At 71.3% G+C, this 165,132-nt stretch carries 102 protein-coding genes, 6 pseudogenes and 1 other annotated feature (1 of these 109 cut by a window edge); of the genes and pseudogenes, 63 read left to right on the forward strand and 45 right to left on the reverse strand.

Going from position 1 to position 165,132, the window contains the following annotated elements; translation table 11 throughout:
• The 3 genes from ACFWEE_RS06230 to ACFWEE_RS06240 form a co-directional block, all read left to right on the forward strand.
• Window positions 1–1,473: the 3' portion of a hypothetical protein gene (locus ACFWEE_RS06230; protein WP_386886849.1), read on the forward strand. The gene continues 1,143 nt to the left of window position 1, outside the view; only the last 1,473 of its 2,616 coding nucleotides appear in the window; the start codon falls outside the window, past its left edge; the stop codon is at window positions 1,471–1,473.
• A 93-nt stretch (window positions 1,474–1,566) separates the two neighbouring features.
• A complete protein-coding gene (locus ACFWEE_RS06235) occupies window positions 1,567–3,000 on the forward strand; it encodes a hypothetical protein (RefSeq protein WP_386886851.1) in 1,434 nt (477 codons plus the stop codon).
• Between the two features lie 313 nt (window positions 3,001–3,313).
• Window positions 3,314–3,811 carry a phospholipase gene (locus ACFWEE_RS06240; RefSeq protein WP_386886853.1) on the forward strand — a complete coding sequence of 166 codons (498 nt, stop codon included), beginning with the start codon at window positions 3,314–3,316 and terminating at the stop codon, window positions 3,809–3,811.
• Window positions 3,812–3,874: 63 nt separating this feature from the next.
• Here ACFWEE_RS06240 and ACFWEE_RS06245 read toward each other — a convergent pair whose 3' ends face one another.
• From ACFWEE_RS06245 to ACFWEE_RS06275, 7 genes are read right to left on the reverse strand one after another with little or no spacing between them, the layout of a single operon-like run.
• On the reverse strand, window positions 3,875–5,311 hold the full coding sequence (locus ACFWEE_RS06245; protein ID WP_386886855.1) for a condensation domain-containing protein: 1,437 nt from the start codon (window positions 5,309–5,311) through the stop codon (window positions 3,875–3,877).
• Complete coding sequence (locus ACFWEE_RS06250; RefSeq protein WP_386886856.1) at window positions 5,304–5,582, reverse strand: phosphopantetheine-binding protein; 279 nt, start codon at window positions 5,580–5,582, stop codon at window positions 5,304–5,306. The genes ACFWEE_RS06245 and ACFWEE_RS06250 overlap by 8 nt, the downstream gene beginning before the upstream one ends.
• Window positions 5,579–5,785 carry an MbtH family protein gene (locus ACFWEE_RS06255; protein WP_386886858.1) on the reverse strand — a complete coding sequence of 69 codons (207 nt, stop codon included), beginning with the start codon at window positions 5,783–5,785 and terminating at the stop codon, window positions 5,579–5,581. Before ACFWEE_RS06255 ends, ACFWEE_RS06250 begins: the two co-directional genes overlap by 4 nt.
• Window positions 5,782–8,913 (reverse strand): amino acid adenylation domain-containing protein, encoded by a 3,132-nt coding sequence (locus tag ACFWEE_RS06260; protein ID WP_386886860.1) that lies wholly within the window; start codon window positions 8,911–8,913, stop codon window positions 5,782–5,784. Before ACFWEE_RS06260 ends, ACFWEE_RS06255 begins: the two co-directional genes overlap by 4 nt.
• On the reverse strand, window positions 8,910–10,427 hold the full coding sequence (locus ACFWEE_RS06265) for a class I adenylate-forming enzyme family protein (protein WP_386886861.1): 1,518 nt from the start codon (window positions 10,425–10,427) through the stop codon (window positions 8,910–8,912). Before ACFWEE_RS06265 ends, ACFWEE_RS06260 begins: the two co-directional genes overlap by 4 nt.
• Window positions 10,424–16,162 carry an amino acid adenylation domain-containing protein gene (locus ACFWEE_RS06270; RefSeq protein WP_386886863.1) on the reverse strand — a complete coding sequence of 1,913 codons (5,739 nt, stop codon included), beginning with the start codon at window positions 16,160–16,162 and terminating at the stop codon, window positions 10,424–10,426. Before ACFWEE_RS06270 ends, ACFWEE_RS06265 begins: the two co-directional genes overlap by 4 nt.
• Window positions 16,159–19,518: an amino acid adenylation domain-containing protein gene (locus ACFWEE_RS06275; RefSeq protein ID WP_386886865.1), complete on the reverse strand. Its 3,360-nt coding sequence runs from the start codon at window positions 19,516–19,518 to the stop codon at window positions 16,159–16,161. The genes ACFWEE_RS06270 and ACFWEE_RS06275 overlap by 4 nt, the downstream gene beginning before the upstream one ends.
• 606 nt (window positions 19,519–20,124) lie before the next feature.
• On the opposite strand from ACFWEE_RS06275, the gene ACFWEE_RS06280 reads away from it, so the two are divergent.
• Both ACFWEE_RS06280 and ACFWEE_RS06285 read left to right on the forward strand, forming a co-directional pair.
• Window positions 20,125–22,479, forward strand: coding sequence for a chitobiase/beta-hexosaminidase C-terminal domain-containing protein (locus ACFWEE_RS06280; protein ID WP_386886866.1), 2,355 nt, complete (start codon window positions 20,125–20,127; stop codon window positions 22,477–22,479).
• A gap of 463 nt (window positions 22,480–22,942) precedes the next feature.
• Window positions 22,943–24,139 carry an IS701 family transposase gene (locus tag ACFWEE_RS06285; protein ID WP_386886867.1) on the forward strand — a complete coding sequence of 399 codons (1,197 nt, stop codon included), beginning with the start codon at window positions 22,943–22,945 and terminating at the stop codon, window positions 24,137–24,139.
• Window positions 24,140–24,142: 3 nt separating this feature from the next.
• Here the strand turns inward: ACFWEE_RS06285 and ACFWEE_RS06290 are convergent, their stop codons facing one another.
• Window positions 24,143–26,068 carry a helix-turn-helix domain-containing protein gene (locus ACFWEE_RS06290; RefSeq protein ID WP_386886869.1) on the reverse strand — a complete coding sequence of 642 codons (1,926 nt, stop codon included), beginning with the start codon at window positions 26,066–26,068 and terminating at the stop codon, window positions 24,143–24,145.
• 215 nt (window positions 26,069–26,283) lie between these two features.
• On the opposite strand from ACFWEE_RS06290, the gene ACFWEE_RS06295 reads away from it, so the two are divergent.
• Both ACFWEE_RS06295 and pabB read left to right on the forward strand, forming a co-directional pair.
• Complete coding sequence (locus ACFWEE_RS06295; protein WP_386886870.1) at window positions 26,284–26,994, forward strand: 50S ribosomal protein L11 methyltransferase; 711 nt, start codon at window positions 26,284–26,286, stop codon at window positions 26,992–26,994.
• A gap of 113 nt (window positions 26,995–27,107) precedes the next feature.
• Complete coding sequence (gene pabB, locus ACFWEE_RS06300; RefSeq protein WP_386886872.1) at window positions 27,108–29,228, forward strand: aminodeoxychorismate synthase component I; 2,121 nt, start codon at window positions 27,108–27,110, stop codon at window positions 29,226–29,228.
• A 28-nt stretch (window positions 29,229–29,256) separates the two neighbouring features.
• Here the strand turns inward: pabB and ACFWEE_RS06305 are convergent, their stop codons facing one another.
• From ACFWEE_RS06305 to ACFWEE_RS06345, 9 genes are all read right to left on the reverse strand, one after another.
• Window positions 29,257–29,907: an HD family hydrolase gene (locus ACFWEE_RS06305; protein WP_386886874.1), complete on the reverse strand. Its 651-nt coding sequence runs from the start codon at window positions 29,905–29,907 to the stop codon at window positions 29,257–29,259.
• Between the two features lie 54 nt (window positions 29,908–29,961).
• Window positions 29,962–30,903 carry a nucleoside hydrolase gene (locus tag ACFWEE_RS06310; protein ID WP_386886875.1) on the reverse strand — a complete coding sequence of 314 codons (942 nt, stop codon included), beginning with the start codon at window positions 30,901–30,903 and terminating at the stop codon, window positions 29,962–29,964.
• Window positions 30,903–32,126, reverse strand: a complete 1,224-nt coding sequence (locus ACFWEE_RS06315) for a cytochrome P450 (protein ID WP_386886877.1) — start codon at window positions 32,124–32,126, stop codon at window positions 30,903–30,905. The genes ACFWEE_RS06310 and ACFWEE_RS06315 overlap by 1 nt, the downstream gene beginning before the upstream one ends.
• On the reverse strand, window positions 32,119–32,823 hold the full coding sequence (locus ACFWEE_RS06320; RefSeq protein ID WP_386886879.1) for an MOSC domain-containing protein: 705 nt from the start codon (window positions 32,821–32,823) through the stop codon (window positions 32,119–32,121). Before ACFWEE_RS06320 ends, ACFWEE_RS06315 begins: the two co-directional genes overlap by 8 nt.
• Before the next feature lie 403 nt (window positions 32,824–33,226).
• Window positions 33,227–33,949 (reverse strand): class I SAM-dependent methyltransferase, encoded by a 723-nt coding sequence (locus ACFWEE_RS06325; RefSeq protein WP_386886880.1) that lies wholly within the window; start codon window positions 33,947–33,949, stop codon window positions 33,227–33,229.
• Between the two features lie 264 nt (window positions 33,950–34,213).
• Window positions 34,214–34,816: an RdgB/HAM1 family non-canonical purine NTP pyrophosphatase gene (rdgB, locus tag ACFWEE_RS06330; RefSeq protein WP_386886881.1), complete on the reverse strand. Its 603-nt coding sequence runs from the start codon at window positions 34,814–34,816 to the stop codon at window positions 34,214–34,216.
• A 238-nt stretch (window positions 34,817–35,054) separates the two neighbouring features.
• Window positions 35,055–36,518, reverse strand: a complete 1,464-nt coding sequence (locus tag ACFWEE_RS06335; protein WP_386886883.1) for an MFS transporter — start codon at window positions 36,516–36,518, stop codon at window positions 35,055–35,057.
• The gene (locus ACFWEE_RS06340; protein WP_386887006.1) at window positions 36,515–36,949 is read right to left on the reverse strand and encodes a hotdog fold thioesterase; all 435 of its coding nucleotides are present in this window, start codon (window positions 36,947–36,949) and stop codon (window positions 36,515–36,517) included. The genes ACFWEE_RS06335 and ACFWEE_RS06340 overlap by 4 nt, the downstream gene beginning before the upstream one ends.
• Window positions 36,950–36,966: 17 nt before the next feature.
• On the reverse strand, window positions 36,967–38,661 hold the full coding sequence (locus tag ACFWEE_RS06345; RefSeq protein ID WP_386887008.1) for a class I adenylate-forming enzyme family protein: 1,695 nt from the start codon (window positions 38,659–38,661) through the stop codon (window positions 36,967–36,969).
• Between the two features lie 166 nt (window positions 38,662–38,827).
• Between ACFWEE_RS06345 and ACFWEE_RS06350 the strand changes: the two genes are divergently transcribed.
• The 10 genes from ACFWEE_RS06350 to fabI are packed head-to-tail and all read left to right on the forward strand — an operon-like array spanning window position 38,828 to window position 49,163.
• A complete protein-coding gene (locus tag ACFWEE_RS06350; RefSeq protein ID WP_386886884.1) occupies window positions 38,828–40,603 on the forward strand; it encodes an AMP-binding protein in 1,776 nt (591 codons plus the stop codon).
• Entirely contained in the window at window positions 40,600–41,727 is a 1,128-nt protein-coding gene (locus ACFWEE_RS06355; protein ID WP_386886885.1) for a beta-ketoacyl synthase N-terminal-like domain-containing protein, read from the forward strand. The genes ACFWEE_RS06350 and ACFWEE_RS06355 overlap by 4 nt, the downstream gene beginning before the upstream one ends.
• The gene (locus tag ACFWEE_RS06360; RefSeq protein ID WP_386886886.1) at window positions 41,724–42,686 is read left to right on the forward strand and encodes a beta-ketoacyl synthase N-terminal-like domain-containing protein; all 963 of its coding nucleotides are present in this window, start codon (window positions 41,724–41,726) and stop codon (window positions 42,684–42,686) included. Before ACFWEE_RS06355 ends, ACFWEE_RS06360 begins: the two co-directional genes overlap by 4 nt.
• 15 nt (window positions 42,687–42,701) lie before the next feature.
• A complete protein-coding gene (locus ACFWEE_RS06365; RefSeq protein ID WP_386886888.1) occupies window positions 42,702–42,962 on the forward strand; it encodes an acyl carrier protein in 261 nt (86 codons plus the stop codon).
• Complete coding sequence (gene fabG / locus ACFWEE_RS06370; RefSeq protein WP_386886890.1) at window positions 42,959–43,723, forward strand: 3-oxoacyl-[acyl-carrier-protein] reductase; 765 nt, start codon at window positions 42,959–42,961, stop codon at window positions 43,721–43,723. The genes ACFWEE_RS06365 and fabG overlap by 4 nt, the downstream gene beginning before the upstream one ends.
• A gap of 50 nt (window positions 43,724–43,773) precedes the next feature.
• The gene (locus ACFWEE_RS06375) at window positions 43,774–44,949 is read left to right on the forward strand and encodes a 3-deoxy-7-phosphoheptulonate synthase (protein ID WP_386887010.1); all 1,176 of its coding nucleotides are present in this window, start codon (window positions 43,774–43,776) and stop codon (window positions 44,947–44,949) included.
• Between the two features lie 50 nt (window positions 44,950–44,999).
• On the forward strand, window positions 45,000–45,770 hold the full coding sequence (locus ACFWEE_RS06380; RefSeq protein WP_386886892.1) for a 2,3-dihydro-2,3-dihydroxybenzoate dehydrogenase: 771 nt from the start codon (window positions 45,000–45,002) through the stop codon (window positions 45,768–45,770).
• A 27-nt stretch (window positions 45,771–45,797) separates the two neighbouring features.
• The gene (locus ACFWEE_RS06385; protein WP_386886893.1) at window positions 45,798–46,421 is read left to right on the forward strand and encodes an isochorismatase family protein; all 624 of its coding nucleotides are present in this window, start codon (window positions 45,798–45,800) and stop codon (window positions 46,419–46,421) included.
• Entirely contained in the window at window positions 46,418–48,379 is a 1,962-nt protein-coding gene (locus ACFWEE_RS06390; protein ID WP_386886895.1) for an anthranilate synthase family protein, read from the forward strand. The genes ACFWEE_RS06385 and ACFWEE_RS06390 overlap by 4 nt, the downstream gene beginning before the upstream one ends.
• 4 nt (window positions 48,380–48,383) lie before the next feature.
• Entirely contained in the window at window positions 48,384–49,163 is a 780-nt protein-coding gene (fabI, locus tag ACFWEE_RS06395) for an enoyl-ACP reductase FabI (RefSeq protein WP_386886896.1), read from the forward strand.
• Window positions 49,164–49,205: 42 nt separating this feature from the next.
• Here the strand turns inward: fabI and ACFWEE_RS06400 are convergent, their stop codons facing one another.
• Window positions 49,206–50,393, reverse strand: coding sequence for a PLP-dependent aminotransferase family protein (locus tag ACFWEE_RS06400; protein WP_386887012.1), 1,188 nt, complete (start codon window positions 50,391–50,393; stop codon window positions 49,206–49,208).
• Between the two features lie 192 nt (window positions 50,394–50,585).
• Between ACFWEE_RS06400 and ACFWEE_RS06405 the strand changes: the two are divergent.
• The 9 genes and pseudogenes from ACFWEE_RS06405 to ACFWEE_RS06445 form a co-directional block, all read left to right on the forward strand.
• Window positions 50,586–50,822, forward strand: a pseudogene (locus ACFWEE_RS06405) (phosphopantetheine-binding protein); the annotation flags it as partial.
• 93 nt (window positions 50,823–50,915) lie between these two features.
• Window positions 50,916–57,101 (forward strand): amino acid adenylation domain-containing protein, encoded by a 6,186-nt coding sequence (locus ACFWEE_RS06410; RefSeq protein WP_386887013.1) that lies wholly within the window; start codon window positions 50,916–50,918, stop codon window positions 57,099–57,101.
• Window positions 57,098–57,832, forward strand: a complete 735-nt coding sequence (locus tag ACFWEE_RS06415) for a thioesterase II family protein (RefSeq protein ID WP_386886897.1) — start codon at window positions 57,098–57,100, stop codon at window positions 57,830–57,832. Before ACFWEE_RS06410 ends, ACFWEE_RS06415 begins: the two co-directional genes overlap by 4 nt.
• On the forward strand, window positions 57,823–59,493 hold the full coding sequence (locus tag ACFWEE_RS06420; RefSeq protein ID WP_386886899.1) for an acyl-CoA dehydrogenase family protein: 1,671 nt from the start codon (window positions 57,823–57,825) through the stop codon (window positions 59,491–59,493). The genes ACFWEE_RS06415 and ACFWEE_RS06420 overlap by 10 nt, the downstream gene beginning before the upstream one ends.
• A 39-nt stretch (window positions 59,494–59,532) precedes the next feature.
• Window positions 59,533–60,882: a crotonyl-CoA carboxylase/reductase gene (gene ccrA / locus ACFWEE_RS06425; RefSeq protein WP_386886901.1), complete on the forward strand. Its 1,350-nt coding sequence runs from the start codon at window positions 59,533–59,535 to the stop codon at window positions 60,880–60,882.
• Complete coding sequence (gene ccrA / locus ACFWEE_RS06430; RefSeq protein ID WP_386886902.1) at window positions 60,882–62,240, forward strand: crotonyl-CoA carboxylase/reductase; 1,359 nt, start codon at window positions 60,882–60,884, stop codon at window positions 62,238–62,240. The genes ccrA (ACFWEE_RS06425) and ccrA (ACFWEE_RS06430) overlap by 1 nt, the downstream gene beginning before the upstream one ends.
• Window positions 62,237–63,514, forward strand: a complete 1,278-nt coding sequence (locus ACFWEE_RS06435; protein ID WP_386886904.1) for a LeuA family protein — start codon at window positions 62,237–62,239, stop codon at window positions 63,512–63,514. Before ccrA (ACFWEE_RS06430) ends, ACFWEE_RS06435 begins: the two co-directional genes overlap by 4 nt.
• Window positions 63,498–65,474, forward strand: a complete 1,977-nt coding sequence (locus ACFWEE_RS06440) for an aconitase family protein (protein ID WP_386886905.1) — start codon at window positions 63,498–63,500, stop codon at window positions 65,472–65,474. Before ACFWEE_RS06435 ends, ACFWEE_RS06440 begins: the two co-directional genes overlap by 17 nt.
• Entirely contained in the window at window positions 65,471–66,526 is a 1,056-nt protein-coding gene (locus ACFWEE_RS06445) for an isocitrate/isopropylmalate dehydrogenase family protein (RefSeq protein ID WP_386886907.1), read from the forward strand. Before ACFWEE_RS06440 ends, ACFWEE_RS06445 begins: the two co-directional genes overlap by 4 nt.
• Window positions 66,527–66,668: 142 nt before the next feature.
• Here ACFWEE_RS06445 and lipB read toward each other — a convergent pair whose 3' ends face one another.
• Both lipB and ACFWEE_RS06455 read right to left on the reverse strand, forming a co-directional pair.
• Window positions 66,669–67,328, reverse strand: coding sequence for a lipoyl(octanoyl) transferase LipB (lipB, locus tag ACFWEE_RS06450; protein ID WP_386886909.1), 660 nt, complete (start codon window positions 67,326–67,328; stop codon window positions 66,669–66,671).
• 213 nt (window positions 67,329–67,541) lie between these two features.
• On the reverse strand, window positions 67,542–69,053 hold the full coding sequence (locus tag ACFWEE_RS06455) for an MFS transporter (protein WP_386886910.1): 1,512 nt from the start codon (window positions 69,051–69,053) through the stop codon (window positions 67,542–67,544).
• A 50-nt stretch (window positions 69,054–69,103) separates the two neighbouring features.
• Here ACFWEE_RS06455 and ACFWEE_RS06460 point away from each other — a divergent pair, with 50 nt between their 5' ends.
• The 9 genes from ACFWEE_RS06460 (at window position 69,104) to ACFWEE_RS06500 (ending at window position 94,125) form a co-directional block, all read left to right on the forward strand.
• Window positions 69,104–69,598 (forward strand): RrF2 family transcriptional regulator, encoded by a 495-nt coding sequence (locus tag ACFWEE_RS06460; RefSeq protein WP_386886911.1) that lies wholly within the window; start codon window positions 69,104–69,106, stop codon window positions 69,596–69,598.
• 1,207 nt (window positions 69,599–70,805) lie between these two features.
• The gene (locus ACFWEE_RS06465) at window positions 70,806–72,629 is read left to right on the forward strand and encodes a LuxR C-terminal-related transcriptional regulator (RefSeq protein ID WP_386886913.1); all 1,824 of its coding nucleotides are present in this window, start codon (window positions 70,806–70,808) and stop codon (window positions 72,627–72,629) included.
• A gap of 693 nt (window positions 72,630–73,322) precedes the next feature.
• Window positions 73,323–79,664, forward strand: coding sequence for a protein kinase (locus ACFWEE_RS06470; protein ID WP_386886915.1), 6,342 nt, complete (start codon window positions 73,323–73,325; stop codon window positions 79,662–79,664).
• A gap of 41 nt (window positions 79,665–79,705) precedes the next feature.
• Entirely contained in the window at window positions 79,706–82,654 is a 2,949-nt protein-coding gene (locus tag ACFWEE_RS06475; protein WP_386886917.1) for a DEAD/DEAH box helicase, read from the forward strand.
• Window positions 82,654–86,832, forward strand: a complete 4,179-nt coding sequence (locus tag ACFWEE_RS06480; protein WP_386886918.1) for an Eco57I restriction-modification methylase domain-containing protein — start codon at window positions 82,654–82,656, stop codon at window positions 86,830–86,832. Before ACFWEE_RS06475 ends, ACFWEE_RS06480 begins: the two co-directional genes overlap by 1 nt.
• Window positions 86,833–86,952: 120 nt before the next feature.
• Entirely contained in the window at window positions 86,953–88,812 is a 1,860-nt protein-coding gene (locus ACFWEE_RS06485) for an ATP-dependent endonuclease (RefSeq protein ID WP_386886920.1), read from the forward strand.
• Entirely contained in the window at window positions 88,809–90,656 is a 1,848-nt protein-coding gene (locus ACFWEE_RS06490; protein WP_386886921.1) for a UvrD-helicase domain-containing protein, read from the forward strand. The genes ACFWEE_RS06485 and ACFWEE_RS06490 overlap by 4 nt, the downstream gene beginning before the upstream one ends.
• Window positions 90,657–90,700: 44 nt before the next feature.
• On the forward strand, window positions 90,701–92,920 hold the full coding sequence (locus ACFWEE_RS06495) for a competence protein CoiA family protein (RefSeq protein ID WP_386886923.1): 2,220 nt from the start codon (window positions 90,701–90,703) through the stop codon (window positions 92,918–92,920).
• Window positions 92,921–93,003: 83 nt separating this feature from the next.
• Window positions 93,004–94,125 (forward strand): hypothetical protein, encoded by a 1,122-nt coding sequence (locus tag ACFWEE_RS06500; RefSeq protein ID WP_386886924.1) that lies wholly within the window; start codon window positions 93,004–93,006, stop codon window positions 94,123–94,125.
• A 114-nt stretch (window positions 94,126–94,239) separates the two neighbouring features.
• Here the strand turns inward: ACFWEE_RS06500 and ACFWEE_RS06505 are convergent.
• Both ACFWEE_RS06505 and ACFWEE_RS06510 read right to left on the reverse strand, forming a co-directional pair.
• Window positions 94,240–94,430 (reverse strand): annotated as a pseudogene (locus tag ACFWEE_RS06505) (DUF397 domain-containing protein).
• A pseudogene (locus ACFWEE_RS06510) lies at window positions 94,425–95,214 on the reverse strand (Scr1 family TA system antitoxin-like transcriptional regulator); the annotation flags it as partial. The pseudogenes ACFWEE_RS06505 and ACFWEE_RS06510, both read right to left, overlap by 6 nt.
• Window positions 95,215–95,467: 253 nt before the next feature.
• Here ACFWEE_RS06510 and ACFWEE_RS06515 point away from each other — a divergent pair.
• The 3 genes from ACFWEE_RS06515 to ACFWEE_RS06525 all read left to right on the forward strand — a co-directional run bounded on the left by ACFWEE_RS06515 (window position 95,468) and on the right by ACFWEE_RS06525 (window position 97,863).
• On the forward strand, window positions 95,468–96,094 hold the full coding sequence (locus ACFWEE_RS06515; protein ID WP_386886926.1) for an ATP-binding protein: 627 nt from the start codon (window positions 95,468–95,470) through the stop codon (window positions 96,092–96,094).
• Window positions 96,091–96,375, forward strand: a complete 285-nt coding sequence (locus ACFWEE_RS06520) for a hypothetical protein (protein ID WP_210764228.1) — start codon at window positions 96,091–96,093, stop codon at window positions 96,373–96,375. Before ACFWEE_RS06515 ends, ACFWEE_RS06520 begins: the two co-directional genes overlap by 4 nt.
• A 558-nt stretch (window positions 96,376–96,933) precedes the next feature.
• Window positions 96,934–97,863, forward strand: coding sequence for a hypothetical protein (locus ACFWEE_RS06525; RefSeq protein ID WP_386886928.1), 930 nt, complete (start codon window positions 96,934–96,936; stop codon window positions 97,861–97,863).
• A 338-nt stretch (window positions 97,864–98,201) separates the two neighbouring features.
• Here ACFWEE_RS06525 and ACFWEE_RS06530 read toward each other — a convergent pair.
• From ACFWEE_RS06530 to ACFWEE_RS06560, 7 genes and pseudogenes are all read right to left on the reverse strand, one after another.
• A pseudogene (locus ACFWEE_RS06530) lies at window positions 98,202–98,823 on the reverse strand (nucleotidyl transferase AbiEii/AbiGii toxin family protein).
• A gap of 34 nt (window positions 98,824–98,857) precedes the next feature.
• Entirely contained in the window at window positions 98,858–99,220 is a 363-nt protein-coding gene (locus tag ACFWEE_RS06535; RefSeq protein ID WP_386887015.1) for a hypothetical protein, read from the reverse strand.
• A 375-nt stretch (window positions 99,221–99,595) separates the two neighbouring features.
• The gene (locus tag ACFWEE_RS06540; protein WP_386886930.1) at window positions 99,596–100,300 is read right to left on the reverse strand and encodes a hypothetical protein; all 705 of its coding nucleotides are present in this window, start codon (window positions 100,298–100,300) and stop codon (window positions 99,596–99,598) included.
• Between the two features lie 83 nt (window positions 100,301–100,383).
• The gene (locus tag ACFWEE_RS06545) at window positions 100,384–101,505 is read right to left on the reverse strand and encodes a hypothetical protein (protein ID WP_386886932.1); all 1,122 of its coding nucleotides are present in this window, start codon (window positions 101,503–101,505) and stop codon (window positions 100,384–100,386) included.
• Window positions 101,502–103,385: a DrmB family protein gene (gene drmB, locus ACFWEE_RS06550; RefSeq protein WP_386886934.1), complete on the reverse strand. Its 1,884-nt coding sequence runs from the start codon at window positions 103,383–103,385 to the stop codon at window positions 101,502–101,504. The genes ACFWEE_RS06545 and drmB overlap by 4 nt, the downstream gene beginning before the upstream one ends.
• Window positions 103,382–106,531, reverse strand: a complete 3,150-nt coding sequence (locus ACFWEE_RS06555; RefSeq protein ID WP_386886936.1) for a helicase-related protein — start codon at window positions 106,529–106,531, stop codon at window positions 103,382–103,384. The genes drmB and ACFWEE_RS06555 overlap by 4 nt, the downstream gene beginning before the upstream one ends.
• A 69-nt stretch (window positions 106,532–106,600) precedes the next feature.
• A complete protein-coding gene (locus ACFWEE_RS06560; RefSeq protein WP_386886937.1) occupies window positions 106,601–108,142 on the reverse strand; it encodes an RNA polymerase sigma factor RpoD/SigA in 1,542 nt (513 codons plus the stop codon).
• 212 nt (window positions 108,143–108,354) lie between these two features.
• Between ACFWEE_RS06560 and ACFWEE_RS06565 the strand changes: the two genes are divergently transcribed.
• From ACFWEE_RS06565 to ACFWEE_RS06575, 3 genes are read left to right on the forward strand one after another with little or no spacing between them, the layout of a single operon-like run.
• Window positions 108,355–110,172: an AAA family ATPase gene (locus tag ACFWEE_RS06565; RefSeq protein WP_386886939.1), complete on the forward strand. Its 1,818-nt coding sequence runs from the start codon at window positions 108,355–108,357 to the stop codon at window positions 110,170–110,172.
• Window positions 110,169–111,428: an McrC family protein gene (locus tag ACFWEE_RS06570; protein WP_386886941.1), complete on the forward strand. Its 1,260-nt coding sequence runs from the start codon at window positions 110,169–110,171 to the stop codon at window positions 111,426–111,428. Before ACFWEE_RS06565 ends, ACFWEE_RS06570 begins: the two co-directional genes overlap by 4 nt.
• 36 nt (window positions 111,429–111,464) lie before the next feature.
• Complete coding sequence (locus ACFWEE_RS06575) at window positions 111,465–113,600, forward strand: UvrD-helicase domain-containing protein (protein WP_386886942.1); 2,136 nt, start codon at window positions 111,465–111,467, stop codon at window positions 113,598–113,600.
• Between the two features lie 63 nt (window positions 113,601–113,663).
• Here ACFWEE_RS06575 and ACFWEE_RS06580 read toward each other — a convergent pair whose 3' ends face one another.
• Window positions 113,664–115,319 carry an N-6 DNA methylase gene (locus ACFWEE_RS06580; protein ID WP_386886943.1) on the reverse strand — a complete coding sequence of 552 codons (1,656 nt, stop codon included), beginning with the start codon at window positions 115,317–115,319 and terminating at the stop codon, window positions 113,664–113,666.
• Between the two features lie 355 nt (window positions 115,320–115,674).
• Here ACFWEE_RS06580 and ACFWEE_RS06585 point away from each other — a divergent pair, with 355 nt between their 5' ends.
• Window positions 115,675–116,610, forward strand: a complete 936-nt coding sequence (locus ACFWEE_RS06585) for a DUF5655 domain-containing protein (protein WP_386886944.1) — start codon at window positions 115,675–115,677, stop codon at window positions 116,608–116,610.
• Between the two features lie 99 nt (window positions 116,611–116,709).
• Here ACFWEE_RS06585 and ACFWEE_RS06590 read toward each other — a convergent pair whose 3' ends face one another.
• A complete protein-coding gene (locus ACFWEE_RS06590; protein ID WP_386886945.1) occupies window positions 116,710–117,339 on the reverse strand; it encodes a DNA-methyltransferase in 630 nt (209 codons plus the stop codon).
• Between the two features lie 533 nt (window positions 117,340–117,872).
• On the opposite strand from ACFWEE_RS06590, the pseudogene ACFWEE_RS06595 reads away from it, so the two are divergent.
• A pseudogene (locus ACFWEE_RS06595) lies at window positions 117,873–118,668 on the forward strand (hypothetical protein); the annotation flags it as partial.
• Between the two features lie 55 nt (window positions 118,669–118,723).
• Window positions 118,724–119,958, forward strand: a protein-coding gene (locus tag ACFWEE_RS06600; RefSeq protein WP_386886946.1) for an IS3 family transposase whose coding sequence is annotated in 2 segments (ribosomal slippage) — window positions 118,724–119,003 and window positions 119,003–119,958 — 1,236 coding nt in all. Because the reading frame shifts where the segments join, the coding sequence is not laid out codon by codon here.
• Window positions 119,002–119,130, forward strand: a sequence feature (AL1L pseudoknot). It overlaps the preceding gene by 129 nt.
• Window positions 119,959–120,226: 268 nt before the next feature.
• Here ACFWEE_RS06600 and ACFWEE_RS06605 read toward each other — a convergent pair.
• Window positions 120,227–120,649: a secondary thiamine-phosphate synthase enzyme YjbQ gene (locus tag ACFWEE_RS06605; protein ID WP_386886948.1), complete on the reverse strand. Its 423-nt coding sequence runs from the start codon at window positions 120,647–120,649 to the stop codon at window positions 120,227–120,229.
• A gap of 229 nt (window positions 120,650–120,878) precedes the next feature.
• On the opposite strand from ACFWEE_RS06605, the gene ACFWEE_RS06610 reads away from it, so the two are divergent.
• A complete protein-coding gene (locus ACFWEE_RS06610) occupies window positions 120,879–121,985 on the forward strand; it encodes an NAD(P)-binding domain-containing protein (protein ID WP_386887016.1) in 1,107 nt (368 codons plus the stop codon).
• A gap of 129 nt (window positions 121,986–122,114) precedes the next feature.
• Here ACFWEE_RS06610 and mltG read toward each other — a convergent pair whose 3' ends face one another.
• Together mltG and ACFWEE_RS06620 are read right to left on the reverse strand one after the other, a co-directional pair.
• A complete protein-coding gene (gene mltG, locus ACFWEE_RS06615; RefSeq protein ID WP_386887017.1) occupies window positions 122,115–122,981 on the reverse strand; it encodes an endolytic transglycosylase MltG in 867 nt (288 codons plus the stop codon).
• 90 nt (window positions 122,982–123,071) lie between these two features.
• On the reverse strand, window positions 123,072–124,877 hold the full coding sequence (locus ACFWEE_RS06620; protein WP_386886950.1) for an ABC transporter ATP-binding protein: 1,806 nt from the start codon (window positions 124,875–124,877) through the stop codon (window positions 123,072–123,074).
• Window positions 124,878–125,110: 233 nt separating this feature from the next.
• Here ACFWEE_RS06620 and ACFWEE_RS06625 point away from each other — a divergent pair, with 233 nt between their 5' ends.
• Both ACFWEE_RS06625 and ACFWEE_RS06630 read left to right on the forward strand, forming a co-directional pair.
• Window positions 125,111–125,554, forward strand: a complete 444-nt coding sequence (locus ACFWEE_RS06625; RefSeq protein ID WP_386886952.1) for a MarR family winged helix-turn-helix transcriptional regulator — start codon at window positions 125,111–125,113, stop codon at window positions 125,552–125,554.
• Between the two features lie 91 nt (window positions 125,555–125,645).
• Entirely contained in the window at window positions 125,646–128,588 is a 2,943-nt protein-coding gene (locus tag ACFWEE_RS06630; RefSeq protein ID WP_386886954.1) for an FAD-binding and (Fe-S)-binding domain-containing protein, read from the forward strand.
• A 53-nt stretch (window positions 128,589–128,641) separates the two neighbouring features.
• Here ACFWEE_RS06630 and ACFWEE_RS06635 read toward each other — a convergent pair whose 3' ends face one another.
• A complete protein-coding gene (locus tag ACFWEE_RS06635; RefSeq protein ID WP_386886956.1) occupies window positions 128,642–130,117 on the reverse strand; it encodes a PHB depolymerase family esterase in 1,476 nt (491 codons plus the stop codon).
• Window positions 130,118–130,528: 411 nt separating this feature from the next.
• On the opposite strand from ACFWEE_RS06635, the gene ACFWEE_RS06640 reads away from it, so the two are divergent.
• Both ACFWEE_RS06640 and ACFWEE_RS06645 read left to right on the forward strand, forming a co-directional pair.
• The gene (locus tag ACFWEE_RS06640) at window positions 130,529–131,395 is read left to right on the forward strand and encodes a 3-hydroxybutyrate dehydrogenase (protein WP_386886958.1); all 867 of its coding nucleotides are present in this window, start codon (window positions 130,529–130,531) and stop codon (window positions 131,393–131,395) included.
• A 412-nt stretch (window positions 131,396–131,807) separates the two neighbouring features.
• Window positions 131,808–133,703, forward strand: a complete 1,896-nt coding sequence (locus ACFWEE_RS06645; protein ID WP_386887019.1) for a helix-turn-helix domain-containing protein — start codon at window positions 131,808–131,810, stop codon at window positions 133,701–133,703.
• 111 nt (window positions 133,704–133,814) lie between these two features.
• Here ACFWEE_RS06645 and ACFWEE_RS06650 read toward each other — a convergent pair whose 3' ends face one another.
• The 6 genes and pseudogenes from ACFWEE_RS06650 to ACFWEE_RS06675 form a co-directional block, all read right to left on the reverse strand.
• Window positions 133,815–134,765, reverse strand: coding sequence for an alpha/beta fold hydrolase (locus tag ACFWEE_RS06650; RefSeq protein ID WP_386886960.1), 951 nt, complete (start codon window positions 134,763–134,765; stop codon window positions 133,815–133,817).
• Window positions 134,766–135,013: 248 nt separating this feature from the next.
• Window positions 135,014–136,075, reverse strand: a pseudogene (locus tag ACFWEE_RS06655) (branched-chain amino acid ABC transporter permease); the annotation flags it as partial.
• Window positions 136,072–136,959 (reverse strand): branched-chain amino acid ABC transporter permease, encoded by an 888-nt coding sequence (locus ACFWEE_RS06660; protein ID WP_386886962.1) that lies wholly within the window; start codon window positions 136,957–136,959, stop codon window positions 136,072–136,074. The gene ACFWEE_RS06660 and the pseudogene ACFWEE_RS06655, both read right to left, overlap by 4 nt.
• The gene (locus ACFWEE_RS06665; protein ID WP_386886964.1) at window positions 136,959–137,771 is read right to left on the reverse strand and encodes an ABC transporter ATP-binding protein; all 813 of its coding nucleotides are present in this window, start codon (window positions 137,769–137,771) and stop codon (window positions 136,959–136,961) included. The genes ACFWEE_RS06660 and ACFWEE_RS06665 overlap by 1 nt, the downstream gene beginning before the upstream one ends.
• A complete protein-coding gene (locus tag ACFWEE_RS06670) occupies window positions 137,768–138,562 on the reverse strand; it encodes an ABC transporter ATP-binding protein (protein WP_386886966.1) in 795 nt (264 codons plus the stop codon). Before ACFWEE_RS06670 ends, ACFWEE_RS06665 begins: the two co-directional genes overlap by 4 nt.
• Window positions 138,563–138,565: 3 nt before the next feature.
• Complete coding sequence (locus ACFWEE_RS06675) at window positions 138,566–139,795, reverse strand: substrate-binding domain-containing protein (RefSeq protein WP_386886968.1); 1,230 nt, start codon at window positions 139,793–139,795, stop codon at window positions 138,566–138,568.
• A gap of 425 nt (window positions 139,796–140,220) precedes the next feature.
• On the opposite strand from ACFWEE_RS06675, the gene ACFWEE_RS06680 reads away from it, so the two are divergent.
• From ACFWEE_RS06680 to ACFWEE_RS06705, 6 genes are all read left to right on the forward strand, one after another.
• Window positions 140,221–141,060: a CoA transferase subunit A gene (locus ACFWEE_RS06680; RefSeq protein WP_386887021.1), complete on the forward strand. Its 840-nt coding sequence runs from the start codon at window positions 140,221–140,223 to the stop codon at window positions 141,058–141,060.
• Window positions 141,061–141,062: 2 nt separating this feature from the next.
• Window positions 141,063–141,746 (forward strand): CoA transferase subunit B, encoded by a 684-nt coding sequence (locus ACFWEE_RS06685; RefSeq protein WP_386886969.1) that lies wholly within the window; start codon window positions 141,063–141,065, stop codon window positions 141,744–141,746.
• A gap of 265 nt (window positions 141,747–142,011) precedes the next feature.
• Window positions 142,012–143,970, forward strand: coding sequence for an ABC transporter transmembrane domain-containing protein (locus ACFWEE_RS06690; RefSeq protein WP_386886971.1), 1,959 nt, complete (start codon window positions 142,012–142,014; stop codon window positions 143,968–143,970).
• On the forward strand, window positions 143,967–145,748 hold the full coding sequence (locus ACFWEE_RS06695; RefSeq protein WP_386886972.1) for an ABC transporter ATP-binding protein: 1,782 nt from the start codon (window positions 143,967–143,969) through the stop codon (window positions 145,746–145,748). The genes ACFWEE_RS06690 and ACFWEE_RS06695 overlap by 4 nt, the downstream gene beginning before the upstream one ends.
• Window positions 145,749–145,990: 242 nt before the next feature.
• Window positions 145,991–150,292 (forward strand): molybdopterin-dependent oxidoreductase, encoded by a 4,302-nt coding sequence (locus ACFWEE_RS06700; protein WP_386886974.1) that lies wholly within the window; start codon window positions 145,991–145,993, stop codon window positions 150,290–150,292.
• Between the two features lie 206 nt (window positions 150,293–150,498).
• On the forward strand, window positions 150,499–151,860 hold the full coding sequence (locus ACFWEE_RS06705) for an NAD(P)/FAD-dependent oxidoreductase (protein WP_386886976.1): 1,362 nt from the start codon (window positions 150,499–150,501) through the stop codon (window positions 151,858–151,860).
• A 198-nt stretch (window positions 151,861–152,058) separates the two neighbouring features.
• Here the strand turns inward: ACFWEE_RS06705 and ACFWEE_RS06710 are convergent, their stop codons facing one another.
• Both ACFWEE_RS06710 and ACFWEE_RS06715 read right to left on the reverse strand, forming a co-directional pair.
• Entirely contained in the window at window positions 152,059–153,618 is a 1,560-nt protein-coding gene (locus tag ACFWEE_RS06710; protein WP_386886978.1) for an ATP-dependent DNA ligase, read from the reverse strand.
• 91 nt (window positions 153,619–153,709) lie between these two features.
• A complete protein-coding gene (locus tag ACFWEE_RS06715) occupies window positions 153,710–154,501 on the reverse strand; it encodes a metal-dependent hydrolase (RefSeq protein ID WP_386886980.1) in 792 nt (263 codons plus the stop codon).
• Window positions 154,502–154,638: 137 nt separating this feature from the next.
• Here ACFWEE_RS06715 and ACFWEE_RS06720 point away from each other — a divergent pair, with 137 nt between their 5' ends.
• The 3 genes from ACFWEE_RS06720 to ACFWEE_RS06730 all read left to right on the forward strand — a co-directional run bounded on the left by ACFWEE_RS06720 (window position 154,639) and on the right by ACFWEE_RS06730 (window position 159,446).
• The gene (locus tag ACFWEE_RS06720; protein WP_386886982.1) at window positions 154,639–157,152 is read left to right on the forward strand and encodes a DEAD/DEAH box helicase; all 2,514 of its coding nucleotides are present in this window, start codon (window positions 154,639–154,641) and stop codon (window positions 157,150–157,152) included.
• A 49-nt stretch (window positions 157,153–157,201) separates the two neighbouring features.
• Entirely contained in the window at window positions 157,202–158,074 is an 873-nt protein-coding gene (locus tag ACFWEE_RS06725; RefSeq protein WP_386886984.1) for an acyl-CoA thioesterase, read from the forward strand.
• Window positions 158,075–158,252: 178 nt separating this feature from the next.
• Window positions 158,253–159,446, forward strand: coding sequence for an esterase-like activity of phytase family protein (locus tag ACFWEE_RS06730; protein WP_386886986.1), 1,194 nt, complete (start codon window positions 158,253–158,255; stop codon window positions 159,444–159,446).
• 298 nt (window positions 159,447–159,744) lie between these two features.
• Here the strand turns inward: ACFWEE_RS06730 and ACFWEE_RS06735 are convergent, their stop codons facing one another.
• Window positions 159,745–159,990 carry a DUF6011 domain-containing protein gene (locus tag ACFWEE_RS06735; protein WP_386886988.1) on the reverse strand — a complete coding sequence of 82 codons (246 nt, stop codon included), beginning with the start codon at window positions 159,988–159,990 and terminating at the stop codon, window positions 159,745–159,747.
• Window positions 159,991–160,193: 203 nt separating this feature from the next.
• Between ACFWEE_RS06735 and ACFWEE_RS06740 the strand changes: the two genes are divergently transcribed.
• Window positions 160,194–161,159 (forward strand): DUF389 domain-containing protein, encoded by a 966-nt coding sequence (locus ACFWEE_RS06740; RefSeq protein ID WP_386886990.1) that lies wholly within the window; start codon window positions 160,194–160,196, stop codon window positions 161,157–161,159.
• Window positions 161,160–161,321: 162 nt separating this feature from the next.
• The gene (locus ACFWEE_RS06745) at window positions 161,322–162,755 is read left to right on the forward strand and encodes a DUF2252 domain-containing protein (RefSeq protein ID WP_386886992.1); all 1,434 of its coding nucleotides are present in this window, start codon (window positions 161,322–161,324) and stop codon (window positions 162,753–162,755) included.
• Window positions 162,756–162,828: 73 nt separating this feature from the next.
• Here the strand turns inward: ACFWEE_RS06745 and ACFWEE_RS06750 are convergent, their stop codons facing one another.
• Window positions 162,829–163,227: a hypothetical protein gene (locus ACFWEE_RS06750; RefSeq protein ID WP_386886994.1), complete on the reverse strand. Its 399-nt coding sequence runs from the start codon at window positions 163,225–163,227 to the stop codon at window positions 162,829–162,831.
• Window positions 163,228–163,391: 164 nt separating this feature from the next.
• On the opposite strand from ACFWEE_RS06750, the gene ACFWEE_RS06755 reads away from it, so the two are divergent.
• The 3 genes from ACFWEE_RS06755 to ACFWEE_RS06765 are packed head-to-tail and all read left to right on the forward strand — an operon-like array spanning window position 163,392 to window position 165,081.
• The gene (locus ACFWEE_RS06755) at window positions 163,392–163,967 is read left to right on the forward strand and encodes a helix-turn-helix domain-containing protein (protein ID WP_386886996.1); all 576 of its coding nucleotides are present in this window, start codon (window positions 163,392–163,394) and stop codon (window positions 163,965–163,967) included.
• Between the two features lie 14 nt (window positions 163,968–163,981).
• Complete coding sequence (locus ACFWEE_RS06760; protein ID WP_386886998.1) at window positions 163,982–164,560, forward strand: GNAT family N-acetyltransferase; 579 nt, start codon at window positions 163,982–163,984, stop codon at window positions 164,558–164,560.
• A gap of 32 nt (window positions 164,561–164,592) precedes the next feature.
• Window positions 164,593–165,081 carry a glutathione peroxidase gene (locus ACFWEE_RS06765; protein ID WP_386887000.1) on the forward strand — a complete coding sequence of 163 codons (489 nt, stop codon included), beginning with the start codon at window positions 164,593–164,595 and terminating at the stop codon, window positions 165,079–165,081.
• Window positions 165,082–165,132: the final 51 nt, after the last annotated feature.

Below are 165,132 nucleotides of genomic sequence, written 5' to 3' on the forward strand. Positions count from 1 at the left end.
GGCCGTCTGCCCGGCGGATCGTACGTGGTGGCGGTGCGGGCCGGCCTGTGGGTGGGCCACTCCCCCACACCTCCGGCCGCCGTCCGGGAGCGGCCCGCCGAGGCGCGCGCGATGCGCGTCGAGGTGGGGGACGCGGGCGATGACGGACCGGCCCGGAGTGGACTCCTGACGGCGCTCGCCGCCCTGTTGCCGGAGCTGGACGGTCAGGTACGCGAGTACGCCGAGATCGCCTCGCCCGCGGGTGCGGGGGCCGAAACGGTGGACGTGCTGCGGCGCTTCGCGGTACGGAACGCGCTGATGTTCGCCGCGCCGGCCCCGCGCTCCGCGGTCGCGGCGACAGCGGCGTCGCCCGTACCCGCCACTCCCCCACCCGCACCCGCACCCGCAGGTGCCGCTCCCGTACCCGACGCGCCCCCGACCGCCGCGCCCGCGCCCCGGCCGGCCCCCGCCGGGGCGCTCACCGCGTCGGCACCCCCTTCTCCGGCTCCGGCTCCTGCCACCCGCCCGGCCACGAGCAGCAGCAGCCACGCCGCGCCGTCCACACCTCCCGTACCGGGAGTCGGAGCGCCCCCGGACGCTCCCCGGCCCCGCCGCACCGCCCCGCAGGTCGCATCGGCTCCGAGCACACCCGCGCCCCCTCCGGCACCGGCACCTGCGCCGACTCCATCTGCGCCGGCACCGGCTTCTCCGGCACCCGTCGCCGTTGCGTCCCGCCGTCTCGTCGCCCCTGCCTCGGCCCCGGCCGGCTTCAGCAGTGGCGCGGACCGGTCCGCCTTCCGCGAGCTGGCCGCGTCGGTCTGGGAGGAGCACACCGGACCGGTCAACCGGGCTCTCGTACGACTCCCCGCCCTGCGCGGTACCAAGGAGGAAGAGGCCCACGTCGACCTCGTCGCCGTCCACCTGTATCTGACGTCGGCCCCCGGTGGACGGTTCGGAGCGCTCGCGCTCGCGGCCGACGCGGGTACGGGGAGCGGTGAGCTGGCACCGTACGCCGCCTGCCTCGCCTCGGGACTGCGGAGGCTGCCCGCGCTGCGGGGCACGCTGATCCGGGCCGTGCCGGGGCCCGGCATCCCGGCAGACGCCGTGGTGGGAGCCGTCCTGCGTTGCGACGCGCCGCTCGACGTCGTCCACCGTGAGCAGAAGGGTGCTCCCGCACCGCCGCCCGGCCATGTCCGTTACGTCATCAGGCCGGTGACCGCGCGTCGTACCTCGGTGCTCGCGGCCCCGGGTGCCGGCGGCGCGACGGCACTCTTCGCGGCGGGTACCGAGTTCTCCGTACTGGCCAGGCACGAGGCGTCCGAGGAGTCTCCGGCGCGCGTACTGCTGGCGGAAATCCCGGGCGGAACGACATCGTTCCGGCCGCCTTCGGACGAGGTGGTCGCCCGGCTCGACGAGGCGGCCCGCCGGGACGCCGACGGGCCGGCCGCCGGCTGGCCCGCCCGCTGCACCGGCCACCTCCCGCGCCGCGCCTGAGCCACAGCACCAGCACCAGCACCAGCACCAGCACCAGCACCAGCACGTTTTTATCCCTCCCTTCCCCATCCTGATCCGTCCGAGAGGCATCCGATGGCAACCAGCGAGTCAGCCCCCGCCGGTACGGAGTCCGGCACCCCCGGCTCACCGGTCCCCCGCGCCGCGGCAGTAGCGGTCCTGGCCGAGGAGCCGTCCACCGGGCTGTTCCCGGCGAAGACTCCGGCCGGGACCGCCCCGGCACCGGTCGGCGGGGGTACCCCCGCCACGGTGTCCGGTTCCGCCGCCCCGGCCGCCGAGGGCGAGAGCGAGGGCGAGGGCGAGGAGGCGAAGACGCCCCGGGCACCGGCCGAGGAGCGGCCCGGAGCCGGGACCGAAGAGCGGCCCGGAGCCGGGACCGAAGAGCGGCTCGGGCCCGAGACCCGGCCGGAAGCCGCCACCGCCGGCTCCGGCACGACCGTTTCCGCTGTCGCCGAGGCGAGCCGGGACGACTCCGCCGCGAGCACCACTGCGGCGACGACCGTGGGCGCCACCCGCACCCGCCGTACCGGTGTGCTCCCTCTGGGCCGCCCCGGCAAGCCGCTGATCGCCGCAGCCGTGGCCGGTGGGCTGGTCCTCGTCGGTGTGCCCTTCCTGATCTCCGGCCTGTCCGGATCCGGCGACGACACCTCCGTGCCCACCGCACTCGCGCCCGCGGGCAGCCGGATGGGCCCCGACGGCTCCGGCCCGGGTTTCGTGCCGGGCCGGCAGAACGCCCCCAGTGACGCCCCGCAGAAGCCCCACGGCACGTCCACCACCGGCTCCACCGGCTCATCTGCAGGCGGCTCCGGTACGGGCGGAACGATGACGGACGCGATCCACGAGACCGGAGCGAAGGACCTCCCCGCGGCGGGCAGCGCCGAAAAGACCCCGAGCCCCGGGGAGGCGAGCGCCGCGTCCGGGAGGGACACGGGAGCGGCCGACGCTCCCGCACCGACGAAGGGGAGCACCGCCAAACCGGTGGCGCCCCAGCAGGAGCCGGTGGCCGCGGTCACGTACAGCCACCTCATCGGCCCCGGTTGCGAGACCCCCGGCTTCGCCACGTCCGACCAGTGGCGCGACGGCCTCCAGGGCTGGGTCGGCAGAACCGGCAGCCAGACGTCCTACGGATGCAGCGGTTTCTACTACAGCGTTCCGCTGTCCAACAGCACCACGACGTCGGACGGATACGCCCAGTGGAAGTTCCCCACCGGGTCGGTGACCAACGGCACCTGCCAGGTCTCCGTCTACATCCCGAACGTCAAGGACATCACCCGGGTCGGGGGCAACCCGGCTCACTACGTCGTCCACCGCTACTTCGAGGCCAAGCCGAGCACGCAGATCGGCACCTTCGAGATCGACCAGCCCTCGCACCTGGGGCAGTGGGTCAACGCCGGTACGTTCACGGTGAGCACGGGCAAGATCTCCGTCGTGCTGGAGAACCGCGGCAAGACCTCGGGCAACCGGCACGCCGCCGCCGCTCCGATCAAGGTGGACTGCAGGGCCTCGTAACCACGCGCCGTCGCACCCGTGCGCCGGGGGACGGCCGTCGGGCCCGGTACGCGCCGGCCGGACCGACCGGGCCGGCGCGCTCCGCCGCTTCCGTTCCCCGCTCATGCCGCGGTACCGGGGCGTACGAGTCCGCCCGGGCGGGAGCGGCGGCGGCGCCCCCATGGCCGTCGCTCGACGAACACGTCAATTCCCGGCGTCCAGTCCGCGCAACACCTAGGCATGACAGGTTCATGACGGCATTCTCGAGGCAGACCTCATCGACCCCACGAGGTGCACGCTCAGCCGGACTCCCCCACATCCAGAGGAGATTGCCATGCGTCGCCAGGTCGCCATGTTGCTCGGCACCGTCGCCCTCTCGCTCCCCCTCGCCCTGCTGCCCGCCGCGTCCGCCTCGGCCGCGCCCGCGGACAAGCCCCAGGTACTCAGCTCATGGACCCAGACGAGCGCCTCCAGCTACAACAGCTGGAACGCCGCCCGCGGCAACCAGGGCGCCTGGGCCGCCTACGGCTTCGACTGGTCGACCGACTACTGCAGCACCTCGCCCGACAACCCGTTCGGCTTCCCGTTCCAGACGGCCTGCGCCCGCCACGACTTCGGCTACCGCAACTACAAGGCCGCCGGCACGTTCTCCGCCAACAAGGCACGCCTCGACTCCGCCCTCTACTCCGACCTCAAGCGCGTCTGTGCCGCCTACTCCGGCGCGACGCTGACCTCGTGCAACGCCACCGCCTGGACGTACTACCACGCGGTGGACATCTTCGGAATCGCACCGGCCGGGACGAGCACCGCCGGACTGCCCCGGTCCGCCTGACCGGTCCTCCCTCCCGAGGCTCGGGCCATGGGGCGGCCCGAGCCTCCCGGTCCGGAGCGGGGGTCAGGAGCGGGCGCCGTCCTCGCGCCCCAAGAGCCCGGGCAGATCGGCCAGCAGCGGGGAAGGCCCGCACGCGGCGGCGGTGACCAGTTCCTCCAGCGCCTCCAGGTGCGCCCGGATCGCCGCCGGCGGCAGGTACGCCGTGTCGGCGGTCAGCATGACGGCGAGCGTGCCCTGTTCCTCGGTCACATGGACGCAGTAGCGGCAGCCCAGCCGTTCCTGGGTGGCGGGGAAGGAGAACCGCGTACGCGTCCGGGCCCTCCTCAACTCGTCGGCGCCCGGCGGAGAGCCGTCCGCCGGCGGACGGGTGAAGAACCGCTGGTCGTTGTAGCAGCAGTACGGATGCACGGGGGTGCCGCGTTCCCTGCCGATCCGCTCGCGGAGCGCCTCCCACGCGACGGGGTCGTACGCGGCGGCCCGGTACCCGGCCATCGCCGCACGCCACGCCACCGGCAGCAGGTCCGTGAACCGTACGGCTCCGGTGGTGTCGAGGAGGAACGGAGCGTCCTGCGACAGCATCGCCACCAGATCCCGGTGGTCCGCGGAGGTGCGGTTGCCGACGATGGGCATCATCGCGGCCGTGCCGTGCCCGCCGTCGGCCGCGACGAGAGCCGCCATGCCGGTCATCAACACCGTCGACCCGCTGACGCGGTGGGCGGCAGCCAGCGCGTCGGTGGCCATGGCGAGGGCCTGCGACACCAGCATGCCGCTCCAGAACCGGGGCGTCCGGGGGGCCGCGGCCTGCCGGGGAAACATCGTCGGAGGGATGCCGCGGTAGAAGGACTCCCAGTGGGCCAGCGCCCGCTCGCTGCGGCGCACCCCCGCCGGTCCGCGCTGTTCCACGGCGAGATCCATCGGGGTGGCGCGCGGCTTCCGGCCCGCGGAGCCGCGTACGACCAGCAGCCGCAGGTCGCGCACCACCTGTTCGGCGGCGTGTCCGTCGCAGGCCAGGTGACACAGCACCAGCACCGCGTGCGTGACCCTGCCCCCGCTGCGCACCGCGCCGACCCGCAGCGGCCACTCCTGTTCGTAGTCGAACCGGGTGGCACTCAGCCGGTCGAGCAGATGCCGCGCGGTCGCGTCCGCGTGCTCCGGCCGCGGTTCGTCGACCACGGTCAGCGGCAGCCGGCCCGAGTCCGACAGCGACTGGTCCGGCGTCCGCTCCGTCCCCCGCAGCCTGGTCCGCAGGGCCTCGTGGCGTTCCACCAACGCGGCGAGCGCGGCGGTCAGCTGGGCCGGCTCCGTCGTCCGGCCGCGCTCCCCCAGGGGAAGGATCCGGCCGATGTTGAAGTAGACGTCGTTCGGGGCGGTCCGCAGGATCGCGTTCCAGATCGCCTGCTGCCCCCAGGTCAGCGGCGCCGTCCCCGAGCGGTCCCCGGCGAAGGGGACCTCGATCACCTCGGTGGCGAGGTCCGCCGCCGGGGCCTCCGGCTCACTCACGGGGCGCTCCGGCGTCCGCGGCGTCGACCCGGGCTGCCAGCGTGTCCACGGTTTCCCGGTAGAACGACGGGTCGCCGAGGTCGACCTCGACACCGAACTCCTCCTCCAGGGCGTCGGCCAGCCGCAGCAGGCCCAGCGAGGTGACTCCCGCCTCGGTCAGTGTCGCTCGGGACGTGAGGAGTTCGGCCGTGCCGATCTGCCCGTCCATGGCCTCGTGGATCAGCACGGCGAGCCGGGCGCGCGTCCCGGTGGCGGGGGCTGGGGCGTTCACCGCTGTTCCCGCTCCGCCAGCCGCCGACGCAGGCTCAGCGGCCTGATGTCGGGCCAGACCTCGTCGACGTGGGCGACGCACTCGTCCTCCGTGCCGCTGAATCCGTCCGGCCGCCAGCCCTGCGGCGGGAGCGTTTCGGCCGGCCACAGGGCGTGCTGCTCCTCCTCGTTGACCACCACCTGGTAGCGGATGCTCGCGTTCAATTGCTTTCCTCCATGAGATCGGTGACGCAGGCCGCGACACCGTGGACGGTGGGGCTGTCGAAGAAGACGTCGAAGGGGACCGACACGCCGAACTCCTTGCGGATGCGGCCCGCGATGGCGGTGATCGTCAGTGAGTGGCCGCCCAGGTCGAACAGGTCCTCGTCGGGTCCGAGGTCCTCCAGGTCGAGCACGTGCCGCCAGATCGCCAGCACGGCGGCGACGACTCCCTGCTCCCCGCCACCCTGTTCCCCGCCACCGGTGACCTGCTCGTCCGTCGTGTCGCGGTGCCGCGGCGGCTCGGGCAGACGGGCCCGGTCGAGCTTCCCGTTGGGGGTGAGCGGGAAGGCGTCGAGCGTCACGTACGCGGCGGGCAGCGCGGCGGCCGGCAGGCTCCGGGCCAGATGGGCGCGCAGGGCGTCGGGAGACGGCACCGGGCCGGCCGGTGCGGGCACGACATAGGCCACGAGCCGGTCCTGTTCACCGTCCGCGCCGTCGCGGAGCACGGCCAGGGCCTGGGCCACCTCCGGACGGCCCAGGAGCGCGGTCTCGACCTCGCGGAGTTCGATCCGGTGTCCGCGGATCTTGACCTGGGTGTCGGAGCGGCCCGCGAACTCCAGCCTTCCGTCGGTCCCAAGCCGGACCAGGTCCCCGGTGCGGTAGAGGCGGGAGCCGGGCGGGCCGAAGGGGTCGGGCACGAACCGGCTCGCGGTGAGCCCGGCCCGCCCGCGGTATCCGTGCGCGACTCCGCTGCCTCCGATGTACAGCTCGCCGGTCGTCGCGTACGGCAGCGGGCGCAGGCGCTCGTCCAGGACGTAGGTACGGGTGTTGGCCAGCGGGCCGCCGATGGTGACGGGGGCGTCCGCCTCGATGTCGGCGCAGGTCGACCAGACCGTGGTCTCCGTCGGACCGTAGACGTTGACCAGCCGCCCCACGGCGCGGCGCAGCGAGGCCGCGAGGGGCGTGGGCAGCGCTTCCCCGCCGGTGAGCGCGACGAGGCCGGGGGCGTGCAGTCCGGCGGCGAGCATCAGCCGCCAACCGCTCGGCGTGGCCTGTACGTGGGTGAGCGCGTGGCGTTCGACTAGCGCGGTCAGCGCGTCGCCGTCGCGGTGCCGCCCCTCCGGTACGAGGACGACGCGACCGCCCGTGACGAGCGGGACGAAGAGCTCGACGGTGGAGATGTCGAAGGAGAGCGAGGTGAGGCCCAGCCAGCGGTCCCCGGGCCGCGCGCCGGCCGTTTCGCCCATCGCGGCCAGCAGGTTCGCCAGCGCCCCGTGCGGCACCTCGACTCCCTTGGGCGTGCCGGTGGAGCCCGAGGTGTACAGCACGTACGCGGGGTCTTCGAGGGCCGGCGGTGCCGGGGCGGGGGGTGGGGTGCCGGGCTCGTCGAGGGGTTCCGGGGCGAGGACGCCGGGCCCGGGTTCCTCGGAGACCTGGAGGGTGAGGCCGGAGTCGGCGCGGATGAACGCCAGCCGCTCCGCGGGGTGGTCGGGGTCGAGCGGCAGATAGGCCGCTCCGGCGGTGAGCACCCCGAGCACGGCGACGAGCTGGGCGGCGGACCGGGGCAGAGCGATGCCGATCAGGCTGCCGGGGCCGGCGCCCCGTTCGCGCAGCCGGTGCGCGAAACGGCGTACCGCCGCGTCGAGCCGGGCGTAGCTGATCTCGTCGTCACCGTCGACGACGGCCACGGCGTCCGGGGTGGCCGCGGCCTGGGCCGCGAACAGGGCGGGCAGGCTGACGTCGGCGTTGCCGGGCGCGGACGTGGTGTCGGTGAGCAGGAGCGCGCGCTCCTGCGGGGGGAGCAACGGCAGGCCGGCGAGGGGGGTGTCCGGCGCGTCCAGCACGCCGTCGAGCAGGGTGAGGAAGTGGGTCAGGATACGTGCGGGGGCTTCGGGGGCGAAGGCGGCCGTGCGGTACTGCAGGCTGCCTTCGAGCGCGTCCGGTGAGTCGACGAGCTGGAGGTGGGCGAGGTTGCGGGCGGTACGGGCGAAGCCGATCCATGCGGTACGGACGTCCAGCGCGTCACCGAAGCCGGCCTGCGCCGAGGTGGTGCGGCGCCGGTAGCTGAGGGAGAGCGGGCACAGTGCCGTGCGCGGTGTCAGCCCACGGACGGCGCGGCTCAGCGGTACCGGTCGGTGGGCGTACAGGGCCCGCAGTTCCTCCCGGACCTCGTGGGCGAACTCCCGGAACGGGATGTGCGGCCGGGGGTGCGTGAAGAGCGGCAGCTCGTTGACGTGGAGCCCGGCCCGCCCGGGTGCGGCGGGGGCGCGGGTCGAGAGCTCGACGGCGGTGGCGGGCTCGGTGTTGCCGTACCGCAGCAGGAGCGCGTGCCAGGCGGCGGTCAGCAGTTCGAACCGGGTGAGCCCGAGCGCGTGCGCGGTGGCGGTGAGGCGGGCGTACCGTCGGCCGTCGAGCCGGAAGTCGGCGGCGCTGCCGGGAGCGGGAGCGACCGGGTCCACCAGGGAGGGTGCGGCCTGTCCCGGAAGGGCGGGAGCGGCGCTCTCCTGCCAGCGGCCGGCCCAGAACCGGGCCGCGGCGTCGACGGCCTGCCCGGTGAGAGCGGGCGCGGCCGAAGGGGGTGTGTGCGGTTCACAGGGTGCGGCGGCGGGGGCGGGGTCCTGGGTCGCGGCCCGGTAGTGGCGCGCCAGCCCGGACACAAAAACGTCCTTGGACTCGCCGTCGAAGACGATGTGGTGGGCGACCAGCAGCAGGGTGTGGCGGCCGGGTCCGACGGTGAAGAGGGTCGGGCGGACCAGGGCAGACCCCGGGGCGAACGCGGCGGCGGTCTCCTCCTCCTGGAGTTTCTCCAGGTCCGCGGGGGCGCAGGTGTGGTGGCGCACGGAAGGAACCGGCCCGGGGACCAGAGACGGTCCGGTCGGGTCGACGCGGGCGGCGAGCACCGGGTTGTCGTGCACGAACCAGGTCCACGCGGTGTGCAGGGCGGCGAGGTCCAGCGGCCCGCGGAAGTGGAGCGCGACGCTGAGGTGATAGGCCGAACCGGTCCGCATCGCCTGTTCGGTGACCCAGACACCGTGCTGGGCCGGGTCGAGCGGGGCCGGACCGAACGGGACGGGTCCGGGCACGGTCCGGCCGAGCGGGGCGTCGGCCGCGGAGGGTGTGGGCAGGGTCATGAGATCGCCTCGTCGTCCAGGAGCCGGTGCAGTTCACGTTTGAGGACCTTGCCGCCCTCGTTGCGGGGCAGGGTGTCGCGGAAGAGGAACCGGGCCGGGAGCTCGTGGGCGGCCAGCCGGTCCAGCAGGAAGGACCGCAGCCCGGGGACGTCGGGCTCGCCGTGCCGGGGTACCACGACGGCCGCCACCACACTGCCGAGCACCGGATGCGGGATCCCGAAGGCCGCGGCGTCGGCGATCTCGGGGTGGGCGTGCAGCGCGTTCTCCACCTGGATCGTGGAGACCTTGTACGCCCCGGACTTCACCACGTCGCGTTCCCGGTCCAGCAGGTGGAGGTAGCCGTCGTCGTCCAGCATCCCGAGGTCGCCCATCCGCACCCACCGGCCCTGGAAGACGTCCGTGCCGCTTCCCTCCGGTCCGAGGTAGGAGCGGGGCGAGGCGGGCGAGCGCAGCCAGATCTCACCGGCCTCGCCCGCGGGTACCGGGCGGCCGTCACGGTCGGTGATCCGCAGCTGGTCGAGCGCGGCCGGCAGACCGGGCGAGTCCGGACGGCCGGGATCGAAGAGAAGGGTGATCTGCGCGGGCGCGGCCTCGGTGGAGGTGTAGTAGTTGACGATCTGCGCACCGTCGAAGACCTGCGACAGGCGCAGTGCGACGGGCTGCGGCAGCGCCGCGGCGGTGGAGCCGACCAGCCGGACCGAGCTCAGGTCGCAGCGCGAGAGGGCCGGGGAGGCCAGCAGCTCGATGGCGGTCGCCGGTACCAGGAACACGCTGCCGACCGTGTGCTCCTCGATCAGCCGGGCGAACCGCAAGGGGGTGAACTGCGGGGCCGCGACACCGGCGGCTGCCGCGTTCAGGCAGTTGACGAGCATCGTCTGGCCGGCGTTCGTACCGATGGGAAAGCTGTGGAGGAAGGTACGGGAGTGGCGCAGCGGCCGGCGTCGTTCGTCGAGGGTGCACCCGTGGGCCAGGTTGGCGTGGGTCGCGCGGACGCCCTTGGGCAGGCCGGTCGTGCCGGAGGTGTAGAGGTACTGCGCGGGCGCGCCGGGAGCGGGCGGCGCGATGTCCGGCGCCTCCTCGCCGCCCTCGGCCTCGATGAGGTCGCCCGGCGCCGCCCACACCCCCTCGGGCAGCCGTGCGGGCGGTGCGTCCGGTGCGTGCAGGACGGCGACCGCCCGGCAGTCGCTCAGGACGTGCGCGGCGGCGGCCGGCGCCATGCGGTCGCTGAGCGGTACGGCGACCCCGCCGGCCCGCAGGACCGCGCAGTAGGCGACGGCGTACTCCGTCCAGCGGGTACTTCCGTACCACAGGCCCACCGGCTCCCCGGGGGCCAGCCCGCGCGCGCGGAGGCCCGCGGCGAGGGCGGCGGAGCGGCGCTGCCAGCTGCCGAAGTCGAGGCTGCTCGCGCCGTTGTGCAGCGCGGTGCGGCCGGGGTGGAGCGCGGCGCGGTGGGCCAGCACCTCCAGCAGGGATCCGGGAGACGGCGCGACGGCCGTGCGCCGGGGCGCGGTCACCGCTGTGCCCCGGCCGGCACCGGAGCGGTGCCGGCCTCCAAGGACGCCTCGCGCTTCTTCTGCGCCGCCGCCAGGGTCTGGGCACGCTCCCTGAGCCCGACGAGGTCGTCCGGCTCGGCGTCCGGCACGTCGCGGTCGAAGCGGGCGAGCACCGGCCAGCGCAGGGCGAAGGCCACCAGCACCAGCATGACGAGGGAGAACAGCAGGAACATCAGGCCGATTCCGCGTCCTGGGCCGGTCCCGAGCACCCGGCCCACGCTTCCCGCCAGCACCCCGTCCTCGGCCAGCAGCGGGTCGAACAGCTTGACGCCGAGGGGAGCGATGAGGCCGTGGCCGATCGGCAGGGTGGACCAGGCCACCAGCGTGTTCAGAGCGAAGACCCTGCCGTGGAAGCGCTGCGCCACCTTCACCTGCACGATCGTGGAGTACACGCCGTTGACCATCGAGATGGCGCAGGCCATCCCGAAGGCTCCGGCGCCGATCACCCAGAGGTCGGCGCGCAGTCCGGTCACCGCGCTCGCCAGGGCGAACACGGCGGCCAGCGCCAGCATGCCGCGCACCCGGTGTCTGCGCGGTCCGCCCCACACCCCCATGAGCAGTCCGCCCACGACGGCTCCGGCGCCGCTCGCCATCGCCACCCCGGCCGCGTCGTCCAGGGTGCCGAAGGACAGCACCAGCGGTGTCACCAGCAGGAAGAGGGGCGAGAGGAAGAGGTTCAGTACGGCGAACCACAGCAGCATCGAGCGGAATCCACGGTTGTGCCAGGTGTAGGTGAACCCGTGTTTGATCTCGTCGACGACCGGTTCCCGGCGGCTCCACGGCAGCGTCCGGGGGAATCTGACGCACAGCAGCACGCCCACGGCGACGACGTAGCTGAGGATGTCGAGGATCAGCACGCCGCGCAGCCCGATGCCCGCCATGAGGGCGACCGCCACCAGTGGTACGACGAACTGCGCTGCACCGAAGGCGAGTTGTACGGCTCCGTTGGCGTGTCCGAGGTACCGCTTCGGGACCAGTTGCGGGACGGCCGAACTGTAGGCGAGGCGCTGGAAGGTCAGCGCCACGGACAGCACGGCGAGCAGGACGTACAGATACCAGGTGTCCAGTCGCCCGGCCAGCAGGAGGGCGAGCATGGCGACCTGGCTGAGTCCGGCGGTGAGGTCGCCGGCCAGCATCACCTTGCGGCGGTCGAAGCGGTCGACCACGGCTCCGGCCAGCGGGCCGATGAGAATGCCCGGCAGCATCGCGACGACGGAGTAGAGCGCGAACCGGGTCAACGACCCGGTCTCCAGCAGAATCCAGAGGGGCAGGGCGAATTCGGTGAGCGCGGACCCGATGATGGAGGCGAGCTGGCCGAGTACGACCGTGAGGAAGCGGGCCATGCCCGGTTCCGGCCCGTCCGCCGTCCCCGAAGCGGCGGGCGGGCCGCCGCCTCCGCGTGTCCTGTTCGGACCGGGGGCGCCGTCCGGTCCCGGTCCGGCGGCCGGCTCCGGGTCCGCGCCGTCCGGCCCGGCGGTGTCCCGCGCCGGGGCGCCGGTCCGGTCAAACGGACCGGCGGCCGGCTCCGGAGGCCCCGTCTCCCCGTGGAACCACCACGCCGCGTCCGGGGTCCGCTCCGGCAGCGACGCGGTGTCCTCCTCGCGCAGGGCGCGGTGCACCGTGGTGACCGCCTCGGCGACCTCCGCGGCCCGGTACTTGACGAAGAAGTGGCCGCCCTGGTCGATCACCGCGACCGCCGAGCGCTCGGCCAGCAGCAGCCACTCCCGGTAGCGCTCGGCATAGAAGTCGGCGGCCGGATCGCGGTCGCCCACCAGCGACACCAGGGGGGCGCGCAGCCGTGGTGCTCCCGCCTCCACGTCCGCGATCGCACCGGTGAACCAGTCCTCCGCGGCCTGCGAGTCGCGGCGCATGTTGCCCACGACGAACGCGGTCTGTTCGCGGTCGAGCTGGGAGGTGTCGACCCCCATCCCGGTGAGCCAGTTGACGTAGACCCGGTTTCCGAGCAGGGCCTCCAGGGAGGCGATCCGGCTCAGCGTGCCGAGCACGCGTCCGCGCGGTCGTGCGAAGGGGAACTGGGCTCCGGCGTAGACCGCTTCGAGTTCCCGGCCGGACGCCTCCAGCAGGCGTGCCGTCGCCACCGCCAGCGCGGTGCCGACGCCGCAGTGCCCGTACACGATCAGCGGGCCCTCGACACGTTCCTCTATCTCGGCGGCGACCTTCCTGGCCAGCTCTCCGAACGGCAGGTGCTCCTCGGTGACGCCGACGTCGTGACCGGGTATCGCGACGGACCAGAGCTCGTGGTCGTCGGGAAGCAGGTCGGCGACGGGCTGGTAGACGACCGCGCTGCCGCCTCCGTACGGCACACAGACCACGGTGGCGCGCCGGCGCCCGGCGGGGACCTCGGGGGTCAGCCGGTGCAGCAGCCTGCGGGGGCCCCGGGCGTCCTCGGGCAGTTCCGCCAGCGCCGCGAGGCCTCTGACGGTCCGGCAGGTGAACAGGTCCATCACGCTGACCGGACGGCCCCCGGCCTCCGGCAGCAGCGTCCGCGCCCGGGCCACGACCTGGGTGGCGAGCAGCGAGTGCCCGCCGAGGTCGAAGAAGTCCTCGTCCGCCCCGACCTCGTCCAGTCCGAGCACCTCGGCCCAGATCGCGGCGAGCACCCGCTCGGCAGGGCTCTCGGGTGCGAGGCCGGCTCCCGGGGCCCGGTGCACCTCGGGCTTCGGCAGTGCCCGGCGGTCCAGCTTGCCGTTGGGGGTGAGCGGCAGGGCGGGCAGGGCGGTGAAGGAGACGGGCACCATGTAGTCGGGGAGCACGAGCTTGAGCCGTGTCCGCAGCGCCTGTGGATCGAGGCCGTCCGGTCCGTCCTCCGTGACGAGGTAGGCCGCCAGCCGCTTGTCGCCCGGACTGTCCTCGCGTACGACGACGGCCGCCTCGGTCACGGCCGGCAGCGCGCGCAGGGCGGACTCGATCTCACCGGGCTCGATCCTGAGCCCGCGCAGCTTGACCTGCTGGTCGATCCTGCCGAGGTGTTCCAGCGTCCCGTCGGGGCGGCGCCTGCCCAGGTCGCCGGTCCGGTAGAGCCGTGAGCCGGGCGGTCCGTACGGGTCGGGGACGAAGCGGCTCGCGGTCAGGCCGGGCCGGCGGTGGTAGCCGAGGGCGACACCGGTCCCCCCGATGTGGATCTCGCCCGGGGCGCCGGGCGGTACCGGCCGCAGCGCTCCGTCCAGGACGTACAGCCGGACGTTGTCGATCGGCCGCCCGATGGGCACCGTGTCCAGGATCCCCTCGCACTCCCACGAGGAGACGTCGACGGCCGCCTCGGTCGGGCCGTAGAGGTTCGCCAGCGCGCAGTCCGGCAGCAGGGCCCGGAAGGCGCGTGCGGTGTCCGGCGGCAGCGCCTCGCCACTGCAGACGACCCTGCGCAGCCCGGTGCACCGGCCGGCTCCCTCCTCGGCGAGGAAGAGCGGCAGCATCGAGGGGACGAAGTGGGCGACGGTGACGGGGACCGAGCGGATCAGTTCCTGGAGGTAGGCGGCGTCCTTCTGCCCGCCGGGGCGGGCCAGGACGAGCCGCGCCCCGGTCATCAGGGGCCAGAAGAACTCCCAGACCGACACGTCGAACCCCGCCGGAGTCTTCTGCAGTACCCGGTCGTCGGGGCCGATCGGGTAACTCCGCTGCATCCAGAGCAGCCGGTTCACCAGGGCCCGGTGGGTGTTCGGTACTCCCTTCGGGCGGCCGGTGGAGCCGGAGGTGTAGATCAGGTACGCCGGATCGTCGGGATGCGGCCCCGCGCCCCGACGCGCGGCGGGAGCGCTCCCACGCTGCGCGTCGTCGTCCAGGTACAGCACAGCCGCGTCGCAGACCTCGGGCACGGGAAGACCGCGCTGGGCGAGCAGGACACGCGCTCCGCTGTCGGCGAGCATGAACTGCAGCCGCTCCGCCGGATATTCGGTGTCCAGCGGGGTGTAGCAGGCGCCGGTACGCATCACACCGAGCAGCGCCGCGACCAGGGCGTGCGAGCGTTCGGCGCTGACGGCGACCACGTCGCCACGGGTGACTCCGGCCGCGACGAGCCGGCCGGCGATCCGGTCGGCGGCCTCGTCGAGTTCCGCGTAGGTGAGCGTGCCCTCGTCGGCGGTCACCGCCACCGCCTCGGGGGTACGCGCGATCTGCTCGTCGATCAGGGACACCAGGGTGGCACCGGCCGGGAGCGTGACGCCGGTGGCGTTGAACTCCTCCAGCTCCAGCTTTCGCTCGTCGTCCGACAGGCCGTCCAGTTCGGACAGGGGCACGTCGGGGCGCTCGGTCACCGCGCGCAGCAGCCGGTCCAGGTGTCCCGCCATGCGGGCGACGTCCGCCTCGTCGAAGAGGTCGGTGTTGTAGTTGAAGGCTCCCCGCAGCCCGTCCGGCCACTCCATCAGGAACAACTCGATGTCGAACCGCGTGCCGGCGGCCCGCAGGCCGTAGGTCTCCGCGTGCAGCGCCCCCTCCGCCTCCCGCCGCTGTGCGGTCACGTGGTTCTGAGCGGTCGCAGAGTTGTGAGCGGTCGCGTAGTTCTGTACGGCGAGCACGGCCTGGAACACCGGCGGCCTGGAGACGTCACGTTCGACGCCCAGTTCGGTCACCAGCTGGGCGAACGGCAGTTCCTGGTGGGCGTAGGCCTCCAGGCAGGTCTCCCGTGTTCGCTCCAGCAGCGCGGCGAAGCCCGGATCCCCGTCGAGCCGGGCCCGCAGGGGCAGCACGTTGACGAACATGCCGACGAGGCCTTCGAGTTCGGGCTCCGTCCGGCCGGCCACGGGTGAGCCCACCGCGAAGTCACGCTGTCCGCTGAAGCGGGCGAGGAGCACCTGGAAGGCGGCGAGCATCACCATGTGGACGGTGGCGCCGTGGGCCTTGCCGAGAGCGGTGACCCGGTCGAGCAGCCCTCGGCCCACCTGGAAGCCGTATCCGGCCCCGTCGAACGTCTGCCGGGCGGCCCGGGGCCGCGTGGTGGGCAGCACCAGGGGCTCCACGCCGGCCAGTTCACGGGCCCAGTAGGCCACCTCCGCGGCAAGCGCGTCCCCGCTCAGCCGGTCGCGCTGCCACAGCGCGAAGTCTCCGTAACCGACCGGGAGTTCGGGCAGCGGATCCGGGTCTCCCGCGACCTGGGCGGTGTAGCAGCGCAGGATCTCGGAGATCAGGATCTCGCTGGACCAGCCGTCGCTGACACTGTGGTGCACCACGAGCAGCAGGATGTGCTCGTCGGGTGCGCACCGCACCAGAAGGGTCCGCAGCAGGGGGCCGGCGACGAGGTCGAAGGGCCGGGCTCCCGCCTCGTCCACCAGCCGTGCCGCGTGCGCCTCGTCGACCGCCTCGGCGACGGGCAGCGGAACGGGCGCGGGCTCGGCGATCTCCAGGACGGGCTTGCCGTCGTCGGTCGCCGGGTACCGGGAGCGCAGGGTCTCGTGCCTGGCCACCACCCTGTCCAGGGCGCGCTCCAGCGCCGCGTGGTCGAGTGGGCCACGCAGCCGCCGGGCCAACGGGATGTTGTAGGCGGCGGTGCCCGGCGCGAACTGCTCCATGAACCAGAGGCGTTCCTGGGCGAAGGAGAGCGGGGGCACCTCCCCGTCGTTCCGCCGGGGGACAGCGGGCCGGGGCGCGGCGGTGAGGCCGGTCCGCAGCCGGCGGCTCAGCAGGGCGCGCTTGGCCTCGGAGAGGCCTGCGGAGGACGTGGAGGACGTGGAGGTTTCGCTCATGACGGCGAACCGGTTCCTTCCAGGGAGTCGTCGTCACCGGCGGACAGGAGGCTCGCGGCCTCCTCGTCCGAGAGGGCATCGATTTCGGCCACCAGGGCGGCTTCCACCGCTTCGGCGAAGGCTGCGGCCGTCCGGTGCGTGAACAGGGTGCGCAGGGGGACGGTGAGGTCGACGGTCGCCCGGATCCGGGCGACCACCCTGGTGGCGAGCAGCGAGTGCCCGCCGAGGTCGAAGAAGTCGTCCATCGCCCCGACCCGGTCGATGCCGAGGACCTCGCGCCAGATGTCCGCGACGAGTTCCTCCGCCTCGGTGCGCGGGGCCACGTACGCCTCGCGCAGCGCGGGCCGCTGGTCGGGGGCGGGCAGGGCGGCGCGGTCGAGCTTCCCGTTGGGCGTGAGCGGCAGCCGCTCCAGGACGAGTACGGCGTTGGGCACCAGGTGTGCGGGGAGGGACGCCGCGAGCGCGGCCCGCAGGGCGGAAGGGTCGAGGACCTCGCTGCCGGGGGCGGTGTCCGCCCGGGGGCGGAGGCCGGCACCGGGAGTGTGCGGGCCCTCGGCGCAAGCCGCCGGGACCACGTATCCCACCAGGGCGTCCCCGCGGGCCAGGACCACCGCCTCCGCGACCCCCGGCTGTCGCATCAGCGCGTTCTCGACCTCGCCCGGCTCCACCCGGTAGCCGCGCACCTTGACCTGGCCGTCCAGACGGCCGAGGAACTCCAGCGCGCCGTCGTGCCGGTGCCGGACGAGGTCGCCGGTCCGGTAGCGGCGGGACCCGGGCGGTCCTTCGGGGTCGGGAACGAAGGCACGGGCGGTGGCGCCGGGCCTGTTGGTGTATCCGTAGGTCACCCCCGCCCCGCCGATCAGCAGCTCCCCGGGGGTGCCGGGCGGGACGGGGCCGCCCCGCGCGTCGCAGACAGTCACGCGGACCCCGCCGACCGGTGCGCCGATCGGCGGTCGGGTGCGGCTGTCCGCCGCCGCGAGGTCGGCGGTCGTCGCGATGATCGTGGTCTCGGTGGGGCCGTAGGAGTTGACGAGCCGGACCCGGTCCCCGAACCGGGCCCGCCAGGCACCGACCGCGGTGGACCTCACCTGGTCGGCGCCCAGGATCATCAGCCGCAGCGAGTCGGGCCATGCCACCGCGTCCAGGTCGGCGACCAGTTGGTGCCAGTACGGGGTGGGCAGGTCCATGACCGTGACGTCGGCGGTGAAGGCGTGGCCGAGCAGGTCCGGCAGGGCGCCGCCGGCTTCGGCGACGACCAGGGTGGCGCCGGAAGCCAGCGCCGGGAAGAGTTCCTCGGCGCTGGTGTCGAAGCTGAGCGAGGCGCAGTGCAGGACGCGGTCGGCGTGCGTGATGCCGTAGCCCTCACGCATCCACCGGACCCGTTCGGCGAGTGCGCCGTGCGGCACGAGGACACCCTTGGGGGTGCCGGTCGAACCCGAGGTGTAGATGACGTAGGCAGGGTCGTGGGGACGCGTGACGGGAAGAACGGCGGCGGGGGAACTGCCGGACCCGTCCGGAGCACCGGTCCGTTCGGCACCGCGGTCCGTGTCCGTGTCCGCAGGAGCACCGAACGCGTCCGTGCCCACAGGAGCACCGAACGCGTCCGTGTGCACAGGGCCGCCGAACGCGTCCTGGCCGTCGGCGGTCAGCGTCCGCACGCCTTCCGGAACCTCGCGCGCCCCTGCCCCGCCGGAGGTGAGGACGACCCGGGTCCCGCTGTCCTCGATCATGAAGGCGATCCGGGCCGGCGGGTAGTCGGGGTCGAGCGGCACGTAGGCCGCACCGGCCCGCCAGGCGGCGAGCATCGCCACGACCGCGCCCGGACCGCGCGGCAGGAGCACACCGACGGTGTCCCCCTGCCCGACCCCGTGCTCCGCCAGCCGCACGGCCAGCCGCCCTGCGCGCGACCACAGGGTCGCGTAGTCGAGTGACTCGTCGCGCCCCCGCAGCGCGGTCCTGGTGGGTCCGTTGCGTACCGCCTCCTCGACGGCGGCGAGCACGGTCGGCGGTCCTGCGGCCAGGGCCGGTCCCCGGCCCCGTTCGCGGAGGGCCGCGAGCTCCGACGCGTCCGGCATCGGCAGCCGGCGGACCGGGGTGTCCGGGTCGGCCACCGCGGCGCGCAGCAGCGTCTCGAACCACCGGCCGAGCCGGGCCGCCCATGCGGCGTCGATGAGGTCCGTCCGGTATCCGAAGACGGCGACGACGTCCTCGCCGTCCCGTCGCACGTCCAGGGTGAGGTCGAACTTGCAGGCCTCCATGCCCGGGTCGAGCTCGGTGCAGGACAGGTCGGCGAACGGTGTGGCGCGCAGCAGACCCGCGTCCTGGGTGTGAACGGTCAACAGGGTCTGGAACAGTGGCGTCCGCCCCGGATCCCGGTCCAGGCTCAGGGACTCGACCAGACGCTCGAAGGGGATCCGTTCGTGGGTGAAGGCCCCGAGGACGGTGCTGCGGGCCCGGCGCAGCAGATCGGCGAACCCGGGGTCGCCGGAGAGGTCGGAGCGCAGCACGAGCGTCCGCGAGAAGTAGCCGATGACCTGCTCGGCCTCAGGCTCGGTGCGGCCTGCGGTGGGGACGCCCACGCAGAAGTCCTCCTGCCCGGTGCACCGGTGGAGGACCGCCTGGTAGGCGGCGAGCAGGACCATGAACGGAGTGCTGCGCCGGGCACGGGCCAGCGCGTCCACCACCGGCCCGGCGCCGGTGATCACCTGCGTGTGGAAAGCACCGTGCGTGGAGGGCTGTTCGGGTCGCGGCCCGTCGAGGGGGAGTTCGAGGGCGGGGGCGTCGGCAAGGCGTTCCTGCCAGTAGGCGAGCGCTTCGCGCGCCTGCGGACCGTCCGCCTCCCGCGCCTCGGCGGCTGCCTGGGCGCGGTAGGGGGGCGGCTGGGTCAGCCCGGTGGCTCGACCGGTCCGGTGGGCGGTGTAATGCGCTGCCAGTTCGTCGCGGAGGATGTTGAGCGACCAGCCGTCGGCGACGATGTGGTGCAGGACCACGCACAGGACGTGCTCGCTGTCGCCCGTCCGGAAGAGGGACACCCGCAGCAGAGGCCCTTGCCCCAGGTCGAAGCCGCGGTTGGTGCGCTCGGCCAGCAACGCCTCCAGCCGGTGGTCGCCGGCCCGCAGGTCGATGTGTTCGATGGCCACCGGAGCGGGCGCGCCGACCACCACGGTGGGGGTGCCGTCCTCGTCCGGAAAGCGCATGCGCAGCGACTCGTGCCGGGCCGCCACCTCGTCGAACGCGGACCCGAGGGCCGACGGCACCAGATCACCGGTCAGCCTCAGCACGAGGGGGATGTTGTACGAGGGGTCGTCCGGCTCCAGCTGGTGCAGGAACCACAGCCGTCTCTGCCCATGAGTCATGTCAGGACACAGAACTGGAACACTCATCGGGCTCCCCCGGGCGCGACGGTAAAGCCGACGAATTCAAGCCAAACTTGGCTTCAGATGTTTCGATGTTATGAACAGCACACGCGCGAGTCAATACAACTCCCCTGCCCACGAACGGACTTGAGCGCTCCGGTCTGCTGGCCGCACCCGGCCGCACACGGGCCGGAACAACGCGTCCGCGACCGGCGACGGAATCGAACTCGCAGGTGAGGGCCGCTCTCTCCACGCCGAGGCGGAGCCCTGCCGCGCCGCCCGGGTCGCCGGACGCGGCCGGACGGGAGGGCACGACGGTTGCCCACCTCCCGGCTCGGGCCGAACCCAGACGCGACTGGGCGCACAGTAGGCGTTCAAGACTTGAAGCGTGTCCATCTCCTTGACGGTTCACCCTTGTCACTCAACACTGCCTTGACGGCGCCAGCACCTCGCTCATCCGTAGATTGAGAGCGTTTTCAAGAGGTTCATTCAAAGGTCCGCAGAGTTGGCAAGGCGATGCCCGCACAGATGTCGAGACCGTCTGCACCCTGTCCTCCGCGTTGATCCGGTGTTCACTTCGCGAAACCAGGTGAAAGGACTCCCCCCATGCGCAACTCCGTCCCGCCCGGCCGCACGAGACCCCTGCCAGGTCCGAAGCAGCGCGTCATCGCTCTGCTGAGTGCGCTCCTCCTCGCGCTCGTCGGACTGCTCGGCCTCGATCAGAGCGCCGCTCCCGCCTCCGCAGCCGAGGCCGACTACACCCAGAGCGTCACTCAACTGAGCTCCACGCAGGCTCAGATCTCCTTCACACCGACCACGTCCGCGGTCTACGTCGATGTGCACTACCTGGTCAACAGCGCCAACCAACAGAACGTCCGTATGACCAACGGTGCGGGCACGTGGACCCAGACCGTCGGCTCGCTCTCCGCCGGAACGGTCCTGGAGTACTGGTTCACCTACGAGAAGAGCGGGCCGCAGTACGACACGCCCCACTTCACGTACACCCAGGGCGGTGGTGGCACCGGCACTGTCGCCACACCCACCTTCACTCCCGCAGCGGGCACCTACGCGTCGGCCCAGAGCGTGACGCTCGCCGACGCGACCGCGGGCGCGAGCATCCGCTACACGCGTGACGGCTCCACCCCCACCGCGTCGTCCACTCTGTACAGCGCGCCGATCAGCGTCACGGCCACCACCACCATCAAGGCCATCGCCATCAAGTCCGGACTCGCCGACTCCGCGGTCGCCAGCGCGACTTACACGATCGGCGCAGCGGCGAGCTGCCCCACCCAGTCGGACACGCCGGACTTCGGCCCGAACGTGCACATCTACGACCCGAGCATGTCCAGTGCCACCATTCAGGCGCAGCTCGACGCGCAGTTCGCCCAGATGAAGGACACCGCATCCGCGCAGTTCAGCGAGAACCGGGTGGCACAGCTCTTCAAGCCGGGTACGTACGCCGTCGACGACAATGTCGGCTACTACACCTCGGTGGCGGGTCTCGGGCAGAATCCGGGCGACGTGACGATCAACGGACACGTCACCGTGGACGCCTTCAACGCCTCGGACGCGGGCAACGCGACGCAGAACTTCTGGCGCTCGGCCGAGAACCTGGCCATCAACCCGGTGGGCGGCAACCGTTGGGCCGTGGCCCAGGCGGCCCCGTTCCGCCGGATCGACGTCCGCGGCGACCTGCAGCTCTACCCGGCCAGTTACGGCTGGGCGAGCGGCGGCTACATCGCCGACACCAAGGTCAGCGGCCAGGCGGCGTCCATCTCGCAGCAGCAGTGGTACACCCGGGACAGCAACGTGGGCAGCTGGGCCGGCGGCGTGTGGAACATGGTCTTCTCCGGCACCGCCGGTGCTCCCGCGAACACCTTCCCCAACCCGCCCGAGACCACCTTGGCCACCACCCCGGTCTCCCGTGACGTGCCGTATCTGTACGTCGACGGCGCCGGAAAGTACCGCGTGTTCCTTCCGTCACTGCGCACCAACGCGTCGGGGGCGAGCTGGGCGAACGGCAGCACTCCCGGCACCTCTCAGCCGATGAGCCAGTTCTACGTGGTCAAGGCCGGCGACACCGCCGCGACCATCAACAACGCCCTTTCCCAGGGCTGCAACCTGTTCGTCACGCCGGGCGTCTACCACCTGAACCAGACGCTGAACATCACCCGGCCCAACACGGTCGTCCTCGGCATCGGCTACCCGACCTTCGTCCCGGACAACGGCGTCAACGCGATGCAGGTCGCCGACGTGGACGGAGTCCGTCTCAAGGGACTGCTGATCGACGCCGGAACCACCAACTCGGCGGCGCTGCTGACCGTCGGCCCGTCCGGATCGTCCGCGAGCCACGCGAGCAACCCGACGACCGTCCAGGACGTGTTCTTCCGGATCGGTGGCCAGATCGCCGGCAAGGCGACGACCAGCCTGATCGTCAACAGCAACAACGTGATCATCGACCACATCTGGGCCTGGCGGGCCGACCACGGCAAGGCAGGAAGCTTCGGCTGGACGACCAACACGGCGGACACCGGCGTGATCGTCAACGGCAGCAGCGTTCTGGCGACCGGTCTCTTCGTCGAGCACTACCAGAAGCACGAAGTCGTCTGGAACGGCCAGAACGGCAAGACGATCTTCTTCCAGAACGAGATGCCGTACGACGTGCCCAACCAGAGCGCGTGGATGAGTGCGGCAGGGGTCAACGGATATGCCGCCTACAAGGTGGGCGCGGGCGTCACCACCCACGAGGCGTGGGGACTGGGCAGCTACTGCTACTTCAACGTCAACCCCGCGGTGAACAGCTACCACGCCTTCGAAGTGCCCAACACTCCCGGCGTGAAGTTCCACAACGCTCTGACGGTCTCACTCGGCGGCGTGGGCACCATCACCCATGTCATCAACGACACGGGGGCGGTGACCGCCTCGGACACCACTCCCAGCAATGTGGTCGCCTACCCATGAGGCAATGACCTGACGTGAAAGGCGGGCCGGGGCTCCTCGCGGTTGCGAGGGGCCCCGGTGTCATCCCCGTGCTCGACAGGCTGCGCGTCCGCGGCCCGGCCGGCCGGCCCCGCAGGCGGCCCGACGCGCTCGCCTGGGAGAGGCCACCCCTCCCCCAGGGTCTTCTTCAGCCTTCTCAGGGTTGTCCCGCAATGCGTGGTGGATCAGTGCGCGGTGTGTGATGCGGGCACCGGCAGCGCGGTGAGCGGTACCGGCTGTCGCACCTTGCGGTGTCCCGCGCGCCCGCCCCTCCGCGACCGCGCCCCACGGGCGGTGTCCCAGCCACGTCTGCGCCGCCCAAGTCGATGCCCCGGCTACCTCGTTCACACGTTCCCCATTGCTCAGGGTTGCAGCGTGACCGGACGGATTCTCTTTACCGCATGGCTGGAGCATGGTGAATACGAAGGTTTCCTCCCCACCTGAAATGGTTTCTGTCGCCACCGTGGCCGAACGCGTCCCACGGCGCGGCCTGTTCGACCCGACGGTCGCCGACGACGTCCTCGCCGGACTTCCGCCGGCCCTGTTCACCGAGTTCCGCAGGAAGGACCAGCGGGACAAGGCCGAGCAGTATCTGCGCGGTCTTGTCTGCGCCGAGGGACGCAAGTCCGTGCGGAACATCGCGGCGCTGGTGGGCGGTGGCGCCGCCAAGCAGAGCCTGCACCACTTCATCACCGGTTCCACCTGGGACTGGAAGCCGCTGCGCGCGGCGCTCGCTGCCCACCTGATGCGCACCTTCACCCCGCAGGCCCTGGTGGTCCAGGCGATGCACATTCCGAAGACCGGGGAGCACTCCGTGGGGGTGAACCGGCTGTTCGCCCCGCAGCTGGGCCGCATGTTCCATGGCCAACAGGCTTTCGGCGTATGGCTTGCCTCCCAGCGGCTGAGCTCCCCGGTCCATTGGCGGCTGCATCTGCCCGAGCCCGGGGGGATCGACCAGGATCATCTCGATCGCTCCGATCTCCCCGAAACCGTCAGACACGAGAGCCTGGGCGCCTGTGCCACGAGCGCCGCTCTGGAGACAGCGCACCTTGCGCAGTCCGGCGCCCTCCCCGTCGTCATCGACCTGCGCGGGGGCCAGGTGCGCCCGGCGGTCTCCCGGTTCAGGGCGGCTGGGATCCCCCTGCTCGGACGTATCGGCACCTCCGTGCCGGTGGTGGTGGCCGACCGGACGATGCCGGGTTTCGGTGCGGGTCCGCTGAACCCGCGGCAGATCCTTGAGTCCACCAGGGGCCTGCGCAGGCCGGTGCACTGGCCGGACGCCGCCCGGCGGCACGCACTTCGCACCTCGCTCGTCTCCGCGGTCCGGGTGGCGCTGCCCCATGGCCCCGCGAGACGGCCCCGCCCCATGCTGCTGCTCGGCGAGTGGCACGACCCGGACCGGCCCCCCGCCGGAATGTGGCTCACCGACCTGACGCACCTTCCGGTGGCGCAGATGCTGCGGACCGCGAAGCTTGCCCACCGTGTCGAGCAGGACTTCGCCGACATCGGCGAAGCGGTCGGTCTGCGAGACTACGTCGGCCGTTCGTTCCCCGGCTGGCACCGGCACGTCACTCTCGCCTCCGCCGCCCATGCCGCGAGCATCCTGTCCGTCAACGGCTGCGCACCGCAGGCGGCTTACTAGTGTCTAGCTGCTTCGGCGCGCGCCCAGGACCTGGCGGGCGCGGCGGAGCCGGAGGGCCAGCTGCACTTCGAGGGCCCGCTCGGGCTCGTTCCACTGTTCGCCGAGAAGTTCGGTGATGCGCTCGATACGGCGGGAGACCGTGTTGGGGTGCACGTGCAGTCTCTCCGCCGCGTTGGTGGGACTGGAGCCTGCTGCGAAGTACTGCTCCAAGGTGGCGATCAATTCCGTCGTACGGTCCGTGTCGTAGTCGAGGACCGGCCCCAGGGCCGACTCGATGAATCCGTCGACATCATTGTCGTCGGAGAGGAGCAGTCCCAGGAACCCCAGGTCCTGTACGGAGGCCACACCCCCCACCCCGTCGAGGGCGGTCAGTGCGTCCAGGCACCGCACCGCTTCCCGGTACGACCGGCCGGCTTCCGCGGCCGAGGCCTGGGGGCCTGCGGCGCCCACCGAGACGGGGTGGCCGAGCAGCGGGGAGAGCTCGTCGGCCACGGCGCGGGCAGTGGCCGAGGCGTCAGTGCCCGGAACCATGAGGACGATGCGGCCGTTGTCGACCATCTTCAGGCCGCTCACGCGGAAAGCGTACGAGGACGCCCATCCCCCGGCCCGCTTCGGCTCCCCGCCCTCCGGCCGGGCCACGAGCAGGACGTGCGGGCTGTCCAGATCGATCCCGAGCCGGGTGGCGCGCTGGGTGATCTGGCGCGGCACGGGCGCACCGGCCGGCAGGCTCAGCAGTTCCTCGAGCAGCTCGTCTCGGACCGATCCCTCCGCGACGGCCCCGCTGCGTTCCATCACGAGCTGCAGCGCGAAGACCTGAGCGATCGTCCGCAGCAGCCAGACGTCCTCGTCGAGGAGTTCGGCAGCCGGATACAGGACGAGCGAACCGAGCACTTCCTTCCCGGCGGTGACCGGGGTGGCCCAGGCCCGGTCGCCCACCCGGGCGGGGCCACCGCAGGTGTACGCCTCGAGTACCGCCTCGTTGAGGGCGTCCTCGTCGACTCCGGCGATCTCGCCGCCGGCCGCCAGCACATGCCCAGCCAGATCGCGGATCTGGAGGGTGCTGCCCAGGACCGAACCTGCGGTATCGACGAGTACGTCCAGGTCCGTTCCGTCGATCAGGAGGTCCATGATCCGGCGGTACATCGCACTCATCTGCCCGAGGCGTGTGAGGCGGGTACGGACGCGCGCCCCGTCGCTCTGCGACTCGGCCAGTTGTTCCCGCGCCCGCTGGAGCTGCTCCACCCTGCCGATCGCCACCGCTGCGATGTCCGCGAGCGAGCAGATCAGATCGATCTCGTCGGGAGTGTAGTTGCGCACCCTGCGGTCCGCCCCGTACAGCACCCCCAGGGCCTCGCCCCTCTGGAGCAGGGGGACGGCCATGAGCGCGCGCAGCCCCTCGGCCTCGACCACCCCGTCGATGGTGTCGGAGTGTGCGATGGATCCGTCCTCCGAGTAGTCGGCGGTCCACAGCGGCGCCCGGCATCGCATGGCCTCCGCCCCCAGTCCCCGGCCGCCGCCGAGCCGCAGGCCCGTGTTGAGCGCCGTGGTGGAACCCTCGGAGCAGCGCACGTACATGCCCTCGGCATCCGGCAGGGCGATGTACGTCATGTCGAAATGCAACAGACGCCTGCCCCAACGGGCGATCAGCGGCAGCAGGCCGTCCAGCTCGCTCGGGGACGACAGGTCCCGGGCGGTGTCGATCAGAGCCGCGAGTCCGGCCTCCCGCTGGTGACTCCTGGCGGTGGCGAGACTCACCACGCGCGCCAACTGCACCGCGGACTCGATGCCGGCCAACCGCTCGGGCCCGTGCCGGTCCTCCCTGCGCACGCGCTGCAACAGCGCCTCCAGCCGCCCCGCGGGCGCCCCCTCGGCCAACAGCTTCAGAATGGACAGCAGTTCGTCATCCCCGGTCGATACCTCTCCCGGCATGCCACGCTTCCTCTCGCTCCGGCGCCCGGTGAAGATAGCCGTTGATCGATCAACGGGTCAACGTCCGGACCAGTACGGATACCGTTGCGTGGTGGTGAGGCCACCGATAGGCACCTGCAACAGTGTCCTGAAGCCACCTTCCCGTTTCCACGCCGCATCGCGGACGCTCGTCCGGCGGGGTGGGGAAACTCCTCTGCCCGCACGGGGGAGTCACGTTGGAGATCCGCAGTTACGCCCAGTCGCTCCAGCGCAGCCGTGCGGCACGCGACGACAGCAGGCGCCCCGACAGCTTCCGTCTGCGAGGGCGGGAGTGGACCCTGCTTCCGGACGTCTTCGCCCCGCCCTACACGACGTCCACCGACGCGGCCATGGAACTGCTGGGATTCCACGAGGACCACCAACCGGCCCGGAACGGTTCCTTCCTGGAGATCGGCTGCGGCACCGGAGTCATCGCGGTGAGCGCCGCACTGGGAGGCTGCGAGAGAGTGCTGGCCACGGACATCAACCCGCTGGCCGTACGCAACGCGGCGCTGAACGCACAGCGCCACAAGGTCGCCGACCGCGTCTGCGCACAGCGGAGCGACCTCTTCGACTCCCTCGACCCCCGTGCGCGCTTCGACACCGTGTACTGGCACTCCAACTTCGTTCTGGCGCCGTCCGATTACCGATACACCTCCCTTCACGAGCAGGCGTACGTGGACCCCGGTTACGCCGCGCACCGCCGCTACCTCGATCAGGCACCCCTGTGGACCACGGAGGGGGGCCGGGCCCTGCTGCAGTTCAGCAACCGGGGCGATCTCGCAAGGCTGTCCGCCCTCGCGGACGAGACGGAGCGCGAGCTGAGCACCGTGCGCAGCATGCGCGTCGAAGAGGGCCGGGACACGATCGAGTACCTGTTGATCGAGATCGCGCGGAGGGACGCGTGAGCCCTCGCCCGCAGCGCGCGGGTACCGCCACAAGAAGTCGGCAAGGGAGCTGAACGGCCCTTCGCGTCATGCCCCTCTCCTTTTTCCGGCTCACGAGGAATCCTGGAAGCCCCGTGCGTATCCTGCTTGTCGACAATTACGACTCGTTCACCCACAACCTCGCCCACTACCTGGCGCTGATCACCGGTCGGGAGCCGGTCGTCGTACCCAACGACTCGCCGCTCCTGCGCCCGGGCCTGCTCAGCGGGTTCGACGCCGTCGTCCTGTCCCCCGGGCCCGGAACTCCCGCTCGCACCAGGGACTTCGGGAGGTGCCGGGAGCTGGTGGAGAGCTGTGACCTGCCCCTGCTCGGCATCTGCCTCGGACACCAGGGCATAGCTCAGTGGCACGGGGCCACCGTCAGCCGTGCGCCCGAGCCTCGGCACGGACGGCTGTCGCCGGTGCTGCACGACGGCACGGGTCTGTTCACCGGGTTGCCCTCGCCCTTCAACGTCGTGCGCTACCACTCGCTCGCGGTCAACGATCTTCCGGAGAGTCTCCAGGCCACCGCGTGGACCGCGGACGGAGTTCTCATGGGCCTGGAGCACCGGAGCAAGCCGATGTGGGGGGTTCAGTTCCATCCCGAGTCGATCCTCACCGAACACGGCATGGAACTCCTGCGCAACTTCGTTGAGCTGAGTCGAGCATGGCACCGGGACCGTCCCGGCCCAGACCGGCCGGCGCTCGTGGTACCGGTTCCCCGGGCTCCGGCCGCAGCCGCACCGCCCCGGCGTTCCCTCCGGGTGAGAGTCGAGCGGCTCGACACCGGGTGGGACGACGAGGTCGCCTTCGAGGCGCTCTTCGGCCACGCCGAGCACGCCTTCTGGCTGGACAGCAGCGCCCATGCCACCTCGGACCCGGCCCTCGGCCGGTTCTCCGTCATGGGTGATGCCGGCGGGCCCCTGTCGCGGGTCGCCGAGGCCGACGTGCGGACGCAGACCGTGACGGTGCGCTCCTCGAAGGGCACGGAAGTGGTCACGGGCGAGTGGCTGTCCTGGCTCGACCGGGATCTGGCCGCTGCCCGCATCCCTCCGCTCGACCTTCCGTTCGATTTCTGTCTCGGCTGGGTCGGTTACCTCGGCTACGAACTCAAGGCCGAGTGCGGCGGCCGACTCGCCCATCAGGCCCCCGAGCCGGACGCGGCCATGATCTTCGCTGACCGTGCTGTGGTGTTCGACCACCACAGCCGCGTGACCTATCTGCTGGCCCTCGTCGAGGACGGGCAGCACGGGGAAGCGGTCCGCTGGCTGCGTGACACTCGTACAGCGCTGGAGAAGCTCCGCGGCCGTTCCCCCCGGCTGATCTCCCACCCGGTCCCGCCGGCCGAGGTGACGCTGCGCCACGACCGGGCGGCCTATCTGGGACTGGTGGACAGGGCCCTGGAGGAGATCGCGGCCGGGGAGAGTTACGAGGTCTGCCTGACCAACATGGCCGACACGCAGGGCACCTTCGCACCGCTGCCGAGCTACCGGCTGCTCCGCAGAAGCAGTCCGGCACCGTTCGGGGCCCTGCTGAGGCTGGGAAGCGTTTCGGTGCTCAGCACCTCGCCCGAGCGGTTCGTGAAGGTCGGCGCCGACGGTCGGACCGAGTCCAAGCCCATCAAGGGAACCCGGCCGCGAGGAAGAACCGCCCGGGAGGACGCAGAGCTCGTGGCGGACCTCCTGAGCGACGAGAAGGACCGGGCGGAGAACCTGATGATCGTGGACCTGGTCCGCAACGATCTGGGGCGCTGCGCGGAGCCGGGCTCGGTGCGGGCTGACGAGATCTTCCGGGTCGAGACGTACGAGAGCGTCCATCAGTTGGTCAGCACCGTGCGGGCGCAGCTGCGAAAGGACGCTTCCGCCGTGGACTGTGTGCGCTCCGCGTTCCCGCCCGGTTCGATGACGGGAGCGCCGAAAATTCGGACCATGGAGATCATCGACGACCTCGAGGGCGGCCCGCGGGGCGTCTACTCGGGGGCGCTGGGGTATTTTTCGCTGTCGGGAGCGGCCGATCTCAGCGTGGTGATCCGCACCGTGGTGATCACGCCTGGTCGGGTGCGGTACGGCGTGGGAGGCGCCGTCATAGCGCTGTCCTCGCCGGAGGACGAATTCGAGGAGACCGCCGTCAAAGCGGCCCCGCTGCTGTCCCTCACCCGGAGCCGTTTCCCCGGTAGCAGAGGATCGGCCCTGCCGGCCCCGGGGCCGACGCCGTGAACCGCGTCGGCCACCACCGGGATCCATGTCACAGCCAGCCCTTGCGAACACTGAGGGCGAGCAGCTTCCGCGTGTAGTCCCACAGCACGGTCGATCCCTCGTCGATGACGGAGGTGCGCTCCCGGACACGAGCCTCGTCGACTCCGGGCGCGCGCCAGGTACCGCCGCCGTTGCCGGCGTTCAGCAGCAGGGGCTGGAGCCGGTCCATGGCCTTGGCGAACTTCGCCTCAGGAGTCCGCCGCTCCTCGAACTCGTTCCACAACGCGTGGAACGCCTTCTCCTGGTCGGCCGGCAGCAGAGCGAACAGTTTCCTGGCCGCCGCCTCTTCGCGTTCCGCCTGGTCCATCCGGCCGACGTCGTCGAACAGGCAGGTGTCACCCGCGTAGATCTCGACGAGATCGTGCACCAGAGCGAGCTTCAGAGTGCGCTCCACGTCGAGGGGTTCGTTCGCGTACTCCGCGAGGACGAGCACCATCAGCGCCATGTGCCAGGAGTGCTCGGCGTCGTTCTCCCGGCGGTCGTCGGCGAGCAGCGGGCTCAGCCGCAGGACCGTCTTCAGCCGGTCGATCTCGGCTATGAACTCGATCTGCGCCATGAGACGTGCCGGGACCTCGGGAACCAGCCCGTCGAGGTCCAGGAGGCGCTGTGCGTCCTCGGGCGCGGGCTGCGGTGTACTCATGTCTGCTCTCCTGTCACAGGGGCCGGCGTCGAGCGTGGGGTGGGCGGAAGGCGTTCAGACCCGGAGCAGTTCGAGCAGCCGGTTCCGGTCGAGTTCCTGAACGATCGTGATGGGCGGCCGGTCCGACCGCGTGTCCTGCCAGTCGACGGCCGTGACACCGTGCTGGAGGGTTCCGGGCCCGTAGCCCACGTACACACGGTGCCGTACGGCCCTGGTCACCACGGTGGGATCGAGAGCCACGGCCATGGCCAGAGGATCGGGGCGCAGATAGTGGGAGCGACCGGCGTACCCCGGGTCGGTGCGGTATCGGTTGTGCACGATGCGCCGCAGTGTGGTGGCTGCCTCGGTCCCGCCCTGGAAGAAGGATTCGAGTTCGTCCGGGGTGAAGGGGAAGGCCAGCGTCGCATCCCAGGTGAGCAGGGTGAGGTGGGGGAAGTGCGCGAGGACCAGGTCGGCCGCGGCAGGGTCGGCGACGATGTTGAACTCGGCGTTCAGTGTGTGGTTTCCGCGGCCGTGGACCGCGCCTCCCATCACCACCACCCGTCGCAGCAGTTGCGGAAGCCTGGGCTCCAGCCGCAGCGCGAGGGCCACGTTGGTCAGGGGCCCCAGGGCGACGAGCGTGATCCCGCCGGGGTCGCGCCGGGCGCTGTCGATGAGCGCACGGGCGGCCGGCACGTCGCCTTCCTTCACCTCGGCGACAGGCCACCGCGACAGGTCGCCGAGCCCGTCGTCGCCGTGAATGTGGGCGGCTTCGGCCCCGGGCCCGGCGAGAGGACCCGCGGCACCCCGGTGCACCGGGGTGCGGGCCGCCCGTTCCCCGTAGGCGCCGAGCAGCCAGCGCGCGTTGGCGGTCACCGCGTCGATGCCCGTGTTGCCGGCGACCGTACAGACCGCGGCGACGGGAACGTGGGGCCGTTGCGCCGACGGGGTCAGTGCCATGGCGAGGGCGTGGGCGTCGTCCAGCCCGGGGTCCGTGTCGATGACCAGTGCGCTCATCATGAACTCCCTGTGTGCGAGGGGCTGTCAGTTCCGCTCGCCCGGTTTCGGCAGTCCGCGGTCGAGGCTGTGCGTACGAGGCGTCCCTCGAGGGTGCGGTAGCGAAGCATCGGGAGTTCCGGCTCCCGGTCGATGCGTTCGGCATGGAAGTGCGCCCCGGACTCCTTGAGAGACTCCAGGAGTACGTCGACCACGGCCCTCGCCAGAGCCGCCCCGGGGCAGTAGTGGGCGCCGGCACCGAAGCTCAGGGAGCGGGTGCGCACGCCTCGGTCGCGGATCTCCAGCGGGCCCGGATAGCGTTCCGGATCAAGGTTGGACGTCCCGAGGCAGAGGTTGACCCTGGCGCCTGCGTCCAGGCGGTGCGGGCCGATGGACACCGGCCGGCGCGCGTAGCGGCTCGCGAAGCGGAAGGGTGCCGCGAGACGCAATACCTCTTCCCTGACCTCCGGCACAGGCATGCGTGCGAGCACGTCACCGTGGACGCGTTCCCCCACGACGCACAGGGCCGTGGTGATGGGCTCGTATGCACCCGTGACGACCTGGGTGAGCAGGGCCGTAGCGGCCTCCGGGCCGAAGGCCGGGTCGTCCCACAGCTCTCCGAGCCCTGCGACGAACGGCGTCGGCGGCTCGGTCCTCGCCCGGCCGAGCCAGTGGGACAGCGCGTCGACAGAGGCGAGCGCGCGATCCACTCTCGCCATGTCGATCCGGGGGGTGGCCAGCTCGTCCATGACCCCGACGCCGAGCTCGATCAGCCGGACGGCGTCGGCATCCCCCGTCAGGCCCGCGATGGCCTCCCGGGCCATGGGGCGTGCCACGGTGTCTGCCCAGTCGAAGGATTCACCGACGCCGGCCGCGAGGCGGGAGGTGGCGAGCCGCCGGCACGCGGCCAGCAGCTCAGGCGTCACCGTCCCCCGCAGAAGCTGGATGGAGGCGTGCCGCACCCGCTGGTGGTAGGCGCCGTCGGAGAACACCGGCCAGAGGGAGTAGAAGGTCTTCAGCTTCCTCCGGCGTTTCCTGTCCTCGCCGGTCAAGGCTGCGAGCCGCTGGTCCGAGGACCGTTGCGACCAGAAGTCCGCACTGGTCAGCGCTCTCTGCACGTCGTGGGCGCGGAAGGCGTACACACCGCCGTTCTCGGACGCCTCCTGAAGCGGGCAGCCCTTCGCGGCTTCGGCGAGCGCCAGGGCCGGGTCGCGGGAGCTGTAGTCCCCGAACACGTCAAGCACGGGCCCCTCCGGCGTGCGGACCGGGAACGGCGGCCGACAGCTCTTGCTTCGGGAGAGCGGAGCGGGTCCGGTTAGAGACGTGGAACATCATCGCCGAGCGGTCCCACGCGGGTTCTTCGTCGGCCATCTCCGTGATGCGCCGCAGCACGTCCTGTTCGTCGAGAATGGCCCCGACCGCCTCGGCCACCGTGACGTGCTTTCTCGGCTTCCAGACCACCTCGACCTTGTCGCCGACGGATATCCGCCCTTCCTTGAGCACACGGAGATAGACGCCCGGCCGCCGGGCGTTGTTGAAACGCTTGGCCCAGCCCTTCTCATCCATCCAGGACCCGAACGTGCCGCAGGCCATACGGGGAGCCATGACCTGGAGGAGCACGTCACCGACCTGCCACTTCTCAGCGAGTACGGCATTGCTGGCATCGAAACCGATGAGATCCAGATTTTCTCCGAACATCCCGTTCCGTAAATCCCTTTGCAGCTGGCTCGACCACCAGTCGAGGTCCTCCCGGGCGTAGGCATAGATCGCCTGGAGCGTGCCTCCGTGAAAGTCGGCGGCCTGCTCGTCGCCTTCGATTCCGAGTTTCGTCAGCCTGACGCTTCCGTCGACGGGAAGCTTCTTGATCGCCGTCCTCCCGCGGCGTACTGCAAACTCAGGAACGACACAAGGGCCAGAATTGACTGAGAGAATGGTACCCATGCAGAGGACGCTAACTATGACGCTGTTCGTCGGTCAACGACAATGCCGATAATGTGTCAGGTCCCGAACCGGTCGGCACAGCAACCCTGTTGTAATTTCTCGGGGGCCACATTCTCGGCGCCGCGCGGCATGCGCACACCACCTCCCTCGAAGACACAGGCTGGGGGCCGGAAGGGGACCACCCCTTCCGGCCCCCATTGGCCCGGAATACGGACTGTACGGCTGTACGTCAGCTGCACCCGAGGGATGTCCCGCAATTCGTGGTGGATCAGTGCGCGGCGTCAGATGCGGCGCATCGCAAGGCGGAGGAGCGTCCGCATACTGGATGTATGCGGACGCTCCGACAACGCGGCGAGGTGCCGTAGCTGTCGTCGCGCACCCGCCAGGAATTACGGGACAGCCCTCAGTGAGCGGGGGCGCCCTTGGCCTTCGCCACCACGAAGAATGTCGGTACGTTCACATACCGTTTTCCCTCGGTGACCGTCCCCTGATAGTCGATGGGCGCGGTGGAGAGGATGTCGAAGCCCGCCTCGGCGAGCTCACGTTGCAAGGCGTCCTCCTCGCGGGCGACGGGCAGGGGCACCCGTTCGAAGACGAATCCGAACTTCTCCGCGGGGACTCCCTCGCCCTCGAGCTTGGCCGCAATGTACGCGCCGCTGGTCGGGGCGAGTTCGTAGAAGAAGGCACCTCCCGTGCTGCCGGCCAGGGTCGCCAGCGACGTGACGGCGAGCTTCAGTTCCTCCGGGGTGAACGCGTGCAGGACCGTGCGGACGTAAAGGCCGGCGTCGCCGATCCGGTCGTGCAGGGCGACGGCTTGCTCGGGCTTCAACAGATCCAGCTGCTCGTACGAGACGCCCGGAGCGTCGTGGTACTTGCGGGCGCGCTCCACGGCGCTCGGGGCCACGTCCACGCCGATCACGCGCTCGAAGTGCTGCCCGATGGCCACGGTCTGCGTGCCGTCGCCGCACCCGACATCGATGACCGGCCTGGCGGGGTCGAGCACACTGCCGAACAGCTTCAAGTGGGCATGGGCGACATAGGTGGGGTCCACATCCCACGGCGACGCACCGGCGGTGTGAGGGAGGTCGGTCCAGAAACGGTTCCACATGGCCTCGAAGCGGCTCATTCTCATTCCCTCTCTTTGTACTTTCAACGGGCGGCAACCCCTCCCCCGCATCTGCCGCGTGATCCGGATGTGCCCGAGGACAGGCAAAAGCGCGGCGAGGTTTCCGGGACGACTTCGACCATTCACCGCCTCGTGCGGAGATGTAAAGGGAAGAGTGCAGTCTGTGTCAGGTCCGAATGGCCCTGATGCGCCGACCGTGCAGCACCGTGGACGTGCGGGTGAGCCGGGGCGCCTTCATGGACGCACCCCGGCTCACCCGTCATGTCATTTCACCAGTTCCCTGATCACCGGCAACAGCGACCTGAACGCCTTGCCGCGATGGCTGAGGGAGTTCTTGATACCGCCGGGGAGCTGCGCGAAAGTTCGGCTCTCACCGTCCGGCTGGAAGATGGGATCGTAGCCGAACCCGCCGGTTCCGGCCGGGGCAGTGCGCAACACCCCGGCCAATTCCCCGTGCGTGACGCGTTCCGTTCCGTCGGGCAGTGCGAGTGCAGCCGCGCAGAAATAGCGGGCGGCACGGTGCGGAGCGGCGATGTCGCTCAATTGCGCCAGCAGCAGTTCCGTATTGGCCAGATCCTCGCCGTGCCGGCCGGCCCAGCGGGCGGACAGGATCCCCGGACTCCCTCCGAGGACGTCGACGCACAGGCCCGAATCGTCGGCGATGGCGGGAAGACCCGTGGCCCGGGCAAGAGCATGCGCTTTGAGCAGAGCATTCTCCGTGAAGGTTACCCCTGTTTCCTTGACGTCCGGGATGTCGGGATAGGCGTCAGCACTCACGAGGTCATGAGAGAGGTCCGCATCGGCCAGAATCTCCTTCAACTCGACCAGTTTTCCTGGATTCCGCGTGGCCAGAATCAACTTGTTCATGGGGTAATTATCGGCGAGAGGGAGGACCGAGTCCATATGAATCCTTCGGTACTCACCGACAAATGCCGCTTGCCGGTGGTCCGTTGATTCCGACGTCGCACGACCGCCGCCCCGGATCGCCGGCACCGTTCACCGCGCACACGGCGCCCGGCACCGGGGCGCGCAGCAGGGCGGAACACCGTCCGGGTGCGGCCACCGAGGCATGTCACCGCGAAGCCCTACGGCCGCGCGGGCGCGGTCATGACGGTCCGGCTTCCTGCGCTGCGATCCGCCGGAACACCACCATCATGCCCATGACCACCACCACCATGACCAGGCACACCGCGCTCGCCGCGACCATCGCGTCCGGGTATCCGGCACCAGGCGGCCGATCCCCGGCGGCGGCGAAGAACACAGCGCCCACGGCGGCGATCCCCGCCGAACTCGCGAACTGCTGCGCGGTGGTCAGCGCACCCGAGGCCATCCCCGCCTGCCGCGGCGGCACGCGCAGCAGCGCCGCACCGATCAGTGACGGCAGCACCACACCGTTGCCCAGACCGACCAGGCAGAGACATCCGCAGATCCAGGCGACCTCGGTGTCCGCGCCGGCCGACCGCACCCCCAGCAGCAGCGCGAGCAGGCCGACCGCGGTCACGGCGGTGCCCGCGATCAGCGCGTTCATGCCGTACCGGGCCGTCAGCCGCTTGCCCGCCATCGACGTGACCATGTAGGCGACGCCCATGGGAGTGAAGGCCAGACCCGCCCTCACCGGGCTGAGCGCGAGCCCGCCCTGCAGCAGCAGCGTCAGCGTGAAGATGAAACTGCCGAAGTAGATGTAGAACGCCGCGCTCGCGATGAGCCCGGCGCGGAACGACGAACCGTGAAAGAGCGTCAGGTCGAGCACCGGGGAGCCGCCGCGCGCGCCCAGCGCCCGCTCCCACCACAGCGTCAGCGCGCCGAGCACCAGACCGCCCGCCAGGGACAGCCAGGTCCACAGCGGCCAGCCCGAGGAGTGGCCGAGCGCCAGCGGCACCAGGAGCAGCCCGAGGGCGGCACTGATGCCCGCCGCGCCGACGGGGTCGACGCCGGTACGTCCGCCCGACTCGGCCCGCGGCAGCACCCGCGGCGCGAGCAGCGCGACCACGGCGCACACCGGCACGTTCACCAGGAACACCACCCGCCAGCCGAGTCCCGCCACATCGGCGTCGAGCAGCAGACCGCCCAGCAGCTGGCCCGCGATGGAACCGATGCCCGCCGTCACGCCGTACGCCGCGAAGGCCCGCGCGCGCTGTGCGGGGGCGAAGGTCGCGGTGATCGTCGCAAGCACCTGCGGCGCCATGACGGCGGCGGTCAGCCCCTGGAAGAGCCGGGCCGCGATGAGCTGGCCCGGACTCGTGGCGATGCCGCACAGCAGCGAGGCCAGGCCGAACCCGGCCATGCCCAGTGTGAACAGCCGGCGGTGCCCGTACAGGTCGCCGAGCCGGCCACCGGTGATCATGCCGCTGGCGAGGGCGAACGCATAGCCGCCCACGACGAGTTCGAGCGCGGTGGCCCCGGCGCCGAGGTCGGCCTCCAGGGTCGGCGCCGCCACGTTCACGACGAAGAAGTCGAACTGGGCGATGAACGTGCCGGCCAGCAGGACAGCCAGCACCGCGGCGACGGACGGCCCGGCCGGGACGGTTTCGGTGGTGCGCGCGGTGGTGGGAGAGGCCGCGTCGGTCATGTCTTTCCTCGCTGCATGCGCTGAGCGGTGTTGGGGGCGACGGTGATCCGGGCGGTGCAGGTGCGCCGGCCCGCCTCGTCGGCGATGACGACCTCGTACGAGGCGGAGGTCGGGCCGAGTGCGAGCGCGGTGGCCACCCCGGTGACGGTTCCGCTGCGCACCGGCCGGTGGTGTGTGGCGTTGATGTCGACGCCCAGGGCGATGTGGCCCCCGCCCGCGTGCAGGGCCGCGCCGATCGAGCCGAGGGTCTCGGCGAGCACGACGGACGCCCCGCCGTGAAGCATCCCGTACAGCTGTTTGTTGCCGGCCACCGGCATGGTGCCGACGAGCCGCTGCGGTGACGCCTCGACGAGCTCGATGCCCATGCGCGCGGCCAGCGTCTCGGGGGCACCGGGCCGGGAGATCCAGGTCGACAGGTCCTCGGCGGCCACGGAGGCCTCGGACGCGCTCACCGGACCACCAGACCCTCGGCGGCCGTGGCGACGCGGCCGGTGGCCGACGCCGCGTAGGCGCCGAGGTCGGCGTACCTCTCGCGCAGAAGGCGCTTGAGGACCTTGCCGGTGGGGCCGGTCGGGATGGCGTCGTCGTCGAGGGCCGCCGTCTCCAGGACCGCCAGCGGCGGCTGCCCCGCCGCGACCAGCGCGGAGTTGGCCCGCGCGAGCAGCTCCGCCGGCCCCGCCCGGCCCGTGGTCACTCGCACGACCGCGACCGGTGCCGGGATGTCGCCGTGGTGTCCCGCGACGACCGCGCAGTCCGCCACCTCCGGCAGGGCGAGCAGCAGGATCTCCTCCATCAGGACCGAGTAGCCGGTCCCTTCGGGGGTGTGGATGGAGTCCACCGCACGGTCGACGTGGAAGAAGTCGTCACCCTCCCGGTAGGCGAGATCGCCCGACAGCCAGTAACCGGCCAGCTTGCTGCGGTAGTACGTGTCGGCGTCGTTCCAGTAGCCGGGGACGACCGATTCGCTGCGCAGCCCGAACAGGCCGACCTCGCCGTCGGCCGCCGCCGTGCCGTCCTCGCGCAGCACGGCGACCTCACCGGCCGGTACCGGGTTGCCCAGGAAACGCGGGCGGGGCGTGGTGTCCTGGGTGATGTACCGGCGCAGCGTCGCCCAGCCCAGCTCCGAGGAGCCGAGGCCGTCGCTGAAGACGGCACCCGGGCGGCGCTCGCCGTCGACGACGTGGTGGCCGTGGCGGATCAGCTTGCGGATGTGCGCGTCGTGCGCCGCGTCGCCGGTGTTCTGCCATTCGCGCACCGACGTGAAGTCCTCCGGGTCCAGCTCCATGGCGGCCAGTTCCGAGTAGGTCTGGTTGAACGCCAGGATGCGGGTCGGGCGGTGTTCGCGGGCACCTCGGGCCACGCCCGCGCCCGACTGGTCGGAGAAGGAGATCAGTGGCATGCCGCACAGCAGCGAGTAGTTGGTGTAGGCGATCGCCGACGAGTGCGACTGAGGCGCCGCCGACAGCATCACCGTCGGCTCCTCGGGCACCGTCAGGCGCCAGCCGGGGCCGGCCAGGCTCTGCCGGTGCGCCCAGATCACCGGCTTCGGATTGCCCGTCGTGCCGGAGGAGTGGCACAGGAACACCGGGTCGTCGTCGCCGTGCCGGTACCGGGCCCGCTCGGGCAGCGTCCTGCGGCCCAGGGCGTGCGCGTCGTCGCCGGTGATCGTCCAGCGCAGGGAGGCGAGTTGCGTGTGGCGGCCGTCCAGCAGCACCAGGTGGGCGGGGTCCGTGTACAGGCCGACCGGGTCCGTGCGGGACATCAGGCTGAGCGCGAGGGCGGGGTCCATCCGGCCGTTGACGAGCAGCGGGATGGCGCCGAGCCGGGCCAGGGCCGCCAGCTGGAGCTGGTCGTCGAAGGAGTCCTCGACGTAGACGGCGACGCGGTCGCGCGGGCGCACCCCGCGGTCCCAGTAGAGAGCCGCCCAGGATTCGGCGAGTTCGTCGAGCTGACGCAGATTGAATTCCGACCGGTCGATTCCGTCGACACCTGCCACCGGCCGGTCGGCCACCAGACAGGTCCGATCGGGGTGCGGGCTGAATTCGAGGGCCTTTCTCCAGGCGTTTCCACCGCCCAGTGACGGGTCCTCGGAGATACGCCTGCGGGCTTCCTGGTCGAGCATGGTCTGCGTCGAGAGAGGCATGGTCACCTGGCCTTGGTCGGGGTCGCTGACGAGCGTAGGCGTCGAGGTGAGGGGTCGTAACCACTCGCATGAGTAGGTGAGTCGACGGAGTCCCTACTCGTTCGCGCGAGGTGCGCGGCCTGGGTCGAGGGCTAGTTTTCGAGCACCGGCAGAAGGGAATCCAGCAGTGACCACGCAGAGAGCCCTCGCAGTTGAGAAAGTGCGCGAGATCGTGGCGACGGTTCTGGAACTCGAAACGTCCGAAGTGGGGGAACTCGACGGCTGGGCGGACGAACTCGGCATGACCTCGCTGGAGAAGGTCGAGATCATCACGCGGATCCAGGAGGGTTTCGGCATCACGCTCCCGCCGCGGCACTCGTCCCGGATCGGGTCGGTGGCGGACGCGCTCACGGCTCTCGGCGCGGCGGGCGGTGCCGGGCCGACGCCGGCCGGGACGCACGATCTGATCGAACGTCTGGTGGGCCATCGGCTCGCCACCGGCGCCGACGCCACCGCCTACGTGGACCCCGACGTCGGCCGTGTCCGGTACACCGACTTGCACGCGGCTGCCCACGACTACGCCGCGGTGCTGCGCCGGCGCGGCGTCCGGCCGGGCGAGCGCGGTGCCGTGGTCGCCGAGGACTCCGTCGCCACGGTGGTGGCCGTGCTCGGGCACTGGTGGCACGGCAGCGTGCCGGTCGTGGTCAGCCCGCTGCTCGACGACCGGGACATCGCCTTCGCCGTCGACGACTGCCGTGCCGTTGTGGTGCACATCGACGGCACCGACGCCCGGCGGGCCGCCCTGCACACGGCCCTGCGGAAGCACCCGCGCCTGGACGGCGAGGAGCTGCGCACGCGGTGGACGGTCCGCCGGACCCCGGACGGCGCCGCCGCCCCGTACCACTGGCCCGCGCCCGCCGAGGCCCTTGTGCAGTACACGTCCGGCAGCACCGGGACCCCCAAGGGCGTACGGCACTCCGCCGCGGGACTGCTGGCCATGGTCGACGGCTTCGGCGGCGCCCTGGGGCTGCGCCCCGACGACCTGCTGCTGACCACGGCCCGCCTCTCCTTCGGCTACGGCTTCGGCAACGCCGTGCTGTGCGTGCTCGCCGCGGGAGCCGGGGCCGCGCTGATCCGGGGCGCCGTCGATCCCTACGTGGCGGCCGACGCCCTGCGCACCCACCGGCCCACCGTCTTCTGCTCCGTGCCCCGCCTCTACGCGGCGCTGACGCTGCTGCCCGACGAGGAGGACGCGTACCGCGCGGTGCGCCTGTGCACGACGGCCGGCGAGCACTGCCCGGCGCCGCTGGCCGCACGGATCCGCGCCGCGTTCGACGCCCCGCTCGTGAACTGCTTCGGCGCCACCGAACTCATGCACGTCGCTCTGCTCACCCCGGCCGACAACACCGCGGAGGGCAGCCTCGGCCTCCCCGTGCCAGGCGTGCGGGCCACCGTTCGCGACGACACCGGCGCCGAACTCCGCGACGGACGGGACGGACGGCTGCACATCGCGGGACCCACGGTCGCCCTCGGTTACGTCAACCGGGCCGAGGCCGGCCGCGCCGCCTTCGCCGACGGTGGCGCCTACACCGGTGACCTGGTGCGACGCGCCCCCGACGGGTCCCTCGACTACCTGTGCCGGACCGACGACATCCTCAACGTCGGCGGCTACAAGGTGGTCCCGGCCGAGATCGAGAACGTGCTGCGCGCGGTGGAGGGCGTCGCGGCGTGCGCGGTCGTCTCCGGCCGCGACGCCGACGGCCTGGAGCACGCGGTGGCGTGCGTCCAGCCCGCCGCGGGGGTCGAGGCCGGGCGGCTGCGCCGCCAGGTGCTCCTCGCCGCGCGGCGCGAACTGCCCACGCACAAAAGGCCCTCGCGCGTCGAGGTGTTCGCGCAACTCCCCACCACCGGTACCGGCAAGATCGCCACCCGAGCCCTGCGTGAACAGGTGGCAGACGCATGACCTGGGACATCACCGGCCTCGGTGCCGTCAGCAGCGTCGGTGCCGACGCCCGCTCGACCTATGAAGCCCTGTGTGCGGGACGCGAGGGACGCGCCCCCGTACGGGTCTTCGACACCGCCTCCTACCGGGCGGGCCACGCCTACGAGATCGACGACCGCGGTCCTGACGGCGACCGGCCGCTGCGGGCCACCGGCTGGCTCCTCACCGCCGTCGAGCAGGCCTTGGCCGACTCCGGCCTCGGCGACGACCTCACCGACGTCCCGGTCCTGGTCGGCACCACCCTGCGCGAGCAGCGCAGCGTCGAGCTGTGGTGGCGCGGCGGCCCTCGAGTCCCTCTGGACGAACTGCACTTCGGGACCGCACTGCGGCGCCGCTTCAACGCCACGACGAGCTACACCTTCGCCAACGCCTGCGCCGCGTCGCTGTACGCCCTCGGCATGGCCTGCGACCTGATCGCCCTCGGCGAGGCCGACACGGTGGTCGTCGCGGGCACCGACTCCATCGCGGAGTCCACCTTCGCCGCCATGGACCGCGCCCAGACCCTGGTGCCCGACGCGGCCCGCCCGTTCGACCGCCGCCACAAGGGCATGGTCATGGGTGAGGGCGCCGTGGCCGTCGTGCTCACCCGTGCGGGTGCCGGGGCGGCCCGGCCCGCGGCCCGGCTGCGATCGGTCGGCCTCAACTGCGACGCCGGCCACCCGACCGCCCCCGACCCGGCCGGCATCACCGCCGGGGTGCGCGAGGCCCACCGGCGGGCCGGGGTGTCCCCCGCCGACATCGACCTGGTGATGCTGCACGGCACGGGCACCGCCCGCAACGACGAGACCGAGGCGCGGGTCATGTCCGAGGTCTTCGGCCGTGGGCCGGGGCCCCTGATGACGGCCGTCAAGTCCGGGGTGGGCCACACCCTCGGCGGCTCCGGGCTGCTGAGCCTGGTGATCGCCGTGCTCAGCATGCGGCACGGCACCGTGCCGCCGGTCATCGGACTGACCGACCCGATCGAGGAGGCGGCGGCGCTGCGCACGGTGTGCGGTGGCGGCGTGTCCGCACCGGTCGGCCTCGCCCAGGTGAACGCGTTCGGATTCGGCGGGATCAATGCCGTCGCGGTGGTGGAGCAGCCATGAAGAGCGAACCGACAGGACAGCCGACCACTGTCGTGGTGACCGGAGTGGGGCTCGCGGTGCCCGGACTGGCGGGGCCGGCCGGGCTGCTGGGCGCGGCGGACCCGTCGCGGCCGGACGGCGGCGGCGAGCCCTTCGACCCGGAGACCGCCCTCAAGGGCCGCGAGCTGCGGCACAAGGACCGCGCCACCCGCCTCGCCCTGCGCGCCGTCGAACCGGCCCTGCGGGACGCGCGGTGGTACGGCTCCGAAGGCCCGGAGCCAGACGGGGCGCGCACCGCCGTCGTCGTCAGCTCCAACACCGGCAACGTCGACAGCGTCTGCGACTACGTCGACACCGCCGCCCGGCACACCTCGCGCGCGATCAGCGCGACGGGCCTGCCCCAGACGTCCACCAGCGCCATCGCGGGCTGGATCGCCGCCGGATTCGGGCTGCGCGGCCCCGCCGTGACCCTGTGCAACGGCGCGACCAGCGGGCTCGACGCCCTGCGGTGGGGCCATGCTCTGATCGCCGCGGACCGGGCCGACACCGTCGTCGTCACCGGCGTGGAGCCGCACAACGACGTCGTCGCCCGCCTCTTGGGCGCGCGCGCCGTGGACGGTGCCGCGAGCGTCGTCCTGGAGTCGGCCGGGCACGCGGCTGCCCGCGGGGTCCGCGGCCGGGCCCGCCTGCGGGGCCACGGCCGCGGCGCCGACCCGGCCGAGGTGCTGCGCCGCGCCCGCGGCCGGAAGGACGGGGAGGTCGGCCTGTGGCTGACCGGAGCCCCCGGATCCGACCGCGCGCCCGTGGGCGCCCGGCCCTTCGACCTGGAGGACGCGTTGGGCCGGTGCGGGGGTGCGCTCGGCGTGCTGCAGTGCGTCGCCGCCGTCGCCCACTACGACCGAGGTGGCGGCGGCCTCGTGGTCGCCACCGCCCACGCCACGGACGCCTGTGCCGCCGTGGCCTTCCAACCCCCCTGTTGAAAGGAAGCCCGTTTCATGTCACCTCACACCGCCCCCTCCGTGGACCTGGAGGAACTGCGCTCCCTGATGGCCGTCACGTTCGAACTGGAGGCCGAGGAGATCACCGACGACGCCCACTTCACCCAGGACCTGGGCATGGACTCCCTGATCACCCTGGAGATCGCCACCCGCCTGGAGAACCGTTACGGGATCGCCGTCACCGACGACGAGCTCAAGGAGATCAGCACCCTGGTGGGCGTGCACGAGCTGGTCCGGCAGAAACTCGGGGCCGCATGACCACCGCCACCGCCCCGCCCGCGGGCGACCGGCCCGTGGCCCTGGTCACCGGCGGTTCCCGCGGCATCGGCCGCGCCGTCGTGGCCCGGCTCGCGGCAGCAGGACACGACGTGGCGTTCTGCTACCGCTCCGACGAGGCCGCCGGGCGCGAGGCGGCGGCAGACGCGGTCGCGGCCGGGGCCCGCGTGCACCGCGGCGCCCTCGACGTCGGCGACCCCGCGGCGGCCAGGGAGTTCGTCAAGGAGACGGAACGCGCGCTCGGCCCCGTGCAGACCCTCGTCAGCGCCGCGGGCATCACCCGGGACCGTCCGCTGGCCCTCATGGCCGACGACGAGTGGCGTGCCGTGCTCACCACCAACCTGGACGGGACGTACGCGATCTGCCGGGCCGTCATCACCGGCATGATGCGCCGCAAGTCCGGCAGCGTCGTCACGCTCTCCTCCGTCGCCGGGGTGCACGGCAACGCCGGCCAGACCAACTACAGCGCGTCCAAGGCCGGCATCATCGGCTTCACCCGCGCCTTGGCCAAGGAGTGCGGCCCCTACGGCGTCCGCGCCAACGTCGTCGCGCCCGGCTTCGTCGACACCGACATGACCGCGGCACTGCCGGACGAGACCCGCGCCCGGCTCAAGGAACGCATTCCGCTGGCCCGCTTCGGCGCCCCCGCGGACGTCGCCCACCTCGTCGCCTTCCTCGCCTCCGACCATGCCGCGTACATCACGGGACAGGTCCTCGGCGTCGACGGCGGACTCGTCGTGTGACCGGCCCTCCTGGCCGTCGTACTCACACCGCTCGCATGGGAGAGACATCAGTGGACAACGCCCTGCTCGATCTTCGGTACAAGGAGGTCCTGCAGCAGCCGCCCTGGGACGATCCGGACCAGGTGCACCGGGTCCGGCACGAACTCGCCGAACGCCCCGCCCTCGTACGGGCCGAGGACGTGGCACAGCTGCGGTCGCAGCTCGCCCGGGTTGCCGCCGGGGAGGCCCATGTGCTGCAGGCGGGGGACTGCGCGGAGGACCCCGACGACTGCACCGCCGGGCCCGTCGCCCGCAAGAGCGCCGTGCTCGACCTGCTCGCCGGCACCCTGGGCCTGGCCACCGGCCGGCCGGTGGTCCGCGTGGGCCGCATGGCGGGACAGTTCGCCAAGCCCCGCACCCGGGCCACCGAGACCGTCGCCGGACTGGAACTGCCCGTGTTCCGTGGGCACATGGTCAACGGGCCGCAGGCCGACCGGGACAGCCGTCGCCCCGACCCGCTGCGGCTGCTCACCGGCTACATGGCAGCCGCCGACATCATGGGCCACCTCGGCTGGCACGCGCCCCGGCCCACCGGCGCCGGGCCCGTCGTGTGGACCAGCCACGAGGCACTCCTCGTCGACTACGAAGTGCCCATGCTGCGACGCACCCGGACCGGCGAACTCCTCCTGGCCTCCACCCACTTCCCCTGGATCGGGGAACGCACCCGCGGCCTCGACGGCGCGCACGTGGCGCTGCTGTCCGCCGTGGTCAACCCCGTGGCCTGCAAGATCGGCCCCGACATGGGTGCCGACGAGATCCGGGCCCTGTGCGAGCGGCTGGACCCACTGCGTACCCCGGGCCGGCTGACCCTGGTGGCCCGGACCGGCGCCGACCGCACGGCCGAGGTGCTGCCCGCCCTCGTCGGCGCGGTCCGGGCCGCGGGCCATCCGGTGGTCTGGCTCACCGACCCGCTGCACGGCAACACCGTCACCGGAGCGGACGGGTTCAAGCGGCGGCACGTGGACACCGTGCGGCGCGAGGTCGAGGCGTTCCAGGAGGCGGTGCGCGGCGCGGGCGGCGTGGCCGGCGGACTGCACCTGGAGACCACCCCGGACGACGTCCTGGAATGCCTGCCCGGCAGGCCCGGCGCCTCCTCGGGCGGGGCGTCGGGCCCGTACACCAGCCTGTGCGACCCGCGTCTCAACCCCGAGCAGGCGAGGGAGGTCGTGTCGGCCTGGCGTCCCTGAGCCCGGCACCCTCCGACTCTCGCACCCGCAGACCACGGAAGGACACGCACATGCGCGACAAGACAGCCATCGTCACCGGAGCGGCGGGCGGGATAGGCGCCGCGGTGGCCACCGCCCTCGCCGGGGCCGGCGCCAAAGTCGCCGTCGTCGACCGGAACGCCGACCAGTTGGCCAAGCTCGCCGCCGAGTTGCGCGACACCGGCGGCCGGGTCGCCGCCCATCCCGCCGACGTCACCGACGCCGACGCGGTACGGGACCTGGTCGACTCGGTGGAACAGACGCTGGGGGCCGTCGACTTCCTCGTCAACGCGGCCGGGGTGCTGCACCTGGGGCCGGTCGTCGGGTTCAGTGCCCAGGAGTGGGCCCGCACCTTCGCCGTCAACACCACCGGCGTCTTCCACATGGCGCAGGCCGTGGCCCGGCACATGGTGCCCCGCGGCTCCGGCGCGATCGTGACCGTGGCGTCCAACGCGGCCCGCACCCCGCGCGCCGAGATGGCCGCCTACGCCGCGTCCAAGGCGGCAGCCGCCCAGTTCACCAAGTCCCTGGGCGTCGAACTCGCCCCGCACGGCATCCGCTGCAACGTGGTGGGGCCCGGCTCCACCGACACCCCGATGCTCCGCTCGATGTGGCAGGACGAGTCCGGGTACGAGGCCACCGTGCGGGGCCGGCCCGAGGCGTACCGCCTCGGCATCCCGCTGGGCCGTGTCGCCCAGCCCCGCAACATCGCCGACGCCGTCCTGTTCCTGCTCTCCGACGCGGCTGCCCATATCACGCTGCACGACCTGACGGTCGACGGCGGGGCCACCCTCGGCGCGTAGCGCCCGTTCCCCCAGAGAGGACCGTCCATGCCGGGCATCCCGCCCATCGAGCCCTATCCGATGCCGACCAGCAGCGACCTCCCCGCGCGCATACCCCGCTGGACGGTCGACCCCGCCCGCGCCGTGCTGCTCGTCCACGACATGCAGCGCTACTTCCTGCGGCCCCTGCCCGACACGCTGCGCGCCGAACTCATCGGCAACGCGGCGGCCTTGCGCGCGTACTGCGCGCGTTCCGGAGTGCCCGTCGCCTACACGGCCCAGCCGGGCGGCATGACACCGAAGGAGCGCGGGCTGCTCGACGACTTCTGGGGGCCGGGCATGCGGGTGAGCCCCGGCGACCGCGAGATCGTCGAACCGCTGACACCGGCGGCCGACGACTGGGTGCTCACCAAGTGGCGCTACAGCGCCTTCTTCAAGTCCGACCTGCTCCAGCGCATGCGCCGGCACGGTCGCGACCAGCTGATCGTGTGCGGGGTCTACGCGCACGTCGGAGTCCTGATGAGCGCCGTGGAGGCGTACACCCACGACATCGAGACCTTTCTCGTGGCCGACGCCGTCGCCGACTTCAGCGCCGCCGACCACCACATGGCGCTCGCCCACGCGGCCCGTACCTGCGCCGTGGTCACCACCACGAAGGAGGTTCTCGCTTGACCGGCACGCAACCGGCCGATCTGCTCGGCCGTGTCCTGGACGGCCCGTCCGGGCCGTTCGCCCTGCTGCACCGTCCCGTGTCGGCCCCGCACGGCGGCGTGGACGTGCTGCTGGGCGAGGTCCGCGAGCACGCCACGCTCGACGCGCTCCCGCTGCCCGCCTCGGCCCGGGAGGCCGGGGCCCACCACGAGGTACTGACCGTCGTGCCCTTCCGGCAGATCACCGAGCGCGGTTTCGACTGCGCCGACGACGGGGCTCCGCTGCTCTCGCTCACTGTGCGCGAGCAGGCGGCGGTGCCGCTCGCCGAGGTCCTGATCCGGGTGCCGGACCGGGGGATCGAGCTGTCCGGCGGCGGCTTCGACGTCAGTGACGACGACTACGCGGCCGTCGTGGGCCGGGTGATCGCCGACGAGATCGGCACCGGGCAGGGCGCGAACTTCGTCATCAAGCGGTCCTTCGTCGCCGAGATCACCGACTACGGGGTGCACCACGCGCTGACCCTGTTCCGGCGGCTCCTGGAACGCGAGGCCGCGGCCTACTGGACGTTCGTCATCCACACCGGCGAGCGGACCTTCGTCGGCGCCTCGCCGGAGAGGCACCTGAGCCTGCGCGACGGCACCGCCGTGATGAATCCCATCAGCGGCACCTACCGCTACCCGGCGGGCGGCCCCACACTCACCGGCGTCATGGACTTCCTGGCCGACCGCAAGGAGGCCGACGAGCTGTACATGGTCGTCGACGAGGAGCTCAAGATGATGAGCCGCCTCTGCCCCGACCACGTGCGCGTCGTGGGGCCCTACCTGAAGGAGATGTCCCGCCTCGCGCACACCGAGTACTTCATCGAGGGCCGCACCGCACGCACCCCCCAGGAGATCCTGCGCGAGACGCTGTTCGCGCCGACGGTCACCGGCAGCCCGCTGCAGAGCGCCTGCCGGGTCATCGCCCGCCACGAGCCGGGCGGCCGGGGCTACTACAGCGGCGTCGCCGCGCTCATCGGCCGGGACGGGCACGGAACGCGCACCCTCGACTCGGCGATCCTGATCAGGACCGCCGACATCGACCGCGCGGGCCGGCTCGCCATCGGCGTCGGCGCCACTCTCGTGCGCCACTCCGACCCGGCGTCCGAGGTGGCCGAGACCCGGGCCAAGGCGGCCGGACTGCTCGCCGCCCTGCGGGACACGGCACCGACCGGGTTCCGCGACCATCCGCGGGTCCGCTCGGCGCTGAGCGGCCGCAACGACCCGCTCGGCGCCTTCTGGCTGGCCGACCGTCCCCGGTCGGCCGCGGCGCGCGGCGGGCCGCTCATCGGGCGGCGGGTCCTCGTCGTCGACGCCGAGGACACCTTCACCTCGATGATCGAGATGCAACTGCGCTCCCTGGGGACCGAGGTGACGGTGCGCCGCTTCGACGAGCCGTATGCCTTCGACGACCACGACCTCGTCGTCATGGGACCGGGGCCCGGCGATCCTCGGGACACGGCCGATCCGAAGATCGCCCATCTGGACCGCGCGATTCGTCAACTCCTCGTCACTCGGAGGCCGTTCCTCTCGGTGTGCCTCAGCCACCAGGTGCTCAGCCGGGTCCTCGGCCTCGACCTGGTCCGCAGGGACGTGCCCAACCAGGGCGTGCAACGGGAGATCGACCTGTTCGGCCGCCGGGAGCACGTCGGCTTCTACAACACGTTCGCGGCGCGCAGCCCGCGTGACGTCCTGTCCGGGCCCGGTGGGACCCGCATGGAGGTCAGTCGTGACGCCGGCACCGGCGAGGTGCACGCACTGCGCTCTGGGCGGTTCGCCTCGATGCAGTTCCATGCCGAATCCGTGCTGACCCGCGACGGCCCGCGCATCGTCGGCTCCCTGCTGGCCCATCTGGCGTCGGTGGCGGAGCCGGAGTGCGCCGCCGCCCCCGTACCCCTGGCCGTCGGAGCCGCCGACGGCCCACCGAGCGAGGACCGTTGAGGACATGAGCGCACTACTCGAAGGAAAGACCGTCCTGGTCACGGGCGTGCTGACGCAGCAGTCGATCGCCTTCCACGCGGCGCGGCTCGCGCAGCAGGAGGGCGCCCGGGTGGTCCTGACGGCGTTCGGGCGGCGCTCGCTCGTCGAGCTGATCGCCCAGCGGCTGCCCGAGCCCGCCGCCATCGTCGACCTGGACGTCCAGAACCAGGACCACCTGGAGACGCTGGCCGACCGGGTCGCCGCGCAGCTCGGCCCGGACGCGGCGCTCGACGGGGTGGTGCACTCGATCGCGTTCGCGCCGCGCGACGCCCTCGGCGGCAACTTCCTGCACACCGGTTGGGATTCGGTCGCCACGTCCTTGGAGGTGTCCGCGTATTCGCTCAAGGCGCTGACCGTTGCCGTGCTGCCGCTCCTGCGCCGGCGCGGGGGAGCCGTCGTCGGGCTGGACTTCGACGCACAGCAGGCCTGGCCCCACTACGACTGGATGGGCGTCGGCAAGGCAGCGCTCGAGGCCACCAGCCGCTACCTCGCGCGCTACCTCGGCGGCGACGGCATCCGGTGCAACCTGGTCTCGGCGGGGCCGATCCGGTCCACGGCCGCCAAGTCCATCCCGGGGTTCCAGGAACTGGCCGACGCCGGCACCTCGCGCGCGGTGCTCGGCTGGGACCTGGAGAATCCCGAGCCGGCCGCCCGCGCGGTGGTGGCCCTGCTCTCGGACTGGTTCCCGAAGACCACCGGCGAGATCGTCCATGTGGACGGAGGAACCCACATGGTGGGGGCGTGAGCGCGGGTGTCCGGCGCGCTGGACGCCCGCCGCGCACCATGGTCAGCCGAACAGCGGCTTCAGACGCGCCACGCCCGTGGCGATCACCACCGGATCGTGGGCGGCGAAGGAGAGCCGCAGGGTCGCCGGGTCGCCCTCCCCCGCGAAGAACGGCGCCCCGGGCACGAAGGCCACCTCGCGCTCGACGGCCCGCGGCAGCAGCCGCGCCGTGTCGTACCCGTCGGGCAGCCGCACCCAGACGAACATCCCACCGTCGGGCCTGCCGCACCGACTGCCGTGCGGCAGCACGCCTTCGAGCGCTCGGAGGAGCGCCGCGCAGCGTTCCGCGTACGCCGTGCGGCAGCGGCCGAGATGGGCGTCCAGGTCGTATGCGGCAAGGTAGCGGGCGGCGGCGGCCTGGTCGACGGCCGACGTGTGCAGGTCCAGGGACTGCTTCGCCACGGCGCAGGCGCGGCGCACCTGTGCCGGAGCGTGCAGCCAGCCGAGCCGCATCCCGGGGGAGAGGATCTTGGAGAAGCTGCCGAGCAGCACGGTGCGGTCGGCGGCGTCCGGCAACTGTGCGATCCGCGGCAGGTGTTCACCGCGGAAGCGCAGCTCGCCGTACGGGTCGTCCTCGATGATCCAGAAGCCGTGCCGGGCCGCGTGCCGGGCCAGGGCCGCGCGGCGGTCGGCGGGCAGGGTGCGTCCGGTCGGGTTCTGGAAGGTCGGCACCAGGTAGACGGCTTTGGGCCGGTGCGCGGCGACGAGGCCGGGCAGAGCCGTCACGTCGATGCCGTCGGCGTCGGTGGGCACGGGGACCGCCCGCACTCCCGCCCGCCCGAAGCACTGCAGCGCCGCCAGGTAGGTGGGGTCCTCGACCAGGACGGTGTCGCCGGGCTCCAGCAGGACGCCCGTCAGCACGGCGAGGGCTTGCTGGGAGCCGGTGGTGACGAGCAGCCGGTCGGGGTGGGCGGCGAGCCCGTCGCGCACCAGCCGGGCCGCGATCGCCTCGCGCAGCACGGGGTCGCCCTCGGTGAGCGAATACTGCAGGGCCCGGTGCGGGGAGCGGGAGAGCACGTGGTCGTAGGACGCGCGTATGCCGTCGGTGTCGATCAGCTCCGAGGCCGGCAGGCCGCCCGCGAAGGAGATCACTTCGGGACGGGCGGTCAGCGCCAGGGCCTCGCGGATGACGGAGCTCTCGGCCGCGGCGCCGCGGAAGGACAGGGCGGGAGGCGGAACGGTGTGCTGCATGGCCATGGTTCTCCGGGATCGGAAATAACGACGGAGGAAAACTATGTCTTGACCGGACGGAGCGTCAACGGATAGCTTGGAAAAAGTCGTTCAGATGTTCCCCGATTCCTTTCGGAATACTTGTGGGACTGCGGCCAATCGGCCTCTCGCGCCGGGCTCCCTCGCCTTTTCAGTTGATGGTTCTGTCATTCGATGGAGATTTTCGTGCATCCCAGTGAAGTGCGTCCAGAACTGCCCCTGCCTGCGAGAACAGTGCTCCTGAAGGTGTGGCGCGAGGTGCTTGAGGTCGACTTGGTCGAGGAGCGTGACAGTTTCTTCGAGCTGGGCGGTGATTCACTTCTCGCGACACGGATATGCGGTCGCCTGAGTGAGCTGACCGGAATTCCGGTGGGGGTGCGGGAAATATTTCTGCATCCTACGTTCGGAGAATTCGCCGACGTGCTGGATTCTCTCGCTTCCGCCCCGGAACCGGTTGTCGTTCCCGGCACGGCCTCCCCGGGAAATGACCCGGACGAGCTCTCGGTGAACGAGGAACAGATGTGGTTCCTGCACCGGCTGACACCCGACGACCCCGTCTACAACGGCTACCGCACCGTGCGCGTCGACGGGCCTCTCGACCTCGACGCCCTGGAGGCGGCGCTCGGCGAGGTGCACGCCCGGCACGACATCCTGCGCACCACCTACCACGACCGGTCGGGCCGGCCCGTTCCCGAGGTCCACGGCGCGGCCGTGACCCGGATCCACCGTGTCGACCTGTCCGGCCTGCCCGACGAGGAGCGCGCGCGTGCCCTGGAACACGCCGTCCGCCAGGAGACGGCCCGTTCCTTCGACCTCGCCGAGCTCCCGCTGGAGCGGTGGACGGCCTACACCCTCGCGCCCGAGGAGCACGTCCTCCTCGTCGTCGCCCACCACATCGTCCACGACAGCATGTCCTTCTCGGTCGTCGTCCGTGAGGCCGAGGAGTTGTACAACGCTCGCCTGGAGAGCCGGCCGGCGCGCCTGGACCCGCCACCGCTCCAGTACCGCGACCACGCGCGGGCCGGGCGCCGCGCGGCCATGTCCCCGCCGGCGCGGACTCGACTGGACTACTGGAAGCGGAAGCTGGCGGGCACCCCCGGGGTGGTCAACCTGCCCACCGACCGGCCGCGCCCCGCCGTCCACACCACCCGAGGCGGGCGCGTGGTCCGCGAACTGCCACCCGGCCTCCTGGAGGAATGCGCCCGGCTGGGGCGCACGGAGTCGGCGTCCACGTTCATGGTGCTGTACGCCGCGCTCGTCGCGGTCCTGCACCGCTACAGCGGCGACACCGATCTGTGCGTCGGCACGCCCATGGCGAACCGGCCGGGGCGCGCGGAACAGGCGCTGGTCGGCGTGGTGATGAACACCGTGGCGCTACGGGCGGTCCTGGATGCCGACACCCCGTTCAGCGACCTGCTGCGCCAGGCCAGGGACACCGTCCTGGATGCCGCGGCCCACCAGGAGTGTCCGCTGCCGACCGTGGTGGACGCCCTTGACGTGCCCCGCACACCGGCCCGTCCGCCGCTGTTCCAGAGCATGATCACCGTCCACGACCACGGCGAGCAGAGCGCCCGGTTCGGCACCGCCCGCGCCGTCGTCGCCGAGCCCGGCAACGGCACCGCCAAGACGGAACTGAGCCTGATCCTCGTCCCGGCCGACAGGAGCGGGTCGGGGGCCACCACCCCCGCCCTCATCTGGGAGTACAACGCCGACCTGTTCGACGCCGGGACCGTGGCGGGCATCGCCGACGCCTTCGAGCAGCTGCTCGGTCATGCGCTGGAGGCCCCCGGCACCCCGGTCGGAGCGCTGCGCCTGGCCGACGACGCACACGTCGCCGACCTGCTGCACCGCCTGGACGGTGGCGCCCCGCGCGACACCCGCCCCGTACATCTGCGGGTGCTGGAGCAGGCCCGGCGCAGTCCCGGCCGCACCGCCCTGGTCGCCGCCGCCGACCGGCTCACGTACGGCGAACTGGCCGACCGGGCAGATAGGTTGGCGTCCGCCCTGCGCCGGCACGGGGCCTGCCGCGGTGGTGTCGTCGCGGTCTGCCTGCCCACCGGCGTCGACCTCGTCGTCGCGGAGCTGGCGGTGCTGGCCGCCGGCGCCGCGTTCCTGCCCGTCGACCCGGAACACCCCGGGGCCAGGGCCCGTGCGATGGCCGCCGAGGCGGGGGCCGTCGCCGTGGTCACCACCGAGGAGCTGCACCACCGGTTCGAGGGGCTGCCCCGGGTGGCGCCCGACGCGCAGGAAGCGGCGGGCACCGGGGCCGTCGCGGACGACGTCACCGGTGACGACCTCGCGTACCTCATGTTCACCTCCGGCTCGACCGGCCGCCCCAAGGGGGTCCGGGTCCCGCACCGCGGCCTCGCCAACCTGGTGTCCTGGTACGCCGACACGTACAACATCACCGCCGACGACCGGGCCAGCTGCGTCTTCTCACCGGGGTTCGACGCCACTCAGCTGGAGATCTGGCCGACCCTCGCGTCGGGCGCCACCCTTCACTTCCCCGACCGGGCCACGCTGCTGGTGCCGGCCGCGTACCAACAGTGGCTCGCCGCTCACGCGTTGACCCTCACCACCCTCCCGGTCGCCCTGGCCGCACCGCTGCTGGGCCTGGACTGGGGCACCGGCACCGCGCTCCGACTGATGATCACGGGCGGCGAGCGCCTGACCGTGCGGCCCCGGGCCGGCCTGCCGTTCCAGCTCCTCAACGTCTACGGACCGACCGAGACGACGGTGCTCGCCACCATCGGCGCCGTGGCCCCCGAGGGCGCCGGCCACGGGGACCCGGCCATCGGCCGTCCCGCCGCAGGAGTGCGCGTCCACCTCCTCGACGGGGCCCTGCGCCCGGTGCCCGCAGGCGTCGTCGGGGAGGTGCACATCGGCGGCGCCGGTGTGGCCGACGGCTACCTCGGTCTGCCCGCCGCGACCGCCGAACGCTTCCTGCCCGATCCCTTCGCCGACCGCGCAGGCGCCCGCCTCTACCGCACCGGCGATCTGGCCCGGCTGCGCGGCGACGGCGAGATCGAGTTCATCGGCCGCGTCGACGAACAGGTGAAGCTGCGCGGCCACCGCATCGAACCCGGCGAGATCTCGGCCGCCCTGCGCCGCCACGAGCAGGTGCGCGACGCGCACGTCATGGTCCGGGACACCGCCTCCGGCGCCCAACTCGTCGCCTACGTGGTCCTCGACACCGCCGGCGCCGCCCCGGCATCCCCGCGCGACCTGCGCGCCCATGTCGCGCGCCACCTGCCCGCGTACATGGCGCCCGCCTTCGTCGTCCCCCTGACCGCCCTGCCGCTGACGCTCAACGGCAAGGTGGACGTGCGCGCCCTGCCCGCACCCGGCACCCAGCCGCCCTCGACGGGCCGCCCGGTCCCGGCGTCCCGCACGGAGCCGGCCGCCGGCCCCGGCCGGGTGCCGCGGACGGACGTCCGAGCCCTCGTCCGCGACATCTCCGCCATCTGGTGCGACGTCCTGGGCCTGTCGGACGTGGACCCGTACGACACCTTCTTCGACCTGGGCGGCCACTCACTGCTGCTCACTCGGGTGCACCACCGGCTCGCCGCCGACCTCGGCGTCCACGTGCCCCTGATGACGCTCTTCGAGCACACCACCGTCGCCTCCCTCGCGCAGCACCTGGGAGCCCCCGCGACCACCGCCCCGGCCGCCGCTCCCGAGCACCCCCGTACGGCCGGAGCCGCGGCCCACGAGCCCATCGCCGTGGTCGGCATGGCGGGCCGGTTCCCCGGTGCCCCCGACGTTGCCACGTTCTGGCGGAACCTGTGCGAGGGCATCGAGTCCATCACCCCGCTCGACGAGGTGCCGGAGGGCGGCGAAGGGCTCACCGCATTCGGTCTGCTGGAGGGCGCCGCCGAGTTCGACGCCGCGTTCTTCGGCTACTCCCCGCGCGAGGCCCTCCTGATCGACCCGCAGCAGCGCGTCTTCCTCGAAGTGGCGCACACCGCCCTGGAGGACGCCGGGCACGTCCCGAGCGCCGACGGGCCCCGTGTCGGCGTCTTCGCCGGCGGCAGTATGACGACGTACTACTCCGTGCTGCAGTCGCAGCGGGCCCGGCTGCCGTTCGCCGACGACTGGGAGTTCCGGCTCGCCGCGGGCGCCGACCACCTCACCACCCGCGCCGCCCACAAGCTGGGCCTGTCGGGCCCCGCCGTCACCGTGGCGAGCGCCTGCTCCACCTCGCTGACCGCCATCCACCTGGCCGCCCAGTCGCTCAAGAGCGGGGACTGCGAGATCGCCCTGGCCGGCGGCGCGGGCATCCGGCTGCCCCTGCTGCCGGTCCGCTACACCGAGGGCGGCCCCTTCGCCCGGGAGGGACATGTGCGGGCCTTCGACGCCGACGCCTCCGGCATCGTCGGCGGCAGCGCCGCCGCCGTCGTCGTGCTCAAGCGGCTCTCCGACGCGCTCTCGGCGGGCGACCACATCCACGCCGTGCTGCGCGGCTCCGCCGTCAACAACGACGCGGGCGCGAAGATCGGCTTCACCGCGCCCGGCATCGAGGGCCAGACCAGGGTCATCCGCGCCGCGCACGCCGCCGCCGGGATCGACCCGGCCTCGATCGGCTACGTGGAAACCCACGGCACCGGCACCCCGCTCGGGGACCCCATCGAAGTTGCCGCGCTCAACCGGGCGTTCGGCACCGACCGCACCCAGGGCCCTTGCTACATCGGCTCGGTCAAGACGAACATCGGGCACACCGACTCGGCCGCCGGCGTGGTCGGCTTCATCAAGGCCGTCCTCACCGTCGAGCACGGCCGGGTCGCACCCAGCCTGAACTACTCGCGGCCCAACCCGGAGATCGACTTCGCCGCGGGTCCCTTCGAGGTCAACACCGAGCTGCGGCCCTGGCACCGCACCGCGGGGCCGCGCCGCGCCGCCGTCACCGCCCTCGGCATCGGCGGCACCAACGCCCACGTCGTCCTGGAGGAACCGCCCCCGCCCACGCCCGGGCCCACCGGGCGCGCGGCGCAGCTGCTGCCGCTGTCCGCCAGGACCCCGCAGGACCTGGACGCGCTCACCACGGCCACCGCCCGCAGGCTGGCCGAGCAGCCCGGACCAGCGCTGGACGCCGTGGCGCTCACCTTGCAGCAGGGGCGCGCGGAACACCCGTACCGGCGTTTCCTCGTCACCGACGCCGCCGAGACGAGCGAGCAGGCGGCCCGTGTCCTGGCGGACTCCGGGGCCCGCCGTGTGGTCAGCTCCACCCGCGTGCCGGCCGATCGCCCGGTGACCTTCATGTTCCCCGGCCAAGGCGGCCAGCACGTCGGCATGGCCCGTGCGCTGTACGAACGCCAGCCCGAGTTCGGACGGCACCTCGACGCGGCGTGCGACGCCGCGCGGGACGGCCTCGGGCTCGACCTGCGCTCCCTGCTGCTGCCCCGCGAGGACGATCCGCAGGCGCTCGCGGAGGCCCAGCGCCGGATCAACACGATCACGGTGGCCCAGCCCGCCGTGTTCGCCGTCGAATACGCGCTGGCACGCCTGTGGCGGCACTGGGGCATCACCCCGTCCGCCGTGGTCGGCCACAGCCTCGGGGCCTACGCAGCCGCCTGCGTCGCCGGGGTGTTCTCGCTCGCCGACGGCATGCGCCTGGTGGGCCGGCGCGGGCAGTTGCTGGAGACCGTGGCGGCCGGAGCGATGCTCGCGGTCAAGAGGCCCGAGGCCGAGGTGCTGCCGCTGCTGCCGGACACGGTGACGGTCGGCGCGGTCAACGGCCCCGGCCAGGTGACCGTGTCGGGGCCGGAGACGGAGATCGATCTGCTGGCCGCCCAACTGGCCGACAAAAAAATCGACTTCCGCAAGCTGCGCATCTCAGGTGCGGGCCACTCGCCGCTCGTCGAGCCGATCCTGGCGGAGTTCCGCGCCGCCGTGGCCGCAGTCGAACTCCACGACCCCGACGTACCGTTCGTCTCCGACACGACCGGTGCCCGGGTGCGGCCGGGGGAACTGACCGACCCGGAGTACTGGACGGCGCACATGCGCCGAGCCGTCCGCTTCAGCGACGCCCTGACCACCCTCCTCGCCGACCCGGACCAGGTGCTGCTGGAAGTCGGCCCCGGCATGACCCTCACCACCCTGACCCGCCAGCACCCCGCCCTCACCGCCCGCCACCTCGTCGCCCAGTCCCAGCCGCACCCGACCGACCCCACCCCCGCGGACGTCGTCGCCCTCGACGCCCTGGGCCGGCTGTGGCTGTCCGGCGCCCGGGTCGACTGGCCGGCCGTCCGGGCCGGCCGCCCCGCGCGCCGCGCCAAACTCCCCGGGCACCCGCTGCACCGGCGCCACTACCTGGTCGAGCCGGCACAGGAGACGACGGGCGGCTCGGGCCTGCCGACGCCGCCCGGGTGGATGGGCCGGGACACCTCCCCCGAACCGGCCGTCGCCGAGGCCACCACACCGGCGGCGGCGTCCGCATCGAAGGCGCAGACCGCCGTGGCCGGCGTCTTCCGCGACCTGCTCGGCGTCGACGAAGTCGAGCCCAGCGACAGCCTGTTCGACCTCGGCGGCGACTCCGTCCTCGCCTCCCGGCTCGCCGCCTGGCTGCGCGACACCTTCGGCATCCCGTTGGAGACCAGGGAGATCTTCACCCATGCGACGGTCGCGGCCCTGGCCGCACTGGTCGACACCCGCACCAGCACCAGCACCAGCACGCAGGAGGCCCCCCGATGACGACCGCCGCCTCACCCTGGCTGGTGCGCCGCCGCAAACGGCCCGAAGCGGCGCTGCGCCTGTACTGCTTCCCGCACAGCGGGGGCTCGCCCGGCGAGTACGTGCGCTGGGCCGACGACATCGACGACGTGGAGGTCTGGGGCGTCCAGGCGCCGGGGCGCGGCTCCCGCGTCACCGAACGACCCGTCACCTCCGTCGAGGAGTTCACCGACGGGCTCCTCGCCACCACCGACTTCCAGGGCCCGTTCGCGTTCTTCGGGCACAGCCTCGGCGGGCTCACCGCCTTCGAGACGGCCCGGGCGCTGCGCGCGGCCGGACGCCCGATGCCCCGCCGGCTCGTCCTGTCGGCCTACCCCGCACCCCACCTCGCCCACCCCCGTGCACCTCTGCACACCCTCGGCGACGCCGAACTGATCGACGCCGTCCACCGCCGGTACGGAGTCATCCCGGCCACCCTGCGCGACGACCCGGACCTGTTGCGGCTGGTCCTGCCCGCCTACCGCGCCGACTTCACGATCTTCGAGACGTACCGGCACGCGCACCGACCGCCCCTCGACGTGCCCATCACCGTCGTCGGTGGCGACGACGACCTCGCCACCCCGCTGCTGCCCGAATGGCGCCGGCACACCACCGCGGGCTTCGACCTGCGGCTCCTGCCCGGCGGCCACTTCTACTTCCGCGAACGGCCGGAGGAGTTCATGAACGTACTACGGAGAGCGATATGCCCCTGAACATCCTGCGCGACATGATCCACGGCACGTTCCCCTGGGACCGGCTGTGCGAGGCTCCCGCGCCGTCCGATCAGGACCGGCGCACCGCCGACGAAGCGATCGACGCGCTGCGCCGCATTCTCGACCGGCACGTGGACGCCCGCGCGGTGGACGGCGGCCGGCCCCTCGGCGACGACCTGGTGCGCGCCCTCGCCGACGCCGGTTTCCTGGCCATGCTGCTGTCGCGCGAGGACGGCGGCCTCGGCCTGTCCGAGTACGGGGCGTTCCGGGTCTTCGAGACGGCCGCCGCCCACAGCCCCGCCGTCTCCATGATGCTGGCGGGCCACAACTCCATGGGCCCGAGCACCTATCTGCCGACGCGGCCCGACGCGGCGCTGCGCGACCTGCTCACCCGGCACCTGGCCGAGGGCTCGCTGTCCGCCATCGCCAGCACCGAACCGGAGGGCGCGGCCAACACCGACCGCTCCTGCCTCGCCCGGCGCAGCGCGGACGGCACCGGTCATCTCCTCAGCGGCGACAAGGTCTTCATCACCAACGGTTCACGGGCCCGGCTGCTCGCCGTCACCGCCACCGTCGAGGCGACCGGCCATGTCGGGCTGTTCTTCGTCGAGACGCCCGCGCCCGGCTTCGAGGTGGTCGCCGAACACGAGTTCATGGGCCTGCACGGCGCGCCCACCTCCCACATCCGGCTGACCGACGTGTTCGTTCCGGACGGTCACATGGTCTCCGCGCACGAACAGTGGCGCACCGCCTCCCCCTTCGCGGAACTGCACACCCTCGCCCGCGTCTACCTGATCAGCGCCCCCTCGGTGGCTTCGGCACGGCGCAGTCTGGGCTGGGCCCGCGACTGGGTCGCCACCCGGCGCGTCGACGGCAAGGAACTCGCCTCCTACGAAGCCGTGCAGCGGATGATCGCCGCGTCCGCCGCCGACGTGTTCGCCGCGGACAGCGCGGTGCGCTGGGCACTGGCCTGGCAGGGCACCCGGGCGCCGCTGTGGGAGCGCGACGCGCTCAAGAACCTCACGTCGACGGCGGCCTGGCGGGTCACCGACCGCACGGTCTCGCTGCTCGGCGCGCAGGGCTACGAGAGCGCACGCGGCAAGGCCGCCCGCGGCGCGCCGGACCTGCCCGCCGAGCAGGCTCAACGCGACGTGCGCGGTCTGCGCATCGGGGGCGGTGTCGACTTCAACCTGGACCGGGTCCTGGCGGCCCGGCTGCTCTCCACCTACTACCGGGGCGAGCGGCCGGAGCGCACCGGGACGCCGAAGCCGGTGGCCGCCACGACCCTGTCGGCCGCCAACCAGGACCACCTCGCGCGCGTCGAGCACGACGTGCACCGCCTCGCGGACGCCTGCGGCGTGCTGACCTCGACGCTTCCGCCCGCCGAACTCCTCGCCCGCCAAGAGACGTTGATCACGGTCAACCGGATCGTCACGGAGCTGTTCGGGCAGGCCGTCGTGCTCGCCCGCGCCGCGCACCTCGACCCGGCGGCCGACCCGGCGGCGCCCCTGGCCCAGGACCTCACGGACGTGCACTGCGACGCCGCACAGGGCCGGCTGACCGCCCTGTGGGCCCGGCTCGGACGTGAGCTGCCGGCCGCCTACCCGCGCGTCGCCCAGGCGTGGACGGACGGCGGGAGTGCCGGCCTCCTCGACATCTGACGTGCCTCTCCCCCATCGACGCAGGACGACAGGAGCACCATGACGCCCCCCACCCGGACGGGGCCGGTGGCCGGACCCGGCGAAGAGCCGACGGCACACCCGCTGCCCGAAACGTACCGAGCCGCGCACATCCGCGCGCGGGACACCGAGATGTTCACCGGGGTACCGGACAAGGACGTCCGCAAGTCCCTGCACGTGGGCCAGGTGCCGATGCCCGAGATCGCGCCCGACGAGGTGCTGATCGCGGTGATGGCTGCCGCCATCAACTACAACACCGTGTGGTCGGCCATGTTCGAGCCGCTGCCGACCTTCGGCTTCCTCAAGCACCTTGCCGCGCAGGGAGGTTGGCACACCCGCCATGACCAGCCGTACCACGTGCTCGGCTCCGACGCGGCCGGTGTCGTGGTCCGGGTGGGCTCCGCCGTCCAGCACTGGCGGCCCGGCGATCACGTGGTGGTGGCCACGGCCCACATAAACGACCAGGAGCCGGCCAGCCATGCCGACGGCATGATGGGCGAGGACCAGCGGGCCTGGGGCTTCGAGACGAACTTCGGCGGCCTCGCCGACTACGCGGTCGTCCGTGCCAGCCAACTCCTGCTCAAACCGGCCCACTTGACGTGGGAGGAGGCGGCCAGCAACCCCCTGTGCGCGGGCACCGCCTACCGCATGCTGGTCAGCGACCGCGGCGCCCGGATGAAGCAGGGCGACGTCGTCCTCATCTGGGGCGCGAGCGGTGGCCTCGGCAGCTACGCCCTGCAGTTCGTACGCAACGGCGGCGGTACCGCCGTCGGCATCGTCAGCTCCGCGGAGAAGGCGGAGACCGTCCGCAGGCTCGGCTGCGACGTCGTCATCGACCGCACCGAGATCGAGCAGGGCGACCCGGGCAGCATGCAGCGGCCCGACGGCTGGAAGCGCCTCGGCAAGGCCGTCCGCAAGGCCGTCGGTGAGGATCCGCACATCGTCTTCGAGCATGTCGGCCGGGCCACTTTCGCGGCATCGGTGTTCCTCGCGCGGCGTGGCGGCACCGTCGTCACGTGCGGGTCGAGCACCGGCTACCAGCACCAGTTCGACAACCGCTACCTGTGGATGAAGCTCAAGCGGATCATCGGCAGCCACGGCGCCAACCTCCAAGAGCAGTGGGAGACGAACCGGCTCGTCTCGGCCGGCCGGATCGTGCCCGCGCTCTCGGCCGTGTACGGCCTGGACGAGGTCGGCGAGGCGGCGCGCAGCGTTCAGACCAATCAGCACATCGGCAAGGTGGGCGTGCTCTGCCAGGCCCCCGAGGAGGGGCTCGGTGTCACGGACCAAGCGGCCCGCGACCGCATCGGCGTCGACCGGATCAGGCTGTTCCGCGGTGGCCGGGCACCCGTGGACGGAGGCGGGCGCTGATGCGCGAGATCCGTGAGGCGATCCTCGCGTCCGCGGCCGACGGCCCCCTCTCCGCCCGGGCGGCGGCGGCCCTGCCCCTGCCGGAGGCGCATCGGGCGGTGGTGCTGCGCCGCGAGGAAACGGAGATGTTCGCGGGGATCGACAGTGCGGACAAGGACCCGCGCAAGTCCCTCCACCTCGCCGACGTGCCCGTGGCCGAACTGGGCCCGGGAGAGGCCCTGGTGGCGGTGATGGCGTCGTCGGTGAACTACAACACCGTCTGGTCGTCGATCTTCGAACCGCTGCCGACGTTCGGGTTCCTGGAGCGCTACGGCCGCACCGGCGAACTGGCCAAGCGCCACGACCTGCCGTACCACGTCATCGGCTCCGACCTCGCGGGCGTCGTGCTGCGCACCGGACCCGGCGTGAACGTCTGGCACCCGGGCGACGAGGTCGTCGCGCACTGCCTCTCCGTCGAACTGGAGTCGTCCGACGGCCACAACGACACGATGCTCGACCCCGAGCAGCGCATCTGGGGCTTCGAGACCAACTTCGGCGGCCTCGCCGAGATCGCGCTCGTCAAGTCCAACCAGCTGATGCCCAAGCCCGCCCACCTCAGCTGGGAGGAGGCAGCGGCCCCCGGTCTCGTCAACTCGACCGCGTACCGCCAGCTGGTCTCGCGCAACGGCGCCGGCATGAAACAGGGCGACAACGTCCTGATCTGGGGCGCCAGCGGCGGTCTCGGCTCCTACGCCACCCAGTTCGCGCTGGCCGGCGGCGCCAACCCGGTCTGCGTCGTCTCCTCTCCGGAGAAGGCCGGGATCTGCCGGAAGATGGGCGCCACGGCGATCATCGACCGCGATGCCGAGGGCTACACGTTCTGGAAGGACGAGAAAACCCAGAACCCCAGGGAGTGGAAGCGCTTCGGCAAGCGCATCCGCGAACTGACCGGCGGCGAGGACATCGACATCGTCTTCGAGCACCCCGGCCGCGAGACCTTCGGCGCCTCCGTCTTCGTCACCCGCAAGGGCGGCACCATCACCACCTGCGCCTCGACCTCGGGCTACATGCACGAGTACGACAACCGCTACCTGTGGATGTCCCTGAAGCGCATCATCGGCTCCCACTTCGCCAACTACCGCGAGGCCTGGGAGGCCAACCGCCTCGTCTCCAAGGGCAGGATCCACCCGACCCTCTCCAAGGTGTACTCCCTGGAGGAGACCGGCCAGGCCGCCCACGACGTCCACCGCAACGCCCACCAGGGCAAGGTCGGTGTGCTGTGCCTCGCTCCCGAGGAGGGCCTGGGCGTGCGCGACCACGAGAAGCGGGCCCAGCACATCGACGCCATCAACCGCTTCCGCACGGGAGGTTCGCAGTGAGCACAGCCGAGTCGCACCCCGACATGCCGCCGGACACCCCCGACGTCTGGTTCTCCTGGAACGACATGGAGGCCGACGCCGACCCCGCCGCCGAGGCCCCGCTCGCCTGCACCGGGCTGCTCTTCGACGAAACGCTGCGCGACGGGCTCCAGGCCCCGAACGTCACCAACCCCGGCCAGGACCGGAAGCTGCGCCTCGTCGACCACATGGTGCGCTCCGGCATCCGCGCCGCCGACCTGGGCTTCCCCGGCTCCGGCCCGTCCGCGGCCCGGGAGTGCCTGGACCTCGCCCGGCACGTCGCCGCCGCCCGCCACCCGTTCTCCGTCGGCTACGCCGGCCGCACCCACCCCGCGGACGTGCACGCCATCTGCGAGATCGCCCAGCAGGCCCAGATACCCCTGGACGCCTATGTGTTCACCGGCGTGAGCCCGATCCGGCAGTACGTTGAGGACTGGGACGTCACCACCATCGAGCGGACCATCCGCGCCACCGTGCGCTCCTGTACACACGAGGGCGTCACCTTCGTCCTCGTCCTGGAGGACGCGGTCCGCTGCACCCCCGAGGTGCTCGGCCGCATCTACGACGTCGCGATCGACACCGGCGTGAACCGGCTGTGCCTGTGCGACACCGTCGGCGCCGCGCTGCCGCACGGCACCGCCGCCCTGATCCGGTGGACCCGCCGGTACTTCACCGACCGCGGCCACCTCGTGGACCTGGAGTGGCACGGGCACAACGACCGGGGCCTGGCCCTCGCCAACTCGCTGACCGCCCTCTCCCTCGGCTGCGCACGCGTGCACGGCACGATCCTCGGCATCGGGGAACGCACCGGCAACGCGTCCCTGGACCAGCTCGTCGTCAACCGCACCCTCGAAGGGGACGACGGCTACGACCTGACGGCGCTGCGGGAGTACGCCGAGTACGCCGCGCAGGTGCTGGACGTGTCCATCCCGCAGAACTATCCGGCCCTGGGCGCCGACGTGTTCAAGACCAGCGCGGGCGTCCACGCCTCCGCGATCCTCAAGGCCCACGAGAAGGGCGACACCCTGCTCAAGGACGCCGTCTACTCCAGCGTCCCCGCCGCCCTCCTCGGCCGCGAACAGGACGTCCTCGTCGACGAGGTGTCCGGCGCCAGCAACGTGCGGTACTGGCTGACCACGCACGGCTTCGACAGCACGGACGACAACCGGGTCAAGGCCATTCTCGAACGGGCGAAGGCCGGACGCGGCCCGCTCACCGACGCACAGATGAGGCAGATCATTGCGACCGCTCCCTAAGACCATCTCGCTGAACGGCAGCGTCCTCGTCATGACCGAGGACCCCGGCACCGTCGCCGGACAACTCGACGGCACCTGCGCGCGCACCCCGGCACAGCTGCTGACCGAGCCGCTGCGGGACAACATCTCCACCGACGAGATCATCCCCGGCTGGTGCTGCTACTGGTACGACGAGAAGCTCGGCGACTACGCCTACCTCGGCCTGAAGGGGCGGGAGTTCGGCGAAGGCGCAGTGAGGAATCTCGCGCCACAGATCATCGTCAGCGGCGAGGCGAAGGGCTGCGGCTCCTCGCGCGAGCACGCCGTCTACGCCGAGAAGTACGCGGGTGTCGAAGTCGTCTTCGCCCGCTCCTTCGAGGGCATCTACCAGCAGAACTGCCGCAACGTCGGCATGCTGACCTGCGACGACTTCACGCTGTTGGACGCCCTGCTGGCCGGTGAGACGCTGCCGCTCGAGGCGTTCACCCGCCGCGCCACCGGCATCGAGCGTGCGATCGTCGACCTGGGCGGGCTGTTCGGCTTCAACCGGCGCGGGCACACGGCCGACGCATCGGCCGTCGACACCTCTTTCGACGACCGGCGCCCCCGGAACGTGGTCGAGAAGATCGTCGAAGGACGCCTCGCCCCGCGCAACGCGCTCCCGCCCGGCGCGAGCGTCCGCGTGGGCGAGTCGTACTTCCTGACGGCCGACGTCCGCTTCTCGCACGAGTACGTGACCCCGATGGCCGCCGGCATGTTCACCAACCAGTTCGGCCCCGACGCCACCCTCGACGACCCGGACAGCTGCTACTTCTTCCAGGACCATCTCTCGCTGGCTCCCCAGGTCCTCCAGCGGCGGCCCAGGGGACTGGAGCTGATCGGCCGGGTCGAGAGTCTGGCAGCTCGCCAGGAGGCGTTCGCGACCGCGCAGGGCGGCCGTTTCGTCGGCCCCGCCGACACCGGCGGCAGCCGGGCCATCTGCCACAACCACATCGTGGAGCAGGTCGCCGAGCCCGGACAGGTCGTCATCGGCACCGACAGCCACACCTGTACCGCCGGCGCGGTCGGCGCGCTCGCGTTCGGCGTCGGAGCCACCGACATCGCCAACGCCTGGTACAACCGCGAGATCCTGGTGAAGGTCCCCGAGGTGCTGCGCGTCCGCCTCACCGGCGAGCTGCGGCCCGGGGTCTGCGCCAAGGACGTGATGCTCACCCTGCTCGCCCATCCCCGGGCCAGGGGCAGCCGCGCGCTCGGCAAGGTCCTGCTGTTCGACGGCCTCGGAGCGCGCCGCCTCGGCATGGACGAGCGGGCGACGCTGTGCAACATGGCTGTCGAGGCAGGCGCCATGACCGCCCTGTTCGAGCCGGACGAGATCACGTACGCGCATCTTGCGCGGCGCGGTCCGCGCGCGCGGACCGCCCCCGTCGCGCCGCGCTCGGACGAGGGCGCCGCCTACGCCGACACGCTCGACCTGGCGCTGGACACGGTCGAGCCGATGGTGGCCCTGCCCGGCGACCCGCGGAACGCGGTGCCGCTGGCGTCGGTGCGTGACGAGGTGCGGGTCGACAAGGTGTACGGCGGCTCGTGCACCGGCGGCAAGGCGTACGACATGGACATGTATGCCTCGGTCTTCGCGCGGGCCCGCGAGCGGGGTGTCCGGGTCCCCGAGGGGGTACGGGCCTACATCCAGGTCGGCAGTGAGAGCGTCATGGCGTACGCCCGCGAGCGCGGCTACGTCGACCTCTTCACCGAGGTCGGCGTGGAGGTCCTGCCACCCTCCTGCGGCGCCTGCATCAACGCGGGCCCCGGCGTCTCCGAGAGCCCGCACGAGGTCACCGTCAGCGCCCAGAACCGTAATTTCCCCGGCCGTTCGGGGCCGGGCCAGGTGTATCTGGCATCTCCCTACGTCGTGGCGGCCACCGCCGTCGCCGGCCGGCTGAGCTCCGTGGAAGACATGTTCACCGCGCGGGAGGCGGCATGAGGATCGCGGTCGTCCCCGGCGACGGCATCGGCAAGGAGGTCGTGCCCGCCACCCTGCCCGCCCTGAGCCTGCTCAACGACGCGTTCGGTCTCGGCATCGCCTACGACGTCCTGGACTGGGGCGCCGACCGCTGGCTCGCCGACGGGACGGGCCTGCCCGACGGTGCCCTCGACCGGCTCAGGACCGAGTACGGGGCCGTGCTCCTGGGAGCCCTCGGCGACCCGCGGATCCCCGACATGGCGCACGGCCGCGAGATCCTGCTCGGCCTGCGCACCGGACTCGACCTGTACGTCAACCACCGGCCCCTCGACCTGGCGCACGGCACCGTCGACCTCTACCGGGAGAACACCCAGGGCCTGTACAGCCAAGTCGGCGGCGCCGTCACCGGCCGGGGCGTGGTCAGCGTCGCCCTGGACGAGTGCGTCTACACCCGTGACACCGTGGAGCGCTTCGTCCGCACCTGCCTGCGCCGGCTGCGGGCGGCCGGACGCCGCCGGGTGACGCTGGTCCACAAGGCCAACGCGGTCCCCCACACCGGACGGTTGTGGCAGGAGGTGTTCCGCGCCGAGCTCGCCCACGTCCCCGAGCTGACCGGCTCCGAGGAGTACGTCGACGCGTTCTGCTACCACCTGGTGCGCGACGCCTCCGCCTACGAGGGCGTCCTCGCGCCCAACCTGTTCGGCGACATCATCAGCGACATCGGCGCCGCGCTGATGGGCGGCCTCGGCCTCGCCCGCAGCTCCAGCTTCTGCCCGGAGAGCGGCTTCGCCCTGTTCGAACCCGTGCACGGCAGCGCGCCCGACATCGCGGGCCGCGGCATCGCCAACCCGTATGCCACCGCGATGTGCCTGTCCATGCTGCTCGACCACCTCGGCCACACCGAGGCGGCCGTCCTGCTGCGCGACTGCGTCCTGGAGACGACGCGTACGGACGCGGCCACCCCCGACCTCGGCGGCGCCGGAACGACGGACGGCTTCATGTCCGAAGTGACCGCCCTGCTGACCGAGCGCCTGACGGGCGAGCGGCCCGGTCCGAAGGAGAACCGACCATGACGAATGCCCCCGACGCCGTCCAACCGGGCGAGGGGGCACGGACGCCGACCGATCTGCTGACCCGGCAGCGAGCGCCGCCCCGATCCCACCGCCTACGTGTTCCCGCGCAACGGTTTCGTCCGCACCGAGCCTCGCTGCTTCCTCAGGATTCCGCCCAGGCTGACGCCAGTTCGCCTGTCACGGCCTCGGCCACGGCATCTCTCACCTGCGCTTCGGCCGGCATGGGAAGGCCGGACTCGACGGCAAGTTGAGCCAGGGAGGTCATCCGGGTGCCGGGCAGGGCGCAGGCGGTGAACGTCGTGTAGACGTCCAGGTCGGGGTGGATGTTCAGCGCGAATCCGTGGCTGGTGACACCCCCGCTGATGCGCATGCCGATGGAGCCGAGCTTGCGGTGGTCGGCCGTCCACACACCGACGAGGCTCTCCGCACCACGGGGCGTGTCGCGGCGTATCGCCTCGAATCCAAGTGATCCCACCGCACGGATCAGGGCGCGCTCGATGCGTCGAATCAGGCCGCGCGGTCCGAGCTCACGTACGTTCAGTACGAGGTAGCCGATGAGTTGGCCCGGTCCGTGGTAGGTGGCGTGACCACCTCGGTCGACCTCGACGAGGCTGATCGGCGACGTCGCCGGCGGGAGCTGGTCGGCGGGTGTTCGCGCGGTGTAAGTGATCACAGGAGGATGGGTCAGAAGGAACAGTCGGTTCCCGGCACGCTCCTGCTTCCGCTCGGCGACCCAGCGAACCATGTTCTTCTGCGCCACCTCGTAGGGCACTTCCCCCAAGTCGATCCGTTCGATGCTCATGGCTGTGCGACAACTCCTCTCGGCCGTACCGACGCTGTCTTCTCGTCCCATGGGGGAGCGCGGTCCCTCACTGCCCCGTACCTGACCCGGCCTTCGGCCAGGGCCTGTGCCGAAAGTGGCGCCGTCCTCCCGGAGGGCGTCTTCCCGGAGGGCGTCTTCCCGGAGGGCGGGTCAGGCGGGGTTTTCGGTCCACCAAGCACTGCGGGACATCCCTCAGCGGGAGGGCATGTCGTTCTGATTCCCCGCAGACATCTCACCTCCGGACGCCGTTGCCGCCTCCATCCTCGGGAGCACCGGGGTCTTCGCCCGGCTTGTCCGCAGGAGGACCACCGACGCCGCGGTCAGAGCGATGAAGGCAAGCGTGACGGTTGCCATCGCGGTATGCGCCTCACGAAGTGCGGGCCCCGCCACGGAGAAGAAGAACGTGCCGAACAAGGCCACGCCGACGGCACTTGCCGATTGCTGCACGGTGTTGAGGGCACCCGACGCCGCGCCTGCTTCCCGCGGGCCCACGTGTGAAAGGGCCGTGCCCATCAACGCGGGCAACAGAAGCCCGTTGCCGAGACCGACGAGGACGAGAGAGGGAATCAGATCCACCGCTTCCATGCGGTCCCCTGTCACGGCCAGCTGCGCGGCGAGGAATCCCAGACCCAGAATGATCAGCGCGCCTCCGGCTTGTGGAACCACTGCGCCATGGCGGGCCGTCAGCCGCCCGCTGAGCAGCGAGCCGATGCTGTAGAGCACCGCTTGCGGAAGGAAGGCGAGGGCCGCCGCGAGGGGACTCGCGTCGAGGCCTGCCTGCAGAAGCAGCGCCAAGGTGAACATGTACGCGCCGAAATACAGCTGGAAGAGGCCGACGGCGCCGACGAGCGTCGTGTACGGGCGGTTACGGAACAGGGATGGGTCCAGCACTGGTTCACCGCCCCGTGCCCGAAGCGTCTTCTGCCAGCGCAGCGTCAGCCAGACAGCAGGTGCGGACGCGGCCAGGCAGACCCATGTCCATACGGGCCATCCCTCGTCCCGGCCCAGGGACAGAGGTGCGAGGATCAGGGCAAGCGTCAGGGTGACCGCGGTGGCACCGACCGGGTCGAACCGGTGCTGCGCGCCCGCCATTCTCGGCAGGAGTCTGCCTGCGAGCACGCAGGCAGCGGCGCCCACGGGGACGTTCACCAGAAACACCATGCGCCAGCCGAGCCCCAGGATGTCCGCCTCCAGCAAGACGCCGCCGACCAGTTGTCCGGCGATCGCCCCCATGCCACTGACCGCGCCGTGCCAGGCTGTTGCCCGGCCTCGATGGGCGGCGGGGAAGCGCGCCGTGACCAGGGACAGCACCTGGGGCACCATCGCGGCAGCCGCGAGGCCCTGCGCGAGGCGGCCCAAGACAAGCAGGGCCGGAGACTGCGCGAGGCCGCACAACAAAGAGGCGAACGTGAAGAACGCCATGCCGGTCACGAAGATCCGCCGATAGCCGTACCGGTCACCGAGCCGACCGCCGGTCACCAGTCCTGCCGCGTAGGTGAACGCGTAGCCGGACACGACGAGCCCGAGTTCGGCATCGCTCGCTCCCAGATCCGCGCGCAGTGTCTCGGTGGCGACGTTGACGATGAAGAGGTCGAAGCTCGCCATGAAGGTGGCGGTCAGTGCTGCCGCAAGCATGCGCCAGTCACGAGGAGTCGGACGATCTGCGGGCCGAGGCGCCCCGTACTGGGCGTTCACGTTCGTCACAGGACATCGATATCATCGATACGTAATGTCCAGCAACTAGGATGGTCGGCATGAAGCTTTCGCAAGGTGTCGAGTGGGCGGTGCACTGCTGCCTCCTGCTCACACATGCAGAGGACGGTTCCGCCGTGCCCCGGACGACGTTGGCCGGGTACTACGGCCTCCCGGACGCCTACCTGGCCAAGCACCTCAAATCCCTTGTGCGCAGCGGCGTCCTGGCTGCCACCTCGGGGCCACGCGGGGGGTTCCGGCTCGCACGGACCCCGGACGGCATTACCGTGCTCGACATCGTGGAGGCGATCGAGGGCTCGGCTCCTCCGTTCGTCTGTACGGAAATCCGGCAGCGCGGCGCCTGCGCCCTGCCCGTCGAACGGTGCGAGAGGCCGTGCGGTGTCGCACAGGTCATGTATGACGCCGACCGCGCCTGGCGCGACTCCCTGCGCGGTGTCACCGTCGCCGGCCTCAGGGACGGACTTCCCGACACCCTGCGCGAGCGCGCCCGCACCTGGATCAAAGACCCTTCCGGCCCACTGCCCGCCTTCGTGTGAATGGTGCTCGCCCCGGCCGTGCGCGATCGACCGCGCTGGGGCCGCGTCGGGGCTGCGTCGAACGGGCCGCACGCGGCAGGAATCGACCACCGCCCGCGACCGGTCGAGCCGCCTCTCGGCCCGCGGTCTCGCCAACAGGATCAGGTGCGACTGGTCCCGGACACCGGCCTCGTTCCCGGCAGTCGCCCGGCACCGGCACGTCATGCCCGGATCGAAGCCCAGCTCCTGCGGCAGGCACTCCCACGGATCCCGGTATCCAGCACGAACACGATCCCGCACGACGCGCCCCTGGTGGTGTCGCTGAAGTCCTCCGCCATCCGCCTCGGCAACGGCCTCGGCACCGTGCTCGGCGGCATCGCACTGCCCCGGGATGCACGATCCCGCGGCGGAGTTGACACAGTGCGGCACCGGCGGTGGTCCCCGCACGGCGAGGAGCACAGAATCTTCGGCGAGGCTCCGCGCTCCGCCGCTACGAGAACTGCCGCTTTCCCCGGCAGAGCGGGGTGACAGCAGGGCAGGCCCGCCGTGGAGCACCTCCCGCCCCCACCCTGCCCTCGTACCCGGCGTACCTCGTTCTGCTCCAACCAAGGGAAAGAAGCATTGAACCCGAAACGCGTCGGCAAGGGCATCCGGCTCGGCACGGTCTTCGACCACGCCGCCGCCCGGCATCCCGCAGGCCCCGTCCACCTGGACCATGGGGACGTGGCGCCCGGGGCGTGTGCCGGGCGTCGCCGGACGGGCGGGACTTTCGACACACGCCCTGAGGATCCGGTGACCACGGCCGCGGGCGCCTTTCCCCGAATCCGTCTGAAGGTGCGCGGCATCGAGGTCGTCTCGGCCGGCGATGTACACGCCCGATACCGGAGGCGCTGGAACCGGCCCATGAGGACCGCGCACGGGGCACGTACGCGAAGCTCGTCCTGGAGCGACGGGCGGCCCCTGACCTGCCACGTGCTGGTAGGCGACACTCTCCCGCGCCCCGCCCGGTCCGTCCCGATCGGGGGAACTCCCCTTCTCGTCAGCCCAGTTGCCGTTCTCGTCCTGACCCGCGTGCCCGCTCCCCGTAGGCCCGGCACATCACGGGCCCCTCACGGCGGCATCGAGGGCGCCCGACACGGCAAACCGATCTTGTCCGGTTCCCTCACCTCAGCAGAATCTCGCTGCGTACACAGGAGCCGACCGATTCAAGGCAGGTGGACACCCTCACATGCTGGACCAGGCGCTACCGCAGGAAAGCCCCTCGGAGGCCGCCGAGGCGACCGACGTGGCCAACGCGCTGCGTGAACTCTCGGCGTCCGGACGGCAGTTCGTGCAGGCGGCTGCGCTCGTCGGCGACGTCTTCACGCTCCACGAGATCGCCCGCGTGCAGTCGGTGACGACCTTGTCGATGCTGCCGGCCCTGGAAGAGACCATCTCGGCCGGACTCGTCCGGTTCGCGGGCGACCGCCTGGCGTTCTGCTCCCCCGGTGCCCGCCGGGCCCTGCATGCCGGGATCCCGGCACCTGTCCGCAGGACACTGCTGCACGCCCTGCCCGGGCACCGTCCGGCGGGGCAGTCCTCGCCGGGAGAGCCCGGGTCGCCCGACGCCCTGGTGTCCGTCCTGTTCCTGTCCCAGGACTGCCCTGACCGGCCGCTCGCGCCGAACACCACGTCCGCGCTCGGCCGGGCGCTGACCGAGACGCTCGCGGCGGCCGATGACATCGGCACGGCGGCGACCGAAGCGGCCCTGATCGTCTCCCTGTTCGGCCAGGACGAAGCGGGGCTGCGGGACCGGGCGCGGGCGATCGTCATGACGGAGCGGCCGGGGGCGGCTTCGGTCGTCGCGGCGGTGGCCCTGTCGAACCTGGAGTGGGCGGCCGGCCAGGTCGACACCGCACTGCAGTGGGGCCGCGAGGCCCGGCACCGGGGCCAGGACGCGCTGCCCGCCGCCTGGCGCCCCTACCCCGCCCTCGCGCTGGCCGTGAAGCTGATCCAGCTCGGACACCTCACCGAGGGGGAGGCCGAGTTGGCCCACTCCCGGGACATCTCCGAACGGCTGCGGCTGCGGCGCGCGCGGGCGGAGACGTCGATCGCGCACGGCCGACTGCTCCTCGGCACGGGCCGGGCGGAGGCGGCGGAGGCCGAGCTGTGCGCGGGGGTCGGGCTCGCCCAACGCATTCAGGCTCATCTGCCCGCCGCACAGGGTCTGTCCCTGCTGTCGCTGCTCTCGCTGGCCGGCGGAAACCGGGGCGAGGCCGCCGACCAGGTGTGGCGGGCGCGCATGGAACTGGCCGACCAGCCCGGTGCGTCCCCCTCTCTCGGGCACACCTGGGCGGACTTCCTGGTGACGACGGCCGACATGGAGGCACGGGGCCGGGCGGACCTGCTCGTGAACCGGTTCCCCGAACTGCTCACGAAGCCCTCCCTGTTCCTCCGCGATCCCGCGGCGGCGGCACAGCTGGTGCGCCTGGCTCTCGCCGCGGACGAGCACTCGTTGGCCGCCGCGGTCACCCGGCGCGTGGAGCGGCTCGCCGAGCAGGACCCCGGCCAGCCCGCGCTCGCCGCGGCGGCAGGACACGCCTGGGGGCTGCTGCACCGGGACCGCGACGCGCTGGAGTACGCGGCCGTCGAGCACCGGGCGCCTTGGGCCGCCGCCGCGGCGAGCGAGGACCTGGGGATGCTGCTGCTCGAACGTGACGGCGCGGGCAGCGGCACGGCGCGGCGCCATCTGCGCGCCGCGGCGGACCGGTACCGCGCCACCGGCTGGCTCGCCGCCGCCGCCCGGCTCGAACCGCTCGTGCGCCAGGGACGGAAAAGCAGTCCTCCGCACGCCGGAACCGCACCTGCACGAGAACGCGTCCCGGCTCCGGCCGGCCCGGCACTGACAGCGGCCGAGCAGCGCATCGCGCGCCTGGTGGCCGAAGGGCTGACCAACAAGCAGGTCGCCACACGGGTCTCGCGCTCCCCGCACACCGTCAACTACCACCTGCGCCAGATCTTCCAGAAGCTGGGCGTCGCGTCCCGCGTGGAGCTGGCCCGGCTCGTGAACTGAGTTCCTGTCCCCGCACCGCACCCGGCCATCAGTTGCCCGGCCCGCCCTCCAGGTTCACCTCCTTTCACGACTGACCGGAATGAGGCTCACCACTCCTCAACTCCGCACCGCACCGCACCGCACCGCACCAGCGGCAACCGAACCCAACCCCGACCAAGCCGAGACGAGCACCGCCCACCAGGCCATCTGAACGCCGTTCACGCACGCATGGCACGGAGAGTCGGCGGCACGAACCCTGCGGAGTGGTCCTGGTCAGCCCAGGAAACTCAGACGAACCTGTCGGTTGTGATTCGAGACGTTCGTGTCCGCCAACCTCCGATAAGACAACCCGCAGCATAGTCAGGGGTCCGCAGCCCCAGTCCTGGTGGGCGGCTCTGTATCGCAGCACGCGGAAGCAGGTGGCGAGGTCGTTGCATGCATGCTGCTGTACCGACCCGAACGAGCCGCTGGGCAGGGCCGGCGGGCTGGCGCCTGCCGCGGACTGCTACCCGTTGCCCCCGCTCGCTTCTACAGGCCCGGCCACGAGCGCATCGAGGTCCTCGCGCCGCCTGCGGACACTGGGGGCGCATGCCGACCTGCCGTAGCCCGTTGACAGCGTCAACGCGCACATGCCACACTTGATAGCGAGTCAAAGGTGTACACTGCTGCAGGGTGTAACCACCTTGTACGCGACGGGTGAAACGGGGATGGGCAGTGGACCTGGTGACGGTCAACGGACGATTCCGGATCACGGGGATCGTAGGGCGCGGGAACATGGGCGAGGTACACCGCGCCGAGAACCTGCAGGCCGTCTCGGACTCCCCGCACCGGGAGGTCGCGGTCAAGACCGTGTTGCGCGGCCGAACCGGAGTCGCGATTGACGCATCGGGGTCCGGCAAGGAGATCGACCGCTTCCGCCGCGAAGTACGGATCATGCGCATGCTCTCCCAGGGCCACCCGAACCTCACCCGGCTGATCGACGGCGGCGTCGACGACCAGCCGGGTGGCAGCGGTCTGCCCTACCTGGCCATGGAGCTGCTCGACGGTCATCCGCTCGCGGACCTCATCGACGAGGAGCCCCAGCTCCCGGTCTCCTGGGTCGCCGCCATCGGGGCGCAGATCGCCGCCGGGCTCGCCGCCGCACACACGGCCGGGGTCGTGCACCGCGACCTGAAGCCCGCCAATGTGATGCTGACCCGCGACGGCACCGTCAAGATCCTCGACTTCGGCATGGGCTCGATCGTCGACGATCCGGACCAGACTCGGCTGACCAGCACCGGCGTCAGCGTCGGCACGGCCCGCTACATGGCACCCGAGCAGTTCCGGGCCGAGCGCGTCACCGCGCTCGCCGACCTCTACGCGCTCGGCTGCATCCTGTACGAGCTGCTGATCGGGCAGCCGCCGTTCTCCGCCCGGACCCCGTACGAGCTCTCCGAGCAGCACCAGCACGCGCGGCCGCCGCTTCTGACCCTGGTGCGCCCGGACCTGCCCGCCGAGCTGGTCCGCCTGGTGGACCGCCTGCTCGAGAAGGACGCCGAACTGCGGCCTGAGAACGCCGCCCTGCTCCGTGACGTGCTGGTCCCGCTCGCGTTCGCGCCGGACGACACGGCCGCTCTCCTTGCCCCGCACTGGCAGGTGATGGACCCGGTGGCCCGGCTGCGGGCCCTGCTCCCCGAGCGCACCCCGGCGGCGCCCGCTCCTGTGCCGCGCAGAGAGCCGCGCCTGCCCGAGACGATGGACGTCTTCGGCATCCACGCCGACCTGATCAGCGAGTACGAGAGCTTCACCAAGAGCGCGACGGTGATCCGGGACGCCCGGATCGCCGGCTTCGTCGAGGACGACATGGCGGCGAAGTCGCAGTGGCCTGACCCGTGGTTGTCGCTGAACCCGTTCTTCGCCGACGGAGGCAAAGTCACCGACCTCGTGCGGGACGGCATCCTGCAACCCAAGTGCGCCGAGATCTTCCAGGCGGGCAAGAAGGAAAGCTCACGGCGCCCGGACGGGCGCCCGCTGACCTTCCATCTCCACCAGCGGCAGGCGATCGAGGCCGCGCAGGCGGGCGATTCCTATGTGCTGACGACCGGTACGGGATCCGGCAAGTCTCTGTCGTACATCGTCCCGATCGTGAACCGCGTCCTGAAGGAGCGTCAGGCGGGCGGCACGGAGGGCCGGGTGCGCGCGATCGTGGTGTACCCGATGAACGCGCTGGCGAACTCGCAGCTGATGGAGCTGGAGAAGTACCTGCGCCACGGATTCGGGGCGGGGAAGGAGCCGGTCACCTTCGCCCGCTACACCGGCCAGGAGTCCGACGAGCAGCGCCGGGAACTGCGCAAGAACCCCCCGGACATCCTGCTGACTAACTACGTGATGCTGGAGCTCATGCTGACCCGGCCGGACGATCGGTCGAGCCTCATCCGCATGGCCGACGGGCTGCAGTTCCTCGTCTTCGACGAGTTGCACACCTACCGGGGCCGCCAGGGCGCGGACGTGGCGTTCCTGATCCGCCGGGTCCGCGAGGCCTGCCGGGCCTCGGCGACCCTTCAGTGCATCGGCACCTCGGCCACCATGTCCACCGAGGGAACCTGGGAGGATCAGCGGCGCGAGGTGGCCAAGGTCGCCGGCCGGTTGTTCGGCACGACGGTGCTGCCGAAGCGTGTCATCGGCGAGACCCTGATCCGGGCCACCGAGGAGCCGCCGGTGACGGTGCCCGCCGAACGGCTGCGGGTGCCGGCGGCGCCCCGTTCCTACGAGGCGCTCACGAAGGACTCGCTGGCGCGTTGGCTGGAGTCACGGTTCGGTCTGGAGCGCGAGGAGGGCACAGGGCGGTTCCGGCGCTGCGCCCCGGGGACCGTCGAGGACGCGGCGGCCGAGCTCGCCGCGGAGTCCGGCGTGGCCGAGGAGAGCGTCCGCGAGGCGATCCGCACCACGCTGGAGGCGGGTTCGCAGGCGAAGAACCCGATGACAGAGCGGCCGCTGTTCGCCTTCCGTCTGCACCAGTTCCTCTCGAAGGGCGACACGGTCTACACGACCCTCGAGGATCCGCTCAGCCGCCCGCTCACCCGCACCTACCAGCTGGAGCAGCCCGGCAGTGACGGCAAGCCGCTGTTCCCGCTGGCGTTCTGCCGTGAGTGCGGCCAGGAGTACCTGACGGTCTGGCGCACCGAGGAGAGCGGGGCGTTCCGGTACGAGCCGCGCCGGGACACCTCCGCCTCCGGGGGCCGGGACGGTGAGGGCTACCTGTACCTCGGCATGCCTGGGGAGGATTACGAGTGGCCGGCCGATCCGCAGACGGCCGTGGACGACCGGCGGTTGCCGGAGTCGTGGCTCGAGACGGACGCGCAGGGCGTGACCGTCGTCAAGAAGTCCTACCGCCCCCGGGTGCCCAAGCGGGTCGTCGTGGACGGGTTCGGGAACGAGTCGGGCGAGGGTCTGGTGGCCGCGTTCGTCCCGGCCCCGTTCCTCTTCTGCGTGCACTGCCAGGTCTCGTACGAGCAGACCCGCGGCAGAGACTTCGCCAAGCTGGCCACGCTGGACCAGGAGGGCCGGTCCTCGGCCACCTCGCTGATCTCCGCGTCGATCGTGAAGTCCCTGCGGGCGGTGCCGGAGGAGAGCCTCGGCAAGGAGGCGCGCAAACTCCTCACCTTCGTCGACAACCGGCAGGACGCCTCGCTCCAGGCCGGCCACTTCAATGATTTCGCCCAGGTCACCCAGTTGCGCGGTGCTCTCTACCAGGCCGCCGTGCGGGCGGGCGAGGAAGGCATGCACCACGACAAGCTCGCCGAGTCGGTGACCGAGGTGATGGGGTTGTCGCCGCGCGAGTACGCGGAGGGCAAGGCCCTGGCTCCCTCCATGGAGCGCCGTGCGACGAAGGCCTTCCGCGATGTCGTGGGCTACCGGCTCTACCGGGACCTGGAGCGCGGGTGGCGCATCACGATGCCGAACCTGGAGCAGACGGGCCTGCTGCGGATCGACTACGAGGACCTCGGCTGGATCGCCGCTCAGCCGGACCGCTGGCAGGCCGCGCACGCCGTCCTGCGCGAGGCCGACCCCGCGCTGCGCGAGGAGGTCGCCCGTACGCTCCTCGACTACATGCGGCGTGCCCTCGCCATCGACGTGCAGTACTTCCGCGACGACTTCGACACGCTGCTGCGGGCGAGCGAGGAGCGCCTCACCGGGCCGTGGGTCCTGAGCGAGAGCGACCGGCCCGCCGTCGGCACCGCCTACCCGTACGGTTCGAAGCCGGGTATGGAGCGCTCGGCGCTGTTCCTGTCGGCGCGCGGCAAGTTCGGCAAGTACCTTCGCCGGAACATCCCCGAGCTGCGTGCCCTGGCGCTGGACGACGTCCAGGTGGTCATCAAGGACCTGCTGAAGGTGCTGCTCGACGCGGAGCTGGTGCGCGAGGTGGAGGCGGCCCCCGAGCACGCGGGCCCCGCCTACCGCCGTCGGGCGGCCGAGAAGCGCACCGGCTACCGGGTGTCGGCCGCGGCCCTGATCTGGCGTGCCGGCAGCGGTGAGCGGGGAGCGATCGACCCGCTGGCGCGCACGTACAGCAGCGGGGAGGGCCCGCGCGTCAACCCGTTCTTCCGCGACCTGTACCGGACGGCGGCGGCCGAGCTGGCCGGCCTGTTCGCCCGGGAGCACACGGCGCAGGTCACCCCGGAGGACCGGCTGGAGCGGGAGGGCCGGTTCCGCACGGCGGAGCTGCCCCTGCTGTACTGCTCGCCGACGATGGAGCTGGGCGTCGACATCTCCTCGCTCAACGCCGTGCTGATGCGCAATGTGCCGCCGACCCCGGCGAACTACGCGCAGCGCTCGGGCCGGGCGGGCCGTTCCGGCCAGCCCGCCCTGGTGACCACGTACTGCGCGACGGGCAACAGCCACGACCAGTACTACTTCCGCCGCTCCCAGGACATGGTGGCCGGACAGGTGGCACCGCCGCGCCTGGACCTCGCCAACGAGGACCTGGTCCGGTCCCACATCCAGGGCATCTGGCTCGCGGAGACGGGGATGAAGCTGGGCGTCGCGATCCCGGACGTGGTCGACGTGGCCTACGACCCCGACGGCAGCGACCGCCCCGATCCGCAGATGCCGCTGCCGCTCCTCCCCCACATCCGCGACCTGTCCCTGGACGAGGGCGCACGCCGGCGTGCGGTCGCCGCCGCCCGTACCGTCCTCGCCCCGCTGATCGGGGACTTCGCGGACACCACCTGGTGGTACGACGAGTGGATCGAGGACCGGATCGAGCGTGCCCCGCAGCGGTTCGACGACTCCTTCGACCGGTGGCGCGAGCTGTTCCGAGCGGCCGTCGTCGACCAGTACGAGCAGAACAAGCGGGTCGTCGACCACACCCTCTCGCAGGGTGAGCAGGGCCGGGCGCGCACCCGCCGCCGCGAAGCGGAGACGCAGACGAACCTGCTGCTCAACCGCTCGTCGGACAGCAAGTCGGTGATGAGCGACTTCAACCCGTACCGTTACCTCGCGTCCGAGGGCTTCCTGCCCGGTTACAGCTTCCCGCGGCTTCCCCTGGCCGCGTACATCCCGCGCTCCGGCAACCGCCGCAACGCCGACGGCGACTATCTGCAGCGTCCCCGGTTCCTCGCGATCCGCGAGTTCGGCCCCGGCGCGCTCATCTACCACGAGGGTGCCCGCTACCAGGTCACCCGCGTGCAGCTGCCGCCGGACGCCTCGGGCGACCTGGCGACGGCTGAGGCGCGGCGCTGCGACGGCTGCGGCTACCACTACGCCGTCAAGCCCGGCGTGGACAGGTGCACGATGTGCCACGAGGAGCTGAGGAGCAAGCGCACCGGCCTGCTCCATCTCCACACCGTGTACACCACCCCGCGCGAGCGGATCTCCTCCGACGAGGAGGAGCGCCGCCGGGCCGGTTTCCGTCTGGAGACCTCGTACGCCTTCCAGAGCCACGGCGCCCGCAAGGGCCGCCTCACCTCACACGTCACGGACGCCGAAGGGGCGCCCGTCCTCGACCTGGACTACGGCGACTCGGCGACCGTCCGTATCACCAACCTCGGCCGCGTACGGGACAAGGAGGGCGAGCCGGACGGCTACTGGCTGGACCTGGGCGACGGCCGCTGGCTCAACGACCGGGCCGCTGCGGACGCCATCGAGGGCACCGGGATGCCGGTGGTCGACGAGGATGGTAACGAGAAGCGCCGCAAGAAGCGAGTCCTGCCCTATGTGGAGGACCGCCGCAACATCCTCGTCCTCACCCTGGACGAGCCGCAGCCGGAGCCAGTGGCCCTGTCGTTCCTGTACGCGCTCGAGCGGGGCATCGAGGCCGCGTTCGAGCTGGAGGACTCCGAGCTGACCGCGGAGCTGTTGCCCCCGGACGACGGCCCGCGCCGCCACATGCTGTTCACGGAGGCCGCCGAGGGCGGCGCCGGTGTGCTGCGCCGGATCCAGCACGACAAGGACGCCCTCGCCAGGGCTGCCCGCACCGCCCTGGAGATCTGCCACTTCGCCCCGGACACCGGCGAGGACCAGGGCGGGCCGACGGACGACGAGAAGTGTGCCCGCGGCTGCTACGCCTGCCTCCTGACCTACGCCAACCAGGCGCACCATCGCCAGCTGAGCCGACACGCCGCTCACCCGCTGCTGATGCGGCTGGCCGACGCCCGCACCGAGCGGGAGGACCGCGGCGAGTCCCGCAGCGAACGGTTCCGCAGGCTTGCTCCCGCAGTCAGCAGCGGGGACGCCGCCTCTGAGAGCGTCTCGCTGACCCCGGTGGAGGCGGATCTGGCTGCCCTCATCGCGCGAGGCGATCTGCTCGGCTGGCTGCGGGCGAAGGGCTACCGGCTGCCGGACGAGGTCAACACCCTCGTGCAGGAGGCGGGGGCGTGCCCCGATCTGGTGTTCCGCCTGGACGGTGCCAACCTCGCCGTTTTCGTCGACGTTCCCGGCCACCCGACAGATTCCACCCGCGACGTCGAGGCCGGGTACCGCCTGGAGGACGCAGGCTGGGACGTCCTGCGCTTCCCGACGGACGCGGACTGGGACGCCATCACGGACAACAACGCCGCCTACTTCCACCTCCGTTGATCGCCCCACTGGCTCCCGACCTTTAGGAACTGAGACATCTCATGAGCCTCACGTACACAGCCGGCTCCTTGGTCGCCGCCCGCGGCCGGGAATGGGTGGTCCTGCCCGAGAGCGCCCCCGACATGCTGGTGCTGCGCCCGCTGGGTGGTAGCGAGGACGATGTCGCGGCCGTCTTCCCGGCCTTCGAGGACGTACGCCCCGCCGAGTTCGCGGCGCCGAGCCCGGCCGACCTGGGCGACCAGCGCGCCGCCGGCCTGCTGCGCACGGCACTGCGCATCGGGTTCCGGTCGGGTGCTGGCCCGTTCCGCTCCCTGGCGTCGATCGCTGTGGAACCCCGCGCTTACCAGCTGGTGCCGCTGCTGATGGCGTTGCGGCAGCGCAATGTGCGGCTGCTGATCTCGGACGATGTCGGTATCGGCAAGACGGTCGAGGCGGGTCTGATCGCCAAGGAGCTCCTCGCGCAGGGCGAGGCGACCCGGCTGGCCGTGCTGTGCTCCCCGGCGCTGGCCGAGCAGTGGCAGGGCGAGCTGCGGGAGAAGTTCGGCATCGACGCCGAGCTGGTGCTGGCCTCCACGGTGTCGCGCCTGGAGCGCGGTCTGGAGCTGGGCCAGTCCCTGTTCGACAAGCACCCGTTCACGATCATCTCGACGGACTTCATCAAGTCGACCCGTCACCGTGAGGACTTCGTACGGCACTGCCCCGACCTAGTAATCGTCGACGAGGCCCACACATGTGTGGCCGCAGATGACACCGCTCAGGGTGCCGCGTCGTCCTCCTCTAGCCAGCTCCGCTACGAGCTGCTGCGGAGGATCTCCGCCGACGCCGACCGTCACCTGCTGCTGCTGACCGCGACGCCGCACTCCGGCAAGGAGTCGGCGTTCCGTAATCTGCTTGGCCTGGTGCGCCCCGAACTGGCGACAGTGAACCTGGAAGCCCCGGCGGGGCGGGCGAAGCTCGCCGAACACTTCGTGGCCCGCAAGCGCGCCGATGTCCGTGACTACCTCACCAAGGAGGACGGCCTCGCCGACGACTCCCTGGCCGAGCGGACTGCCTTCCCCTCCGACCGCTGGACGAAGGACGAGCCGTACAAGCTGACCCCGGCCTACCGGGCTCTGCTCGACGACGCCATCGCCTACGCCAGGGACCGCGTCGAGGCGGCCGGCGAGCAGGGCAAGCGGGAGGCCCGCATCGCCTGGTGGTCGGTGATCGCGCTGCTTCGCTCGATGGTGTCCTCGCCGGCGGCCGCCGCGCAGACCCTGAAGACCCGCTCCGAGTCCGCCGCCGCCCGCACGGCGCACGAAGCGGACGTCCTGGGCGCCCCGGTGGCAGCCGACTCCGCGGACAACGACCGGCTGGAAGGCATGGACGTCGCGCCGGGTGCCGCCGAGGCGGAGGATGCCGGTGCCCGACTGCTGGAACTCGCCGAGCGGGCCGCGCAGCTCGTCGGCCCGGCCGAGGACGCGAAACTGAAGGCGCTCACCCGCCATCTGAAGAACCTGATCGCCGAGGGCTACCACCCGATCGTCTTCTGCCGCTACATCCCCACGGCCGAGTACCTGGCCGAGCAGCTCGAAGGCAAGCTCGGCAAGAAGACGAAGATCGCCGCTGTGACCGGCACCCTCTCCCCGCAGCAGCGCCTGGAACGCATCGAGCAGCTCGCCGCTGAGGCCGCCGAAGAGGGCGGCGACCCGGCCGTCCGCCGCGTGCTGATCGCCACCGACTGCCTCTCCGAGGGCGTCAATCTCCAGCACCACTTCGACGCAGTCGTCCACTACGACCTGGCCTGGAACCCGACCCGCCACGACCAGCGCGAGGGCCGCGTCGACCGCTACGGCCAGAAGCGCGACCAGGTCCGTGTCATCACCATGTACGGCGAGGACAACGGCATCGACGGCAAGGTCCTGGAGGTGCTGTTCAAGAAGCACCGGCAGATCAAGAAGGACCTGGGTATCTCCGTCTCCGTCCCCGACGAGACCGCCTCCGGCGTCACCGATGCCGTCGTGGAGTGGCTGCTGCTACACGGCCGGCAGGGCAGCCAGGAAAGCCTGTTCGAAATGGACACCCACCAAGAGTCCTTCGAGCGCATCGAACACGAGTGGAACTCGGCCGCCGAGCGGGAGAAGACCTCCCGCTCCAAGTACGCCCAGCGCGCCATCCACCCGGAGGAGGTGGCCCGCGAGGTCGCCGCCGTACGGGCCGCGCTCGGCGGCGCCGAAGAGGTCCGCGACTTCGCCCTCGAGGCGCTGCGCGACCTGGACGCGCTGGTCCGCGACCCGCGCGACGCCAGCGGCGACTTCACCGCCCAGGTCGGTGGCACCCCGGCCGGCCTGCGGGACGCGCTCGCCGCCACGCTCGGCAACCGGCTCGTCGAGCAGGACCGCGAGATCCCGTTCCGCAGCACTCCGGCGATCGCCCGCGGCGAGGCCGCGCTGGTCCGCACCGACCCGGCGATCGGGGCCATCGCCTCGTACGTCCTGGACTCGGCGTTGGACGTGGACGCTCTCGGCCCCCGCCCGGCCCGCCGCTGCGGTGTGGTCACCACGGACGCAGTCACCACCCGCACCACGCTCCTCCTGGTCCGCTATCGCTTCCACCTCACCCTGCCGTCCCGCACAGGCGAGCGACAGGTGGTCGCCGAGGACGCCCGTCTGCTCGCCTACGAGGGCATGCCGTCACGGGCCCGTTGGCTGGACGCCGACGCGGCCACTGCCCTCCTCGCAGCCCGCGCCACCACCAACACACACGAGCAGTCGGCCCGCAACCACATCACCCGCACCCTGGACGGCCTGCCGGACCTGTCCGCGCACCTCACCGAGTACGGCAAGAGCCTGGCCGCCGAACTCGATGCCTCGCACCGCCGGGTCCGCAAGGCCAACGAGGAGATCGTCCGCGGCCTGAAGGTCGTCCCGCAGGAACCCGCCGACGTCCTCGGTGTGTACGTCTATCTGCCGCAGCAGCCCGTTTCCATCTCGTCGGGAGCCGAAGCCTGATGTCCACCGCCACCCGCACCGTCCTGGCCTTCACCGCCGTCACCACGGTCGGCGGCCTGCTCCCCGCCGACATGCTGCTGCGCATCGCCGAGGCGCGGAACCTGCCGGGTACCAAGCCCGCCGACTACGGACTGCCCGCCTCGGTACCCGTGCGCGACGAGGCCGAGCGCGCCTGGGAGTACCTCAAGCCGCTCTGGCGCGACCTGCGCGCCGCCCTGCCCTCCGACCCCGCCACCGGCGCACCCGCCGCCGACCCCACTGGCCGGGCCGGAACCGACTGGCTCGCCCAGCTCTTCCGCAAGCTGGACTTCGGCGCGCTGACGGAGGTCGGCGCGGCGGGCATCCCTGCCGACTCGGACGCTGAGAAGCGCTTCCCGGTATCCCACCGCCACGGCCCTGCCCTGGTCCACCGCATCCCCTGGAACCAGGAGCTGGACAAGCGCCCGGCCGCCGGCCATGTCCCGGCCCAGTCCATGCTGCAGGACTGCCTCAACCGCACCGAGGCCCACCTGTGGGCAGTCCTCACCAACGGCCGCCGCCTGCGCCTGCTGCGCGACTCCTCGTCCTTCGCCACCGCCGCCTACGTCGAGTTCGACCTGGAAGCCATCTTCGACGGCGAGCTGTTCAGCGAGTTCGTGCTGCTGTACTGCGTGCTGCACGCCTCCCGGTTCACGGTGGCGGAGGGGGCGGCTGCTTCGGGGTGCTGGCTGGAGAAGTGGCGAACGGTCGCCATCGAGTCCGGCAGCCGGGCGCTCGACCACTTCCGCGACGGCGTCCAGGCGGCCCTCACCGTGCTCGGCACCGGATTCCTGAGCCACCCGCGCAACGACAAGCTCCGCGAACACCTGGACGTCCACGCCTTCCAGACAGCGCTGCTGCGGCTCGTCTACCGCATGATCTTCCTCTTCGTTGCTGAGGACCGGGGCGCCCTGCTGGATCCTGCAGCCGACGAACTGACCCGCGACCGCTTCACCCGCTACTTCTCTACCGCTCGCCTCCGCCGCCATGCCCTGCGCCGCCTGGGCACCGCCCACGACGACCAGTACCGTGCCCTGGAGCTGCTGATCGAGGCGCTGGGCTCCGAGGAGGGCCGCCCCGAGCTGGGTCTGAAGGGGCTCGGAGGCCTCTTCAACGACACCCTCGCCGACGAGCCCCTGCGCGGTGCGCGGCTGGCCAACCGCCATCTCTTCGAGGCGGTCAAGCACCTGGCCCGCGTACGCGACGTGGGCTCGGCCCGATGGCGTCCCGTCGACTACCTGCACATGGGTGCTGAGGAACTCGGCTCGGTGTACGAGGCGCTGCTGGAGCTGGTCCCGAAGCACAGCGCCGCCGACCGCACCTTCGAACTGGTCGACCGCATCGGCAACGACCGCAAGAAGACCGGAAGTTACTACACTCCGACCCCGCTCACCGAGACTCTGCTCGACTCGACACTCAATCCGGTGATAGACGACGCCGTCAAGCGTGGGGAGCGGCATGCGAGCGCCAACGGCCGCCCGGACCCTTCCAGCACTATCGTCGAGGAACTGCTCTCCCTTACGGTTTGCGACCCCGCCTGCGGGTCGGGCCACTTCCTGGTCGCGGCGGCCCGCCGCATCGCCAAGCGCGTCGCTGCCGTCCGCGAGCGCAACCCCGAGCCCACGGCCGGAGCCGTGCGCCACGCCCTCCACGAGGTGGTCACGCGCTGCGTGTACGGCGTGGACCTCAACCCGATGGCGGTGGAGCTGGCCAGGGTGTCGCTGTGGCTGGAGGCGATGGAGCCGGGCAAGCCGCTCAGCTTCCTGGACGCACGCATCAAGCACGGCAACGGTCTGATCGGCGCGACCCCTGCGCTGATGCGGGACGGCATCCCAGACAGGGCGTTCAAGAAGACGGAGGGTGACGACGAGGCGTGGGCGCGGTCGCTACTCAACCGCAACGCCCTCGAACGCGAGGGCCAGGGCGGACTGTTCGAGATCGAGTCGGAGACGAAGGTCGCCAACTCCTCCTTCGCGCACGGCCTCCGCCGGATCACCGCGGCCCCGGACAACAGTCTCGCTGACGTCCGCCGCAAGGAGGCGGCTTACCGCGACTGGGCCACGTCGGCCGAGTACCTTCGTGCCCTGCACCTCGCGGACGCGTGGTGCGCGGCGTTCGTCTGGATTAAGCGTGAGGACGCGCCACCAGCCATCACGGACAAGGTGTTTCGGGCTCTAGAGGACCCCGAGGGCGACGCGGCGCCGCAGTCAACGCACGACGAGATCGTGCGTCTGCGGGACCAGTACATCTTCTTCCACTGGCACCTGGAGTTCCCCGAGATTTTCGCAGTCCCGGAGGACTTCGACGCGTCGGCGAAGACCAGCGCGGTCAACCCGGCGACGGGATGGGCCGGCGGGTTCTCGTGCGTGGTGGGAAACCCACCGTGGGATCGTTCCGAGTTCGAGGACAAGAAGTACTTCAGTGTCGTGGAACCATCGATCGCCGAGCTGGCAGGTGCCGCCATGCGCAAGGGGATCTCCGAATGGCTCCAGGAAAATCCCAAGGAAGCAGAGCGATACCGAGTCGCGCGCCGGACACTGAAATCCACATTCACGTTCGCGGCGAACTCTGACGTCTTCCCGCTCTGCGCGCAAGGGCTCACTGCCGGGGGCGTCACCAAACTCCAGACAGACCAACTGTTCACGGAGCTCTTTTCATCCGTGTGCAGCCCATCCGGTCGCTTCGGATCTATCATCCCAACTGCCATCGCAACGCATGCAGGAGGACAGTTCCTGTTCGGCCACTTCGTGCGCAGCGGAGCACTGGCATCGTTGTACGACTTCGAGAACCGTCGCCCCAAGTCGCCCGCACAGCCCAAGGGCGGCAAGTGGTTCGAGAGCGTGGACTCCCGCTACAAGTTCTGTCTACTCTCACTCACCGGCCGGGACGTGCAGGGGGAGGCCACCCGCGTCGGCTTCTTCCTGTCTGACACCACTGACGTCAACGACCCGAACCGAGTCCTCGCGTTGGCCCCGGACGACCTCGCTCGCATGAGCCCCAACACGGGCACTCTCCCGGTGTTCCGCACCCAGCGGGAAGCGGATATCACATCGTCAATCTACCGACGCTTTCCCGTACTGCAGAACGAGAAAGCACGAAGCGGCAACCCGTGGAACATCGATTTCAAGTACATCTTCCGCAGCGCCAATGACAGAGACATCCTCCGAACGCGCGCCGAGCTCGAAGAGGAGGACTGGCAGCTTCACGGAAGTACTTTCGTACGTGGGGAGGAACGAATGCTTCCCCTATACGAAGCCAAGATGGTCGATTTCTTCAACCACCGAGCCGCCGACGTCACCAAGAGCCTGACAGCAGTGAATCGGCAGAACCAACCGCGTTACCTGTCTCGCGACGAGCTACAGGACCCCACGCGACAGGCCCTGCCTCTCATTTGGGTTCAGGATGCTGGAAAGATCCCGACAGAGCGTAATGGCAAGAGGGTGGCCGTACCCGGAGTCGACATCCGCCTTCGGGAAGCGCGCTGGAACCGAGACTGGCTTTGCGGCTGGTGCGATGTAACCGCCTCCACTAACGAACGCACCTCTATTCCAGCCTTCATCCCTCGCGTGGCCACACTGCACACCTACCCCCTCATGCTGCCTCATGTCGCACCCCCACTGGTCGCAGCCCTGATCGCCACTCAGTCCTCCCTGGTGTTCGACTTCGTGAGCCGTCAGAAGATCAGCGACGCCCACATGAAGCTCTTCATCTGGAAGCAGCTACCCGTCCCCACCCCCACAGACCTCAAACCCCATCTCCCCTTCCTCCTCCCCCGCGTCTCAGAACTCGTCTACACCGCCTACGACATGACTCCGCTGGCCCGCGACCTGGGCGACGACGGCGAACCGTTCCAGTGGGACGAGGAGCGCCGTACCCAACTGCGCGCCGAGCTGGACGCGTACTTCTTCCGCCTTTACGGCACCTCCCGCGAGGACACCGACTACATCCTGGAGTCCTTCCAGTCTGAGTCGGGCGGCCTCAAAAACAACGAGATCGCCAAGTTCGGCGAGTACCGCACCAAGCGCCTCGTCCTCGCCGAGTACGACCGCATGGCCACCTCAGGCCTCACCTTGGAGACCCCGCTCACCGAGGGCGAATCCGGCACCTACCGCTCCACCCTCACCCCGCCCCCCGGGCAGGGCCCCCGCCATTCCGCCTGACCACGTCAGGTCGAAGGCCTGCTCTTTCCAGCGCCCTGGCCCCTGCCAACCCAGCAGGGGCCAGAAGCGGCGCATCTCTGCTCGTGCGTACCACGCCTCACCCGCACCGGAGACCCATCCATGTACCTCGATCAGCTCCGTCTGCAAGGATTCCGCTCAGCCGCCGACACCACAGTCTCCTTCCAGCCCGACGTTACGGTCATCGTCGGCGAGAACAACGCCGGCAAGTCCAACGTGATGGACGCCATCCGCTTGCTGACGCCTCCCCTCGATGGCAAGGGCAGCGGCCTCTACCCGGACCGCGACGACCTCCACCGAGACGGTTGCCCCGATGACGGGCATGCTGAAGGGTGCCGCAGCACCATCGAGTTGTCCGCCCGGTACAGATCGAGATCACCCGGCGATCTGGACATGTTCAGTCAAGCCTTCGACCGGGACGGAGAAACGGCGAGCTACCACCTCACTATCACTCCCCCGCCGGAGGGCTTCCGGCGCGCCACCCTGTCGTGGCGGGCAGGTGAGGGTGCGACCGCCGACCTCGACCCCGAGCCCAGAGCCCGGGAGGGAATCCGTCACCTGTACCTGCCCCCGCTGCGGGATGCCCAGCGCGAACTTGCATCCAGCAGCGGTGGCCGCATCCAGCTTGTCGTCGAGAGACTGCTCAAGGACGACGCGGACCGCAAGGAATTCCTCCGCAAGGTCGGCAAGCAGTTCGAGCAGGTCGGCAAGATCTCGCCGCTGCCCGATGCCCTGGACTCCGTCGGCAACCGTCTCGCCCGGCTCACTGAGGGAGCTCTACCTCAGTCGGTCGACCTGGGGTTCGCCGACGCCTCCGTCAGTTCCATCGCACGGGGGTTGCGCCTGCGCATGGAGCAGGCCGGACTCGACCCCCGCGACCTGGCCGAATCAGGGCTCGGATACGCGAACTTGCTGTTCATGGCCACAGTGCTGACGCAGCTCCAAGATGCGGCGGAAGCCGACCTCACCCTTCTCCTGGTCGAAGAACCGGAAGCACACCTGCATCCGCAACTTCAGTCCATCCTCCTCAACTACCTCGTGGAGGAAGCCCAGGAGAGCAGGCGCCAAGCGGACTCCAAGAGCCCGTGGCGCGGCCAGATCCAGGTGATTGTCACCACGCATTCACCCCACGTCGCCACCGCGGTCGCGCCCAAGAATCTCGTTGTACTTCAGCGCAGGCCAAAGCGTCCCAGTGCTGCTGCCGTCGAAGGGGCTACGCGTAGCACCTCGTACGAAACCACCGCCGTCGCGGTCGACAGGTTGTCGCTGGGCAAGGACGACCACATCAAGCTCCGTAGCTATCTCACCGCCACGCGCAACACATTCCTGTTCGGACAACGCGTTCTCCTCGTCGAAGGTCTGGCCGAAGCCCTGCTCCTTCCTGAATTCGCACGACTCACACTCAGCCGGGAACAGCTTCAACGGTTCCTCGGCACCGCGCTCGTTCCGATCGACGGCGTTGACTTCATGCCGTACATCCGCACCCTCTTGACCGTCGACAGCGCGAGCCAGTTCCGCATAGCCCGACGCGTCGCTGTCATCACTGACGGTGATGCCGGGACAGGAGCCGCGAAGGCCGCAGAGAAGCGCATCTCGGAGCTCGAGCAGATGATTGCAGCGACGGCCTCTGACAATCTGGCCCGTGTCTTCCGCAACGAGTTCACGCTGGAGCCGGAACTCCTGCGTGCGGGCGGCCCCAACCGCGAGATCGTGCTGGATGCCTGGAAGCGGCAGAAGCCGATCGCTTGGGAAGAGCACTGGAAGGCCGTGGGTGCCGGCTCGCCTGGCCAGCAGGCCAAGGCCCTGGCCGAGTTGTTCAACGGGCGGAAACTGATCCGCAAGGGCGACCTCGCACAGGACATTCTGGCAGTGGCTGCTGAGCGGCCGCGCGAGGCCACCCCGATGGCGGTGCCCCAGTACCTGAAGGACGCTCTCATGTGGGTCACTGGGGAGGTGTCATGACCCCTCGTGATCCCAGCGCCGCCACCGACACCATCGCCGTTCTGCGCGCTGAAGCCGGCGCTGCTCAACGCGCATTGGTGAACATGGAAACCAGCCCCGGTCGCATCGTCCGCGCCGAGGCGTGCCCTGGCGCGGGAAAGACCCGTACCATCGTCGAACGTCATCTGACCAGCCCGACTGGGCCGCGTCAGGGCCGCGCGCTGGTCTCCTTCACCAAGGTCGCGGGCCGCGAGATCAGGAAGCGGTGCGTTGATGAAGGACGCCCTGAGCTTGCCCAGTTCCCCCACTTCATAGGCACTTTCGACGCGTTCGTTTGGCGGCATCTTCTCCGCCCCTACCTGCTGCCCAAGCCCGGCAAGATATGGCAGCGCTTGGAGGAGTGGAGCGATCACCCGCAGGCTCGCAGGGACGGTGCGTCTCTGGACGACTTCAGCTTCTCGTACGGCGGAGGCGTCGTTCGCATCTCGGACCCGCAACCGATCATCCGCCGGCTCCCACACCGGTTCCGGCGGGACGAGGACGGGCGGCAGAAGCTGACTATTTGGGCAGCGTCTGCGATGCAGCGCCTGTGGAGTCAGGGCTACCTGTCGGGGGACCAGCTGCGCGACATGGCTCTTCACCTCCTGTCCGATGCCGAGCGCCGCAAGCGCATCGCGCGGGTACTGCTCACCCGCTTCCGTGAAGTCGTCATCGACGAGTCCCAGGACTGCTCCGATGAGGACTTGCGGATCGTCGACATGCTGCGTGAACTCGACATACCCCTGCTACTTGTCGGCGACCCGGACCAAAGCATCTACGGTTTCAGGAACTTGGTCTCGCTCACGACTGCTGTACCCAAGCCGCTCAGCAGTACGGCTCCAGATCACCGGCTGACGCATAACTGGCGTAGCACACAGGTTATTTGCGAACTCGCGCACACGTTGCGCACGTCCAACGCTCCTTGCGACACCGCGGTAGGCCCCTACTACACCGAGGCAACACCGATCTTGCTCCTGCCCACCACAGCCCGGAAGGACGTCGAGTGGCTGGGAGACTTCGGTGCGGCGGCAGAGCAACTCGCCATCCCTCAAGGTCAAAGCCTTGTGGTCGCTCACGGTAACTCGACACTGCCCAAAGGCCTCACCGGAACACGAGTTCCCCCCTCGGACCAGCTGGGCCGACTCATTTGGGCTACAGCCGTCCTGCGTTCACCAGGTGCGTCGACCAGGCACCAGGAACGCGCCCACAAGGTGCTACGCGAAGCCGTTCTGCGGCACTGGTACGGTCAGCCCGACACCCCTGAGCCTGTCAACCTTGCTCATCAAGGACTCAGTCCACTGGAACTGCACGTAGCCGAGCAGTCAGTCCTTCGCGCCCTACCTCCGCTGGACATGCCGGCAGCCGAATGGAGTCGGGCGGCACACCGTGTCCTCACGGCAAAGGCCGGCCTGCTCGGTATCGTGCCCCAGGTGCAGCGCGCCTATCCTTGCAAGAAGCATGGCAAAGCAGCATGGCAGATCGTGGGTTTCGGAGCGCCCTCGTCTCCCGACGTCTCCATCGGGCGGGCCAGTACCGTTCATGGAGTGAAAGGCGATCAGGCAGACGCGGTGCTGGTCGTCATCCCGGCTGCCACCCCGGAGGACAGCCGTTCGACAGACCTCGTCAAAGCCTGGGTGGCAGGCCCTGACCGCGTGATGCCCGGAGAGACCGGCGAGGCCCTTCGGGTCCTGTACGTAGCCGCGACACGCGCCCGCCGTCTCCTCGCGTTTGCGCTGGATGACGACCACCTGGCGATGATTGCGACGTTCCTCGCCAGGCGAGGCGTCCCGTTCCGCGCTCTCCCCGGCTTCAGCAAGAGCAGCTGAGACTGAGCGGCTGACTAACCCACCACCCCGTCACCAGGAGCCCAGTGCCGTACGCAGAGGAAGAAGACACGCGCAAGGTCCAGACCGCAGTCATCGGCCGGGCCGAGTCGGACTGGCCGGTGTTCCTGCCGTGCGACCATGACGACTTCGACCGGTTCATGCGGGGTCGGACGCGCGACGACTTCTACTGCGGCGTCCTGCTCGGCGGCTGTGGCAGGAAGCTGTCCCCGAGGCGGTACACGGACAAGAAGTGCCACTTCGCGCACCGGCCGCCCGTGCACTGCCGCCGCACGGAGACCGGTGAGGACAGCGCCGATCACCTCTACATCGGGCGGGCCGTCGCCGACTGGCTGAAGCAGCAGGGGCAGCGGGCAGTGCAGCCCGTCTATAAGCCCAAGGGGCACCAGGTCCGCGATGTCGTCGACGTGTCGTACGAGGCTGGACGCCGGCTCATACGCGTCCAGCTCGCCCGGAGGTCGAAGCGGGAGTGGGAGGAGGCCGACGCGGAGCTTCGAGTCCGGCACTCGGAACTCAACTGGTTCTTCGGGCCTGACAGTCTCCTGGCCAACTGGCAAGTCGAGCGGCAGGGGTACGCCCTTCGTGTGCAGTGCCGATCACTCGGGGCGATCCGAATCGTGGAAATCGGCACCCAGTTCCCGGACAGACCCGTGGAGTGGACCTCACTCTCGGAGTGCACGCTCGCCCCCGAAGGCATCGTCACCCCGAGTCTCCTGCCTACACCGAGTGGCATAGTTCCGCGCCATGCAGCCCCCGCGGAACCCGCGCCTCCCCCGTCCAGCCTGCCGCTCACCCCGGCCTCCGTCCTCATCACCGACGCCGCGCTGTCTCACGCCACCGAAACCCTTCGCTGGTTCGATGTCTCCATACGCGTCAACGCCCGCCTGTCGCTCCCTGCCCGTGCGGATTCGCCCGACATTCACCACACGTACCTGCCCATGGACGCCGTTCTCTCCCTCGACAGTGATGGCACATGGCTGATCGAGGCCGGCGCACTGCAGCGCATCCAGACCGACACTGCCGACCGGTCCACGGACAGCGCCGGGCCGCCCGCCGACACGCATACTCCGTCGCCCGAGGAGCAGTCACTTCCTCCTGACGCCGACCTCGTCGCCTCCTTCCGCAGGACGCTGGAGAACGCCGCGCGGAGCAAGAGCGTCGTTACGATGGCAACCTTGTGCAAGGGAGCGTCGCTCCACGGCCACACACTCTCCGTGGACCGGTGGCGGGAGCTCCTCCTCCGGGTCGAACGGCCCCGGACACCGGGCAAGCCCGTTCTGTCAGCCCTCATCAAGGGGCGAGACGGCGGCCCAGCCCCGTTCTTCAAAGAGATACTGCACGGACTCGGCTGGACGAAGAGGTTCTCCAACACCGAGTTGCTCAACATCTGGAACCGCGAGCGTGGCCGCGTCCACGCGGCCTACAGCAGAAGCAGCCAGGCGAACCCGCCGTCCCTTCCCCATCAGGAAGCCCACCGCAAGCCACCGGGCCGCGTCAGAGGGAAGCGGTCCGATTCCGCCGACGCCCGACGCCGCGCCGTCTTCGACGCTTTGCTTGACGTTGCTCACGAAGCACGGCAGGCCGGCGACCTCGACACCTTCGAACAGAACCTGTTCCTGGCAGAACGGGCAGCGCCGTCGACGGATGCCCACGAGACCCTGCGGGACCATACTGACTGGTTGGTGGACCAGCGCGCCAACGAGTTGTATGAGACCTGGGAGCGCCTGGCAGTGCTCATTGACACAATCAACCGCGACGGAGACGACCTCTATCCGGACCAGTTGCGCCGCGCTCTCCGGAGTGCCGAGGAACTCGCTGAACAGGTCGGAGACGATCTGGCGGCAGAGGAACGTGGCGACATCGCGGGCTGGCAGCGGCACTTGGAGCGGATGACCGAGCGCCTCACGCTGTCACAGATACGCGGCCATGCCATCGCCGTCCGCGTCGCGCTGCGGCAGGCCGCGCGCGAAGGGCGTACGACGACGTGGGGCGAACTGGCCCTGCGGATCGGGGCTCCCCTCGCAGCCCTCGACCCGGACGACAAGATCGCCGTCTTGGTCGAGGTAGACCGTGAGACGCCGGACGACAGGCCTCCGCTGTCCGCCCTGGTCACCGCGCACGGAGGCGACCGGCCGCATCCGCTCTACCAGCAGATCCTTTTCAATCTAGACCGGATCGCGCCCCCAGCCGAGGCTCTGTTCATGCACTGGCGCATGGCACTGCGTCGTCACTCCGAACTACGGTGACGCCCCCGCCGCACGCCTCCACACGACACGTCGCCCGCACAGAGACCGCCGCCCCGACGGATACGAACCTGGGAGAACCCACCATGACCGAAGCCGTGATCGACGCTGGTGATGGCGACGCCGATACCGATGCCGACCGGGAGGCTGTCGAGCAAGAGCGTTCTGAAATTCGCGAGTTCGTCAAAGGCCTGAGCGCGGACGACATCAAGTCGGGCAACTGGTTCACCAAGCTCTGTGCCCAAGCCATGAGTTCCTACACCGCGAAGGTCGACTGGCAGTACTTCCAGGAGCGGTATGAGGGCGTACCCCCGGATGGCATCGTCGACCAGCGGATCAAGATGGCGGCCCGGTACGCCGCGCTCGAAGGCGGGATCTCCGCCGGGGCCTACACCGCGGCCGTCGCCTCCACCATCGGGACCCTCGGCGGGGCCTCGCCGGCCACCGTCCCGGCCGCCGTCGCGACGCTGATGGTCGATGTCGCGTTCACCACCCGGCTCCAGCTCCGTCTGGCTCACGACATCGCAGTCCTCTACCAGGTCCCGCTCGACCTGTCCGACCCCGATGACCTGTGGAAGCTCATACGAGTGGCCTTCACGATCAAGAGCGGGGAAGTGGTCCGGGAAGGTGTGGTCAAGGCGGTTCCGGTCGTCGTACGGCCGGTGATCAAGCGCTTCTACTCCAAGGGCGTACTGACTGCCGCGAAGGGGCTCCCCTTCGTCGGGAAGTACCTCCTGCAGCGCAACGTCATCAAGATCGGCATCCCTGTGGTCGGCGTGCCCCTCGCGGTGGTGCTGAACCGCTATACGACGCTGGTCGCGGGGCGGCACGCGCAAGCCGTCTTCCGGAACGAGGCTCGGGTGATCGAAGTCGCCGAAGGACTGAGCAAGCGGAGTCGGCACCCGCAGTCGATGCTGTGGGTCGCGTGGCTCGTCATCAGGGCGAACCGCAAGATCGACGACGATGAGGCACTGTTGATGCGCCATCTGGTGAGGCTGGTCCGGGAGCAGCATCAGGTCGTCGACAAAAGACTCGCTCGCCTTGTCGACATCGACCCCGCCGAGGTGTGGCAACGCCTGGACGCCGAGCCAGGGGATCTGAGCGACCTCCTTGACGTGGCCGAACAGGTGGCCGCGGTGGATGGCGATGTTAACGCACGTGAGAAGGCCGTCATTTCGGATCTTCGAGTTCGCTGCCATCGAGGCTGACTGACATCGCCGTACGCCTCTACCCACGAGCACGGCCACGGCCAGGAGACCGTCGCAATGTAGAGGGGCGTTGCCGAGGCTGATGGCTTCGACAGCGCCTACGCGGTGTGTCTCTCAACGCCCGAACGCGAACCGCACGAACGGTGCCCAGCCCTCACGGCCGGCAATGAAGGCCGGGCGGCTCACGTCCCTGGAATCCTGTACATGAACAGCCTGTTCTGCGATGCTATCTCGACGCAGTCATCGCCCTGGCTGCCGCTGTAGCTGGACTTGAACCAGGTGAGTTCCGTCGCACTGCCGCTCATAGCTCTCCGGTCCGAGTTCAACCGGCCGTTCTCTTGCCCTTCGGAGTAGCCGAGCCGCTGTCCCGCAGAGGTCTCCACGATCCGCACCGGCCCATCCAGGCACGGGTGCAGCCCGCCTCAAGCGGCACCACTTGAAGCGTCACATTACGCAGAGCGGTGCGCTCAAGGACATGGTCGAACAGCTCGCGCATCGCCTCCGCGTCCCCGAACCGCCGCCGGAACACATGCTCCTCCAGGATGAAGCTGAACGCCACGGTAGGCCGTTCCCGCATGATCCGTTGACGGTCCATCCGCGCGGTGAGCAGCGCGCCGCCAGCTCCTCGTCGGTCCGCAGCGGGATCGTGCCCTCGAACACCGCCCGCGCATACGCCTCCGACTGCAACAACCCCGACACCAGTCGGCACTCGTACGTACACAGACTCACCGCATCGCGCTCCAGCCGAGCCCACCGGCGGAACCAGGCCGCAAGCCCCGCCTCGCCTCGGGTGAGATGGGGAGCGGCCTTGCGCAGCGCCCCGGTGATTCCGGTCGCCCCCTCCCTGCGCTCCGCGAAGGCCTCGTCCGGCATCCGGCGGCCCAACTCCACTGACTCCACCGTGTGCTTGGAGTACCGCACGATGTCGGCGAACTCACTCCGGCTGAGCCCCGCGTGCTCCCGCAGGGCCTGGACGACCGCGCCGAACGTCCGCAGACTGTCCGACGGATGGGGTTCGCGCTCCCACTCCCCCGCTGGAACCGCCTGGGCGCCCACGCCCGTGGCCGCCTCCCCTTCGACGTTGTCCATCCGGCGCCCCTCTCTCCAGCCGCTCGCGCCCGCACACGTTCAGCACACAGCGTGACGGGAGGGCCCGCATATTGTCCACTTTCTGCGCCCCTACGCTGACTCTGCGTACGGGGTCCGGAGCTCGCAGCCTTCACGGGCGCCACGCTGGCGCGCCATGAAGTAACTCGCTCCGCAACTCGCCACCTCCCTGCACACCTTCACGCAGCTGCTCTCCTCCACACGGCGCGGCGCTCGGCTCGCCAGCCTGCTAACCATGAGACAACTCCAGTCCTGGGGCGCCCCGCAGGCCCTCACGGAGCGTGCCGAAATCGTCGTCGCGGAGCTTGCGGCGAACGCCGTACTCCACGGCAGCCTGCCCGGTCGTAGCTTTCGACTGACCCTCGTCTGCGACGCCTCCCCCGGTCTCCTTCGCGTCGAGGTCACCGACGCGCGCGGAGACAGATGGCCGCAGACCCGTCCCGCGAGCGCCCTGAGCCCCCTGTCGGACGCGTCCCTCCACACCAGCGGGCGCGGCCTCGCGCTCGTCGCCGCGGTCGCCGACCACTGGGAGACGCTTCCCTATTCGCCAGCGGCAGACCGTGCGGGCGGAACCGGGCAGTCCGTCCTGAAGGAGCGCCCCGCAACAACCAGCCACCTCACCCGATGGGCAATGACCTCGCCTGGCGCGCCACATCCGGACTCGATCAGAACCCGGAACACCGCGGTTTCGAATGCGCGTGAAGATGGAGGTTGGGGCGGGCATGCCAGAAGGTCACCCGTCACAGCTGAGGCTGCGCTGCGAAGACGCACCAGATGGGCAGCTTTGCCCCACAGTGCCCGTCCGCCGGCTTTCGCGATCCTCCGACTCGCCATCCGCACGCCTCGTATGCTCCTCTCATGATCAAGCTGATGTACCGCGGAGGGGCGGCCAACCTGCAACTCTTGGCGGAAGAGATCCGGGAATCCCCAGAACTGAGCCAGCATTGCACGGCCGAGGTCACACACCGAGAGACGCAGAGCGATTCACTGCATCACGGGCAGTTGGCGGACATCGCCATCTCGGTAGCGGCAGGAGTTGCTACCAATGGCCTGTACGACGCGATCCGAGCTCTCATTGACCGAGCCCGTGACCGCGGCTCTGTAGAATCCGTCGATCCAATCGAACACGAGAATGATGAGTAGCTACAGCAGAGAACAGGATTCCCGATGAGCTCTCCGGTCCTGCACAGCACAACTGGCGCTCAATTAAATCTAAGAAGCCATCTCCTATTCCACGACAATATGCGCGACAATCCCAACGATCTAGTCACGTCGCTCATGTCGTGGAACTTGGTCCATGCGCACGAGACGAGCCACTGGGCCCGATTCCATGGCTCTACCATTGGCGTGCTTCTCACGTTTCTACGTGCTGCCCGAGACTCTCTGGCCGACTATTCGATCCGTAACCTCGACAGTAACGACAGAGCCGTTTTCGAGAAGCACCGCAACGATGGCATTCCCCTCTTCGCTTGGAATCGGAAGGCGAGTGCCTATTCACTCGGAAGCGAAACAGCTGACCACTGCCTCACATGGCTGTCTCTGCATCGTACCTACTCAATCCTCCTTGGCTTCGAGCCTCTCAACTGGTCCAAAATAAGCCAGGAAGCAATGCAGGACTCGCTAACCTTGGCTTTGCACACGACCTGGAGGCAATGGGCCGGAAGGGGTATGTTGCCTCTGAGGAATGAAGACTATGCTCACGTGCATAGTTTCGAACCCCTCCTTGGAGGCGACGAGCCGATCACAACGCGACTCCTCCTTGAGTGCGCGGGCCTACTGGACGAGGGATACCTCTTCCGCGGACCTTATCCAGAAATCATGGATCGAGGACTCCGGAGAATGTGGGACATAAACAGGAGAGGAGAATACGGTAAACCCTACCGCCTCGCAGAATCCATGGCAGGCCGAAGCCTCTCTCATTCTGAAGTTCTGACTCTTATCGACTTCGCCTTGAACCCTCCAGTACCTGGCCTGCACAAGGGCGTACGCACCATTGACTGGCGCGAACTCTACCCGCCATATCGATTCCTCTTCGCTGCGGCAGAAATGGCAGAGCGTCGCGCCTATAGGCATTCAGAGGCAGTCAATGCACGGCCCACGATTGACCACGTCAGCGACTTCTTCAGCACGGTCACTCGAGGGAGTGATGTCCGCGTGGGGTCGATCGATTGCCAGCTGACGGAGGACTCAGACCTGCGTGACGTCGCGGACCCCAGACGCCCCTTTGCGCGAAGGATGATGGGCATCCCACTCCTCTCAGCCGATCGACTTCACAGAGAGCGACGCGCGGATGTCAGATCAATATCCCACTTCGGCTCCTTGTTGATCGACATTGACGGATATCGCCTGCTGGACGCAGAGGCTCCGGACTACCCATGGTGGTTCTTCCCACCTCTGAAAGTCATCAACGACGGAGTGTACGGCTGGCCTGCCAATCGCCTTACTCTCGACGAGGCCACTGACCTACTCATCGGTTCTGCCATCTCATCGGCATACGACGACGTCGTGAATGGGGTCGGCCCTCTAGCCCGCGATCACCTACCAGCGGCACCATTTCGAAATCCAGATGAAACCGCAGCACTGAACGACATGGCCCGATATCACCTAGGAGTAAATATCGGATGGACGTAAAGTCGAACGATGTCGTCGCAACGACGCACTGCCTGCGTTGAATCGACTCCGCCGCCGACCGGGACATGGGTCCGTCACGACCCTGAGTCGTTTTGACGATGTCAACATGTAACGCCTCGGACGCCTCGTCGAACAGGGCAGGGCGCCAGTTCGCGGATCTGAGCACTCCGTCCGCTGCCGGGAGCGTACTGCCCGTCCAGGCGGTGACAGGATGCGGGATCCGGTGTGGTGCGGGGGCCGTTCGGTCCCGCACCACACGTCCCGAGGAGCATCACGTCGTCCCCACCTATGCGCGCAGCCCGCGAGCCAGCCACTGGAGCACCGTCCCGTAGCCACTGTCAGGCGTTGTCGTCGTGGATCCGCGCCCCCAGGTCTTCCGCCCACTCCAGCGCCCACGCCTTGAGCTCCTCGATCTGCCGGGCAGTGAGCCCGTACGCGGCGTAGTCCTCGTCCTCGTGCCTGTCCGCACCAATGAGCCGGTCGCGGAGGTCCTCGAGTCTGAACTCGTCGTGGGCGCGGTGGCGGCCGAGGGATTCGAGGTCGGCTGTGGAGCGGTGGCTGGAGGCGGCCGGGACGTCGATGAGGTCGCGGACGGTGCCGCCGGTCGGCGAGGGCGCGGACCTTGGTGCCGATCACGTCGTCGAGGGAGAGGACTGGGCCGAAGGGAGTCTGGGCGGGCGGGGCACAGAACGCCTCCTTGAGGACGTCGACCTCGCACTCCTCGCCGGTGTCCGGGTCGGTGACGAGGAACCGGCCGCTGAGCGGGTCGGTCTGGACATGCGTGGTCCGCCAGCCGCGCGCGTTGAAGCCGGCTGTGAGGGGGGCGACGATCTTGTCCATTGGGGCGGGGGTCTCGGTGGCGACGTCGAGGTCGCGGCTGAAGCGTTCGACCAGGCCGTGAGCTTGCACGGCGTATCCGCGGGTGAGGACCAGAGGGTAAGGGGAGCCGAGGTCGAGGATGTCGGCGAGGAGACGCTTGTGGAGCGGGTGAGTTTCACGCGGCGGTCGCGTCGGCCGGAGCGGTGCGCGGTAGCTCGGGGAAGGCGTCCTCCCAGACCTCACGGATGTAGGGGCTGATCAGGCGGCGCAGAACGGGCCACTGCTCGGCCAGCAGCCGGTGATGGAGGAAGGTCGCCAGATCTTCGCACAGGCCCTCCGCGAGGACGGTCCGGTAGAGCGTCATGCGGGACTTCGGGCGGTTCAGGCTGCAGCTCGTCCGCCCGGACCAGGCGATGTGCAGCGGCAGGTCGACCGTGCCCCCCATAGGGCCGGCCAGCTCCTGCAGGTGCTCGGGCAGCCGGCTGCGGTAGCGGTCCCGCAGCACCTCGGCGCGGGGGGCGGTGGTCGTCGCGTCCATGCGTCCGGCATCGCTGGTGGGAGGCGGCGCCGCAGCGGATACGGGGCTCCCGACGCGCTCCGCCCCGGCGAACACGGCCTGACGCTGGTCGCCGCGCAGCAGTTCCTGGGTGGGCCGGGTCTCACGAGTCCGGTCCGACTCACCGAGCAGGCGACGCATCTTCCTGAGGTTCGGATCCTGGGTCTTCGAACTCGATGGGGTGTGGCGGTGACGGCCCGATGGCCGGTTACCGCGCGTGAGGGCTCTGGGTGCGGGTGGCCCGGACGCAAGGAGCCCGTGGATCTTCGTGATGTTGGTTGTTTTCCAGGCAACCAATCATGAATATCCACGGGCTTGAACATCGACGATGCCGGGATCAGCGAGGCGGTGACGCGACTACTGGGTCGAACCCCCGAGCCGGGACCCGGAGGGCACCTCGTCCCCACGATCAGCGCCGGCCCAGCTCGACGGCGGCTGTCCGAAGACGATTCGTGCGTACGTGATCGTTGCTCCCCCGAGGACAAGGCTACCGCCGGCGCCGAGCGCGGCGCCGACGCCAAGTGGCACCTGTTCGCTCAGTACCAGGACCCCTCGCTTGGTCCCATACTTGGTGATGAACTGCGGACGCAGCGCCTTGTTGGCCTGGTTGATCGCGCTCATGGGGATCGAACCGACGATGCGCCGTGCCCAATAGGGGCCGATGTGCTCGACGACTTTTTCCAGTTTGCGCACTGCTGCGCCGCCGAGGACCACGGTCGTGACCAGGCGCCTGCGTTGCTCGAACTCCTCGGAATGCAGGCCATGGATCTCGGCCAGCGACAGCAGGTAGAACACTGACGCTTCGGTGAAGGCCATGACGTGAGCCGGAGCCGCTGGGATTCCGACGCCGGGCATGGTAACTGCCACGCCGGACACTGCGCCGGACACAGCGATGCTGGCAAGGTAGGAGCGTTCCAACCGCCGGATCAGCTCCTGTGGTGTGTCGCTGGGGTGGACTCGTCGCAGGCGCTCGACGTTCTTCCTCGCCCGGGACTCCTGGGCGGCCAGTGTCTTGTCGAGAGCCTGCTGGACCAGGCTCTCGACGTCATCGGCCTTGCTCATCGGGTTGTGGTCCTCTCGGAGCGCGAGCGCCTCGAGGGCGCCGGGAGCGACGTGGGTGCGGCTGACAGCGAGGTGTCGCGCCATCACCGCGTTTGCACCCACCCGTGCAACCCCTCCAGGTGGCGCGGCAACCGGCTCCCCTGCCAGCCCAGCACCAGCCGCTGACGCGCGCGGGTGATCATGACGTAGTAGGCCATGCGGAGGGCGGCCGACGTGGGGTCGATGCCTGAGTCGGACTCCGCGTCGGCGATGACGACGGTGTCGAAGTCGAGCCCCTTGGCACTGGCACGGTGGAGGAGGACGACACCGGGGCGGGCGAGGTCGAGGTCGCGGTAGCGTCCGGAAGGGGCCGCCGAGCTGTAGAGCTGGGGTTCGTGGGCGAGGCCGGACCGCTCCAGGCGGCGCATCAGGTCCGACGCCGTGCGCAATGAGTTGACCATGACGCCGATGCGGTCCCGCGGGTGCCGGGCCACCAGGGTGGTGATGTCGTCGGCGAGGTCCTTGATGCCCGAGTAGTGACGAACCGTGGGCAGGGCACCGCTGCGGAAGGGGACGTCGGGACGGGTGCCGCCGGTGCGGAAGTGTTCGGCGAGGGAAGCGATCTCGCGGGTGTTGCGGTGGTTGCCGAGAATCTCGAGGCGTCCGGTGGAGCGGCCGAGGGCATCGGTGATCTCGTTGAGGGTGGAGTTCGTTTCGGTGAGGCGCTGACACTCATCGGCGAAGACTGTCACGGAGGCGGCGGCAAGGCGGGCCATTCGGTAGAAGCCCGGCGGCAGGTCCTGGCCCTCGTCGACGACGAGGTGGGGAGTGGCGGCGTCGTGTTCTCCGACAGCGCCGGCGGCCTGGTGCATGAGAGCTGGCCAGTCGAACCAGCTGTCCTCCGTCCGCGGTACGTCACGTCCGAATCGGCTGTAGACCCAGAGGTGGGCGGTGGATGCCTCGACAGGTGCCCTGGGGACTGCGAGACCCGCGAGGCTGTCGCGCAGGAGCTGGCGCAACAGGTTGGAGCGCGAGATCAGGAAGGTGGGGCGGCCGGTGAGGGCGAGGTGGACGGCGCGGTGCGCGGCGAGCAGGCTCTTGCCGCTGCCGGGCGGGCCGCTGACGACGTGGTTGCCAGTCAGCGGCAGCGTGTCCAGGCAGTCGCGCTGGGCGGGGGTGAGGTCGGGGTGGAGGACGGGGGTGGTCGCGATGGTCACGGGTGTCATCCCAGGGCGGTGGTGGCCGCTTGTTCGCGGCTTGCGGTGAGGACGTCGGTGAAGTAGCCGGGGACGCGGGCGGAGCCGACGACCAGCGCGCGGTCGAGGAGGGTGTTGCCGGTCTGGCAGCTGGTCTCGGGCAGCAGTGTGCAGGCGTGGCAGGCGGCCCGGTTGAGGTTGCCGAAGCCCTGGCCGGTGTGCTCGGCGCACAGCGGGTCGGCGGAGCACCAGGCAGCCGCCTCAAGCATCCGGATGAGCGTCTCGGCGAAGTGCGGCGCTTCGCCCTGCCGGACCAGACCGCCGAGGGTGCCTTCCGCATCACCGGCGGCCGTATAGATCAGCAGTGCGCGCTGGCCGTACTCGGGGCGGCCGTACACGCGCTCGCGCAGGCTGGCGGTGGTGTAGCCGGATTCGAAGGACAGCTGGCGGATGAGCAGGTGGGCGACGGTGTGCAGGAGCAGGAAGCGGGGCGAGAGTTCGCTGCCGGTCGTCTCGGCGAGTTGTTCCTTGCGGAACGACGCGTCGAGGTCCGTACGGATTTCGTGGACGTGGGCCTGCACGCGGGGGTCGTTCTCCCAGACGGTCAGGCGCTGTTCGTCGAGGGTGAGGACGATGCCCTCGCCGTAGACCTCGGTCGCGGGGAGCCAGCGCAGGCGGCCGCTGGTATCGGCGGAAACGAGGGTGCCGCCTGGCGAGTGGCGGCGGAAGCCGGTCAGGGCACGGACCTCGCGGAGGCGATCGACGAGGACGACGCCGTCGATGTGCGCGTCGAGAGTGGCCCAGGGCTCCTCCTTCTCGCCGTCGAGGCCGAGTCCGCCGCGACGAATCGCGAACTCCGTGGTGGGCTCCGGGAGCCGGATCGCATCGAAGGCGTACCACTCGTCGCGACTCAGGTCGATCTTTCCGGACTTTCCAGGCTCCGGCTGGTCTGCAGACAGGGGTGCGGGAGCGCCCGTGGCCTCCGCGACAAGCTGATCGATGAGGCTGTCGGGGGCCTCGGTGTCCTCCTTGATCATGCCGCGGAAGGTGTCGGCCCTGGGCGTGCCGAGGGCTTCGAGCAGGATCGGCCAGTAGCCGTGGCCCAGGATGGCCTCCGCCATGTCCTGCTCCGCACGCGGGGCTTCGGTGGTCCGGGGGATGTCGAGAGCCGAGTAGACGACCGGGTAGTAGACGTTGCCGGCGGTGCGCTGCACGATGTGCACCTGCTGGCCGCAGGAACCCCTCGCGTCCCAGCGCTGCCAGGGGTTGCGGCCCGAGCACTGTCCGCCCTGGGGGCCGAGCACGTCGAGCAGGTCACGTTCGGAGCCGCACGGCTTGCCGCCGAGCCCGGTCGCTCCACAGCGAACTGAGAGCGCTTCGAGTCCGGAGGCGCGGTCGGCGACGCGGAAGCTGAGCCGACGTGCCTTCCAGGCCTGCTTCGACTCGGAGCACGAGTCCCGCAGTTCGGGCGCGAGCTTGGAGTGGGCCCAGTACCACCAGTCGACGTCGTCGAGGTGTCCGTCCGGGCAGATGCGGACGAACCGCATCGGGGTGAGACGGGGTGCGGCAGCGCAGGAGGTGCAGACGGGCGGCTCGCCGGGCTTCTCGTTCTCGCGCAGGAAACGGACCATGGCCCGGCAGGAGCCGCAGAACAGCCAGCCAGGGAAGCGCACATAGGGGACGCCGGGGCGGTCGGGCTTGTCGTAGCGGTCGTTGAGGGTGTGGGGCGCCGCGAAGAAACCCATCACGCCGAGGCGGGCAGCGAGCCGTTCGGAGGGGACGGGGGTCTTCAGCACCGGCCAGTTCTCGATGCCGGCGGCGACGAACGACTCGCCCTGGACGTCGAGTACCGCGCCCACGCCGAATGGCAGCACGGTCTGCGCCTGGCGGACCCGGAGTTTGCGCTTCACTTTCCGGCTCCCGTCACGGTGATCTGGCACTCGCGGTCGACGCTGCGCATGGAGTTGAGGGTCTCCCACAGGCCGTAACGTTGCTCGAAGGCCTTGAGCAGGTTGTGCTGGCCCTTGCCCTGGCTGCGGTAGTAGAGGTCCTTGCCCTCGGCGGCGGCGGTGTCGGCCTGCCGGTACCAGTCGTCCAGGAGGTAGCCGAGTTCCGCTCGTACGTCGGCGCGTACGGCTTCGGCGTGGGCTCCCGTGGCGCCGCACTCGGCGGTCGCGGCACGCTCGGCGAGGGCGTCGGCGATCCGCCCTGCCTCTTCTTTGTGGTCGGTGATCCGTCCGGCCCGGTTCTCGGTGGCCAGACCGAGCCGGTGGCGGACCAGGATGACGAGCGCGGCGTGCAGGGCGCGGCGGCGCGCGGGCAGCGACCAGGGCGTGATGCTGGCTGGTTCGACGTAGCGGTAGAGCGCCCGGTGGTAGTCCATGAAGGTCTCGTAGTGGGACCGGTCGCGCGGGCGCGTGGCGTTGAAGTAGGTGACGACGAGTCCGGGCACGTGGTGGCGGCCGACGCGGCTGGTGGCCTGGATGTACTCGGCGGTGGTCTTGGGCTGGCCCTGCATGAGCATGTACGCGAGCCGCTTCACGTCGACGCCGACGGAGAGCATGTTGGTGCACGGCAGGAACGACACCGACCGGGGGTCCGTCCAGGGCTTTTCAAGGCGGTCGAGGAGGACGGGCTGATCGGCGCGCTTCACGCTGCTGTCGAGTTGTTGTACCTGCTCGCCGACCAGCTCGCGCGTGCCCGCACCCTCGTCGAGGCCGCAGAGCTGGGCGGGGATGTCGTCGCCGGCCGCGGTGACGGTACGGCCGAGTTCGCGCAGGCTGTGGTGGTAGCCGACAAGCGTCCAGTAGTCGTCGCGGTGTTCCTCGGGAAGCTGGTGGACGCCCTGGAGCATGGCCGCCGTGGTGGCGACGGCGCCGCGGCCCGCGGTGTGACCCTGCGCCATGACACCGAGGTAGAGGCGGCCGGGGCGGCCGGTGTCGGGGACGGCGAAGAAGCTGTCGCGGGCGTCGAGCCCGGACGGCGGGAAGAGCTGGACGTCCTGGTGGTGCAGGGCTCGGACCTGTTCGGCGGAGCGCCGGATGGTGGCCGTGGCGGCAACGATCTTGGGCGGGCGGCCGCCCGGGCCGGTGCACAGCTCCAGGATGGCCGCCTCGTAGAGGCCGACTGTGGTGCCGAGCGGTCCGGTGAGCAGGTGCAACTCGTCCTGAATGATCAGGGACGGGGGCCGGTGGCCGGTGCCCGCGCCGAAGAGGCAGCCGGAGTCGGGCTCCCAGGCGAGCCGGGCGAACTTGTCGACGGTGCCCAGGACGAAGGTGGGCGGATCCTCGTAGAGGTGCTGGTCGACGACGGCGACGGGCAGGACGTCGTGGAAGGCGCACTCATCACGGGTGCAGTAGAAGGTGAACTCGTCCGTTTCGGCGCGGACTCCGTAGTCGGAGCGGACGCTGGACCGGGTCGGCGGCAGGATGCGGGTGCCGCACCACGGGCAGCGGTCGAGAATGAAGACGTCCTCGGGGTGGCTGGCCTCGCGCTGCTCATCGAAGGCGTCCTTGGCCGCCTGAAACTTGTTCGGGGTGGTGGTGTCGCCGACCCACAGGCCGATGGTGATGGGCTCGCCACCGAGGCCGAGCCCGGGTTCGGCGCGGCGAAGGTGCTCCAGAGCACAGATCGTGGTGGCGGCGCGCTGGAACTGCTGGGTGGTGAGCAGACTGAGGGTGTAGCGGCTGAGCACGGTGGTCCCGCCGCCTTCGCCGCGGATCCGGCGCAGGGCGATGGTGAAGGCGGCCAGGAGCAGATACGCCTCGGTCTTGCCGCCGCCGGTGGGGAACCAGATCAGGTCGGTGGTATCCCGGTCGCGGTGTCCGGGGTCGGCGACACCGTCGAGGGCGAGGAGGAAGAAGGCGAGCTGGAAGGGGCGCCAGGTGGCCTTGGGGTCGACGGGCGGGTCGAGGGCCACGGGGTCCGCGCGGTGGCGCCGCTGACCGGCCTGGTCGGGGGCGGAGTGCCGCATCTGCAGCAGCATGGCGCGCTGGGCGATGCGGAAAGCGTCGAGGAGTTCGGGCCGGTCGGGGTCGCACAGGGTGCGCACGCCGGCCTCGATGCGGGTGACCGCTTGGCGGACCCGGTCGAGGATCCGCTCCGCGGCTTCCCGGCCCCATGGCGGTACCTCGACGGAACGCTGGCCCACGTACCAGGCGTGGTACGCGGCGGCGAACTCGGTGAGCTCTTCGCGGAGTTGATTTCTACCGACGGCCGGTTCAGCGAGGTGGGAGATGGTGAGCGCGGGGGCGTCGAGCGGGCCGCCGGCCCGGATGGCGGGTACCTCGGCGCGTGGCAGGGCTTCGCAGGCGAGGCGTTCGACACCACCGTCCTCGCCGTGGTCTTCGCGGACGGCGCAGCCGTGGCCGACGGCATGGGTGACCACGTGCCGGTACTGGAGGCGCAGTTCGCGTTCCTCGGGATCGCGGCTGGCGAGCCGGACGCTGGGATAGGGCAGCACGGCGCCATCGGCGGGGCGGACGCTGAGCCGGCACTGGAACAGCATGTCGTCCCAGTCCGGCGCCTTGTCGTCGGCAGGGTCGTGGCGTTTTTCGTTGACCAGGGCCACGGTGATGAGGGTGCCCGCGCCGTAGGAGCGGCGGGTCAGCTGGATCTTCGCGCGGTCGTCGAGGACCGGCACCTCCTCACGGTCGGGGCCGATCGTGTGTGTCTCGGGCCTGAGAGGGATGCGCTGCCAGCGCCGCCCGCGTCCGGGTGCGTTCCGCCGTGTCTCGTAGCGGGCGGCGGCGCAGCTCACCTCGACGTCTATGGCATCGGTGTAGAAACTGATGCCGAGGGACGCGGGCAGCCAGCTGTTGGTCTCGGGCACGGGGTCGGGGGCCGGGTCCACGTCGGGGGCGTCCTGCTCGGCACCAGGTGCCTCGGGGTCGTCGGCGGCGAGGTCGAGCCGGCGCTGACGATCCGCCTGTTGCGGGTAGAGCGTGCCCATCAGGTACTGCCGGTCCGGCGGTGCGTCGAGTACCTCGTCCTCACCGCCGGCGGGGCCGACGAGCTGGCGGGTGAGGTAGTCGACCAGCTCCTGGCGCGGGTCCATGTGCGGGTTCCTTCGATCGAGTGGCGTTGAGGGGGGCCAGCTGTGGGCCCGCCGTGAAATGTGGTCGGTTCAGAAGTGCGACGGGATCATCCCGTGACGGATCAGCTGGCCACGAAACTTCGCCTTGGCCTTCGACTCGACTTGGCGGATGCGCTCACGTGTGACACCGAAGACGACCCCGATGTCCTCAAGCGTGTCCGGCTCGTCCCCGTCAAGACCGGTGCGTCGGACAAGGACATGCCGCTCACGCTCGGAGAGGTGCTCCAGGATGTGCCGCAGGCGCGCCTGAAGCTCCTTGCGAATCAACACGACAGCGGGTCCGGGCAGTCGGCTCGGCCCGATGATGAGGTCGCCGAGGGCGGTGTCGTCGCCGATGATCCGGTCCAGGGAGTCGGTTGGCCGGCTGATCCTTCGTACGTCCTCCACTTCGGCGAAGGTTAGGCCGGTGGCGTAGGCCACGTTGTCGACGGTCCTGGCCCGGCCCTCACTCAGCAGCTTGCGCTCGGCGACGGCCACCTTGCTGACCCTTTCGTGCATGTGCACGGGCACCCGGATCAGGGTGCCCTCGTCGGCGATGGCCCGGGTGATGGCCTGCTTGATCCACCACGTCGCATAGGTCGACAGCTTGTAGCCCTTGGTGGCGTCGAACTTGCGGACCGCGCGCATCAGTCCGATGGTTCCGTGCTGGACGAGGTCGTCGATGTCCAGTCCGCGTCCCTGGTAGCCCTCCGCGATCTTCCACACAAGCCGCCGGTTGTGCAGCACGAGGCACTCATAAGCGCACCACTGCTCGCCGTCGCGGGGTAGGGCCCCGATCTCCTCCGCCGGAATATCGCGGCCGAGGCGGTCGGTACCGCCCCGCAGAAGAACGGCGAGCCCGACTTCCTCGTCCGCCTTCAGCAGGACCCTCGACGGCTCCCGCCGCCACCGGTCCTCCTCCAGCATGGCCCGAGCCGCGCGGACGGCGTCGGCCAGTCGTGCATCCACAGCGGTGGACGCAACTCGGGCACGCTTCCCGCCGATCGACGGTCTCTGGGGCGTGGCCTTGGACGCCGGAGCGAGTGCAGACGCAGCGGAGCGGGCCTCACGACGCTCCACCGATTCGGCGGGCACGCGGGGCGTTCCGGGGCGGGTGATCGGGAAGTCGGCGGTCAGCTCACGCGCTTCGGCAGGGCTGAGCCCGTGGAGCCGTACAACTCCGTCGTGGGCGAGCTTGCTGACGGTGCCGTCGGCATCGGCATAGCGGGCGAGCATGCGCCGGGCCTGGGCCAGGCGTCTGGCTGCCTCCGTCGTGGCGAGCCCGGTTCCAGGGGCGGCGGCCGGTGGGGCGGATGCCTTCGGCGACGGGGTCGCAGCCCGCGCCTCAAGATCAGCGGCGGGCGTGGGGCGGTGACTCACCCGCCCTCGGCGGGACGGCTTCACGTGAATGCCAGCAGCAGCCAGCCCGCTACGAAACCTTCGCCGCTGTTCGTCGGTCCTCAGCCCGAGTCGCTCCGCCTCCAGCGCGAAGGCCCGCTGACTGACAATGCCCGAACGAGACGCGCAGCGCGTCAGTCTCTCGATGACGGACGGCAACTCCGCCTCGATCGTGCGCCGTTCGGACTCGCCCACGGACTCCACACCCATAACGCCCCCACTCCAGCGACCACGCGCCAGTTCCGCCCGAAAGACCCGGTCGGCGGAACCACACACTAGGCAGAGTGCGTTTACACCGTCAACACGTTGAGCCGAATTGTTTACGCAAATCCGAGTCACTTGACAGCGTCAACAGGTAAGGTGTGCGGTGTTCGCGCATGCCCCGCCCCTACCTCGGAAGGTCACCGATGCCGCACTCCGACCGCCTCCGCAGCGCCCCCGAGTTCCGCATCAAGCTTCCCAAGGATGGCGGTGAGGCGCGCGGGTATCTGCTCGCGGAGTTCGGCGGCAACGGCACGCACAAGTTCCTCCTGCTGGAGGGCTCGATGATGGTGGCCGAGGCATGGCCCGGGCTTGGCGATCACGCACGCCGGATCCGCGCGGAGCTGCGCGCGGGCGGCGGGCTCGTCGACGCGCCTGCCGAATCCGACCGGCCGGAGGCACCGCCGCGTTGGGTGGCGACCCGGGACATCGCGTGCAACTCGTCCTCGGCCGCCGCCGCGCTGGTGTATGGCTACGACGCATCCGGCCCGGAGTCCTGGCGAACCGCCGAGGGCCACGCGCTCGCCGACTATCTGTCCACCGGCTGGCGTGCCCCACGCAAAGCGTGGCTGGTGCGCGGCTCCAATGTCTCCGGGCGCAACCTGGTGCGGCAGCTGTGGCTGAAGGAGGGGGTCGTCTCGCTCGCGGGCGCGCACCTGCCGCCTCTGGAGGAGACCGATCCGACCAAGAGCGTGCTGCGTCGCTACGTGGAGGAGGGGTACGAGGGGGCGGCCTCGTACAACCAGAAGCGGGGCCTCGTCGACGAACTGCACGCCTTCCTGACGCAGATGCGCGCGGGCGACACAGTGGCCACCATCGGCGACGGCCGGCTGCACGTCGGGCGGATCACCGGGGAGGCCGCGCAGACCTCGTCGTCGGGCGGGCTGTCCAATCTGCGAAGGACCGTCGCCTGGCTGCCGCAGGGCCATGCGTACGAGGAGCTGCCGGAGGAAGTGCAGCAGAAGTTGTCTGTTCAGCATGACGTCGTCGACCTGACCGGTGTCCTGGAGGCGCTGGACGGGCTCACAGGGCATACGGACCCGGCAGCAGCCGACGACACCGGCGAGTTCCCCGCCGTCGAACGGCAGGCGCTGCGGGAGCTGTCGCTGCCGGACATCACCGAGGCATTTGCGTCGGACCTCCTGGTCCACGACCGCGCCTGGCTGGAGGAGATGCGTGAACTGCTGCTCGACGAAAGGCAGCTGGTGCTCTACGGCCCGCCGGGCACCGGTAAGACGTATCTGGCGATGAAGCTGGCCGAGTACTTCGGCGGCGGCCCGGAACAGGTCAAGATCGTGCAGTTCCACCCTTCGTACGCCTACGAGGACTTCTTCGAGGGGTTCCGGCCCGTCGAGGATCCCGAGACGAGGGAGGTTGCCTTCCGGCTGACGGCGGGCCCGCTGCGGGAGCTCGCCGATCTCGCCTCCCGCGAGGGCAACCGGCACATCCCGCATTTTTTGATCATCGACGAGATCAACCGCGCCAATCTGGCGAAGGTCTTCGGCGAGCTGTACTTCCTCCTGGAGTACCGCACGAGGTCGGTGCGTCTCACCTACTCCGGCGACGACTTCGCGCTGCCGCCGAATTTGTTTGTGATCGGCACGATGAACACCGCTGACCGGTCGATCGCCCTGGTCGACGCGGCGATGCGGCGCCGTTTCGCGTTCGTGGAGCTGTCTCCGCGCGCCGAGCCGACCGCCGGGCTGCTCGCGCGCTGGCTGAAGCGCGAAGGCAGGGACCCGGAGCCCGCCCGTCTCCTCGACGCCCTCAACGCCCTCATCAACGATGCCGACTTCGCCATCGGCCCCTCGTACCTGATGAAGCCGGGCGTGTACCGCAAGGGCGGCCTCGAACGGACCTGGCGCACGAAGATCCTGCCGCTGCTGGAGGAACACCACTACGGCGAGGGCCTCGATGTCGCCGCACGCTACGGTCTCGACTCGTTGCGCGAGCAGCGCCAGTGACCGCGCCCGTGCCCGTGGGTGAGGTGACGCTGCGCGAGTACGGGCCCGCCGTCTCCGTCCCTCTGGGCTCCGAGGCCGGGCGGGCCCTCGCCGTCTCCGGCATCCTGCAGAGCGCGACCCCAGATCCCGGCCGCGACGGGCACTGGCTGCTACGGGCGGGCAGCCGGGTCGGCGCCGTGCGGACGACCGGCGGGCCGGTCGTACGGATCACGCCCAAGACCCCCGTGAGCCGGCTGTTCTTCCTTCTCGGGTTCAGTCTCGACCCGGCACGTGCCTGGCGTGACAGTCGGGAGGGCACCGTCGACACCGGAGCGTACGACGACGTCGTGCCCGCACTCGCGCACGCCGTGGAGCGGCAGATCGACGCGGCACTGCGGCAGGGGGTCCTCCAGGGCTACCGGGAGGTGGAGGAGTCCGCGCTGGTCGTGCGCGGGCGGCTGCGCGAGGCCGAGCAGATCCGGCGACACTTCGGCCGTACGCCGCCTGTGGAGATCGTCTACGACGCGTACACCGTCGACACCGCCGAGAACCGCATTCTGCGCGCCGCCACCGAGCGGTTGCTGCGGCTGCCGGGCGTTCCCAGTCCCGTCCGACGGCGTCTCGCCCACCAGCGCGTACGTCTCGCCGACGCACTGCCACTGATACGGGGACAGGAACTGCCGCGTTGGCAGCCGTCACGCCTGAACTCCCGCTACCAGCCAGCACTGCGGCTCGCCGAGGCCGTTCTGCGCGGCACCTCACCGGAACACCGGCCGGCCGGGGCCGAACCGCTCACTGTCGACGGCTTCCTGCTCGACATGAACAAGTTGTTCGAGGACTTCGTCACGGTCGCCCTGCGTGAGGCCCTTCAGGAGCACGGCCTGACCGCGCGCCTCCAGGACCCCCACCACCTCGACACCGCGGGTCTGGTACGGATTCGCCCCGATCTCGTCGTCCGCACCGGCGACGAACGCACTCCGCTCGCCGTCGTCGACGCCAAGTACAAGGTCGAGAAGGCCGACGGACTCCTCAACGCCGACCTGTACCAGGCGCTGGCGTACGCCACCGTGCTCTCTCTGCCCGAGGCGCACCTGGTGTACGCGGCCGGACGGCAGCCCGAGCTCTTCCATGAGGTGCGCGGAACGACGGCCGGGCCGGAGGGACGGGGAGTGCGGCTGTACCAGCACAGCCTCGACCTCTCCCGCGAACCCGAACAACTCCTGTCGACTCTGAAGGAGATCGCCGGACGGCTGGCCGGAGCCACCCCACATCCGTGACCATGAAACACGGTCAGTCAGAAAGGAAGGGACCTCATGCCCCGGCTCGCCTTCGCCCAGAGCTTCTGGGACGGCTACGACACCCTGGAGAAGCCCATCCGAGCCGGAGTGCGCAAGGCCATGGCGAAATTCCAGGCCATGAGCGTCGCCGATCTCAACGCGGACAAGGGACTGCACCTGGAGTCCGTCGAGAACGCCCGTGACCCGCGGATGCGCACCATTCGCATCACCGACTTCTGGCGGGGCGTCGTCCTCGCCCCCGACGACGGCAGCGACATGTTCCTCCTGGTCAATGTGCTACCGCACGACGACGCCTATACCTGGGCGGCGAAGCGTCTGTACAGCGCGAACTCCGCGACCCGGGCCCTGGAGGTACGCAACGCCGTCGCCTTGGACGAGCTGACGCCGCTGTACGAGACAGCCGCACGCACGGCTCCACGGCTGCTATTCGCGGATGTCTCCGACGGCACGCTGCGCGAGCTCGGCATCGACGATCAGGTGCTGCGCGCCGCGCGTTCGCTGGTGGACAAGGCCCAGCTGGAGGCGTTCTCCACGCTCCTGCCGGAGGATCAGCGGGAGGTGCTGCAGTATCTCGCCGAGGGGTTCAGCCCCGAAGAGGTCTACCGGGACGTCGTGGCCGTCCGTCGGCCCGCCGATGCACCCCCTGAGCCGGTGGAAGACCTGGCCACGGTGATCGCCAACACTCCCGCACGCGTCCGCCTGATCACCGGGCCGCAGGAGCTGGAGGAGATTCTGGAGAAGCCGTTCGAGGCCTGGCGGGTCTTCCTCCACCCCTCCCAGCGGCGCGTCGCCTACCGCACCTCGTACGGGGGTCCCGTCCAGGTCGCCGGCGGACCCGGGACGGGCAAGACGGTGGCGGCCCTGCATCGGGTCAAGCACCTGCTCGGCCGTTCCGAGGACGGCCGCATCCTGCTCACCACGTTCACGAACGCGCTGGCCGCCGGACTGCGTGAGATGCTCGGCCTACTCCTCGACGAGGACGAGAAGCTGCTGGCCCGGGTCGACGTGACAACGGTCGACGCCTATGCGAACGGCATCGTGCGCGCGAAATCGGCGGCCTCGCCCAGACCGATCGGGGACCGGGAACAGCGGCAGTTGTGGGAGAAGGCCGTCAAGCAGCTCGATCTGCCGTTCACCGCCCAGTTCCTGGCCCAGGAGTACCGGCACGTCGTACTCGGCCAGAACCTCCGCGATCTCGACGCCTACCTCGGGGCGAGCCGTCGCGGCCGCGGCACCGGCCTCGGCCCCACGCGCCGCCGGGAGGTGTGGAGCGGCATGGAGCGGTTCGAACAGTTCCTGCGCGACCGCGGCGAGACCACACACCTGCGCGTCTGCGCCCGCGCGGCAGAACTCCTCGCTGGCGAGCCGACTCCGTACGCCCATGTCGTCGTCGACGAGGCACAGGACCTGCACCCCGCACAGTGGCGTGTGCTGCGGACCGCCGTGTCTCCTGGCCCCGACGACCTGTTCGTCACCGGCGACCCGCATCAGCGGATCTACGACTCCCGGGTCTCGCTCGGCTCCCTGGGCATCACCACGGCCGGCCGCAGCTTCCGGTTGCGCGTCAACTACCGCTCGACCGAGGAGATCCTCGCCTGGTCTGCGCGGCTCCTCGCGCCCGTCACCATCGACGCGCTCGAGGGCGAGGGAACGGACTCGCTGGCCGGGTACCGCTCCCTGCTCCACGGGCGCCGCCCCAAGGCGCAGGGGTACGCGACCCGGCAGGAGGAGACCGAGGCCCTGGTGGACCGGGTCCGGGCGTTGCTCGCCGAGGGCCTCGCACCACACGAGATCGGCGTGTGCGCACGCTTCAACCTTTCCCTGGACGCGGCCGAGAAGAAACTGAAGGCTGCGGGCGTCCCGGTGCTGCGTGTCAAAGGACAGGTCGCGCAGGGGACCGAGGGGGTACGGCTGGCAACGATGCACGCGATGAAGGGGCTGGAGTTCCGGGCGGTGTCCGTCCTCGGTGTCACCGAGGGCACCGTCCCGTTCGCTCGTGAGATCACCCCACGCGAAGTGGACCCACTGCAGCACGACGCCGACCTGCTCCGGGAACGCTGCTTGCTCTTCGTCGCCTGCACTCGCGCTCGGGAAGAGCTGAGTGTGACGTGGAGCGGAGCTCCGAGCCCGTTTCTGCCGCGCGCCGCCTGATGGGAGCTCTGCCTGGCACGGGCCGGCGCAGGGCGCACCCACCTTGGAGTACCCGCACTGTCCTCACTTCTCCGGGGCCAGGGCGCCCGTGGCAAGTCCGTCACGGGCGACTTCGGCGAGCTGCCGGCTCAGCTCGTCGACCTTGCGCATTCCTTCCTCGAACTCGGACAGGGCTCGGAAGGCAGTGCCGTACCTACGCTGCTCGTCGATGTTCATGCGGGGGATACGGGAACCCCTGCCGTCAAGGCGGTAGGTCCCGCTGGCACTTGTTGACCGACGGGTGTTGACGGAGCTACGCAGGAATCCCTGCAGATAGTCCGTGTCGAGCTGTTCGCTGGCCGAGAGCGGTTCCGGACCTTCGTACGTGACGAGCCCGGCGCGGGCGAGATCCGCGACGCTGGTGGTGGCGCTGTCCAATGAGCCTGGTCCACCGCCCGCCGCTAGCTCGGGCAGAAGTGCGGCGAGTCGGCGGATCTGGTCCTCCAGCTCCTTGCGCAGGGCGGCGTACTCACCGGGATAGTCGCGGTGCCGGGACCGGAGATGACTGCCGGGAGTCAGGTCGACGGTGTCGTCGAGGAGTTCGATCAGGGGAACGTCGGCGACCTGGTCGGGGCGTGGTTCCAGGCTGCCGTCGGGGCTGTTGCCAGTCAGGTCGACCATGCGCACGGTGTGGTTCGTGTCCGCACTTGCGGTGCTCTCGGGACGCTGCAGACACCACAGATGGACGGGCAGGGCGTGAGAGGTCGCCGTCCCCGGCGGCAGGGCGACCACTTGGCGCACGATGCCCCGACGTACGAGTTCTGATCGGATGCGCCGACCTGCCTTGCGGTATGCGACCGAGGCCGGCATGACCATGAGGATCTGGCCGCCGGGCTCTGTGTGCGCATAGGCATGCTGGAGCCACGCGAGCTCCCCTTCGGCCTTGGACGGGGTACCGAGTTCCCAGCGGGAGTCGAGCAGTAGTTCCTCTCGCCCCCACTCGGTCACGCCGGTTGGCGGGTCGCAGACGACCAAGTCCGCCTTGAGATTCGGCCATTCGTCCGCGCGCAGGGAATCCCCCGCCACGATGCGCACGCCTGATCGGCCCAGAAGGTCGGCGCGAAGCTGCGCGTAGCGGGCGCTGTCAGCGTCCACCTCCTGGCCGTAGCAGCGCATCCCGGCCTCGGGGGCGACGGACAGGAGCAGCACCCCGATGCCGCAGGCGGGATCGAAGACCGTGGCGTCGGCAGACAGTGCGGGAGCGAAGTGGCGCATGGCCCGCACTACGCTCTCGGGAGTCACCTGGTCCGATCCCGCGCGCCGGGCGGAGTCCATGAACCGCTCAGTCAATCCGTTCACGAGGTCGACGGGCGCTTCGGTTTGAGCGAGCTCCCGTACACGGGTGGCGACGTCATCCGGCAGTCTCGGTTGATGTTCTCCGGCCAGCGCCGCGGCCACCTCTGCCAGGCCCGTGATCATCTGTTCCCCGTACGCGGCCCGCATCGCTTGCCAGAGCTCGACCTCGGGTGACACCTCCTGGCCTTTGCGCTGCTTGTCCAGCCATTCCTGGACCTCGGCTAGCGCATAGAGCGGACTGTTCGCGGCACCTCCCGCCGGCGCGGGGAAGTCGTCGTAACGCCGACGCCAGTTGGAGACAGCGGCCCGAGTGACTCCGGCGAGCCGAGCAATCTCAGCACCGGTGACAAGAGGTCCGGCCGATGAAGCGGCATTGTCGGTCATAGCCCCAGCGTACACGGGTTGTCAACTCAATTCGAGCATTGGCTTCGTTGACGATGTACACATACTCCAGGGTCTGTGGGCACTTGGCTTCTTTTGAACCAGTCCGACATCGGCATGTCCTCACCTCAGCTCCCTTTCCCGCACCCACTTCGCGAACGCCGTGACCCATCCAGCACCTGTCCGAATCTGAGAAGAAGCCCACCGCAGCTGATCATCTTCTCTGGACGCCCCCGACGCGTCCACGTTTGCTGAGAATCGGCGAGCGGAGCCCGACTAGGAATGAGGCGCAGGTAACCATTGAAATACCCGCAGCCAGGTTTCGATTGCTCCTGTAGTAATTACGAAGGGGGCGCAGGTGGCCGAGCTGATGTTGTTCCGGCGGGACGCGGACGGGCGGGACGTCGAGCTGACCGGCTCGACGGTGTCACTGGAGGTGGAGCTGCAGCGGCGGGTCGAGGCCGGCCTGGAGCAGATGTTGGGCGTCCGTTTCCTGGCATCGGAGTACCAGACCGGCCCCTGGCACCGGGGGCGGATCGACACCCCGGGGCTCGATGAGAACGGCAGTCCGGTGGTGATCGAGTTCAAGAAGGGCTCGGACAGCGGGGTGATGTCCCAGGCTGTCTCCTACCTGTCCTGGCTGGAGTCGGCGCACCACGAGTTCGAGGCGCTCGTGCGCAAGGTGCTGGGGGCGGAGGCCGCCGAGTCCGTCGACTGGCGTCGTCCGCGGATGATCTGCATCGCGGCGGGCTTCTCGCACCACGACCGGGTGGCGGTGCAGAGGTTGCCCGAACGGATCGACCTGGTGCGCTACCGGATCTTCGACGGTGGCCTGCTGGGGCTACTGCTCGTGGACTCCGCGACCGGCTTCCCGAGCGCTGCCTCGTCTCGCCGGGGCCGGGAGCGGGCACCCGTGGCGGACAGCGTGCCGACGGCTTCGGCGGTCTCCCCGCCTGCGGGTGGAGGAGCGGTGCCGGAGTGCCTGCGGGACCTGTACGCGGAACTGGACGAGGCGCTCACGGCATGGGGCGAGGTGGAGGTGGCGTCCCTGCGGCACTACATCGCCTACCGGCGGTTGGTGAACGTGGCGTCGGTGATCTTCCGTCCGAAGCACGAGGCGATCCTGGTGTACCTCAGACTCGACCCGGACACGGTCGAGTTGGAGGAGGGCTTCACGCGGGACATGCGCGGTATCGGACACCTCGGGACCGGCGACCTGGAGGTCCGCGTCGTCTCGGCAGCCGACTTGGAGAAGGCGGCGCCGCTGATCCGGCGGGCGTTCGAGGCGGCCTGACGTAACCGGAGGGGCGGCTGGTGCATCGGTTAGTCGATGCACCAGCCGCCCCTCTGGCGTCTGTGGGCCGCCGGCCCTGGCCTCTCTTCGCTCTCACGCTCATGCCTCCGGTCCGGCCAGCTCGAAGTCGTCCTTCGTCAGTTCGGCCCGCAGCCGCTCCTCGGCGACGTCGGGGTAGTGCGCGGACAGCTCGACGCCTACGAAGCGGCGTCCCTCGCGCAGGGCTGCGACCCCAGTGGAGCCGCTGCCGGTGAACGGGTCGAGGACGGTGCCGCCCTCGGGGCAGACCTGGACGAGCTGCTGCATGACCTCGACCGGCTTCTGGGTGATGTGAACTCGGCCCTTGCGGGGCTGGGAGGCGATGTAGTGCCCCGGCAGGTAGAGGTCGCGGGTGTTGTCGAGGGAGCCCTTGACGCCCCAGATGATGAACTCCGAGTCCTGCTTCGGCCCGCCCTTGCGGGGGCGGCTGGACGGCTTGATCCACGGAATCGTGCCGCTCCAGGTCCATCCCGCCATCTGCAGAGCGTCGGAGGTGGTCGGCTCCTGGCGCCAGTCGGTGAAGATCATGGCGACCGCATGCTCGGTGGCCGCGCGGTACGACTCGGTGAGAAGTTCGGTCAACCAGCTCCGGTAGGAGCGCTGGTCGCGGTTCTCGCCGGGGAAGTTCTGCAGGTCGTGGGCGCTGTTGCTGACGGTGAGGGCGTCGCCCTGGTGCAGCGTGTAGCTCATGCGCGAGCCTCTTTCAGTGCACGTGGATCCGGACCCAGCTCCACGAGAAGCGCAACGGCGCCTGCTCGGAGCGGGGTTGACCGGGACGCTAGCCGCGATTCCCGGCGGCACCTAACGCAGGGCCGGCGGTGCCGAGGGTCAGTTGGTGCGGCCGGAATCCGGGTCTACTGTCTCGCCATACCACCGGGGCAAAGCCCTTTTCATCGGTGTGACCTGGGCGTATCCGTACGACCTCGTCCAGACGGGCTTCACCGGAGTACATCGTGCTCCTCGTCCCCGACTTCCGTGAGGAGATCCGTGTACCTGCTGAGATTACGAGCGCGGCCAGCTGCCGCGCATGATCCATAACCCGGCGCTCGGGAGCGACCAACTCCCCGCGCACGGGCTCCGCCACGCGTGGCGGATTCATGTCGGCGCGGTGCCGACGGCTTTGCACGAGAAGTCGGCACCGCGCTTCCTACGAGCCACGAAAGAGCCGTCGCGATGCGGCATGCCCTCACACCGCCCCGCCCCGCCCCCCGGCCTCGACAGCGATGAAGGCTGTCGGAGCAGCCCTTGGTCTCGTGGCGGCCGTTCCCCTTCTGCTGGCCATTCCGATCGCCGCGATCAGTGCCGGGAGCGCGTCCGCGTCGTGTTCCGCCTACGGTGCACAGGCTGTGGATACGGTCGCCGTCACCGCCCAGGTGAAGGCAATTCTGGACGGCGGCGCCAAGGGGACGGTCGCCGTGCCGGGACTTGAATCCCCGGCCGAGCAGGTGCACTACGCGAAGACCATCCAGGCCACCGGCGTCGCGATGAACGTCCCGGCCCGAGGTCAGATCGTGGCCCTGGCGACGGCCCTGCAGGAGAGCGGGCTGCACAACCTCACCTACGGCAACCGCGACAGTCTGGGTCTGTTCCAACAGCGTCCGTCGCAGGGCTGGGGCACCGCGACCGAGGTCCTCGACCCGGTGCACGCGGCGACCCGGTTCTACGAGGCGCTGGAGAAGGTATCGGGCTGGCAGTCCCTGTCGGTCACGCAGGCGGCCCAGGCCGTCCAGCAGTCCGGCTACCCCGAGGCGTACGCAAAGTGGGAACCCCTCGCCACCGCTCTGCAACAGGCGATCGAGCCGCTGCTCGCGAAGACCGCCACCGGGGCGTCCGGAAGCACGGCCGCTGGCTCGTCCTCCACCGGCACTAAGCCCGACGACCACGGCCGGGTGCGCGGGGAACGGGGACGGCACCGACTTCGGAACCATCCCGGCCGGTGCGGTCCCGGCCGAGTACACGGTCCCGGCGGATGCTCCGCCGAAGGTTCAGACGGCGATCCGGTGGGCCTTGGGCCAGCTCGACTGAATCGCACCGGGTTTGATGGAGACATCGAAGACCCGGAAGGATGCCGATCATGGCTGCTCCCCGTAAGTACCCCGACGAGCTGCGTGAGCGTGCGACGCGGCTGGCGATCGAGGCCCGTATGGACCCCGCCGGCAGGGCCGGAGCGATCAAGCGGATCGCCGACCAGCTCGACGTGCACCCCGAGGCCCTGCGCGGCTGGGTCAAGCGGGCCGAGATCGACTCGGGTGTCGTGCCCGGCATGACCAACTCGGAGGCAGCCCGGATCGCGGAGCTGCAGCGGGAGGTGAAGGAACTGCGGCGGGCGAACGCGATATTGAAGTCCGCCTCGGCTTTCTTCGCCGCGGAGCTGGACCGTCCACTGCGATGAAGGTCGCCTACATCGACCAGTACAAGGAACAGTTCGGCGTCCAGCCGATCTGCGACATCCTCGCCGAGACGGACGCGCCGATCGCGCCGAGCACCTACTACGCCGTCCACACCCGCCCGCCGTCAGCCCGCAGTCTGCGCGATGAGCAGCTCACCGAGGAGATACGCCGCATCCACGCCGACAACTACGGCGTCTACGGGGCTCGCAAGATCCATGCCGCCCTGGTCCGCGAAGGCGTCGAGGTGGCCCGCTGTACCGTTGAACGCCTGATGAGAGGGGCCGGACTTCGCGGCGTGATCCGGGCCAAGAGCCCGCGCACCACCCGTCCCGCCCCTGAGACCGACCGTCCGGCCGACCTGGTCGAGCGCCAGTTCACCGCAACTACACCCAACCAGCTGTGGGTTGCTGACATCACCTACATCAGAACGTTCTCCGGTTGGGTCTACGCGGCCTTCGTCATCGACGTCTTCTCCCGCATGGTCGTCGGCTGGCAGGTCGCCACCAGCCTCTACACCGATCTCGCCCTCGACGCCCTGGAGATGGCGATCTGGCGCCGCCGGCACACCGGCGCCGACCTGGCCGGCCTCACGCATCACTCGGACCGCGGAGTCCAATATCGTGCCATTCGCTACACCGAACGCCTCGCCGACGAGGTGGCCGTGGCCTCGGTCGGGTCCAAGGGCGACAGCTATGACAACGCCCTCGCCGAGGCGTTCAACAGCCTCTTCAAGGCCGAGCTGATCCGCAACAAGGGGCCCTGCACATCCATGAACGACGTCGAGATCGCAGTCGCCGAGTACGTCGACTGGTTCAACCAGCGCCGCCTGCACGGCGAGCTCGGGCACGTCACCCCCGCCGAGCGCGAGGCCGCCCACTACGCGGCCGAACCCCCTGCTTCACTCCAGAAAACCAGCTAACTCACTCTCCACAAAACCCGGGGCTCGACACTTCCCAGTCGTCCGCCCAGCCGATGATGTGCGCACCCACGGACGCGGCAGCGGCAAGTACGTTCTCCCGCTGGCGCTCAGGGGACGAGGTCGCCAGCTTCACGCGCGACAGACGCCGCACTCCGAGCAGGCATTTGCCGCATCCGTCGTAGGGGCGTTCGACTACAGGTGGGGTCGTACCGTGCAAGATTCTCTCCGTACGGAGAATCGGCGGCACGACCTCTGGGAGCGATCTTGGTCAGCCCAGGAAGCTCAGACGAACCTGACGGTTGCCTTTAGCAATGTTCGTGTCCACCAGGCACACCGACTGCCAGGTCCCCAGCTCCAGGCGGCCGGCGATCACCGGCAGGGTGGCGTGGGGCGGGACGAGGGCGGGGAGGACGTGGTCGCGGCCGTGGCCGGGGGTGCCGTGGCGGTGTTGCCAGCGATCGTCGGCGGGGAGCAGGGTGTGCAGGGTGGCGAGCAGGTCGTCGTCGCTGCCGGCTCCGGTCTCCAGGACGGCGATCCCGGCCGTCGCGTGGGGGACGAAGATGTTGAGCAGGCCGTCCCGGCCGGCGGCGGCACGGGACAGGAACTGCTCGCAGTCTCCGGTCAGGTCGGTGACCGTCTCCGTCCTCCCGGTGGTGAGGTGCAGGACGTGCGTGGCGAAGGAATCAGGCATGCCGCCATCTTCCCGCCCCCGGCCGCAGGACGCCCAGTCCGATGCGGCCGGTCCGATGCGCCCAGTCCGAGGTGGCCGGTCCGATGCGCCCAGTCCGAGGTGGCCGGTCCGAGGCCGCCGGTCCGAGGCGGCGCCACGGCGGGCGGGGCCTGCGGAAGAAGGGGACGGCCGCCTCGGGAAGAGGCGCCGCGCTCCCGGAGTTGGTAGAAGCGTGAACGATTCTGAGGTGGTGCGGAACACCGACGTCGTGGTGATCGGCGCGGGGCAGGCCGGGCTGGCCGCCGCGCACCATTTGGCGCGGGTCGGTCTGGAGCCTGACCGCGACTTCGTCGTTCTCGACCACGCGCCGCGTCCGGGTGGCGCCTGGCAGTTCCGCTGGCCCTCGCTGACGTACGGCAAGGTGCACGGGATGCACTCGCTGCCGGGCATGGAGCTGACCGGCGCCGATCCGGATCGGCCCTCCTCCGAAGTGATCGGCGCATACTTCGACGCCTACGAGCGCCGTTTCGGGCTCCGGGTGCACCGGCCGGTGGAGGTCCGGGCGGTCAGGGAAGCGGCCGGAGAGGGGAGCGGGGGGAGGCTGCTGGTCGAGACGTCCGTGGGGACGTACGCGACGCGGGCGCTGATCAACGCGACGGGCACCTGGGACCGGCCGTTCTGGCCCCGCTATCCGGGGCAGGAGACGTTCCTCGGGCGGCAGCTCCACACGGCCGGCTACCCGGGACCGGAGGAGTTCGCGGGGCTGCGGGTGGTGGTGGTCGGCGGTGGCGCCTCCGGTACGCAGCACCTGATGGAGATCGCCGATGTCGCGGCGGCCACGTACTGGGTGACCCGGCGCGAACCCGTCTTCCGCGAGGGCCCGTTCGGGGCGGAACAGGGGCGCGCCGCCGTCGCGTTGGTGGAGGAACGGGTACGCCGGGGCCTGGCGCCCCGGAGTGTGGTGAGCGTGACCGGTCTGCCCCTCAACGAGGCCGTCCGTGACGCGCGGGCGCGGGGGATCCTCGACCGGCTGCCGATGTTCGACCGCATCACCCCGACGGGGGTGGCCTGGGACGACGGGCGGATCGCCCCGATCGACGCCGACGTGATCCTGTGGGCGACCGGGTTCCGGCCGGCTATCGACCACCTGGCTCCGTTGCGGCTGCGGGAGCCCGGCGGCGGCATCCGGGTGGAGGACACGCGGGCGGTACGGGACGGGCGCGTCCACCTGGTCGGCTACGGTCCCTCCGCCAGCACCATCGGCGCCAACCGCGCCGGGCGCACCGCGGTGCGTTCGGTCATGCGGCTGCTGGCGGAGACCTCCGCCGCGTCGGTGACCGCACGTGTGCCGGCGTGATCCCCGGCCCGACCGTCACGAACCGCCCCCACGTCCCCGACCTCCGCGACCTCCCCGATCGCCCGGACCGCCCGGACCACCCGGACCACCCGGACTGCCCGGACCGTCCGGAGGGTGCGCGTTCCGCCGTCAGCCGCGGGCTACGGCCACGCGCTCCCGCTCCCGGTTCCGGTTGAACTCGGCGACGTTGTGCCGGTGCGCCTCGTAGTCCTCGCTGAAGCGGGTGTCCCCCGGCCCGACCGTCACGAAGTACAGCCACGGGCCCGCCGTGGGGCCGATGGCCGCCCGCATCGCCTGTTCGCCGGGATTGCCGATGGGGGTGGGCGGGAGACCTTTGCGGCGGTAGGTGTTGTAGGGGCTGTCGATCCGGGTGTCCTCGGCGGTGGTGTCCAGCGTGGAGCGCCTGAGGGCGTAGTTGAGCGTCGAGTCCATCTGCAGCGGCATGTTCCGGTGCAGGCGGTTGTAGACGACCCGGCCCACCTTCCCCATGTCGGAGGCGGTGTCCGCTTCCGCCTGGATGACGCTGGCGAGCGTCACCGTCTGGTAGGCGGAGATGTGGTGGCGCAGCGCTCCGGCGGTGATCCGGTCGCCCCCGAACCTCTGGGACGCGGTATCCACCATGTAGCGGAGCAGACTCCGGGGGGTCGTACCGGGGCGGAGGGGATAGGTCGCGGGGAAGAGGTACCCCTCCGGATTGCCGTGTGCGGCTTCGGGCAGCGGGAGGTGCGCCCCGGGCACGGACTTCTCGGTGGTGCCCGGCGGGACGCCGAGCGCCTGGTCGACGGCCTCGTAGATCTGCTTCGCCCGCCATCCCTCGGGGATCACCAGGGACGCGGGCTCCTCGGCCCCCGTCTCGGGGCCGCCCCGCGGCACCAGCAGGGGGGCCGCGACCGTGGCGGCTGCCACGAGCGCGCCCCCGAGGAGCAGCAGTACCTTGCCCCGCCGTGTGGGGCGCAGCCTCCGGCGGTAGCGGAGGGCGTCGGGCTCGTTGACCATGCGGGCACGCACCATGCGGGCACGATAACCGTACAAATGCCTCGGGCCTGTGGGAATGACGCTCGACACCCGGGAAGGGTCCGGCGAAGGTCACCCCGCTGCGGGCTCCAGGCGGGTGTCCCGGCGGATGAGGGCGGCGTAGCGGCCGTCCTGCGCGAGGAGTTCCTCGTGGGTGCCCCGCTCGACCGTCCGGCCGCCCTCCAGTACGACGATCTGGTCAGCGTCCCGGATGGTGGAGAGGCGGTGCGCGATGGTGAGCGTGGTACGTCCGGCCGAGAGCGCGTCGATCGCCTCCTGCACGGCGTGTTCCGTACGGGTGTCGAGGGCACTGGTCGCCTCGTCGAGCACCAGGATCGGGGGGTCGCGCAGGATCGTGCGGGCGATGGCGAGGCGCTGTTTCTCACCGCCGGAGAAGCGGTAGCCGCGCTCGCCGACGAGGGTGTCGTACCCGTCGGGGAGGGACGCGATGTGGTCGTGGATCTGTGCGGCGCGCGCCGCAGCCTCGATCTCCTCGTCGGTGGCGTCGGGCTTGGCGAACCGGAGGTTCTCGGCGACCGAGGCGTGGAAGAGGTAGGTCTCCTGCGAGACCACGCCGACCGCCCTCGCGAGGGAGTCGAAGTCGAGGTCCCGTACGTCGACCCCGTCGATCGTCACGCGGCCGGAGGTGACGTCGTACAGCCGGGGCACGAGGTAGCTCAGGGTGGACTTGCCGGAGCCGGTGGGGCCGACCACCGCCAGGCTGCTGCCCGCGGGCACCTTGACGTCGATGTCGTCGAGGGTGGGTCCGCTCTTCTCGTCGTAGCCGAAGCCGACGTGCTCGAAGACGACTTCCCCGCGGATGCGGTCCAGGCGGACGGGGCTCGCGGGCTCCGTGATGTCGACCTTGAGATCCAGGTACTCGAAGATGCGCTGGAAGAGCGCGAGGGAGGTCTGCATCTGGACGCCGGTCGCGAGCAGGCTCACGGCGGGCCGGAAGAGTCCCTGCTGGAGCGAGACGAAGGCGACGAGCGTGCCGATGGAGACGGCCGTGCTGCCGGAGCTCAGGGTCAGGCCGGCGGCCCAGTAGATGACGGCGGGCATGGCGGCCATGACGATGCCGATCGTCGACATCCGCCAGCGTCCCGCCATGTTGGCACGGACTTCGAGGTCGACCAGCCGCTCCGACTCCTCGGCGAAGCCCCTGACCAACGAGTCCGAGCGGCCCATGGTGCGGCCGAGCAGGATGCCGCTGACGGAGAGGGATTCGGTGACGGTCGCCGCCATCGCGGCCATCTGCCGCTGCCGCTGCGTGGTGATCTTCTTCCGCTCCCGCCCGACGCGGCGGCTGATCCAGACGAAGACGGGCAGCAGGAGCAGCGAGACGAGGGTGAGCCGCCAGTCGAGCGCGACCATCGCGACGACGGTGGCGACGACGGCGGTGAGGTTCGAGACCAGGGAGGTGGCGGTGGAGGTGACGGTCGCCTGCATCCCGCCGATGTCGTTGGCGATGCGGGACTGCACCTCGCCGGTACGGGTCCTGGTGAAGAAGGCCAGCGGCATCCGCTGGAGCTGGGTGTAGACGCCGGTGCGCAGGTCGTGCATGACGCGCTGGCCGACCGTGGTGGAGATCAGGGTCTGGAGGACGCCGAAGACGCTGTTCATCACGGCGGTGGCGATCATCCCGAGCGCCAGCAGCGTGAGCAGGCCGGTGCGCCCCTGCGGTATGGCGGTGTCGAGGATCTCGCGGAGCAGGAAGGGTGAGGCGACCGACACCAGGGAGGAGGCGCCGACCAGCAGCCCGACCAGCGCGAGACGGCCGCGGTAGGGGCGGAAGAGACGGAGGATGCGGCGCACCTCGGGGGGCGGCTGCGTGCCGTCCTTGGGTGGGGGCGTCCAGGTGGGTTCGTCGGGTTTCATGTGCTCCTTCATGAGGGCTGGGGGGCTGCGGGGGTACGGAGGGCCGGGCGGCCCGCGCGGCGCCCTGGCGGGCGGGCCCGCAGGGGCGGTACGCACCAGGACGCGCCAGGACGCACGGGGCGGCGGTCCGGCGCCGCCCGTCGCCCCGGAGGGGTCGGGCGATCCGAACCGTGAAGAGCGTACCTCACTGTTACCTATACTCACAATGAACCTGGTCCTGATATTGTTCCGGTATGGACTCCCCCGATTCCGACGGCCACCTCGCCGAACAGCTCCTGCGGCTCACCCGCCGGCTCCACCGCATCCAGAGCCGCCAGCTGGAGCCGATCGGCATCACGCCCGCGCAGTTCCGTCTGCTGCGCGCGGTCGCCCAGTACGACTCCCCGCCCCGGATGGCCGATCTCGCGCAGCGGCTGGACGTCGTCCCGCGCGCGGTGACCAGCCTGGTGGACGGCCTGGAGGCGGGCGAGCGGGTGCGCAGGGCGCCCGATCCGGCGAACCGGCGCGTGGTGCGCATCGAGATCACCGACAAGGGGCGGGCCACGCTCGGAGAGCTGCGCGACGCGCGCCGAGCCGCCGCGGAGGAGATCCTGGCTCCGTTGACCGCCGAACAGCGCGAGGTGCTCGGCGGGCTGCTGGCCGCCCTGGTCGACGGACTGCCGGGGCGCCACTGCTGAGCCGTCGCACCCGGACGCGGGAGGACCGCGTCCGGCCGCCCGAGGGGATGCCGAGATGCCGCAGTCGCCGAAGACGCGACCGTTTCCCACGTTGCCGTTGCTGGAGCCGGAGCCGGAAGCCCTCCGTCCGGGCCGGGTGCGCGAGGCGGCCCCCGACCGCGTGTCCGACCGGAGCGCGGCGGGCACCCCGGAGCCCCTGCGCTCGGAGCTGGTCGCGCTGCTGGGCACGGGAAAGGTGCTCTGGAAGGTCTCCGACCTGGTGAAGTACGCCTCCGACGCCAGTCCGTACCGATTCCTGCCCCGGGTCGTGGTGGTCGCCGAGGACATCGACGACGTATCCGCTGTGCTGTCGTACGCGCACGGCAGGGGGCGGCACGTCGTCTTCCGGGCCGCCGGCACCAGCCTGAACGGCCAGGCCCAGGGCGAGGACATCCTCGTCGACGTGCGCCGCCACTGGAGCGGGGTGACGGTGCTGGACGGTGGCGCGCGGGCCAGGATCCGCCCCGGCACCACCATCGCCCGGGCCAACGCCGCCCTCGCCCGGTACGGCAGAGTGCTCGGCCCCGACCCGGCCAGCGCGATCGCCTGCACGGTCGGCGGAGTCGTCGCCAACAACGCCTCCGGGATGACCGCCGGCACCACCCGGAATTCCTACCGGACGGTCTCCTCGCTCTCCTTCGTCCTGCCGGGCGGCACGATGGTCGACACCGCCGACCCGGCCGCCGGTGAACTCCTCGCGCACGCGGAGCCCCGGCTCTGCGAGGGCCTGATGGCGTTGAAGGCGGAGATCGAGGCGGACGAGGCGCTGACCGCGCGCATCCGCGCCAAGTACGAGATCAAGAACACCAACGGCTACCGCCTGGACGCGTTCCTGGACGGCGCGACGCCGGTGGAGATCCTGCGCGGGCTGATGGTCGGCTCCGAGGGCACCTTCGGTTTCCTCTCGGAGGTCGTCTTCGACACACTGCCGCTCGACCGGCGGACCTCCACGGCGCTCCTCTTCTTCCCCTCGCTGACCGCCGCTGCCGCCGCCGTGCCGTTGTTCAACGCGGCCGGTGCCCTCGCCGTGGAGCTGATGGACGGCAACACCCTGCGCGCCTCGGTCAGCGTGCGGGGCGTACCGGCGGACTGGGCGGCCCTCCCCCGGGAGACGGCGGCCCTGCTCGTCGAGTTCCGGGCCCCGGACGAGGCCGCGCAGGAGGCGTACGAATCGGCGGCGGCCGAGGTGGTGGCGGGGCTCACCCTGGTCGCTCCGGCCGCTTCGGTCACCAACGCGTTCACCCGGGACCCGGGGACGATCAACGGGTACTGGAAGGCACGCAAGGCGTTCGTCACCGCCGTCGGCGGCTCGCGGCCCTCGGGCACGACGCTGATCACCGAGGACTTCGCGGTCCCGCCGTCCCGGCTGGCGGAGGCCTGCGAGGCCCTGCTGGAACTCCAGGCGCGCCACGGCTTCGACGCGGCCGTGGCCGGACACGCCGCCCACGGCAACCTCCACTTCCTCCTGGCGTTCGACGCGGGCGTCCCCGCCGACGTGGAGCGGTACGCCGCGTTCATGGACGCGTTCTGCACGCTGGTGGTGGACGGCTTCGACGGTTCGCTCAAGGCCGAGCACGCCACCGGCCGCAACATCGCCCCCTTCCTGGAGCGCGAATGGGGCCCGCGGGCGACCGAGCTGATGTGGCGGACGAAGCGGCTGATCGATCCGGACGGGGTGCTCGCCCCCCGTGTGGTCCTCGACCGCGATCCCCGGGCGCATCTGCGGGGCCTGAAGACGATCCCCTCGGTGGAGGCGGTCGCGGACCCGTGCATCGAGTGCGGCTTCTGCGAACCCACCTGCCCCAGCCAGGACCTCACCACCACGCCCCGTCAGCGGATCGTGCTGCGGCGGGAGATGCTGCGCCAGCCGGACGGCTCCCCCGTCGAGGACGCGCTGCTCGACGCGTACGGCTACGACGCGGTCGACACCTGCGCGGGCGACTCCACCTGCATGCTGGCGTGCCCGGTCGGCATCGACACCGGCGCGATGATGAAGGGGTTCCGCTCGCTGCGGCATTCGCCCCGCGAGGAGCGGATCGCGGCAGTCACCGCGCGGCACTTCCGGGTGGTGGAGTCGGCCGCCCGGCTCGCCGTGGCCGCGGCGGACCGGCTGGGCGACCGGGTGCGGGATCCGCTGCTGACGGCGGTGACCCGGCTCGCCCGCACGGTGGTCCGCCCCGACCTGATGCCCGAGTGGCTGCCGGAGATTCCCCCGGCGGCCTCGCGCAGACTCCCGCCCACCGCGCGGGCGGGGGCGCACGCGGTGTACTTCCCGGCGTGCGTGAACCGGATCTTCGCCGGTCCCGGGGGAGACCGGGAGCCGTCGCTGGCGCACTCCGTCGTCGCTCTCTCCGCCCGTGCGGGCAGGCCCGTCTGGATCCCGGGCGACGTCGGCGGTACCTGCTGCGCGACGATCTGGCACTCCAAGGGGTACGACACCGCCAACGCCGTGATGGCCAACCGGATCGTGGAGGCGGCGTGGGGCTGGACCGGCGGCGGCGCGCTGCCGCTGGTGGTGGACGCCTCCTCCTGCACCCTCGGCATCGCGCGGGAGGTCGTCCCGTACCTCACCGAGGACAACCGCGCCCTGCACCGGGAGCTGACGGTGGTGGACTCCCTCGTGTGGGCGGCCGACGAACTGCTCCCCCGTCTCACGGTGGAGCGCAGGGTCAAGTCGGCCGCCGTGCACCCGACGTGTTCGATGGAGCACCTGGACGTGGTGGACCGGCTGCGCACACTCGCCGGGGCGTGTGCCGAGGAGGTGTTCCTGCCGGACGACGCGAAGTGCTGCGGGTTCGCCGGGGACCGCGGGATGCTGCACAAGGAGCTGACCGATGCGGCGACGGCCAAGGAGGCCACCGCGGTCGGCTCCCGTGACGACGACGCCCATCTCTCGGCCAACCGGATGTGCGAGATCGGCATGACCCGGGCCACCGGGCACCCCTACCGCTCCGTCCTGACGGAGTTGGAGCGCGCGACGCGCCCGTCCGGCTGACCTCCCGGTCCTCGGGCGGGGCCGGCCGGCGGGCGCGCTGTCGGCTGCCGCTGTCAGCAGCCGGTGTCGGCGAGGACGTACGTGCCCAGGGCCGTCTGCTTCAGCGTGTGGGTGACGAACACGTTGTACAGCCCCATGTTCTGGTTCGAACCGTTGGCGTAGGTGTACCCGCCGCCGGTGTGGGCCCGGCCCGCCGCCACGTGGGCGTAGTTGCTGGCCGTGGTGCAGGTGGGGACGTATCCCGAGGTGGTGGCGGTGACCGCGGCGGAGACCGTACCGACCGTACCGTCGGCGGCGACCGCGGCGACGGTGTACGTGTACGACGTGGCGGCGGTCAGCCCCGTGTCGGTGTACGAGGTGCCGGTGGGCGTGCCGACCTGGGTGCCGCCCCGGTACACGCGGTACGAGGAAGCTCCGGAGACGGCGGACCAGGTCAGCGGGACCGAGGTGCCGGTCGGCGTGCCGGCCGCGAGTCCGGCCGGTGCGGGAAGCTTCTCGCCGCCCTGGCCGGGGTCGGTTCCGCCGCCCTGCTGGTCGAGCCCCCAGAACTTCGCGGTCCAGTAACCGGAGCAGATGGTGTCGAGGAAGTACGCGGCGGACGCGCCGCACTGCTCGGCGCCGGAGCCCGGGTCGACGGCGAGGCCGTGGCCCATCCCGCTGATCTGGTACAGCTGCACGGCGGGCTTCCCGGAGGCGTCGTCGTAGCTGGTCAGGGTGGTGCCGCCGGGGAGGGACGCGGTGCTTGACGGGGTCTGGGAGAGGCCGTGGACATTGGTCCACTGGTCGCGCAGCTCGGTCGCGTTGACGGGGTAGACGGTGTAGTCGGACATCCCCTGCCAGATCGCGACGCGCGGCCACGGACCGGCGTAACCGGGGTACTGCGCGCGGACCTTGTCGCCCCACTGGGCCGGGGTGAGGTTCAGGCTGCCGTACTGGCAGGTGGACGCGGCGGTCTGGCTCGTCGCGCACTGCGCGGGCAGGCCCGAGGCGATGGAGCCGCCCGCGAAGAGGTCCGGGTACGCGGCGAGCATGTTCGCCGCCATGCCGCCGCCCGCCGAGAGACCGGTGATGTAGACCCGGTCCGCGTCCGAGCCGTACAGCGACTCGGCCTTGGCGACCATCTGGGCGAGTGAGGCGGCCTCGCCCTGGCCGCGCGCGGTGTCCGCCGGGCTGAACCAGGTGAAGCAGGAGAGCGAGTTGTTCGCGGAGCTGGTCTGCGGGAACACCACGGCGAAACGGTAGGTGTCGGCGAGCTTGGTCCAACCGCTGTTGGCGTAGTAGTCGTTGGCGGTCTGGGCGCAGCCGTGCAGCGCCACGACGACGGGCGCGCCGGCCGGAAGTCCCGCCGGGACGTAGGTGTACATGGACAGGTTTCCCGGGTTGGAGCCGAAACCGGTGACCGGTGTCAGCCCCGCGGCGGCGGCCGGGTGGGCGAGGACGGTGGTGCCGGCGGCAGCGAGGAGCAGACCGGAGACGGCGAAGCGTCCGATCCGCCGCGCGAGGCGGCCGAGAGGGGTGGGGCGGCGCACGGGGTACCTCCGGGGGTGCGCGAGCGGTCGCCGGGTGACCGGGCGACGCGGCTCTGGGCGGGTCGGTGCGGCGGGCGGCCCGCCGGGTCCGGGGTCCCGCCCGGTCCCGGCGGTGCGGGCCCCGTCGTGTCCGAGGGGCGCCGGTCGCCTGCCGTGGGGGGACGTTAGGCGTGGCGCCCGGGGCCCGACATGTGGACGCGCCCCATCCGGAACTCCGGGATGTGTGCGCGCGGACCGTTGTCCGGACCGGCGTACGGGAAGGAGCCGGACCCGCACCGGGCCGGTACGTCGTCCGCGTGCGGCGCGCGGTGGTCCGGCCGGGCCCCATGGAGGGGGACACCATGACGGCGGAGGGAACTGTGTGGGCCGCCCACGTGTGAGCGGCCCGTCCGCCTTCCTACGGTGACGCCCATGGAGAGCACTTCGCGTCCCGCGGCCGGCCGCCGGACTGACGCCCCGGCCCCACCACCCACCGGCGTCGCCGCAACGGGCGGGCCCCACCGGACCACCGGACCCGCAGCACTCGACGGACACGTCCTGACCGGTCGCACGGCTCTCGTCACGGGGGCCGCGAGCGGCATCGGCCGGGCCTGCGCGGTGGCCCTGGCTTCGGCGGGCGCGCACGTCCTCGTGGTGGACATCGACGCCGAGGGGGCGCGGGACGTGGCCCGGCTCGTCGGGGGGACCGCCGTGACCGCCGACCTGTCCGACCCGGAGCAGGTGGACGCGCTGGCCGTCGACGCGGTGGACGTGGTCGTCAACAACGCGGGACTCCAACACGTGGCACCGGTGCACGAGTTCCCGCCGGACCGCTTCGCGCTGATCCAACGGGTCATGCTGGAGGCCCCGTTCCGTATCCTTCGCCGCACCCTTCCCGGGATGTACGCGCGCGGGTGGGGGCGGGTCGTGAACATCTCCTCGGTCCACGGGCTGCGGGCCAGTCCCTTCAAGTCCGCCTACGTCGCCGCCAAGCACGGCCTGGAGGGCCTGAGCAAGGTGGTCGCCCTGGAGGGCGCACCGTACGGAGTGACGAGCAACTGCGTGAACCCCGGGTACGTCCGCACTCCGCTCGTCGAGGGCCAGATCGCCGACCAGGCCCGTGCGCACGGCATTCCACCGGAGGAAGTGCTGGAGCGGGTGCTGTTGGAGCGCAGCGCGGTCAAGCGGCTCATCGAACCGGAGGAGGTCGGTGCGGCCGTGCTGTGGCTGTGCGGCCCGCACGCGGGGTCGATGAGCGGGGCGTCGTTGCCGATGGACGGTGCCTGGACGGCCCGTTGAGCGGTGTCCGGGGCGCCGGGCGGCCCCGGGCCGCCGACGGTGTCCGCCGCACGCGAGCGGCCGTCGGTGAAAGGCCAGTTCGCAGGGGGTGACGCGGACGGCACGGGCTGGCAGGGTGTCCGCATCATGGGACGCGCACCCGACCGGCGCGGCCCCGCCCCTTCCCCTCCGCGGGCCGCGCCGGTTCCGCCGCGGCCCGGTGACCGGCACGAAGGGCGGGGGGAACAGCAGGGAGACCGAGATGGACACCAGCACGGCAGCAGGCGGTGCGCCACGGCGCGAGGACGCCCCTTCTCCCCCGCGCCCGGGCGCCGTCCCGTCGCCCGCGCCGGGTGGGACGGCGGAACCGTCGACCGCGCCGGATGGGAAGGCGGAACCGTCGGCCGCCCCCCATCTGCGGCGGCTGCTGGAAATGCTGGCCGACGACGCGCCCGCCGAGGCACTGGGCGCCGTCACCGGGGAGGCGCGGCGGACAGGCGTCCGCGGCGCCGACCTGGCGGAGACCGAGCGGGCGGTGGCCACGGCGCTGCGGGTGCGCGGTTCGCTGCGCGCACACCGCCGCCGGGAGCTCGAACTGACCGCCCTCTTCGACACGGCGGGCGACCTGGCCGCCTCCCACGACCTCGACGAGGTGCTGCGGGCGATCGTCCGTCGGGCCAGGATGCTGCTCGGCACCGACACGGCCTATCTGACCCTGCCGGACGAGGAGGCCGGGGACACCTACATGCGGGTCACGGACGGGTCCGTGTCACCGGTCTTCCAGAACCTCCGGCTCGAACTCGGGGAAGGGCTCGGCGGTCTCGTCGCGCAGACCACCCGTCCGTACGCGACCCCGGACTACCGCACCGACGACCGGTTCCGGCACACCCGCACCATCAACGCGGGGGTGTTCGAGGAGGGCCTGGTCGCCATTCTCGGCGTGCCGCTGCTGCTCGGTTCGGTGCACGGCGAGGACCGCAAGGTGATCGGCGTGCTGTTCGCCGCCGACCGTACGCCACGGGCGTTCAGCCCCGAGGAGGTGGCGCTGCTCTCCTCCCTGGCCGCGCACGCCGCCATCGCGATCGACACGGCCCGGGCCCTGCACGACACCCGTGCCGCGCTCGCCGAACTCGCCGAGGTGAACGCGTTGGTGCGGGCCCACTCGGCCGCCGTGCAGCGAGCCGAGGAGGCGCACGACCGGCTCACCGACCTCGTGCTGCGCGGCGGGGACGTCCGGGACGTGGCCGCCGCCGTGGCGGGACTGCTCGACGGGGCGCTCACCGTCCACGATCCGGCGGGCCGCCCGCTCGCGGCGGTCCGGCAGGACGGCGGTCCCTTCGCCGCCGACTCGGTGGACGCGGGGTGGCTGGTCGACGCGGCCGAGGAGTCGCGTACGGCGGCCCGGGCGGTGGCCCGTTCGGGGCGGTGGATCTGCGCGGTCCTGGCGGGTCAGGAGCTGCTGGCCATCATGGTGCTGCACCGGCGGGAGGCGCTGGAGGACTCCGACCGGCGGATGTTCGAACGCGCCGGGGTCGTGACCGGTCTGCTCATGCTGCTGCGGCGCACCGTCGCCGAGACGGAGAACCGGGTGCGGGGCGAACTCGTCACCGACCTGCTGACCGACGCGGGCCGCGATCCGGCGCTGCTGGCCGAACGGGGCCGGCGACTGGGCGTGGACCTGGACCAGCCGCACCTGGTGCTGGTCGCCGACACCGTGCCGGAAGCCCGCGACCGCCTCGGTTCGGCCGTCGCCCGCCATCTGTTCGGCTCGCCGGGCGGGAGCGCGAGCGCCGACCACGCCGGGGCGGTGGTGCTGCTGGTGACCGCCGACGGGCGGCAGACCCCGGAGCAGGCGGCGCGCGGCGCGGCCGTCCAGCTCGGCCATCTCACGGGGGCGCCGGTCACGGTCGCCGCGGCCGGGCCGGCCTCGGGGCCGACCGCCCTCGCGTCGGCGCACGGGGAGGCGGTGCGCTGTCTGCGCGCCCTGCACGTGCTGGGCCGGCAGGGCGAGGGGGCGTCCGCGCGTCAACTCGGCTTCCTCGGGGTGCTGCTGGGGGACGCGAAGGACGTCGGCGGGTTCGTGCGAAGCACGCTCGGCCCGCTGCTCGACTACGACGCCCGGCGCGGCACCGAACTCGTCCGGACGCTCGCCGCCTACTTCGGCGCGGGCGGCAGTCTGACCCGCGCCAAGGACGCGCTGCACGTCCACGTCAACACGGTCGTGCAGCGCCTCGACCGCGTCGAAGCGCTCCTCGGCGCGGACTGGAACCACCCGGACCGCGCGCTGGAGCTGCAACTCGCGGTCCGGCTGGCGCGGTTGAGCAAGTGAGGAGCGAGAGGGCAGAAGCTCCCGCCGCGGAGGCCGGGCCCTTCCGGGGCCCGGGTCCTTCGGGGAACCCGGGCCCTCCGGGAGCACCTGCCCCCGGAGGCGTACGGCGGATCAGGCGGAGCCCGTGCCGTCGCGGCCCGCCGCGTCCAGCAGCAGCTGCGCGACGCGTGCCGCGCCCGCCTCGCCCGTCAGCACCGTGTAGTGGTTGGTGTCCGGTGCGCGCAGGGTGGTGAGTCCGGTGCCCTCCAGCGCGGCGGCGGCCAGGCGGTCCTGGTCGTAGAGCCCCTGGGGTTCGTCCATCAGGCCGCGGTCCGCCCAGAGCAGGGTGGCGGGGCCGGGCAGATGGCGGACGGCGGCCAGCACGTCCGCGTCGAACAGTCCGACGCCGTCGGTGCGGACGGCCTCCAGGCGGCAGGAGGACCGCAGTTCCGGCTCGTGGCCCGTCAGGTCGCGCTGGATGTACGCGTCGACCTCGGGCGTCCACCGGTCCGCGAACGCGGGGTGCCCCTGCCAGAACGCCCGGTAGGCGGCACGATCAGGGAACGTCATGGTCAGCCGGTCCATGGCCGGCCCGATGACGGCGGTCATCAGTTCGTCCGGGGAGAGGTGGGTGGGGGCGGGGAAGCCGACCCCGCCGTCCACCAGGAGCAGCGGGCCGAACAGCCCCGGATGGCGCACCGCGGCGAGGGCGGCGGTGAAGGCGCCCATGGAGTGCCCCGCGAGCACCGGCCGGTCGGGTGCGAGGGCCTTCGCGACGGCGGCGGCGTCGTCGGCGTGGGCGGCTATGCCGTACGGCCCCGGCAGGTGCGCGCTGCCCGCGCGGCCACGCAGGTCGGGGGCGACGAGGGTGGCGCGGCCCGCGAGGTGGCGGGCGACCGCGCCCCAGGAGAGGCCGTTGGCGGTGATGCCGTGCAGGGCCAGCACCGTGGGGGCCTGCGGGTGGGAGGCGGGCCAGCGCAGGACCGCGAGGTCACCGCCGTCGACCGGGACGCGCAGCTCGTCGTGGGGCAGCGGGCCGGGTCCGGCGGGTGGGGCGGCAGGCGCCGTTTCGGCGGGGGTCACGACAGGTTCCTCTCTTTCGGGCCGGCAGCTTCGGCGTGACCGGCGGGGTCGGGGGCAGCTTCGGCGTGACCTGCGGGGTCGGGGGCCGCCCCGGCGGACGCCCCCGGATCCGTACTCTGCCGGACGGCGGACCCGCCGGGGGCGTTTTTGGTGTCCGGGCCGCCGGGGTGCGGTCCGGTCCGATCACCCACCGGACTGCGGGCGCCGGGCGCCCGGTCGTCGCCGCCCGGGCCGTCGCCGCCCGCGCCGCGTCGGGCGGTGCGTGCGGCGCGGACCCGGCCGGGCAGTGCGGCGAGGCCGCCGGGCAGGACGTTGACGACGATCACGAAGAGGACGCCGAGCAGGAACAGCGGCTGGCTGAGCGGCACCCGCAGGACGGCGGGCAGATCGGCGACGGCGGCGGAGTTCGCCACGTCGCCGAGGCGGTGGTCGGCCCAGGTGTAGAGGATGCCGCCGAGCATCGGGCCCCAGCGGGTGCCGGAGCCGCCGAGGACGACCATGACCAGCAGCGACAGGGTGAATTCGGAGCTGGTGGTGTGCGGGGTCGAGCCGCCGGTCAGGAGCAGGTGCACGATGCCGCCGAGTGCGGCCAGGCCGCCCGCCACGGTGAAGGCGACCAGCTTGAATCCGTACGGGCGCAGGCCCAGCACCTCGACCCGGCGTTCGTTCTCCTTGATGCCCTCCCAGACCCGGCCCGTCGGGGAGTGGGTGGTCCAGTGCACGACGACGAGGGTGAGGCCGAGGAAGGCGAGGGTGATCCAGTACAGGTTGGCGGTGTTCTGGATTCCGACGAGTGGGGCGGGCAGGGCGTCGGCGGCGACCGCGCGGCCCTCCTCGCCGCCCGTGAGGCCGCCCGGGTCGCGGGAGACCACGATCGAGCCGGCCTGGGCGAACGCGAGCGTCACCATCGAGAAGCCGATGCCGGTGACCCGCAGGCTGACCGAGCCCAGCAGCACGGAGAGGACGAGGCCGAAGACCAGGCCGAGCACCACGGAGAGCCCGAAGGAGAGTCCGGCCTCCTGCATCATCGTGTTGGTGGCGTAGCTCCCTGCCGCGAAGTACAGCGCGTGGCCGAAGGAGAGCAGTCCGGTGCGGCCGAGCAGCAGGTCGTAGCCGGTGGCGAGGGCGCCGAACAGGAGGCAGAGTGCGATGAGTTGGAGGCTTCCCGCGCTGCCGACCGGCCCGTCGAGCAGCCCGGGGACGTCGACGGTGCCGTAGGGCAGGAGGAAGAGCAGGACGAAGAGTCCGGCGGGCCACCAGCGCAGCAGGCGGCGGGCCGGGGCGCTTTCCGTGGCGGTGACGGTGCTCATGCGAGCCTCCCGGTGAGACCGCGCGGGCGCACCAGCAGCAGGGCGGCGAGCAGCACGACGACCGCGAGGTCGCCGAGGCCGGCGGTGGTGTAGTAGTTGGCGAACTGCTGGATGAGTCCGATGGCGACGGACGCGACGGCCGCGCCGGACACGGAGCCCATGCCGCCGGTGACGACGACCACGAAGGCGAAGATCAGCAGCGAGGTGCCCTGGCGGGGGTCGACGGAACCGAAGTAGAGGCCGCCCAGCGCGCCGCCGAGCGCGGCGGCGGCCCCGCCGATGGCGAAGACGAGGGTGAACGCCTTGCGGACGTCGATACCGAGCGCCGTGACCATCGCCCGGTCCTCGACGCCCGCGCGGACCACCAGCCCGTGCCGGGTGCGGTCGAGGAAGAGTTTGAGGCCCGCCCAGACGAGTACGGCGGCGGCGATCAGGAGCAGCCGGTTGGCGGGGACGTTCGCGCCGAGCACGCCGATGGTGTCCTTGAGCGCGTCGGGTCCGGGGAAGGTCAGCGGGTCGGTGCCCCAGATGCCGGAGAGCAGGGCGGGCACGGCCAGCGAGACGCCGACCGTGGCGAGGACCTGTTCGCGCGGGCGGGTGTAGAGGGGCCGTACGACGACGAGTTCGAGCACGATCGCCGCGAGGGTTCCGACGAGGACACCGAACACGACGGCCCATACGAAGCCGAATCCGCCGGGACCGGCGCCGGGGAGGTTGCCGGAGGCGGCCCACCAGGTCGCGTAGGCGCCGATCGACAGCAGCGCGCCATGGGCGAAGTTCAGCACGTCCATCAGGCCGAAGATCAGCGAGAGCCCGGAGGCGACGAGGAAGTAGAGCGCGCCCAGGCCGAGGCCGGTCAGGGTGAGCAGGACGACGGTGTCCATCAGGCGTCGGCCTCCGAACGGTCGGGCCGCACCGGCGCGGACGCGGCGGCCCCGGCGGATGCGGCGGTCGGGGTGGCGGGCGTGGGCGCGCGGCCGACGCCCAGCAGGCGGCGGGTGGCCTCCGGGTCGCCGAGCAGTCCGGCGGCGGGTCCCTGGTGGGCGGTACGGCCGTCCGCGAGCACCGTGCAGTGCGCGGCGAGCCGGCGGACCATGGCGAGATTCTGCTCGACGAGCAGCACGGGGACGGCTTCGGCGGCGCGCTCCAGGACCTCGGTGACCTCGGTGACGACCTTCGGCGCGAGGCCCTTGGTCGGCTCGTCGGCGATGATCAGCCGGTTGCTGTTGAGCAGGGTGCGGCCGATGGCCACCATCTGCTGCTGGCCCCCGGAGAGCGTGCCGGCCAACTGCTTCGACCGAAGCAGGAGTTCGGGGAAGAGTTCGTGGACGAGCGGGTAGTCCGGTTCGCCGCCCGGACGTTCGGCCAGCCGGAGGTTCTCCGCGACGGTCAGCCCGGCGAACACCCCCCGGTCCTCGGGGGCGTAGCCGATGCCGCGGCGCACCAGGGTGTGCGTCGGCAGGCCCACGGTCTCGTCCCCGTCCAGCAGCACGCTGCCGGTGCGCGGCACCAGGCCGAGCACGGCGCGCACGGTGGTGGTCTTGCCCGCGCCGTTGCGGCCGAGCAGGGCGGTGACGCCCCGGTCCGCGACGTCGAGGTCGACGCCGTGCAGGATGTGCCGGCCGCCGATCAGCACCCGCAGGCCGCGCACGGAGAGCAGCGGTCCACTGCCCGGGGCGGGTCGGGCCGCGCTCACAGGGCCGCGCCCAGGTAGGCCTGCTGCACGGTGGCGTCGGCGGTCACGGCTTCGGGGGTGTCCAGCGCGAGGAGGCTGCCGTGGTGCATCACGGCGAGCCGGTCGGCCAGGCCCAGCAGGACGTCCATGTGGTGCTCCACCATGAGTACGGTGCGGCCCTCGTCCCGGTGCAGGCCGCGGATCAGCTCGGTCAGGGCGGGGACCTCTTCGGCGCTGACGCCCGCCATCGGTTCGTCGAGGAGCATCAGCCGGGGCTCACCGACCAGCAGGACAGCGAGCTCCAGCTTCCGCTTCTCCCCGTGCGAGAGGGAGCCGGCGAGGACGTCCGCCCGGTGTTCCAGACCGGTCCGGGCCAGCACCCCGTCGACCTGCGCCCGGTAGCGGGAGGCCCGCCGCCAGAGGTGGTACGAGCCTCCGGCCGCGGCCTGGGCGGCGAGCCGGACGTGCTCGGCGACGCTCATCGCGGGCCACAGGCTCGATGTCTGGAAGGTGCGGCCGAGTCCGCGCCGTGCCCGGGCGTGCGGGGCCTCGGCCGTGATGTCGGTCCCGTCGAGCAGGACACGGCCGGCGGTCGCCGGGACGAGGCCGCTGACGAGGTTGAACAGCGAGGTCTTCCCCGCCCCGTTGGGGCCGATGAAGGCGAGGAACTCGCCCTCGCGGACGTCGAGGGAGACGTCCTGGAGGATGGTCGCGCCGCCGACGGTCCAGCCGACGGACTCCAGGCAGAGGACGGGGGCACCGGTCGCGGTCCCGTCCGGCCCCCGCCCGGCGCTCAGGGGTGCTGCGGTCATGGATCAGCCCGCCAGCGGCTTGACGGGGGGAACCACGTCGCCCATCGGGAGCTTCTTGATCAGCTCGGGAACCGCGGTCGCGCCGCTGCCCTTGAGCTTGGCCTGGAACATCGGCTGGAGCAGGGCGTGGTCCTCGGCGCGGATCCGCTGCTCGCCCTTGACGCCTTCGAACGTCCACCCCTCCAGGGCCTTCACCATGGCGTCCACGTCGTCGCCGCCCTCCTCGACGGCGCGCACGATCATCTGCGCGGCGCTGAATCCGTCGGGGGTGAACAGGTCGGGGGTGCCGCCGGCCTTCTCGACCGAGGCGGTCATGGCCTTCTCGGCCTCGGTGCCCGCCGCTCCGGCGAAGTAGTGCGCGAGGAAGGTGATCTTCTCGCCGCCGGTGCCGAAGACGGGGTACGAGGCGGTGCCCGCGAGACCGGTGGTGACGGTGGAGGAGGCGAGGACGCCCTGCTGGTCGAGCGCGGTCCACAGGGCGGGTGCGGTCGCGCCCGCCCAGGCGACGAAGACCAGGTCGGGCCCGGCGGACTCGACCTGCCGGGCGAAGGGGGTCAGGTCGGTGGCGCTCGGAGGCGCGAGCACCGACGACACCTGGGCGCCCTCGCCGCCGAGGACGGCCTTGACGGCGGCGACGTTGGCCTGGCCGAAGGTGGAGTCCTGTGCGAGGACGGTGACCTTCTTGCCCTTGGCGTCGCCGAGCATCGCCGCCGCGGTCAGGGTGTCCTGGTACGACTGGCGACCCGACCGGAAGGTGTACGTGTTGATGCCGGTGACGGCGTCGGTGGCGGCGGGGCCGTCGATGAACAGCACCTTGTTCTGGGCTGCCAGCGGGGCCATCTGGAGGGCGATGCCGGAGTCGGTGGAGCCGGCGATGATCTTCGTGCCCTTGCCAATGAGGTCCTTGGCCGCGGCGACCGCCTTGGAGGCGTCGCCCGCGTCGTCGCGTTCGGTCACCTCGATGGTGCGGCCCCCGGCCTTGCCGGTGCCCTTGGTGGCGTACTCCAGTCCGGCTCTGAAGCCCTCGATGTACTGCTTGCCGTAGGCGGCGAGCGGACCGGTCTTGGAGTAGACGAGGCCGACGCCGACGGTCTTGGAGCCGCCGGAGTCCGACGTGCCGGAGCCGGCCGTTCCCGCCCGGGCGCAGCCCGAGGCGAGGAGGGCGGACACCGCGAGGACGGCGACCGCGGTGAGGGTTCGGGTGCGGCGGGGGCGGGCTGGGGTGGCAGGCATGGGACCGGCTCCTGGGGAAGTGGGGCCGCACCGGTCCGGTCCCGGTCGTGCTCCCTCCTGCGGGGCACTCCGGCGGGGCACTTCTGCGCGGACGGCGGTGGCGGCGCGGTTTTCTGACGGTTGGGACGGTAAAAGTTGCCCACCGGCGCCGACATGGTGCCGTGCACCGCACCTGTGGCCCCACTCATGTGGCCGGCCCACATGGCGGCTCCGTCCCGGAGACGGCGATCGTGAACGGCGGGTGGCCCCGGGCACGGCGTTCCCCGCCGCCCGGCTCCCGCCCGGTGTCCGGCGCCCCGGCCGGACCGACCGGGCCGACGGTCCGCCGCGTGGCCGTCCCCCGCTCACGTGCAGCGCGCCGGCGCCGACGCCGCACCGGACCCCTCTCCCCCTCTCCCTCCCTCATGGAAAGCAGGCACAAGGACATGGACAAGGTGGTGGACTCCGCCGAGCAGGCGGTGGCCGGCATTCCCGACGGCGCGTCGCTCGCCGTCGGCGGCTTCGGCGTGTGCGGCATCCCCTCCGCGCTGATCGCCGCGCTCGTGCGGGCCGGGACCGGCGGCCTGCGGGTCGTCTCCAACAACTGCGGGCTCGACGACTGGGGCCTCGGCCTCCTGCTGCGGGCGGGCCGCATCGTGCGGATGACCTCGTCGTACGTCGGGGAGAACAAGGAGTTCGCCCGCCAGTACCTGTCCGGGGAGCTGGAGGTGGAGCTCACCCCGCAGGGCACCCTCGCGGAGCGGCTGCGCGCGGGCGGGGCGGGCATCCCCGCGTTCTTCACCCCGGCCGGCGTCGGCACGCAGGTGGAGGAGGGCGGCCTGCCCTGGCGGTACGCGGCCGACGGCACGGTCGCGGTGGCCTCGCCGCCCAAGGAGGTGAGGGAGTTCGGCGGCGGGCGCTACCTGCTGGAGGAGGCGATCACCGCCGATGTCTCCCTGGTGCGCGCCGCGGTGGCCGACCGCCACGGCAACTGCGTCTTCCACGCTGCCGCCGCGAACTTCAACCCGCTCGTCGCCATGGCCGGCCGGGTCACCCTGGTCGAGGCCGAACGCATCGTGGAGGCGGGCGAGCTGGATCCCGGTGCGGTGCACCTGCCGGGCGTCTTCGTGGACCAGGTGGTCGCCGCCGATCCGGAGGACCGCCGCGTCGAACGCCGTACGGTCCGCGTCCCCGCCGAGGCCGCCGCACCCGTCGCCCCACAGTCTTCCGCCGTCACCGGCCCGACCATCACGAAGTCCGCCACCCCGGCGGGGACGGAGAACTGACGATGCCTCTCGACCGCGACCAGCTCGCCGCCCGCGCGGCCCGCGAACTCCCCGACGGGAGTTACGTGAACCTGGGCATCGGCCTGCCCACCCTGATACCCGGCCACCTCCCGGACGGCGTGCACGTGGTGCTGCACTCCGAGAACGGAATCCTCGGTGTGGGGCCGTACCCGGTCGCCGGGGACGAGGATCCGGATCTGATCAACGCGGGCAAGGAGACGGTGACCGTGCTGCCGGGCGCCGCCTACTTCGACTCGGCGCTCTCCTTCGGCATGATCCGCGCGGGCCGCATCGACGTCTCCGTGCTGGGCGGCATGCAGGTCTCCGCCCGGGGCGACCTGGCCAACTGGACGGTCCCCGGCAGGATGGTGAAGGGCATGGGCGGGGCGATGGACCTCGTGCACGGGGCCCGGCGCGTCCTGGTGGTGATGGAGCACACCGCGAAGGACGGCAGCCCGAAGATCGTCGAAGAGCTCACCCTGCCCGCCACCGGCCGCCGCGTGGTCCACCGGATCATCACCGATCTGGCCGTCGTCGACGTGACCGGGGAGGGGCTGGTCCTCGTGGAGTGCGCCGAGGGCGTGACCGAGGAGGAGGTCCGCGCCGCGACGGGGGCGCGGCTCCTCGTACGACCGGCCGTCGGACAACCCGCCTCCACGGCTGCCGGCCAGGCATACACCGCCTGAGGCCGCCGGGTCGCCCGGTCCGTTCGGGCCGTGCCGGGCACGCGAGCCCGGCACGGCCCGGCCGGGAGGCCCACGGGCCTGTGGCGCTTCGGCTATCAGGCGAAAAGGAACCGATCCACGGAAAATCATTTGCCCGGAGCGGCAGGAAAGGCAAGCCTTGCTGTTTGCCCCTCACCCCTTCGGTCAGGGCTGCCCCGCTCTTGCCGGCGGGGCGGCCGGTGGCCCGTCGCCGGTGGACTCCGTCCTTTTCGATTCTTGGAACCTCATGCAGATTCGTGATCTTCCGTACCGGGACCCCGGCGATCCCGATGTCCGGTCCGGCCCGCGCTTCCTCCTCTGGATCGGCCGCAACCAGCTCAAGGGGCAGCTCAAGGCGCTCTCCTGGGGGCTGTTCCACCAACTGGCCCTCGCCGGGCTGCCCCTGGCGACCGGACTCGCGGTCCAGGCCGTCATCGACCGTTCCGGCGACCGGCTCGTGCTCTCCGGGGGCATGATCCTGCTCCTCGGTGTCGGCATCGCGCTCGGCGACACCATGCTCCACCGCACCGCCGTCACCAACTGGATCACCGCCGCCGCCCGGGTGCAGCAGCTCCTCGCCCGGCGGACCGCCGAGCTGGGCTCGGCCCTGACGCGGCGGGTGGCGGCGGGCGAGGTGGTCTCCGTGTCGACCGCCGACGTCGAGAAGATCGGGTGGTTCGTCGAGGCGCTCTCCCGGTTCGCCGCCGCGGCGGCGGCCCTCGTGCTGATCTGCGTCGGGCTGGTGGTGTACCTGCCGTCGCTGGGCGTCCTGGTGGCGCTCTCCGTGCCCGTACTCGCCCTGTCGGTACTGCCGTTGCTGCCCCGGGCGACCAAACGGGCCGATCTCCAGCGGGAGAAGGCGGGCAAGGCCACCGAGCTGGCCTCGGACACCGTCGCCGGGCTGCGGGTACTGCGCGGCATCGGCGGCGAGGACCTGTTCCTCGACCGCTACCGCCGCGCCTCCCAGGAGGTCCGCCGCGCGGCCGTGCACAACGCCCGCATGTGGTCGCTGATCTCGGCGGTCCAGGTGCTGCTGCCCGGCGTGCTGCTGATCGCACTGGTCGGGTACGGGGCCGGGCTCGCCCGGGACGGCGAGATCCGGGTGGGGCAGCTGGTCACCGTGTTCAACTCGGCGGTGCTGCTGCTGTACCCGATGCGCCAGTTCACCGAGATCGCCATGGCCTACTCCTTCTCCCGACCCTCCGCGCGACGCGCGGTCCGGGTGCTGGCGTTGCGCCGGGACACCCGTACCCCCGTCCCGGAGACCGGCAAGACGGCGGCCGGGACGGCGACGGCCGCCGAGACGCTCCCCTTGGGAGATCTGTACGACCCGGTCACCGGGCTGCTGGCCCCCGAGGGCCTCCTCACCGCGGTGGTCTGCGGCGACCCCGACGAGGCCGGACGGCTGGCCGAACGTCTCGGCGGCCACGCCCCGACCGACGCGGCGCCGGACGAGAAGCCGGACGGGAAGCCGGGCAGCGCGCCGGAGGGGAACGCGCCGCCACCGGCCCCGCCGTCCGTCCTGCTGGGCGGTGTCGCGCTGGACGAACTGCCGCTGGAGCGGGCGCGTACGGCCGTCCTGGTCCAGGACAAGGAACCGGTGCTGCTCTCCGGCACCTTGCGGGAGTTGCTCGACGTGCCCGCGTCGGGGGCGGTGAGCGCCGAGGACGCGCTGGCCGCGGCCCAGTGCGCCGACGTCCTGGCCGCGCTCGCCCAGGCGTCCGTCGACGCGGACGGCGACCCGATGGGGACCCACATCACCGAGCGCGGCCGGTCGCTCTCCGGCGGACAGCGGCAGCGGCTCGCACTGGCCCGTTCGCTGGTCGCCGACCCCGATGTGCTCGTCCTCGACGAGCCGACCTCGGCCGTGGACTCGCACACGGAGTCCCGCGTCGGCGCCGGGGTCAAGGAACTGCGCCGGGGCCGGACGACCGTGACGTTCTCCTCGTCGCCCCTGCTGCTGGACCTCGCCGACCGGGTCGTGCTGGTTCACGGCGGGACGGTCGTCGCGGCCGGGGACCACCGCGAACTCCTGCTCACCGAACCGCTCTACCGCTCCGTCGTCACCCGGGAGACCGAGGAGGAGACGGCGGCGGGCGTTCCGACCGGGCCCGCGCACGAGTCCGCGTACGGGTCCGGGACGGACATGGCCGTCGACGAGCTGAACAGCCTCCGGGAAGCCGGAGAGATCGAGGAGAGGGCATGATCGGCCTCGCACCACCGGCGTACGACCCCGCCGCACCGACGACGTCCACCACCCTGCCGGTGGGTTCGGCCGCGACCGTGCGCGCCTACGTCCGGGACCTGTTGCGGCGTCACCGCAAGGCGTTCGCCGTGCTCGTCGCCGCCAACGCGGTCGCCGTGATCGCCTCCGTCGTCGGGCCGTACCTGCTCGGCGGGCTGGTGGAGGACCTCGCGGACGGGGTCCCCGACCTGCACCTGGAACGCACGGTGGCGGTCTTCGTGGTCGCCCTGGTGGTCCAGACGTTCTTCACCTGGACGATGGGGCTGCGCAGCGCGATGCTCGGCGAGGAGATGCTCGCCGACCTGCGCGAGGACTTCCTCGTACGGGCGGTGGGCCTGCCCCCGGGCGTCCTGGAGCGGGCGGGCACCGGAGACCTGCTCTCCCGGATCACCACGGACATCGACCGGCTGGGCAACGCCATGCGCGAGGCCGTGCCGCAGCTCGCCATCGGCGTGGTCTGGTGCGGACTGCTGATCGGCGCGCTCACCGTGACGGCGCCGCCGCTGGCGCTCGCCGTCCTGGTGGCGCTGCCGCTGCTGCTCACCGGCTGCCGCTGGTACTTCAGGCGTGCGCCCTCCGCGTACCGCTCGGAGTCCGCCGGGTACGCGGCGGTGGCCGCGATGCTCGCGGAGACCGTGGACGCGGGGCGGACCGTGGAGGCCCACCGGCTCGGGGAGCGCCGGGTGGCCCTGTCGGAGCTGCGTGTCTCGCAGTGGACCCGGTGGGAGCGGTACACGCTGTTCCTGCGCTCGGTGCTGTTCCCGGTCATCAACCTCACGTACGTGACGGTCCTCGGCAGTGTGCTGATGCTGGGCGGCTGGTTCGTGCTGGAGGGGTGGCTCACCGTGGGGCAGCTGACGACGGGCGCGCTGCTGGCGCAGATGCTGGTCGATCCCCTGGGGCTGATCCTGCGCTGGTACGACGAGTTGCAGGTGGCCCAGGTGTCGCTGGCGCGCCTGGTGGGGGTGCGCGACATCGAGCCGGACGCCGGTGACGCGTCGGTCCGGCCCGAGGGCCGGGACGTCCGGGCCGAGGAGGTGCGCTTCGGCTACCGCTCCGGGGTGGACGTGCTGCACGAGGTGTCGCTGAACGTGGCCCCGGGCACCCGGCTCGCGCTGGTCGGCCCGTCGGGGGCGGGCAAGTCCACGCTGGGCCGTCTGCTGGCGGGCATCTACGCGCCGAGGACGGGTGAGCTGACGCTGGGCGGCGCGGAGTTGTCCCGGATGCCGGCGGAGCGGGTGCGCGAGCACGTCGCGCTCGTCAACCAGGAGCACCACGTCTTCGTCGGCTCGCTCCGCGACAATCTCCTGCTGGCGCGGAGCGGTGCCGGGGATGCCGAGCTGTGGGCGTCGCTGGCGGCGGTGGACGCGGACGGCTGGGCGAAGGCGCTGGCGGACGGCCTGGACACGGAGGTGGGTTCGGGCGGCCTGGCGCTGACACCGGCGCAGGCCCAGCAGATCGCGCTGGCGCGGCTGGTGCTGGCCGATCCGCACACCCTGGTGCTCGACGAGGCGACCTCGCTGCTGGACCCGCGTGCGGCCCGGCATCTGGAGCGCTCGCTGGCCCGGGTGCTGGAGGGCCGCACGGTGGTGGCCATCGCGCACCGGCTGCACACCGCGCACGACGCGGACGTGATCGCGGTCGTGGAGGAGGGCCGGATCAGCGAACTCGGCAGTCACGACGAGCTGGTCGCGGCGGGCGGCGCCTACGCGGCGCTGTGGCGGTCCTGGCACGGGTGAGCGTGGGCCCTGGCGGCCCCGGTCCGGCCCGTGGAGCGGCCGGACCGGGGCCCTCCGGGTACGCCGGGCCTCACACCTGCCGCCCCGGGCGTGTGCGCGGGGAGTAACCGCCCGAGCCTCCGGCGCGTCACCGTCCGGAAATTAGGCCTTCCTACGGTGCTGTTCTCGGGATCACCGCCTCAGGACAGCCCTTCGGCGTAGGGTCCCGCCCGGTAAGGCACGCACCGCGGGGTGGGGGTTCGGTGGCATCTGGCTCGGACGACGGCAGCGTCCGTACGGTCTGTTCGTACTGCGGCGTCGGCTGCGGGATCGTGCTCGACCTGGTACGGAACCCGGCCGACGGCCGCCGCAGGGTGGCCAAGGCGTACGGGGACAAGGCGCACCCCGCCAACGCGGGCCGGCTCTGCACCAAGGGGGCGACCAGCGCGGACATGATGGCGGCGCCCGGCCGGGTGGGCAGGGCGCTGGTACGGGCCGAGCGGGGTGCCGAGCCCGTCGAGACCGACGTGGACGAGGCCGTCGACGCGGTGGCGGGGCGGCTGCGGGCGATCCTGGACGAGCACGGCCCCGACGCGCTCTCCTTCTACGTCTCCGGGCAGATGTCCCTGGAGGCGCAGTACCTGGCGAACAAGTTGGCCAAGGGGTTCGTCCGCACCAGTCGGATCGAGTCAAATTCCCGGCTCTGCATGGCCTCCGCCGGAACCGGCTACAAACTGTCGCTCGGCGCCGACGGCCCGCCCGGCTCGTACCAGGACTTCGACCGCGCGGACGCGTTCTTCGTCATCGGCGCCAACATGGCCGACTGCCACCCCATTCTCTTCCTGCGCATGATGGACCGGGTGAAGGCGTCCGGCGCCAAGCTGATCGTCGTGGACCCGCGCCGCAACGCCACCGCCGACAAGGCCGACCTCTTCCTGCGGATCAGGCCCGGCACCGATCTCGCCCTGCTGAACGGCCTGTTGCACCTGCTGGTGGCGAACGGCCACACCGACGAGGAGTTCATCGCCGGGTTCACCGAGGGCTGGGAGGAGATGCCCGCCTTCCTCGCGGACTACCCGCCGGACAGGGTCGCCGAGATCACGGGCATCCCGGAGGAGGACATCCGGCTGGCCGCGCGGTGGATCGGTGAGGCCGGCGAGTGGATGAGCTGCTGGACCATGGGGCTGAACCAGTCGACCCACGGGACGTGGAACACCAACGCGCTGGTCAACCTGCACCTCGCCACCGGCGCGGTCTGCCGCCCCGGCTCCGGTCCCTTCTCGCTGACCGGGCAGCCCAACGCCATGGGCGGGCGCGAGATGGGGTACATGGGCCCCGGGCTGCCCGGCCAGCGGTCGGTGCTGGTCGACGCCGAGCGTGCCTTCACCGAGAGGCTGTGGCGGATCCCCGAGGGGTCGCTCCGCACGGAAGCCGGACACGGCACGGTGGAGATGTTCGAGCAGCTGGCCGCCGGTGAGATCAAGGCGTGCTGGATCATCTGCACCAACCCGGTCGCCTCGGTGGCCAACCGCAAGACCGTCATCGCCGGTCTGGAGGCCGCCGAACTCGTCATCACCCAGGACGTGTTCGCCGAGACCGAGACCAACGCCTACGCGGACGTGGTGCTGCCCGCGACGCTGTGGGCGGAGTCCGACGGGGTCATGGTCAACTCCGAGCGGAACCTCACGCTCGTCCAGGGTGTCGTCGACCCGCCCGGACAGGCGCTGCCCGACTGGGAGTTGATCGCCCGGGTGGCCCGCGCGATGGGTTTCGCCGAGGGGTTCGCGTACTCCTCGGCCGAGGAGGTGTTCGAGGAGCTCAAGCAGGCGTGGAACCCGGCGACGGGGTGGGACCTGCGCGGGGTGACGTACGAACGGCTGCGTGCCACCCCTGTCCAGTGGCCGGCTCCGGCCGTGGACGGGCCGGACCGCAACCCGGTGCGTTACCTCAACGACGGTGTCAGCCAGACCCTGTTGGTACGGGAGGACGGCAGCCGGCCCCGTCTGGCCTTCCCCACCGCGAGCGGACGCGCCCGCTTCTTCGCCCGCCCTCATCTGCCGGCGGCCGAACTCCCCGACGACGACTTCCCGTTCCTCCTGAACACGGGCCGGTTGCAGCACCAGTGGCACACGCTGACGAAGACCGGCAAGGTCGCCAAGCTGGCCAAGCTGAACCCCGGACCGTTCGTGGAGGTCCACCCCGAGGACGCGCGATCCCTCGGCGTCACGGGGGGCGACCGTCTGGAGGTCACCTCCCGTCGCGGGCGTGCCGTCCTGCCCGTGGTGGTCACCGACCGGGTCCGGCCGGGCACCGTGTTCGCGCCCTTCCACTGGAACGACCTGTTCGGTGAGTACCTCAGCGTCAACGCCGTCACCAACGACGCCGTCGATCCGCTCTCCTTCCAGCCCGAGTTCAAGGTCTGCGCCGTCACTCTCGCCCGGACGGCGTCCCCCGTCCCGGCGGGCCGCCCGAGCACCGAACCGGAGACCACACCCGTGACCACGCTCCCCGCACCGGTCGCCGCCGCGACCGCCCCGGCGCACTCCCCCGTCCAGGCGCTCGCCACCCTGCTCGGGCTGCCGGACCTCGTTCCGCCCCCGCTGGCCGAGCCGGAGCGCCGCTATCTCTCCGGTTACCTCTCCGGGCTCGCCGCCGCCCCGCCCGCAGGGGGCGTTCCCGTGCTGCCGCCGGACGCGCCCTTCGACAGCGGTCACGCCCTCTGGGTCGACGGCATCCTCGCCGGGATGTTCTCCCGCACCGCACCACCGTCCGGCACCGCACCGACCGGTACCGGCACACCGGCCGGCACCACGGCTCCGGCCGGCATACCGGACCCGGCGGGGGCTCCCGTCTCCGGCATCGCCGGACCGGCCCGACGTCTGGTGGTCCTGTGGGCCTCCCAGACCGGCAACGCCGAGGAGATCGCGCAGGGTGCCGCCGCGCGCCTGGCCCTGGCGGGCCGTACCGCAGAGCTCCTCCCCATGGCGGACGCGACCCCGGCGCACCTCACCGCCGGGACCGACGTCCTCCTGGTCACCAGCACCTTCGGCGACGGCGAAGCCCCGGACAACGGAGCCGGGTTCTGGCAGGACCTGGCCGTGGAGGAGGCGGGACGGCTGGCGGGGGTCCGGTACGCGGTCCTCGCCCTGGGCGACTCCTCCTACGACGACTTCTGCGGCCACGGCCGCCGGCTGGACGAGCGGTTCGCCGCTCTCGGGGCCACCCGCCTCGTCCCCCGCGCCGACTGCGAACCCGACTTCGGGGAGCGGGCCGAGCAGTGGCTCGGCCAGGTGCTCACCGCCCTGGCCGCGTCCACGTCGGCCGCGCCCGGCGCCGCGCGCCCCGTCACCTCCGCGCACCCCGTCGCCTCCACCACTCCGACGCCCGCACCCGCACCCGCACCCGCACCCGCACCCGCACCCGCACCCGCACCCGCACCCGCGGGCTACACCAGGACGTCCCCGTTCGCCACCCTGCTGGTCGGCAACAGGCTGCTGAGCCTGCCCGGTTCCGGCAAGGAGGTGCGCCAGTTCGCCTTCGACACCCGGGACGGGGAACTCGCCTACGACGCCGGGGACGCCCTCGGCGTCTGGCCCGCCAACAGCACGGGGCTGACCTCGGAATGGCTGGCCCTCACCGGACTCGCCCCCGACGAGCCGGTCGACCTCGGCGACGGCAGGCCGCTCGCGTTGGCGGAGGCGCTGCGCACCCGGCTGGACATATCCCGTGTCAGCACCGATCTGCTGAGGTTTTTGACCGAACGCACCGACAGCCACGAGCTGAAGCGGCTGCTGCGTCCCGACAACAAGGACGCGCTCGCCAAATGGAGTTGGGGCCGCCAGGCGGCCGACGTCGTCGCCGAGTTCCCGGTCCGCGCGTCGGCGGCGGACTGGGCCGGGGCGCTCAAGCGCCTCCAGCCCCGCCTGTACTCCATCTCCTCCAGCCCGCTGGCCCACCCCGGGGAGGTCCGCCTCACCGTCTCCGTGGTCCGCTGGGCCAACCGTCTCGGCCGCGACCGCAAGGGCGTCTGCTCCACCTATCTCGCCGACCACGCCGACGACGGGCCGGTCCAGGTGTTCGTGCAGCGCTCCCCGCACTTCCGCCCGCCCGCGGACCCGTCCACCCCCATGATCATGGTCGGCCCGGGCACCGGGGTGGCGCCCTTCATCGGCTTCCTGGAGGAACGGCAGGCGCGCGGCCACTCCGGCCCCAACTGGCTCTTCTTCGGCGAGCAGCGCCGGGCCACCGACTTCTACCACCGCCAGGACCTGGAGGCGTATCTGGAGTCCGGCCACCTCGACCGCCTGGACCTCGCCTTCTCCCGCGACCAGCGCAACAAGGTCTACGTCCAGGACCGGATGCGCGAGCACGGCTCCCGCCTGTGGCAGTGGCTCCGGGACGGTGCGCACTTCTACGTGTGCGGGGACGCCGGACGCATGGCCAAGGACGTCGACCGGGCGCTCCGGGACATCGTCGCCGCCCACGGTTCCATGGACCCCGACGAGGCCGCCGCCTGGGTCAGGCGCCTGGCGGCGGAGAAGCGGTACGTACGCGACGTGTACTGACGGCGGTGGGGCGTCCGCCGGGTGCCGCGGCCCGGTCGTTGGCCCGTTCGGGTAGCGCCCGGTTCCGGTGGCCCGTCGGGCCCGTGGGACGCGCATCCCGGGCCGGGAGGCGCGTTCAGGGGTCTGCGGTGAGGATGTGAGGTGACCCGCCCGGACTTCGGGGCAGGTGAGACACGACCGCGTAAGCCTGAGAAGGGACGCACACCGTGGCACCACCCAGGATTCTCGTCGTCGGCGCCGGCTTCGCCGGGGTCGAGTGCGTGCGCCGTCTGGAGCGTCGGCTCTCGCCGGGAGAAGCGCAGATCACGCTCGTCACCCCGTTCTCGTACCAGCTCTACCTGCCGCTTCTGCCGCAGGTCGCCTCGGGCGTGCTCACCCCTCAGTCGGTGGCCGTCTCGCTGCGGCGCAGCAGCCGCCACCGCACCCGGATCGTGCCGGGCGGGGCGATCGGCGTGGACACCAAGGCGAAGATCTGCGTGATCCGCAAGATCACGGACGAGATCGTGAACGAGCCGTACGACTACATCGTGCTCGCCGCCGGAAGTGTGACCCGGACGTTCGACATCCCGGGTCTGCTGGACCACGCCCGGGGCATGAAGACGCTCGCCGAGGCCGCGTACGTACGGGACCACGTCATCGAGCAGCTCGACGTGGCCGACGCCAGCCAGGACGAGGCGGAGCGCGCCTCGCGACTCCAGTTCGTCGTGGTGGGCGGCGGGTACGCCGGGACCGAGACGGCCGCCTGTCTGCAGCGGCTGACGACCAACGCGGTGAAGCACTACCCGCGGCTGGACCCGAAGCTGATCAAGTGGCATCTGATCGACATCGCCCCGAAGCTCATGCCGGAGCTGGGCGACAAGCTCGGTGTCAGCGCCATGAAGATCCTGCGCAAGCGCGGCATCGAGGTGTCGCTCGGCGTGTCGATCGCGAAGGCGGGCGGGGAGGAGGTCACCTTCACGGACGGCCGGGTGCTGCCCTGCCGCACCCTGATCTGGACGGCGGGGGTGGCCGCGAGCCCGCTGATCGCCACGCTGGGCGCGGAGACCGTGCGCGGCCGGCTGGCGGTGAACGCGGAGATGGCGCTGCCGGGCGCGGACGGGGTGTTCGCCCTGGGCGACGCGGCGGCGGTGCCCGATCTCGCGAAGGGCGACGGGGCGGTCTGCCCGCCGACCGCGCAGCACGCGATGCGCCAGGGCCGGATCGTGGCGGACAACGTCCTCGCGTCCCTGCGCGGCGGCACCCTCCAGCCGTACGTGCACAAGGACCTGGGGCTGGTCGTGGACCTCGGTGGCCGGGACGCGGTCTCCAAGCCGCTCGGGATCGAGCTGCAGGGCATCCCCGCGCAGGCGGTGGCCCGCGGCTACCACTGGTCGGCGCTGCGGACGAACGTCGCGAAGACCCGGGTGCTCACCAACTGGCTGCTGAACGCGGTCGCCGGTGACGACTTCGTCCGTACCGGTTTCCAGTCGCGCAAGCCGGCGACGCTGCGGGACTTCGAGTACACGGACGCCTATCTGAGCCCCGAGGAACTGGTGGCGCGTACGGAGTCCGCCGCGAAGCGGAAGTGACGTTTCACCACCGTGGGAGGGCGTCGCCCGGGAGGTCTCCGGGCTGCGCCCTCCGGCGCGTGCGGGTTCGGCCGGGCAGGTGCGGACTCAGGTGCGCGAGCGGAGTCGGGTGTACGCGGACCGGGTGCGCGCGGAGTCGGGGGTACGCGGACCGGGTGCGCGCGGAGTCAGGTGTACGCGGACCAGGTGCGCGCGGAGTCAGGTGTGCTGCGCGAGGACGGTGGCCACGGTGTCCGCCTCCTCCGGACGCTTGTCCTCGCGGTAGCGGACGACGCGGGCGAAGCGCAGGGTGACACCGGCCGGGTAGCGGGTGGAGCGCTGGAGGCCGTCGTAGGCGATCTCCACGACGAGCTCCGGGCGGACGGTCACCACACGCCCGTCGTCGCCGGTGGAGAGCGCGAGCAGGCGTTCGGTCTGCCAGGCGAGCAGCTGGTCGGTGAGCCCCTTGAACGTCTTGCCGAGCATGACCGGGTCGCCGTCCGGGCCCAGCGCGGCGAGGTGCAGGTTGGAGAGCTTCCCGGTACGCCGGCCGCTGCCCCACTCGACGGCCGTCACCAGGAGGTCGAGGGTGTGCACGGGCTTGACCTTGAGCCAGGACGCGCCCCGCCGGCCCGCGCTGTAGGGGGCGGCGAGATCCTTGACGACCACGCCTTCGTGGCCGCGCTCCAGGGTCGCGGCGAAGAAGGCGTCGGCGGCGTCCCGGGCCCCGGGGTCCGCCCCGGTGTCCGGCCCGGTCCCGGTCGGGCCGGTGACCAGGGTGCGGCGCACCCGCATCCCCTCGGGGACCAGGCGGGCGAGGGCATCGTGCCGTTCGGCGAACGCCCGGTCGAGAAGGTCCTCGTCGTCCACGAGCAGGACGTCGAAGAAGACCGGGACCACCGGGAGTTCCGCGGCGGCCCGTGCCACGTCGCGCCGTGAGCCCACCCGGGCGGCGATCTCCTGGAACGGGCGCGGCCGGCCGTCCGGGCCGAGGGCGATCACCTCGCCGTCGAGGACGAAGCGCTCGCCGGGAAACCCGGCGACGGCGGTGACCAGGTCGGGGAGCCGGTCGGTGATGTCGTCCAGGGTGCGGGTCCACACGCGTACACCGGTGGCGTCCCGGTGCACCTGTACACGGATGCCGTCGAGCTTCTCCTCGACCGCGCAGCCGCCCAGCTTGTCGATCGCCTCCCCCACCGAGCCGGCGCTCTGCGCGAGCATCGGGTGGACCGGGCGGCCCACCGTGAGCCGGAAGCGGGCGAGCGCCCCGGGGCCGTCCGCGAGCAGGGCGACCGCGACGTCCCTCAGCGAGCCGGCGAGCATGACGGCCCGGCGTACCTCGGCGCCCGCCGCGCCGGACGCGCGGGCCAGCGCGTCCACGGCGATGGCGTCCAGCGCTCCCTGGCGCAGCTCGCCCAGGAGCAGGGCGCGCAGGAAGTGCTGCTCGTCGGCGGTGGCCGCGCCCAGCAGCCCGCGCAGCCGCTCCGCCCGGGCGGCCCGGGAGCCGGGGCCGGTCAGCGCTCCGATCGCGGTCAGCTCGGCGTCGGTGTGCGCGACGGTGAGGGTGGGCGCGGCGGCGGGCGCGGGCAGGTCGCCGAGAGCGGACCAGCCGATGCCGAGCCGCCCCTGCGGCAGCCGTCCGGCGAGGTACGGGATGGCGACGGGGACGTCCTCGGAGGCCGCGTCCCGGAAGAGGCCGGCCAGGAGCTCGACCTTCCGGTTCCTGGCGGGGGCCCCGGCGACCTGGAGCGAGACCTGGGCGAGCCGGATGAGCAGCATGGGCCCATCGTCCTACGGGGAGGCGCGGGCCGCCCGGAGAGGAGTTCCGGCTCCGGGCGGCCGGCGGGCCACGCATCGGTTCGGGTGAGGGTCAGATGATGTTGAGGGCGCCCGCGGCGCCGATTCCGCCGAGCACCATGAACGCGGGCATCAGCACCTTCAGCTCCACCCAGCTGCCGGCCCGGAACCGCATGGCCTTCGGCGGGCCCAGCGCGTACCAGCGCTTGCGGCCGAGGGGGATCGGCCAGAGGATCGGGCAGCCCGAGACGGTCAGCGCGTCGCCGATGTCGTGGACGAGGGCGCCGAGGACGATCGGCAGCCCGAGCCACATGTACTCCTGGCCGGGTGCGTCGAAGAACCAGTCCGAGCCGTGGCCGGGCTGGTCCAGCACGCCCGCGAGAATCCAGGCGCTGGTCGCCCCGAGCATCCAGACGAGTACGTCGCTGGAGACGCGGGCGGCCCGCCAGAGCAGGCCCTCGACGGCGAGCACCAGATGGACGAAGAGGATCGCGAGGACCGCCCAGCGCCCCCCGAGGATCGCGGCGCCCGAGGCTCCCGCTCCGATGAGGACGGCCCACAGCCAGGTGTGGGTCAGGGTCCGGTGGCCGCCGTTGCGCCGGGGGTCGCCGGGGCCGCGGGTGGCCTTGTACACGGAGTGGGAGATCTTGTCGACGACCTCGCAGAGCCCCTTGGAGACCGGTCCGAAGGCCCGGGAGATGGTGGCCGACTTGTGGTCGAGGTCGGGGGCGAGCGCGGCGCCCGCCGTGATCAGCGCGCCGACGACCAGAACGGGCCAGGGCATGGTGTGCCCCGCGGCGGCGGCTGCCGCGCCCACCCCGAGCCAGGCCGCCGCCCCGGACAGTGAGTGTGCCGGTCCCATCATGGTGTTTTCCGCCCCCAGAACGTGGTGCGGCCGACGCCGGTGCGGTGCGGCCGAGTTGAGTGGGCAGCGTACCGCCCGTGATCTTCGTACGGCCGTCCGGTTCCCTCTTCCGGGCGGAAGGCAGGCAAGATGGGGGCGTGACCCTTATCGATCAGCTGCCCACGACCGCAGACCCGGACGCTCTCTTCGAGGCTTTCTCCTCGTGGACCGAGAGTCGGGGAATCGTCCTCTACCCCGCTCAGGAGGAGGCGCTGATCGAGGTGGTCTCCGGGGCGAACGTCATCCTGTCCACGCCGACCGGCTCGGGCAAGAGCCTGGTGGCCGCGGGTGCGCACTTCACGGCGCTGGCGCAGGACAAGGTCACCTTCTACACCGCTCCGATCAAGGCGCTGGTCTCGGAGAAGTTCTTCGACCTGTGCAAGCTCTTCGGCACGGAGAACGTCGGGATGCTGACGGGCGACGCCTCGGTCAACGCCGACGCGCCCGTCATCTGCTGCACGGCGGAGGTGCTGGCCTCGATCGCGCTGCGCGACGGCAAGTACGCCGACATCGGCCAGGTCGTGATGGACGAGTTCCACTTCTACGCGGAGCCCGACCGGGGCTGGGCGTGGCAGATCCCGCTGCTGGAGCTGCCGCAGGCCCAGTTCGTCCTGATGTCGGCGACCCTCGGCGACGTCACGATGTTCGAGAAGGACCTCACCCGGCGGACCGGCCGGCCGACGTCCGTGGTGCGTTCGGCGACCCGTCCGGTGCCGCTCAGCTACGAGTACCGCCTCACGCCGATCACCGAGACGCTGACGGAGCTTCTGGACACCCGGCAGTCCCCCGTCTACATCGTGCACTTCACGCAGGCCGCCGCCGTGGAACGGGCGCAGTCGCTGATGAGCATCAACATGTGCAGCAAGGAGGAGAAGGAGAAGATCGCCGACCTGATCGGCAACTTCCGCTTCACCACCAAGTTCGGCCAGAACCTCTCCCGGTACGTACGCCACGGCATCGGGGTCCACCACGCCGGCATGCTGCCCAAGTACCGCCGTCTGGTGGAGAAGCTCGCGCAGGCGGGCCTGCTGAAGGTGATCTGCGGCACGGACACCCTCGGTGTCGGGGTCAACGTCCCGATCCGCACGGTGCTGTTCACGGCGCTCACCAAGTACGACGGCACCCGGGTGCGTACGCTGCGGGCGCGTGAGTTCCACCAGATCGCCGGGCGGGCCGGGCGGGCCGGTTTCGACACGGCCGGGTTCGTCGTGGCGCAGGCTCCCGAGCACGTCATCGAGAACGAGAAGGCCGTCAAGAAGGCGGGCGACGACCCGAAGAAGAAGCGCAAGGTCGTCCGGAAGAAGGCTCCCGAGGGCTTCGTCGCCTGGTCGGAGACGACCTTCGACAAGCTGATCCAGTCCGATCCGGAGCCGCTCACCTCCCGCTTCCGGGTCACCCACACCATGCTGCTGTCGGTCATCGCCCGACCCGGCAACGCCTTCAAGGCGATGCGTCACCTGCTGGAGGACAACCACGAGCCGCGCAGGGCCCAGTTGCGGCACATCCGGCGGGCCATCGCCATCTACCGCTCGCTGCTCGACGGCGGTGTGGTGGAGCAGCTCGCGGAGCCGGACGCCGAGGGCCGGATCGTCCGGCTGACCGTGGACCTCCAGCAGGACTTCGCACTCAACCAGCCGCTCTCCACTTTCGCGCTCGCCGCGTTCGACCTGCTGGACGCCGAATCCCCGTCGTACGCGCTGGACATGGTCTCCGTCGTCGAGTCGACCCTCGACGACCCGCGCCAGATCCTCGCCGCCCAGCAGAACAAGGCGCGGGGCGAGGCGGTCGGGCAGATGAAGGCGGACGGCGTCGAGTACGAGGAGCGCATGGAACGGCTCCAGGAGGTCACGTACCCGAAGCCGCTGGGCGAGCTGCTGTGGCACGCCTACGACGTGTACCGCAAGAGCCACCCGTGGGTCGGGGACCACCCGGTGTCGCCGAAGTCGGTGATCCGGGACATGTACGAACGCGCCATGACCTTCACGGAGTTCACCTCCAACTACGAGCTGGCCCGGACCGAGGGCATCGTGCTGCGCTACCTCGCGAGCGCGTACAAGGCGCTGGAGCACACGATCCCGGACGACCTCAAGTCCGAGGACCTCGAGGACCTGATCGCCTGGCTCGGCGAGATGGTGCGCCAGGTGGACTCCAGCCTGCTGGACGAGTGGGAGCAGCTGGCCAACCCGGAGGTGGAGACCGCCGAGCAGGCGCAGGAGAAGGCCGACGAGGTCAAGCCGGTCACCGCGAACGCCCGCGCCTTCCGGGTGCTGGTGCGCAACGCGATGTTCCGCCGGGTCGAGCTGGCCGCGCTGGACCGGGTCCGGGACCTCGGCGAGATGGACGCGGACTCCGGCTGGGACGAGGACCGCTGGGGCGGGGCGATGGACGCCTACTGGGACGAGTTCGAGGAGCTGGGTACGGGCCCCGACGCGCGCGGCCCCAAGCTGCTGAAGATCGAGGAGGACCCGGCGCACGGGGTGTGGCGGGTCTGGCAGGCCTTCGCCGACCCGCGTGGCGACCACGACTGGGGCATCCGCGCGGAGGTGGATCTCGCGGCTTCCGACGAAGAAGGCCGCGCGGTCGTGCGCGTCACCGACGTGGGTCAGCTGTGAGCCCGGCCGCGACCGTGACGGCGGGGCCGCGAGAGTGGAGAAGAGACGCATGACGAACCCCGCCGAGCTCCTGGTCGGCCTGCTCGACCTGGAACGGATCGAGGTCAACATCTTCCGTGGCCGGAGCCCCGAGGAATCCCTCCAGCGGGTCTTCGGCGGCCAGGTCGCGGGCCAGGCTCTGGTCGCGGCCGGCCGGACCACCGACGGCGACCGGCCGGTGCACTCGCTGCACGCCTACTTCCTGCGTCCCGGGCGACCGGGCGTGCCGATCGTGTACCAGGTGGAGCGGGTGCGCGACGGCCGCTCCTTCACGACGCGGCGGGTCACGGCGGTGCAGGAGGGCCGGACGATCTTCAACCTGACGGCCTCCTTCCACCGGCCCGAGGAGGCGGCTTTCGAGCACCAGCTGCCGCCCGCCCGCGTCGTCCCGGACCCCGAGGAGCTGCCCACGGTCGCCGACGAGGTGCGCGAGCACCTGGGCGGGCTGCCCGAGGCGCTGGAGCGGATGGCCCGCCGCCAGCCGTTCGACATCCGATACGTGGACCGGCTGCGCTGGACCCCGGAGGAGGTCACCGGTGCGGAGCCGCGCAGCGCGGTGTGGATGCGCGCGGTCGGCCCGCTGGGCGACGACCCGCTGGTGCACACCTGCGCGCTGACGTACGCGAGCGACATGACGCTGCTGGACGCGGTCCGCCTCCCGGTGGAACCGCTGTGGGGCCCGCGCGGCTTCGACCTTGCCAGCCTGGATCACGCGATGTGGTTCCACCGCCCCTTCCGGGCCGACGAGTGGTTCCTGTACGACCAGGAATCGCCCATCGCCACCGGCGGCCGGGGTCTGGCCCGCGGCCGGATCTACGACCGGGAGGGCAACCTGCTGGTCTCGGTCGTGCAGGAGGGGCTGTTCCGGCGGCTGGGGGCGTAGTGACGAGACGCTGCTGACGTCTTCCGCCCCGTCGGGGCGGAGCGTCGGCCGGCGCCCGCACAGAAGTTGAGGCCCCATCAGGGCATCACCTCATCGGGGTATGCCTCACTCCTGTGCGCGGCAGGACCACACGGATGGGCGACTGTGCTGGGCGCCCGGCCGGACCAAGATCGATCGCATGAGATCCTCCTTGATCCGTCGCGCCTGCGCCGCCTCACTGTTGCTGGCGGCGGCCGTGGCCCCCGCCGTGGCGGCACAGTCCGACACCAGCCCCGCGCAGCCGTCCGCCGCACGGCCCGCCGCCGCGCCGCCCGCCGGGGCGCACGCCCGGCTGCTGGGCGAGAAGATCGTCCCGCGCGGGCTCTCCTTCGAGAACACGACGGTGGGCGGGCTGTCCGGCATCGACCGGAACCCCTGCACCGGCGAGTACGTCCTGATCAGCGACGACCGCTCGTACCTCCAGCCCGCTCGCTTCTACACCGCCGCCATCGCGGTGGACGGGGCCGGGGTCCACTCCGTCGACTTCACCTCCACCCACCCGTTCCTGCAGCCCGACGGCGCGGTATATCCACCCGCGAGTGCCAACGACGGCAAGGTCGTCGACCCGGAGGAGATCCGGGTCGACCCGCGTACCTGCCGCTACTGGTGGGCGCAGGAGGGCGACCGTCCGACGTCGGCCGCCTCGCCGGTGATCCAGCCGTCGATCCAGTTCGCCTCCCCCGCCGGCGCGTACCTGGGACGGCTGAGGCTGCCGCCCAACTACGTGATCACCCTGGACGACCGGGGTCTGCGGCGGAACAAGGCGGTGGAGGCGATCACCTTCGGGTCCGGGGACCGCGTCCTCACCAGTGCCGTCGAGGGCCCGCTCCTCCAGGACGGCCCGGAGCCCGACCTGGAGAACGGCGCGCTGGTCCGCGTCACCCAGCAGAGCCGGGGCGGGGACGTGCTCGCGCAGTACGCGTACCCGATCGAGAAGATCTTCACCGCCTCCGACCCGACCAGCCCGTGGCCCCCGGACACCGGCGTCCCGTCGATCCTCGCCTTCCCCGACGACCCGAGCCGCTACCTGGTGCTCGAACGCTCCTGGGTGGCCGGATCGGACTACAAGATCCGCCTGTACGACGCCACCACCCGGGGCGCGACCGACGTGCAGCGCGTCGACTCCCTGAGCGGACGGCGGGTCGTACCGATGCGCAAGAAGCTGGTCGCGGACTTCGACGACCTGAACCTCTCCACGGTCGACAACACCGAGGGCATGACCTGGGGCCCGGTCCTGCGGGGCGGCGAGCGCACCCTGTTGCTGGTCAGTGACGACAACTTCGCGAGCGACGCGGTGACGCAGATCGTGGCGCTCGGCATCCGCACGCGCTGAGAGCCACGCACCCGCCGGGAAGCCGGTGACCGTCGCCGGGTGGGGGCGTCCTGGGGCCCTGGGGCGCCCCTTCCCACGTGTCCGGCGGCAGCCCCGGTCCTCGGTGAACGTGGCCTTCGCGCCGGTGTGGCGGTGGCCGAAGGGGTACGGGACGCCGGACGCGCGAGCCCGGCCGAGGAACATCCCGCGGTCGTAGCCACCCCGACTCGCCCAGGTCCGCGGCCCACTGCGGAAACGTCATGCGTACATCCGTTTCCGGACCGGGACAGGGGCGACGGCGGACCGCTCCCCGGACCGCTCACAGCCCCGGCAGCGGCTCCTGGTCGGCCTCCCGGCGGCGGGCGCGGGTGTCCGGGCGGGCGGGGTGGAGTTTCGCGTCGCAGGTGGGGCCGAGACCGCTCCGGCGGGAGCCCGTGCCGGTGAGCGGGCGTCCGCAGAGACGGCAGCGGACGAGGGGGCGTTCCGGGCCGCCGTCCCGCACGGCGTCCCGGCCGGCGGCGGCCGGCACCGGCGAAGGACCGGGGAAAAGCTCGGGTGACTCCATGGAGCGGAATTCTTCCAGGAGCCAGTGACAGCCGGCTCGGCCGCGCGCTACCGATCCCCGCCCCCGCGCGGGCTCGCGCCGCCGTCCGGCCGGATTGCCGGGAAGGGGCGTACGGCCTTGACTGAGAGATCCCGCGCGCGGATACGGCGCGGGCGGGCCGCGCGGAACAAAATCGGCGGGGCTGACCGAGCGAGAGGTACGCGATGGATCTGATCCACGTCCGCGCGGTGAGCCCGCCGGGCCTGACCGGCCGGGTCGTGGCGCTGCTCGCCGACGACCCGTGCGTCCTCAACCTGATCGTGCAGCCGGGGGCCGCCCGCAACCCGGACGGCGACGCGATCGCCTGTGACGTTCTGACGGGAGGCGCCAACCAGGTGCTCCGGGAGCTGCGGGACATCCGTCTGGACCAGCTCGGCTCGATCGTCGTGGAACCGGTGGACATGGCGTTCTCGGGACGGGCCGAGGCGGGCGGGCGCGAGGACACGGGTCCCCTCGCGCGGGCCCCCGTCTGGGAGCAGGTGGAAGCGCGCATCCGGGCCGAGGCCCGGTATCCGCCGAGCTTCTATCTGTATCTGGTCGTCGCCGGTCTGATCGGCTCGGTGGGGATCGTCACCAACTCGCAGATCCTGATCGTGGGGGCCATGGTCGTCGGCCCCGAGTACGGGGCGATCGTCAGCATCGCGCTGGGCATCGACCAGGGCGACCGGGTCACGATCCGCAGAGGGCTGAAGGCACTCGGTGCGGGGCTGCTGCTGACCGTGCTGGTCACCTTCCTCTTCAGCCTGGTGATCCGGGGCTTCGGCTTCCAGTCGAAGGCCTTCGAGGCGGGGGTGCGCCCGGTGTCCGATCTGATCAACACCCCCAACTTCTTCTCGGTGGCGGTGGCGACGCTGGCGGGCGTCGTCGGCATCGTGTCGCTCACCGAGGCGCGGACGAGCGCGCTGCTCGGGGTGTTCATCTCGGTCACGACCATCCCGGCCGCCGCCGACATCGCCGTCTCCGTCGCCTTCACCAGCTGGCAGGAGGCGTGGGGGTCGCTGGTCCAGCTCCTGGTGAACATCGTGGTCCTGGTCCTCGTCGGTACGGGCACCCTGCGGTGGCAGCGGGCGATCTGGCGGCGGGTCGCCCGGAGGCGTGCGGGTCCCGCCGGTGAGGCGGGGCACGGCTGACCGCCCGGGTCCCCCGCGCCTCGAACGTGCCGGACCGGGCGCCGCCGGGGATCATCGAAGGGACTCGGCAGGGCATGCGCACGCGCGAAGCCATGCGTCGACGTCGGAGTCGAGGGGGACACGTCAGCACCTCACTCCTCGGGGAAGTCAGGAGAGCCCGCCATGCCCCAGGACCGTCGTCCCGCCCCGCGCACCAGGCCGCGCGCCACCCCCGCCGAGCGGGCCGCCGCGGGCAAGGCCGTACGCCGGAGGGTCCCCCGGTCGGCTCACGCGGCGTTCGAGCCGTCCGCGCGCCGGTTCGATCCGTTGACGGTCCTGGAGACCCAGTCCGCGGCACGCGTCCCGGAGCTGGTGCCGCTCCGGTACGGCCGGATGACCGAGTCGCCGTTCCGTTTCTACCGGGGGGCCGCCGCGATCATGGCGGCGGACCTGGCCGGCACGCCGGACTCCGGGATCACGGCGCAGCTGTGCGGTGACGCGCACCTGCTGAACTTCCGGCTGCTGGCCTCGCCGGAGCGCAATCTCGTCTTCGACATCAACGACTTCGACGAGACGCTCCCCGGCCCGTGGGAGTGGGACGTGAAACGGCTCGCGGCCAGTCTCGTCATCGCCGCGCGGGCGAACGGGTTCTCGGACCGTGAGCGTGCGCACCTCGTACGGGCGTCCGTGCGGTCGTACCGGGAGTCGATGGTCCGGTTCGCCGCGATGCGCAATCTGGAGGTCTGGTACGCGAGGATCGACGAGGCGCAGCTGCGGGCCGTCGCGACGACGCAGCTGGCCGGGCGTGGCCGCAAGAACCTCGACCGCGCCCTGCTGAAGGCCCGCACCCGGGACAGCCGGCAGGTCCTCGCGAAGCTCACCGAGTGGTCCGGCGGCCGGCGGCGGATCCTGTCGGACCCGCCTCTGGTCGTACCGCTCACCGAGCTGGTGCCGGGCGCGGAGGCCGTCGAGACGGAGGAGCGGTTCCGCGGCCTCCTGCGGCGGTACGGCCGCAGTCTCCCCTCCGACCGCCGGGCGCTGCTCTCCGGCTTCCGGCTGGCGGACGTGGCCCGCAAGGTGGTCGGTGTGGGCAGCGTCGGCACGCGCTGCTGGATTCTGCTCCTGCTGGGCCGGGACGACGACGATCCGCTGTTCCTCCAGGCCAAGGAGGCCGACACCTCGGTCCTCGCCGACCACGTCGGGACGAGCCTCTACCGCAACCAGGGCGAACGCGTGGTGGCGGGACAGCGGCTGATGCAGGCGACGAGCGACATCTTCCTCGGCTGGGAGCGGGCGGAGGGTTTCGACGGCCGGCGCCGCGACTTCTACATCCGCCAGCTGCGCGACTGGAAGGGGATCGCGGAGCCGGAGCGGATGGTGCCCGAGGGGATGACGCTCTTCGGCGAGGTCTGCGGGGCGACCCTGGCCCGCGCCCACGCCAGGTCGGGCGACCGGATCGCCATCGCGGGGTACCTGGGGCGGAGCGACGCCTTCGACCGGGCCCTCGCCGAGTTCGCGGAGGCGTACGCGGACCGCAACGAGCGGGACCACGAGACGCTCGTCGCGGCGGTCCGCGCCGGGCGGCTGCCCGCCGAGGCCCCGCCGGGAACCGGGTGACACGCTCCGGTGACGTGCGTGCGCCCCGACTGCCTCGGCCGGCCGTCGGGGCGCACGCACGGGTGCACCGTCCTCAGGTGGTTCGCTCGGTGCGCGCGCACAGAGCCCAGATGACGAAGATGTTGATGGCGATGAGGATGATCGACCAGAACGGGTAGTACGGCAGCCAGAGGAAGTTGGCGACCGCGCCCAGCCCTGCCAGGACCACACCGACGAGCCGGGCCCACAACGCACCGGTGAACAGGGCGCATCCGGCCAGGACGATGACGATGCCCAGGATGAGATGGATCCATCCCCAGCCCGTGAGGTCCCACTGGAAGATGTAGTTGCGGGTGGTGACGAACACGTCGTCCTTGGCGATGGCGGCGATGCCCTCGAAGATCGCCATCGCTCCGCCGAAGATCATCAGAACCCCCGCGAACGCGGTCCATCCGGACTGGAACGCGGTGGTCTTCCGGGTGGTTCTGGCCATGTCGGCCTCCTTGCGGTACCCGAAGCCCCTGAGCGGCCCGAGCGGCGGGCCGGCGACGGTGCCCTCCTGCAAGCCTGGCACGCCGTCACCCGATCGGCATACGGACGGCATAAGGGACGGGGAGACACTTCACCCGTTCCCACTTACGGGATACGATCCCGAATATGAGAGAAGACAGCGAGGCGGAGTCCGCGGACCGCCGGCTGGCCGCCCGGCTCGCCTCTCTCCGGGCCGAGCACGGCTGGTCCCTGGACGAGCTGTCCGGCCTGACCGGCCTGAGCAGATCCACCCTGTCGCGGGTCGAACGCGGCGAACTGAGCCCGACCGCGGCTTCGCTGGGCCGGCTCTGCGCGGCGTACGGGCGGACGATGTCGCGCCTGCTGATGGAGGTCGAGGCCGAGCCGCCCCTCCTCGTGCCCGCCGGGGACCAGCAGGTCTGGTACGACGCGTCCGTCGGCTTCACCCGCCGGTCGGTGTCGCCGCCGCACCCGGGGCTGCGCGGCGAGATCGTCGAGGGCACCCTCGACCCGGGCGCGACGATCTCCTACGAGAACCCCCCGGTCCCCGGCATGGAACAGCACCTGTGGGTACGGGAAGGAGTGGTCGGGATCACCGTCGACGGGACCACGCACACCCTGGGCGCCGGCGACTGCCTGCGGTTCCGGCTGCGCGGCCCCTCCCGCTTCCACTGCCCGGGGCCGGAACGGACCCGTTACGTCCTGATCATCGTGATGCCGTGAAAGGAACCCTTCCCATGACCGAGATCGTCCCCGTGTCCGGCCCCGAACTCGTGACGTACGCGGACGAACTGGCCGCCCTCCTGGTGGACACCGTGCACGGCGGCGCGTCGGTCGGCTTCCTCGTCCCGCTCGACCGCGGCGACGCGGCCGACTGGTGGCGGGAGCGCGCCCGGGCCGTGGAGGAGGGCCGGCTGCGGGTCTGGATCGCCCGGGACGGTGAGCGTGTGGCGGGCACCGTGAGCCTCGTGCCCGCCCCGCTGCCGAACGCCCGCCACCGCGCCGAGGTCGCGAAGCTGATGGTCCGCCCGTCCGGCCGGGGACAAGGGCTCGGCCGGGCGGTGCTGACAGCCGTGGACGCCTGGGCGGCCTCGGCGGGCCTGTCGCTGCTGGTTCTGGACACCGAGACCGGGAGCGCGGCCGAACGGCTCTACCGGGCGGCAGGCTGGACGGAGTGCGGCTCGGTGCCGGGCTACGCGCAGGACGCGGCCGGGAGGCTCAAGGCCACGACCTACTACTACAAGGTCCCCGGGAACCCCGAGGCGGGCGCGGGCCCGGACGGCGCCGGGGCCACAATGGGCCCCGACGCCCCCTGACCGGGCGGCACTCTTGACGCGAGGAGTTACCGATGACGCTGCACGACATCCCCCTGCACACCCTGACCGGTGAGCCGACGACGCTGGGCGCCTGGAGCGGCAAGGCGGTGCTGCTGGTGAACGTCGCGTCCAAGTGCGGCCTCACGCCCCAGTACGAGGGCCTGGAGCGCCTGCAGAACACCTACGGCGCGCGTGGCTTCACCGTGCTGGGCGTGCCGTGCAACCAGTTCGCCGGGCAGGAGCCGGGTACCGCCGAGGAGATCCAGACCTTCTGCTCGACGACGTACGGGGTCAGCTTCCCGCTGCTGGCGAAGACCGACGTGAACGGCGACGGCCAACACCCGCTCTACACGGAGCTGACGAAGCTCGCCGACGCCGACGGCGAGGCCGGGGACGTGCAGTGGAACTTCGAGAAGTTCCTGATCTCCCCCGCCGGTGAGCCGGTCGCCCGCATCCGCCCGCGGACCGAGCCGGAGGCGCCCGAGGTCGTGGCCGCCATCGAGGCGCAGCTGCCCGCCTGACGGCCGCCGACGCGGACGGCCGGGGCGCCGGGGGGGACGTGCCCCCGGCGC

The organism is Streptomyces sp. NPDC060184, assembly GCF_042728795.1.
Lineage (GTDB): Bacteria > Actinomycetota > Actinomycetes > Streptomycetales > Streptomycetaceae > Streptomyces.

Bases quoted from the DNA above. Each gene is read 5' to 3' on its own strand.
- ACFWEE_RS06235 (WP_386886851.1), top strand. From the start codon at position 1,567: ATGGCAACCAGCGAGTCAGCCCCCGCCGGTACGGAGTCCGGCACCCCC.
- ACFWEE_RS06240 (WP_386886853.1), top strand. From the start codon at position 3,314: ATGCGTCGCCAGGTCGCCATGTTGCTCGGCACCGTCGCCCTCTCGCTC.
- ACFWEE_RS06260 (WP_386886860.1), bottom strand. From the start codon at position 8,913: ATGACCCTGCCCACACCCTCCGCGGCCGACGCCCCGCTCGGCCGGACC.
- ACFWEE_RS06270 (WP_386886863.1), bottom strand. From the start codon at position 16,162: ATGAGCGAAACCTCCACGTCCTCCACGTCCTCCGCAGGCCTCTCCGAG.
- ACFWEE_RS06275 (WP_386886865.1), bottom strand. From the start codon at position 19,518: ATGACTCATGGGCAGAGACGGCTGTGGTTCCTGCACCAGCTGGAGCCG.
- ACFWEE_RS06280 (WP_386886866.1), top strand. From the start codon at position 20,125: ATGCGCAACTCCGTCCCGCCCGGCCGCACGAGACCCCTGCCAGGTCCG.
- ACFWEE_RS06285 (WP_386886867.1), top strand. From the start codon at position 22,943: ATGGTTTCTGTCGCCACCGTGGCCGAACGCGTCCCACGGCGCGGCCTG.
- ACFWEE_RS06290 (WP_386886869.1), bottom strand. From the start codon at position 26,068: ATGCCGGGAGAGGTATCGACCGGGGATGACGAACTGCTGTCCATTCTG.
- ACFWEE_RS06305 (WP_386886874.1), bottom strand. From the start codon at position 29,907: ATGAGTACACCGCAGCCCGCGCCCGAGGACGCACAGCGCCTCCTGGAC.
- ACFWEE_RS06310 (WP_386886875.1), bottom strand. From the start codon at position 30,903: ATGAGCGCACTGGTCATCGACACGGACCCCGGGCTGGACGACGCCCAC.
- ACFWEE_RS06320 (WP_386886879.1), bottom strand. From the start codon at position 32,823: ATGGGTACCATTCTCTCAGTCAATTCTGGCCCTTGTGTCGTTCCTGAG.
- ACFWEE_RS06325 (WP_386886880.1), bottom strand. From the start codon at position 33,949: ATGAGCCGCTTCGAGGCCATGTGGAACCGTTTCTGGACCGACCTCCCT.
- rdgB (WP_386886881.1), bottom strand. From the start codon at position 34,816: ATGAACAAGTTGATTCTGGCCACGCGGAATCCAGGAAAACTGGTCGAG.
- ACFWEE_RS06335 (WP_386886883.1), bottom strand. From the start codon at position 36,518: ATGACCGACGCGGCCTCTCCCACCACCGCGCGCACCACCGAAACCGTC.
- ACFWEE_RS06345 (WP_386887008.1), bottom strand. From the start codon at position 38,661: ATGCCTCTCTCGACGCAGACCATGCTCGACCAGGAAGCCCGCAGGCGT.
- ACFWEE_RS06355 (WP_386886885.1), top strand. From the start codon at position 40,600: ATGACCTGGGACATCACCGGCCTCGGTGCCGTCAGCAGCGTCGGTGCC.
- ACFWEE_RS06360 (WP_386886886.1), top strand. From the start codon at position 41,724: ATGAAGAGCGAACCGACAGGACAGCCGACCACTGTCGTGGTGACCGGA.
- ACFWEE_RS06365 (WP_386886888.1), top strand. From the start codon at position 42,702: ATGTCACCTCACACCGCCCCCTCCGTGGACCTGGAGGAACTGCGCTCC.
- fabG (WP_386886890.1), top strand. From the start codon at position 42,959: ATGACCACCGCCACCGCCCCGCCCGCGGGCGACCGGCCCGTGGCCCTG.
- ACFWEE_RS06380 (WP_386886892.1), top strand. From the start codon at position 45,000: ATGCGCGACAAGACAGCCATCGTCACCGGAGCGGCGGGCGGGATAGGC.
- ACFWEE_RS06385 (WP_386886893.1), top strand. From the start codon at position 45,798: ATGCCGGGCATCCCGCCCATCGAGCCCTATCCGATGCCGACCAGCAGC.
- fabI (WP_386886896.1), top strand. From the start codon at position 48,384: ATGAGCGCACTACTCGAAGGAAAGACCGTCCTGGTCACGGGCGTGCTG.
- ACFWEE_RS06400 (WP_386887012.1), bottom strand. From the start codon at position 50,393: ATGCAGCACACCGTTCCGCCTCCCGCCCTGTCCTTCCGCGGCGCCGCG.
- ACFWEE_RS06415 (WP_386886897.1), top strand. From the start codon at position 57,098: ATGACGACCGCCGCCTCACCCTGGCTGGTGCGCCGCCGCAAACGGCCC.
- ACFWEE_RS06420 (WP_386886899.1), top strand. From the start codon at position 57,823: ATGCCCCTGAACATCCTGCGCGACATGATCCACGGCACGTTCCCCTGG.
- ccrA (WP_386886901.1), top strand. From the start codon at position 59,533: ATGACGCCCCCCACCCGGACGGGGCCGGTGGCCGGACCCGGCGAAGAG.
- ccrA (WP_386886902.1), top strand. From the start codon at position 60,882: ATGCGCGAGATCCGTGAGGCGATCCTCGCGTCCGCGGCCGACGGCCCC.
- ACFWEE_RS06445 (WP_386886907.1), top strand. From the start codon at position 65,471: ATGAGGATCGCGGTCGTCCCCGGCGACGGCATCGGCAAGGAGGTCGTG.
- lipB (WP_386886909.1), bottom strand. From the start codon at position 67,328: ATGAGCATCGAACGGATCGACTTGGGGGAAGTGCCCTACGAGGTGGCG.
- ACFWEE_RS06460 (WP_386886911.1), top strand. From the start codon at position 69,104: ATGAAGCTTTCGCAAGGTGTCGAGTGGGCGGTGCACTGCTGCCTCCTG.
- ACFWEE_RS06465 (WP_386886913.1), top strand. From the start codon at position 70,806: ATGCTGGACCAGGCGCTACCGCAGGAAAGCCCCTCGGAGGCCGCCGAG.
- ACFWEE_RS06475 (WP_386886917.1), top strand. From the start codon at position 79,706: ATGAGCCTCACGTACACAGCCGGCTCCTTGGTCGCCGCCCGCGGCCGG.
- ACFWEE_RS06480 (WP_386886918.1), top strand. From the start codon at position 82,654: ATGTCCACCGCCACCCGCACCGTCCTGGCCTTCACCGCCGTCACCACG.
- ACFWEE_RS06485 (WP_386886920.1), top strand. From the start codon at position 86,953: ATGTACCTCGATCAGCTCCGTCTGCAAGGATTCCGCTCAGCCGCCGAC.
- ACFWEE_RS06490 (WP_386886921.1), top strand. From the start codon at position 88,809: ATGACCCCTCGTGATCCCAGCGCCGCCACCGACACCATCGCCGTTCTG.
- ACFWEE_RS06500 (WP_386886924.1), top strand. From the start codon at position 93,004: ATGACCGAAGCCGTGATCGACGCTGGTGATGGCGACGCCGATACCGAT.
- ACFWEE_RS06515 (WP_386886926.1), top strand. From the start codon at position 95,468: ATGAGACAACTCCAGTCCTGGGGCGCCCCGCAGGCCCTCACGGAGCGT.
- ACFWEE_RS06520 (WP_210764228.1), top strand. From the start codon at position 96,091: ATGATCAAGCTGATGTACCGCGGAGGGGCGGCCAACCTGCAACTCTTG.
- ACFWEE_RS06535 (WP_386887015.1), bottom strand. From the start codon at position 99,220: ATGGACGCGACGACCACCGCCCCCCGCGCCGAGGTGCTGCGGGACCGC.
- ACFWEE_RS06540 (WP_386886930.1), bottom strand. From the start codon at position 100,300: ATGAGCAAGGCCGATGACGTCGAGAGCCTGGTCCAGCAGGCTCTCGAC.
- ACFWEE_RS06545 (WP_386886932.1), bottom strand. From the start codon at position 101,505: ATGACACCCGTGACCATCGCGACCACCCCCGTCCTCCACCCCGACCTC.
- ACFWEE_RS06555 (WP_386886936.1), bottom strand. From the start codon at position 106,531: ATGGACCCGCGCCAGGAGCTGGTCGACTACCTCACCCGCCAGCTCGTC.
- ACFWEE_RS06565 (WP_386886939.1), top strand. From the start codon at position 108,355: ATGCCGCACTCCGACCGCCTCCGCAGCGCCCCCGAGTTCCGCATCAAG.
- ACFWEE_RS06575 (WP_386886942.1), top strand. From the start codon at position 111,465: ATGCCCCGGCTCGCCTTCGCCCAGAGCTTCTGGGACGGCTACGACACC.
- ACFWEE_RS06580 (WP_386886943.1), bottom strand. From the start codon at position 115,319: ATGACCGACAATGCCGCTTCATCGGCCGGACCTCTTGTCACCGGTGCT.
- ACFWEE_RS06590 (WP_386886945.1), bottom strand. From the start codon at position 117,339: ATGAGCTACACGCTGCACCAGGGCGACGCCCTCACCGTCAGCAACAGC.
- ACFWEE_RS06605 (WP_386886948.1), bottom strand. From the start codon at position 120,649: ATGCCTGATTCCTTCGCCACGCACGTCCTGCACCTCACCACCGGGAGG.
- mltG (WP_386887017.1), bottom strand. From the start codon at position 122,981: ATGGTCAACGAGCCCGACGCCCTCCGCTACCGCCGGAGGCTGCGCCCC.
- ACFWEE_RS06620 (WP_386886950.1), bottom strand. From the start codon at position 124,877: ATGAAACCCGACGAACCCACCTGGACGCCCCCACCCAAGGACGGCACG.
- ACFWEE_RS06625 (WP_386886952.1), top strand. From the start codon at position 125,111: ATGGACTCCCCCGATTCCGACGGCCACCTCGCCGAACAGCTCCTGCGG.
- ACFWEE_RS06640 (WP_386886958.1), top strand. From the start codon at position 130,529: ATGGAGAGCACTTCGCGTCCCGCGGCCGGCCGCCGGACTGACGCCCCG.
- ACFWEE_RS06645 (WP_386887019.1), top strand. From the start codon at position 131,808: ATGCTGGCCGACGACGCGCCCGCCGAGGCACTGGGCGCCGTCACCGGG.
- ACFWEE_RS06660 (WP_386886962.1), bottom strand. From the start codon at position 136,959: ATGGACACCGTCGTCCTGCTCACCCTGACCGGCCTCGGCCTGGGCGCG.
- ACFWEE_RS06670 (WP_386886966.1), bottom strand. From the start codon at position 138,562: ATGACCGCAGCACCCCTGAGCGCCGGGCGGGGGCCGGACGGGACCGCG.
- ACFWEE_RS06675 (WP_386886968.1), bottom strand. From the start codon at position 139,795: ATGCCTGCCACCCCAGCCCGCCCCCGCCGCACCCGAACCCTCACCGCG.
- ACFWEE_RS06680 (WP_386887021.1), top strand. From the start codon at position 140,221: ATGGACAAGGTGGTGGACTCCGCCGAGCAGGCGGTGGCCGGCATTCCC.
- ACFWEE_RS06685 (WP_386886969.1), top strand. From the start codon at position 141,063: ATGCCTCTCGACCGCGACCAGCTCGCCGCCCGCGCGGCCCGCGAACTC.
- ACFWEE_RS06690 (WP_386886971.1), top strand. From the start codon at position 142,012: ATGCAGATTCGTGATCTTCCGTACCGGGACCCCGGCGATCCCGATGTC.
- ACFWEE_RS06695 (WP_386886972.1), top strand. From the start codon at position 143,967: ATGATCGGCCTCGCACCACCGGCGTACGACCCCGCCGCACCGACGACG.
- ACFWEE_RS06710 (WP_386886978.1), bottom strand. From the start codon at position 153,618: ATGCTGCTCATCCGGCTCGCCCAGGTCTCGCTCCAGGTCGCCGGGGCC.
- ACFWEE_RS06715 (WP_386886980.1), bottom strand. From the start codon at position 154,501: ATGATGGGACCGGCACACTCACTGTCCGGGGCGGCGGCCTGGCTCGGG.
- ACFWEE_RS06725 (WP_386886984.1), top strand. From the start codon at position 157,202: ATGACGAACCCCGCCGAGCTCCTGGTCGGCCTGCTCGACCTGGAACGG.
- ACFWEE_RS06730 (WP_386886986.1), top strand. From the start codon at position 158,253: ATGAGATCCTCCTTGATCCGTCGCGCCTGCGCCGCCTCACTGTTGCTG.
- ACFWEE_RS06735 (WP_386886988.1), bottom strand. From the start codon at position 159,990: ATGGAGTCACCCGAGCTTTTCCCCGGTCCTTCGCCGGTGCCGGCCGCC.
- ACFWEE_RS06740 (WP_386886990.1), top strand. From the start codon at position 160,194: ATGGATCTGATCCACGTCCGCGCGGTGAGCCCGCCGGGCCTGACCGGC.
- ACFWEE_RS06745 (WP_386886992.1), top strand. From the start codon at position 161,322: ATGCCCCAGGACCGTCGTCCCGCCCCGCGCACCAGGCCGCGCGCCACC.
- ACFWEE_RS06750 (WP_386886994.1), bottom strand. From the start codon at position 163,227: ATGGCCAGAACCACCCGGAAGACCACCGCGTTCCAGTCCGGATGGACC.
- ACFWEE_RS06755 (WP_386886996.1), top strand. From the start codon at position 163,392: ATGAGAGAAGACAGCGAGGCGGAGTCCGCGGACCGCCGGCTGGCCGCC.
- ACFWEE_RS06760 (WP_386886998.1), top strand. From the start codon at position 163,982: ATGACCGAGATCGTCCCCGTGTCCGGCCCCGAACTCGTGACGTACGCG.
- ACFWEE_RS06765 (WP_386887000.1), top strand. From the start codon at position 164,593: ATGACGCTGCACGACATCCCCCTGCACACCCTGACCGGTGAGCCGACG.